General features: G+C 59.2%; 186 protein-coding genes, 1 tRNA gene and 13 pseudogenes. 113 read left to right on the top strand and 87 right to left on the bottom strand.

Features of this window, described 5'->3' with window-relative positions:
- A partial coding sequence (locus CAI21_RS10270; protein ID WP_147305088.1) for an AMP-binding protein occupies positions 1–570 on the bottom strand: 570 nt, incomplete at its 3' end.
- A gap of 498 nt (positions 571–1,068) precedes the next feature.
- Here CAI21_RS10270 and CAI21_RS10265 point away from each other — a divergent pair.
- The 6 genes and pseudogenes from CAI21_RS10265 to CAI21_RS10245 form a co-directional block, all read left to right on the top strand.
- Complete coding sequence (locus CAI21_RS10265; RefSeq protein WP_220347925.1) at positions 1,069–1,824, top strand: DUF2071 domain-containing protein; 756 nt, start codon at positions 1,069–1,071, stop codon at positions 1,822–1,824.
- A gap of 78 nt (positions 1,825–1,902) precedes the next feature.
- Positions 1,903–2,958 carry a PA0069 family radical SAM protein gene (locus tag CAI21_RS10260; RefSeq protein ID WP_116302196.1) on the top strand — a complete coding sequence of 352 codons (1,056 nt, stop codon included), beginning with the start codon at positions 1,903–1,905 and terminating at the stop codon, positions 2,956–2,958.
- 96 nt (positions 2,959–3,054) lie between these two features.
- The gene (locus tag CAI21_RS10255) at positions 3,055–3,531 is read left to right on the top strand and encodes a carboxymuconolactone decarboxylase family protein (RefSeq protein WP_116302195.1); all 477 of its coding nucleotides are present in this window, start codon (positions 3,055–3,057) and stop codon (positions 3,529–3,531) included.
- Positions 3,528–4,112, top strand: a complete 585-nt coding sequence (locus tag CAI21_RS23820) for a sigma-70 family RNA polymerase sigma factor (protein WP_220347922.1) — start codon at positions 3,528–3,530, stop codon at positions 4,110–4,112. Before CAI21_RS10255 ends, CAI21_RS23820 begins: the two co-directional genes overlap by 4 nt.
- A gap of 5 nt (positions 4,113–4,117) precedes the next feature.
- A complete protein-coding gene (locus CAI21_RS23815) occupies positions 4,118–4,441 on the top strand; it encodes a sigma-70 family RNA polymerase sigma factor family protein (RefSeq protein ID WP_220347920.1) in 324 nt (107 codons plus the stop codon).
- Positions 4,442–4,601: 160 nt separating this feature from the next.
- Positions 4,602–4,952: pseudogene (locus CAI21_RS10245) on the top strand (RidA family protein); the annotation flags it as partial.
- 134 nt (positions 4,953–5,086) lie between these two features.
- Here CAI21_RS10245 and CAI21_RS10240 read toward each other — a convergent pair.
- The 6 genes and pseudogenes from CAI21_RS10240 to CAI21_RS10220 all read right to left on the bottom strand — a co-directional run bounded on the left by CAI21_RS10240 (position 5,087) and on the right by CAI21_RS10220 (position 8,636).
- A complete protein-coding gene (locus tag CAI21_RS10240) occupies positions 5,087–5,569 on the bottom strand; it encodes a DUF456 family protein (protein WP_116302194.1) in 483 nt (160 codons plus the stop codon).
- Between the two features lie 110 nt (positions 5,570–5,679).
- Positions 5,680–5,928 carry a nickel-binding protein gene (locus CAI21_RS10235; protein WP_147305087.1) on the bottom strand — a complete coding sequence of 83 codons (249 nt, stop codon included), beginning with the start codon at positions 5,926–5,928 and terminating at the stop codon, positions 5,680–5,682.
- Between the two features lie 123 nt (positions 5,929–6,051).
- Complete coding sequence (locus CAI21_RS10230) at positions 6,052–6,621, bottom strand: ankyrin repeat domain-containing protein (protein WP_116302193.1); 570 nt, start codon at positions 6,619–6,621, stop codon at positions 6,052–6,054.
- Between the two features lie 52 nt (positions 6,622–6,673).
- Complete coding sequence (locus tag CAI21_RS25570; RefSeq protein ID WP_309544736.1) at positions 6,674–7,039, bottom strand: catalase-related domain-containing protein; 366 nt, start codon at positions 7,037–7,039, stop codon at positions 6,674–6,676.
- 12 nt (positions 7,040–7,051) lie between these two features.
- Positions 7,052–8,124, bottom strand: a pseudogene (gene katE1 / locus CAI21_RS10225) (catalase KatE1); the annotation flags it as partial.
- A gap of 233 nt (positions 8,125–8,357) precedes the next feature.
- Positions 8,358–8,636 carry a DUF6351 family protein gene (locus CAI21_RS10220; RefSeq protein ID WP_116302192.1) on the bottom strand — a complete coding sequence of 93 codons (279 nt, stop codon included), beginning with the start codon at positions 8,634–8,636 and terminating at the stop codon, positions 8,358–8,360.
- A 238-nt stretch (positions 8,637–8,874) separates the two neighbouring features.
- Here CAI21_RS10220 and CAI21_RS10215 point away from each other — a divergent pair, with 238 nt between their 5' ends.
- From CAI21_RS10215 to CAI21_RS10160, 13 genes are all read left to right on the top strand, one after another.
- The gene (locus CAI21_RS10215) at positions 8,875–9,291 is read left to right on the top strand and encodes an META domain-containing protein (RefSeq protein ID WP_116302191.1); all 417 of its coding nucleotides are present in this window, start codon (positions 8,875–8,877) and stop codon (positions 9,289–9,291) included.
- A gap of 279 nt (positions 9,292–9,570) precedes the next feature.
- Positions 9,571–10,662 carry a BMP family ABC transporter substrate-binding protein gene (locus CAI21_RS10210; RefSeq protein WP_116302190.1) on the top strand — a complete coding sequence of 364 codons (1,092 nt, stop codon included), beginning with the start codon at positions 9,571–9,573 and terminating at the stop codon, positions 10,660–10,662.
- Between the two features lie 76 nt (positions 10,663–10,738).
- Complete coding sequence (locus CAI21_RS10205; RefSeq protein WP_116302189.1) at positions 10,739–11,746, top strand: adenosine deaminase; 1,008 nt, start codon at positions 10,739–10,741, stop codon at positions 11,744–11,746.
- Positions 11,743–12,756, top strand: coding sequence for an aromatic ring-hydroxylating oxygenase subunit alpha (locus tag CAI21_RS10200; protein ID WP_116302188.1), 1,014 nt, complete (start codon positions 11,743–11,745; stop codon positions 12,754–12,756). The genes CAI21_RS10205 and CAI21_RS10200 overlap by 4 nt, the downstream gene beginning before the upstream one ends.
- A 344-nt stretch (positions 12,757–13,100) precedes the next feature.
- Positions 13,101–15,368, top strand: a complete 2,268-nt coding sequence (locus tag CAI21_RS10195; RefSeq protein ID WP_116302187.1) for a T6SS phospholipase effector Tle1-like catalytic domain-containing protein — start codon at positions 13,101–13,103, stop codon at positions 15,366–15,368.
- Entirely contained in the window at positions 15,271–15,813 is a 543-nt protein-coding gene (locus CAI21_RS23170; protein ID WP_181919367.1) for a DUF2931 family protein, read from the top strand. Before CAI21_RS10195 ends, CAI21_RS23170 begins: the two co-directional genes overlap by 98 nt.
- Positions 15,814–15,858: 45 nt before the next feature.
- Positions 15,859–15,987, top strand: coding sequence for a hypothetical protein (locus tag CAI21_RS24800; protein WP_258868931.1), 129 nt, complete (start codon positions 15,859–15,861; stop codon positions 15,985–15,987).
- The gene (locus tag CAI21_RS10185; RefSeq protein WP_116302185.1) at positions 15,984–16,526 is read left to right on the top strand and encodes a DUF2931 family protein; all 543 of its coding nucleotides are present in this window, start codon (positions 15,984–15,986) and stop codon (positions 16,524–16,526) included. The genes CAI21_RS24800 and CAI21_RS10185 overlap by 4 nt, the downstream gene beginning before the upstream one ends.
- A 163-nt stretch (positions 16,527–16,689) precedes the next feature.
- Positions 16,690–17,613, top strand: coding sequence for a HEPN domain-containing protein (locus CAI21_RS10180; protein ID WP_116302184.1), 924 nt, complete (start codon positions 16,690–16,692; stop codon positions 17,611–17,613).
- A gap of 34 nt (positions 17,614–17,647) precedes the next feature.
- Entirely contained in the window at positions 17,648–18,670 is a 1,023-nt protein-coding gene (locus tag CAI21_RS10175; protein ID WP_116302183.1) for an AAA family ATPase, read from the top strand.
- Positions 18,663–19,337 carry a nicotinamide riboside transporter PnuC gene (gene pnuC / locus CAI21_RS10170; RefSeq protein ID WP_116302182.1) on the top strand — a complete coding sequence of 225 codons (675 nt, stop codon included), beginning with the start codon at positions 18,663–18,665 and terminating at the stop codon, positions 19,335–19,337. Before CAI21_RS10175 ends, pnuC begins: the two co-directional genes overlap by 8 nt.
- A 365-nt stretch (positions 19,338–19,702) precedes the next feature.
- Positions 19,703–22,183: a PQQ-binding-like beta-propeller repeat protein gene (locus CAI21_RS10165; RefSeq protein WP_116302181.1), complete on the top strand. Its 2,481-nt coding sequence runs from the start codon at positions 19,703–19,705 to the stop codon at positions 22,181–22,183.
- Between the two features lie 102 nt (positions 22,184–22,285).
- The gene (locus CAI21_RS10160; RefSeq protein WP_116302180.1) at positions 22,286–23,668 is read left to right on the top strand and encodes a lysozyme inhibitor LprI family protein; all 1,383 of its coding nucleotides are present in this window, start codon (positions 22,286–22,288) and stop codon (positions 23,666–23,668) included.
- A gap of 93 nt (positions 23,669–23,761) precedes the next feature.
- On the opposite strand, the gene CAI21_RS10155 is transcribed toward CAI21_RS10160, so the two are convergent.
- From CAI21_RS10155 to CAI21_RS23165, 3 genes are all read right to left on the bottom strand, one after another.
- Positions 23,762–23,986, bottom strand: a complete 225-nt coding sequence (locus tag CAI21_RS10155) for a hypothetical protein (RefSeq protein WP_116302179.1) — start codon at positions 23,984–23,986, stop codon at positions 23,762–23,764.
- 88 nt (positions 23,987–24,074) lie between these two features.
- Positions 24,075–25,007: a PA2778 family cysteine peptidase gene (locus tag CAI21_RS10150; RefSeq protein ID WP_181919366.1), complete on the bottom strand. Its 933-nt coding sequence runs from the start codon at positions 25,005–25,007 to the stop codon at positions 24,075–24,077.
- Between the two features lie 2 nt (positions 25,008–25,009).
- Positions 25,010–25,363 (bottom strand): PA2779 family protein, encoded by a 354-nt coding sequence (locus tag CAI21_RS23165; protein WP_181919365.1) that lies wholly within the window; start codon positions 25,361–25,363, stop codon positions 25,010–25,012.
- 219 nt (positions 25,364–25,582) lie between these two features.
- Between CAI21_RS23165 and CAI21_RS10145 the strand changes: the two genes are divergently transcribed.
- Complete coding sequence (locus tag CAI21_RS10145) at positions 25,583–26,464, top strand: hypothetical protein (protein ID WP_116302177.1); 882 nt, start codon at positions 25,583–25,585, stop codon at positions 26,462–26,464.
- Positions 26,374–27,984, top strand: coding sequence for a methyl-accepting chemotaxis protein (locus CAI21_RS23160; RefSeq protein WP_116302176.1), 1,611 nt, complete (start codon positions 26,374–26,376; stop codon positions 27,982–27,984). Before CAI21_RS10145 ends, CAI21_RS23160 begins: the two co-directional genes overlap by 91 nt.
- Here CAI21_RS23160 and CAI21_RS10135 read toward each other — a convergent pair.
- The 11 genes and pseudogenes from CAI21_RS10135 to CAI21_RS10085 form a co-directional block, all read right to left on the bottom strand.
- Complete coding sequence (locus CAI21_RS10135) at positions 27,909–29,555, bottom strand: Na/Pi cotransporter family protein (protein WP_116302175.1); 1,647 nt, start codon at positions 29,553–29,555, stop codon at positions 27,909–27,911. The genes CAI21_RS23160 and CAI21_RS10135 overlap by 76 nt on opposite strands.
- A gap of 95 nt (positions 29,556–29,650) precedes the next feature.
- The gene (locus CAI21_RS10130) at positions 29,651–31,060 is read right to left on the bottom strand and encodes an MBL fold metallo-hydrolase RNA specificity domain-containing protein (protein WP_116302174.1); all 1,410 of its coding nucleotides are present in this window, start codon (positions 31,058–31,060) and stop codon (positions 29,651–29,653) included.
- 38 nt (positions 31,061–31,098) lie between these two features.
- Positions 31,099–33,483: pseudogene (locus tag CAI21_RS10125) on the bottom strand (phosphoketolase family protein).
- 222 nt (positions 33,484–33,705) lie between these two features.
- Positions 33,706–34,461 (bottom strand): SDR family oxidoreductase, encoded by a 756-nt coding sequence (locus tag CAI21_RS10120; protein WP_116302173.1) that lies wholly within the window; start codon positions 34,459–34,461, stop codon positions 33,706–33,708.
- Between the two features lie 219 nt (positions 34,462–34,680).
- Positions 34,681–36,318 carry a GMC oxidoreductase gene (locus CAI21_RS10115; RefSeq protein WP_116302172.1) on the bottom strand — a complete coding sequence of 546 codons (1,638 nt, stop codon included), beginning with the start codon at positions 36,316–36,318 and terminating at the stop codon, positions 34,681–34,683.
- A 57-nt stretch (positions 36,319–36,375) separates the two neighbouring features.
- Entirely contained in the window at positions 36,376–36,975 is a 600-nt protein-coding gene (locus CAI21_RS10110) for a gluconate 2-dehydrogenase subunit 3 family protein (protein WP_116302171.1), read from the bottom strand.
- Between the two features lie 53 nt (positions 36,976–37,028).
- Positions 37,029–37,289 carry an acyl carrier protein gene (locus tag CAI21_RS10105; protein ID WP_116302170.1) on the bottom strand — a complete coding sequence of 87 codons (261 nt, stop codon included), beginning with the start codon at positions 37,287–37,289 and terminating at the stop codon, positions 37,029–37,031.
- Between the two features lie 340 nt (positions 37,290–37,629).
- The gene (locus CAI21_RS10100) at positions 37,630–38,217 is read right to left on the bottom strand and encodes a Crp/Fnr family transcriptional regulator (protein WP_181919364.1); all 588 of its coding nucleotides are present in this window, start codon (positions 38,215–38,217) and stop codon (positions 37,630–37,632) included.
- Positions 38,218–38,292: 75 nt separating this feature from the next.
- The gene (locus CAI21_RS10095; RefSeq protein WP_181919363.1) at positions 38,293–38,715 is read right to left on the bottom strand and encodes a DUF2141 domain-containing protein; all 423 of its coding nucleotides are present in this window, start codon (positions 38,713–38,715) and stop codon (positions 38,293–38,295) included.
- Position 38,716: 1 nt separating this feature from the next.
- Positions 38,717–39,478: an SDR family NAD(P)-dependent oxidoreductase gene (locus tag CAI21_RS10090; RefSeq protein ID WP_116302167.1), complete on the bottom strand. Its 762-nt coding sequence runs from the start codon at positions 39,476–39,478 to the stop codon at positions 38,717–38,719.
- On the bottom strand, positions 39,475–40,140 hold the full coding sequence (locus tag CAI21_RS10085; RefSeq protein ID WP_181919362.1) for a TVP38/TMEM64 family protein: 666 nt from the start codon (positions 40,138–40,140) through the stop codon (positions 39,475–39,477). The genes CAI21_RS10090 and CAI21_RS10085 overlap by 4 nt, the downstream gene beginning before the upstream one ends.
- A gap of 220 nt (positions 40,141–40,360) precedes the next feature.
- Between CAI21_RS10085 and CAI21_RS10080 the strand changes: the two genes are divergently transcribed.
- The gene (locus tag CAI21_RS10080; protein WP_181919361.1) at positions 40,361–46,807 is read left to right on the top strand and encodes an EAL domain-containing protein; all 6,447 of its coding nucleotides are present in this window, start codon (positions 40,361–40,363) and stop codon (positions 46,805–46,807) included.
- Between the two features lie 24 nt (positions 46,808–46,831).
- On the opposite strand, the gene CAI21_RS10075 is transcribed toward CAI21_RS10080, so the two are convergent.
- Entirely contained in the window at positions 46,832–48,010 is a 1,179-nt protein-coding gene (locus CAI21_RS10075) for a serine hydrolase domain-containing protein (protein WP_116302164.1), read from the bottom strand.
- A 236-nt stretch (positions 48,011–48,246) separates the two neighbouring features.
- Between CAI21_RS10075 and CAI21_RS10070 the strand changes: the two genes are divergently transcribed.
- Complete coding sequence (locus CAI21_RS10070; protein ID WP_116302163.1) at positions 48,247–49,251, top strand: cytochrome-c peroxidase; 1,005 nt, start codon at positions 48,247–48,249, stop codon at positions 49,249–49,251.
- Positions 49,252–49,356: 105 nt separating this feature from the next.
- On the opposite strand, the gene CAI21_RS10065 is transcribed toward CAI21_RS10070, so the two are convergent.
- Together CAI21_RS10065 and CAI21_RS25945 are read right to left on the bottom strand one after the other, a co-directional pair.
- A complete protein-coding gene (locus CAI21_RS10065) occupies positions 49,357–50,274 on the bottom strand; it encodes an ATP-binding cassette domain-containing protein (RefSeq protein WP_404840869.1) in 918 nt (305 codons plus the stop codon).
- Positions 50,275–50,295: 21 nt separating this feature from the next.
- Positions 50,296–51,101, bottom strand: a pseudogene (locus tag CAI21_RS25945) (ABC transporter transmembrane domain-containing protein); the annotation flags it as partial.
- Between the two features lie 99 nt (positions 51,102–51,200).
- Here CAI21_RS25945 and CAI21_RS10060 point away from each other — a divergent pair.
- Both CAI21_RS10060 and CAI21_RS10055 read left to right on the top strand, forming a co-directional pair.
- Positions 51,201–51,689, top strand: coding sequence for a hypothetical protein (locus tag CAI21_RS10060; RefSeq protein WP_147305086.1), 489 nt, complete (start codon positions 51,201–51,203; stop codon positions 51,687–51,689).
- Between the two features lie 289 nt (positions 51,690–51,978).
- A complete protein-coding gene (locus CAI21_RS10055) occupies positions 51,979–52,521 on the top strand; it encodes a sulfite exporter TauE/SafE family protein (RefSeq protein ID WP_258868064.1) in 543 nt (180 codons plus the stop codon).
- Positions 52,522–52,601: 80 nt separating this feature from the next.
- Here CAI21_RS10055 and CAI21_RS10050 read toward each other — a convergent pair whose 3' ends face one another.
- Both CAI21_RS10050 and CAI21_RS10045 read right to left on the bottom strand, forming a co-directional pair.
- Positions 52,602–53,624: a patatin-like phospholipase family protein gene (locus CAI21_RS10050; protein ID WP_116302161.1), complete on the bottom strand. Its 1,023-nt coding sequence runs from the start codon at positions 53,622–53,624 to the stop codon at positions 52,602–52,604.
- 107 nt (positions 53,625–53,731) lie between these two features.
- A complete protein-coding gene (locus CAI21_RS10045; protein WP_116302160.1) occupies positions 53,732–54,310 on the bottom strand; it encodes a cysteine hydrolase family protein in 579 nt (192 codons plus the stop codon).
- Positions 54,311–54,419: 109 nt separating this feature from the next.
- Here CAI21_RS10045 and CAI21_RS10040 point away from each other — a divergent pair, with 109 nt between their 5' ends.
- The 7 genes and pseudogenes from CAI21_RS10040 (at position 54,420) to CAI21_RS10010 (ending at position 59,830) form a co-directional block, all read left to right on the top strand.
- Positions 54,420–54,926: a Na+/H+ antiporter subunit E gene (locus CAI21_RS10040; RefSeq protein ID WP_116302159.1), complete on the top strand. Its 507-nt coding sequence runs from the start codon at positions 54,420–54,422 to the stop codon at positions 54,924–54,926.
- A pseudogene (locus tag CAI21_RS10035) lies at positions 54,919–55,205 on the top strand (MrpF/PhaF family protein). The gene CAI21_RS10040 and the pseudogene CAI21_RS10035 overlap by 8 nt, the downstream one beginning before the upstream one ends.
- The gene (mnhG, locus tag CAI21_RS10030) at positions 55,192–55,503 is read left to right on the top strand and encodes a monovalent cation/H(+) antiporter subunit G (RefSeq protein WP_258868930.1); all 312 of its coding nucleotides are present in this window, start codon (positions 55,192–55,194) and stop codon (positions 55,501–55,503) included. The pseudogene CAI21_RS10035 and the gene mnhG overlap by 14 nt, the downstream one beginning before the upstream one ends.
- Positions 55,491–56,428 (top strand): annotated as a pseudogene (locus tag CAI21_RS10025) (hydrogenase subunit MbhD domain-containing protein). Before mnhG ends, CAI21_RS10025 begins: the two are co-directional and overlap by 13 nt.
- Positions 56,429–56,722: a cation:proton antiporter subunit C gene (locus CAI21_RS10020; RefSeq protein ID WP_116302158.1), complete on the top strand. Its 294-nt coding sequence runs from the start codon at positions 56,429–56,431 to the stop codon at positions 56,720–56,722.
- Positions 56,723–56,958: 236 nt separating this feature from the next.
- Positions 56,959–58,172: pseudogene (locus tag CAI21_RS25940) on the top strand (complex I subunit 5 family protein).
- Positions 58,169–59,830, top strand: coding sequence for a complex I subunit 5 family protein (locus tag CAI21_RS10010; RefSeq protein ID WP_116302157.1), 1,662 nt, complete (start codon positions 58,169–58,171; stop codon positions 59,828–59,830). The pseudogene CAI21_RS25940 and the gene CAI21_RS10010 overlap by 4 nt, the downstream one beginning before the upstream one ends.
- An 80-nt stretch (positions 59,831–59,910) precedes the next feature.
- Here the strand turns inward: CAI21_RS10010 and CAI21_RS10005 are convergent, their stop codons facing one another.
- The 3 genes from CAI21_RS10005 to CAI21_RS09995 are packed head-to-tail and all read right to left on the bottom strand — an operon-like array spanning position 59,911 to position 61,098.
- Positions 59,911–60,333, bottom strand: coding sequence for a YeeE/YedE family protein (locus CAI21_RS10005; protein WP_116302156.1), 423 nt, complete (start codon positions 60,331–60,333; stop codon positions 59,911–59,913).
- Between the two features lie 4 nt (positions 60,334–60,337).
- Positions 60,338–60,772, bottom strand: coding sequence for a YeeE/YedE family protein (locus CAI21_RS10000; protein WP_116302155.1), 435 nt, complete (start codon positions 60,770–60,772; stop codon positions 60,338–60,340).
- Positions 60,769–61,098: an ArsR/SmtB family transcription factor gene (locus tag CAI21_RS09995; protein ID WP_116302154.1), complete on the bottom strand. Its 330-nt coding sequence runs from the start codon at positions 61,096–61,098 to the stop codon at positions 60,769–60,771. Before CAI21_RS09995 ends, CAI21_RS10000 begins: the two co-directional genes overlap by 4 nt.
- Before the next feature lie 88 nt (positions 61,099–61,186).
- Here CAI21_RS09995 and CAI21_RS09990 point away from each other — a divergent pair, with 88 nt between their 5' ends.
- Positions 61,187–62,047 carry an MBL fold metallo-hydrolase gene (locus CAI21_RS09990; protein ID WP_116302153.1) on the top strand — a complete coding sequence of 287 codons (861 nt, stop codon included), beginning with the start codon at positions 61,187–61,189 and terminating at the stop codon, positions 62,045–62,047.
- Positions 62,048–62,200: 153 nt separating this feature from the next.
- Positions 62,201–63,208 (top strand): zinc-dependent alcohol dehydrogenase family protein, encoded by a 1,008-nt coding sequence (locus CAI21_RS09985; protein ID WP_116302152.1) that lies wholly within the window; start codon positions 62,201–62,203, stop codon positions 63,206–63,208.
- 38 nt (positions 63,209–63,246) lie between these two features.
- On the opposite strand, the gene CAI21_RS09980 is transcribed toward CAI21_RS09985, so the two are convergent.
- From CAI21_RS09980 to soxR, 3 genes are all read right to left on the bottom strand, one after another.
- Entirely contained in the window at positions 63,247–63,903 is a 657-nt protein-coding gene (locus CAI21_RS09980) for an SDR family oxidoreductase (RefSeq protein ID WP_116302151.1), read from the bottom strand.
- Between the two features lie 78 nt (positions 63,904–63,981).
- Entirely contained in the window at positions 63,982–66,042 is a 2,061-nt protein-coding gene (locus CAI21_RS09975; protein WP_116302150.1) for a BCCT family transporter, read from the bottom strand.
- Positions 66,043–66,278: 236 nt separating this feature from the next.
- The gene (soxR, locus tag CAI21_RS09970) at positions 66,279–66,740 is read right to left on the bottom strand and encodes a redox-sensitive transcriptional activator SoxR (RefSeq protein ID WP_116302149.1); all 462 of its coding nucleotides are present in this window, start codon (positions 66,738–66,740) and stop codon (positions 66,279–66,281) included.
- Between the two features lie 206 nt (positions 66,741–66,946).
- On the opposite strand from soxR, the gene CAI21_RS09965 reads away from it, so the two are divergent.
- From CAI21_RS09965 to CAI21_RS09955, 3 genes are all read left to right on the top strand, one after another.
- Entirely contained in the window at positions 66,947–67,291 is a 345-nt protein-coding gene (locus CAI21_RS09965) for a YciI family protein (RefSeq protein ID WP_116302148.1), read from the top strand.
- 12 nt (positions 67,292–67,303) lie between these two features.
- Positions 67,304–68,536, top strand: coding sequence for an RNA polymerase sigma factor (locus CAI21_RS09960; protein WP_116302147.1), 1,233 nt, complete (start codon positions 67,304–67,306; stop codon positions 68,534–68,536).
- A 171-nt stretch (positions 68,537–68,707) separates the two neighbouring features.
- Positions 68,708–69,115, top strand: coding sequence for a VOC family protein (locus tag CAI21_RS09955; RefSeq protein WP_116302146.1), 408 nt, complete (start codon positions 68,708–68,710; stop codon positions 69,113–69,115).
- Between the two features lie 28 nt (positions 69,116–69,143).
- Here CAI21_RS09955 and CAI21_RS09950 read toward each other — a convergent pair whose 3' ends face one another.
- The 3 genes from CAI21_RS09950 to CAI21_RS09940 all read right to left on the bottom strand — a co-directional run bounded on the left by CAI21_RS09950 (position 69,144) and on the right by CAI21_RS09940 (position 71,990).
- Positions 69,144–70,022 carry a patatin-like phospholipase family protein gene (locus CAI21_RS09950; protein ID WP_116302200.1) on the bottom strand — a complete coding sequence of 293 codons (879 nt, stop codon included), beginning with the start codon at positions 70,020–70,022 and terminating at the stop codon, positions 69,144–69,146.
- Positions 70,023–70,103: 81 nt separating this feature from the next.
- Complete coding sequence (gene alkB / locus CAI21_RS09945) at positions 70,104–70,742, bottom strand: DNA oxidative demethylase AlkB (RefSeq protein ID WP_116302145.1); 639 nt, start codon at positions 70,740–70,742, stop codon at positions 70,104–70,106.
- 39 nt (positions 70,743–70,781) lie between these two features.
- Complete coding sequence (locus CAI21_RS09940) at positions 70,782–71,990, bottom strand: alpha/beta hydrolase family protein (RefSeq protein ID WP_116302144.1); 1,209 nt, start codon at positions 71,988–71,990, stop codon at positions 70,782–70,784.
- Positions 71,991–72,855: 865 nt separating this feature from the next.
- Here CAI21_RS09940 and CAI21_RS09935 point away from each other — a divergent pair.
- The 5 genes from CAI21_RS09935 to CAI21_RS09915 all read left to right on the top strand — a co-directional run bounded on the left by CAI21_RS09935 (position 72,856) and on the right by CAI21_RS09915 (position 77,979).
- Positions 72,856–73,425: a hypothetical protein gene (locus CAI21_RS09935; RefSeq protein WP_116302143.1), complete on the top strand. Its 570-nt coding sequence runs from the start codon at positions 72,856–72,858 to the stop codon at positions 73,423–73,425.
- Positions 73,419–74,270, top strand: a complete 852-nt coding sequence (locus CAI21_RS09930; protein ID WP_116302142.1) for a hypothetical protein — start codon at positions 73,419–73,421, stop codon at positions 74,268–74,270. The genes CAI21_RS09935 and CAI21_RS09930 overlap by 7 nt, the downstream gene beginning before the upstream one ends.
- A gap of 135 nt (positions 74,271–74,405) precedes the next feature.
- Entirely contained in the window at positions 74,406–75,344 is a 939-nt protein-coding gene (locus CAI21_RS09925) for a 7TMR-DISM family protein (RefSeq protein ID WP_116302141.1), read from the top strand.
- Positions 75,345–75,484: 140 nt separating this feature from the next.
- The gene (locus CAI21_RS09920; protein WP_181919360.1) at positions 75,485–76,198 is read left to right on the top strand and encodes a GGDEF domain-containing protein; all 714 of its coding nucleotides are present in this window, start codon (positions 75,485–75,487) and stop codon (positions 76,196–76,198) included.
- Positions 76,195–77,979: a sensor domain-containing diguanylate cyclase gene (locus CAI21_RS09915; protein ID WP_116302139.1), complete on the top strand. Its 1,785-nt coding sequence runs from the start codon at positions 76,195–76,197 to the stop codon at positions 77,977–77,979. The genes CAI21_RS09920 and CAI21_RS09915 overlap by 4 nt, the downstream gene beginning before the upstream one ends.
- Positions 77,980–77,982: 3 nt before the next feature.
- Here CAI21_RS09915 and CAI21_RS09910 read toward each other — a convergent pair whose 3' ends face one another.
- Positions 77,983–78,852 (bottom strand): phospholipase A, encoded by an 870-nt coding sequence (locus tag CAI21_RS09910; protein WP_181919359.1) that lies wholly within the window; start codon positions 78,850–78,852, stop codon positions 77,983–77,985.
- A 367-nt stretch (positions 78,853–79,219) separates the two neighbouring features.
- Between CAI21_RS09910 and CAI21_RS09905 the strand changes: the two genes are divergently transcribed.
- The 4 genes from CAI21_RS09905 to CAI21_RS23810 all read left to right on the top strand — a co-directional run bounded on the left by CAI21_RS09905 (position 79,220) and on the right by CAI21_RS23810 (position 84,308).
- Complete coding sequence (locus CAI21_RS09905; RefSeq protein ID WP_147305085.1) at positions 79,220–80,695, top strand: PAS domain-containing protein; 1,476 nt, start codon at positions 79,220–79,222, stop codon at positions 80,693–80,695.
- On the top strand, positions 80,605–81,897 hold the full coding sequence (locus CAI21_RS09900) for a PAS domain-containing sensor histidine kinase (protein WP_116302136.1): 1,293 nt from the start codon (positions 80,605–80,607) through the stop codon (positions 81,895–81,897). Before CAI21_RS09905 ends, CAI21_RS09900 begins: the two co-directional genes overlap by 91 nt.
- Positions 81,898–82,122: 225 nt before the next feature.
- Positions 82,123–83,673: a TonB-dependent receptor domain-containing protein gene (locus CAI21_RS09895; RefSeq protein ID WP_220347911.1), complete on the top strand. Its 1,551-nt coding sequence runs from the start codon at positions 82,123–82,125 to the stop codon at positions 83,671–83,673.
- Complete coding sequence (locus tag CAI21_RS23810; protein WP_220347902.1) at positions 83,670–84,308, top strand: TonB-dependent receptor domain-containing protein; 639 nt, start codon at positions 83,670–83,672, stop codon at positions 84,306–84,308. The genes CAI21_RS09895 and CAI21_RS23810 overlap by 4 nt, the downstream gene beginning before the upstream one ends.
- A gap of 626 nt (positions 84,309–84,934) precedes the next feature.
- Here the strand turns inward: CAI21_RS23810 and CAI21_RS09890 are convergent.
- From CAI21_RS09890 to CAI21_RS09880, 3 genes are read right to left on the bottom strand one after another with little or no spacing between them, the layout of a single operon-like run.
- Positions 84,935–85,117 (bottom strand): hypothetical protein, encoded by a 183-nt coding sequence (locus CAI21_RS09890; RefSeq protein WP_116302135.1) that lies wholly within the window; start codon positions 85,115–85,117, stop codon positions 84,935–84,937.
- Entirely contained in the window at positions 85,114–86,622 is a 1,509-nt protein-coding gene (locus tag CAI21_RS09885; protein ID WP_116302134.1) for a hypothetical protein, read from the bottom strand. Before CAI21_RS09885 ends, CAI21_RS09890 begins: the two co-directional genes overlap by 4 nt.
- A gap of 17 nt (positions 86,623–86,639) precedes the next feature.
- Positions 86,640–87,314: a helicase HerA domain-containing protein gene (locus CAI21_RS09880; RefSeq protein ID WP_116302133.1), complete on the bottom strand. Its 675-nt coding sequence runs from the start codon at positions 87,312–87,314 to the stop codon at positions 86,640–86,642.
- A gap of 303 nt (positions 87,315–87,617) precedes the next feature.
- Here CAI21_RS09880 and CAI21_RS09875 point away from each other — a divergent pair.
- The 25 genes and pseudogenes from CAI21_RS09875 (at position 87,618) to CAI21_RS09760 (ending at position 112,868) form a co-directional block, all read left to right on the top strand.
- A tRNA-Met gene (locus CAI21_RS09875) sits at positions 87,618–87,694 on the top strand.
- 74 nt (positions 87,695–87,768) lie between these two features.
- A pseudogene (locus tag CAI21_RS25935) lies at positions 87,769–88,391 on the top strand (alpha/beta family hydrolase).
- A 160-nt stretch (positions 88,392–88,551) separates the two neighbouring features.
- Positions 88,552–88,908 carry a hypothetical protein gene (locus CAI21_RS09865; protein WP_116302132.1) on the top strand — a complete coding sequence of 119 codons (357 nt, stop codon included), beginning with the start codon at positions 88,552–88,554 and terminating at the stop codon, positions 88,906–88,908.
- A 158-nt stretch (positions 88,909–89,066) separates the two neighbouring features.
- Positions 89,067–89,795: a hypothetical protein gene (locus tag CAI21_RS09860; RefSeq protein ID WP_116302131.1), complete on the top strand. Its 729-nt coding sequence runs from the start codon at positions 89,067–89,069 to the stop codon at positions 89,793–89,795.
- A gap of 203 nt (positions 89,796–89,998) precedes the next feature.
- On the top strand, positions 89,999–90,829 hold the full coding sequence (locus CAI21_RS09855; RefSeq protein ID WP_116302130.1) for a bifunctional nuclease domain-containing protein: 831 nt from the start codon (positions 89,999–90,001) through the stop codon (positions 90,827–90,829).
- A 372-nt stretch (positions 90,830–91,201) separates the two neighbouring features.
- Positions 91,202–92,722, top strand: coding sequence for an undecaprenyl-phosphate glucose phosphotransferase (locus CAI21_RS09850; RefSeq protein WP_116302129.1), 1,521 nt, complete (start codon positions 91,202–91,204; stop codon positions 92,720–92,722).
- A gap of 539 nt (positions 92,723–93,261) precedes the next feature.
- Positions 93,262–93,720, top strand: coding sequence for a hypothetical protein (locus tag CAI21_RS09845; RefSeq protein ID WP_116302128.1), 459 nt, complete (start codon positions 93,262–93,264; stop codon positions 93,718–93,720).
- Positions 93,721–93,802: 82 nt separating this feature from the next.
- On the top strand, positions 93,803–94,384 hold the full coding sequence (locus CAI21_RS09840; protein WP_116302127.1) for a polysaccharide biosynthesis/export family protein: 582 nt from the start codon (positions 93,803–93,805) through the stop codon (positions 94,382–94,384).
- A gap of 232 nt (positions 94,385–94,616) precedes the next feature.
- Positions 94,617–95,363: a porin family protein gene (locus CAI21_RS09835; RefSeq protein ID WP_116302126.1), complete on the top strand. Its 747-nt coding sequence runs from the start codon at positions 94,617–94,619 to the stop codon at positions 95,361–95,363.
- A complete protein-coding gene (locus CAI21_RS09830) occupies positions 95,339–95,728 on the top strand; it encodes a hypothetical protein (RefSeq protein WP_116302125.1) in 390 nt (129 codons plus the stop codon). Before CAI21_RS09835 ends, CAI21_RS09830 begins: the two co-directional genes overlap by 25 nt.
- Positions 95,729–95,747: 19 nt before the next feature.
- Positions 95,748–97,313 (top strand): Wzz/FepE/Etk N-terminal domain-containing protein, encoded by a 1,566-nt coding sequence (locus tag CAI21_RS09825; RefSeq protein WP_116302124.1) that lies wholly within the window; start codon positions 95,748–95,750, stop codon positions 97,311–97,313.
- 8 nt (positions 97,314–97,321) lie between these two features.
- The gene (locus CAI21_RS09820) at positions 97,322–98,152 is read left to right on the top strand and encodes a CpsD/CapB family tyrosine-protein kinase (RefSeq protein ID WP_116302123.1); all 831 of its coding nucleotides are present in this window, start codon (positions 97,322–97,324) and stop codon (positions 98,150–98,152) included.
- A 193-nt stretch (positions 98,153–98,345) separates the two neighbouring features.
- Positions 98,346–99,349, top strand: a pseudogene (locus tag CAI21_RS09815) (oligosaccharide flippase family protein).
- The gene (locus CAI21_RS09810) at positions 99,277–99,792 is read left to right on the top strand and encodes a hypothetical protein (protein WP_147305083.1); all 516 of its coding nucleotides are present in this window, start codon (positions 99,277–99,279) and stop codon (positions 99,790–99,792) included. Before CAI21_RS09815 ends, CAI21_RS09810 begins: the two are co-directional and overlap by 73 nt.
- Positions 99,793–99,868: 76 nt before the next feature.
- A complete protein-coding gene (locus CAI21_RS09805) occupies positions 99,869–101,173 on the top strand; it encodes an O-antigen ligase family protein (RefSeq protein ID WP_116302120.1) in 1,305 nt (434 codons plus the stop codon).
- Positions 101,163–102,107 carry a glycosyltransferase family 2 protein gene (locus CAI21_RS09800; protein ID WP_116302119.1) on the top strand — a complete coding sequence of 315 codons (945 nt, stop codon included), beginning with the start codon at positions 101,163–101,165 and terminating at the stop codon, positions 102,105–102,107. The genes CAI21_RS09805 and CAI21_RS09800 overlap by 11 nt, the downstream gene beginning before the upstream one ends.
- Before the next feature lie 202 nt (positions 102,108–102,309).
- Positions 102,310–103,533, top strand: a complete 1,224-nt coding sequence (locus tag CAI21_RS09795) for a glycosyltransferase family 4 protein (protein WP_116302118.1) — start codon at positions 102,310–102,312, stop codon at positions 103,531–103,533.
- A 360-nt stretch (positions 103,534–103,893) separates the two neighbouring features.
- A complete protein-coding gene (locus tag CAI21_RS09790) occupies positions 103,894–105,882 on the top strand; it encodes a right-handed parallel beta-helix repeat-containing protein (RefSeq protein ID WP_147305082.1) in 1,989 nt (662 codons plus the stop codon).
- 31 nt (positions 105,883–105,913) lie between these two features.
- Entirely contained in the window at positions 105,914–106,750 is an 837-nt protein-coding gene (locus CAI21_RS09785; RefSeq protein WP_116302116.1) for a glycosyltransferase family 2 protein, read from the top strand.
- Positions 106,751–106,944: 194 nt separating this feature from the next.
- A complete protein-coding gene (locus tag CAI21_RS23805; protein ID WP_220347890.1) occupies positions 106,945–107,187 on the top strand; it encodes a hypothetical protein in 243 nt (80 codons plus the stop codon).
- Positions 107,174–107,347, top strand: a complete 174-nt coding sequence (locus CAI21_RS23800; RefSeq protein WP_220347888.1) for a glycosyltransferase family protein — start codon at positions 107,174–107,176, stop codon at positions 107,345–107,347. The genes CAI21_RS23805 and CAI21_RS23800 overlap by 14 nt, the downstream gene beginning before the upstream one ends.
- Positions 107,344–107,829: a glycosyltransferase gene (locus CAI21_RS09775; RefSeq protein ID WP_116302115.1), complete on the top strand. Its 486-nt coding sequence runs from the start codon at positions 107,344–107,346 to the stop codon at positions 107,827–107,829. Before CAI21_RS23800 ends, CAI21_RS09775 begins: the two co-directional genes overlap by 4 nt.
- A 9-nt stretch (positions 107,830–107,838) precedes the next feature.
- Positions 107,839–109,419 (top strand): VPLPA-CTERM-specific exosortase XrtD, encoded by a 1,581-nt coding sequence (xrtD, locus tag CAI21_RS09770; protein WP_116302114.1) that lies wholly within the window; start codon positions 107,839–107,841, stop codon positions 109,417–109,419.
- 210 nt (positions 109,420–109,629) lie between these two features.
- Positions 109,630–112,014, top strand: coding sequence for a tetratricopeptide repeat protein (locus tag CAI21_RS09765; RefSeq protein ID WP_181919356.1), 2,385 nt, complete (start codon positions 109,630–109,632; stop codon positions 112,012–112,014).
- Positions 112,015–112,043: 29 nt separating this feature from the next.
- Entirely contained in the window at positions 112,044–112,868 is an 825-nt protein-coding gene (locus tag CAI21_RS09760; RefSeq protein ID WP_116302112.1) for an ExeA family protein, read from the top strand.
- A 41-nt stretch (positions 112,869–112,909) separates the two neighbouring features.
- On the opposite strand, the gene epsA is transcribed toward CAI21_RS09760, so the two are convergent.
- Entirely contained in the window at positions 112,910–113,707 is a 798-nt protein-coding gene (gene epsA / locus CAI21_RS09755) for an XrtB/PEP-CTERM-associated transcriptional regulator EpsA (protein WP_116302111.1), read from the bottom strand.
- Between the two features lie 348 nt (positions 113,708–114,055).
- On the opposite strand from epsA, the gene rfbB reads away from it, so the two are divergent.
- The 6 genes and pseudogenes from rfbB to CAI21_RS09725 all read left to right on the top strand — a co-directional run bounded on the left by rfbB (position 114,056) and on the right by CAI21_RS09725 (position 119,125).
- Positions 114,056–115,126 carry a dTDP-glucose 4,6-dehydratase gene (gene rfbB, locus CAI21_RS09750; protein WP_116302110.1) on the top strand — a complete coding sequence of 357 codons (1,071 nt, stop codon included), beginning with the start codon at positions 114,056–114,058 and terminating at the stop codon, positions 115,124–115,126.
- 20 nt (positions 115,127–115,146) lie between these two features.
- Complete coding sequence (rfbA, locus tag CAI21_RS09745) at positions 115,147–116,028, top strand: glucose-1-phosphate thymidylyltransferase RfbA (RefSeq protein WP_116302109.1); 882 nt, start codon at positions 115,147–115,149, stop codon at positions 116,026–116,028.
- A 25-nt stretch (positions 116,029–116,053) separates the two neighbouring features.
- A pseudogene (gene rfbC, locus CAI21_RS09740) lies at positions 116,054–116,595 on the top strand (dTDP-4-dehydrorhamnose 3,5-epimerase).
- Positions 116,592–117,491, top strand: coding sequence for a dTDP-4-dehydrorhamnose reductase (gene rfbD, locus CAI21_RS09735; RefSeq protein ID WP_116302108.1), 900 nt, complete (start codon positions 116,592–116,594; stop codon positions 117,489–117,491). Before rfbC ends, rfbD begins: the two are co-directional and overlap by 4 nt.
- A 130-nt stretch (positions 117,492–117,621) precedes the next feature.
- On the top strand, positions 117,622–118,230 hold the full coding sequence (locus CAI21_RS09730; protein WP_181919355.1) for a VPLPA-CTERM sorting domain-containing protein: 609 nt from the start codon (positions 117,622–117,624) through the stop codon (positions 118,228–118,230).
- A 94-nt stretch (positions 118,231–118,324) separates the two neighbouring features.
- Positions 118,325–119,125, top strand: coding sequence for an ADP-ribosylglycohydrolase family protein (locus CAI21_RS09725; protein ID WP_116302106.1), 801 nt, complete (start codon positions 118,325–118,327; stop codon positions 119,123–119,125).
- Positions 119,126–119,219: 94 nt separating this feature from the next.
- Here CAI21_RS09725 and CAI21_RS09720 read toward each other — a convergent pair whose 3' ends face one another.
- The gene (locus CAI21_RS09720) at positions 119,220–119,447 is read right to left on the bottom strand and encodes a DUF378 domain-containing protein (protein WP_116302105.1); all 228 of its coding nucleotides are present in this window, start codon (positions 119,445–119,447) and stop codon (positions 119,220–119,222) included.
- Between the two features lie 363 nt (positions 119,448–119,810).
- Between CAI21_RS09720 and CAI21_RS09715 the strand changes: the two are divergent.
- Positions 119,811–122,229, top strand: a pseudogene (locus CAI21_RS09715) (DEAD/DEAH box helicase).
- A complete protein-coding gene (locus CAI21_RS09710; RefSeq protein WP_116302104.1) occupies positions 122,207–123,394 on the top strand; it encodes a ribonuclease H-like domain-containing protein in 1,188 nt (395 codons plus the stop codon). The pseudogene CAI21_RS09715 and the gene CAI21_RS09710 overlap by 23 nt, the downstream one beginning before the upstream one ends.
- A 264-nt stretch (positions 123,395–123,658) precedes the next feature.
- Here the strand turns inward: CAI21_RS09710 and CAI21_RS09705 are convergent, their stop codons facing one another.
- Complete coding sequence (locus tag CAI21_RS09705; protein ID WP_116302103.1) at positions 123,659–124,900, bottom strand: phosphotransferase; 1,242 nt, start codon at positions 124,898–124,900, stop codon at positions 123,659–123,661.
- A gap of 92 nt (positions 124,901–124,992) precedes the next feature.
- Positions 124,993–126,042 carry a glycosyltransferase family 2 protein gene (locus CAI21_RS09700; RefSeq protein ID WP_116302102.1) on the bottom strand — a complete coding sequence of 350 codons (1,050 nt, stop codon included), beginning with the start codon at positions 126,040–126,042 and terminating at the stop codon, positions 124,993–124,995.
- A gap of 923 nt (positions 126,043–126,965) precedes the next feature.
- On the opposite strand from CAI21_RS09700, the gene CAI21_RS09695 reads away from it, so the two are divergent.
- The gene (locus CAI21_RS09695) at positions 126,966–127,379 is read left to right on the top strand and encodes an HIT domain-containing protein (protein WP_116302101.1); all 414 of its coding nucleotides are present in this window, start codon (positions 126,966–126,968) and stop codon (positions 127,377–127,379) included.
- Positions 127,380–127,428: 49 nt separating this feature from the next.
- Here the strand turns inward: CAI21_RS09695 and CAI21_RS09690 are convergent, their stop codons facing one another.
- Positions 127,429–127,782, bottom strand: coding sequence for a hypothetical protein (locus tag CAI21_RS09690; protein ID WP_116302100.1), 354 nt, complete (start codon positions 127,780–127,782; stop codon positions 127,429–127,431).
- A gap of 100 nt (positions 127,783–127,882) precedes the next feature.
- Entirely contained in the window at positions 127,883–129,364 is a 1,482-nt protein-coding gene (locus CAI21_RS09685) for a protein adenylyltransferase SelO (RefSeq protein WP_116302099.1), read from the bottom strand.
- Between the two features lie 162 nt (positions 129,365–129,526).
- Between CAI21_RS09685 and CAI21_RS09680 the strand changes: the two genes are divergently transcribed.
- From CAI21_RS09680 to CAI21_RS09665, 3 genes are all read left to right on the top strand, one after another.
- Positions 129,527–130,588, top strand: a complete 1,062-nt coding sequence (locus tag CAI21_RS09680; RefSeq protein ID WP_116302098.1) for an AI-2E family transporter — start codon at positions 129,527–129,529, stop codon at positions 130,586–130,588.
- A gap of 125 nt (positions 130,589–130,713) precedes the next feature.
- A complete protein-coding gene (locus CAI21_RS09675; protein WP_116302097.1) occupies positions 130,714–132,072 on the top strand; it encodes a sensor histidine kinase in 1,359 nt (452 codons plus the stop codon).
- Between the two features lie 861 nt (positions 132,073–132,933).
- Positions 132,934–133,215 (top strand): FitA-like ribbon-helix-helix domain-containing protein, encoded by a 282-nt coding sequence (locus CAI21_RS09665; protein ID WP_220347885.1) that lies wholly within the window; start codon positions 132,934–132,936, stop codon positions 133,213–133,215.
- Positions 133,216–133,362: 147 nt separating this feature from the next.
- Here CAI21_RS09665 and CAI21_RS09660 read toward each other — a convergent pair whose 3' ends face one another.
- The 13 genes from CAI21_RS09660 to CAI21_RS09605 all read right to left on the bottom strand — a co-directional run bounded on the left by CAI21_RS09660 (position 133,363) and on the right by CAI21_RS09605 (position 147,470).
- Positions 133,363–134,433, bottom strand: a complete 1,071-nt coding sequence (locus tag CAI21_RS09660) for a TolB family protein (protein ID WP_116302096.1) — start codon at positions 134,431–134,433, stop codon at positions 133,363–133,365.
- 36 nt (positions 134,434–134,469) lie between these two features.
- Complete coding sequence (locus CAI21_RS09655) at positions 134,470–135,477, bottom strand: TolB family protein (RefSeq protein ID WP_116302095.1); 1,008 nt, start codon at positions 135,475–135,477, stop codon at positions 134,470–134,472.
- Between the two features lie 177 nt (positions 135,478–135,654).
- Positions 135,655–136,716, bottom strand: coding sequence for a hypothetical protein (locus CAI21_RS09650; protein ID WP_116302094.1), 1,062 nt, complete (start codon positions 136,714–136,716; stop codon positions 135,655–135,657).
- Entirely contained in the window at positions 136,713–138,866 is a 2,154-nt protein-coding gene (locus CAI21_RS09645; protein ID WP_147305080.1) for a hypothetical protein, read from the bottom strand. Before CAI21_RS09645 ends, CAI21_RS09650 begins: the two co-directional genes overlap by 4 nt.
- The gene (locus CAI21_RS09640; RefSeq protein WP_116302092.1) at positions 138,776–139,333 is read right to left on the bottom strand and encodes a DUF4150 domain-containing protein; all 558 of its coding nucleotides are present in this window, start codon (positions 139,331–139,333) and stop codon (positions 138,776–138,778) included. The genes CAI21_RS09645 and CAI21_RS09640 overlap by 91 nt, the downstream gene beginning before the upstream one ends.
- 17 nt (positions 139,334–139,350) lie before the next feature.
- Positions 139,351–140,553 carry a hypothetical protein gene (locus CAI21_RS09635; RefSeq protein ID WP_116302091.1) on the bottom strand — a complete coding sequence of 401 codons (1,203 nt, stop codon included), beginning with the start codon at positions 140,551–140,553 and terminating at the stop codon, positions 139,351–139,353.
- On the bottom strand, positions 140,550–141,596 hold the full coding sequence (locus CAI21_RS09630) for a DUF2169 family type VI secretion system accessory protein (protein ID WP_181919353.1): 1,047 nt from the start codon (positions 141,594–141,596) through the stop codon (positions 140,550–140,552). The genes CAI21_RS09635 and CAI21_RS09630 overlap by 4 nt, the downstream gene beginning before the upstream one ends.
- Positions 141,589–142,818, bottom strand: coding sequence for a hypothetical protein (locus CAI21_RS23150; RefSeq protein ID WP_181919352.1), 1,230 nt, complete (start codon positions 142,816–142,818; stop codon positions 141,589–141,591). Before CAI21_RS23150 ends, CAI21_RS09630 begins: the two co-directional genes overlap by 8 nt.
- A 13-nt stretch (positions 142,819–142,831) precedes the next feature.
- Positions 142,832–143,266 (bottom strand): hypothetical protein, encoded by a 435-nt coding sequence (locus tag CAI21_RS09625; protein ID WP_116302089.1) that lies wholly within the window; start codon positions 143,264–143,266, stop codon positions 142,832–142,834.
- A gap of 254 nt (positions 143,267–143,520) precedes the next feature.
- Positions 143,521–144,417 carry an SDR family NAD(P)-dependent oxidoreductase gene (locus CAI21_RS09620; protein ID WP_116302088.1) on the bottom strand — a complete coding sequence of 299 codons (897 nt, stop codon included), beginning with the start codon at positions 144,415–144,417 and terminating at the stop codon, positions 143,521–143,523.
- A 177-nt stretch (positions 144,418–144,594) separates the two neighbouring features.
- Positions 144,595–145,995: a glutamate decarboxylase gene (locus CAI21_RS09615; RefSeq protein WP_116302087.1), complete on the bottom strand. Its 1,401-nt coding sequence runs from the start codon at positions 145,993–145,995 to the stop codon at positions 144,595–144,597.
- A 152-nt stretch (positions 145,996–146,147) separates the two neighbouring features.
- On the bottom strand, positions 146,148–146,579 hold the full coding sequence (locus tag CAI21_RS09610) for a hypothetical protein (protein WP_147305079.1): 432 nt from the start codon (positions 146,577–146,579) through the stop codon (positions 146,148–146,150).
- A 138-nt stretch (positions 146,580–146,717) separates the two neighbouring features.
- Positions 146,718–147,470, bottom strand: a complete 753-nt coding sequence (locus CAI21_RS09605) for an NAD(P)H-dependent oxidoreductase (RefSeq protein ID WP_116302085.1) — start codon at positions 147,468–147,470, stop codon at positions 146,718–146,720.
- 89 nt (positions 147,471–147,559) lie between these two features.
- Here CAI21_RS09605 and CAI21_RS25930 point away from each other — a divergent pair, with 89 nt between their 5' ends.
- Positions 147,560–147,820 carry a helix-turn-helix domain-containing protein gene (locus tag CAI21_RS25930; protein WP_220347882.1) on the top strand — a complete coding sequence of 87 codons (261 nt, stop codon included), beginning with the start codon at positions 147,560–147,562 and terminating at the stop codon, positions 147,818–147,820.
- Positions 147,796–148,418: pseudogene (locus CAI21_RS25925) on the top strand (substrate-binding domain-containing protein). The gene CAI21_RS25930 and the pseudogene CAI21_RS25925 overlap by 25 nt, the downstream one beginning before the upstream one ends.
- Positions 148,419–148,501: 83 nt before the next feature.
- Here CAI21_RS25925 and CAI21_RS24785 read toward each other — a convergent pair.
- A complete protein-coding gene (locus tag CAI21_RS24785) occupies positions 148,502–148,741 on the bottom strand; it encodes a hypothetical protein (protein WP_258868928.1) in 240 nt (79 codons plus the stop codon).
- The gene (locus tag CAI21_RS09595) at positions 148,732–149,229 is read right to left on the bottom strand and encodes a glycosyltransferase family 2 protein (protein ID WP_258868927.1); all 498 of its coding nucleotides are present in this window, start codon (positions 149,227–149,229) and stop codon (positions 148,732–148,734) included. Before CAI21_RS09595 ends, CAI21_RS24785 begins: the two co-directional genes overlap by 10 nt.
- Positions 149,230–149,330: 101 nt before the next feature.
- On the opposite strand from CAI21_RS09595, the gene CAI21_RS09590 reads away from it, so the two are divergent.
- Together CAI21_RS09590 and CAI21_RS09585 are read left to right on the top strand one after the other, a co-directional pair.
- Positions 149,331–150,017: a response regulator transcription factor gene (locus CAI21_RS09590; protein ID WP_116302084.1), complete on the top strand. Its 687-nt coding sequence runs from the start codon at positions 149,331–149,333 to the stop codon at positions 150,015–150,017.
- Complete coding sequence (locus tag CAI21_RS09585; protein WP_181919351.1) at positions 150,001–151,263, top strand: sensor histidine kinase; 1,263 nt, start codon at positions 150,001–150,003, stop codon at positions 151,261–151,263. Before CAI21_RS09590 ends, CAI21_RS09585 begins: the two co-directional genes overlap by 17 nt.
- Positions 151,264–151,381: 118 nt before the next feature.
- Here CAI21_RS09585 and CAI21_RS09580 read toward each other — a convergent pair whose 3' ends face one another.
- From CAI21_RS09580 to CAI21_RS09575, 3 genes are all read right to left on the bottom strand, one after another.
- Positions 151,382–152,917 carry a TonB-dependent receptor gene (locus CAI21_RS09580; protein WP_220347878.1) on the bottom strand — a complete coding sequence of 512 codons (1,536 nt, stop codon included), beginning with the start codon at positions 152,915–152,917 and terminating at the stop codon, positions 151,382–151,384.
- Positions 152,896–153,531: a TonB-dependent receptor plug domain-containing protein gene (locus CAI21_RS23780; protein WP_220347867.1), complete on the bottom strand. Its 636-nt coding sequence runs from the start codon at positions 153,529–153,531 to the stop codon at positions 152,896–152,898. Before CAI21_RS23780 ends, CAI21_RS09580 begins: the two co-directional genes overlap by 22 nt.
- Before the next feature lie 261 nt (positions 153,532–153,792).
- Complete coding sequence (locus CAI21_RS09575; protein WP_116302082.1) at positions 153,793–154,155, bottom strand: DUF6746 family protein; 363 nt, start codon at positions 154,153–154,155, stop codon at positions 153,793–153,795.
- Positions 154,156–154,442: 287 nt separating this feature from the next.
- Between CAI21_RS09575 and CAI21_RS09570 the strand changes: the two genes are divergently transcribed.
- A complete protein-coding gene (locus tag CAI21_RS09570) occupies positions 154,443–156,785 on the top strand; it encodes a putative bifunctional diguanylate cyclase/phosphodiesterase (protein ID WP_116302081.1) in 2,343 nt (780 codons plus the stop codon).
- A gap of 718 nt (positions 156,786–157,503) precedes the next feature.
- Here the strand turns inward: CAI21_RS09570 and CAI21_RS09560 are convergent.
- A complete protein-coding gene (locus tag CAI21_RS09560; RefSeq protein WP_116302080.1) occupies positions 157,504–158,439 on the bottom strand; it encodes an alpha/beta hydrolase family protein in 936 nt (311 codons plus the stop codon).
- Positions 158,440–159,102: 663 nt separating this feature from the next.
- Between CAI21_RS09560 and upp the strand changes: the two genes are divergently transcribed.
- The 3 genes from upp (at position 159,103) to CAI21_RS09540 (ending at position 160,472) form a co-directional block, all read left to right on the top strand.
- Entirely contained in the window at positions 159,103–159,741 is a 639-nt protein-coding gene (gene upp / locus CAI21_RS09550; protein WP_116302078.1) for a uracil phosphoribosyltransferase, read from the top strand.
- Between the two features lie 168 nt (positions 159,742–159,909).
- Positions 159,910–160,137, top strand: a complete 228-nt coding sequence (locus CAI21_RS09545) for a hypothetical protein (protein ID WP_258868060.1) — start codon at positions 159,910–159,912, stop codon at positions 160,135–160,137.
- Positions 160,122–160,472 carry a type II toxin-antitoxin system RelE/ParE family toxin gene (locus CAI21_RS09540; protein WP_258868059.1) on the top strand — a complete coding sequence of 117 codons (351 nt, stop codon included), beginning with the start codon at positions 160,122–160,124 and terminating at the stop codon, positions 160,470–160,472. Before CAI21_RS09545 ends, CAI21_RS09540 begins: the two co-directional genes overlap by 16 nt.
- 16 nt (positions 160,473–160,488) lie before the next feature.
- On the opposite strand, the gene CAI21_RS09535 is transcribed toward CAI21_RS09540, so the two are convergent.
- From CAI21_RS09535 to CAI21_RS09525, 3 genes are all read right to left on the bottom strand, one after another.
- Positions 160,489–160,914 (bottom strand): N-acetyltransferase, encoded by a 426-nt coding sequence (locus tag CAI21_RS09535; protein WP_116302077.1) that lies wholly within the window; start codon positions 160,912–160,914, stop codon positions 160,489–160,491.
- Between the two features lie 93 nt (positions 160,915–161,007).
- Positions 161,008–161,871, bottom strand: a complete 864-nt coding sequence (locus tag CAI21_RS09530; RefSeq protein WP_116302076.1) for a helix-turn-helix domain-containing protein — start codon at positions 161,869–161,871, stop codon at positions 161,008–161,010.
- A gap of 26 nt (positions 161,872–161,897) precedes the next feature.
- Positions 161,898–164,063, bottom strand: coding sequence for a sensor domain-containing protein (locus CAI21_RS09525; RefSeq protein ID WP_116302075.1), 2,166 nt, complete (start codon positions 164,061–164,063; stop codon positions 161,898–161,900).
- 304 nt (positions 164,064–164,367) lie between these two features.
- Between CAI21_RS09525 and CAI21_RS09520 the strand changes: the two genes are divergently transcribed.
- Together CAI21_RS09520 and CAI21_RS09515 are read left to right on the top strand one after the other, a co-directional pair.
- Complete coding sequence (locus CAI21_RS09520) at positions 164,368–164,661, top strand: hypothetical protein (RefSeq protein WP_116302074.1); 294 nt, start codon at positions 164,368–164,370, stop codon at positions 164,659–164,661.
- Positions 164,662–164,671: 10 nt separating this feature from the next.
- A complete protein-coding gene (locus CAI21_RS09515; RefSeq protein WP_116302073.1) occupies positions 164,672–166,204 on the top strand; it encodes a hypothetical protein in 1,533 nt (510 codons plus the stop codon).
- Here the strand turns inward: CAI21_RS09515 and CAI21_RS09510 are convergent.
- On the bottom strand, positions 166,155–166,742 hold the full coding sequence (locus tag CAI21_RS09510; protein ID WP_116302072.1) for a hypothetical protein: 588 nt from the start codon (positions 166,740–166,742) through the stop codon (positions 166,155–166,157). The two genes, CAI21_RS09515 and CAI21_RS09510, sit on opposite strands and share 50 nt — an antisense overlap.
- 290 nt (positions 166,743–167,032) lie before the next feature.
- On the opposite strand from CAI21_RS09510, the gene CAI21_RS09505 reads away from it, so the two are divergent.
- The 3 genes from CAI21_RS09505 (at position 167,033) to CAI21_RS09495 (ending at position 170,567) form a co-directional block, all read left to right on the top strand.
- A complete protein-coding gene (locus CAI21_RS09505) occupies positions 167,033–167,689 on the top strand; it encodes a phosphatase PAP2 family protein (protein ID WP_116302071.1) in 657 nt (218 codons plus the stop codon).
- Positions 167,690–167,984: 295 nt separating this feature from the next.
- A complete protein-coding gene (locus tag CAI21_RS09500; protein ID WP_116302070.1) occupies positions 167,985–169,139 on the top strand; it encodes an acyl-CoA dehydrogenase family protein in 1,155 nt (384 codons plus the stop codon).
- A 12-nt stretch (positions 169,140–169,151) separates the two neighbouring features.
- On the top strand, positions 169,152–170,567 hold the full coding sequence (locus tag CAI21_RS09495) for a sensor domain-containing diguanylate cyclase (protein WP_116302069.1): 1,416 nt from the start codon (positions 169,152–169,154) through the stop codon (positions 170,565–170,567).
- Positions 170,568–170,631: 64 nt separating this feature from the next.
- On the opposite strand, the gene CAI21_RS09490 is transcribed toward CAI21_RS09495, so the two are convergent.
- Both CAI21_RS09490 and CAI21_RS09485 read right to left on the bottom strand, forming a co-directional pair.
- A complete protein-coding gene (locus CAI21_RS09490) occupies positions 170,632–171,630 on the bottom strand; it encodes a saccharopine dehydrogenase NADP-binding domain-containing protein (RefSeq protein WP_116302068.1) in 999 nt (332 codons plus the stop codon).
- 34 nt (positions 171,631–171,664) lie between these two features.
- Positions 171,665–172,678, bottom strand: coding sequence for a Rossmann-fold NAD(P)-binding domain-containing protein (locus CAI21_RS09485; protein WP_116302067.1), 1,014 nt, complete (start codon positions 172,676–172,678; stop codon positions 171,665–171,667).
- Between the two features lie 153 nt (positions 172,679–172,831).
- Between CAI21_RS09485 and CAI21_RS09480 the strand changes: the two genes are divergently transcribed.
- Entirely contained in the window at positions 172,832–173,401 is a 570-nt protein-coding gene (locus CAI21_RS09480) for a TetR/AcrR family transcriptional regulator (protein WP_220347855.1), read from the top strand.
- Positions 173,402–173,415: 14 nt separating this feature from the next.
- On the opposite strand, the gene CAI21_RS09475 is transcribed toward CAI21_RS09480, so the two are convergent.
- The 6 genes from CAI21_RS09475 to CAI21_RS23770 all read right to left on the bottom strand — a co-directional run bounded on the left by CAI21_RS09475 (position 173,416) and on the right by CAI21_RS23770 (position 178,767).
- Positions 173,416–174,333 (bottom strand): HEPN domain-containing protein, encoded by a 918-nt coding sequence (locus CAI21_RS09475; protein ID WP_181919350.1) that lies wholly within the window; start codon positions 174,331–174,333, stop codon positions 173,416–173,418.
- Between the two features lie 161 nt (positions 174,334–174,494).
- Positions 174,495–175,760, bottom strand: a complete 1,266-nt coding sequence (locus CAI21_RS09470) for an MFS transporter (protein WP_220347853.1) — start codon at positions 175,758–175,760, stop codon at positions 174,495–174,497.
- Positions 175,761–175,782: 22 nt separating this feature from the next.
- The gene (locus CAI21_RS09465) at positions 175,783–176,787 is read right to left on the bottom strand and encodes a class I SAM-dependent methyltransferase (RefSeq protein WP_220347851.1); all 1,005 of its coding nucleotides are present in this window, start codon (positions 176,785–176,787) and stop codon (positions 175,783–175,785) included.
- Positions 176,788–176,789: 2 nt separating this feature from the next.
- A complete protein-coding gene (locus CAI21_RS09460; RefSeq protein WP_220347849.1) occupies positions 176,790–178,220 on the bottom strand; it encodes a TonB-dependent receptor in 1,431 nt (476 codons plus the stop codon).
- 17 nt (positions 178,221–178,237) lie between these two features.
- Positions 178,238–178,621 carry a TonB-dependent receptor gene (locus CAI21_RS23775; protein WP_220347839.1) on the bottom strand — a complete coding sequence of 128 codons (384 nt, stop codon included), beginning with the start codon at positions 178,619–178,621 and terminating at the stop codon, positions 178,238–178,240.
- Positions 178,576–178,767 carry a hypothetical protein gene (locus CAI21_RS23770; protein WP_220347837.1) on the bottom strand — a complete coding sequence of 64 codons (192 nt, stop codon included), beginning with the start codon at positions 178,765–178,767 and terminating at the stop codon, positions 178,576–178,578. The genes CAI21_RS23775 and CAI21_RS23770 overlap by 46 nt, the downstream gene beginning before the upstream one ends.
- Positions 178,768–178,921: 154 nt before the next feature.
- Here CAI21_RS23770 and CAI21_RS09455 point away from each other — a divergent pair, with 154 nt between their 5' ends.
- A complete protein-coding gene (locus CAI21_RS09455) occupies positions 178,922–179,887 on the top strand; it encodes a helix-turn-helix transcriptional regulator (RefSeq protein WP_116302063.1) in 966 nt (321 codons plus the stop codon).
- A 169-nt stretch (positions 179,888–180,056) separates the two neighbouring features.
- Here CAI21_RS09455 and CAI21_RS23765 read toward each other — a convergent pair whose 3' ends face one another.
- The gene (locus CAI21_RS23765; RefSeq protein WP_220347835.1) at positions 180,057–181,229 is read right to left on the bottom strand and encodes a molybdopterin oxidoreductase family protein; all 1,173 of its coding nucleotides are present in this window, start codon (positions 181,227–181,229) and stop codon (positions 180,057–180,059) included.
- Positions 181,157–183,925, bottom strand: a complete 2,769-nt coding sequence (locus CAI21_RS23760) for a molybdopterin-dependent oxidoreductase (RefSeq protein ID WP_258868926.1) — start codon at positions 183,923–183,925, stop codon at positions 181,157–181,159. Before CAI21_RS23760 ends, CAI21_RS23765 begins: the two co-directional genes overlap by 73 nt.
- A 116-nt stretch (positions 183,926–184,041) precedes the next feature.
- On the opposite strand from CAI21_RS23760, the gene CAI21_RS26240 reads away from it, so the two are divergent.
- The 6 genes and pseudogenes from CAI21_RS26240 to CAI21_RS09425 all read left to right on the top strand — a co-directional run bounded on the left by CAI21_RS26240 (position 184,042) and on the right by CAI21_RS09425 (position 187,734).
- Complete coding sequence (locus tag CAI21_RS26240; RefSeq protein ID WP_116302062.1) at positions 184,042–185,085, top strand: AraC family transcriptional regulator; 1,044 nt, start codon at positions 184,042–184,044, stop codon at positions 185,083–185,085.
- Between the two features lie 331 nt (positions 185,086–185,416).
- A complete protein-coding gene (locus CAI21_RS09435; protein ID WP_220347831.1) occupies positions 185,417–185,758 on the top strand; it encodes a DUF3649 domain-containing protein in 342 nt (113 codons plus the stop codon).
- Positions 185,716–186,036, top strand: a pseudogene (locus CAI21_RS24780) (PepSY domain-containing protein); the annotation flags it as partial. The gene CAI21_RS09435 and the pseudogene CAI21_RS24780, both read left to right, overlap by 43 nt.
- A gap of 53 nt (positions 186,037–186,089) precedes the next feature.
- Positions 186,090–186,917, top strand: coding sequence for a PepSY-associated TM helix domain-containing protein (locus CAI21_RS23750; RefSeq protein ID WP_220347829.1), 828 nt, complete (start codon positions 186,090–186,092; stop codon positions 186,915–186,917).
- Positions 186,857–187,375, top strand: a complete 519-nt coding sequence (locus CAI21_RS23745) for a hypothetical protein (RefSeq protein WP_220347939.1) — start codon at positions 186,857–186,859, stop codon at positions 187,373–187,375. The genes CAI21_RS23750 and CAI21_RS23745 overlap by 61 nt, the downstream gene beginning before the upstream one ends.
- The gene (locus CAI21_RS09425) at positions 187,372–187,734 is read left to right on the top strand and encodes a DUF3325 domain-containing protein (protein ID WP_116302061.1); all 363 of its coding nucleotides are present in this window, start codon (positions 187,372–187,374) and stop codon (positions 187,732–187,734) included. The genes CAI21_RS23745 and CAI21_RS09425 overlap by 4 nt, the downstream gene beginning before the upstream one ends.
- Before the next feature lie 38 nt (positions 187,735–187,772).
- On the opposite strand, the gene CAI21_RS09420 is transcribed toward CAI21_RS09425, so the two are convergent.
- The 8 genes from CAI21_RS09420 to CAI21_RS09385 all read right to left on the bottom strand — a co-directional run bounded on the left by CAI21_RS09420 (position 187,773) and on the right by CAI21_RS09385 (position 195,741).
- Positions 187,773–188,303, bottom strand: a complete 531-nt coding sequence (locus CAI21_RS09420; RefSeq protein ID WP_116302060.1) for a hypothetical protein — start codon at positions 188,301–188,303, stop codon at positions 187,773–187,775.
- A gap of 82 nt (positions 188,304–188,385) precedes the next feature.
- Positions 188,386–188,874, bottom strand: coding sequence for a penicillin-insensitive murein endopeptidase (locus tag CAI21_RS09415; RefSeq protein WP_116302059.1), 489 nt, complete (start codon positions 188,872–188,874; stop codon positions 188,386–188,388).
- Between the two features lie 14 nt (positions 188,875–188,888).
- On the bottom strand, positions 188,889–189,092 hold the full coding sequence (locus CAI21_RS09410; protein WP_116302058.1) for a hypothetical protein: 204 nt from the start codon (positions 189,090–189,092) through the stop codon (positions 188,889–188,891).
- A 74-nt stretch (positions 189,093–189,166) separates the two neighbouring features.
- Positions 189,167–189,463: a hypothetical protein gene (locus CAI21_RS09405; protein WP_116302057.1), complete on the bottom strand. Its 297-nt coding sequence runs from the start codon at positions 189,461–189,463 to the stop codon at positions 189,167–189,169.
- A gap of 78 nt (positions 189,464–189,541) precedes the next feature.
- Positions 189,542–190,144 carry a DUF938 domain-containing protein gene (locus tag CAI21_RS09400; RefSeq protein WP_116302056.1) on the bottom strand — a complete coding sequence of 201 codons (603 nt, stop codon included), beginning with the start codon at positions 190,142–190,144 and terminating at the stop codon, positions 189,542–189,544.
- Between the two features lie 90 nt (positions 190,145–190,234).
- Entirely contained in the window at positions 190,235–192,535 is a 2,301-nt protein-coding gene (locus CAI21_RS09395; protein ID WP_116302055.1) for an NADP-dependent malic enzyme, read from the bottom strand.
- On the bottom strand, positions 192,532–194,697 hold the full coding sequence (locus CAI21_RS09390) for a TRAP transporter permease (RefSeq protein WP_116302054.1): 2,166 nt from the start codon (positions 194,695–194,697) through the stop codon (positions 192,532–192,534). The genes CAI21_RS09395 and CAI21_RS09390 overlap by 4 nt, the downstream gene beginning before the upstream one ends.
- A 63-nt stretch (positions 194,698–194,760) precedes the next feature.
- Entirely contained in the window at positions 194,761–195,741 is a 981-nt protein-coding gene (locus CAI21_RS09385; RefSeq protein ID WP_116302053.1) for a TAXI family TRAP transporter solute-binding subunit, read from the bottom strand.
- Positions 195,742–195,985: 244 nt separating this feature from the next.
- On the opposite strand from CAI21_RS09385, the gene CAI21_RS09380 reads away from it, so the two are divergent.
- The 9 genes from CAI21_RS09380 (at position 195,986) to CAI21_RS09340 (ending at position 206,173) form a co-directional block, all read left to right on the top strand.
- A complete protein-coding gene (locus tag CAI21_RS09380; protein ID WP_181919349.1) occupies positions 195,986–197,776 on the top strand; it encodes a sensor histidine kinase in 1,791 nt (596 codons plus the stop codon).
- Positions 197,773–199,158, top strand: coding sequence for a sigma-54-dependent transcriptional regulator (locus CAI21_RS09375; protein ID WP_116302051.1), 1,386 nt, complete (start codon positions 197,773–197,775; stop codon positions 199,156–199,158). The genes CAI21_RS09380 and CAI21_RS09375 overlap by 4 nt, the downstream gene beginning before the upstream one ends.
- 239 nt (positions 199,159–199,397) lie before the next feature.
- A complete protein-coding gene (locus tag CAI21_RS09370; protein ID WP_116302050.1) occupies positions 199,398–199,748 on the top strand; it encodes a LysR family transcriptional regulator in 351 nt (116 codons plus the stop codon).
- A 290-nt stretch (positions 199,749–200,038) separates the two neighbouring features.
- Entirely contained in the window at positions 200,039–201,061 is a 1,023-nt protein-coding gene (locus tag CAI21_RS09365) for a porin (protein ID WP_116302049.1), read from the top strand.
- A 175-nt stretch (positions 201,062–201,236) separates the two neighbouring features.
- Positions 201,237–203,333: a membrane-bound lytic murein transglycosylase MltF gene (gene mltF, locus CAI21_RS09360; RefSeq protein WP_116302048.1), complete on the top strand. Its 2,097-nt coding sequence runs from the start codon at positions 201,237–201,239 to the stop codon at positions 203,331–203,333.
- 143 nt (positions 203,334–203,476) lie between these two features.
- Positions 203,477–204,469, top strand: a complete 993-nt coding sequence (locus CAI21_RS09355) for a DUF72 domain-containing protein (protein ID WP_116302047.1) — start codon at positions 203,477–203,479, stop codon at positions 204,467–204,469.
- Between the two features lie 52 nt (positions 204,470–204,521).
- Positions 204,522–204,956: a GFA family protein gene (locus CAI21_RS25910; RefSeq protein ID WP_116302046.1), complete on the top strand. Its 435-nt coding sequence runs from the start codon at positions 204,522–204,524 to the stop codon at positions 204,954–204,956.
- Positions 204,957–205,115: 159 nt separating this feature from the next.
- Positions 205,116–205,514, top strand: coding sequence for a GFA family protein (locus CAI21_RS09345; RefSeq protein WP_116302197.1), 399 nt, complete (start codon positions 205,116–205,118; stop codon positions 205,512–205,514).
- A 32-nt stretch (positions 205,515–205,546) separates the two neighbouring features.
- A complete protein-coding gene (locus tag CAI21_RS09340; RefSeq protein WP_116302045.1) occupies positions 205,547–206,173 on the top strand; it encodes a LysE family translocator in 627 nt (208 codons plus the stop codon).
- Between the two features lie 205 nt (positions 206,174–206,378).
- Here the strand turns inward: CAI21_RS09340 and CAI21_RS09335 are convergent.
- The coding region (locus CAI21_RS09335; protein ID WP_147305077.1) for an energy transducer TonB at positions 206,379–206,794 on the bottom strand (416 nt) is incomplete at its 5' end.

The following is a 206,794-nucleotide window of genomic DNA, read 5'->3' as shown; positions in this document are numbered from 1 at the left end:
GCCGCCGCGTACGCTCTCGTCCGCCGTGATCAGGGTGCGGCATTCGGCGTCTTGGATGCGATCCTTCAGCGCTTCGGGCGAGAAACCGCCGAATACCACTGAATGAACGGCCCCGATGCGCGTGCAGGCGAGCATGGCGACGGCCGCTTCCGGAATCATCGGCATGTAGATACAGACGCGATCGCCTTTTTTCACGCCGCGTGCTTTCAGCGCATTGGCAAAGCGGCAAACCTGTTCGTGGAGTTCGACGTAGCTGATGTGAAGGTCTTGATCGGGTTCGTCGCCTTCCCAGATTAAAGCCGTTTGCTCGCCGCGCGATTCCAGGTGACGGTCCAGGCAGTTGTAGCTGACGTTAAGCTTGCCGCCTTCGAACCAGCGTACCTGACCTTTGGCAAGATCGTTGTTCTCGACCCGATCCCAACGCTTAAACCAGGTCAGAAACTTCTCGGCCTGTTCGGCCCAAAAGGCATCCGGCTCGTCCAGGGAGCGGCTATATAGCGTGTTGTATTCGGCTTCCGATAAAAGTCCGTTTTGCTGAGAAACCACGGGCTGCAATAAGGTCTCGGGCATGTGCATTCTCCTCCATTAGTCCGGTTTCTTGGCCGTTCGCCGGTAGCGTCAGTCAATCCCTGACGCAAACCGGGGGCTGAATTTTTTGCCGGTGGAGAAGCGAAAACCGTGCCAGCGTTTAGCGCGGAGTAACTGGCTGATATATAGAGCCTTCCCGAGGTCGTTAATGGTGGCGATTGTTACGTTAGGTAACGGTTTGGGTCGTTTGGTAACGCCATTACTCAGTTGAGCCTCCCGCTTGACCGGGCTGCGTGGGTTTCGCTATTGGCGCGACCCGCGCTACATTCCTGCTTCAGGAAACGCTGAATGCCCCTTGCCCCTCCGGTTGTGCGGAGGTCGGAGAAACATGCGGGCGCCGGTACCGTTGTATTTACGCCAAGAGGCAGTTAAACGTTTGACTACGAAAAGAAATTATCAACACCCTAGTAATAGGCGTGCTGCTTGGCTGGCGAACTGGATCGCCAATCATCGGGCTCTACGTAATGCGAGACGTTGGCTTTGCAGCGTTTACCGTTTCCGGTCTTGGAGAGCGATGTTCGGGACATCGTGTACCTGAACTGGGTCGTGCCGCTAGCGCGCGTAGCCGCTTGGGTGCCGCCGGGTGTCGAGCTTAACGCCCGGGACGGGGAGACGATCCTGACCGTACTCAGCTACCGGCACGGGCATTTCGGGCCGAGGTTGCTCGGCCCGTTGCGGCGTATGTTTCCCTCGCCGTTACAAAGCAATTGGCGTTTTTATGTCTCATCGCTCCATGGCCGTGCCGTCGAGCAGCCCACGGTCCTTTTTATCAAAAATTATTTCGATAACGGGCTGTACGCGGTGGGTACCCGAACGGGTAGCGATGCGTTGCCCTCGGATCTGGCCGGAGTCTTTCGGCATGGCCGTAGCGGGCACGAGGTTTCTACCCGGCTCCAGCGCGATACGGACCGCCTAGAGTTCGAGAGTGAGGTGGTTATTTCCTCGCAGGGGCGGTTGCCGACGGCGTTCGCTCGCTTCTTCTCTAGCTGGGAAGAGGCCGTGGCTATGCTTAGCCTGCAAGACTCTGCCGTTGTTCAAACGCCGGATTTAGGATGTTTGGCACAAGCCGACATAGCGCTGCCCATCGACCAAGAATCGGTAGCGCCGCTTGCGGCGACGCATTACCTTCCCGGGCCACTCCTGCAAGCGCTGGGCGCGAGCGGCGAGCCGTTCTGCTTTTTTGTGCCGCATGTTAACTTTCAAGTGCTTTCGGAGCGCCTGCTGCCTGCTCGGTAGCGCGGCCATGAGCCCATAGCGAAGCCTGGGCGGTGTTATGATTGAAAATGTCGGCCGATGTTTGCGGGAGGAGCCTGCATGACGAAGCCCATTAAAGGTCGCGGTGCAGTGAGCAATCGCGCTTCCCGCTTCGACGAGATCAAGCGCGAGCGCGTCGACGACGGCTGGTATCAGGAAGAAGAAGCGCCGCCTCGAACCGAGGTGATGCCCGATAGCAACCGTTCGATCATCACTTACAATGAATCGCCCGATATTCCCTTCGACCGCTCGATCAACCCTTACAAAGGCTGCGAACACGCTTGTGCGTATTGCTATGCCAGGCCCAGCCACGCCTACCTCGGGCTGTCGCCCGGCCTCGACTTCGAGACTAAGCTGTTTGCGAAGTTCAAGGCGGCCGAGTTACTGCGTCAGGAGCTGGCTAAGCCCCGTTATCGCCCGGCGCCGATTTCGCTTGGCGCGAACACGGATCCATACCAGCCGGTCGAGCGTAAGCTCCGCATTACCCGCGCCGTTCTGCAGGTGTTGCACGATACCCGGCATCCGGTTGCCGTCATCACCAAGTCCGCATTGATCGAGCGCGACATCGATCTGTTGGCCCCGATGGCAGAGCGCAATCTTGCCCAAGCGGCCGTATCCGTCACCACCCTCAGCGCGGATTTATCGCGTCGTCTGGAGCCACGGGCGACCGCGCCTCACCGCCGGCTGCGTGCCATCAAAACGCTCGCCGAAGCGGGTATTCCGGTAACCGTCATGTTCGCGCCTGTGATTCCTGCCTTGAATGACGCCGAGATGGAGGATGTGCTCGGTGCGGCCCGAGAGGCAGGCGCCCGCAGCGCCGCTTTCGTGCTGCTGCGATTGCCGCGCGAGGTCAACGAGATTTTCGAAGAGTGGTTGGCTGTCCATGAGCCGGGTAAGGCTCAGCACGTGATGAGCCTGGTGCAACAGATGCGGGAAGGGCGTCATAACCAGTCGGAATTCGGCGCGCGGATGACCGGCAAGGGCTTGTTCGCCCAACTCCTCCAAAAGCGCTTCCGCCTCGCCTGTAGCCGTTTGGGGCTTAACCGGACCCGAAGCGAACTCGATTGCTCGCAGTTCCGACCGCCGCCGGTCGGTGGCCAACTTTCCCTTTTTTAGGGAGACACCGATTTCTTCCTTGCGGTCGCGGATGTCACATTCCGGCGCTCTGCGTCGTCTTGTCTGTGAACAGTGTTTAATACGAGGAGTTTCACGATGAGTAACCGACTGGACGCTTTTGCCGCCGCCCCCGATACGATGAACGCCATGCTCGCGTTGGAGGATCATGTGCGCCGCTGCGGTTTGGAATACAGCTTGATCGAACTGGTGAAAACCCGCGCTTCGCAGATCAATGGCTGTGCCTATTGTCTCCATATGCACACGCGCGATGCGCGCAAGGCGGGAGAGACGGAGACGCGGCTCTACCTGTTGCCGGCGTGGCGGGAGTCTTCGCTGTACACGCCTCGGGAGCGCGCCGCGCTTGCTTGGACGGAGGCACTCACGCACGTTGCCCGGGCACATCCTACGGACGAGGATTATCACTGGGTGCGCGAGCATTTCTCCGAAGCGGAGTTGGTAAAACTGACGCTGTTGATCGGTGCGATCAACATTTGGAATCGCATCGCCATTGGTTTCGGAACCGCTCACCCGCACGACGATGCCGTACAAGCCCTTGAGACCGATCCGACATGAGCGAGCAGGACACCACGGCCGCTAGCGTTTTCGACCGGCATCGTCCGCGGTTGCTCGGCTTGGCTTACCGGATGCTGGGTTCCGTTGCGGAGTCGGAGGATGTGGTGCAGGACGCTTATTTACGTTGGCGTCGCGTTGCCCATAGCTCGGTTGAGGAGCCGGAAGCTTACTTATCGGCTGTTGTCACGCGGCTTAGCCTGGATCGCCTAAAGGAAGCCCGCCGTCGGCGAGAAACCTATGTGGGGCCGTGGTTGCCGGAGCCTGTGACCGACGACTCGTTTGCTACAGCTGCGGACGACGGGCAATTGGCGGAGGATGTTTCCATTGCGCTAATGCTCGCGCTTGAGCGCTTATCGCCATTGGAGCGGGCAAGCTTTCTGCTGCATGACGTGTTTGAGCTGAGTTTCGATGAGATTGCCACGGCGCTCAGACGTAGCTCCGCCGCTTGTCGCAAGCTCGCCAGCCGGGCGCGTTCGCAGATACAGGAGGCACGGCCGCGTTTCGCGGTAACGACGGACGAAAGCCGCGCGTTGGCGGAAGCGTTTTTCAGGCCTCCCGCAGCGGCGATGTTGCCGGCTTAACGCAATTGTTGGCCGAAGCGGCCACCTTACATACCGATGGCGGCGGTAAGCGCCTCGCGGCGCTTAGGCCTATTCTCGGTGCGGATAAAATCTCCCGCTTCTTCGCGGGCCTGGCCCGAAAGCCTGACGGCAGCCGGCCACTTTGGTCGAAGCCGATGTTGGTGAACGGGCTTCCCGGTTGGCTAACCGTAGAGCGCGACGGCCTATTGCAAACCACCGCGCTCGAACTCGCCGAGGGCCGAATCGTCGCCATTTATATTGTCCGCAATCCCGAAAAACTTAGGCATCTCTGGCCGCTCGTGCCCGAGCCAATGCGTAAAGCGATGTGAAGAGCCAGAGAATAACGCCGTGTTTACTTTAAGGAGACCCCAAGGAATCAACCAGTGTCTCCTTAAGAGGAATAATCGTAATGAATCAGACTCATCCAGCCCAAGATCGGGCGTTTAGCTTGACGAACCGGCCGGGTTATACGATCCGTCCGCTAACGGTTACTCCCATGTCGCTACCGTCGAACCGGGAGCCCAGCTTATTTTTATCGCGGGCCAGGGCGGGGAGAATGAGCAAGGCGAACTGTCGGCCGAGTTCCGGCACCAGGTTAGGCAGGCGTTTGCCAACCTACGGACGGCGGTAAATGCCGCCGGTGCGAGCCTGACGGATATTGCCAAGCTCACCGTGTTAGTCGTGGATCACACGCAAGAGCGCTTGCATGTCTTCGGTGCCGAGCTTGAAAACGCGTGGGGGCCGGGCGCGAAGCCCACTTGCACGTTAATTCCCGTGCCGCGCCTTGCGTTGGACGGCATGTTATTCGAGATCGAAGCCGTCGCCGTGCGGCGCGTGTAGTAGAACCGTTAACGTAAGTTGAAACGATAAGAAGAAAAGGGCGGCGCGAGTTAAACGGACCAACAGGCCAATATCTCGGCAGGCCCTTTGGCTGCCGCCTTTTTCCGCAGGCCGCTAAGCGCCGTCGCGGGGCCTTACAACAGGCGCACGGCCAAGAACACCAGCACCATAGTCAGCCCAAAGGCCACTTTCGCCGCGGTTCCCAGAACGAGCCCAATGGTCGCGCCCCAGCCGGCGCGGCCGGCAGCGGCAAGATCCCAGCGCGCGGAAAGCTCGCCGAGCACGGCGCCGACGAATGGGCCGAGTAGCAGCCCCGGTAAGCCGAAGAATAGTCCTACCAAAGCACCTAAGGCAGCCCCCCAGACGGAGCGCGGCGACGCGCCGTAGCGCTTGGCGCCGAAGGCACCGGCAACGAAGTCCGCCAACGACGCTAATGCCGCCAGTATGCCGAGGATGATCAAGGTCTTCATGCCGACGAAGGCAAAGCCTTCCGCCCAGGCGGCCATCCATAAGCCGGCAAACAATAGTAGAGGGCCGGGCAAGGCCGGCAAGATCAGCCCGGCGAGGCCGACGGCGATGAGCAGGATAGCGCCCAGCCAGATGAGTACGGTGGTCATGAGGCTGGACTATAGCGTATGGCAACCGCGACCGAAAGGCGGTGGTCTGCCGGATCGGTCAGCGGTTGCCAAGGTCGAGGGTATTGGGCTTGCCGTTACCCTCGCGGCGCTTAATCCGATTTCACCTCGTGGATTTCATCCGGCAGCATCCCGTGTGCTTCTTTGTGTACCGCCGCGGCCGCTTCCGCGTTGGGCGCTTCGGACAGGCAGAAAACGGTGCCGTCTTTTTCGCTGAACCAGTAGTGCATGTAGTTGACGCCGTACTTGTCCTGTACTTCAAGATCGCGTTTATGCGCTTGGGCCGCCGTTTCCGGATTTAAGCCTTCTATCTTGCGATGGACATCCATGTAGAGTGGCATGTCGTTGCCCCTTTCGTTCGCTGCTGATAACACTCGCCGCGGCGGTTCGCGTTTGTAACTTATCGCGGTAGACCCTACGTGGGCTCGGCGCGATAGGGTTGCAAGGAATGTCTCAGCATTTCCTTAATAATCTGCGCTCACGGTTTCGGTGGCGACGGCTTGCAAGAGACGGAGTAGTTCGGCGTGGCCTTGCTGAGCGGCGAGACTCATGGCCGTGCGGCCCTGGTAGTCGACCGCGCTGGGGTCGGCGCCGTGGTCGAGCAGCATGCGGGCGGCCTCTATACGGCCGAAGACGGCAGCGAACATCAGGCTGGTTTGGCCCTGGCGATTACGTTCGTTAACGTCAACGGCCGGATGCGTGAGAAGGGCCTCGAGCGCACGGTTATCGCCTTGAACGGCCGCTGCCATTAGAGCCGTCCCTGTCATTGGAGCGCTCGGCGTGGGGTCGGCGCCGGCGTCGAGTAGTGCAATCAGCGCGTCGGTAGAGCGGTAGTAAGCGGCCAGAATCAGGGCAGTATGGCCGCGGTTGTCGAAGGCGTCGATGTCGGCGCCGGCCGCCAGCGAGCGCTCGATGGCCGCACTGTCGTTGCTTCGTGCAGCCTGGTGTAAACCGGCAGTCGCAGCAGGGGCTACGAACAGCGTAACCATAGCGAGTAACAGGCTGAGCGGAAGTGGTCGGATGTTGCGAATCATGGCCTGGCCTCCGGGAGCGGCGGGCCCGTTGCCGGGCCGCAGTAGCGAGAGGTTAGTTGGAGAGTCGACCGGCTAAGGAGCGAACCGTACGCAGGTTGCCGTCGACGGCTTCGGTGATGCGACGGCCATACTCCTCGTCGGCTTTGTAGAAGAAACTCAGCATGGTGTGCTTGATGTCGTCGTCTTCTACTTGGCCGAGGTCGGCCGCTAAGTTGCGAATCAGATTGGCCCGTTCGCCTGCGTCCAGGCTGCGGTAGAAATCGCCGGCCTGGGCAAAGTTTTGCGTCCGTTCTATGCCCCGCTGTTGCGTCGTGCCGCTCAAGGCTAGCGGCGCTTGGCGGTGTTGCGCATCCTCGGCCAGATCGAGGCGGCGGCTCGGCTGGTAGTTCACATCGCCGGTTTGCTCAATCAGGCTCATGAAGCCGTCTTGGTTGTGGTTCCGAGCGGCGTTGAGCGGCCGGTTAACCGGCAATTCCTGATTGTTGGCGCCGAGACGGTGGAACTGCGTGTCCGCATAGGAGAACAAGCGCCCTTGCAGCAGACGGTCTTCCGACGGCTCGATGCCCGGTATCAGGCGCGACGGCGCAAAAGCAGACTGCTCGGTCACCTGGAAGAAGTTGTTGGGGACCGCGTTCAGCGTCATGGTGCCGAGTTTACGGAACGGTACGTCCGGCCAGACTTTGGTCGGGTCGAGCGGGTGGTAGTCGTAGTCCCCCAGCGTGTCCGGGCTCTTCACCTGGACGTAAAGATCCCAGCTTGGGAAGTCGCCTTCCTTGATGGCGCCGTAGAGATCGTTGGTCAGGTGGTTGAAATCCCGGCCCTGCACCTCGCGTACTTGGTCCATATCCAGATTTTCGACGCCCTGGTTGCTGCGCCACTGGAACTTCACGTAGTTAACGTCGCCTTCGGCGTTAACCATCTTGAAGGCGTGTACGCCATTGCCGTCCATCTTGCGGTAGCTGGCCGGGGTGCCGAGGTCGGAGTACACCTGGGTCAGCATGTGGGTGGACTCCGGCTGATGACTGAAGAAGTCAAAAAACGGTTGGGGTCCTGCACGTTGGTCACCGGCGATGGCTTCAGGGAGTGGACCATGTCCGGGAACTTGATCGCGTCGCGGATGAAGAAGATGGGCAGGTTGTTGCCGACCAAATCCCAGTTGCCTTCCTCGGTGTAGAACTTGATGGCGAAACCGCGCGGGTCGCGCAGCGTCTCCGGCGAGCCGGCCGGATGAATCACGGTGGAGAAACGCACCAGAATCGGCGTGGCCTTGCCTTCTTCGGCGAACGGCACCGCGCGGGTTAGATCGCTATGGTCGCCGGAGCTGACGAACTCGCCGAAGGCCGCGGTGCCGCGGGCGTGGACGACGCGCTCGGGAATACGCTCGCGGTCGAAGCGTTGCAGCTTTTCGATAAGGTGCGAGTCTTGTAACAGTACCGGGCCCTCCGGTCCGGCGGTGAGAGAGTTTTGGTTGTCGCCGACCGGTGCACCGCTATCGCGGGTCATGACGTTATCGCCTGCGACGGCGACCGATGCTGCGAAAAAAGCCCCCAAAGTGGTGGCGGCAAAAGCGCCGCGAAGAGGTTCTTTCATCGTTGTTTCTCCGTGATGTGGTTGCGGAGAACAACTTAATGGGCCGGTATGATAATGAGAAGTTGATTGTTCTGATAAAGTTGATAGGCAATATTTATTGAGCAGGGTAAGGAAGGTGACAGATAAACGGGCGAATAGCCTTCCCGCTACGGAGGCAGGCCCCGCAGCGGGAAGGCTATCTCCTGCGCTAACGCGCCGAGGGCGGCGCTCGCATTGTCGAGGACGATCTCGACTAAGGCATCGCCGCCGGAGATTAAGTCCGCGCGGTTGGATAAGGTTCTGATATCGACGACGACGGCCGTCGCGCCATTACCGGGGCTGCCGTTATTGTTATCGTCGCTGCTTCCGTCGCAACCGGCGATTAGCAAAGCCGCGCACAGGCAGGCGCCGAAGGGGAGTCTTGCCCTTCCGTTCTTATCGCTCATAACTCTCCTCCGATGAGAGATAGGCACGTCCTTGAATATCTTCGAAGAAATGCTGAAAGCCGCGGGTTGGTATCCAGAATCTTCTTCTTGCCCTATTCTACTCTAGCCGCCGGGTAAGAGAACGTTGCAGCGGCCATTCGTTACCACCGGTGCTTGCCGTTGCACACCGTCGAGCAAACCCTTATGGGCTTGATTGACGGCCGGCACAGTCCTGCTTGCAGATAAGGTGAAAAGCGCGATGAAACGACTTTTGGTACTTAGTATGGCAGCGGGCCTTGGTTTGCTTTCGGCCTGCGCAAGCGTTGGCGAGCAAGCAAGCGGGTTGCTCGATTTAGATGGGACGGCTTGGACGGTAAGCCGAATCGAACAGAAGGATTCGGCCACGGAGCGGGCCGCCACAATGATGTTCGAAGCGGATCGCCTCGGTGGCCATACCGGATGTAATCACTACACCGCGCCGGTAGAAATCGACGGTGCGAGCTTAGCCATCGGTATGGCGGCAGCTACTAAGATGGCCTGCTTAGGGCCAATAATGGAGCAAGAACAACAGTTCTTTCGTGCCTTGGAGGCGGTCGACAGCTATCGTGTAGAGGGTGGCGAGCTGCTGCTCGTCGACGCGGACGGCCAAGAGCGCTTGCGGCTAATTGAAAAATAGCGGAACTAGCGCGCTCTGACCCGTATTGGACCTTAAATCCGGCCTTCTGCACCAAAATGGAAACGCTTCGGTGCGCTTTGTGTGCGTGAAGTTGTATACAGAGCAGATTTTATTTTGTTTCTCATCCTCTGATTTAGTGTATTCATTTTTGGCAGTCTGGCAGCGTCTTAGCGTCCTTGTCGGCGCTTTGCGCTGCCATTTTAATAAGCTTTTCTTGTCGCTGGCATAGGCATTGCTAATAAGCCATTCGGACCGATCACAATCATTAGAGGTGCGAACATGTCCTATGGCAGCAGTCTGTTGAAGACGCTCGGCACCGCGCTGGCGCTCGGTGTGGGGTTGATGGGAGCCGGTCAGGCAGTGGCGGATGATCCGATCAAAGTCGGTTTTGTCTATGTCGGCCCGGTGGGGGATGCCGGCTGGAGCTATGCCCACGATCTGGGGCGCAAGGCCCTGGAAGAAGCATTGGGCGATCGGGTGGAAACCACCTATATCGAGAGCGTACAGGAAGGTGCCGATGCCGAGCGCGTCATTCGCCGCTTGGCTAGCAGCGGTCACAAAGTAATCTTCGCGACCTCCTTCGGCTACATGAACTCCGTGCAACGCGTGGCATCTAGCTTTCCCGATGTGTACTTCTCCCATGCGACCGGATACCGCACCGCGGAGAATGTCGGCGTCTACAACTCCCGCATGTATGAGGGCACCTATCTGCAAGGCGTGCTCGCCGGGCACATGACGGAGTCTAATCGCTTAGGCGTAGTCGCCTCTTACCCGATTCCCGAAGTGATTCGCAATATAAACGCCTTTGCGCTGGGTGCGCGTAGCGTTAATCCCGATGCTACGGTGCGTGTGATTTGGGTGAACACCTGGTACGACCCGGCTCGCGAGCGGCAGGCCGCCGAAGCGTTGATCGCGCAAGGCGTGGATGTGCTTGGCCAGAACACCGACTCCCCGGCCATCGTACAGGTAGCGCAGCAGCGCGGCTTGTACGCCTTCGGTTGGGATTCGGATATGTCCAAGTACGGCCCGGACTCGCAGTTGACCGCGACGATGTTGATGTGGGGCGGTTACTACATCGATACGGTTAAAGCCGCTTTGGACGGTACTTGGGAGACGCACAATATCGTGTGGGGGATGCAAGAAGGCATGGTCGAAATGGCGCCGTTGAACAGCGCCGTACCGGAAGCCGCAGCGGCGGACTTCCATGCCGCGCAAGCCGGCATCATGGACGGCAGCCTCAACCCCTTTGCCGGCCCGTTGCGCGACCAAAGCGGAACCGTTCGGGTTGCCGAGGGGGAAGACATGCCGGTCGACGATCTGATGACAATGGATTGGTATGTCGAAGGCGTTATGGGTTCTATCCCAAACTAAGTTTTTTGAACTACGTCGGCGGGTGTGTCCTCCCCGCCGATCGTTGCCTCGTTGTTAGAAAAGGAGGGCGACCCCAGTGGACGAGCAGTTTATCCGCCGTATTCCGAAAGCCGAGCTGCATCTGCATATCGAGGGCACGCTAGAGCCGGAGATGCTGATGGCTTTAGCGCGCAAGCACGGCGTGCCGCTGAAGTACGCCTCGGAAGATGCGTTGCGTCAGGCTTACCAATTTTCCCGGCTACAGGATTTTCTCGACATTTATTACGAAGGCGCCGGCGTGCTGCGCGACGAGGATGATTTCTATCGGCTAACTCGCGCTTATTTGCACCGCGCCCACGCCGACGGGGTGGTGCATGCGGAGATTTTCTTCGACCCGCAAACCCACACCGAACGCGGCATCGCCTTCGAAACGGTGCTGAACGGCATCGCTCGGGCTTTAGACGAGGCGGAGCGGGAGCTAGGCCTGAGCTCGCAACTAATACTGTGCTTTTTGCGCCACCTCAGCGCCGAGGCCGCCATGGCGACCTTAGAGCAGGCCTTGCCCTATCGGGATCGGATTTTCGCCGTCGGCTTGGACTCGTCCGAACAAGGTCACCCGCCTGCCAAGTTCTCGCAGGTATTCGCCCGTGCCCGCGAAGCAGGCTTCGTAGCGGTCGCGCACGCCGGCGAAGAGGGGCCGCCGGCCTACATTTACCAAGCGCTGGACGACCTTAAGGTTGCCCGCATCGATCACGGCGTGCGTTGCGAAGAAGACCCGGCACTGACTCGGCGGCTGGCGGCGGAAGGTATCCCGCTAACCATTTGCCCGTTATCGAACGTCAAGCTCGCCGTGTTCGACGACATGGTGCAGCACAACTTAAAGCGACTCATGGATCAAGGCTTAGTCGTCACGCTCAACTCGGACGACCCCGCCTACTTCGGCGGCTACATTGCCGACAATTACCTCGCCGCGCAGGCTGCGCTCGGCTTAACCGAGGCGGATATCCGCCAGTTAGCGCGTAACTCCATCACGGCATCTTTTATGCCGCAGGCTCGTAAAGAGCACTGGTTAGCGCAGATCGATGCAATGGGGGGCGCGGCATGACGGGCGAGAGAGCAGCGCTTGACCCGGTTCTCGCCAACGATTGGCATCCTGTCGCCGCGGCCAAGGCGTTACAGCCTGGCGCCATCGCGGCAGTTAAGCTACTGGGTCAAGAACTAGCCGTATGGCGCGATTCGATGGGTGCCGTGCACGCTTGGGAAGACCGCTGCCCGCATCGCGGAACGCGTTTTTCCATCGGCAGCGTCGAAGACGATCAACTGGTTTGCGCCTATCATGCGTGGCGTTTCGTCGCCGGCGGGCGTTGTATCCAGATTCCCGCGCAGCCGGATCGCACGCCGCCGAGCCGGGCTTGCGCGCGCGTGTTCCAAGTGCGGGAGGCGTACGGACTGATCTGGGTTTGCCTCGGGGTGCCGACGGGCGATGTGCCTCCCTTCCCCGAATATGACGACCCCAATCTGCGTACCGTGCTATGCGGCCCGTATACGGTGCGCACCAGTGCGCCGCGGGTGTTGGAGAATTACGTCGATCTCGCGCACTTCCCCTACGTACACCCGGCTATCCTGGGCGACGATGCTCATGCCGGGGTGGCCGACCATCGCGTTTCCGCATCGGATGACGGAGCAGGTGGCCGCGGCCTATTAGCCAGCGGCTGCAAGGTTTGGCAGCCGCAAACCAACAGCGTGGCCGAGCAGGGGAGCTTAGTGGAGTATGGTTTTCGTATTTTGCGGCCGTTAACGGCTATTTTGGTCAAAGAGCCGGAGGCGCAAGAGGGGTTTCGGGAAGCGATCAGCCTGCACGTACAGCCGGTCGAGGAAACCCTGAGCATCGCCTGGGTCATCATGGCGGTGACCAACTTCGAACAAAGCGACGAGCAACTGCGGGCGTTCGAAGAAACGATTTTCATGCAAGATGTCCCGATTCTTGAAAATCAGGTGCCGCCACGCCTACCGTTAAACCCCGCCGCCGAATTGCCCGTCGCCTGTGACCGGCTGTCGGTTGCGTACCGTCGCTATCTGAAAGACCTTGGTTTGGCGTACGGCGTGACGTATTAGGGGGGTTGGGTTAGGGGAGTTGTGATTTCTTTTGGTGGGTGGTGGTTAGTGGTTGTGCGCAGCGCACCACTCCCAACCCCAACCAAAACAACCACCCCGCCAAAGTGCGATCAGCACTTGTTTCCGATCGCTGTCCTACCCGGTAGCGTTTAAGTCCTTATCGCCGAGCGGCGCAATCGCCCACTGGATATGTTATGCCTCCATAAGGCGGTAAAACGGTGTGCCGGTGTCGGTAAGTTGGCGAAAACGTGAGTAAATATCACAAAAAATCGGATAAAAAACCTGGAAAAGGCGCCGATCTTCGCTAACAATAACCGGCATCCATAATCACAGGAATAACAACAATGGCCCATCCGGAGAGGGAACTTCGGCGACTGGATGCCGAGATCGCCGCCTTGGAGTCCGCGTTGGCGACGAGCGCCGACACGGACCCGCAGTACCCCACCCTTGAAGCCCGCCACCACGCACTGACCGCGCACCGCCGGCGATTACGACGACTCAACCCGCCCGCCGCCGAGCAGCGCATCGAGACCGTGCCCCGGGCGGTGCTGGCTCAACTCCCCGGCCACTGGAGCCAGTGGTATGTGCTCCGCCCCGACAGCGCCCGCTACCGCCACCGCGACCGCGATACCCGCTTTTTCATCCAACGCCACGGCCAATGGCAGGAAACCGACAGCGTCACCACCGGCCACCTGCCCGGCGAGCGGGCGTACGCGCTGCGCCGCTACCGCTCGGCGCGCGCGGCGCAGGCGGCGTCTGTAAGCTTAGCGGCCCTGCCCGAGGTGCGTCGGCCCGCACCGGCCGACGGACTGCGCTTCACCGAGACGGACGACAACGTCGTGACGATTCCCGTCGGTCGCGACACCGGCGAGGTGGCCAAGCACAGCCTCGATATCGAGCTCGTGCCGGGCGTGAACACCGACGAGCGCCGCCTGGTGCTCGACGGCCCCGGCGGTTATCACATCCAGCGTACCACCCGCGGCCCGGAGGAAGGCGCGCACGAGTCGGTACGCTTCGGCAAGCTCAAAGAGGGCGACGCCTACACGCTCACCGCCGTGCACCGGGCCGAGCGGCGCGCGGTGTTCGAGCACATCCCCTTCGCCATCCTGGCCGAGCCGGGCAAGCTGCACGAACACCTGGATACGCCGGACGACGACGCGCTGCTGCATATCCTCGACCACCAAAAGCGCGGCGACCGCCCGATCCTGCGCGCGAGCCTGGAGGCGCCGCAGTTCGGTTTGTTTGCCGACGGCACCGATAACAACCGTTCGCGGGATCGCGAACATGAGACGAAACGGCCAACCAATGTGGCGAAGCTGTATGAGCTTTACCCGGAAATAATCGGTGGGGCAGTCAGAAGACGCTATGTTGAGGGGGTGGGGACGCGTAACGGCGAAGAGCGGAACTTCTCCGATTTGCTGGATCTGGGAATCGCCCACCGCTTCGGGCGGCGTATTGCCGAAGCGATAGCGCAAATACAAACGTTCTTTCGACGTTTCCCGTCCGCCGCCTTCGGCTACCTGGACCTGTTCGGCTTCAGTCGAGGTGCGGCGCTGATCCGTGCGCTGGTCAATGCCATCCACCATATCAACGGCACCGACCCCGGCTACTGGGGCGGCCCAGTGGTCGTCATCCGCTTTGTCGGCCTGTTCGACACGGTCGGTTCCGTCGGACGGCCCGGCAATAACCGTAACGACAACCCGGTAGCCAATTTCGGCTTTCCCGGCCCGGTGATTCTGGATTTGCACCCGAAGGCGGCGCAGGCGGTTTATCACCTGACGGCGCGGGACGAGGTGCGGAAAAACTTTCCGCTGTCCTCGATCAAGCCCGCCGACGGCAGCTTGCCGGCGCACTTCGTGGAAGACGTGATGCCCGGCGTGCACTCCGACGTTGGCGGCGGTTACCGGAGCGGGCCGGATACCGTGTACTATCCGCCCAAGCAGTTCCTATGGCGGCGGCGCGCGGAGCTCGAGCAGGACATCGCGCTCGCGCGCGAGGCCTACCAAGCGCGCTACGGCGTGCCGCCGGGCGCCGAGATCGAGCCCGTCATCGGCACCGACAGGCCCCACCCCGGTGGGCTTACCGCCACCCGGGTCGGCTTCCAGGCGGTGCGTTTTGTGCGGGAGGATCTGGCCTACGTGGCGCTGGAACGTATGTACGCGGCGGCCGTCGCCAATGGGGTGCCGTTAAAACCGCTGGCAACGCTGGGCCAGAAGCGCTATGCCTATCAGATCACCGACGAGCTGCGGGCGCTCGTTGAGCACGCGGAGCGCGACGGCCCCGGCAGCGAGGCCTACGAGACGCTGTACCGCAAGTACATTCACCACTCGCACCAATACCACCGCCCGCCGTTCGAGCGGGGCAACCGCTGGCAAGACGAAGGAACCAAAGTGTTTAACAGCAACGCACCCCGCCCGAGGGCCGAGAGATTTACCCGAACGAAGCGGATCGCGGCCACGCGGCGGACGATTTCTGGTGGCGGCCGAGCGCCTACGTCGGCTGGAGGCGGGCACGATGAAAAAGAAACTCGGCCTCCTTATTGTGCTGTTGAGCCTGTTTTTGGTCGGCAGCTATGTGTATCAACAGCAAGCCGGTTATGCGGGTGGGTTTGAGGTGAGCATCTCCACCCCGCAGGGTAACGATATCCTGGTCGACCGCTTGGTTTTTGACGACAGTTGGTCGACGCTCGGCGGGCGCATTAATTGCTGCTGGGGCGGGATTGGCGGCACACGCGGTATTTCGGATCATCCGATTCCGCAGACGGTGTTTGTGCGCTGGCGGCAGATTGACGAGGAGATCGTCTACGAGGGCACCGTCGAACTGCCCGGCGACTTGGCGCAGCAAGTGCGCAAGCTTCCTGAAATTACCTGGATCTCCGATGGCCGGAAGGGGCGCAGCACCTATTTTGTCATCGGCATGGAGGCCGACGGCCGGATCACGGTGTGGCTGAGCAACGCGTTATCGGACGATAACGTCGAGGGCCGGGTGTTCAAGGTGGTGGCGACCGGTCAAGCCGTGGGTCGCCACGAGCCGACGCCGGAGGACTTGGTTCGTTAACGCAGCGCGCAGTGGGGCGACGGCTGGCAAGACGAAGGAACCAACGTGTTTAACAGCAACGCACCCCGGCCCGAGGGCCGAGAGATTTACCCGAACGAAGCGGATCGCGGCCACGCGGCGGACGACTTCTGGTGGCGGCCGAGCGCCTACGTCGGCTGGAGGCGGGCACGATGAAAAAGAAACTCGGCCTCCTTGTTGTGCTGCTGAGCCTGTTCCTGGTCGGCAGCTATGTGTATCAACAGCAGGCCGGTTATGCCGGTGCATTTCGCGTCAGCCTCTCGACGCCTCGGGGCAACGACATCCTCGTCGAAGAGGTGGTTTTTGACGATACCTGGCGGACGCTCGGTGCTCGGATCGACTGCTGCTGGGGCGGAATTGGTGGGGTGAGAGGCATCACCGATCATCCGATTCCGCAGACGGTGTTTGTGCGCTGGCGGCAGATTGACGAGGAGATCGTCTACGAGGGCACCGTCGAACTGCCCGGCGACTTGGCGCAGCAAGTGCGCAAGCTTCCGGAGTACACACGTGTATCGGACGGTCGGAAGGGTCGTGGCACCTACTTTGTCATCGGCATGGAAGCCGACGGCCAGATCACGGTGTGGTTGAGCAACGCGAGATCAGAGAATAATCGCCAAGGCCGCGTGTTCAAGGTGGTGGCGACCGGCCAAGCCAAAGGCCGCCACGAGCCGACGCCGGAGGACTTGGTTCGTTGACGCAGCGCGCAGTGGGACGACGGCTGGCAAGACGAAGGAACCAACGTGTTTAACAGCAACGCACCCCGGCGGTAGCGTCTTACCGGGGCTATCTATCTCCGCCGTCGCAGCTTTGCAAAGATAAAGAGGGCAGGAGTTCCTCCTGCCCGACAAATTTGCCAGAATGAGCGAATCCCTCGCACCCGAGCAGATAGAACGCATGGAAACGGACCTTTCGCATCTCCCCGAGCGCAAGCGGCAAGAGCTTGCGCAAATCGTCGATATTATCCGCGGCAGCGTCGAGGTGGAGATGATTATTCTCTACGGCAGCTATGCGCGGGGCGATTGGAAGGAGGAGAAGGACCTCGACCCCGAGCGGTGGTCGGGGCACCCGTCGGATTACGACATTCTTATCGTCGTGGCCGAGCAGGCGGTGGCGGAGGACGTGCTGCTCTGGGAGCGGGTGTCGGGCGCGCTGGACCGGGCACGCTTCTCGGCTAGCGTGCGGCCGATCAGTGCCGACGTTAACGAAGTCAACTCCGAGATCGCCGAAGGGCGCTACTTCTACCGCGATGTGCGGTCCGAAGGGCGGCTGTTGTACGACTCCGGGCGCTATCGGTTGGCCGAGCCGGAGGAGTTGGGGGCGAAGGAGCGCTTGAGTTTAGCCCGCGAGTACTTCGATAAGTGGTGCTTTCGTGCAAAGCAATTTTATTCTGTTTACGAGTTCCTTTGTCCGCAGGGCGATGTAAACGGAGCCGCTTTTAATCTAAACCAAGCCGCGGAATCTGCTTATAAAACGATTTTGCTGGTCCACACGCTGTATTGCCCGCACGAGCACTATCTCAAAATTCTCGCTTTTGAAGCCTCCGAGTTCGGGCCGGTATTTCGCGAGATATTCCCCCGCCAGCCGGAAGCGGCGGCGCAGCGCTTCAACTTGCTGGATGCCGCCTATATCGGCGCCCGCTACCATATTCGCTTCAAGGTGACGCAGGAGGATCTGGACTACCTGGCCCCGCGCGTGAAGCGCCTGTTGGAGGTTGCGGAGTCGATCTGCCGGGAAGAGTTAGCCCGGTTGGAGCGGGCTAGCCCCGGTCGGCCGGCAGAGTGAGGTTTTCCACAGCCAGGACTATTCGTTGCCTTTAATGAAAAGGGGGCTAACCTTAGGCAAATACGCGCCGTTTCACCGCGGGCATCAATTCGTCATCGACACGGCGCTGGCGGAAGTGGACGAACTCACGGTGATTATCTACGACTCTCCTGAGGCGACTTCCGTACCCTTGAGCGTACGTTCGGCCTGGATTCGCGAGTTGTACCCGACGGTGCGGGTGGTCGAAGCGTGGGATGGGCCGACGGAGGTTGGCTACACCTCAGCCCTGATGGAAGCCCACGAGCGCTATGTCATCGACACCTTGGGTATTCGCGATATCACTCATTTCTACTGTAGCGAACCGTACGGCGAGCACATGAGTAGGGCCTTGGGGGCTTTCGACCGGCGGGTGGACCCGGGGCGGCAGCGCTACCCCGTCTCTGGTAGTCAGGTTCGGTGCGATCCTTACGCCTGGCGGGATTATATTAACCCTCGGGTTTATCGCGACCTCGTCGCGAATATTGTTTTTCTTGGGGCGCCGAGCACCGGTAAAACGACGCTGGCATCCTATCTCGCACAGAGGCTGAACACGCAGTGGATGCCGGAGTACGGTCGCGAGTATTGGGAAGCGCATCAAATAAGTCGCAGGCTAGAGCCTTGGCAGTTGGTCGCCATCGCCGAAGGCCACCTATTGCGTGAAGAGGCGCGCTTGCGGGAAGCCAACCGTTACTTGTTTACCGATACCAACGCGCTGACCACCGAAACCTTTGCACGCTATTATCACGGCCATGTCGATCCGCGTTTAACGGCATTGGCGGATCGGGCCGCGATGCGTTATGACCTGGTATTCGTATGCGATACCGATATTCCCTATGAGGATTCCTGGGACAGATCGGGCGAGGTCCAGCGCCTATCGTTTCAACGACAAGTCATCGGCGACCTGAGGCGACGAAACATACCCTTCGTTTTATTGCAGGGAAGTATCGAGCAACGCGCCGAACGGGTGTTGAACCTGCTCGATGGCTTCGATAAGTACGCCAACCTGTTAGATAACCTAAAAGCGGCAGCCGATGAGTAGCGTGTTCAGCATTGAATCGGTCTTTTTTACCTTTTTCGGGTATTCGGTCAGTTACCTCGAATTTGTCGGCACGGTCTTATATTTGAGTTCCGTCGTTCTGATTGCCCGACGGCATTGGCTGACATGGCCGGTAGGGATCGTCAGCGTATTGCTATTCATGGCGCTGTTTTACCAGATACAGCTCTATTCCGCAGGCCTCGAACAGCTTTACTACTTGGCCGCTTGTCTATATGGGTGGTGGTTTTGGTCAAGGACGGCGGCAGGCGACGCTGAGCCGGCGCGTGTCGCTTGGGGCTCGGCTAGGGGCATGACGCGCTGGGTGCTTGTCACCTTGGCGGGATCGTTACTGCTAGGGTGGGGGATGAGCCACCTACACGTCTGGTTACCGGGGTTGTTTCCTCAGGCTGCCGATTTCCCCTACCTGGATGCGCTGACCACTGTAATGAGTTTCGTTGCCATGTGGTTGCTGGTCCGCAAACATATCGAGAGCTGGCTGTATTGGATTGTCGTCGACTTAATCGGAATCGGTTTATATCTGATAAAGGGCGTGGTTTTCCTTTCCCTGCTTTACGTCGTACTACTGTGCATCGCCCTTTGGGGGTTCTGGGGCTGGACGCGCTCGGCAAAAGCAGCGCCGGATGACGCCTTGGTCGCGGCGAATTTATGAGAAATCCCCGTGGGGCGGCTTCCAATCTATAAATTAACATTCAATTATTAAGTTGTTAATAATCTAGCTCTTATTTGACTTTCAAGTTTTTAACTCGCTAAAGTCCGCCTCCCATTTAAGAAATGGCTGAATATATCCTTGCCCAACGGGCAAAGGCTACTGCTCAGTGCTTCGTCAGCGTGAACGGCTGCGCGCTTTTGGGGGAGTAGGCGCAAGCGATTGTGCGCGAGAGATTTTTCCGGCGAACAGTAGCGTCAAAACGGTAGTGGGGCATGGACCGTCTTGAGTCGCTGAGTTACTTCGCTTTCCTCCTAGCATTCAGCGCGTTCGCGAACAACAAACATAAAGACAAGGGGACTGTCTGAATGATCCGTTTATCCCGCCTTATCGGATTATCGCTCGTAACGGGGTTGTTAGCCGCCTGTGACGGCGGAAGCAGCTCATCCTCCAGCGATCGGCCTGAGCTGGTGCTTGCTGCCGAATCCGCCGAGCATCAGGTTACGCTGAGTTGGAGCGGCTACGAGACGGCCGATATCTATTATTCCACCGACCCTGACTGCGACTGGGATAACTACACCCATTGTACCGGCAGCGGTTTGGTGATCGATGTGCCAAGCGGTTATCGCCTGGGTGTGGGCGATGAGAGCTTGACGTTGGATGCGGCGCACTACTTCGTCGTCGAGTCCAATGGCCGGCGCTCCAATGCCGTTGGCGCGCGCCCCTGGCAGGTCAGCCTGGATGGGCCCGTGACCGCCGTGGCGGTCGATGACGAGGTGGTTTACGTCGGTGGCGAGTTCGGGCGCTACGGCGCCTTGGTTGGTGGCGGCGCGCCGTTGGCCACCGATAACGGTAAGCCATTGGGCACGCTTCCCTTCGTGGAAGGGACGGTGTACGCCGTGGCGCCGGACGGCGATGGCGGTTGGTTCCTTGGTGGCGATTTTACCGCTGTGGGCGGGCTGTCGCGGGAGAACTTGGCCCACGTGTCCGCGGTCGGCGTCGTCAGTGATTGGAACCCCGGGACGAACGGTCGCGTGCGTACCTTGGCCGTGGCCGACGATGCGATTTACGCCGGTGGCAGTTTCAGCGTAGCTGGCAATTGTTTGGGGTCTGGCTGCCGATCGCACTTGGCGGCCTTCGATCGCGATGGCGACTTGCTGGACTGGAACCCAGGGACAGACGGCGCTGTTAACGCTCTGGTTATTCACGAAGGCGTAATTTATGCCGGCGGTAATTTCCGTCGGGCAGGCGGTTGTGAGGCCTGGGGTTGCCGTGATCGTTTAGCGGCGTTCACTCCCGAAGGGGAGTTAGCCCCATGGAACCCCGGCGCGAGCAGTCGGGTGAACGCTTTGACCATCGCCGACGGTGTGATCTATGCGGGCGGCATTTTTGCACAAGCGGGCGGCTGCGAAGGCGCTAGCTGTCGGCGCTATTTGGCCGCTTTTGATACGAAGGGCGAGTTATTGAGCTGGGCGCCGGAAGTGGACCGCGAGATTAACGCACTCGCCGTCGCAGACGGTATCGTCTACGCCGGTGGGCGATTTACCCGCGCTGAAGGTTGCCCCGAAGGAGGGGGGTGTCGCCAGCACTTGGCGGCTTTCGACCTGGAGGGGCACGTAACTCCCTGGAATCCGGGGGCTGATGGTGAAGTGCACAGCTTAGTGGCCCACGATGGCGTGATCTACGCGGGCGGAGAGTTTAGCCAGGCGGGTGGCTGTGAAGTTGAGGGCTGCCGAGGTGGCTTGGCGGCCTTTTATCCCGACGGCGAGTTGGCCGCCTGGAATCCGGGCCTCGATTACGAGGTATACGCACTTGCCGTGGCTGGCGATGCGCTTTACGTCGGCGGGGATTTGGAGTTCGTTGCTGGCGGGCGGCGTGAGCACCTGGCGGCGTTCAGCCGCGAAGGCGTGCTCACGGCATGGAATCCGGGCGCTAACGGCGTGGTTAACGCATTGGCTATCGGCAATGAGGCGATTTACGCCGGTGGCGGTTTCACCCAAGCGGGTGGTTGCGTGCAGCCTGATTGCAGACAGCACTTGGCGGCGTTCACTCCCGACGGGAGCCTCAACTACTGGAACCCTGGCGCGAACAACTTCGTTCATGACTTGATTGTTGTCGATAACATCATTTATGCGGGCGGCGCCTTTGATCGGGCTGGCAGCACAGATTACTGCCGGGAGAACGGATGTCGTGAGGGCTTGGCTGCGTTTGATTCGGCAGGGGCTTTGCAAACCTGGAATCCGGGTGTCGGCGGTGCCGTACACACGCTGGTCGCCCATGATGAGACGCTCTACGTGGGTGGTTCCTTTCAGACTGCCGGAGGTTGCGACCAACCCGGTTGCCGCCAGGGGCTGGCCGCCTTTGATCTCGGCGATGACGACTCGCTAAAGGGCTGGGCGCCGGTCGCCAATGACCTCGTTCGTGCTTTAACGGTGCAAGACGGCTATGTCTACGTCGGTGGCCGGTTCGATAAGGCGGGTGCTGGCATCGCCGATAAGGATCGTGATCAGTTAGCGGCCTTCGATCTCTACAGCGGGATAGAGCCGTGGAACCCCGGCGCTGGGGGCGGAACCGTTCATTCACTGGCTACAGCCGGCCTTTACATATTCGCTGGCGGCGAGTTCCCGGATACGAAGGAGTGTCGGAGCGACCTATGTCCAGGGTATCTGGCAGCCTTCAATGCCAATGGTCACCTAATGAACTGGGACGCCGAAGTCGATGGCCCGGTGCGGGTAATGGAAATCGTGGATGGCGTGATTTTCGCCGGCGGCGACTTTGAATCGGTGGGCGGATTGCCACGCCTCCATTTCAGCGCGATCGACGCCGGCACCGGCCAATTACTTTGGTAAGGGCCCGCCCCTAAGCGCTTGACCCAAAAGCGAGGCTGGTCTGCCCCAGTCTCGCTTTCATAACCCGGCCGCGCCTGTTCTTCGTTTCCAAGGTAAAGAACAATGGAAAACAAGTTCCTACGCTTTTGCCTTCTACTGATGAGCTTGGCCGTGGCGGGCCAAAGCGCGGCGTATTGGCGCACCTATGAGTCGCGCTTTGCGGTCGACGCCACCTATACCTCGTTGGCCTTCTTGCTGGATCGCCGTGACGTGAGTGAGCTGCTTGAGCATCACCTGGCGCATTACTACGACCCGGCCTGCCGAGACGATGAGCAATTCGTTAATGCCCTAGAGGTTAGCCTGCGATTGGCGCCTGCGGTGGGGTTGGGGGCGTACTCGGCCCGAGACGGCGCCACCCCCCGCGCGCTGTTCGCGCAGGATCGGGAAGAAACGGGGCGTTTGCAGGACGAGCCTTCTATCCGCCAGGGTTTGGTTACCCTTGCAGATGAGCTTCTGCTAAAGCATGCGCAGATAAAGCGGCATGCACCGAGTCACGGTTTCTTCGAGAACTTCTCCGGTGATGTTAACGCCCTCTACGAGGCCGGATTGCCGCAAAACCAGCATGCCTGCTTCAACGGCGACGGCCGCGGCATGAGTTTGGACGCCTGGCTCTATGCCTTTTGGCACCGGCGCTATCAGGAAGGCAGCGCCAGTCAGGTTGCCTCCTACCTGAGCCAGATCGACCACGACTTAAACCCGCACCGTGAAGACTACGCCGTCTACCAAAACGACGCGCCCGCCACTCAAGGGCCTTCCTACGACTGCGAGCTGCCGCAACTGACGGAGGTGGAAAGCCTGATTTGCGACAGCGAAGTGCTGGCTACCTACGATCAAATCCTCTCCACCCTGTATCAGCGCATCGTGGGGGAGGCATCGGCGCGGCCCCTGCTCGGGTTTTCCCGCGCCGAAGGCCTCCCCGCCGCGCAGGCGCGTTGGCTGCGAGCGCGCAACGGCTGCGATGACGCGGCCTGCCTAAAAGCCGCGTATCGGGCGCGGCTGGCTGAACTCGCATCGATTAGCGATGAACTCGCCTATTTGCGCTCGCCCGAGCGCATCGAAGCGCTGTTGCAAAAGATCGGCTTGGAGCACTTCGAGCAAGGCGACTACGACTGGTCCGACGCGGTGGTTCTTTACCAGAAAACACAGGAGCGGGTGGAGACGGCGAAAGGCGAGGGCGACGAGCGCCAAGTCGGGTTGTCGCGCCAGGTACGTTTCGCGGTTGAGGTGCTTGGCCAGGGCCTATGGCAGGCCGGACCGGCTCGCAGCGGCTACTGTGGCGCCTCGGTGGATGTTGTGATCGCCTATATCGTGCTGGATGAAGAAGACGACGTGGTGGATGCCCGTTACATCGCCGGCAACGATTGCTACTCGGACCCTGGTGGGGCGCCAGTCGTGCTGGAAAAGGGCGGCGCTCCATCGTGGTGGGGGTTGACGAGGGGGCGATAAGCGCCCGGCCTTTCGCGTCGAGCACGCCTACAGCGACCACGTCACGCGAGTGGAACGCTTGGGCGATATTACCGATCGCGGCTATCGCGCGAGTTACTGAGCCGCGCGCGCAGCGGCCGGACGCTGACGGTCGCGGAGGACGGCCTGCAACTGGACGCTTCGCATTTCTTCGTCGACCAGGCTCACGGTCTGCGCTCCAACCTGGCCGGTGGCCGATCGTGGCAGGCGCCGCTCGATGGGCCGGTGTATGCCACGGCGGTCGGCGAGAAGATGGTGTGCGTCGGCGGTATGTCTGCCCTGCTGGGTGAATAACCGCAATCGTTCCTCGTCCCCGTGGACCCCGCCACCGGCGGGCCTCGCTTTTTCATGCCCGGCGGTTGAGTTTTTCCTGGGTTTTCTGTTCCGCCTACTCCTCGGCCGCGTCTTGCAGGGCCTCCCAAGCGCTATGGTAATGCGTTTGCTCGGCGCTGCTGAGTTCGTAGGCGCGTTGGGCGTGGGGGCGGGCGTCTTCGTATAAGCCTTGGCGGATCAGGGCCCAGGCGAGGTTGTGGTGGGCGGCGGGGCTTTGCGGGTGATAGCGCAGGGCGGTTTGGTAGTGGGCGGCGGCTTGGGCGTAGCGGGCTTGTCGGTAGTGGATGTTACCAAGCCCGACCCAGGCGGGAAGGCTGTCGGGCCAGGTTTGTACGGCGACGGTGTAGGCTTGGGCCGCGGCCTCCAGTTGGCCGACCTGTTCCAGCCCGGCGGCGGCTTCCAGGTAGCGGGTTTGCTCGGCGTCGGCCGGGAGTCGGTCGGGGCGGTGGACGGTGAGCGCCCAGTAGTCGGCCTTTTGCCAGCTGCGCTCGAAGCGGCGGAAGGAGAGGGTTTCGCGCTCCGTGGTGCCGGAGCGGAGGATGACTTCTTGGCGCTCCAAGTCGTAGCCGATAACGACGGCATAGTGCCAGACCGGCCAGCGCTCTAGCGCCAGGTTTTGCAGGATCAACACCGGTTGGCCGGCGTCGAGTTGGCGCAGCAAGGCGGCGAACGAGGGCGGTTGCCGATAGGGCAGCAAGCCCTGGCGGCGGGTGGCCGCGATCAGCTCCGCTTGCAGGCTGCCCTGGCGGCCTTCCAGGTAAACGCGCGGGGCGAGCGTGTCCGGGTCGATGGCCTCGCCGGCCCACTCCATCACCGTAGCCAGCGCGGCCGGCCCGCAGTGGTAGGCTTCTTGCGGGTGAAAGACCACCTCGTTCAGCTCGACCCGGGCGTCGGCGGCCGGCGCTTCCAGCTCGGTGTACTGCAAGGGTGTGCTGGCGCAGCCGGCGAGCAGCAGCGCCAGCGCCAGGGCGGTGAGGCCGCGCGGCATGCTCAGCGCAAGACGAGCAACAGAATGATGATGACCAGCAGCACCGTGGTGACGCCGCCGGCCGGTAGCTCGTCGATGCGTTGGGCCAGTTCGATGGCCTCGGCGTCGGTTAGTGCCGCGACCCGTTCGGCGGCTTCTTCCGGGGAGACGCCGTAGCCGATCAGTTGCTCTTGCACGTCCTGGCGGTCGAGCATGGCTTGCAGCCGCGCGCGTTCGGCGCCGGCGCTTTGCTCGGCGAGTACCGTTTCCGTTCCCACAATGCCGGCGACCGCCGTTTGTGTAACCAAGCCGGCGAGCAAAAACAGCACGGTCAGGGGGTAGACGAGTAATCCAGCCCGGCGTTTCACGTTCCTCATGCATGACTCCTGTTGTCGTTCTTGCGGGTGGGCGGACGATAGGGGTGCGAGTAAAGCAGATCCGTCCGGATACCGGAGCATCTGCGTGCGCTTTTTCATCCTATCAATATAAGCCTACGTCAAATCCGATGCCAAAGGGCAGGTTTCGGGTGTCATGGAGCTGTCACTTCGTTTGCGTAAGGTCCGCGATCGGGAATGTCTATTAGAGTTTCATAACTAATGACGATAAAAACCAAGCTCATGCTCGGAGCAACCTTGCTGACGGCACTGGCGGTACTGCTGTCGGCAGGTACGACAGCTATTTTGGCCATACAGGGCGGCACCGAGATCCTGGAGCACCCGATCGAGCAGCGTTTTGCGGCGATAGCTAACGGCCGCGAGCAGCGCCTGGCCAGCGAGGTGCAAGCGGCGGAGGATTTGTTGGTTGCGTTGGCCGGTAGCCGGATGGTGGAGGAGGCCGTGTATGCGTTCGTCCGGCCGTACGCTTCCTATCGCTATGAAGTGCCTATCGTACCGACCGCAACCCTGCGCGAGGAGTTGGCTGCTTGGTATGTCAGCGCGTACGCGCCGGTGTTTAGGCGCCAAAGCGGAGGGTATGAGGCCCCGATTGAGCAATGGCTGGGGCAGATGTCTCATGAAGCGTTGTTATTGCAGCGCTACTACATGCAGGATAACCCGCACTCCGTCGAGCACTTAGCCGACCTCAGCAATCGCGCCGATGCGACTATCTACGGTCAGCAGCATCGACGTTATCACGCTAGCCTCCGCCGGATCGCCGAGCGCTTTGGCTTTAACGATCTCATGTTGATCGATGCCGAGAGCGGGGCGGTTATGTACTCGGTGACGAAAGGTCCGGTGTTCGCGACTTCGCTGTTCGAGGGGCCGTTTCGGAATACGGCCTTGGCGGAGTTGGTGGCAGGGTTGGCCGCCGACGCGGAGCTGGATGCGTTTCGTTTGTCTCGTTTTTCCAGCTATCCGGCGCGTTTTAATCAGGAAGTCGTTTTTTCGGCGTGCCGGTGGCGCACGCGGCGCATAGCCCGGAGCGGCCGCTTGGGTTTTTGGTTGCCGAGGTGCCGGCCGAGCGCTTTACCGCCATCATGACAGACAATCAGGATTGGTTGGGAGCAGGGCTGGGAGCGACGGGCGAGGCGTTTCTGGTTGCCGAGGATGGGCGGTTGATAACGGCGCTGCGGCCGAGTCTGACGGCACCGGAGGCTTTCGTTTCCGCTATCGAACAAAGCCCTGCGGTTTCCGTATTGCGCGCTCTGGACCCACAGCAGTCGATCAGCGGCCGGTTGCGCGTGTCGACAGCCGCGGTGGAAGCGGCGCTGGGCGGCGAGGCGGGTATGGGCGTCGTCGACGATTACCTGGGGCGGCCGATGTTAACGGCCTGGACGCCGCTGGAGCTGGGCCAGCATCGGTTTGCCTTGATTACCCAGCAAGCGCCGGAGGAAGTCTACGGGCCGCTACGCGAGTTGCGACGCGAGGTCATGCTCAGTGTGGCGGTGGCGGTCGCCTTGGTTAGCGCGCTGGCGCTGTTTGCGTCTCTGCGCTTGGCGAGCTTTATCGGCCGGCCGTTGCGGGAGTTGGCGCTGGCGATTCATACGGCGGCGAAAGCGCGCGATTTGCGGCATCGCTTCGGTAGCGGCAGGCGCGACGAGGTCGGCATGATCGGCTTGGCGCTGGATGAGCTGTTTCAGGTTTTGGAGGCGCTCATCGGCAGGATCGGCGGAATGGCCCACCGGGTGGCCGATAGTGCCGCTAACAATGCCGTTATCGGCGAGCAATGCCGTATGTCCGTCCACGAGCAGCGAAGCTCGTTGGGCGAGCTTGGGCAGACGACCGACGAGGTGGCCGAGGCGACGGGCCGCATCGCGCAGGATATGGCTGCGGCCGCTCGGGCGGGGAATTCGGCGGCGGCGCTTGCCGAAGGCGGGCGGCGGCAGGTCGGCGATGTGGCCCGTTTAATGGAGCAGTTGGCCGGTCAGATCTCGGCGTCGGGGCAGAGCGTTGCGGCGTTGCAGTCGGCGGTTGCGGATATCGACACGGTGTTAGCGACCATTCGCGGCGTGGCCGAGCAAACGAATTTGTTAGCGCTCAATGCCGCCATCGAGGCGGCGCGGGCGGGCGAGCAGGGGCGGGGGTTTGCCGTGGTTGCCGATGAGGTGCGCGCGCTTGCCGGAGGTACGGAGCGGGCGACGTGTAGCATCCAGACGATGGTGCAGCGCTTGCAAACGAGTATGCATGAGGTGGCCGGCGCCATTGCTAAGGAGCATGAGGGGGCGGACCGATGTGTGGCGCAGGCGGACGAGGCGGTTGCCGCGCTCGCGGCGATTGAGGATGCGGTAGCGACGATCCGCACGACGAGTACTCGGGTGGCCGAAGCGACGGAGTGTCAGCATAGCCAAACGGAAGCGATCCGAGCCCGCTTGAGCCAAGTGCTGACGGAGGCGGACCGCACCGACCAGGCCATGGCGCAGTTAGCGACGATTGCCGGCAACCAGCAGAGTATGGCGGCTGAGCTTGAGCGGGCGGCGCAGCAGTTTCAGGTAGGGGGCGCCGTTGCGGCGTCGGTTTCTTCGGCGCGCTCCCCTTCGATAAGGCCTACCATTTGCCGATAGCGGTGCGCGCCTTTTTCCATTTGCTCAAGGGCGCGGCGTAGGGCGCTGATTTCGTCGAGCAGGCTGACCATGCGGCGGATCCCGAGTTGGCCTTGGCTGCCTTCGCGCAGCAGTTGCTCCTTGAGCGTCTGGTAGCTCTCGTGCAGGCGTTGGAAACGGGCTGCACCGAGGTCGCTGTTGGTGCGCCAGACGGCGGCTTCGGGAATGGCGTCGATCAGCCGCTCGCGCCATTCTTGCGTTGCCTGTACGGCGGGTGTTTCGGCGCCCGGCGCGCGGCCGGCGCGCAGGCCGCGGCATTCTTCCGCGCAGCGGGTGATATCGGCTTGGTACTGGCCGACCCGAAGGGCGAGCGGTAGGGCGGTGTGGAGTTTGTCCGGAAGGCCTGTGTCGTGCAGGCGGTTGATGTAGGTGGCGATAGCGTCGAGGCGCTGGTTCAGCGCGCGGCGGGTGCTGTCGATGCTCGGGGCGTCCCAGCGCAGGGATTCTTCGAGCACGGATAAGGCGAGGTCGCCGGTGCGGGCAAGCTCCAGGCGCAGCGCCTCAAGCGCCAGTGTGGGCGTTTGCAGTACGTTGGCGTCGAGGTATTCGGTTTTGGCGAGGTCTTCTTCCCGCGCGCGGAAACGCTGCTCTAGCCAGCCGACGAGTTTGCCGGTCAGAGGCCAAACGACCGCAAGCCCGAGTAGTTTGGTCAGCGTGTGGAAGACCGCCAGCGTGGTGGCGATGCCGGCCGGCCCCGGCAGAATGCCGCCGAGTGCGGCGGCGAACCATAGCAGCAGGGGGAGTGTGAGCAGGGCAAGGGTGGCGGTGATGGCGTTGAACACGACATGCGCGGCAGCAACGCGGCGCGCGTTGGGCGTGGCGCCAATGGCGGCGAAAGCGGCGGTGGAGGTGGTGCCCAGGTTGGCGCCGATAACGACGGCCGCGGCTGCTTCCAGGCTAATGGCGCCGCCGGCGGCTGCGGTCAGGGTGACGGCCAGGGCGGCACTGGACGATTGCATGAGTACGGTGAGAATGACGCCCACCAGCGTCAGGACTAATACGCCGGCCACGCCGGGAAGCGCGTAGCTTGCCAGGTCGACGCCGGTGCCGAGGTCGAGGAAGGCGGTACGCAGGATGTCGATGCCGAGAAAAAACAGGCCGAAGCCGGCCAGCGCGTCGCCGAGCGGTGCCCGGCGGGTCGTGCCGCCGGTGAGGCGTAAGCCCACCCCGAAGGCGATGGCAGGTAGAGCCAGTGCCTGTAGGTTGACGTTGAAGCCGACGATGGCAACCAGCCAACTGGTCAGCGTGGTGCCGACGTTGGCGCCGTAGATGACGGTGATCGCTTGGCCGACGGAGAGTAGGCCGGCGTTGACGAAGCCGACGGTGGCAAAGGTGACGGCACTGGAGGATTGCACCAGCGAGGTGATGAGTATCCCCGAGCCCAGCCCGCGCCACGGGCTGCCCGTCCAGGTGGCGAGTATGTTGCGTAGCGCGTCGCCCGCGGAGACTTTAAGCCCGTCGCTCATCAAGCGCATACCGAGCAGGAAAAGCCCGATGCCGCCGGCAAAATGTAGGATGTCCGCGCCGCTCATGTTGGCGAGTTAACTCTTTGTCTGTTGCTCGTCCCCCGGCTGCCTGACCAGGAGCCGGGGGAGATGGGCTAAATCCGAAAATTGACGAGATGGGCTTATAACACGATGCGCTCGCCGTAGTCCGGTGTCGCGGCGTCGATACCCGCCTCGGCCAGGGCAATCTGCAAGGCTTCCCGCGCTTCCGGCTCGCCGTGTACCAGGTAGAACGTCGGCCGCCCGCGAAAGGCGCCGGCCCAGCTTAAGAGTTGCGCTTGCCCGGCGTGGGCGGAGAAGCCGCCGATGGTGTGGATTTTGGCTTTAACCGGCAGCTCTTCGCCAAGCACTTTGACGGATCGGGCACCGTCGACCAGTTGTCGGCCGAGCGTGCCGGCGGCCTGAAAGCCGACGATAACCACATGGGTGGCGGATTTGGCGAGGTTGTAGCGTAGGTGGTGCAGAATGCGCCCGCCGTTGCACATCCCGGAGCCGGCGATGATGATGGCGCCGCTGCGGATGCGATTGATCGCCATGGATTCTTCGACCGTGCGCGTTGCGCGCAGCCCAGGCAAATAGCGGCTGGGGTCGCCTTGGGCGAGCTTGTTGAGCGCGGTGATGTCTTCCTTGTTCAGCGAGCGGTGCTTGCGTACGTACAGTTCGGTGACGCGAATGGCCATCGGGCTGTCGAGGAAGATGAGTTGTTGCGGCAACCGGCCGGCGTGATAGAGCTGGCTGAGGTGGTAGAGCACCTCCTGGGTGCGGCCGACGGCGAAGGCGGGGATCAACACATTCCCGCCGGCGTCGTAAGCGTCTTGCAGTACTTGCGCGAATTCTTCTACCGTCTCGTCCATGGGGCGGTGATTGCGATTGCCGTAGGTGCTCTCCATCAAGACAGCGTCGGCGCCGGGGAGCTTTTCGGGGTCGTTCATCAGTGCCGAGTCGTCGTTACCCAAATCGCCGGAGAAGACCAGGTGGCGCCGTCGCCCGCCGCTGTTGACCACGATCTCGACGATTGCCGAGCCCAAGATGTGGCCGGCGTCGCGAAACACCAGCGTTGCCCCGCCGGGTAAGTCGACCGGCTCGCCGTACGGGTGCGGGCGGCACTGGGCGAGGGTGTGCTCGACATCTTCCGCCAGATAGGGCGGCTCTAGCAGAGGCTTGCCGGATTTGCCGCGCCATTTGTTCTTCCACTCGATGTCTTTGGCCATGACGAAGGCAGCGTCGGCGAGCATGATTTCGAGCAGATCGAGGGTGTCGCCGGCGCAGTGGATGGGGCCGCCAAAGCCATCGTGAACCAATTTGGGAAGAAGCCCGGCGTGGTCGAGATGACCGTGCGATATGACCACGGCGGAGATCTTCTCCGCCAGCGCGGTCAGCGATTCCGTATTGATGCGCTCGGCGTCGGGGCCGCCTTGACGAAGCCCGCACTCAAGTAATATGGCGTGCGCGCCCTGGTCGCTTTCGTATTCCAGCAAGTAGCGGGAGCCGGTGACTTCGCCGACGCCGCCGAGAAACTGCAAAGTAGCCATTCGGTAATTATGCCTTTTAGTTCGTGCGCCGGCCGGGCCTATTGGCCCGGCCAAGTCCAGTTTGCAACGTCCGGGCGGTCGACGCCGTGCGTGTGCGCGTAGTTGCGGCAAGCGATTTGCTCGTTGCGCAAGGCCTCTCTGACGCTGGCTCCGGCGACGCGTAGGTGCGGTATGCGGTCGATGGCGTCCATGGCCAGCGTGAAACGGTCGATCTCGTTTTCGATGGCTAGCTCCAACGGCGTGTTGATGTTGCCGCGCTCCTTATAACCGCGTACGTGGAGGTTGCTGTGGTTGGTGCGGCGGTAAGCCAGCCGGTGGATGAGCCAGGGATAGCCGTGGAAGTTGAACAGGATGGGGCGGTCCACGGTAAACAGGCTGTCGAACTCGCGGTCGGAGAGGCCGTGCGGGTGTTCGTGCGCCGATTGCAGGCGGAATAGGTCCACCACATTGATAAAGCGAATCTTCAGCGCCGGGAAGTGCTCGCGCAATAGGGCGGTGGCGGCAAGCGCTTCCTTGGTGGGGATGTCGCCGCAGCCGACCATCACGAGGTCCGGCTCCTGGCCTTGATCGTTACTGGCCCAGTCCCAGATGCCGAGCCCCTTGGTGCAGTGGGCGATGGCGGCATCCATGTCCAAATACTGTAGGTGGGCTTGCTTGTCGCAGACGATGACGTTGACGTCGTTACGGCTTTTCAGGCAATGGTTGGCCGTGGAGAGCAGCGTGTTGACGTCCGGCGGCAGATAAATGCGGGTGACCTCGGGGTTTTTGTTGACCACGACGTCGAGAAAGCCCGGGTCTTGATGGGTGAACCCGTTATGGTCTGGCGCCAGACCGTGGAGGTGATCAACAAGTTGATCGATGCGATGGGTGCTCGCCAGGGGATCTCTTCGCACATGGCCAACCACTTGGCGTGTTGGTTGTACATGGAGTCGATGACGTGCACGAACGCTTCGTAGGTGGCGAAAAAGCCGTGCCGACCGGTTAGCACATAGCCTTCGTACCAGCCTTCCAAGGTGTGCTCGGACAGCATTTCCATGACCCGCCCGTCGGGGGAGAGCTCGCCGCCGTCGGCATCCTCCGGCAAATAGTCGGCTAACCAGAGTTTTTTGCTGACTTCGTAGATGTTGTCCAGCTTGTTGGAGGTGTTTTCGTCCGGGCCGAAGACGCGGAAGTTGTTCATGTTGAGGCGCATGACATCGCGCAACATCGAGCCGAGCGGTTTGGTGTTGGGCGCGGTGTGGCGGCCGGGTTCTGCCACGTCGGCCGCATAGCGGCGAAAGTCCGGCAGGCGCAAGTCGCGGCGTAATAAACCGCCGTTGGCGTGGGGGCTGGTGCCCATGCGCAAAGCCCCTCGGGTTGAGTTCGCGCAATTCGGCAACGAGGCGGCCGTCGGTGTCGAACAGCTCCTCCGGCCGGTAGCTGCGCAGCCAGGCTTCGAGCTGCTGTAGGTGGCTCGGGTTCTCCCGTACCGTGCTCAGCGGGACTTGGTGCGCGCGCCAATAGCCTTCCACTTTGCGGCCGTCTACCTCCGCCGGCCCGGTCCAGCCCTTTGGCGTGCGTAACACAATCATGGGCCAATGGGCACGCCGCGCCGGGGCGTCGCCTTCCCGGGCATCGCGCTGTATGCGGCGGATCTCCGCCCAGCAGGCATCGAGCGTGGCAGCCATGGTCTGGTGCATGGTTTGCGGGTCGTCGCCTTCCACGAAGTGCGGGACCCAGCCGTAGCCGCGCAGTAGCGATTCCAGCTCTTCCCGCGGGATGCGGGCCAGTAGGGTCGGGTTATTAATCTTATAGCCGTTGAGGTGAAGCATCGGTAGCACGGCGCCGTCGCGTGCCGGGTTGAGGAACTTTGCCGAATGCCAGGCGGTTGCTAAGGGGCCGGTCTCCGCTTCGCCGTCGCCGATGGCGACGGCGACTAGCAAGTCCGGGTTGTCGAAGGCCGCGCCGAAGGCGTGCGAGAGCGAGTAGCCGAGTTCGCCGCCCTCGTGAATCGAGCCGGGAAGCTCCGGCGTGCAATGGCTGCCGATGCCGCCGGGGAAGGAGAATTGCTTGAACAGCCGCTGGAGGCCTTCCTCGTCTTGGCTGATATTGGGGTAGATTTCTGAGTACGTGCCTTCCAGATACACCGGCGCGATAACGCCGGGTGCACCATGGCCGGGGCCGGCGAGGAAGATCGCTTCTTGCCCGTGCTCGCGGATGAGGCGATTAAGATGCACATACATGAAGCTCAACCCAGGGCTTGCCCCCCAGTGGCCCAGCAGCCGTTGTTTGATGTGTTCCGGCGCGAGCGGTTGGCGCAGTAACGGGTTGTCTTGGAGATAAATCATGCCCGCCGCGAGGTAGTTGCAGGCACGCCAGTACGCATCGATGCGAGTAAGCATTGCGGGGGTAAGGGATCGGACGGTGTCGGCGCGGTCGGTCATGCTTACGAAATCTCTTGGTTTCATTAAGGAAATACTGAACGATTTCCTCGCGCCTTTGCGCGTTTTACGGCTTGCCGCAAGCTTTCGGTTCAGTGTTGGAAATCAGTATAACAACAAGTGGGAATTCTTTTGATTGCTGTTGCTGACGCGATCGACTTTGGCGCGATGGGGCAGGGGTGGGGGCGCAGGAGCGACGAAGGCGCCCCTGCGAGAGAAGGGGGGTTACCATTTACTGAGAATGCGCTCGGCGACATTGGGGGTTACGCGGTTAATCACACGTAATAGCTGTGCTTTGCCAATATAAGTTTCTTCCCGCTCATGCTCGATGGCGTTGACCACGGCATTGGCGACATGTTCGGGCGATATTTTGCCGGTGGTGCTGCCGCGTCCTTGTGCCATCCGGGTATCGACGAGGGGTGGAAGGGCCTCCAACAGGTGTACGTTCGGCGCCGCCTCTTTGAGCTGATAACGCAAGGACTTGCTAAACGAGTGCAAGGCGGCTTTCGTCGCGCAGTAGACAGGAGAGGATTTCTTCGGCGACAGGGCTAAGCCGGTCGTGATGTTAACGATCATCGCCAGGTCTTGCTTTCGTAAGGTGTTCAGTAGGCTTGCAGCCAGCAGGATCGGCGCGGCGACATTGACCTGCAATTCCTCTAGGACGAGCGGTTGCAGTTTGTCGTACGAGGCGGTCGTGAAGTCCATCGTAACCTGAATGCCGGCGTTGTTTATCAGGATGCTGAGATCCGGATGCATTCTTTCGACGTACTCGGCAACCTGTTGCGGCGTTGCCGGGTCGGTCAGCTCCATGGTCAACGTGTCGACCCGGTCGCCGTGTCGGTCCTTGAGTTGCTGGAGGACTGCCTCGTTGCGACCGCAGGCAACGATCGAGCAGCCGTTGGCCAGCAGCTTTTCCGTAATCGCATAGCCGATGCCTGAGGTCGCTCCGGTTACTAAGGCCTTACGCCTTTGCAGCTTCATGAGTTGGCTCCTTGTGTTTGTCACGAGTACGAATGAGGTCGGCGACCGCTGTACCTGAGCGTGCGACGGCACCGGTTGGGTCGAGGTGTGAGCGCGGGCAGCGGTTGCTTGGTTTAAGTAAGCCAGTCGATGCGATAGAGGGCGTTATGCGGCGGCCGCTGTCGGAGGGTTCGCCGCTGGGCAGGCGGTTAATCGTAACGGCGTCCGGCGGCGCGTGGGTCATAACCGAAATCGCCTTTTAACATGATCGGCCGTTCGTAGCGCTAAGGCATGTAAGGTCTGGGTCGGGTTGACGGAGCTGCCGGTGACGAACAAGGCGGCTCCGCCGATGTAGACATTGTCGAGTTCGTGGACTCTGCCGAAAGGGTCGGTAACGGAGGTGCGCGGCGAGCGGCCCATGCGCATGCTGCCGCCCGGGTGGGCCTCAAAGGGTTTTTCGGTCAGTTGAACGGTATGCGCGCCGGAGGCTTTTAGAATGAGATGGAGCGCGCGTTTAGCGGCGCCTAACACTTTGAGGTCGTTGGGGTGCCAATCGTAGTGAATTTTGGCTTTGGGAATGCCGTGTTCGTCCAACGCGTTCGGGTCGACGGTGACGCGATTATCCCGCACCGGCAGCCCGTCGCAGAAGGCGATGACAAACAAAGATTGATTATAGGTGCGCAGCGTGTTTTTCAGCTCGCTGCCGAAGAGGTGCGCGTAGGTGTCGACGGCTATGACGCCGGCACCGGCGCCGTTGATCGCTTCCAGCACAAAGCCGCTGTAGTAGCGCTGGCGCGGGCGTGGCGTACCGAAATCGAGCGTTACGATGTTGCCCATGTTGTAGCCGATGCTGCCGTTCATACACTCGTCGGTGACGCCGACGGCTACGGCGCCGGGGTGCGATAGCAGATGGCGGCCCATATTGTCGAAGCGGTTGCCAAGCCCGTTCGGGTGGCGCGGCGAGGCGGAGTTGAGGAAAAGCCGGGGAATTTCGAAGGGATTGTTACAAACAAACAATAACCGGCTTTTTACGCTATAGGTGTTGCCGTTGCGTAAATCGACGAAGCTGACGCCGGTAGCGACTCGGGGCTGGATACCTTGGTTAATGCGGAAGACCATAGCGTTGTCGATGATCGTCAGCCGTCCGGTTGCGAGGGCGTCTTTGATCAACGTGTGGTCGGCTTGATATTTGGCGTCGATGCGGCATCCGGAGCGGCAGAAGCCGCAGTGCAGGCAGGCTGTTCGGTTACCTGCCGTGCGGGAGGCTACCGCGACTGGCCCTGGAGCGCTTCGAATACGTAGCTTGTCCATGCCTGTTTTGAGCCGCTCGCTGGTACGGTAGTAGGCGAAGGGAGGGAATGGGCGTGGCGGTCGGTCCGGGCGCTCCCAGGGCATGACGGTTCCGGAGACGCCAAGATCTTGTTCGGCCTTGAAGTAGAACGGTTCCAGTTCGGCGAAATCAAGCGGCCAGTCTTCTACGCTCGAACCGGCAGGTTGGCCGTAGAGCGAGCGCATCCGGAAATCGTGTTCGAAGAAGGGTAGGCTTACCGATGTCCATGCCAAAGTGCCGCCGCCGACGCCTCGGCCGAGGTTGGGCGAGCCGGTTAAGGCGTTGCCGCTTATCTCGTATTGGCTGTTATCCCAAATATGTTCCCAGACACCGAGCTCGTTTTCGACGAATTCGTTTGCGTGATCCTGGTAATGCTTTCCGAACTCCAACATCAACACCTTGAGGCCCTTCGCCGTGAGCTCTCGGGCAAAGACAGCACCGGCCGCACCGGCGCCGACGATGACGGCGTCCCAGGTCTCGGGCAGGGTTTGGCCTAGGGTTTCGCCGCTGCTCAGGTTGGTATCGAAGCTATGTAGATGTTCGTTCATCGGTCCGTTCCTTATTGTTTTTGTTGCCGCGCGTCGATGTGGCGATCGGTGGCTATATCAAGCAATCCAATGCGTTGGGGTCGGGAAAACCGCCGTAATCGATGCTTGGGCCAGGCAGGCCGAGCGGTTCGTAGCCGGTTGGCGTGGCAAAAAATGCGAGACGCTTAGGCCGCGCACCGCCCCCCAGAAAGATTCCAGTGCGGGAGTGCTGGCGACGATTTGCAGAATCGTGTTGGCTTGCGCGGCTTCTAGCTCGACGAACGCTACCTCGAATTGCCTTTGTGCCATTTGGTCGAGTGCCGCCAGGCCTTGTTTGATGCCTGCGACGACTTCGGCGCCGCGCTCGCGCAAGTTCTCGACAACGTAGTCGACCGTTCCCGCTTCGCGTGCGCCGGGTGTGTCGTCGGAGGGTAGGATCGTTTCGATGAGGTGGGTCAGGATGGCGATTTCGGCGGCGTCAAAATCAACGGCCGGTTGCTGCCGGCTGCTGCTGCCGGAGGGATATAGGCGCGTAAACGGCGGCTTCGGTTGACCGCCTAACGAGGATGCCAACACCGGCGCCGAAGACGCGAGTATGGGGAGGGCGACAAGAGTGTGTAGGAGGCTCCGGCGGCGGAGCATCCAGACGGGCGAAGCGGGTGCTTGTTTTGTCGTCATGCGGGCTGTCCTTGTCGATGGATGAAGTAGCCTTGCCGAGGCCGGGCCGTCCCTTATGCCTGCATATCGGTCGGTTCGAGTTGAGGGTCGAGATTGGCTACGGCTTGTACGAGGTCGTGCACCGTTTCGATGTGGTAGATCTCGCCGACGGGAATGAGGATGTCGAATTTTTCTTCGAGCAGCATCATTAAGTCGAACATCTTCAACGAGTCGAAATGGAGATCTTCGGCCAGCCGTTTCTCCGGCGAGATCGTCAACGTTCGGCCCAAGACGTGGGAAATGAGTTCTTCGACCTGTCGGCTCAGCAAATCCATTTGTGAGGTCTCCGTCGTTTTCGCCCTGGCGAGCGCTTCTATGTTCATTGGAGGCGATTGCGTCTTTGTGTCCTTCCGGTATCTGTGTCAGCCGTTGTCGTTGACTATCGGGGTGAGGCGTTAATAGAGGTGGCTTATGAGTAACTTGCTATGCCAATAAGCGCATTTTTTCTCTTGCCACGCACTGCGTCAGTTTGTAACGCACTTTGTGGAGATTTCATTATACTGGGTTTATTTTGTCAGTGATTATTTAGAATTAACTGAATAATTAATTTTATTATATTGGCGAGTTATTTGTTAGTAATTTATTAATTGTATTTGATGGGGTGCGAGGAGGCTTTTACAGTGTTTGCGAACTGGCTGTGCGACTAATTCGTTTTTTTATCCGGCACAAGGCCACTGGAGTTATGCCGAGGTAAGAGGCGATGTGGTAGTCGGGTATTAGCTGGGCAATTCCACCATACTCATTGCAGAAGCAGCGATAGCGCTCTTCGGCGGAGTCCAGCAAAAACGATGCTTCGCGGCGCATCTTCTTAACGCTTAGAAGGTAGGCGAAGCGTCGGCCGATCCGACTCCAGCAGGGATAGGTGTCAAACAGTGCTTCGAGCGATGCCCATGGCAGGGTAAAAAGATGGCAGGGAGACAGGGTGTCGATATAGAGGCGGCTAGGTTGGTTGAGAATGAGTGCATCGAGAACGCCGCAGATATCGCCGGCAGTGACAAAGCTCTTGTTAAATTCGCGTCCGTCCTCGCGAACGTAATACATGCGTAAAATTCCGGAGGCGACGAAGGCAATGTCCCGCGCCGGTAAACCTTCCATTGCAAAGAATGTCCCTTTCTTGAGCCGCTTTTCTTGTAAGAAAGGCTCGAAGGCATTCCATGCTTCGTCCGTTATGGGGCCTATTTCCTGTAGGCCCAAACGTATCATTGTGAGGGCGTCCATGGCCGGTAGCATGACCTAGAGTTATGGCTTTATGCAAGAAAGTTTATGCGGAATATCAGGTCAAGGATATACGATATTAATGCGTAGCTGAGTCTCGGTCGTTAGCTCGAAGGCGGCGGCTTCAAAAGTCGGGGGGCCTAGCCGCGACGGGCGGGCTCCGTTGCTGAAGCCCAGGCCTTCTCGCGGAATAAGCCCGAGCCTTTTATCTAATTTGCCGTTACCGTTCTCATCGTGATGAACGCGGACGGCGTAACGCCCGCTGGGAAGGTCGGGAAAGCGAAAGCGGAGCCCCGCCTGGGCCGGTTTGCTTTGGGCCTGTACGGCTTTTTCGTACTGCGTTGGATAGCTGCCATCATGGGCCTCGGTAAACACCATGACGATGACGTCGCCTTCGTCGTTGCGCAGTCCCGTCACCTCTATCGTCAATGCGGCAGTGAGCTGCGAAAAGAGTAATAAGGCTAGTAGGAGTGTGACGCGGCCCATCTCAAGCCTCCTTACGCTGGGTGCGAACATTGGCGCTATCGGCTTTGTTTATGAGCCGGGTTAGGGTGTGCGGGATGAAGCGGTTGAGGAAAGGGATGAACTTTGTTTTGCCGACCCAGACGGTTTCGCGGCCGGAGGCGATGCCTGCCTGCGCCTGTTTTGCCGCTTCTATGGGGCTTAATTTGTCACGCCCTCGCTCCGCGGCTAGCGGGGTATCGACCAGCGGCATAACGATCTCAACGAAACGAACGCCGGGATGCTGGAACCTGATCGAGCGAGTATAGAGCGAAAGCCCGGCTTTGGTGCCGGCGTATAGGGGCGAACGCCCTTTTGGGATATAGGCAAGGGCGGAGGTGATGTTGGCGATAAATCCTCGTTGTTTCGCCAATAGCGACCCGAAAAGATGCCCTAAGTCGATGGGCGCGGTGAGATTGATGGCAATTTCCTGCTCGATATCGAGCGTATGCCCGGTGCCTGCCTCATAGGGGTAGCTCATCTGTATGCCGGCGTTATTGATCAAGCCCTGGAGTTGATCGGTGCTCTCTCTGACATGGTGTAGTAGGGCTCTACGTTCTTCCCGATCGGCAAGATCGCAGGGGATGCCGATGACACCGGAGAATTGCCGCTCAAGCGCCGTTAATGCGTCGATGGAACGGGCGCAGGTGATAACCCGCCAACCATCGGCGAGATAAAGCTCGACCAGCGCTCTCCCGATGCCGGAGGTGCCGCCGGTAATGAGGACCGTAGAGGACGATGTGCTCATGGCGTGTTCTCCTGCTGGGCGAAGGCCGCGCGCCGTTTGCCGGCGAAACGGCGGTAGATGAGGTAGGTAGCGCCTAATGTCGGCAGCCCGACGCCGACCGCTAGCGCCGGCCACGGCCGCTCCAGCGAGCTGATACTGCCGGCCCAGGCGGCGAGGAATGAGAACGGCACGTTGCCGATCGCAAAGTACAGGTAATAGCGCTTCGCCGACATGCGGCCGGTACCGGCAAGCGCCGATAGCACTTCCGGCAGTAGGGGGGATATCCGAGACAGCATGAGCGGTGCCGGCCCGACCGAGCCGACGGTTTCGATGACGCGAGCCCGATGCCGAGCGGGAACGAACCGCGTTTCGCCGAAGCAGCGAGCGCCCCAATAGCAAATCGATCCGGCCGTAAGCACGCCAAGAGAAGCGACTAAGCCACCCCAAAAAGGCCCAAGTAAATAACCGGCCAGTACAATGGTAGTGATGGTCGGGACCGCCAAAAGACTATCGACGGCAAGTACCAGGAAGATTGCCAGCCCTAACAGAACCGGGCTTTGCATGAGGGCATCGAGCGTTGCCCGGACGTGGTCGGGGCTGAGAAAGCCGATGGAAACGTTAATTGCGGCTAAGCCCGTGAATAGTAGGGCCAGCAGAAAGGCGAAGACGAGGGTGGTCTTCATGCAGAGTCTCCAAGACATTCTTGTGTTTATGCAAGATAGAGCCTGGGCTTAGGCGGCGCATTAAACAGGGTTAATGAAAATCGGCGGAGCTGAGGTGTGGCTGCGGCTATGTGGGGTGGCGACCTTTGCTGGCCGAGAGGCAAACCGCATGTTGGAATAATGCCTAACCGCCTTTGTCTTCTTCAGGTACGGGATGTTACCTACAGGGCCGAGAACACCGTTGACAGTCAGTCTTCGTCAGGCTGGCTACCGACTAGGCGAGCGTATCCATAGGAACCCCCGCCATACGCTGCATCGCGCTTATTCGGTTTGCGACCAACAAAAAAGCATTATTGTTAAAGCGAGCGTCGGGAATCCTGTTTCCGCCGACGTTGCCTTGGCGCTGCGCCATGAATTCGAGCTACTACAAGGAATTGAAGAGCCTCATCTAATACGTGCTATCGATCTACAGGAGTTTACGGGCGGCCTTGCCTTACTGCTGCAAGACGCCGGGCCGTACAATTTACAGCAGAAGCTCGACGATACGCCGTTGTCGTTGACAGCCTTTTTCTCCCTGGCACCTCAATTGGTGGCCTCAGTCGATGCGCTGTCCCGCCACCGTCTGATACACCGCGATCTTAACCCGGCCAATTTTGTGCTCGATGCCACGTCGCGCTACCTGACGTTGATCGATTTCGAAATGGGTACCGGCCTCGAAAGTCTGAGTGCCAGAAGCGAAGACTTGCTCGATACCGTCGGAACCTTGCCGTATATCTCCCCGGAGCAAACCGGCCGCACCGGTCATCGGGTGGATTATCGAACCGATTTGTATTCCTTAGGCGCAACCCTCTACCACATGCTTACCGGGAAACCGCCTTTCGGCGAGGAGCACAGCTTAGACTTAGTGTATTCCCACCTTGCGCAACGGCCGGTGCCGCCCCATGAGCTGAACGGCGAGGTGCCTGAGCTATTGTCGGCCTTGTGTTTGAAGTTGCTTGAGAAAGACCCCGAGGCAAGATATCAAACAACGCGCGTACTGCGGGAAGATCTCGCCGAAATCGCTGCCCAGTGGCGTGACAAGAGGGAGGTTGCGGTTTTTCCGTTGGGTCGTGGCGATGTCCGCGAGACGATCTATCTCTCGGACAAGCTCTATGGCCGGAAGGCGGAGCTGAATCAGCTCAAACGTGTTTTCGCGGAGGCCTGCTCCGGGTCCACGAAGCTCGTTTTGATAAAGGGGCCGGCAGGCATCGGTAAATCTTCCCTAGTCGAACATCTACAGCCGGAGGTGTTAACGCGGCACGGCTATTTTCTGTCGAGTAAATTCGATCCGTTGCAGCGGGCACAGCCATTTGCATGTTTGATAGAGGCACTGGACGGGCTTGGCCGCCAGCTGTTGATGATGCCTGAAGCTAACCTCGATCGGTGGCGCCGACAGCTCACGGCGGCGATAGGAGCTAACGGTCGCCTGTTGACCGAGCTGATCCCCTCCTTGGAAGCGATACTCGGCCACCAACCGCCGGTGCCGGCGTTACCTCCGGCTCAGGCGCGTAATCGTTTTACGGAGGTTTTGCTCGCTTTTGTCCAAGCCTGTGCCACCGCCGATCATCCGTTGCTTCTGTTTCTCGATGACCTGCAATGGGCCGATACGGAGTCCTTGCGGTTGCTCGAACGAATTTTACTTGAGTTAGACGTAGCCGCTTTATCGGTCGTTGCGGCCTATCGAGACAGTGACGCAGGTGCGACGGATGCGTTCGCGTCAGCGCTGAAGACCCTGGAGGAGGCAGACGTTGTCGATTGTCGCATCGAGCTTGCTCGGTTAACGAAAGCCGATGTTAGCGAACTGCTGCATGAGGCTTTGGGGCGTCCATTAAGTACGGTCCGTCACTTAGGCGAAATATTACGCTTCAAAAGCGGTGGTAACCCGCTGGTGTTGCGGCAACTGCTTCAAGAGCTAACGGAAAAAGGCGTTATTTGGTTTGATCGCAAGCAAAAGCGTTGGGAGTGGGAGCTTGCTACCGTTGCGGCGCAGTCGCTTACGCAGGCAGGGGCTGAGACCTTGTTACCGGCAATCCGCCGTTTGCCGCGGGAAACTCAGCGTTTGCTGTCGTTAGCAGCATGTATTGGCGATCGTGCCGAGTTGTCGTTAATTGCTGCGTGTGTCGGCCAGCCGGCGACGGAAACGGCAAGGCAATTATGGCCGGCTCTGCGGCTTGGCCTGTTGCGCCCGCTCGGACAAGCGTACCGGGTGTCGTTACACGGGAAGGCCGGAGAGCTTGGGGACGTGAGCGCGGCCTATCGGTTTGCCCACGATCGCATTCGCGAGGCTACTTACGAGCAGCTTCCCGTACGCGAAAGGCCGTTGATGCACCTGACGATTGGCCGCTTGTTATGGCAGCAGAACGATCAAGAAGCATTGTTTAAGGCCGCCGATCATCTTAATCAGGCGCGCGCGGCGATAGCCGGGTCGGAAGAACGCTTACGGCTAGCGGAGCTTAATTTACGGGTTGGTCGCGCAGCCAAGGCGGCCACCGCATATGAGCATGCTTCGGCTTATTTCGCTGCCGGCCTGCAATGTTTACCGGCCGGCGATCGGGCCTGGATCGAGTATCGCGATGTAATGTTCGCGCTGTCCCGGGAGTGCGCCGAATGTGCCAATTTAACCGGCGATCCCATGTTAGCAGAGCGTTTCTCGGTCACCGCTCTCGCGCATACCCAAGAGCGTACTCAGCGCACGGAACTGGGCAATGTCCGCATCGTCGCGGCTACCTTGGCGGGCGAATATTCGAAAGCGCTGGAACTTGGGGCCGAGCTTCTCCTGGCTTACGGTATACGGTTATCGCGCGATGCGATCCAACAGGCAACGCGGGCCCAAATCGAAAAAGTGACGCAACTGTTGGAAAACCGTACGTCGGAAACCGTGCTTTCGGCAGAAGCTGAGGCACCGCCCGAGATCCGCGAGGCCTCGGAGGTCTTAGCCAATCTGGGGGCGCCGGCATTTATTAGCGGCGGCGAATTGACGGGCATCATCTCCGGCAAGATCGTAGAGCTGACGCTGCGGTATGGCCACTCGCAGTATAGCGGCGAAGGCTTTGTAGGGTTTGCCACCATCTACGGTTCGATAACGGGCGATTATGCCGGTGCTTACGAGCAGGGAGAGCTAGGCATTAAATTAGCCCGCCGTTACGCGAGCCCGCCTCAGCTGTGTCGCGCACTTTGTATTTTCGGTAATCACGTTAATCACTGGCGTAAGCCACTGGCGACGAACATTCCATTGTTGCAGGAGGCTGTTCGGGTTGGCGTAGAAGCCGGCGAACTCCAATTTGCCGCCTACGCAAAGATGGGGCAATTGTTGGCGCGCGTCAGTATGGGAAGCTCGCTCAAGCGTTTGCGGCGGGATGCGGAAGAATGCCGACGCCTTGCCCGCAAGGCGGGAAATAAAGCCGTCTTGACCGTGCAAGAAGGGGTGCTTCGTCATGTGCAGGTTCTGCAAGGAGCGGCCGAGCTTGGGGCTGTGTCAGCCGAGCGGCAGGCCGGCAACGAGACCGACATAAGCGGCTCCTACACGATAGATGTGCTCGCTCTTCAGTGCGCAGTGATACTTGGCGATTACCCGTCTGCTCGCGCTGCCGCCATGGCCGCCACCGAACGGCTCTCGCATATTATCGGATTAATTCCGTTAGCGGATTTTCACTTTTACGCCGGATTAGCCATTACCGGCAGTTGCCGAAAGCGCAACCAAGCAGCGGCGAGGAGCGCGATAGAGAAGGTCGATACGCATCTACAGGCACTGGCCGATTATGCGCGTGGTTGCCCAGAGAACTTTTACCACCGGCGATTGCTACTTGAAGCCGAGCTTGCTCGGCTCAAGGGACAGGCCTGGCAAGCGGTGCGAGGCTATGTCAAAGCCGCCGAGCGCGCGCGCGCGCAGGAGAGCATCGCTGATTATGCGATCGCTAACGAATTTGCCGGTCAGTTTTTCTGCGAGCATGAACAGTGGCGCTACGCCTCTGTGCACCTGCAAGCGGCCTATGAGGGGTACCGCCAATGGGGTGCGACGGCGAAATCGCAGCAACTGGAAACCGTCTATTCTCAGCTGCTAGAGCCGCTAGCCGGAGATGCGGCCTCGACCACGAGAACCGGTATTACCATCAGTCGCGATGTCGATATCGCGGGTTTGCTTAAGGCCAGCCAAGCGCTCTCCGAGCAATTGGCCTTGCCCGATCTGTTGCAAACCTTATTGCAGATTATCTTCAAAATTGCCGGTGCAGAGCGGGCCTATTTGCTGCTCGAGCATGAGGATGGCTTGCGGTTGCGTGCGTATGGGCCAGGCAGAGAAGGCGAGGTTACCTTAACGGAAGAGCCTGTTCGTTTGCGCACCGATTTGCCGCAACGGGTGTTGGAATTTGTCCGTCGCAGCAATGAGGCCGTTGTGTTGACCGATGCCCGCCGCAGCGAACTGTTTGCCGACGATCCGGTAGTACGCGAGCGGCGTATACGCTCGGTACTCTGTGTGCCGGTAAGTCGGCAAGGTAAGCTTGTTGGCGTCCTTTATCTGGAAAACAACATAACCTCCTATGCGTTTACGCAAGCTCGCCTCGAGCCTATTAAACACCTCACCGCGCAGTTGGCTATTTCTTTAGAGAATAGCGCCTTGGTGGAGGCGTTAGAGCGCAACCAAGAGCTGTATTCTACACTGGCGAAAAACTTTCCCCACGGGGGCGTGTTCTTATTCGATCGCGATTGTCGGTTCATGCTGGCCGAAGGGCGTGCCTTAATTTATGCCGGTTTGGACAGCGGTGGTATGAAGGGCCGGCTGCCGGAAGAGCTGTTTGCACCGGATGTAAGCAAACGACTCACCGGTTTGTTTAAGGTTGCTTTGGAGGGAGAGGAAGCGAATAGCGAAATCGCTGTCGGAGAGCGAATCTATCAGATGCACGCATTACCTATTCGCGACGCCGAAGGGCAAGTCGCGTTAGGGATGGCTTTATCGCAGGATATTACCCAGCGTAAACAGGATGAAGAGCAGCTCCGCCTGGCGGCGAAAGTATTCGAGAGCAGCACCGAGGCGATCGCCATTACCGATGCCAAGAGGCGCACCGTATTAGTCAACAGGGCATTCCGCGAGCTTACCGGCTACACCCCGGACGAGGTAATCGGCCGCGATTCGGAGCTGCTCAAGCTGGAAGACGACAGTCTAAAGGACTGGCTGCGCAGTGAACGGCATCGGCAGGGCCTCTGGCAAGGAGAAGCCGTTGGGTGGCGTAAAAGCGGAGAGCGTTTTCCGATATGGCTTACGTTAAATGCCGTGCGCGATCGACATGAGCGATTAACGCATTACGTTGCGATTGCTTCCGACCTGTCGGAGCGCAAAGCGGCCGAGGAGCGCATCCGGTTTCTTGCCTATTACGATCCTTTGACTCGCTTGCCGAACCGCGCTCTGTTGCGGGAGCGTTTGCAGTTAGCGCTGGCGATGGCCGAGCGTAATCAGCAGCGGGTTGCCGTCTTGTTTTTGGATCTGGATCGTTTCAAATACGTTAACGATTCGCTTGGCCACGCGGCGGGAGATCGCCTGCTGCAGGCGGTGACTAAGCGCTTGCAGGGCCAAATTCGAAGCGAAGATACCATGTCGAGGCCTGGTGGCGACGAGTTCATTGTGGTTCTGCCCGAGATTCGCGAGCCCGCCGATGCCGTGCATGCTGCGGAAAAAATCCAACGGGCCTTTCGGCATCCTTTCTTGCTCGAAGGCCACGATATCCGTCTCTCGACCAGTATCGGCATTAGCTTATACCCCGAAGACGGAGATAATCCGGATGCTTTAATCAAGCACGCCGATGCCGCTATGTATCACGCCAAAAGGCGAGGGCGGAAGAGTCATCAGTTTTTTACTGAAGATCTGAATACCCAAGCGTACGAGCGATTGTTTATTGAAGGTGCGCTGCGGCACGCATTACAACGCGAGGAGCTGGCGCTTTACTATCAACCGCAAGTCGATGCTCTGACGGGTCGGATTGTGGGAGCGGAAGCCCTGATGCGATGGCATCATCCCGAGAGAGGGCTGATGCTGCCCGGTCGCTTTATCCCGCTAGCGGAAGAGACCGGCCAGATTGTCGAGCTTGGCGAGTGGGCGTTGCGAACGGCGTGTCGGCAAAACCGTGCCTGGCAGCAAGCCGGCCTCCCCCCTATTACCGTCGCCGTAAACTTAGCGGCCGAGCATTTCCGCAGGCCGGGATTCACTCAATCCGTTATCGGCATACTGCGGCAGTCGGAGCTCACCTCCCGATGGCTGGAGATCGAACTAACCGAGCGGACGGTCATGGAAGACGTCGAAGCGACGGCATCGACGCTACAAACCTTAAAAAAAGAAGGGCTGAGCTTCTCAATCGACGATTTCGGGACCGGTTATTCTTCGTTGGCTTATTTGAAGCGCTTTCCCATCGACAAGCTCAAAATCGACCAATCTTTCATTCGCGATATTGTCGACGACCCCGACGATGCGACCATTACGCGTAGCATTATCCGCCTTGGCCATAGCTTACGTTTGCAGGTAATCGCCGAGGGCGTTGAGAGTGCCGACCACGAGGCTTTTTGCAGGCGGAGCATTGCGACTCCATGCAAGGGTATTACTTCGCGCGCCCGCTACCGGCGCATGAGTTTGCGGATTTGCTTGCCCGTTCAGGCTGATCATTAGCAGGGTGCCGCAGAAGCGTTCTTTTTAGCACTCGGTTAGAGCCGTGGGACAGGAGAGCGTGGCGCCGATTTGGCGAAAACGCTCAACCGCTTCGAATTCATGCGCACGGAAATTGGGGTCCGCCGAGGTTTTGACGACTACCAGCTCGAAGTGGGGGTTGATGTATATGATCTGCCCCCATAGACCGAGCGCCGCGTAATCCTGATCGCCGTCGCGCGGTAACCACCATTTGTGCTGATAGCCCCAGTTGTTTCTAATGATCCCTCGTTGCAAGAATGGCTCTTCGGCTTCGGTTGAGCGAGCGATCCATTCTGGCGGGATAAGCTGCTCGTCGTCCCAAGCGCCTTGTTGCAGATAGAGCTGGCCGAACTTTGCCAGATCGCGCGGGCGAGCGCTCAAGCCCCAGAAGCCGACCGCGTTGCCGTAGACATCGGTAATCCACGTCGCGCCGGCGGCCATCCCCAAAGGGTTCCATAGCTTCTCGTAGAGATAGTCGGGCAGGGACGCACCGGTAGCCGCTTCGAGCACCATGGCGAGGGCCTGCGTATTGATGCTGGCATAGTCAAAGGAGGTGCCAGGCGGTTGCGCTGCCGGATAGGTTGCCGTTAGCCGTTCGATGCTTCGGAAGCGTGCATAGAGTTGGTAGTGAATGGCAATGCCGTCGCTTTCGGGGTCGGAGTAATCCTCGTCGAAGGCGATGCCGGATGTCATGCGGAGAAGATCGTTAAGGGTCACGTCGGCAAAGCCGGAATCCGCTAGATCCGGCCGATAAGCGACGACCGGATCGTCCACGCTACCTATAGCCCCTTCGGCAATCGCGATGCCGATAAGTGCCGACAACACCGCTTTAGCCGCCGAGAAGGACGTCGCCTGGCTGTCCACGCTGTAGCCTTGATAGTACGACTCGTGGACGAGTCGCCCTCCGTGTAGAACAATCAGGCTCGTTGTTTGACTGCGCGCAAGAAACTCCGGTAGCTCCTCGTCGAGCATGGCGGCGGAAAGCGACGGGCCTTCCGGCAGCGGTCGCGGTTGGGTCGAGGCCGGAATAGCCACGGTGGGAAAGATAGCGTCCATGTTGCGGAAATTTTCCGCGGCTCTATCGGGATCGAGCAGGCTGAGCTTTGGTTCGAAATAAAACAGCCAGACCGATAGGCCGAGCAATAGAACAAGCGCTACGGTGCCAAGTGCGATAGACCGTTTCATACCGTAATTCCTTGGCTCGTTACTTCCCCAAGCTAACAGATCTATGGCCGCCTACTGTGGCTGCCCAGGCTTTTCCCGCCGCTAATCGATCCCGGCTACAAATAGGGGTTTACACCAAGCCTCTGAGTGCGGATTTGATTTATGTCAAAATAACCCTTGCTGTATTGAGGGATATTGTCGTTAACGAGACCACGCTATACCGGCGGCGAACGGCACTAGTCGCCAAGGGGGATTGAATGAGAATCACGACAATATCCACGTTAGTACTGGCTGGGAGTGTGCTGTTTACGGGAGCGCTTGGTGCTAGTAGCGTTCGTAATGAGCCAATACAGCCTATCGAACCTGCCGAAGTGACCGATCCGGCCAAAGTCCAGTTAGGTAAGAAGCTGTTTTTCGAACCGCGCTTATCGCGTTCCGGGTTTATCTCATGCAACTCATGCCATAACTTAAGCCGGGGCGGGTCGGATAATCTTCGGACCTCGATTGGTCATAACTGGCAAGAAGGGCCTATTAACTCGCCCACCGTTCTTAATTCAAGCTTGAACTTAGCCCAATTCTGGGATGGCCGTGCCGAGACCTTACAGGAACAAGCCGGCGGCCCGATCGAAAACCCCATGGAAATGGCGTTCACCCACGAGTTGGCAGTAGAAGTCCTGGCGTCGATACCGGGTTATGTCGAGTTGTTCGTCGACGTCTACGGCACCGATCAGATCGACATCGACATGGTGACGGAGGCCATCGCGGCTTTCGAAGAAACCTTGGTGACCCCTAACTCTCGCTTCGACTACTGGTTGCGAGGGGATGACGATGTGCTGACGGCGGAAGAGCTGGCCGGCTACCAGCTCTTTAAGAGCAGCGGCTGCGTGGCCTGCCATAACGGCCCGAACGCCGGCGGAACTTCCTTCCAGCGAATGGGTGTGGTCGAGCCGTACCAAACCGATAATCCGGCTGAAGGGCGGGTTGCGGTTACCGGTAAGGACGCCGATCGTTTCAGCTTCAAGGTGCCTAGCCTACGCAACGTCGAGTTAACCTATCCCTACTTCCACGACGGGGCCGCCGATACGCTGGAAGAGGCCGTCGACATCATGGGCCGTTTGCAGCTCGGGCGGGTTTATACCGAGGAAGAAACGGCGCAAATCGTCGCTTTCCTAAAAACTCTGACTGGCGAGCAGCCGCGCATCCAACTGCCGATTCTGCCGCCTTCCGGGCCCACCACACCGCGGCCACAGCCGTTTGACTGAGAGCCGCACTTCACGGGCCGCCTAAGCGGCCCGTGAGTTCTTTTTAATGAGCCTTTTCGAAGCCGCTTCTCGCGTGTATATCAGGAAAATAAGCAGCATCGACCACTAGCCTGCATAGTTAAACTGTAACCGCGCCAGGTCCGCGTAAAGCCCCCCTTGCGCAACTAACTCCTCATGCTTGCCGATTGCTACGATGCGGCCAGCCTCAAGCATAACGATTCGGTCGGCCCGCAGTACGGTGGCTAAGCGATGGGCGATCACGACAGTGGTGCGGCCGGTCATGAGTCGTTCCAGGGCGTGTTGAATCAGCTGTTCGCTGTGCGAGTCGAGCGCGCTGGTCGCCTCGTCGAGAAGCAGCAGCGGAGCCTTGCTAAGGAGTGCGCGGGCGATGGCGATGCGCTGCTTCTGACCGCCGGAGAGCCGAACGCCGCGCTCGCCGAGATGGCTGTCGTAGCCGTCCGGTAAGTCGTTAATGAAATCATGGGCTTCGGCTGCTTGGGCGGCGGTTTCGACTTCTGCGTCGGTTGCCTCTAAGCGGCCATAGCGGATGTTCTCGCGTGCGCTGGCGCCGAAAATGATCGGCTCCTGCGGAACCAGCGCAATAAGCTCCCGTAATGCGTGTAGCGGCATATCGCGGAGGTCGACGCCGTCGACAGCGATGCTGCCGCGTTCCGGGTCGTAAAAGCGCAGCAAGAGTTGTAGGACGGTGCTCTTTCCTGCCCCGGAGGGGCCGACCAAAGCGATGGTTTCACCCGCGCGAATGTGCAAGGTGAAGTCCGCCAGTGCCGGAGGATAGGGGCGGGAAGGGTAGCTGAACTGTACGGCCTGAAAGTCGAGTTGCCCGTCGCCTTGGGGCAGCGTTTGCCCTTGTTGGCGGCGGAGATCGCTTTGGGTCGATAACAACTCGCCGAGCCGTTCGGCGGCGCCGGCAGCACGCTGTACGTCGCCCCATACCTCGCTGAGCGATCCGGCGGAGCCGGCGGCGATGACGGCATAAAGCACGAACTGACCCAGCTCTCCCATGCTCATGGTGCCGGCGATGACGGCCCGAGCGCCTAACCACAGCACGAGCGACACGGCGCCGAAAACCAACAGGATGATAACGGCGGTGAGTAGCGCGCGAGCACGGGTTCGTTGGACGGCTGCTTTTAAAGCGGCGAGTACGGCGCTGCGATAGCGCGCGCTTTCATAGCTTTCCCGGGCGTGCGCTTGTACGGTGCGAATGGCGTTGAGCGATTCTCCGGCAAGCGCATTGGTATCGGCGATACGATCCTGACTACGCCGCGACAAAGCCCGTACCCGACGGCCGAACACAATAATGGGCACGATCACCAGCGGGATTACCGCGCCGATGTAGGCGGCAAGCTGCGGACTGGTGACGACCAGTAACACAGCCGCCCCGAGCAGCATGAGCAGGCTGCGCAGTGCAACGGAAGCGCTGGAGGCCAGTACGGTTTGCACGAGTTCGCTATCGGTGGTCAGGCGCGACAGCAGCTCGCCGGTACGGGTGGTTTCGAAGAAACGACGTCGAGTTTGAGTAGGTGGCTGTATACGGCTTGCCGAATATCGGCGACGACCCGCTCCCCAAATAGGCTGACGCAGTAAAACCGCAACGCGGTGGCGAGTGCCAGCACCACGGCAATGCCGAACAAGCCGATAAAATAGCGGTCGATGTTGCCCGCGTGCGCGGCGGTTAAGCCCGAGTCAATCACTAGGCGAAAAGCCACCGGCAGTGCCAGCGTCGCCGCTGCAGCAGTCAATAGTGCGACAATGGCGAGCACGAGCAGTCCGCGGTGAGGCTGGATATAGCGTAATAGCGGTTGCAGGGCCTGTCGGGGTGGGGCTTGCATAGACGGATAACCCTATGGATAGTTCGGGCGGCGGTAACAGTAGCAGAAGTTGGCCTGCCCATACTATTGGGAGCAAGACGAGTTGCTGCGAGGGGGAGAATGATTGGGGGAAAAATGGAGCTCGTAATAGGCGTCGCCGAAGGTGTGAAAGTCCGGGAGGTAAGGGATGCCAACCATAGTGCGCTTCATAGTGGCGTGCCGCGCTATAAGAAAATCTGCGTTTTTTATATTACCGGGCGCTTAGTTACGATTGATGGGGATATGCCGATTATCATCAATGAAGGGGACCGTTTGGCGGTTGTTGGCGGCTACCAAAACGGGAGCTTCTTCGCCTACGGATATCGCAACCTTACGCTTGATGAGTGGGGGTATGGCCGGCATCTTCCTAACTTTTTATTTTTATTGGCGATTATTTTGGTTCTCGTAGGTGGGTTGGTGGCCTTTGGCTTTGCGTTCCCTTACTTGGGTGCCTTGCCCAAACTCATAGGGTTTGTATTGCTGCCTTTATCGGTATTGGTCGGCTATATTGGCTTCCGAGCAAGGAAAGTAGTCAGAATACTAGAAAAGATAGACCCACGCCTTAGTTAGGGAAATATTGAGTGCTTCCCTTGGCCGCTGTGGGTAGGTTAATGAATGCCCCTTAGTTAATTCTTTTGCGCCGGGCGAGTGCTTGTTTTGGTTAGGAGTGTTGTGCCATGGAGCTTTCTTTGCTTCAGTGGCTGTTAGCTGCATCTTTGGTGTTCGTCGGTGCCTTGGTGCAAAGCGCTGTCGGGTTCGGCTTGGCGATTGTGGCCGCGCCGCTGTTGTATCTGATCGACCCGCAGTTGGTGCCGGGGCCGGTATTGGCCTTGGCGGCCGTGCTATCCGTGTTGAATGTTTGGAAAACCGGGTCGGTTTGGCCTTGGGCGAGTTGGGCGTGGCGCTGCTGGGGCGTTTGCCGGGCATGGCCGTGGCGCTCTGGGTGGTGGCGCAAGCGCCGGGGAAGATTCTGCCGCTGCTCATCGGCGTGTCGGTTCTGCTGGCGATTGCGATTAGCCTGCTACCTATCCATATCACGCCTACCCGTAATCGCCTGCTGGCGGCGGGGGCCGTCTCCGGTTTTATGGGCACGAGCACATCCATTGGCGGCCCACCGATGGCCTTGATTTATCAGCATGCTACCGGCGAGCGAGTGCGAGCGAATCTGTCGGCCTATTTTCTCGTCAGCTGCATTCTCTCGCTCATCGGTTTGGCGGCTATCGGCCATTTCGGCCGGTCGGAGATGACCGCATCGCTCTGGCTGCTGGGGCCGGCGATCGCAGGTTTCGTTGCCGGTCGTTGGGCGATTCCCTTGCTCGGGCCGAATACGCTGCGGCCGATCCTGCTATTGCTGTGTACGGTGGCGGCGCTTGGTGTGCTGGGGGAAGCGCTGTTCGGCTAGTGGCCGCTCGCCTTCGCGCTTTGCCGGTTCGGAGCTGTGCTCCCACCAAGCCCGCTGAACCGACAAAGCGCGAAGGCGTACTAGTCGTGCACGTATACCGACTCGATGTCCAGGGTAGAGCGCTTGCCTAACGCGTCGTAGTTTTGCGTGAGCCAGTTATCGGCGGCGCGAAAGCCTACGTCGTGCAGGTGTTGCAGAAATGCCCATTCGGCATTGAGTTTGCTGGAAACGCTGAGCGGTTCGAGTTCCGCATCGGCGCTGATCCGGTGGATAAGCATGTCTTTGTAGCGTTTGCGATCTAAGTTCTCCTCTTGAATTAGCCGCTTCAGTAGTGCAAGGGTGCGCACTTCCTTGATCAGGCTGGCGTTGAACGAGATCTCATTGACACGGTTCTGGATTTCGTTGGCGCTACGAGGAATGTCGTGACGTTTGATAGGATTGATCTGGACGATAATGAGGTCTTGGGCATCGCATTCTTCCACCAGCGGAAACAGGGCCGGGTTCCCCATGTAGCCGCCGTCCCAATAGGCTTCGCCGTCGATTTCCACCGCTTTGAAGAGAAAAGGCAGGCAAGCCGAGGCCATGACTTTGTCCGCCGTCATCTCCTCGCGGCGAAAGATTTTTTGTTTGCCTGTTCGCACGTTGGTGGCTGCGACAAATAGCTTGATGCCTTGGCAGCGGCGGACGCAGTCGAAATCCACGTGCTCGATCAACAGGTCGCGCAGGGGGTTAAGGTTCAGTGGGTTCAGGTCGTAGGGAGAGATTACGCGGCTCATCAGGTCCATCAGGATATAGCCGGGCGAGTAATCCAGCGTCCAACGGCCCAGTAGGCGGTCTAGCGGCGTGCGTTGGATGGGGGACCACTGAGCCGCATCGCTCACCGCTTTCCAGAAGCGGCGCAGGCTGGCTTGGGCGCCTGGTTTGCCATCTCGTTGCAGACCGTCCGCCACAACTACCGCGTTCATCGCGCCGGCGCTGGTGCCGCAGATACCTTCGATGTGGATGGCATCGTCCTCTAACAGGCGGTCGATGACACCCCAGGTGTAGGCTCCGTGCGCGCCGCCCCCTTGCAAGGCCAGTTCTACCGTTTTTCGATTTGCCATCGGTGGAGCGCCCCTCTTGTTTTTGCCTATCTTCGCTGCAACAGGTTCAAAAGGATCTTCTCCACACGTAATGGCGTGGTTGACGACATGTTTAAATGCCTGGAGGCTTAAGGAAAGTCGACATCGCTTACCGGTGCCGTATCCGCTTTGAGCTGCCGGGCCATATATCGAATGGCCTGTTCGTGTATGGCCGGCGAGCTGGCGGCTGAGCCGTCACAGGGGATGTGTACTTTGTAGTCGCGGAGATAGGCGTCCATTGCGGTGAAGTGGACGCACATATCGGTGGTGAGCCCACCGATGACTAAGCGTCGTGTTTGCAGAAAACGCAGCAAGGTTTCCAGGGTCGTGCCAAAGAACCCGGAGTGCTTGGGCTTGAGGACAAAGTAATCCTCCGATTCCGGTTGCAGGCGCTGGGCAATGGGTTGGCCTCGTACGTCTCCGTTAACGTTTTGTTCGACGACAGCGCGGAAATCGGACCGCCATTGGCCGAAGTTATCGTTCAGGTAAATGATCGGTACCGCAGCCTCTCGGGCTTTGGCCTTTAACGCTGCCAACCGCTCCGCCATTGGTAAGGCGTGTTCGAGTATGGCTTTGCCGCCCTCGAACTCCAGGTCGTTGATGACATCGACCAGTAGTACCGCGTTGGCCGCAATGTCCGGAAAGCTCTGTTGGTCGTTTTTCGCCATAGAGGCTTTTTGGCGGCCATGGGGTAAGCATTCAACTGAGTGGGGTAAGTCGTGCCGCCTCCCGCTCATATGATAAAGATGTCGTAATAATGGTAACGGGGGGTGTGGCTTGCTACAGGACGACGGTAAGCGCTCGCGCTGGGCAGGGTTGCCTTGGCGTGTTGCAACTTATGCAACGATTTGGTGGATCATCGCCGAGGGCGATGCGCGCTCTTTCTGGTGGGGGGCGGTTGCGGTAGTTTTTGCGGAACGGGCTAATCCGTTTGTTGCGGGGCGGAGGCTTCGAATTAGCCTGTGGGGGTTGTTGCAGTTTCTGCCCGCGTTTTTGGGCTTGACGCTACGCGGTGCGGCGGAGGTCGCGTGGCGCGCTTTATCGCCGAGGCAGCCGCCGCCCATGACCTTGCTTTCTTACCCCTGGCGCTTGGCGCCGGGGCACGGCCGCGTTTTCTTCGCGAATCTCATTAACGTGATGCCCGGTACTCTGTGCGTGACGGATAGGAACTGTGGGTTAACCATACACATTCTGGGCGATACCGCGCGGGTGCTGGCCGGCTTGCGGCGGTTGGAGATTTTAGTTGGACGCTTGTTCGGGGAGGGGTTGAATCGGCATGGATGATTTCCTCCTGTATCTCGTGCCCGTTTTGCTACTGAATATTGTGGTGGGTATGGTGCGCGTATTACGCGGTCCGTCGGCGGCCGATCGTATGCTGGCCGCGGAGATGTTTTCCACCTCGGCAGTGGCTGTCTTGTTGTTACTGGCCATTGTGGGCGGTAACGATATTTTACTCGACGTTGCGTTGGTTTTGCCTTGTTATCGGCTTTGGCGGTGGTGACCTTTGTCCGCCGGGCTTGGTCGAGCACGGCGTCTTCGCAAACTCAAAATGAGAAAGAATGATGAGTATGGTGGCATGGATTGGCCTGGTGTTCGTCTTGTTCGGCATCGTTTTTTCTTGTTCGGCACGCTAGGCTTGTTGCGCTTTCCCGACGTATACAGTCGCCTGCATGCACTTTCCAAGAGCGACAGCGCCGGGCTTGGCCTGGTGTGCATAGGCTTGGGTTTGTACTCCGGCAGTTGGTTGACGACGCTTAAGCTCTTGTTGGTATGGGGTTTGATGCTACTGGCTTCGGCGATTGGGGCCGGTTTGATCGCACGCACTGCCCATCAGCGCGGAATGAGGCCATGGGGGCTGTGACGATCTGGCCGGCGGCCGTTTTCGATGGGCTGTTGGCGTTGGCTCTGTTATGGCTCGCCTGGCAGGCGACGCACGGCGCGGGGCTGTTCCGCTCGGTTGTTAGTTTCATTGTCTTCGGGTTGTTGATGGCGCTTGCTTGGGTGAGGCTGGAAGCGCCGGATATCGCTCTGGCGGAAGCCGCCATTGGTGCGGGTGTAACCGGCGCGTTGCTATTGTCCGCTTTGGGGCGGCTTGAGTATTCGGATGACCGCGGTGCGAGTGCGCCGCGCGAGTGGTGGCTGTGGGTACCTGCCGGCTTAGCCGTGTTGGGCTTGCTCGCGGTGGTGGCCTGGCAGTTGCCGACGCCGGGCTTGGGCGAGCATGTGGATTCGGCCTTGGCCAGGTCGGGGGTCGATAACCCGGTAACGGCAGTGTTGTTGAACTTCCGGGCCTTCGACACCTTGCTGGAGGTCGGCGTTTTATTGCTGGCTGCGATTGTGCTTTGGTCTTTCGGCGCAGTTGCACGGCCGCTAGTGCCCGCCGTGCCGTCGCCGGCTTTGCCGGCCTTGGGGCGCTTATTATTCCCGGTTTTTGTGTTGCTTAGCGTTTACCTATTGTGGCGGGGTAGCCACGCGCCCGGTGGCGCGTTTCAGGCCGGTGCCGTGCTTGGGGCGGGAGGCATTCTCATGCTGCTAAGCGGGCGCGCCCGTGGCTGTCCGGCTCGCTTCCTTGGCGTGGCGTTTTATCGCTGGGTTTGGCTTGTATGGTGGCCGTGGCGGCCGGGACGGCCTTTATGGGGCTCGGTTTCTTTACCTATCCTGTCGCTTGGGCAACCGAGACGATCTTGTTGCTTGAGTTGACCGCGGGGCTTTCCATCGCACTGCTGATTTTTGCCCTTTACCTAGGCGGGAGGCCACCAACGCAGTGGGAAGGCAGGGATGGTTAAATGATGTATATGGTGCTGGCTGGGGCCTTGTTTGGTATAGGGTTATCCGGTTTATTTTCGGCGCGGCACCCGTTGCGCAAGGTGTTGTCGCTGAATGTGCTAAGCGCTTCGGTCTTTTTGCTGCTAGTGGCCGTTGCGCGTCAGTCCGAGCCTCTCGATGCGGTGCCTCATGCCATTGTACTAACCGGTATTGTCGTTACCGTCAGTACGACGGCGGTCGCTCTCGCCTTGTTGGTGCGATTGCCGATCCGAGGGCGGCAGGACGCTGCGGGTCGGCCTAAGGAGCGGCCGTGACGCTCGGCGAGTGGGCCGCGGTTGCGTTGGTGGTCTTGCCGTTGTTGGCGGCAATCGGCGCGTTTGTCGTGCCGCGCGCGGCTCTTGCCCTTGCGCTGGTTGCCGTCGTCATCGTGTTGGCGGCGGCCGGCGTGTTGGTTTTCCAGGTGCTGAGCGTTGGCCCGTGGCGGCAGACGCTGGGCGGTTGGCCCGCGCCTTTAGGTATCGCATGGCACGCGGACGGGCTAAGCGGCGCTATGTTGCTGCTTACTGCGGGCGTGGCGACGTGTGCCGGTGCCTATCGAGCGGCGGAACCGGGGGCGGCGGGCAATATGCTCGTAGCCCAGCGCTTTTTCTGGCCCTTATGGCTATTCTTGGTTGCCGGCTTGAATGCGCTGTTTTTGTCGGCCGATCTGTTCAATATTTATGTGGCGCAGGAGTTGATGGGCTTATCGGCTGTGGCCTTGATTGCCTTAGCCGTCGGTACCCCGGCTTTGGCGGCGGCCTGGAGCTATCTGCTGGCGACTCTACTCGGCTCGTCCCTTTACTTGCTGGGCGTGAGTTTGCTCTACGGCCGCTACGGCGTGCTCGATATCGGGTTGCTGACGGACGTCTTCGAAGCCGATCTGGCCAGCGTATTGGCCGCCGTTGTGATGACGCTGGGTTTGTTGTTGAAAGCCGCTGTATTTCCGCTGCATTTCTGGTTGCCGGCGGCGCACGGAAAGGCGCCCACAGCGGTGAGCGCGGTGCTTTCGGCCGTGGTAGTGGCCGCTCCGTTTTACCTGGCGGTGCGATTATGGCTGGGGCCGTTCGCGGAGTTGTTGGGCCAGGGCGGTGCAACGCTACTGGGTCTTTTGGGGGTGGCTGCCATTCTATGGGGCGGTCTACAGGCGTTGCTGCAACGGCGACTGAAAATGCTGATCGCCTATTCGACCGTGTCCCAGTTCGGTTTTGGAATGTTAGTTTTTCCCTTGGCGGTGGACGCGGATAGCAGCCAATTGGCGTGGACCGGGGCGGTGCTGCTAGTGCTGGCCCATGGTTTGGCGAAGGCAGCGCTTTTTTGGCGGCGGGCGGCTTGCTGCTGAGTCAGGGTTTCGATCGTTTGGCGCGACTTGGCGGTGCGAGCCGAGAGACCGCGGTGTTATGGTTGGCAGTGTGCTTGGCGATGGCGAGTTTAGTGGGGTTGCCGCCGACCGGCGGTTTTGTCGGTAAATGGTGGTTGCTACAGGCAGCGCTGTCGGTAGACGCTTGGCTCTGGGCGTTAGCGATTGTGGCCGGTAGTTTTCTAACGATTATTTACTTGCTTCGGGTATTAGAGGTGGTCGCCCGCCCGGTGGCGCCTGTAGCCGGTGCAGGCGTCTCGGGGCTATTGTCGGGCAGCGCCTTGGCGTTAGCGTTGGCCGCTGTCGGCTTGGGTTTGTTGGCTTTGCTGTTGGAGCCGGGGCGGCTTCCCTTCGGGGAGTTTGGATGAGCGCATTCGTCTCGGCCGCCGGCGGCTTGCAGCTGGCATTGATTACACCCTGGGCGGTCTTGCTGTTGTTTACGCTACCGCGGCTGCGTACGCCAGCGGTTTACCTACTGCCTATTGCTCCTTTGCCGGCGTTGGTCTTGGCCTTCTGCGGGTCGGCGGAGGCTGTTGTGTGGCGGCCCGAATCCTTGCCCGGTATCGGTTTCGTACTGGATGCTACGGCAGGTGCTTTTCTGCTGCCGGCAGCTTTGATCTGGAGCTTAGCCGGCGCGTTCGTACTGGCCTGGTTCGGGCAGCGCCCTAACCCTGGTTTTGCCGCTTTGTGGTGTCTGAGCTTGGGCGGTAGTTTAGGTCTGGTTCTCGCCGATGGCGTGCTGGCGTTTTATGTGGCGCTGGGTGTGATGACCTTTGCTGCTTATGGCCTGATCGTGTACTCGCGCGATACGGCTGCGCGCCAGGCCGGTTATCGTTACTTCCTGATGATGAGTGTGGGGGAGTTGTGTCTGCTCACGGCCGTGGCTTTATTGGCCGCGCGGAGCGCGCCCGGCGAGTTCTTGGCGTTCGAGGCGGTGCTTGCGGGGGCGCCGACGGTGCCGCTCGTTTTGTTCGGCATCGGCTTCGGCCTCAAGCTCGGGGTGGTTGGTCTGCATAGCTGGTTGCCGCGCGCCCATTCGGTGGCGCCGGTTCCGGCTAGTGCGGTGCTCAGCGGGGTGATGATCAAGGCGGGTGCCCTGGGGTGGTGGCGCGTTGTGGAGCCGGGGCTGGGCAACATGCCGAGTTGGGGCATGACGCTAGTCGTTCTGGGCGTGATCGGCACCTTCTACGGTGCGCTCCGCGCTATGTTCAGCGCGCGGGCGAAGACAGTGCTGGCTTGGTCTAGCGTGAGCCAGATGGGGCTTATCGTCGTGGTGGCGGGCTTGGCGTTGAGCGAGCCTGCGGCGGTAGCTTCCGCCTGGACGGCGACGACGGTTTTCGTTCTGCACCATGGGCTGGTGAAGGCCGGCTTGTTTCTCGGGGTCGGGGTGTTTATGCGCACAGGCCAGCGAACTCTGGTGTGGGTGCTGTTGGCCTGTCTGGCGTTAGCCTTGGCGGGGGCGCCTTTCACCGGCGGTTTGCTAGCAAAGACGGCGCTGGGCTTGGCTGCCACGCCGACGGCCTATGCGGAATGGATGCCGGCCATGTTGTACCTAAGCAGCGTGGTAACGATGTTGGCTATGTTGCGTTTTCTTGCCGTGGTTCGACAGGAGCGGGCCGTTGGCACACAGTTCGGCGGTTGGTGGTTGTTGGGTACCTGGTGCGGTGCGGTCGTCTTGGCGTTAGCCTTACCTTGGCGGTGGTTTGCCGGCGAGCCGCTGGTCGCGGACAGTGTGGGGCTTTCTGCCGTGTGGGGAGCGAGTTGGCCGCTGTTGCTTGCGTTGCTGGTAGCTAGCGCATGGCGTTGGCTCCCCGTCACGGGCTTAGGAGGGTGGGGGCGGCCGCTGCCTTGCCTTGAGCAAGCCAGCGTGCAGCGCCTGTGGCAGGTTGGTGCTCTATGCTTGACGAGGCTGGAGCGAGGGCTGCACCGTTGGCCGATTATCGGCCATAGTCTGTTGGTGTTGGCCTTGGTTTTGTTATTTGTGCTGGGGCAAAGCGCCGTGGGCAGCAAGTGGCCGCCGTTTTGAGCGGAGCTTATCGCCCCGTGTGTGGGGCGATAAGCGCTAACGACTAACAAGCGGTCGCCATTGCTATGGGCGCATGCTTGCTAGGACTTGTTGCGTTCGAGGAGTTCGAATGCGGCCATGCCGCCGAGCATCGCGGTAACAAATACGATTGCTTTAGCCTCGCCGGCGCCGAGGGCGACCAGGGCGGGGCCTGGGCAGAACCCGACCAAGCCCCAGCCGACGCCAAAGCCAAGGCTGCCGATAATCAGGCGAGCGTCGAGATCACGCTTGGTAGGGATGCGCATCGGCTCGCCGAGCACGGTGCGCTCGCGGCCACCGGCGAAGCGAAAGGCAATCAGGCCGACGCCGATCGCGCCTGCCATCACCAGGGCCAAGGACGGATCCCAGGCGCCGAACAGGTCAAGAAAACCGAGTACTTTCTCCGGATTAGCCATGCCGGAGACCAACAGCCCGAACCCGAATAACAGGCCCACCAGAAAAGCCGAAGCGGTTGTTTTGTGCATGGGGTTAGGCTCCCAGGAGATGCCGTACGACGAATACCGTCAGAAAACCGGTGCCCATGAAGGCTAAGGTGGCTATTAATGAGCGCGGCGATAAGCGAGACAGCCCGCAAACGCCATGGCCGCTGGTACAGCCGCTGGCATAGCGGGTACTGATACCGACGATAAGCCCGGCGGCAACGATGAGCGGATAACCGGCTGCAACCTCGATCGTCGGTGTACCGGCGACGGCCAACCAGGCTAAGGGGGCTGCCAGTAGTCCAAGCAGAAAGGCGACGCGCCAGCCGATGTCGTTTCGGCTTGGTCGGAGCAGACCGCCGAGAATGCCGCTGATGCCGGCGATGCGGCCGTTCAGTAACACGAACAGGGCCGCCGAAAGACCGATGAGTACCCCACCGGCGAGCGCCGACCACGGCGTGAATGCCGCCCAATCGATGTTCATCGCGTATCTCCGTTTTGTTTACAAAAGAGGCCGTACAAGGTCTCCAGCACTTGCAGGGCGCGTGGGTCGCCGATGCGGTAGTAGATGTGTTTGCCCTCGCGTCGCGTCTCTACCAGACCTTCGCGCCGGAGCACGCCAAGTTGTTGCGACAGGCTGGGCTGGTGAATGCCCAATCGTTCTTCCAGCTCGCCGACGCACAGCTCGGCTTGCGAGAGCTGGCAGAGCAGGAGCATACGGTCTTCGTGCGCGAGTAGGCGGAGTAGTCCGGTCGCTTCGCCGGCCGCGGCCCGCATTGTCTCGATGTCTAAGCCGGTGGTATCTGGCATGGCAGTGCCCCATTAAAGTTGCTTGGAAAATATTATATAAAAATATATATTGTCTGCAAGTAAACTGTCTTGGCGGTGAGGTGAGATCATGCAGCCACAAGTAGAAGCATTCTTGGACCGGGACACGGAAACCTTTAGCTATGTGGTGTACGACGAGCCGGGCGGTTGTGCGGCGGTGGTCGATCCAGTATTGGATTTCGATAACAAATCCGGTCGAACGTCGACGAACGGAGCACAGCGTTTGGTGGATTTCGTACGGCAGCAGGCGTTGACGGTCGAGTGGATTCTGGAAACCCACGCGCACGCCGATCATCTGTCGGCCGCGCCGTTCATTCGCAGCGAGCTGGGTGGAAAAATTGCCATCGGCGAGCACATCACCCAGGTGCAGAGCATCTTCAAGCGGGTGTTCAATCTGGAGAAGCAGTTTTTGCCCAACGGTAGCGATTTCGACCATCTGTTACGGGAAGGCGAGCGTTTTCGGATCGGCAAACTGGAAGGCTATGCGTTGCATACGCCGGGACATACCCCGGCCGATATGGCCTACGTGATCGGCGATGCCGTGTTTGTTGGCGATACGCTGTTCATGCCCGACGTCGGCACCGCGCGCTGCGACTTCCCCGGCGGGGATGCGGCAACTTTGTTCCGCTCGACGCGACGTCTGTTAGCGCTCCCGGACGAGACGCGCATGTTCATGTGCCACGACTACCCAGGCGATCGCCGCGAGCATGCTTATGAGACGCGTGTCGGCGAGCAAAAGCGTCGCAATATCCACGTCAACGAAGCGGTCTCGGAGGCGGACTTCGTTAAGATGCGCACCGAACGCGATGCGACCTTGGCCATGCCGCGGCTTATCCTGCCTTCCATTCAAGTGAATATTCGGGCCGGCAAAATGCCGCCGGCGGAGGACAACGGTACCGTTTACCTGAAATTGCCGATCAATCAGCTCTAAGCGGTTGCACAGCACGGGCCGGAGGTCGTTATTCGGCATCCGGCCCGCGTCTTTTGTTCGATCCTGCTACCTTTGGGTTAGCCTGTGTTGGCCGTAGTAACGCCCAGGCGCCTTAAGTAAACGTACTCGTGTGCCTCACAAAAGGAGCAGGATATGAAAGGTGTCGTACTGCATTCCCCAGGCGGCCTGGATCGCTTGGAATTAGTCGATATGGCGGACCCTGGAGAGCCGGGGGTTGGGGAGATCCGCGTTCGAATTCATGCCAGTTCGCTCAATTTCCATGACTATGGTGTGGTGAGCGGCCGCATGCCGGCCCCTGACGGACGCATTCCGATGTCCGATGGCGCGGGTGTGGTCGAAGCCGTGGGCGAGGGTGTTACGGAGTTCTCAACGGGCGATTCGGTGGTTTCCTGCTTCTTTCCCGGCTGGCAGGACGGGGTGCCGCGAGTGGGCGATTTCTCCGGTGTGCCGGGCGATGGCATCGACGGTTATGCCCGCGAGGTGGTGGTGTGTCCGGCAACGTGGTTTACCAAAGCGCCCAAGGGCTATAGCCACGCCGAGGCGGCGACCTTGACGACGGCGGGCTTGACCGCTTGGCGTGCCCTGGCCGTCGACGGCCCGGTGCAGGCCGGCAATACCGTGCTGGTGCTGGGTACCGGCGGCGTGTCGATCTTTGCCCTGCAATTGGCCAAGCTCATGGGGGCCACGGTAATCGCTACGTCTTCCTCGGACGCCAAGTTGGAACGAGTTCGTGCCCTGGGTGCCGACTACACGATTAACTACCGCAAGGACGAAAATTGGGGTAAGAGCGTGCTGGAATGGACCGGCGGGCGCGGTGTGGACCACGTCGTCGAAGTCGGTGGTCCCGGCACTTTGGCGCAATCGATCAAAGCCACCCGCATTGGCGGCCATATCGCGCTGATCGGCGTGCTAACCGGGGTGGCCGGCGAGGTGCCGACGGCACTGATGATGCTCAAACAAATACGCCTACAAGGCGTGGTGGTCGGCAGCCGCCGCCAGCAGATGGATTTCATCCGCGCGATCGAGGTCAACGACCTACGGCCGGTGATCGACAGCCGCTTTGCTTTAGCCGAAATTGCCGCCGCGTTCCGCCACGAGGAGGCAGGCGCCCACTTCGGTAAGATTTGCCTGGAGTACTAGCAGCCTGCTGCTAGTGGCCGATTGGCCACTAGCACCTTCTATAGCGTTTGGACGGCAGTGGCAATGGGGGTATCGCCGTCGACGAACTCAATGGTTCTGCCGATGGTATTATCGGCCTGCAGAACGGCGGCGGCGACCTCCGCTACGTTGTCCCGCGAGGTGTCTGCCAAGCCGGGGCGGCTATTAGGCATGAGGGTAATCTTGCCGGAGCCTGCTGTGTCGGTGAGTTTGCCGGGGCCGAGGATGGTCCAGGCGAGCTTAGATGCACGCAGGTGTTGATCGGCGGCGGCCTTTGCCTCCGCATACGGAAAGAACGGATGATCGGGCGGAACCCCATGCTCGGGGCCGGCACCGAGATACGAGACCATGACGTAGCGATCGATACCGGCTTGTCGGGCGGCGTTCATCGAGCGAATCGCGGCATCGCGGTCTACTGCGTAGGTGCGTGGCGGATTGCCGCCGCCCGCGCCGGCGGACCAAACCACCGCATCGTGGCCGATGAGGTGGTTGATCAGGGTGTCGGTGTCGCTTGTTTCCAGGTCTGCCAGCAACGGCTTGGCGCCCGTGGCGGCTACCTCGTCGCGGTGATCCGGGTTACGGATCAAAGCACTAACTTCATGGCCAGCGCCAACTAGCCGCCTCGCTAGCCGCAATGCGATTTTGCCGTGTCCGCCGATGATAACAATACGTGCCATGGGTTGAACTCCGTCGCTTTCGGAAAACGTTGCTTTTCCTTTACCCCTGTGCAGGCTTTGTAAGGGTGCTTGCGGCCGCTACTCCTGCGGCTTTGGCTCCGAACTTTCGTTTTGCTGTAGCATGTCGTCGTGCTCCTCCATCTGCCAGGGCAGGTTGCCCGGAGAGATATGTAAGAAGTGTAGGTGCTTCTCGAACTGATCGAGGATGTCGCGAATCACTTCCTGTTCGTCGTAGCCGAAGATGTCGTAGGACTGCCCGCCACGGCGTAGGAAGACCTCGGCGCGGTAATAGTGCTCGTCGCCTTCGGTTTGTCGGTCCATTTCCGGATAGGCGAAGGCCGGCCGCGGATAGGACACGACTCGGATTTCGTATATGAAATCGAGCTCATCGGTCTTTATCACTTCCAGATACGCACGCGGCCCGTCTTCGTCGTAGTGCGCTTTCGCCGGCCACTCCTGGTCGGCTAGCGCTTGCTCGACGCGTTGCATGCTCCGTAGCACCGTGCCTTCGATAAAATCTTCCACCTCTTCCCGGGTGGGGTAGCGGATTAGCCCTGCCAGTCGTTTGCGCCAGAGACCGCTACCGCGATGGGCCGCATTCTCGACATGCGTCTGTAGGCTCGCCTCGCGGTGCCCCTCAATGATCAAGGCGCGCCACAGTCCGCCGCAGGCAATGACCATAATGATCGCGAACGGCAGCGCGCTGGCGATGGCCATGGCTTGCAGTGCCTCCAAGCCGTTCGCTACCAGCAGGGCGGAGGCGACTACGCCTAATAGCGAGGCCCAGAACACCCGTTGCCAGGCGGGCGTTTGATGGGAGCCGCCGGAGGCCAGCGAGTCGATCACCAAGGCGCCGGAGTCCGAAGAGGTGACGAAGAAGGTGATAATCAGCGCAATCGTCACCACCGAGGCGATCATCGCGAACGGCAACCGCTCGTAAAGCTGGAATAACGCGACGGCTTCGTTCTCTTGCACCGCACCGATCAGTGCGGTTTGCCCTTCGTTCATGATCAAGTGCAGGGCAGTGTCGCCGAAGATCGAGAACCACAAGAAGGTGAACATCGTCGGGACCAGCATAACCCCGAATACGAACTGCCGGATGGTGCGGCCGCGGCTGATTTTAGCGATGAACATGCCGACGAAGGGTGCCCAGGCAATCGTCCAGCCAAAGATGAACAAGGTCCAGTTCCCGATCCAGTCGGTGCGTTCGTAGGCCTGGAGGTTAAAGGTGCGAGAGACGATGTTGTTGAGATAATCGCCGGTGTTCTGCAAGAAGGTCTCAAGAATGAAAATCGACGGCCCGACGATGAAGACAAAGGTCATCAGCGAAGCGGCCAGAATCATGTTGAGCACGGACAGCCGCTTGATCCCTTTATCCAGGCCGGCTATCACCGAGATGATGGACAGGCCCGTAATGATAGCGATGGTTAAGATCTGTACCCGTATGTTTTCGTCCGGTATCGCAGGCATGAGGTAGTTAAGCCCGGCGTTAATCTGCGTAACCGAAAGCCCCAGCGTTGTGGCGATGCCGAATAAAGTGCCCAGGATGGCGAACACATCCACCGCGTGGCCGATAGGCCCGTAAATCCGGTCGCCGATCAGCGGGTACAGGGCGGAGCGAATCGACAACGGTAAGCCGTGGCGGAAAGAAAAATAGGCCAGCACTAAGCCGACCAGGCCGTAAATCGCCCAGATATGGAAGCCCCAGTGGAAGAAGGCGATTTGCATGGCCTGTTTCGCGGCATCGACGGTTTCCGCGCTGCCGATGGGCGGTTCGGCGTAGTGCAGCACCGGCTCGGCCGCACCGAAGAACAGCAGCGCGATGCCGTAGCCGGCGGAAAACAGCATGGCGAACCACGCCGGGAAGCTGTATTGCGGGTCCGCATGGTCGGGGCCGAGCTTGATGCTGCCCCATCTGGTGAAGGCGATGGCGACGATAAAGACTAAAAAGGCGGCCACCACCAGCATGTAAAACCAGCCGAAGTTGGCTGTAATTTCAGCGAGTGTCCGCGCGAAAATTTGACCGGCCAGGTCTGGGTTTCTGATTGTGCCGAGGACGAGCAGTAAAGCAACCAGAATAGTGGGTATAAATACCGGCGCAAGTAAGGTCGTTCTAACGACTTTATTTTCTGGGTTCATAGTTATCTTCCGAATGAGCCGCGTAGTGGTAGCCCGCAGGCAGAGTGCTGTTAGCCTTTTATGGCTTCGGCGAACGAGTTGCAGCTCGCTGGTGATCGCTAAGGCTTTTAGATAATGACCATACTGAGGCTTGTGCCCTTCTTGCAAATAAGCTGATGGTTAATTTTCTCTAAAAGCTTTGGCGAGTCGTGCGCCTGGCCTTGCCTCTCACGCCATCCGGAAGTACATGGGGATGTTTACGGCTCAAGTAAGCGTGCGCCGCAGCCCTCGTCCGCTAGGCAGTCTCCCGGGTTGCGGAGCGGGCAGCTCTCGATCGACAGGCAGCCGCAGCCGATGCATTCGCTGAGGTCGTCGCGCAACTGGGTGAGACAGAGGATGCGTTCTTCCAGTTCGGCTTGCCAGCGGGTCGACATTTCGCGCCAGTCGGTCGCGTTCGGGGTGCGTTGATCGGGCAAGGCGGCGAGCGCCTCGCGTATACTGCTTAAGGGCATGCCGGCCCGTTGGGCAATTTTGATGACGGCCACTCGCCGCAGGACGTCCCGGCCGTAGCGGCGATGATTGCTTTGGTTGCGCCAACTCCGTATTAGGCCTTTACTTTCGTAAAAGTGCAGTGTGGGGACGGATACCCCGGCGCGGGATGCAACCTCGCCTACCGTGAGTTCCTGCTGCCGTTTGTTTGCTTGTTTCTGTCGAACCATGGGTGCTCTCCAACGATGAAGGGCAAAAGCTTAATTCCTAAAGTTTACTTGAGGTCAATGGTCTTGCCTTTGCAAGTTGTCGATTGTGCTGCGTGAGAAACGACTAGGTGATGAATCTTTCCGGCCCGACCGCTGAAAGTCGGCGCACGAGCGCCGTATCGCTTCGCCGCTGGGCCTCGATGTTCCCCTCATAACTGGAGATCGCCATGAAGTATTTATGCCTCGTTTACGCGCAGGAAGATCAGCTGCACTCGCTGCCGGAGAGCCCGCAGGATGCGGAATGTATGGCCTATTCTCAACAATTGACGGAAAGCGGCCAGTTGTTCGCCGGGCAGGCTTTAGAGCCAGTTGCAACGGCTACCACGGTGCGGGTTAGAAACGGCGAGGTTGCGATTACCGACGGGCCCTTCGCCGAGACGAAAGAGCAGTTGGCCGGCTTTTACCTGATCGAAGCGAGGGATTTGAACGACGCGATTCGCGTAGCTAGCCAAATTCCCCCGGCGCGGGTCGGTAGTATCGAGGTGCGACCCGTGCGGGAGCTAAAACCTTAACGTGCGATGTCTATGCGTGAAACGGATATACAAGAGACGGTAACCGCGGTTTATCGGTCGGAGTCGCGCCGTATTCTGGCGACCTTGATCCGTTTATTGGGCGATTTCGATCGCGCCGAAGAGGCGATGCAGGATGCATTCGCGGCGGCTGTAACGCAGTGGCCGCGGGAGGGCGTGCCGGCTAACCCGCGGGCGTGGTTGGTCTCGGCCGGACGTTTCAAGGCCATCGATCGGTTACGTCGGCACACTCGTCAGGAGGCTTTGCTCAAGGAGTTGGCCGAGCGGCCGGGTGGCGAAGAAGAGGACGCGGTTGCCAGCGAGGCGGTCGAGGACGATCAGCTGCGCTTGATTTTTACCTGCTGTCACCCGGCATTGGCGGCGGATGCGCGAATAGCGTTGACCTTGCGCGAAGTTTGCGGATTAACGACGGAAGAGGTGGCACGGGCATTTATCGTCAAACCCACTACTATTGCCCAGCGCATTGTCCGTGCCAAACGCAAGATCCGCGACGCGCGGATTCCGTACGAGGTACCGGAACGCACGGATCTGCCCGGGCGCTTGGATGCGGTGCTGCGGGTGATTTACCTAGTGTTTAACGAAGGCTATTCGCCGTCCTCGGGCGATACGGTTACACGTAGCGATTTATCGGGGGAGGCGATTCGGCTATGTCGCCTGCTGCATGCTTTGTTGCCGGATCCGGAAGTCCTCGGTCTATTAGCTTTAATGCTATTGCAGGAGTCGCGTCGTGCGGCGCGTGCGACGGCTGAGGGCGATCTGATTCGGTTGGAGGAGCAAGACCGTAGCCTCTGGAATCGCGAGCAAATCGAGGAAGGCTCGGCTTTGGTCTTGCAAGCGTTACGCTCGCGCCGGTTCGGCCCCTATTGCATCCAGGCTGCGATCGCGGCAGTGCATGCCGGCGCACCGACGGCAAAGGCCACCGATTGGGACGAAATCGTAGGCCTCTACGACGTCTTGCTGCGCATGGAGGCTTCGCCGGTTGTGGCGCTGAATCGAGCGGTGGCTGTAGCCATGCGCGACGGGCCGGCAGCCGGCCTTACGGAGGTCGACACCTTATTAAATCGTGGCGATCTGAAGCATTACTACTTGGCGTATGCTGCGCGCGCGGATTTTTGTGCCCGCCTTGGGCAACGGGAAGAGGCGAGGGCCGGTTTCCGTAAGGCGTTGGCGTTGACCGAGCAGGGCCCGGAGCGGCGCTATCTGGAGCGCCGTCTGGCGGAGCTGTGACACGAACTGGCGCCTTGCCCTGACCGGCCTGCTGCATCGGCAAAGGCTATTTTTTCGCACTTACTGTCGATTCTCTCGGTTTGTCGACGACTATGGATAGCCGATGTCCGTTTTGTAACCCTGAGCGGTTCACGTTCGGCTATACCTATAAGCAACCGGAGGCGACATGCTATGAAACGTGCCATCTATATCAATCTTGCCGTGCGCGATCTCGCGCGCGCGATCGGTTTCTATCGGCAACTGGGCTTTGAGTTGAACGAGCGATTCTGCGACGAGACAGCCGCTTGCGTCGTGATCGAGGAAAATATCGTTCTCATGCTGCTGACCGACGCGAAGTTCCAAGGTTTCGCACCGAATAGCGTGTGCGATACGCGCCATAGCAACGAGGTTTTGCTGTGCTTAGGAGTAGACAGCCGCGAAGGCGTTGACGCCTTGGTCCGCAAGGCGGTTGCCGCCGGCGGCGGAACATTCGCCGAGCCGGTAGATCACGGATTTATGTATCAGCACAGCTTTCAGGACCCGGACGGCCATGTGTGGGAGCTGATTCACATGGCGGAAGAGACCGTACAGGGGCAATAGGCCTGTTTCGCCGTAGGCGCCTAGGGCGTCAGTGTGTCCCGTGCCAGAAGCGGCCTACTATCGGCGCTAAGCGCAGCCCCTGCTGAATGGCCGCTCGCGCGGTCGCGGGTTTGGCGTTAGGGTCTAGCATGTTAGGCCCGATAGCGCGCTGCGAACCCGCATCGGGTGCGATGACATGCGTTTGGCTACCCGTGGCTTGGAGTTCGGCGATTTCCTCTTTAAGTAAGCCGCAAACGGGGTCGGCTTCGTGACAACCCAGCGGACTGAGCACCAGCACTCTTTCGTAGCCCTGGGCGAAGTGCGCATTGCACACCGTATACACCCCGCCGTCGATGTATTTACGTTGGCCGATGGTCACCGCCGGCCAAGCGCCGGGGACTGCGCAGCTAGCGGCTACAGCATCCACCAGCGAGGCTTCCGAGTCGCGCCGAAAGCCGCGTACCTCGCCCGTTTCGGCTTCGACCGCGGTAATGAGTAAAGGGTGCAGGGGCCAATCGCGGCTGGGAAGTCGGCTGGCAATAATGGCCTTGCGCTCCGCTTCGGACGCGGTACGGCTACGCAAGGCGAAGCTGCCGATTTTACGCCGGGCGGCGTTACGGTCGCCGCTCATTCTTTCCAGTAAACGGCGACTGCTTTCCGCTGCTTTGGCCCCGTCGTAGGGAACAGCGCGCTCTTTGCTGTTGGCGGGCGGGAGAATTTGCCGTCTGACGAGTGTGTCTAACGTTAGCCCACAGGTTATCTGGGCGCCGACGCTAGAGCCGGCAGAGGTGCCTATGATGAGGTCGGCGTTTGCGAGACTCGTCCCGCCCCGCTGTAGGCCGAGTAATAGGCCAAGCTGCCAAGCAATACCGGTGACGCCTCCGCCCCCAAGCACGAGCGCACGTTTGTGGGCCTGCGTATCTGCCACGTTAATCACCCCGTTTTTGCGTTGTTCCGAGGCCTATTGTAGTCGAACAGGTGACGCCTGTGTCATGTGTCGCGGTGCGGCTTATAACGCCTTGCGCAAGGTGAGGTTGATTCGGCATTCGCCGGTGGCCGGGTGGTGGCCATTAGCTATTGGAGCCACGCCATGATAGGCCAGCCGCGAAGGGCCGCCCCAGACCGCAACGTCGCCATGCGCTAACCGATAACGTTGCGGCTTGTTGCTGCGCCGGTTGCCGCCGAATAAGAAAATGGCGGGGAGGCCGAGGGAAACGGATACAATGGGCGCATTGATGTCTCGCTCGTTACGGTCCTGATGCAGGGATAGCCGTGTGCCGGGTTGGTAACGGTTGATGAGGCAGGCGTCGGGAATAAAATCGGGGAAGCCGGCTGTGGCGGCCGCTTGCTTGGCTAGCTGCCGAAATACCTCAGGCATGCTCGGCCAAGGTTTTCCTGTGTCGGGATCGGTGCGCTGATATCGATAACCGTGAGCATCGCTGACCCAGCCCGCCGTGCCGCAGTTCGTCATCGCCGCTGACATGCGATGCCCACCCGGCGTTAGCATATGGCGAAACGGCGCTTGTACAGCGACTTGCCTTGCCGCATCCAGTAAGGTGTCGGCTATCTCGCTGACGAAGCCGTGTAAAAGCCATGCACCGGGCGCTATCCGCTCTTCTCGCGGTTGGCCGTCGAATAAATCGTCCATTGTCGTCGCCCGCTAGGCCGAAGAAGTTCGCCCATCATTTTACGCGACCCGCTCATTCTGCAAGGTCTCTTGCAACCAATCGTAGATACGTTGCTGTGCTAGTAGGGGCGCGCCGACCTGACAGTGGTCGCCGGCGCCTTCGTTGCGCGTAAACAACATGAAGGTTTTTGGGCACTGCAAAGCATCGTACAGGCGCTGCGCCTGGCCTGGGAAAGCATGTTCCTCTTCACCGTCGATCACCAGCATGGGGCAAGCGATCTGGCCCGCAACGTTCGACAATTCGTAGTCCATCGCTTTCAGCATCCAATCGGCTGGGGACTCTGCATGAAACGTAAACATGCCATTAGCGAGTCCCCACCGGGCGTCGGTGTCGTTGGCCATAATCACCTTCGCTTCGTCGTTGTAGCTTGCCTTATGCGCCTTGAGCCAGGCAACGAATTCTGCTCGGGGTATATCGGCGGGAAGTTTGCTTCCCATAAAGTCGAATACGCCGCCGTTAGCAATGCAGGCTGCAAGACGCGACTCGAAGGCCGCGGCGCGCGGCGCGAGATAGCCACCGAAACTAATGCCTTCTAGCGCAATGCGTTGAGGGTCGACCTCAGGTCTGGTTAAGGCGTAGTCCACCACAGCTTCGACCACGAATTCCCAATCGGGGCGGAAGGGAAGCCCTTGGAAGCGGATAACTTGACCTTGGCCTGGACCTTCGAAAGTAAGGCAATTCATTCCCCGCTTAGTGGCCGCGACGGCATGCCCATGTAGTTCTTCGATGGAGCCGTCGAATCCGGTCTGGAGTAATAGCGTGGCTTGCGGGTAGCCGTTTGCCTCGGCTTTATAGAACCAGCCGGGTAGAGTGGTTTCCAGATACGGAATACGGGCCGGTTCGGGCGGTTGCGGGAGGCGTTCGATCGCTTGTCGGAAGCACTCCATGTTAGCTGTGTAATACTCGCGAATGCGAGGGTCCGCGGGGTTTTCATGGAGGAAGAATTCGGCTGCCCGGTAATAGCTCGCCGCCCGCATGTAGGCTTCCCGAGCACTGACTGTGCGACCTGCCCGAGCGCACCGCTCGGCGCTGGCGTGAATGCGTTGCGCCGTTGCTAGCCAAGCGTTGGTCCAGCTTTCGAAGTTGCCTTCGTCGATTCGACGGGCGGTGGCTAAACACTCGCCGACGTCGGTTTGTCCCAGGGCGGCCGCCCCCAGAAGGCGTAAGGTTTGAAAGGAAAACTGCGTATCTTTGAAAACCACGTCCATGACGTTCACCGACCTTCCCTATTAGCAGGTTGCTGAAAAGTCCATTGATGGACTTTTCAGCTCGCAGCGCCCCGGTACAGGCCCAGGGCGCGCTAACAGGTCGCTGACAACGATTTTTCAGCGACCTGTTAGGGGATTGAGAAAGCCCCTGCCGGATTTTTTCTTTCTTACAGTTTGCCGCCTCATGGCAAATTACTGTGCTGCACTATCAGTTTTTGGTGACGAAGTAATGGCATGCCAAGTTTCGGGTGCAAGCGGCAGAATCTTAATACCTTGCGAAATGTATGTTTATTGCCTGGTATTTGTTTATTTCGTGGTTGTTTCGGCGACGTTACCGCGGGTGTTTTAAAAATTAGCGAAGCCTATACATCCACCGAAGGAGCATCATGTTCTTCTTCCTAAACGGCGTATTGGACGGCGCGGCTCTCCTTCCTAGGTACGTTCGGCCTGTGCGGGCGAAGGCGTTTTGTTCCTAAGCGGCTTTTTCTCGAAAGCTTTATCTGGCCCAAGGATGGAGGGGCAGAAGAATGACAATGCGAGGATTCGTATTGGCCGGGCTCTTGGCCATGGTATCTGTAGGAGGCGAAGTATCTGCGGAGGAGGTAGCGACCGGATGCGATTGTGGCTCTACCGATGCAGCCGCTCCCTGCACGGGAAACGCTCTGTACGTGCGAGTCGACGCCACACGGCGCGGCAGTCATAGCGATGCCGTTTTCGAGTGGGAGTTTAACGCCAACGGCGGACTCGCCTATTGCGGTCAGTTCGCTAACGGCGACTACTGGATTGCGCCCCGGCCGCCGGGGAAAGTGTCGAAATTACGGCTATACACGGTAATGGATCGATCAGCGCCGACGCGAATCCAGTCATGGAAAGCTTGGGTTTATTGGACGGTTCGAATAATTACGGGAATTATCGTGCCGATGAAAACATCGTGCCCGCTTTGCCCATGAGCTTTACGGGCATTACCTCGCTGGTTGCGGCCAAGCAGCGTAATGAGGCTCAGGATGGCAATTGCGGGGCGAATGCGATTCGAGGCGAGTGTGTCGATGCCTACAACGTGGTGACAGTCCTGAACGAAGTACCGCCTAATGCGGGCAGGGATATGATTCGGCCTAATATCAGCGGAAGCGATAAAAAGCTGATCCGTTTCTGCGATCTTGACCTATCCAGACTGCCGCAGAGCGACTTACTGCGGGGGACCGATGCAGACGGTTTGGAGAGAATCCGCCAACGATGGTCCCATAGTACCGAAGTATTCAGCATGCGGAACTATCCCGCCGGTTCTTTCTCCGAAGCCGGGCGAGCCTACCGGGCCCATATTCTGCATCACGACTACGGCTCTGGTATGGCCCAGGCCTTCAACAACGACCTCTTCGCGCTCCTTTCGTCGGATAACGGCATAGAGGAAAAAAAGCGGCCCTGGCTGCCATGGTGACGTATGGACTCGATATCTACCACGCGCGCTATAACCCGCCGGAAGGTTTGGTTCGGAGTTGGAGTTCTGGAGCCGGGCAGTGGAACGGTCAGTTTCTACCTCCCGTTTTTGCCGCTGCTTTGCTAAGAGATTCTTTTTACGCCAATAATCTACGTCAAGTTGCCGACAATGTGCATGCCGATGAAGTGTGGTTGCGCGGGCCGTCCGAGCTTCGACAAATCAACCCCGGACAACATGGCGTTCACCTATGGGGCGACGAGGCAAAGATTCCCGAGCAGAAAGAAAGCGACTACTGGGGGAACTTACTGCGTTCGCAGTGCTTCGATGGCGCCACCGGGGATTGTAACCCCGGGTTTGGGGCACGTACTCAGCGCGACCCCTACGGTTATATCGACGGTCCGGCAAATCGTCCCGGGGACGATTATGCGGGAATCACAGGCGGTGTGCAGCGAGCGCTGGTTGCGACCATGTTCTTGATGCCGGAAGTTTGTGGAATTATTAATCACCGGCCATTAGTAGAATACGTCGATAGACTGCACAACCACGGTATACATACGTCTCTAGACGCCTGCGCGGGGCCCGACCCGCGAGAGGATTTCGATACGTGTAACCCCTTCAGCTCTAGGGATACCCGATGCGAGTATTATCGGGTGACCTGGGGGCCGGACCCTGCCAATCCGGGCCAATGTATTCGCGGTGCCGGACGCTTTACTCAGTACGATCAAAGGCCGATACGATTGTTATATACGAGCCATCAGGTTGAGGCGAACTGGGAGCAGTTAAGAGGCACCGATGCATTTTGTCGCTTGCCTGACGGAAACGAGATGATACAAGCTGTATATTAGTATTTGTTAATTCATTGCTGCCGGCCCAAACGACTGGGCCGGCGGGTTGTTTGATGTAGTGCTCATGGAAGGTTCTGCTGGTTTTTGCTCTACCTTGGAGGGGGCTTGCAAGGTGGCCTATCGCGGACACTTTCCATGTTTAAGTATTGTTTGTTTATTCTCGCCGTCGTACTGAGTCTGCCGGCTTCGGCGACTGTTGTGTTGACCGGGGAAGGCTTCCAGAATCTCAATGGCCAGCTTAATTATCTTGAAGACCCAGACCGCCGCCGGACGCTGAGAGATGTCCGCCAAGACGCAGATTCTTGGCAAGCAGCGGAGCAGGTTTTTAATCAAGGTTTCAGCCGTTCGGCCTGGTGGCTACGGCTTCGTATCGTTAACCCCGCTACTCAACCTCAGAGTCGTCTACTCGAACTCGCCTACCCGCTGTTGGATTACGTCGATGTCTATGTATACGGCGAGGACAAGCTCATCGACTACTATCATATGGGGAGCGCTTTACCCTTCGCCGCCCGCCCTTATAACAGCCAAAATTATCTCGTGCCGCTTCGCTGGGAGGGGCAGGAGCAACTTGAAATTTACCTAAGAATCGACACCGTTGGCGCCGTGCGGGCGCCGCTTTTCTTATGGGATGCGCCAACGTATGCCCTGAGTAAGGGGGTTCGGGGTGCGGTTCACGGTGTTTTCCTTGGCGCTTTAGGCGTCTTTTCTCTCTACAATTTGTTGCTTTTCTTTGCCGTCAAAGGGCTGAGTTATCTGTATTACGTTTGTACTCAGCTTTGTTTATTGGCGCTGATTACCAGTTATACAGGATTTGGCTTTGCGGTTCTGTGGCCTGAAACGCCGGCTTTTAACGATTACGTAATTCCTTTAGCTATATTCGGAACGGTTGCTTTTGGAGGCTTGTTCACCAACCGGGTGTTGAGCTTAAGGTATGTTGCCAAGCGCGCATCGCAGGCGCTGTTGGTAATTGTAATGCTCGCGGTGGTATTGGCGGCATTTGCTCTTGTTCTGCCTTATAACCTAAGGCTCGGCGTCGGCCTTGTTTTTGCTATGGGGCCGTTCTCTTTTACCTAGGGCTTGGGATTTATTGTTGGGCTAAAGGCGGTTCCGCTGCGCGTGTTTATACGGCCGCACTACTGGTCGGATTTCTCGGTTTCGTGCCCGCTACTTTGTCCGCCATAGGCAGTATGTCGTTCAACTGGAGCATACTGATCGTGTCTTTAACCGGAGCGTTAGGGACCGCTTTATTGATGTCGTTCGCCATGATGGTTCGGATCAATGACGAGCGACGGTTGCGGCAGCAAGCACAGGAGCAAGCGTTAACAACCACGCGGCGAGCGAACGCACGGTTAGAGGCAACGATTCGCGAGCGGACGCGCGAACAAGAAGCGCTTACCGAGCGCTTGCGGGCATGGAGCTACACCGACTCCCTAACCGGGGTCAGCAACCGACGCCAACTCGAGTGGCGGTTGACGGAAATCTGGCAAACGCAGGCGCAAACCGGAGGCGGCGTTTCTGTTATGTTAATCGACCTCGATCATTTCAAAACGATTAACGATGACTATGGTCACGCCATCGGCGACGTGTGCCTCCGAGCGGCTGCCGAGCGCATCGCAGGTTGCATCAGGCATCAGCATGACGAAGTAGCGCGCTATGGCGGCGAGGAGTTTTGCGTTGTTTTGGTCGATGCCGAATGGCCATCGACGTTAGACGTTGCAGAGCGTATCCGGCACGAAGTTAGACGCAAACCTGTTGTCGTCGATCAGGTTGCGATCGAGCTTTCGGTCAGCATCGGCGTTGCGGCTGGTTCGCCGCAGCAAGACGCTTCCTACCAGGCGCTGCTGCATCGCGCCGATCAGGCTTTATATGCGGCAAAATCGGCGGGACGCAACCGCGTGCGGCCGATGGCGGAGGATGTCGTTCCGTGAAAAGGCTGACGACTCTCCTGCTGAGTATGCTGATATCAGCGTCAGCGCAGGCTGGCGTATTGTCGCTAGCGGAAGGAGACGATCGTTTGGCCTTAGACGAATACGTTTTCTACCTGGAAGATGTCGATGCGGACTTAACATTTACCGAGATCAGGTCCAGCACCGCCTGGCAAGCTAACGAAAGCACCTTTAATGCAGGGTATAGCGCGTCCGCTTGGTGGTTCAGGCTGGTGCTCGACAATGCCTCGGAGCGTTCGTTAGAGCGTTGGCTGGAGTTGAGCGCGCCATTATTAGACTCTGTTCATGTTTATGTTGTCGAAGCGGATAAGCTTGTTAGCCGTTATCGCTTCGGTGCATTGCAGCCTTTCGAGGAAAGGTTGCTCCCGCACGAGAACTTTATTGTCCCTCTACGCTGGGAGCCAGGCCAAAGGTTAGAAGTCTACCTGCGGGTTCAGGCGGCAAAATCCCTCGAAGCCCCTATGGCGCTTTATACGCCGAAGGCGTTTGCCGAATACGACTATCGCCGTAATGCAGCGAAAGGTTTGTTTCTTGGCGCCATGTTGCTGATCGGTTTGCAGAACCTGTTGCTGTTCGGCTCATTTCGGGATCGGGCTTATCTCTTCTACGTCGGTTTTGTCATTTCGATGGCGCTGTTCCTTACTACCCTGACAGGGTGGGGCTTTCGCTTCTTATGGCCTGCTGCGCCCGTGTGGAACGAGAAGGCGATACTGCTCGGCATTTGTCTTGTTAGCGGGTTTGGACTCGCGTTTATCCGCAACCTGTTCGGGCCCCACGTACAGTCTCTACTTTTAACGCGAATTTACCGATTAGCGTATGGCGTGACCGGGTTCGGCATGCTGGTGGCTGTCATCGCGCCGTATTCCCTCGGCCTGCCGTTTGCGCTGTTACCGGCTGTAATGGCCTCTGTCATTGGTATTACGGTTGGTATCTTGGCGTGGCGGCGAGGCGTCGCCATAGGGAAGTACTTTACCCTGTCGTGGGCTCCGGTTTTTCTCGGAGTGTTCATCGTGATTGGCCTGAAACTTGGGTGGTTACCGGCCAATGTCGTCACCAGGAACGCATTGTTCGCCGGGGTTGGCTTGGAAATGCTGCTGTTTTCTCTGGCCTTGGCTACGCGTATTAACGCTGAGCGCAGGGCCCGTTTATTGGCGCAGCGCCAAGTTCTGGAGACTGAACGTAAAGTAAAGGAAGAGCTGGAAGAGCGTGTTGCGCAACGCAGCCGAGAGCTTGATCAGCTCAATGAGCAGCTACGTATATTAAGTACTACCGATGAATTAACCGGCTTGGCAAACCGTCGTATTCTGGAGTCGAGGTTGGCGGAGCTATGGAGGGACAATAAACGGAAGGGACGCTATCTGGCGCTTATCTTCGCCGATATCGATTGGTTTAAAGCCGTCAACGATACGCATGGTCACGCGGTCGGCGATGCCGTGCTGCAAGGCGTTGCCGATCGTATCCGAGAAGTTGTGGAGGCCTTGGGTGGTCTGGCCGCCCGCTACGGGGGAGAAGAATTCTGCATTCTATTGCCCGGCTACGGCCTGGCGGTTGCGGCGGCCGCAGCTGAGCGCATACGGGTAAGCGTCGGCGAAGCCGTTTATCCTGCGCACGGGTTGAAGATTGGGGTAACGTTAAGCCTAGGCGTTGCTGCACGGGTACCCGATACCAGGGCGACCTATCTCTCTTTACTGCAACAAGCCGACCAGGCTTTGTATAGAGCGAAAGCGGCCGGCCGCGATCGCGTCTGCACGCCCGATGCCTAGCGCTTAACGCACGATGGCGAATCCAACGCGCGCCGTCAGCGGTGTTCGACGGTTGTAATCGAGTAGCGTTTCGCCGTAGCCTTCGAAGACTTGGAAATAAATATAGGCTCCTGTACGGCCGAAAATTCGAGGGCGAATGGGGATGGAGACATCCAGCTGGCCGGTGTGATTGCCGCCTATACCATAACGATAAGCGACTTGGGCAACCCAGCTATCGTCATTGCCGTAGCGGACGACGAAATCGCCGTAGCCTCGGTAACGGTCAACATCGCGATTGTGCGAGCCGGTGACCAGATAGGCATAAAACTTTGGCGCAAGAATCAGCTCTCGCTCGAAAACGTCGGTTGCGAAACCAGGCTGAATAAACAGGGTGTCGATGCTACGCGATGCCTCCTCGTCCTCGCCGTTGGATTCGTGTTCTAACCCGACACGGAGAATGTTGGCTTGGTTTTTGTCGGTGATTCGAGCCCGTTCCCAGAAGATGCTGGGTCGGTGAACGGTGTCGCGGAACGGGTAGGAGTCCTCGCTGAGATCCCATAGCGATTCTTGGGTATAGGCGAAGTGGACGTTCGTGAGCCAAGCAAAACCGTTTCCGTCGACCATTTCCGGATCGAACAGCCGATACTTGAAGCTTAGCTGTATACGCGCTGTTAGGTCGTCGCCGCTATGTCCGCCGACAAGGAAGTACATCGGCTCATGAACGGTTAGGGCCGGTTCTTCATTGTTAGCGAGTTGCTCCCGCACCGTAGGCGGGACGTCGCTGTTGTCGCGTGTCCGGTGCTCCGCGCTGCTAGCATGAGCCAGAGGCGTACAAATGAGTAGTAGGCCGCAGCATAGACCGAGCCGTGCAGGGCGAAGCATTAAGGCCGACATACTGACAGATGCCCTTCTCGTGAAGATTGCAGGCCTTAGCGCGCCGAGCATAGTGCAAATTTGGCTTGCTGCCCAACGCATTGGTCTGCGATAAGTGCGATAGTGTATCAGTAGTTGTGGGAGCGGTGGTGGCGGTGCGCCGTGACGGAGCGCTGCGCCCGGCAATCGAAATGTGATCGACCGCTTGTCCCATAATAAAGTTTTGGGGCAGGTTCGAATGTTTGTGGCTGCGAAATTAGTCCGTTCGCGCTAGCATAGAGCGTTACCGGACGCAACCGGTCGCCAGCTGCAACAGTGGTAGTGAGATCAAGTAAAGTAGACACGTGCGCGCCAGTGAAGGGTGTGCTCACGCAGTGCGAGGCAAGCTTTGAACGGATCGTTATCGAGCGGCTCTGCCGAGTCTGCTCCACATGCAGTGGAGGAGATGTTGGGGGTGCCCGGCTTAGAAGCCATGCTGGAGGCATTGCCGCATCCGGTCGCTCTTCTTAATGAAGCAGGCATATTATTACACGCAAATAAAGCCTTGTGGGAGTTGTTCGGTGAAGGCGCTGCCGCAATGGTGGGTGCCTCGCTCATCGAACTATCGCCGAACCCGCGGCACCGGGAGCAATTACGGCACGAACTTGCGGAAACTCAACCCTCGCCCGTGACCGCGCAATTTACCGTTGCCGACGGTCAGCAACGCTGGATAAGGTTCGATTGGTTTCGGCATCGCTGCGCAACGGGTATCGGTGCTTGTTTGGTCGATGTTACCGAGCAATGCGAACTACAGCGGGTAAAACAGCGCTATCGAGCCATCATCGATAATACGCCGGAGGCGGTCGCCCTCCTTGGGCGCGATCAGCGGTGGCTGGATCAGAATCGTGCTCAACTAGAATTGCTGAAGGCGACAGGCGTCGACGACGCCGATGAGTCGGGCCCCCAGCGCTTCTACCAAGCGATCGACGACGCCGACAAAGCCGGTGTTATTCGGGCTGTCAATAATGCGTATCATGGCCGTTCGTCGCGTATGCAATACGCCGTGCGCAGCGTCCGCGATGACGAGTCGCTAGTGCTTGATGTCATTATGGTGCCCGTCTTTATCGAAGGCGAGTTGGAAAGCGTCTTTTCTTTAAGCCGCAACATTACCCGCGAACACCGCTTGCAACGAGAATTGCGCGAGAGCGAGGAGCGTTTCCGTAGCTTATTCGAACACGCGCGCGATGCCGTCCTGCTATTTGACGAGGACCAGAAAATCGTCGCGGCGAACCCCGCAGCCGCCGAATTGTTCGCATGCTGTCCGGGCGAGCGCACCGTTGCCGAATTACTAGACCCGGGAGAGCAGGCCTTGCCGGGTTGGTGGCAAGAATTACAGCAGGAAGGCGTTTGCCGAGGCCAGTTATGGGCTTTGCAGCCGGATGGCGGTCGAACGCCGGTAGAGTTCAGTGCCGCCGCGTTTATCGGTTGGGAAGGTCGCTCTGCCTACAGTATTTCCCTTCGCGATATCAGCGAGCGTTTAGAGTCTGAGCGGCGCCTAAGGGAAAGCGAGCAATATTTCCGTACGCTGTTCGAGATGAATCCTTATGCCGTTGTGCTGACCGATCCCAAAGGTCTGATAGTGGCCACCAATCGTGCCCATGTACAACTCTCCGGTTATGAAACCGAAGAGCTCAAGGGGCGCTATTTGCCGGAGGTTACCAAGCCTTCCGACTGGAAGACGGCCGTTGACAAGCTCGCGGAGGCGGCAACGCGCGAAGCGGAGGTTCATCGGCTTTGGACACGAAAAAAGGCGGCGAGTGGTGCTGTGTCGATGCGGTGTCCGCACCGTTGGTCGTCGATGGTAATGGCGTTGGGGTGGTGGTGATCGTTAAAGACGTCACCGAGCAGGTGGCCGCCGAGCGACGGTTACAGGTGAGCGAAGAGCGCTACCGAAGCCTTGTTCAGAATAGTCTTGATGGGATTATTTTACATGTCGATACCGGCGATCTTGCGGATGCCGAAGTGCTGGCGGCGAATCCGGCGGCGTGCAAAATCCTCGGTTATACGGAAGAAGAGCTGATTCGAGGGGGAACGGCGCTCTTTTTCCGTCCCGACGACACAGACCGGCGATTTCACAAGGTGTTATCGGAGTTCCGCAGAACGGGGCTTTATCAGGGCGACCTGGTGTACTGGCGAAAGGACGGCGTGAAACTGCCGGTGGAAGTGGCAGCGAGTATTTTCAATGGCGCGGACGGCCGTCGCGTATGCAGTGTGAACTTCCGCGATATCACCGAACGTCAACGAGTGCAGCGCGAACTGCGGCAGTCGCGCGAGCAGATTAGGACTATGTGGAGCATGTTGCACTCGGTGCGCGAGGAGGAGCAGAAACACCTCGCCCGCGAGCTACATGACGAGCTGGGCCAACTGATTACCGCCATTAGGCTTGAAATCGGCATGTTGAAACGGTTGCCGACACCCCTGGATCAGCAGCAGGTACGCGATAAGCTGATGGATCTAGAGGTCATGGTGGATGCCACGCGCGATGCGAGCCGCCGCATTGCTGCCGGTTTGCGGCCGCGAGCGCTCGACGATATCGGCTTGGCCGGTGCTTGCGATTGGTTGATAAATGAGTTTGGCCGTACCAGCGGAGTTCCCCATTATCTGCATCTGAGCCATACCGAATTTCTACTGAGCAGCGAGGTAGCCACGGCCGCGTTTCGCGTTGTGCAGGAAGCGCTAACGAATGTCGCCCGGCATGCGAGAGCGACGCGGGTCGATGTGACATTAACGCTATACGAAGAGCGTTGTTTCCGCCTTCTGATCGAAGACAACGGCAGCGGCTTCGATCAAGAAGGGCTTGAACCGAAAGCGTCTTTTGGCTTGCGCGGTATGCGTGAGCGTATTCATATGCTGAACGGGCACCTGGAAGTGCAGAGCCGGCTGGGGCAGGGGACGCGGGTGACGGCGGAAATTCCTCTCGCCGGCGATGTTTTTCGTGACGAGGTGTCAACGAAGCGCCGCATTGTAAGTACACACGTTTTGCATTCTGCTCTTGCCTGGCGTCGGTGCCGGGCGAGCCCTGCCTGACCGTCATATCTTATTCGTCTTGCGCTCGACGCGAACGCAAACCCTGTCCACGTATTGTTGCTCCTTCTGCTGATGGCGCCGGCTTGCCTCGCTTGCGCCGTAGCTGCCCCGGTGTGAGCTATGTCCTCTTGCAAGAGGCAATGAGAATAATTACTATTTGCGAACAAGATGGAGATGCATTCGTAATAGCGATCACTTTTATTAGGCTGTTCGTAGGTAGCGACTTTGGGGGTACAACAATCCATGCAAGACGGCGGTAAACGTTCGGAAACCGGCACGAACAAGTATTCCTTTGTCCCGGTAAAAACGCTGCTCTTATTAGCCGCCGCGGGCGGCCCGGGGTTGGCCGTGGCGGAAAGCGGCAGCGAGGCGTATTTAAGCCCTCTCGTCGTTACTGCGGGCGGTTTCGAGCAGGTCATCGAGAATGCACCGGCAAGCATTACGGTGATTACTCGCGAGGAGTTGCAGGAGCGTCGAGTTGGCAGCGTGGCCGAAGCATTACAGGATGTGGAAGGCATCGACGTAGGCGCGCCGCTTGGGAAAACCGGGGGCATGGACATTCGCATGCGCGGCATGCCCAGCGACTACACGTTGATTCTGATCGACGGCCGACGCCAAAATAGCGCGGGCGACGTGACGCCGAACGGCTTCGGCGAAACGCAAACGAGTTTTATGCCGCCGGTGTCGGCCATCGAGCGCATTGAAGTCGTGCGCGGTCCGATGTCCACGCTTTATGGCTCCGATGCGATGGGCGGCGTTATTAACATTATCACGCGTAAAGTGAGTCCGGAATGGACGGGAACGCTCGATCTCGACAAGACCATTCAGCAGGACTCGCAGTTCGGCGATAGCTCCACCGCCTCGATTTACGCGACCGGGCCTTTGCTTGAAGACCGGCTCGGCCTGCAATTGCGCGGTCGCATGTTTAATCGCTCCGCCTCCCAAGTTACCTACCGGGAAGACGACGGTACAGAGGCTCAGCCTTCCATGGGACACAACCCCGTCTCGGCGCGCAATTACTCCTTGGGCGGGCGGCTGACGTTTGTGCCGAATCAGGCGAACGAGCTGTGGCTGGACGTCGAGCGCTCGCGCCAGAGCTACGACAATTCGGACGGTCAACTGGGGCGGTTAGGCAGCGGTGGCTATGCGACGAAGCAGCGCTTCAACCGAGACCAAATCGCCATCGGCCATACGGGGCGCTACCGGCTGGGCGAGCTGGAATCCAGCCTGATGCAAAACACCACCGAGACGATCGGGCGTACGATTCCGCCGGAAACGCCGGGAGCCGAAGACGGCGCACCGCGTATCTTGGAAACGGAGAATCTGGTATTCGACACCAAGCTGGTGGCGCCGGTCGGCGAGCGCCACATGTTCACTGTCGGCGGTCAATGGTGGCAAGCGGAGATGGAAGAGGGCGTTGCCGACGACCGTTTCGAGCAGACACAGTGGGCACTGTTTGCCGAAAACGAATGGTACTTGCTGAATAACCTTGCCTTAACGCTAGGAGCGCGGTACGACGAGCACGATGCGTTTGGTAGTCATCTAAGCCCCAGGGCGTATCTGGTTTGGAATACGACGGACACGCTAACGCTAAAAGGCGGTGTCTCGCAGGGATACAAAACGCCTAACCTAGAGCAGTTGCACGACGGTATCTACGGCTTTGGGGCGCAGGGCCACCTGCCGTTTCTGGGCAACCCGGATCTTAAGCCGGAAACCAGCACCAGCACGGAAATCGGCGCGCAGTACAACAACCGGCGCGGGTTCAGCGCGGCGTGACAGTATTCTACAACGAGTTTGAAGACAAAATCGCGTCGATGGATATCCCAAACTGCCGGGTCAACAACGTACCGGGCTGTGTCGATATCGGCGAGTGGCCGGTTATCAATGATCCAAGTCGAGAATATGACAGCTTCCCGTCCCGCACCAACGTCGATGAGGCCGTAACCCGTGGTGTCGAGGTCTCGACGCGGGTGCCGCTGGGAGAGGCCTGGGCGTTAACCGCCAATTACACCTACACCGATAGCGAGCAGAAAAGTGGCCCGAATGCCGGCGACCCGTTAACCGACACTCCCAAACACATGGTTAACGCGATGCTGCGCTGGCAGACCACTGAGCGTTTAAACACCTGGTTGCGTGGCGAGTACAGCAGCAAACGCCACCGTGCGACGGGGCCGGGCACGCCGCAGTCTGAGGTCGACGAATTGGGCGATTTCCGCGCCTATTCCTTGTTCCACCTTGGGGCCGGCTACCGGGTTGCGGAGAACGTCACGGTCAATGCTGCGGTGTACAACATGCTAAACAAAGACTTCGTCGATTACCGGAGTTATGAGGACGGCGCCAGGTACGGCAACGTGTATGCCAATAACTTGGAAGGGCGTCGTCTCTGGTTGTCTACCAGCGTGACCTTCTAAGCACATGCTAAGCAACGAGTGATCCCCTGGGGGGGGCCAGAAAGCGCGCCTGCCCAGGCATTGGGGCAGGCGTTTTTGCTTGTCGGTCTCGCTGAGGAGAGGTCCGCTGCTCGTTGTCGGCGGCAAGATTAAAGTATCGGGTATCGCTTCCGGTGTTTGCTTCGGGTGGGCGTAAGTCGCTTTACTTTGAAATATTTCCTGCCCCGCACTCGGCTAGGTGTGGAGTCGCCGGTGCCGAGCCTGCCCCCTGAGTATGCAGCGCCTCGCGTAGACACTTCCCACAGGCCCCTAAATTAGGACAGGAAATATTTCAAAGTAACCGGGCATCAGACAGAGCGTCCTGCTCCGTGGGTTGGGGCCTGATGCCCGGCCTGCGATACGTCCTGGTACCGCTTGCGAATCCTGGGGCTTCCTGCCCTATGCCTGCCCTGGCTGACGCGCCTCCCTTCCCGGTCCTTTCGGGTCGCCATCGCTCCGGAAGTAACGAGGAGAAGCTTAATGGAAGCAGGTAGATTCGTCTGTAAGAATATTCTGATATTTGATGTAGGTGATATCGCACAGGTGTCGGCAGCGGCTTACCGCTGCGGGGCCGGCTTAGTGTTGGCGTATGCCCGTAGGCGATCGATTCAAGCTTCTAACTCTAGCGCTTCATAGTGGTATTCGCAGAGCACCGTAAAGTCGCGACCCAGCTCCACCGTAAAGCCGGGTGCTCCGCAGCGCTGACAAACCGGCCGTAGTGAGGGCGGCCGTCGTTTGCGGGTTTTATCGAGAGAGGTTTTTTGGTTGCGGAGGTTCGTTTCATTGCTCACTGTTCACTCTTGAAGTCGTCGTCCCATAGGTTCTCCAAGTCGTTCACCAAGGGGTTTAGCCATTTCTCGGGCAGCGGGCTTTCTACGTCGATGCGGTCTTCGTTGTCCAATGGGGCAGGGTGTAGAGCGACCTCCAGCCAACCTCGGATAGCTGTTTGCAGCCAACATGCGGTATGCAGCCCGAAACCGGCGTCCAGTGTCGGTTCGTCCGGCGTTGCCCCATGCCGGCGTAGATGGAGGTGAGCGTGCGCTTGGCGACCGAAGGCATATAGCGTCCAGGGCGTATCGCCGATGGCGCAGTTTAGCGGCGGTTGTTTAGCGGGCGGAGTCTTGTCGTCCTCCATAAGCGTTGCGCAGAAGCTGTCGAGGGCATCGGCTAGCTGTTGCGCGGCCGTCAGCGGAAGCCGAATACGGTGTTGAATCGAGCCCAGATCCGGCGCCGCATCGCTGTGGAGGATCTCGATAAGCGTTTGGACCTCGTCATGGTGTGCTGTGGGAGCAACGACGAGGAGGTCGACGCGGTGGCCGCCGAAGCGATAATCGCAGCGCTGTCGTTCCTCGCCGTTATGTGAGCGTGCGATTTCCTGTGCCGCCGCCAAGTATTCGGCCGAATGGGTACAGTGACGGTGCGAAAACCACTCTCTGAGTTCGCCGCAAGCGCGCTCTACATCCTCCCGGTTCCAGGCTTTGCTGGGCCGGCCCGGCTTGTTGGCACCGCTGCCCACGTAGGGGTTGCGGACCTGGCGGTTGTCGTTGATTTGAAAGCGGTTGCTTGGCAGGCGTGAGAACGCTTCGTTCAGATGTCGCCCCATGTGCGGGTGGCCGCTTATATGGCCGGTTTTGATACGGGCAATTAAGGGCCCGTTATGGCGCTCTAAATGATGGCTAAAGATAATGCCGCGTCCCACCGCCCCGGCTGCCGCTAGGCTATCGAGCACATCGTCGCGAACGATTCCGCGGCTCCAGCCGGCCAGTTGATGATGGGTGTGCGGGTCGTGCGTGGGTAACGCGATCATGGTGCCGAAATTCTGTAATAAGGCATTAACGCTCGCAATGTCGCCGTCGGCGCGGTGGAGCAATGAGGCAACGCCTTGAGTGGCGACAATATTGATATGCCCATATTCTCGGGAAGATTCGAACCAAGCGGCATCGTCGAGAGAGCCGCTGCTAATGGCGTCGCCCTGCAGAGCGAGATGGCGTTGGAATTCGTCGGCGAGAAGAAAGGTGAAACGTTCGCTCCCGTACCCTTCGAGTCGAGCGTTGCTTCGCGAGATAACGGCTTGCATCATGCGCTGGCGTAAGAGCCGGGCGACGAGATGGCTGGTGTCCCCGAATAAGCGCATCGGCATATCGAGAACGACCACTTGGCATTCCTCGTAGAGGAGCTGTTCGAAGTCGCATTGAGCGTTAGGATCGCAGAGCTGGCGTCGAATCGCCGGATTGGCCGAGAATGGGCTAAGCGCGCTCACTAGCTGGTTGGTGTGCCATGCGTATTGGCGCTGCACGTCGGGGTGGTCGGGCGTTAATCGTGCCAGTTGCGAGGCGCCGGCGGCAAGGATGGAAATGCGTTTTGCCTGACTGCGTCGAGCCTAAGGGCAAAGGAGTGGGGTATTTTCTCTCGCGATGCCACCCAACGATCGAGTTCGCGACAGAAGCGGCTTGGTTGAAACAGCGCTTGGTAGATGAGGTCTAGTGTCGGTGCTTGTCGGTATCGGAGCCAGTGATATTCGAAAACCAGCGTTGCATCTTGGACGGCCATCGAACCCCAATAGGGGTCTTTTTCGTTTTTGGGGCGGAGCTGCTCGATTAAGGCTTGGAAAGCTGCGGCGGTCATGCCGGCGAGCAGATTGATGGGGCGCGATAGCCGCGACGCACCGACCAGCGTTACCCGTTTCGGATAGCGTTTTACAAGCGCGGCGTAGTCTTCCTTGCAGTCAAGCACGAGCCCGGAGCAGCCTTTTTCGATAAGCCGCTCCAGCGCGGGTTTCATGATGCCGGTGGATTTGCCCATGCCTGTGAGGCCGAAAACGATCACGTTGCGGCATGCATCTTCGAATGCTAGCTCAACCGTTTGCGTAAGTGCTCCCTCCAGCGGGCGAACGCCGGTCGCGGTTGGTGTTGCGCTTGCCCACAGACCCGCATGCGGTGCTTGTCCTTCGCCTTGAAACACTAACAAGGGCTGATTCGCCAGGCTCATTCGTCACCTTTTAGGGTGCCACGTAGGCGCGCCACCTTGATTGTTGGGGTTTCGGTAGCCGGGTGCTGGAAAGGAGGGAAAGAGGCCTAAAGATTCAGGTCTACCGATAGCGGTAGACCGTGCCTCCCCCCTAAAGCACGTTCTAGAAAACACCGATCAGCGTTTTCTTAAGTGTGGCATATTCTAGCGTGCGGAGGCGAAGCGCGATCTGTGCACAGTGTCCCGGTTTCGGCAATTGAGCAGAAATTTACGATTACCCTTTGCACTCTGCCTCCGGTACCTGTATATTGCGCACCTGTCAGTTGCGGGGTGGAGCAGTCTGGCAGCTCGTCGGGCTCATAACCCGAAGGTCGCAGGTTCAAATCCTGCCCCCGCTACCAGTTTAGAAAAAAGGCCGCGAAAGCGGCCTTTTTTCGTTCCTCGCCTTATTCTAAAAAAATAGTGAGAAGCAGGCATGGCGCAAACCCAATGGTTGGTCGACGGCCCTGCCGGGGCGTCGACAACAGTCGTGTTAGCCCATGGCGCCGGTGCGGCTATGGACAGCGAATTTATGAACGTAGTTGCGCAGGGGCTGGCCGGGAGCGGATTACGTGTTGTTCGTTTTGAGTTCCCCTATATGGTGAGGCGGCGTGAGGACGGTCGAAAACGACCGCCGGACCGTCAGCCGGTGTTGTTGGACTGTTGGCGCGCTGTCGTGCAGGAGTGGCGAGATAGTTCGAAGCTGATCATCGGCGGTAAGTCGATGGGGGGCGGATGGCGAGTTTAGTTGCCGACGAGTTGGGCGTTGCCGGTTTGCTGTGTCTCGGTTACCCGTTTCATCCGCCGGGAAAGCCCGATCGATTGCGTATCGAACATCTTCAATCGCTTGCTACTCCCGCCTTAATCCTGCAGGGCGAGCGCGACGCGTTCGGGCGTCGCGATGAAGTTCCGGCTTATCCTTTGTCGGAGCAGGTGCGTATTGCCTGGGTGCCCGATGGCGACCACTCGTTCAAACCCCGCAAATCGGCCGCTACCACCGAGCGAGATAACCTAGCCTTTGCCGTCGAGACAGCCGCTGCTTTCGTTGCGCAGCTGTGAGCTTATCTCGATTTCGTGACGGAAACCACGTAGCGGGGAGTTTGTTCCGCGTTTAAATGGTCTAACTTGTAAGTTAGTGGATCAGCAAACTGCTTTGTGATCTGCTAACGGTTCGTCTCACTGAGCGGCAATCGAGCGCGTATGCGTTCCAGGAGGGCGAATGGGTAACGTAGTACCATTTAGGCGGCGTACCAACTCCGCTACAAGCGAAGAGCCCGGTCATACCTTAGAGCTTCTGGTTGAAAATTGGGGGCAAGGAGACGCCGAGCTGGAAGAGGCCATTCGCCAGGATTGCGGGGAGCTGCTGGAACGGTTCAGCATCTTACCGTCCCTGTCTTTGGAGCTGCCGGTCGTTGAAAACCTAGATGATGACGATCAGGTAGAGTTGGCCGACGCTCTATGCGTACAGATCAATGAGTGGGCCCAGGAGTGGCACTCTAGGATGTTGTTGGAAATGCTGGGCACCGAGATCTTACGCTTGCGCGAGCTTTACGGTTACGAAACCTCACCGCAGTAGTGCCGACTGACTATCGATAATGGGGCGCCTCCTCGCGCCCCGTTTTCTTTATCTATTACGGGAGGGTCTTCCCTCCGCACCTTGTTTCATCTCCTTGTTTGTCCGTTCATCGCCCGCAGAAAAAGAGCTTGTAAGTTATAGATTGGCTGGAGCGTCCCATGAAAAGTCTGGCTGCTGGGATCGCCGCGGCGGGTATGGCTGTCTGGGTTTCCCATACCCTTCGAAACCGCGCCGCCGAGGCAATGGGTATCTACCATGGCGAAGACGCCGTTTCCGCTCGCATTACAGGGGCGGATCTTGTCCATCCGCCAGGATTGCCGGTGATCGGCAAGTGGATGCTGGATCCGGATTTGAGTCCCGCGCATTGGTTAGGAGAGCGTTATCGAGCCAAGCGGTTGCGTGAGCCTATCAATGTGTTGTTGCTGGACCGTGTCGCCGCTTCCGAACAACAGGCCAGGCAGCGCTTGTCGGCGGCCATGGCCGCGGCCGGTTACCCTAGTCGCGAGGGGCACTCCAGCGGCTACAGAGGGTACATAGGCACTAAAACCTACCCGCAGCTGCCGTCTAAGCGCGAGCATGCTTTCTCTAACGAGCCTTTTGAAGTGAATAACAATCACGGGCGGGTATTCGGGCCGCGAGCCGGTGCTCGTGGTTTTCTATTTATTGCCGCTTTTAGCCGAGAGCATGTCGATCCTTTACGGAAGATCAAGCACGGCTACGCATCGTTTAACCAAGCCCGGGATCATGTCGCCTCCAAACTCGACGAACAAGGCGCCTATAGGCTCCGAGGCTTCGTGCATCTTCGTAATTCAATCGTCAACGATACCGCCGTATGCACCGGCGATCACGATGGTATGGCGGCGTTGTTGATAGCCGAAGCGAGCTGAATCAGGCATAGTCGCTACAGAGCGTTGCTAAGCTGTTTTCGGTGTTGTCGCCTGGAGTTCGTGCGACGCCAATGCTTGCGCCTTTTCCGGCCGCAGCCGATACGCAGTATGTGGGGAGGTGACTTTTGAACCTAGTCAAATTGCAAATACCAAGACGTGATGGGGCGACGGTTGGCGAGTGCAGTAGGCGGTGGCAGAAGCGTTTGTTAGGTCTGGCCGTTGGGGTTCTCCTGGTGCTCGCCGAACTACCGGCAAATGCGCGGGAATTGGCCGCCGCCCCGGAGGATTTGATTCTGGTCGAGTTGGCGACGGTAGGTTTGGCAGGCGATCAAGGTCCTCCTCTGGTCCTGTTAAGAGAGCCCGACTCCGGCGACGTAGTGCCGATATTTATCGGCATGAATGAGGCGAGAGCTATTCTCATGGCGCTGCACGATGTGGCTGTGCCAAGGCCGATGACTCACGATTTGATAGGGAATGTGCTCGATGCTTTGGATGCTCGATTAGAACGGGTGATCGTCGACGACCTTGTCAACGGCACCTACCTCGGTGCGATAGAGCTACGGGTCGAAGGGCAGGAAAGCCCAAAGCTTGTGGATAGCCGACCGAGCGATGCCATGGCTTTGGCCGCTCGATTGGGCGCGAGTATTTATGTCTCCACGAAAGTTCTAAGGGCGGCACCAGAGCTCGATTTCCGGCCCTTCGACGGCGAGCAGGTAGTATCGGCCATTGGGCTGACGGTGGTTGATGCCACGACAGAGCTGCGGGAAGCGTTACAGCTGCCGGATGATCAAGGTGTTCTTGTTAGTCGCGCGACCGGCGCTGCGGCGGATGCGGGTATCAACCCCGGTAGCTTATTATTGCAGGTGAACGACAGTGTGCCGCAGTCTCCATTGGAATTCCTGCAAGCGGTTCGAGAAACGCCGGCGGGAGCAGAGGCTGAGATCCATTATTGGCAGGACGGTCGTCGTCACGAAGTAAGCTTGCCGACAGACGTGCCTACGGTGGAAGATTCTTCTGCCGGCCAGCGTATATAAGAAGGTGGTAAATGCCGTTTTGTCCCGTTGCGGGCATAGAAGAATGCGAGGGCGAGGCGCAGTGGGTAGCGCAAAGGCCCGGTTTTCGCTCTAAAAGTTTTGACTTTATTGCGCCGATTTTCGAATATGTGAATCCGTTCGCATTTTGTTTCCGATGCCGGGAGGGCAGGCGTTTCTTATCGCTCTGATATTGAAGCGCTAAGTTAAGGCGTTAGGAATGAGCCGACCGGTATCCTGAGCATGCTTCATACGACGACGTACCTCGACGCTAAATTGAGTATTCGGGAACTCTGAGTGTTTGCTTTTGGGGGCGGTAGCGGGTACCCGGCGAGTCTTCTTATAACAATTGAAAAGGATGGCACGTAAGCACTTATGGATGTGGGGGAGCAGCCAGTAGCGGAGCCGCAGCCGACAAAGCACGCGCCGGTTCCTACTAAGAAGGAGCGGCGGGGAACAGAGGTTGTAGGTAGCGTCTACCGCGTGCCGTGGGTGACGCGTCTGGGGCCGCGCTTGGGGGCGTTGGAACGATCCGCACCGCTTGTGACCCTGTTCAAGTCGATTATCGACCCGCTCGCGGTTGCGGCGACTTTGTTCGTCCTAGCCTATCTTTTCGAAGGGGAAGTCAGCGGTTTCGTCTTTTGCGTCGGCGTTTTGGCATTTTTGCTTGCCGGATACTTGCTGGATGGCGCATTGCTTTTTCTGCATCGTCGCCAGCTGTGGCGCGAGCTACTGCTGTTTGCCGTGGGGTGGGGCGCTCTGATCGCTGCCGTTGTCGGCATAGGTTGGGTGTCCGGTGTCGGCGACCTCATCGACCGTCGTTTATTTATTACCTGGGCGATTGTAACGCCGCCCGTATTACTCGCATTGCACGCGGCTGTTTCTTTGCTGGTGCAACGTTCGCCTTACGTCGAGCATCGGCCGCAGGCCGCCGTCATTGTCGGGGCGACGCAATCGGGGCGGGCCTTGGCTCGGGCGATGGCTACCGAGCCATTGTTGCGCCTTAATTTCGTCGGCTACTTCGACGACCGCGCGGCTTCGCGGACCGGCGTGGCGCCGGAGTCGGTTTTAGGGAAAATGAGCGAGCTTGCCGCATACGTCGAGAGCCACAACGTCCGGGCGATCTACATCACCCTCCCGATGACATCGCAGCCGCGTATTTTGGCGCTGCTCGACGCCTTGCGGGACACCACGGCGTCAGTTTACTTCGTGCCGGATATGTTCGTTTTCGATCTGATTCAGGCGCGTTTCGATCATGTGGGGGGTATCCCCGTCATGTCGGTTTGCGACTCTCCGTTTGCCGGTCTCAGCGGGCTTGTAAAGCGCGCCTCGGACGTTGTGCTTGCGCTGCTCATCCTGGCGTTGATATGGCCGGTGCTATTGGTAATCGGAGCTGCGGTTAAACTAACCTCCCCAGGCCCCATGATCTTCAGGCAGCGTCGCTATGGTTTAGACGGCCAGGACATCGTTGTCTACAAGTTCCGTAGCATGACGGTGATGGAAGACGGCGAAAACATTCGCCAAGCCGTGCGGAACGACCAGCGGTTAACGCCAATCGGCAGCTTCTTACGAAAAACGTCGTTGGACGAACTGCCTCAGTTTATCAACGTCTTGCAGGGCAGAATGAGTATCGTTGGGCCACGGCCGCATGCCACAGCGCATAACGAGCAGTACCGGAAATTAATTAAAGGCTATATGGTGCGCCATAAAGTTCGTCCGGGAATTACCGGCTGGGCGCAGGTAAACGGTTTTCGCGGCGAAACCGATACCTTGGAGAAAATGGAGCAGCGGATAGCCTACGACCTCGATTACTTGCGTAACTGGTCGCTATGGCTGGATATGCAGATTGTCTTTAAAACCGCTGTTGCCGTTTTGCGCGACCCTGCCGCTTATTAAATAAACCCTAAGCGAGTAACTTTCGCCTTCGACCGGGCGCGATAATCAAGAGTAAAGCGTCCTATTATTTTTGGTTAACTTTTTGATAAATATTGAATTCTTGTCGGTTAGTCTGATTGGGCCATTGCTGCATTGCGTCGTGACTACGATTATTGGCAGCGAAGGCTGTGGGATTCGGCGACGCTAAGTACAGTAATAGCCTGCTCGCGCCTTTTCTTGCTGCGATCATGACCCGCCTTGCTTTGTCTGCACGACGTCGGAAAGCTGCTCGGGCAGCGTATGGGCTAGTGCGTTCTTCGTCCTGAGGAGGGCAGCTTTTTTGCGGAGTGGGTCGTTGTGGCGAGATGTTCCTACGGATGGGCAACAGCCGGTTGGGGGTTGCTCGGGTTGGGTGTCTTTATCGAGGCGATGAGCGCTGCTGAATTCGATAGGGACGTGGACTTATAGCAGCAGTCGGGGGTTTTTATGAGTATAAAGAAGATTAAAGCTGTGCTTGCCGCGCTTGCGCTGGTTTTTCGCCCGCCGCATTCGCAACTACCGTGACGGATTTCGCTGGCAATATCGATTTGGGTATTGGAGGGGATTCCGTTAATTTCGCCGGTAAACTCAACGACGGAACTACCGATTATTGGTTGTTGAATGTAGCCGGTAGTCAGGGTACGGCGACCAATTACACCACTACTTACAACACGGCGGGCGCTGCGGTTGATCTATTTCATTGGGATAGCAGCACCAACGAGTTGGGTTCTTTGATTGCTTCCGGTGTGGAGACCGGAGCGGGTGGCGGCGGTGCCGTCGAGTTTACCTTGCAGGCGTTCTTGGCTGCGGGTAGCTACGTGCTTCGGATCACCGGCGACCAGGGAACTTCCTATGCCGGTACCGTGAGTGCGGTTCCGCTGCCGGGAGCTGCCATTCTGTTTGCTTCCGCTCTGTTCGGTGCCGGTGTGTTGGGGCGTCGTCGCCTGGCTAGCCAAAAGCTGAATGCGGTAGCTGCCTAACCTCACGGTAGGCATTACAAGTGGCTACGAAAGAGAAAGGGGGCTCAGCCCCCTTTCGGTCGTGCTGGGCTGGTGGAGTGACATGACACGACGACTAAAATCGAAACTCCTTCTATGCGCCGCTCTTGTGGCGCTTTTTGCGTTTTCGAAGGGGGGCGCTGCGGCGGCGGGTGTCGATAACGATGATTATCGGCTGCGCGAGGGAGACCTTCTCATGGTCACTGTTTGGCGGGAAGAGTCGTTGCAAAAGGAAGTGCGTGTCTTGCCTGACGGCTCGATTACCTACCCGCTGGTTGGCCGCCTAGATGTGGCGGGGTTGACGGTAGCGGAAGTTAAGGAGCGGGTGGGAGAACGTCTCGCGCGGTATATATCCGATCCGGAGGTAACCGTTCTCGTTACCGGGATCGAAGGTAATCAGGTGCATGTGCTCGGAAGGGTAAATAAGCCGGGGCCGATCGTCATGGCCGGCCCGACTACTGCCCTGCAGGCAATCAGTCTGGCCGGCGGTCTAGATCCCTTCGCTAGCGGTAACGCTATCCAGGTGTTGAGGCAAACGGCCGACGGCGATGAGTTGCTGCCTGTTCGTTATAACGATCTGATTCGAGGCAGAAGTTTGGATACCAACGTGCGCTTACAGCCGGGGGACACCTTGTTGGTTCCCTAGCTAGCGGCGTGCCGTCAAGGTGCACCAATGCCGCCGTGTCGCCATTGTATTGGGTCACCTGGCGGGAGAGGTAGTTGTTAGCGGCCGATCCGCTGATCGACTTAATACGTTTGCAGATCACCGCCGGGGGCCGATACTCGCTGTTTAGCAAGACAGGCGGCGTTTGGCCGGCAAGCTCGGGGGCGTTTCTGTGGGGGCGGCGCTGCCGACGATACGAGGAGCATTTGTCAGGGTGAAGGCTACCTGGAGGTTCATAGGTTTGCCGCTGATCGGGCTGATGCCGGCGATGAGTACAACTGCCGGTAGTTGGGATCAGGCGCTGACGTTGCCGATGACGGTGGAATACGATTCCAACCCCACGTTTGCTCCGAGAAATCCGGAAGGGGTCGCACGTTTGAGAGTGAGTCCGGTTTATGGGCTCTCCTGGCGCGACGGTCGGCACGACGTATTGGCTACGTTCGGGATGAGTCTCGAGCGTTCGACAGACTCGGATACCAGCGTTCCGCGCGACGACCCGCGCTTGGGGCTTAACTGGGTTCGGTCGACGCCGACGGGAGAATACGGGGTCGCCGCGCGATACGAGGAGCGCTCGACCCGGGCTGCGGAGATTGACGACGCCGCCTTTGTGGTTGCCGATGCCACCCAGGAAACGCGAGCGCTAAGCGGCCATTGGGACGAGGCGTTGAGTCCTCTGCTGCGGGTGCGGCTGACGGGGGATTACCGGCGTTCGCGGTATGACAACACCCAGTTGCAGGATTATGACGAATTCGGCGCCGCGGCTCACTTCACGCGGCTTTTTAGCGAGCGAACGCAGTTCTTCGCGCAGATGGGAGCCGTTCATTACGAGCCGCTGGCCGGTTGGCAAAGTACGAGCCAATACTATTCCGCTACGCTCGGGGCGGGGTGGCAAGCTTCTCCCCAGTTGACCTTACAGCTGAACAGCGGGGGGCGTACTTGGCTCGCGACGACGATCGTGTGATTTGGCAAGGGAATGCGGCTGCTTACTTCACGCTTTCTCCCCGCATAAACCTGGACGCCGATGCCGGGCGCAGCGTTAGCACGAGCGGCGCCGGCGGTTTTGTCGAGACAGACCGTGCGAAGGCCGGTGCTAGCTTCGATATCGACGAGCGAACGAGGGCGACGATGGATATCGGTTGGCGCGATACGCGAGGTGCAACGGAAGGGGTTGAGCGCACTTTCGGGGCGGGAGTCGGCAGGCAGCTAGCGCCTGAGTGGCGAACACAGCTGGCGTTTACGCATACGCAAAGGAAGCGCGGAGGAGAAAGCACGGCAAATGCCAATACCTTAGCGTTGACGTTGGTATACAGCAGCAGCAACTTTTAGGCCGTCGAAGTAACATCATATGGCTACTCAGTACACGTTTACCGTTCATGACTACATGATGATTCTGAAGCGGCGGTTTTGGGTCATGCTGGCCGTCGCTGTTGCGATCATGTCGGTGGCCGTTGCGGCCGCGGTGTTGGCGCCGCCTATTTACCGATCGACCGGTACGATCCTGGTCGAATCGCAGCAGATCCCTCCTGATCTTGTGCCGACGACGGTAACGACGTACGCGGACGAGCGCATCCAGTTAATTCAGCAACGGGTGATGACGCGAGATAATCTGTTGCGAATTGTCGACCAATACGGCCTATTTGAAGACGCCCGCCGGCCGATGACGACGTCTAACAAATTGCGCGAGATGCGCAGCCGAATTAGGGTCGAGCTAATCCGTGGCGATCACGGTAGCCGGCGCGGCACGTCGACATTGGCGTTCAATGTTTCCTTCGACGATCAATCGCCGCAGATAGCCTATCGGGTTGCGAATGATTTAGTAACGTTGTTTCTAAGCGAGAACGTTCGGGTCCGGACGGAGCGTGCTACGGATACGACGCGCTTCTTGGCTCGGGAAGCGGAAAAACTTCGGCTGGAACTGGAAGAATTAGAGAACCAGGTGGCTCTCTACAAGCAGCGGTACAGCAACGCGTTACCCGAGCATCTGGACCTGCGTATGACGATGCTGCAACGTACCGAAGCCGAGTTGCGAAGCGTTGAGCGAGAATACGGCAGCACGCAACAGGAGTTGCGCTTTCTCGATGTTGAGTTGTCGGCGGCGAGGGCGGGGCTTGTCTCCGCGGGAGCGGACGGAAGTATCGCGAACGATTTGCCGACGCTGCGTGCCGAGTACGAGCGTTTGATTTCCCGTTACACGGCGGATCATCCGGATGTACGGGCGGTGCGCAGTCGCATCCGGACGTTGGAGACCGATAACGGTGCCGGTGACGAGAGTTTGGCCGCCGTCTCCCCGGAGCGTTTACAGGTGGCGAAACTCGAAACGCGCATTGAAGCGGCCAATGCGCGGATAGCGTCGCTCGCCGACCAGCGAAAATCCCTGCAAAACCGGATGGAAGAGCTTGAGCGGCAAATTCTCGAAACGCCGCAAGTCGAGCGCGCTTTATTCTCTTTGATGCGCGACCATGAAAACGCGCGCAGGAAGTATGAAGAGGTGCGCGCGAAGCAAGTCGATGCACAGATGGCGGAAAGTTTAGAAGAGGATAGTAAGGCTGAGCGGTTCGCCATCCTCGAGCCGCCGATCTTGCCCGATAACCCGGTCAAGCCGGATCGAATGAAGATCCTTCTGCTCGGTTTTTTCCTGGCCGGCGGTGGTGCCGGCGGTGTCGTGTTTCTGCTGGAGCTGTTAAATCGGCGCATTCGCGGCGCCGCCGCACTTGGCCGATTAGCGAGGCAAGCGCCGTTGGTTGTCGTGCCTTATATCAAGACGTCGGCCGAGCTTGCGAGGCGACGCTGGCAGCTACGCATCGCGTTTGCCGGTGGCCTTATCGTTCTGATCGCCGTTCCGGCCTTGCTGCATATCTTGTATATGCCGTTGGATATGATATTCGTCCGCCTCATTGCTCGTTTCGGCTAGGAACAGTTATGGAACGCATCAAACAAGCATTAGAAAAGGCCAAAAGTCAGGCGGCCGGCTCGACGACAGGTTGGAGTGGCGTTTCCCCGGGCGCCTTTGTCGCTGCCGAGAGCAAAGCGTCGGCAGACACAGGCGACGTCTCCAGCTTGGCGTATTCGCACACCCGTGTCGTTACGCTAGACCCTACCCACTTGGAAAAGCACCGTGTGGTTGCGTTCAACAAAAACGATCCGAGCACGGTGGCCTTCGACCGCTTGCGAACGCAAGTGCTGCAAAAGATGGACGAAAAAGCTTGGCGTACGCTTGCGATCACCTCCCCCAACGAAGGGGCAGGGAAAACGGTCGTGGCGATCAATCTAGCCATCTCGATTGCGCGGCAAACGGGAAAAACGGCCATGTTGGTCGATTTCGACCTGCGGCGGCCGAAAATTGCTAAGTATCTGGGTTTCGACGCAGAACGCTCGTTGAACGAGGTTTTGGCGGGACAGGCGACTGTTGCCGACGCTTTGATTAATCCAGGAATTCCTCGCCTCGTCGTTCTTCCGACGATGCGGCCGGAGCAGCTTTCTGCCGAGCTGTTGTCTTCCCGTGTTGCAGAGAGCTTGATTCAGGAGCTGCGAAACCGCTACCCAGATCGTATTGTTATCTTCGATTTGCCGCCGTTGTTGAATACGGACGATGCGCTCGTCGCTCTCCCCCAGATCGACGCGGCTTTGCTGATTATCGGCAATGGCGAAGTGACGGAGGCCGAACTCAAGGATAGTTATCGGTGCTTTACCGCAGATCGTTTACTCGGGACGGTCCTTAATAAAGGCGAGGAATCCGCCAATTACTACTAACGCGATGGACTCGCGAGGATGCTTCATCGCCCGAGGCGAGGCATAAGGTTCCCATGCGTCGTTAAATGTCACTTTCTAGTGATAGTGATAGCAAGCGTCCAACATTCTTTGGGCTGTTTGATGCCGTACGGAGGCTTGGATTGCTAAGTCGTATCCGTTTATCCCCGTGCTCTCCAGAAGGACTTGGCCTTACATGGCAAAACTTACGGACATTTTAAAAGGCGGGCTCCTGGTTAGCGGAGCGAAGATCGGCGGCTCCCTGGCCTCGTTCGGGCGCAACATTATCGTCGCTCGCCTAGTGAGCGTGGAGGATTTCGGCGTTGCCGCCTTATTCGCTTTGACGATGTCCTTCATCGAGCTGGGGAGCAATTTTGCCGTAACCACTGTCATCGTGCAGGACCGAGAGGGGAACAAGCGGCGTATGCAGGCGACCGCGCATTCCTTCCAGTTCGTGCGGGGGCTGATCTGCGGGATAGCGCTATTCGTTGCCGCTCCCTATGTGGCCGCATTTTCGGGGTTCCGGAGGTGGCGTGGGCATTCCAGCTGTTGGCGTTGATTCCCATTATCGACGGCATGAAGCACATCGATTATGTGCGCTTCCATCGAAAGCTTAGCTTTTGGCGCTCGGTGGTTGTTCGCGAGCTACCGCAGCTGTTTACGTTGCTTGCCTGCATACCCTTGGGGATGTGGTTGGGCGATTATCGCGTCATGCTTTACGTTCTTATTCTGTATGGCCTCTCTTATACGGTTTTGTCGCACCTGGTGGCAAAAAGGCCGTATCAGATGGCCTGGGATAGCACGTTTATACGGAAGATATTCTCGTTTGGCGCCCCGCTGCTGCTAAACGGCTTTCTGCTGTTTTTTATTCTCCAGGGCGATAGAGCCATCGTCGGTTCCGTGCTTGGGCCGGAGGCGCTTGGCTTGTTCAGCGCCGCCTACATGCTGACGTTTACCTCGAGCGCCTTAGTTACCAACGTTATGCAAACGGTGCTGTTGCCGGTTCTCTCCAAGGCGAAAGGGAGTGTCGACGCCTTTTGGGTAAGGACGGTTTTTGTCATGCAGGCTGCATCGTTCGTAGGGCTTGGGTTCGCGATCTTCTTTATCGTCCTCGGCGGTGTTTTTTCGTGCTGGTTTTCGGGGAGCGTTATGCCGCCGCGGCGCCGTTGTTGGCCCTCCTCGGTTTTATGCATGGCCTAAAAATGCTCGGTTCGGGACCGGCTATTGCCTCCTTGGCATTGGGGAAAACCAGCTTCCCTCTGTACTCGAACATCGTGCGAGCGGTCTTTTTCCCGTTGGCAGTTTGGGTTGCCGTGACAACAGGCTCGCTAGAGTTGTTACTGCTTGTGGGGATCGCGGCAGAGCTAACGGCGCTGTTGGTTTTGCTCTACCTGGTATGTGCGAAATTGGGCAAAAGCCCGCGCCTTCTTGCCGGTTGGACATTGGTATTCGTGACCGCGACGGTGGGAATGCTGCTGGCCCGCGAATTGCCCGCTTTCTCGGGTATGCTCTCTCAGTTGTTGTTAGGCGGCTTCGTATTCGTCGGGGCGATGCTGGTTTTGGCCGGCTCCTACCGAGAGAGCCGTCAGTGGTTGGCCAAGATCGTTGCAGCCGGCAGTGCTACGAAAACCGTTAACACTTAATCGTAAAGGGGGCGGGAGCGCCGTGCCTACTCATCGCCACCACGCACGAGATAACACGTAAGAATCGCAAACAGACATGGCCGTTGTATTCGATACCCCGTCGACCGAAGCGCCTAGAAGCAAAGCGCTAGCCGCTTTGCGTTGGTGCCCGTTATGGGTGACGTTACTGCTGCTAACGCTCGCCTTGCCGACCGAGTTCTCGTTTACGATCGGCAGCTTTCGGCTAACGCCTTACCGGCTTGTCTTGATTCTCGCCTTTCTCCCCGGCTTGGCGCGGTTATTCTCCGGTGCAGTGGGCAGAGTGACTCTTATCGACTGCCTGCTGATACTGCATGTCGTATGGGGGGCGATTGCTTACACCTATGTGCACGGACTCGACAGGAGCGTTGAAGCGGCAGGTGTTCGAACGCTCGAAGTGCTGGGGGCCTATCTCATAGCACGCGCCTGGATCACGGACGAGCGCAGTTTCCGCGGGGCATGCGCGATGCTGTTTCTGATCCTGATTGTCATCGCGCCCTTAGTTTTGCTGGAGGCGGTGACGGGCGTGCACTTTATCAAGGATATCTCGGCGGCGCTGATGGGGACGCATTTCCACTCGGATATGAGTCCGCGCTTCGGCATTACCCGAGCTTATGGCCCGTTCGACCACCCCATTCTGCTGGGGGTGTTTAGTGCAAGCGTATTCGCCCTCGCTGCTATGCCGGCCCTGCCTGCTTTGGGGAGGCCGAGCTTCCCGAAGATGCCGCGGCGCGCTGTATTAGTCAGCAGTTTTTCGTCGGTTTCGACCGGAGCGATTGCCGCGCTGGTGGTGCAAATAGGGCTTATGGTGTGGGAGAAACTGACCCGAAATCACGCCGGGCGCTGGAAATTACTAACCTTCCTGGTCGTGGTGCTGTACATTTCGGTAGATGTGCTCTCGAACCGTTCCGCCTACCAAGTCTTTCTGCATTATCTGACGTTTAGCGCGCAAACGGCTTATATGAGAGTGCTAATTTTCGAATACGCTAGCGCGGAAATGCTGCGTAACCCGATTTTCGGAATCGGCTTTAACGATTGGACGCGGCCGGGCTGGATGCATGCGCCGAGCATCGATAATTTCTGGGTGGTTCAGGGGGTAAGAATCGGCCTGCCGGGTTTGCTGACCATTGCCATTCCGGTATTGCTGATGCCGGCCTTGGGCTGGAAGCGCTTGCCGCCGCGCTTGACCCGGCTGCGGATGGCTTGGACATTTTCCTTGGTTGGCATGATCGTGGCGGCTTGCACGGTCCATTTCTGGAATAATCTTTTCGTTTATTTTTTCTTTTTTCTCGGCGCAGGGGCATGGTTTCTTAATGTGACTCGCACCGAGCGGGCAAACAAGGAGGTCCGTGATGACGAGTAGACCCGACCTGTCTATCGTCGTGGTGTCCTATAACACGCAGGCGATGACAGACGACTGCCTGCGCTCGGTTTATGAGCAAGCGGGCGATTTGGCGCTACAAGTCATCGTTGTCGACAACGACTCTCGCGATGGCTCGGTGGAGATGATCAAAAGTCGTTATCCGCAAGTAGAGCTGATCGAAAACAACGATAACAAAGGGTTTGCCGCCGCCAATAACCAAGGCTTCGCCCTTTGTAAAGCGGATCAGGTTCTGCTGCTCAACTCCGACACCCTGGTGCTGGGGGATGTACTAAAAGAATCGGTGGCCTACCTCAACCAGCATGAAGATGTCGGCGCGATGGGGTGTCGCGTCTTAAATAGCGATCGTACCCTGCAACGAACCTGCTCCGGATACCCCACGTTGGGGCGTTTGCTGTCGATGACGCTGGGTTTGGATCGCCTGCCCGGTCGCCTAGCCGTCGATACTTATCAGCTACGATCCTGGGCTCGGGACTCGGAGCGCGAGGTGGATGTCATCAGCGGCTGCTATCTGTTGGTGCGGAAGTCGATTATTGATCAGGTCGGCGGCTTGGATGAGCAGTTCTTTTTCTTTGGCGAGGAAACGGACTGGTGCTTAAGGATGAGAAAGGCCGGGTGGCGGCTGATGTTCGCCCCGGTCGGGGAGATCGTTCATTACGGTGGGGGAAGCGTGAAAAAGCTCAACCACCGCCGCGACGTGATGCTGACCGAGGCTACGGTGCGCTTGCATAAGAAAAACGGCGGCCTACTAGCCGCTTGCGGGGCGTTCGCGATCTTGAGCCTGTTTAACGGCTCGCGCGCGTTGCTGTGGTGGTTGTTGTCGTGGAAAGGCGCCGGCGCTGCCGAGCGCGCTCAGCATTTCCGCCGCGTCGTGCTCGATATCGGTGCCACTTGGCCTAGGAGAAGCACCGAATAACGCCCTTGCCTATCCGGCGCTCCCTTCGCTGTATTGCCTGTCGCGGACGCCTAGGAGGCTTGCGCCTCGCAAAGGGGAAACGAAATCGACCACGGCACGGGCTGCATAACAGCAACGAAAACCCGTTAGGGATACTCACCACTGCACTCTTCACGGTCCGCTAGGGATAAGGGAACTGTTCAGTGCTTGCTAAGGGGACGTAATGCGGATTCTATTAATAACGTGGGCTTGCGATCTGGAAGATGTGAGCGAGCCTCTTATCTCGGCCCGTTGGGTGCAGGAGTTATCTCGGCGACACGAGGTGACCGTGTTCGCGGTCAGCCGGCCGGATCGATTCGGTTGCGTCGCCGAACAGTTTCCGCAGCTCGAGGTTATCGAGTGGCGCGATATCGGCGTTCCGGCTTCGTTGGAGCGGTTTCGCGCCATCGTCAAACCGGGCTACTTCCCGTATTACTTCAAGGCCCGACGGTTTTTGAAGCGTCTTCTGCGCGAGCGAGCGTTCGATGTGATCCATCATTTATCCCCCTTCGCCTGGCGTTATCCTTCCCCGGCCGCCGGCCTGGGCGTACCGTTGGTAAGGGGGCCTATCGGCGGTGGACTGAGTACGCCTGCCGGCCTGGAAGCGGCCGCGAAGGGCAAAGCGGCGCCTTTCATGGCTCTGCGCCGGACCGATGCGCTACGGCGCCGAATCGACCCTCTCCTGCGGGCATCGTATCGGCAGACAGATCACCTTTTGCTTGCCGCACCTTACGTGGGAAACGTCGTCGAGGGGTTGGAGGTTAAGGCGACAAGCGTTGACCTTGAGCTGGGGCTGACCGACGAGATGTTGGATCGTCCGCAGGCGACGTGTGCCGGTAAGCCCGACGGGAGTATCGACCTTCTATTCGTCGGGCGTGTGGTACGGACCAAAGGCGTGCAGTTCGCGATTCGAGCGGTGGCCGAATGCCGCAACCGCGATAAAGTGAGACTAACGGTTGTCGGCGCGGGCGACGACTTAGCAGCATGCCGGGAATTGGCTACCGAGTTGGCGCTGGATGATCGCGTTGCGTTCAAGGGCTGGTTACCGCATGCCGAAGTGGAAGGCTACTTCCTACGGGCGGATGCCTTCTTATTTCCAAGTTTTCGAGAGCCGACGGGTGGGGCGCTCTTTGAGGCGATGTTATACGGCTTGCCGCTGATTGCCTGCGATTACGGAGGGCCTGAGTATCTGGTTGACGAAAGCTGCGGTATTCGCGTCGCACCGTCTTCCGAGCAAAGCTATATCCAAGGCTTGGCGGATGCCATCGATCGCCTCGTCGAACAGCCCGAGCTGAGAGCGGCCATGGGGGCGGCGTCGCATCAGCGCGCACGCGAGCATTTTACCTGGCGTGCTAAGCACCAGCGCCTTGATTCGATATATTGCGAACTGGTTCGCCAATCCGCGTAGCGGTAATCAAAAGCTAGTATTAATATAATGACAAGAAAGAATATGTCATGGATATTGCTTTTCTTTCCTGGTTGAGATAAATCGGGCGATTATCTTTTGCCGCCAAAATATCTTTAAGGAGACACTGAATAACTCGCTTGCCCGTTTGACTATTCGCGAGTCGCAACAGGTAAGTGAATTATTCAGTGTCTCGTCAAGAAGCGGCTTCTAATGTTCTGCTAAGAAAATGGCCGTTGCCTAGCCCATATTCTCGTCGGCTTTCCTAATTGTCTGCTGGGGGCGGGCGGCGGATGGGATCTTGCTGGGAGTATAACCCCATGGGCGCTAACGAGCTGTTGCCAATCGAGAGGGAGAGTATCAGTGTCTAATCGGATGCGCCGATTGGTCGTGTTAATCGTTATAGCGATAGGGGGCATGCTGACCGCCTGCGATCTGTCGGACGATGCCGACGCTCCTTACACGCGCTGGCATCCGGAGGTGGAGGGGTTGACCCCGATCCCGGGGCATCAGCTTGAGTTTCCACCCGAACTGCCGGAATGGGTGGAGATCGCGGGAACCCGCTATTACGTGGACTATGACGGTGGCAGCGACGCTAACGACGGCACCTCGCCCGAGAGCGCGTGGAAGCATAGCCCGCGCGACCCGAACGCCACCGGCAAGCCCGCCGAGGTGCGCCTGAAGCCGGGTGACGGCGTAATTTTCAAAGGCGGAGTCGTCTACCGCGGCAGTATCGCTATCCGAGACTCAGGGACGGCTTCCGCACCTGTGGTATTCGACGGAACGGGGCGCGAGTTCGGCCAAGGTTCGGCGATTATCGACGGCAGCGAGTTCCTAACGGGTTGGCAATGTTCCGGCGAGATTTGCCACACCATCCTGCCTGATAAGCTCCCAGAGGAATGGCAGGGCGATGTCTTTGCGCTCAATCTCTATACCGAAAACCGGCGCATGACTCTGGCACAAGGCCCGGAGCCTGCGTCGGACTATTTTGTACCCTATCAACTTGAAGATTTGGTGGCTGTCGAAGGGCACCAATTCGATACTACTTGGGTTGAGGACTTCGACGTTCTGTCGGAAATCTTTGGCGAAGGCAATATAGGGCGTGCGCACGTTGTGATTTGGGCCAACGATAACCGCATCGTCTTGGCGCCGATCGAGAGTTATGATGCCCGTCGTGGGCGTATTGTCTTCGAGGACAACCGGGCTCGATACTTTCCTAACAATAGTCGTACCTATTACGCTATCGTCAATCACCAAAATGTCTTAAGCCAACCCGGCGAATTCGTTTACGACCCGGAGACCCGGGAAGTATGGGTTATTCCCTTCCCGAATACGGACGTCAACACCATTACCTACTCGCTGCGGCCGGTGGGCATCGACGTTCAAGCCGATCACGTCGTGGTACAAGGCTTTATCGCGCAAAAGTTCGTCGGGGCCAGGCATCAGTGGCATGACGGGGTGGGTATTCGAGTTTACGCTAACGGACCGTTAAAGGTAAGCGAGCGCCGCGGAGTGCTCGTTCAAGGTAACGAGGTTCGATTCAATAGCTCGCGAGAAAGCTATGGCGCCATCTATACCCGCGCTACTCGGGATCTGCGCATCTTGAATAACTATGTGCACCACAATTTTCCGAATCGCGGCATACAGGCGACGGAAGGTTTCGGTACGGAGATTAGCGGCAATCACGTGTCGGGAGGCGGGCATACCGGCATTACCTTTTTCCGCACCGAGAACAGTATCATCGCTTATAACACGGTTGACGCCGTTACCGCGGTGCATGCCAATGGCATTTCCAACTACTTGTCCAGCCACGGCAACCTGATTCTCGGGAATCGCGTTGAAAACGGCAATATTGCTCTGACGACTAAACACAGCCGAAACGTAACGATCGCGCATAATATCCTGACTACCCACGACGCGAACGAAGGCGTTAATTTCGCCGTTGCCGACTGGGGGGATAAGGACGAGGATGGGCGTTATCCCCGTAATCTTCGTTATTATAATAATATTATTCTAAACTACGGCGGCGGCCAGGGGCTTCGTGTCCACGACGATTCCATCCTTGGTTTGGAAGTGAAAAACAATATTCTCTCTTGCTTGTCAGCTTCCGGCGGTCGCTTCGCGTACAATAAATACATCAGTACGTGGTGTAATCAGCATGACCTCGATAAGGGTAGCGGCGAAGAGCGGGCTGAATTGAGGGATTTATTCAGGAACCCAGAGGCGGGCGACTACCGGCCGCGAGCTGCCGAGGTTCTGCGTCCGGCTGCGCAACTATTCGTTCCGTACCAATACGACATCGACGGCGAACGACTCGGCGAACCAACGATAGGCCCTTACACGGACCGTTAGCGAACGCTGTTTACAAGGAAGTCTAAAAACTGTGGCATCGATTATCATACCCGCCCATAACGAAGCTGCGGTGATCGAGCGTACGCTGCGAACCGTCGTTCCGATGCTCGCCGAGGAAGACGAGCTTATTCTCGTCGCTAACGGGTGTACGGACGACACGGCCGGTATCGCGCGTCGCTATGAGCCTCAGGTTCGCGTTATCGAAACGGATGTGGCCTCAAAGCCGCATGCACTCAACTTAGGGGATCAAGCGGCTCGGAGTTTTCCCCGTATTTATCTCGACGCCGATATCGAACTAAAGCCGGAAGCCTTGCCGCGTTTAAAGGCGGCCTTGCAGGCAGAGACGTATCTGGCGGCCGCCACCGACCCGGTGATGGACTTTAGTCGCGCGAGCTGGGCGGTAAGAGCCTATTATAGAATCTGGTTGGCGTTGCCCTATTGCCGCCAAGGCATGATTGGCGCCGGCGTTTACGGGCTATCGAAAGCCGGTCGCGCGCGCTTTTCCGAGTTTCCGAACCTTATTGCCGACGACGGTTACATTCGAGCGTTATTTGCCGAATCGGAAAGAGGCAAAGTCGAGGGTGCGTATTCCGTCGTGCGTGCGCCTGCCAGCCTACGTTGGCTCATGAAAATAAAAGTGCGCAGCCGGCTCGGGCAAAAGGAACTCGCGCTTAAATATCCGAATTTGCTAACTAATGAGCAAAAAGATTATGGTGGCGGCCTGCGGCAGCTGCTCGGCAAACCGTTACTGTGGCCTGCCGCCGTCGTTTATCTCTATGTAGCTGTCGGCTCTCGCTGGCGAGCGCAGAAGCAACTAAAGAAATTAGATGGCTATCAGTGGGACAGAGATTTATCCTCCAGGAACTAATGTCCCGTTTCACTCGTTCGCTATAAACAAGGCGCCATAGCAGCGCTATGGCGACGACGAGCAACGGCGAGTCAACGAGTTAGCCCAAGCCTTAATGCAACGAGCTAGTGAAACGGAACACTAGGCGATAAGGAGGGCGCCATGAAAGGCGCAAGAAAAAGGATTCTGCTGGTTGCCTCGCACGGGGGCATTGGGTGCAAATGCGGCGGCTGGCGGCCGCCTTCGCCGAGTTGGAGGTTCACTACGTCTGTACGTCCTCGGATGTTGCAGCAGAGGTTGCGCCTGCCCCGCTTTCGGTGGTGCCGGATGCCAACCTCAAGCAGAAGGCCGCATTAATTCCCCTTGCCATCAAGACGCTCTGGGTGGTGCTTCGCACGCGCCCACACTTTGTATTGTCTACCGGCGCGGCGCCGGTTTTTCGCCTTGCTATTCGGTAAGTTGCTGGGCGCAAAAACGATCTGGGTCGACAGCTTGGCCAACGCCGAACAGCTATCCGTCTCCGGCGCCAAGGTCCGACGGTTTGCCGATCTTTGGTTAACACAGTGGGAGCATCTGGCCGCGCCCGACGGCCCCCACTATCGCGGGGCTGTACTATGATCTTTGTAACGGTCGGCACCCAGCTTCCTTTCGAACGTTTAGTCCAAGCCGTCGACAACTGGGCTGCACGTCATCCGGGCGAGGATGTTTTTATCCAGCTTGGTCAAACTACCTACGCCCCGACCCATTGCCGGAGTGTTGCGTATACGCCGCAGGCTGAATGGGAGCGTTTGTTCCAACAGGCAGAGCGGGTCGTGTCGCATGCCGGTATGGGCACTATTTTAAAAAGCTTGGATTACGGGAAGCCGCTATTGATGATGCCGCGCTTGGCGGTTTATCGGGAGCATCGGAACGATCACCAAGTGGCGACGGCGAAACAGTTCGGGCACTTTGGCAATATCCGCGTCGTGAACGACGAGCAAGCCCTGGGCGAGGCCTTAGCGGAACCTCTGCACCGCTTTGCCGCGACGGATACCCCCGAGGGGAAAGCCTTCAGCACCTTGCTTAACGAGCTGAAGCAATTTGTACAAAATCATTCCTAAGGAAACGACATGGGGCGACTACAAGGATTTGTCGAAAGCTGGGGAGTGAGGCGTGTTGCCGGCGTCGCGATCTTAGCGGCCGCCATGCTGTGGCTGCTGTATTCCTCCGGACTTCTCGCGTTTTGGATGCAGAGCGAGGAGTACGGGCATGGGCCTTTAGTGCTTCTGGTCCTGGCCTATCTCATCTACTGCCGCCGCGACAATTTAACAACGGCTGGACCGCCGAGCGTTGCGCTGGTGGCGCTGGCAGCCATGCTTCCCCTGTTAGTATTAATGATCGGCGCCTTATCGGGGATTTCTCAGCTGGAGATGTACTCGGTTTGGCTATTCGGCGTGGTGCTAACCTTTGCCATCGGCGGTTTTCGTTTGCTTTGGCAATTGCTGATTCCCTTGCTGATCGCCTTTATGGTCATCCCGCTGCCCAATGGCATCGAAGTGGCCGTCACCTCCCAGTTACAGCTGATTTCGTCCGAACTCGGCGTTTGGTTTATTCGCTTATTCGGCGGTGTAGTGCACCTCCAGGGCAACTTGATCGACATGGGGCAAACCCAGCTGCTGGTTGCCGAGGCTTGCGCCGGTTTGCGGTACCTCTATCCGTTAATGAGCCTGGGCGCTATCGCCGGCTATCTGCTCGTTGCGCCGCTCTGGATAAGGTGGACGTTGTTTCTGGCATCGATACCGATCACTATCTTCATGAACAGTTTCCGCATCGGCGTGACAGGCCTGTTGGTCGAGTTCTGGGGGGCCGAGCCGAGCGAAGGTTTCTTGCATTTCTTCGAAGGGTGGGTCGTCTTTATCTTCGCCCTGTTGCTGCTACTGATGCTCGCTTGGTTGCTGGTCAAGTTACAGCCGGGCGCTAAGGGGTTGATCGAATCGCTGTCGTTCGAAGGTAGCGGGCGGCACGGCGTTGAGAAGCCTGCCGAAGCGCATCGCGGGCGAATCGCCGGCGCGCAGCAGCGGAGTTTCGTCGTTCTTGCCGCCATTATGGTGGTGGCCGCAGCGCTGTCGGCGATCCTCGCGGGCCGCAGCGAAATCGTGCCGGAACGCCAACCCCTATCGGAGTTTCCGCTTACCATCGGCGATTGGAGTTCGCGCGAGTATCGCTTGCCGCAGCTTATCGAGCAGGTCGCGGGGGCCAGCGAATACTTCTACGCCGACTTTTATTCGTCCGCTAAAGGCGACCTGAACCTCTACGTGTCGTATTACGAAACCCAGCGGCAAGGGCAGATTCCGCATTCGCCGCGCGTCTGTATACCTGGCGATGGTTGGCAGATCGTCAGCGTCGAGCCAGTCTCGATCGCGACGAATAACGGCATCCCGTTGCAAGCAAACCGCTTGGTGACGAGGAAGGGCAACCAAACCATGTTGGCCTATTACTGGCTGAAACAAGGCGAGCGGACCTACCGGCAAGAGCTTCTGGCACGCCTTGATTTAATTCGTTCCGCGGCATTTCATCGGCGTACCGACGGCGCGCTGATCCGCTTAGTCAGCGAGGTGCACCCGGACGAAGACATGGCCGAGGTGGATCGACGTTTACAAAGTTTTGCCGGTACCTTGGTCGACGTGTTGCCCATTTACGTGCCGGATTAAACCGGCCGGGCCGCAGGTATCGGCCGGCTACTCATAAGAACAGGAAACGTGAGTAGCCGGCGGCAAGCATACAGTTTCCGACAACTATAAACAGGGCGGCTCCCCAGTAGGCGGCATCCGGGGCCATTGCCGACCCTCAACGATTATCACGATCGCGAAGGCAAAAGAATCATGACAGTGAGCCAGAGACAACAAGGTCGTAAAGGTTTTATGCGTAGAGGCTGGGCCCTTTCGTTGATTGGCGCATCGGTACTGGCCGTCTACGGTTGCTCCTCGCCGGCGGATCAGGCCGTTCGTCATTACGAAAACGGTATGGCGCTGATGGCAGAGGGCGACCTCACACGCGCCCGGCTGGAGTTTCGCAACGCCTTACAGCTTGTCGACGAAAAGCCCGAGGCGGTATACGGCCTTGCTTTGATCGCCGAGCGTAACGGCGACTGGGAAGACATGTTTGGGTTGCTGAATCAAACCATTGAGCAAGACCCCACCCACTGGCGGGCGCACACCCGCCTGGGGCGTTTGTTGCTCGCTGCCGGACAGCTTGACCAAGCGCTGGCGATAAGCGACGCAGCGCTCGCCTTGCAGCCGGAAGAGCCGGATGTGCTCGCCCTGCGCGCGGCAGTCCTCTACAAGTTGGGGGACTACCCCGGCGCTGTGGCCCAGGCCGAGAAAGTCTTGGCAAAAGAATCGGATAATGTCGAGGCGCTGGTCGTGCTGGCGACCGAGCGTTTAGAGGCGGGCGAGCCCGAGCAGGCGATACGCTATCTGGATAGCGGCCTGAGCCGCGACGAAAGCAACGTCGCGCTGCATCTTTTCAAAATTCAGGCCTTAGAGCAGCTGGGGGACAGCGAAGGCGTCGAGCAGGTCTATCGGCGGTTAATTGCCTCACATCCGCAAACCCCGGCTTTTCGCCGTCAGCTCGCCCAGTTCTACATCGATCAGGGGCGGCACACCGCTGCCGAAGAAGAGCTACGGCAGATTGCCGCAGATAACCCGGCTAATCTCGATGCTCAGCTCGATGTAGTGCGCTTTGCCAACACGATGCAGGGCGCCGAGGCCGCGCTTGGCACACTGCGGGATCTTATCGCTGACTACCCCGATAATATCGATTTACAGTTTGCCCTGGCCGAGTTTCATCGCGCGCAAGGCAATGAAGCGGACGCTCGTCGCGTATACCGCGAGATTACCGACAACGCCGCCGACAATCGTTCGCGCTTGCGGGCGAAAGGCCAACTTGCCGAAGCGCTACTGGCGGATGGCGAACGCGCGCAAGCTGAGGCACTCGTTGCCGCGATGTTAAAGCTCGACGCCGGCGACGAAGACACGCTTTACCTCAATGCTCGGTTAGCGATCGAGGCCGGCCGCCTGGATGCGGCGATTGCCGATCTGCGCACGATTCTGCGGGATTCGCCCGATTCGCCGCGTGCGCTTATGCAGTTAGGTCGAGCGCACCATTTGGCAGGCTCTCCCGAGCTGGCAGACGGTCAGTACCAGCGCGCTTTCCGCGCCAGCGGCCAGGCGCCGACCTACGCTCGCGCCTATGCCGATTTTCTGCTTAGTCAGGGTCGCGTCGGGCGCGCCGAGCGCATTCTGCAGGATGCCTTGGCGACCTCGCCGAACGACTTGGCCACCTTAGAAATTTTGGCGCAAGCGCGGTTGCGGTTGGGTAACCTGGTCGGTGCGCAGGAGGCAGCCGATAGGATTCGCGAGCTCGATGCATCCGCCCCGATTCCCGATCGTATCGAAGGCGTTGTGCGAGCCCAGCAGCACGATTACGACTCGAGTATCGCCGCTTTCCGCCGAGCGGTGGATTCCACGCCGCACGACACTCAGCCCATGGTTGCTTTAGTGCGAACATACATTGCCGCCGACCGTACCGACGAAGCGATGAGTTTCCTCGACGCGGTGTTGGAGGCAAGCCCGGCTAATAGTGCTGCTCGCTTATTAAAAGGGCAGCTACACCAACTGCGGGACGAGCCGGATGAAGCCGCGGCCGCCTACCGAGCGGCGTTGGATTCGGACCCGGCCAATACCCAGGCGTATCGGAACTTGGCGGCCCTATATATGCGCCAAGACCGGCACGAGGAGGCCGAGACGTTAATTGTAAAGGGCTTAGAGCAGGCGCCGGACGACTTGAGCTTGCGGTTTACCCAGGCCGCCATTTACGAATTGACCGGGCGGCTTGATCCGGCCATCGCCGTTTATGAAGAATTGATCGACGTTCACCCGAACGCCGAGGTGGTCATCAACAACCTCGCCGCGTTATTAGCGGAGCACCGGGATGACGAGGCGAGCTACCGGCGCGCCTTCGACTTAGCGCAGCGCCTAAGCGGTAGCGCGGTGCCCCAGTTCAAGGACACACGCGGCTGGACTCACTACCGGATGGGCAACTACCGCGAAGCGGTGGAGCTCATTGCACGAGCGGTCGAGCTGATGCCCGAGAAGGCCGTGTTTCGCTATCACCTGGGGATGAGTTACCTTGCGTTAGAGGATAAAGAGGCGGCGCGGAGAGAGTTGCAAGCCGCGGTCGATCTCGCGGCAAGCTCGCCCTTTCGGCAGCTTGAAGATGCCCGCGAAGCCTTACAAGCCCTTTAAACGCGGAGAGGCAAGGATACGCAGCAGGTATGTACGAATCTTTCTATGGGCTGACCGAAAAACCGTTCTCGATCCAGCCCGATCCGGAGTTCCTTTTTTTCAGCCGCCGGCATAGCTTAGCGTGCGCGATGCTGGAGTACGGAATCCGGAATCGGTCTGGTTTTTCGGTCATTTCCGGCGAGATCGGTTGCGGTAAGACGACGTTAGTACGCCATCTTTTGACGCAACTCGGAGCCGATGTGCGCGTCGGGATGGTCTACAACACGCATCAGGATATTGCCGACCTCCTAGAGTGGATCATGCTCGCCTTCGAGCAGCCGTACGAAGGCTTATCGCAGGTAGCCATGTACGACAGGTTTCAGCGTTTTCTAATCGATGAGTATGCGGCAGGCCGGCGCGTGTTGCTGATTGTCGACGAGGCGCAGAATCTCAATGCCAGCGCGTTAGAGTCGCTGCGGATGCTGTCCAATATCAATGCGGATAAACACCAGCTGCTGCAAATTTTGCTAGTCGGCCAGCCGCAGCTTAATGACATGCTACAGCGGCCGGAGATGCGGCAATTCGCTCAGCGGGTGGCCGTGCAATTCTTTATCCCGCCGTTCGAACTGCCCGAGGTGGAGCGTTATATCCGCCATCGCTTGAAAGTGGCGGGGCGCTCTGCGCAACTGTTTACCCTCAAAGCGTGCGAGAAGATTGCCGAAGCGACCAACGGCATCCCACGAAGTATCAATATCTTGTGCGACACCGCGTTGGTGTATGGCTACTCGATGGAGGCCGAGTGGATTGACGATGAGCTTATCGACGAAGTTTTGCAGGATCGCGCGACCTACGGCGGCGCTTTAGCCGCGAGCTGAGCCGGTCGCGCTGACCAGCGCGATCGGCACGCGATAACTCCCTAGCCGCCCACGGGCTTGCGCATTTTCGCGAGCTGCGCCACCGCCTGGGCACGGTTACTGACATTGAGCTTGCGGAAAATCCGCTGTAAGTGGTTTTTAACCGTGAACCCGCTAATGTTCAGGATTAAGCCGATTTCGCTATTGGTTTTCCCGCTGCGCACCCATTCCATGATCTCGATTTCCCGCTCACTGAGCCCGAAATCTTCAACGCCTTCGTCTTGCCGGGCATGGGGCGCCGTACCCCGTTGACCGGGAAGGTGGGTGACCTGTCGTAACGCCGTATCGATGTGGGGTAACAGCAACTCTATGTATTGTGTCGACCGCGGCGTCTGCGCCGCCTTGCTGAACACGATATACATACAATCGTGCTGGCCGCGTTCGTCGTTGATGCCGTGGACAAGCGCCGAGCGCATGGTCAGAAAGGCTTGATTAATGGGGCATCCGGCGTGGCGGTCGTCTAACGAAAAGCCTTGCGGCGCGGCGATTGTCAGAGGAGCGAAATCGTTTCCGGCCCACTGCCGGAACAATCGTTGGACGAAAGGCGTAATATCTCGGTTAATTACCGGCTCCGAGCGTATGCCAGGCAGTGCGGAAATAACGTCGACATAAAGCAGACCCAGCTCGAAGTTGCCCCAAGTTGCCAACAGAATGTCGTGCGGTAGGAAATGCTGGATGTCGCTCTGCAACCACCGAAATAAATCAAAATGCCGCTTTACTCGTAGGGCGCCTTGAATTATTTCGAGAAAGCGCTCGCGTTCCTCGGCCGAATAGGGTGGGAATTTATTTGCGTGATCCATACGCGGAGTAGCACTAGCCTAAGCTGTTGGTAGTTTTCACTTATTTTACACGATTTATCGCTAAATTCCCGGCTAATGTCCAGAGTTCTCTCCATTTTGTCGCGATGCCTAGAGACTCTGCGGGCCAACGGTCTCGCTATCGTCTTGATTGCTCGTGTTTTATTAGTCCAAACGGGCTATTGTTGGGGCGTGGGGCGGCCGATAGCCTCCTTTCGAATTCGGTGCGGCCGCTTAACCGGGGAAGCGTCGTGCAACAGCCAGGCCTTCTTCTAGGCCGCTGAGAACATACAAGGATGCAGCCCCCCGAGCAACCTGCTGGCGCAGCATAATAATTAGACGAAGGATGCCATGATTCTCGTAACCGGCGGTGCTGGCTTTATCGGTAGTAATTTCGTTCTCGACTGGCTGCAAGGCTGCGACGAGCCCGTCGTTAATCTTGACCGCCTCACCTATGCCGGCAATCTAAGCAACTTGGCCGCGCTTCAGGGCGATAGCCGGCATCACTTCGTTCAGGGCGATATTTGCGATCAAGCATTAGTGGATCGACTGTTGGCTGAGTACCGGCCGCGAGCCATTGTGCATTTCGCGGCGGAAAGTCATGTGGACCGCTCTATCCACGGGCCGCGCGATTTTGTGCGGACCAACGTCGAGGGGACATTCAGCCTGCTCGAAGCGGCACGTGGCTACTGGGCGCGTTTATCGAATGAGGAACAGGCCGAGTTTCGTTTCCTGCATGTCTCCACGGACGAAGTCTACGGTTCGTTAGCGGCGGAGGATTCGCCTTTTACCGAACGTAACGCCTACGAGCCGAACAGCCCTTACTCGGCGAGCAAGGCAGCTTCCGATCATTTGGTGAGAGCTTGGCATCACACCTACGGCTTACCGGTATTAACCACCAACTGCTCGAACAACTACGGCCCTTACCAGTTTCCGGAAAAGCTGATCCCGCTGGTGATCGCCAACGCCTTAGCAGGGAAGGCGTTGCCTATCTACGGCGATGGGCAGAACGTTCGCGATTGGCTTTACGTCGGGGATCACTGTAGCGGCATACGCGAGGTGCTGGCGCGTGGCGTTGTCGGCGAGACATACAATATCGGTGGCTGGAACGAAAAAACGAATATCGAAATTGTCGAAACCATCTGCGATCTGCTCGACGATCTGGCCCCTGCTGCGGAAGGCTCCTACCGGCGTTTAATCGCCTTCGTGCCGGATCGCCCCGGGCATGACCGGCGCTACGCCATCGATGCCCGCAAAATTGCCGACGAACTAGGCTGGCGGCCGCAGGAAACCTTCGAATCCGGTATCCGTAAGACCATCGGATGGTATCTGGATAACCAGGCATGGGTCGAACACGTGCAGGACGGCTCGTATCGAGACTGGCTAGAGACGAACTATCGGCTGCGGCGTTCCGACCGCTAACCCCCGACACGGAGAGAGTCATGGCACGTAAGGGAATTATTCTCGCCGGCGGTTCCGGTACCCGCCTATATCCCATCACCCACGCGGTCTCGAAGCAGCTACTGCCGGTCTACGATAAGCCCATGATTTACTACCCGCTGAGTACGCTCATGCTGGCGGGTATTCGCGACATCCTGGTCATTTCCACGCCGGAGGATCTGCCGCGCTTTCAACAAATGCTGGGCGACGGCGGACGCTGGGGGATTCAGCTTGCCTATGCCGTGCAGAAAGCGCCGGAGGGGTTGGCGCAGGCGTTCTTAATCGGGGCGGATTTCATCGGCGACGATGCCTGCTGCCTGGTGTTGGGAGACAACATCTTCTACGGCCACGACTTGCAGGACGACCTGATGGCGGCGGGGCGGCAGGAGGTCGGGGCCACCGTCTTCGCCTACCCGGTAAACGACCCGGAGCGTTATGGCGTAGTTGAGTTTGACGGTAACCGGCGTGCCATTAGTATCGAAGAAAAGCCGCGGCAACCGAAGTCGCGCTATGCCGTCACGGGGTTGTACTTCTACGATAATCGCGTCATCGACATTGCCCGCGACATCAAGCCTTCCGCGCGCGGCGAATTGGAAATCACCGATGTTAACAACCGCTATTTATCCCTGGGCGAGCTCAATGTCGTCACCATGGGGCGGGGGCACGCCTGGCTGGATACCGGAACGCACGAGTCCCTGATCGAGGCCAGTCTATTCATTCAAACCATCGAAAAACGGCAAGGCCTGAAAATAGCCTGTCCGGAAGAGATCGCATGGCGTCGCGGCTGGATCGACGACGCCCAAGTCGAGGCTCTTGCCGAACCTTTGCAGAAAAACGGCTACGGCCGCTACTTGCTGCGTATGCTCGAAAGCAAAGTCTTTTAACCGAACGAATGTAGCCAGGCAGAAAATGCGAATCATCGATACCCGTATCCCCGACGTGAAACTCATCGAACCGCGCGTTTTCGGCGACGAGCGCGGTTTTTCCTGGAAAGCTATAATGCGCGCACCTTGGCGGCCGAAGGTCTACGGCCGTCATTCGTGCAGGACAATCACAGCCGGTCGCGGCGAGGGGTGTTGCGCGGGTTGCACTACCAGGTTAAACAACCGCAAGGCAAACTGGTGCGTGTCGTGGTTGGCGAGGTTCTCGATGTCGCGGTCGATTTGCGGCGCTCGTCTCCCACCTTCGGCCAGTGGGTATCGGCACGTTTATCCAGCAATAACTTCTGCCAATTATGGGTTCCCGAAGGGTTCGCGCACGGCTTTGTCGTGCTATCGGAATATGCCGAATTTCTTTACAAAACGACCGATTACTACGCGCCTGAGCATGAGCGTTCGATTCGCTGGGACGACCCGGATCTCGCGATCGACTGGGAAATAGACTTTACTCCCCAATTATCCGAAAAAGACGCTGCCGGGCAGCCGTTTCGCGAGGCAGAGGTGTTTGCATGAGCGTGCGCCCACGCATCCTGCTGACGGGCGGAAGCGGTCAGGTCGGTTGGGAGTTACGACGCAGCTTACTCGCGCTGGGAGAGGTTATTGAGCCGGATCGCGAGCGCTATGACCTGTGTCGGCCGGAGCGGTTGGCACGCCTTATTCGCGACCTAAAACCGCGTTGGGTGGTCAATCCGGCCGCTTATACGGCCGTCGATAAGGCAGAATCCGAGCCGGAGCGTTGCCAGCGGATAAATGCGATAGCGCCGGCCGTACTGGCGGAAGCTGCGCACGCGGTGGGGGCTGGGTTTATTCATTTCTCTACCGACTACGTTTTTGACGGCGCTAAACATAGCCCCTACACCGAAGACGACCCGACGGCACCGCTGAACTGGTATGGGACCACCAAGCTCGAAGGCGAGCAGGCCGTTGCCGATGTGTCTCGGGACGGTGCCTGGTTAGTGCTTCGAACCGGCTGGGTTTATGGCGGTCGCGGCCATAACTTCGTCCGCACCATGCAGCGGCTAATGAGCGAGAAAACACAGTTGACCGTGGTCGACGACCAAATAGGCGCTCCGACGTGGGCGCGCTCTATAGCCGACGTTGCCGCGCAAGTGCTTGCCTACTGCCAAAGCCCGAGCGCGATGGCCGAGTACGCCGGCGTCTACCATGTAAGCTGCGCCGGCGCGACGAGTTGGTATGGCTTTGCCAGCCGTATTCGCGATCGCCTGCTAGCGGCAGGCATGGAGGCGGTGGCGGAGTTGTCCCCGACCGATAGCGCGGGCTATCCCACGCCCGCCGCGAGGAGCCCCTATTCGGTCCTGGATAACAGTAAGTTAGCACGCCGCTTCGGTTTGGTGCTGCCGCCTTGGGAGGAGGCGTTTATGTTGGCCGCGCCTGAATTTGGCCTATAGAGGCGTTGCCAAAACAACGTCTTAGGATAAACGGGCTATAGTGATTGGGTACGAGGCCCCATTAATATGTACCTATATTCAACCCGCTCGCCGGCTTGGCGCGTTAACACGTAAAACGATAATGATAAGCATGAAAATACCCCGCTTTTTGCAAGTCGTAGCTTGCTGCCTCGGATTGAGTGCAGCGGGCCTTGGCCACGCCTCCGTTCTAACGTACCAATTCGGCGAAATACTATCGCCCGAGTCGGTTGATCCGGCAGTGGCTAACGTGTCTTTTGCCACGCTCACCGTCGATACCGAGACCTGGACGTTCCGCCTATCGGCAGACGATCTGTCCGGATTCGGTTCGGGCGCTTTCGTGGGGGCTTTAGCAATCGGGGGCGATTTCTCCCACGTCGACGTTGTGAATACAACGCCGGGCGGGGGGATCCAAAATGTTAGCTATCATCCCGGAGGCGGGCCGGGAGGGGTGTTCGATTTCCGTTTCGACTTGACGGGCCCCCGGCAGGATCGGCTCACCGACGGCGAATGGGTCGAGTGGACCGTGCAGGGGCTATACGGGCTCGATTATCTCGCCCTCCATGTGAGGGGAATCGACACCATCGCTTTCGGAGGCAGCAGCTCCGCATGGTACGGCGCACCGTCGCCGATCCCCCTGCCGGCGTCGGTGTGGCTGCTGGGCTCCGCTCTTGTTGGTTTTGCCGCAATGCGGCGGCGCCAGTTGGCAAAAGGGGTTTAAGAAAACGCCCGCAATAAGGTCCGAACCGTAGCGGCCGCCGCCGAGGCAAGGCGCGGCAGCTGGAAAGAGCCTTTCAAAACAAAAGGATTTGAGCATGTTGGGTGCCATTGTCGGGGATATTGTCGGGTCCGTCCCGCAGCCCGAGCCAGCGTTGCCCTCTAGCGGCCCGCTTTTCTCCGCAGCAAGCCAAGTGACGGGGCATACGATAGCCACCATCGCGGTTGCGGAAAGCTTGTTAAGCGGGCGGGATGGCGTCGACCTGCTACACGAGTATTACGCCCGCTACCCGGAGGTTGTTTATGAGCCGGCGTTCTCCGATTGGGCCAAGCAACGCCATCGTCTACCTTATCGGGGCGACGCCACCACGGCGGCGGCTCGGGTAAGCCCGGTGGCCTATGTTTATGAGCAGCTAAGGCCGGTCCTGACGGAAGCCGAACGCTGTGCGGTGTTGACGCACCGGCAGCCAAACGCGTGGAGGCTTGCTCAAGCCTTGGCCGGTTGCATCTACTTACTGCGCCGGGGCGCTCGTTGCGACGATGTCGTTAACCTTGCCCGCTTTGGTTTCGGCTGCGACCTAACCACCCCGATGGCAGAGCGCAGTGTCCACCTAGAGCTGCATGGCGGTAGAGTGGCGATAGCCCTTAGGGTGTTGCTGGACAGTAGCAATTTTATCGATGCGCTAGAAAAAGCCCGCGCCTATCGGGGTGCCGATAGTGCCTTGCTGAGCATGACCGGCGCCCTGGCGGAGGCGGCCTACGGCGTTCCGGCCGATATCGTCGCGGAGGTCGAGCAGCGGTTGCCGCCGTCGCTGGCCAAAGTTGTCCAAGCGTTCAGGCGCGTGTATGAAGGCGAGCAGCGGATAGACGCCATAAATGGCTACTCTATGGCGTGTTGAAGGTATTAGATTCGCGATGGTCGGCGCGAGCAGTGTCGCCGGAAAGCCCCAAGGCCGGTAAGCACCGTTGCCAGCCTTGGGGCAAAAAGCGATATTAGTGCGTGCGTATTCCCGCGTGGTGGCTGGCGGGGGGAGCGAGTCGCGGCGACACAACGGCCGCGTAGACGGCTGCAATGCCGACGACTATATAAACAAGGCGCGATAGCACGCTCATTTCGCCGAATATCGCTGCTACCAGATCGAAGTTAAATAGTCCGACGAGCCCCCAGTTGAGGCCGCCGACGATTAGTAGGATCAAAGCAACCCAGTTCGCTGTGGTCATAATAGACTCTCCGTGTCAGCTCGTGTACTTCCGGAACCGGAACTTCTGTACCTCACCACAGGCTTAAGTTTGTAATTAAGCTCCGATCCAGGGCCTAATTAGTCACGTTGACGCAAGCTTTCAACGTAGGTAAGAAGGGTCCGTTATCCCCATTTTCAGTACAGCGAGCTTACCAAGCCTATACCGGCGCGAGGGCTCGAAAACGACTGTCGGCACGCCCCCGCGGCCGAGATCGCAAGCCCGCCCAAGAGGGCGCGGCGTTCTGGACCGGCAAAACGAAAGCTGATCCGCCACTAGTGACCTAGCCCGTTTTCTCGTGGGCTACTCTGGCTTAACATCGGGGTGGATGAGTAGGAGAACGGAATGGCCTTATCCGACCCCCAGCAGAGCAGTCATACGCAAGCCGACGACCAGCCGGTGCGCCGGTTAGCGAGCCGGTTGTTACAAAATATGGCGGCCGGGTTACCGGCGAACTCGTTTTGCCGACCCGCCCGGCCGCTTACGCCCCGTTGCCGGAAGAGCTCGACCCTCGGCTGGTTGCCGCCTTGCAGAGCCGCGGGATTGAGCAGCTCTACGCCCATCAGCGGCAAGCCTGGGAGCATATCCGGAAGCGCGAGCATACCGTCGTAGTGACGCCGACGGCCTCGGGCAAAACGCTGTGCTATAACCTTCCGGTACTGCACGAGGCGCTCGCCGAAAAAGCCAAGGCCTTGTATTTGTTTCCTACCAAAGCGCTATCCCAGGACCAAGTGGCCGAGCTGATGGAGCTAAATCAAGCCGGCGAGCTTGGGATTCGCGCCTTTACCTTCGACGGCGACACGCCGGGGGATGCGCGCAAGGCCGTCCGCACGCGGGGCGATATCGTCGTGTCGAACCCCGACATGCTCCACCAGGGCGTGCTGCCGCATCACACCAAATGGGCGCAATTCTTCGAGAATCTTCGCTTTGTCGTGATCGACGAAATGCACACATACCGAGGCGTGTTCGGCTCGCACGTAGCCAACGTGATTCGCCGTTTGCGCCGTGTGTGTCGATTCTACGGCAGCGATCCGGTGTTTATCCTCAGCTCGGCTACCATTGCCAACCCCGCAGAGCTGGCCGAAGGCTTGGTCGGTAGCCCGGTCCGGGCCATTACCGAAAGCGGTGCGCCCAGCGGAGAGAAGCATCTGTTGCTCTGGAATCCGCCGGTGATTAACGCGGATCTTGGCATTCGCGCCTCGGCTCGTTCGCAGAGCACGCGAATCGCGCGCATGGCAGTGAAGAGCGGGCTTAAAACCATCGTTTTTGCCCAAAGCCGCCTCATGGTCGAGGTGCTCACAAAGTACCTGAAGGACGTTTTCGATAGCGACCCCCGAAAACCGCAGCGAGTCGCCGCGTATCGCGGCGGTTACTTGCCCACCGAGCGGCGGCGGACCGAAAAGGCCTTACGTTCGGGCGGGGTGGAATGCGTCATTTCCACCTCGGCGCTGGAGTTAGGCGTCGATATCGGCGGGCTGGACGTCTGCGTGCTGAATGGTTACCCCGGTACGATTGCCGCTACCTGGCAGCGCTTGGGGCGTGCGGGCCGCCGCAATCGGCCGGCGCTTGGCGTGCTGGTGGCATCGAGCCAGCCGCTCGACCAATACATTATTCGCAACCCCGAGTTCTTTCTAGGCGCCTCGCCGGAGCACGCGCGGATCGATCCCGATCAATTGCTGATCTTGCTCGACCATGTCCGCTGCGCAGCTTTTGAGCTGCGTTTCGGCGTGGCGACCGATTCGGCAAGGAGGACCTGGAGGAACTGCTCGCCTATCTGGAAGAGCAGGGCGTGTTGCATCGCGAGCACGATACCTGGCATTGGACCGAAGACAGCTATCCGGCGCAAAGCGTGAGTTTACGTTCGGTCGCCGAAGGTAACTTTGTCGTTATCGATACGACCGACGGCGCCAAGCGGATTATTGCCGAAGTGGACTACAGCAGCGCGGCGGAAACGCTGTACGAGGGAGCCATCTACATGGTGCAGGCGATGCCGTACCAAGTGGAGTCGTTGGATTGGACCGGCCGTAAAGCCTTCGTCACGCAAACCCGTGCCGACTACTACACCGACGCGATCGACTACTCGCGGCTGAAGATTCTCGATAATTTCGAGAGCGAGCGCGATACGCGTACCGAGACCTCGCGCGGCGAAGTGCATCTGGTTCGTCGTATTCCCGGTTATAAAAAGATTCGCTACTACACGCACGAGAACATTGGGTTTGGCAATATCAATTTGCCGGACCAGGAAATGCATACCACCGCCGTGTGGTGGCAGTTAGCGCCTTCGGTGCTGGACGAATGCTTCGATAATCGCCAGCAAGCGCTGGATGGTTTCTTAGGCGCAGCCTATGCTATGCATCATGTCGCCTCGCTTACCGTCATGGCCGAGCCGCACGATTTAGGTCGAGCCGTAGGCGATGGAGATGCGCGCTGGTTTGCCACAGTCGGCGCCAACGGGCGCGGACAACTGCGAACCTTGGATGGCGGCGAGCGCGATCCGGAAGCGGAAGGGCGCTTCCGGCCGGCGCTGTTTCTCTACGATAATTACCCCGGCGGCGTGGGTTTATCCGCCCCGCTGTACGACCGGCGCGCCCGTGTCGTCGCCGATGCCCGCAGCCTGATCCAGGCTTGCGATTGTAAGTATGGCTGCCCGGCCTGCGTCGGGCCGATTCTGGCGTCGGACGAACAACGCGGCTTCTCGCCGAAGCAGGCTGCACTGACCGTATTGGAGCAATTCAGCGCCCATGTCCCTGAAGAAGCGGCTTGATACCCTACGCCGCCAAGCCGGCGGTTCGCCCCCGAACGCCCCTTCGGAGCAGCCGGTTGGCGGAAATGTGCGGCAGCGGCTTGAACGGCTGGGGGGGCGGGCTGTCTGGACGTCTAAGCCGCGCGCCACGCGCGTTGAGTCGCCGGCGGCATTAGCCGAGCGGGTCGGCGGGCAGTTGGTGGGCGAGCACCTCATTCTGGTCGACCGCTGCTACAGCCTGGATACTTCGCACGGGCGTTGGCCTTTGACGGCGTGTCGCAGCGTCGAGGCGCCCTTTCCCTTGCCCGAACGGGCGCTATTCGTCGACACCGAAACCACCGGTCTGGCCGGGGGGACCGGGACGGTGGCCTTCATGGTCGGCATCGCCGAGCTGCTGCCCGAGGCGGTGCGGTTACGGCAATGGATGTTGACCGCTTTCGCCGGCGAGGCAAGCATGCTGGATGCCGTGGCCGATACCTTGGCGAAGGCAGAGGCGATTGTTAGTTACAACGGCAAATCCTTCGATATGCCCTTGTTGCGGGATCGGCGGCGTATGCAGCGCGAGTCGGACCTGCACGATCTGGCGCACCTGGACTTGCTGCACCCGGTGCGTCGCCTATTCGGCGCCCGTTGGCCCGACTGCCGGTTAAGTACTGTCGAGCGTGAGTTGTTGGGCGTTCAAAGAGAGGACGATTTGCCGGGTGCGGAAGCGCCTTGGGCGTGGAAGGACTATCTGGCCGGCCGGCCCCAGCATGCGCTGCCGCGCGTATTAAAGCATAACGAACTGGATATTCTGTCCCTAGTCGTTCTGCCGTCGGCTTTGTCGCGAGCCGTTGCCGACCCGCTTGCCTTGGGCGCAGATCCCGCCGCGGTGGCTAAGATATGGTCGCGAGAAGGGCAATCGGATAAGGCGTTGGCCACACTTCGTCGGTATCGGCAAGCGCTCGATCGTCGTGGTTTGTTGTTGTTGGCAAGTACGCTTAGATCCGTCGGCGATACCGAAGAGGCCGTCGACATTTGGAAGGAGCTAGCGTCTGCCGGCTGTCAAGAAGCGACCGAGCACCTGGCGAAGTATTACGAACACGTCGTTAAGGATTACGAACAAGCATTACATTACGCGCAACGACTTGCCGATAGCGCCGAAGCGCGGCACCGCCGCCAACGTTTGGAAAGGCGAATAGGCTAAGAGCGTAAGGGGAGAGGACAAAAGCAACCAGCGGGGCGTCCTGCCCCGCCGTGCGACTAAACTTGGGTGGCCTTTCTGGCACGTCGTGTGCCGGCCTAGGACGCTTCCTTTGGGATTCCTATCCCTAGTCCCGCCTTCCTTGGTGGCGCGCTTCCATTCCCGGTCCGTCGGGTCGCTGCCATCCGTTAAAAGCTGTGGACCAGAATAAATGAGGCTGCCCGGTTTGTCTGTAAGAAAATTCTGAAATTGGTGTAGGGCGGCGTCCTACGATAGCCCCGCTGCGGGTGTGAGCGGCTGGGGCTTTTGCGTCGGCGACTTATAAGCGCTTAGGTACGCTACACAAGCTGTCAGCTCCTTACTAAAGGTACTTAGCGCCGGGCCGGGAGAGAGAACGCCTTCGCCGATGGCCTCATTCACGAAGGTCGCCGTTTCTTCTAGAAGGAAAACGGCAAGCTGTTGACGGTGGGAGCCGTCAAAGTTCAGCTCTGCTCCGGTCCATTGAACAGCCTTCGTCAGCTCGGTGGGGTGGTTCAAGGCGTGCCTTAGACGGTCGGCCATACCCGGCGGATGCCAGGCACGTAGCACAAAGATTAACGCATCGTGGATCCGGCTTCTCTCCTGAGAGTATTCCCAATCGATTATCCACGTCGTCTCCTCAGTGCATAGGACGTTACTGGGATTAAAATCGCCGTGCGTTTGGCAAACCTCGATTTGCTGCAAGGGGCCCGCCGCCGCTAGGTGGCTTAGCCGCTGCGCGGCGGGTAGTACGCCCAGCTCGTCGAAATGGGGAATCTTCCCGCACCCGGCGCTAATGCTTATAAGCTGTTTGTCGCAATGTTCTCTCAGAGACCGCTCTTTGCGTGTCTGCGCATACAGCTTGGCGAGCGAAGAGCGAGCATCCTGCCAGCGGGCGTCGATCTCGTCGCTACCGCTAAGCCGCGCCAGGGGCAATCCGTGTAACATAGGCTCTTCGAACCAGCTGTTATCGGCGCCTTTGGCGTTGAGAGGCGGGATGGGTAGCCATGGAAACCGAGACCGGACATCGATCTCCGCCTCCAAAAAGTGCTTGGAACAGCCCTTTTTGCGGACGATATGGCACACTTCCCGTTGCCAATCCATGACCCTAATGCTGTGGTTGCCTGGGAGGTAGACCCAAGAATCCGCATTGGCGGGAGGCGGAGCTGTATACTGAAGGTAGCGCCGGGATAAAAACCACTCGAAAGGCGGCGAGAGCGCTGCCGTCACGTAAGCTTGGCGTGCAATCCGTTTGAGCGGCTGGCGGTCGACAGCGTACTCGCGCGCGAATCGTCTCAACACGGTTCCCGCCATACCCGACGGATAAATAAGATTCGTGTGAATATTCGCCCGCAGCGGCAGGCCCGCGTGGGCCGAAGCCGGTCGTTCGATACGGCCTTGCCAGCAAAACCGGCTAGCGAGATAGTCGCTGATAGTTTCCGAAAACGCGCACCAGAACTCTTCCCGTTGAAGAAGCGACGATAATTTCATGAGGTCTTTCCGAAGTATGTTTAGGTCCTGGCGGGATCTACGAATACAACGATTACTTGCTGCTAATTGTTGCGCCGATAGCTTTCTTGCGCCTAGGCGGCGACGGCTTTCTCACTGCTCCCGTTCCAAATTCGCTCGTACAATTCATCGAGGCCCCCTTCGTTCGCCGCTAGCAGCGCTGCCGTGAATTTAAGCGCCTCTCGGTAACCGCGGGCGCGATCTCTGCCGAAGGCGTCGGTGGCGGTCATGACATAGCGCGCCAGGGTGTAGCGGTGGTATTTGTATAGATCGCGCCGGGCCGCGGAGTCTGGGCCGGCATGCTTGGCGATGATGTAGGTGCGATTAAGCGCCGCCGCGAGCCCCATGTAGTAACCGCTGCCACGGGCGCCGGGAAAGCGGTGGTGGTAGATCTGCGCGTTACGAGCCCCGACTAAATGGTAATTCTGTAAAATGGAAAACGAAGCTTCCGTATCCTCGAATAACCCGTAATTGACGAAAGCTTCCGGGAATTGCGCTTTTTTAATGGCTTCGGTCCGATAGGTCATACGAAACCCGGTCATGGACTCCACCAGCACCGCATTTTGCGCCTCAAGCCAAGCCGGTGCTGCCCGGCGCCGCATCAGCTCCTGGCCCAGCGTCAGGAACGGATCCGGCGCCACCCAGGACTCCAAGGTGCGTTTAGCGCCGATAAGCTTCTTCTTAATCTTGTCGCTTGTGCTTAAGGCGTAACTTTCCTCCAGCTCTCCCGGCATGCTCACGGCTTCCGCTGCACACACGCCGCCCACAGTTTCCGCTTTATCGGCATGATAAGCGCGGAGGATATGTTCGCTGGCGTCCGGGTAGAACAGCGAGTCGTCATCGGGGAAAAACACGATGGCTTCCTGGACGTGTTTAAGGCCCACGTTACGCTGATAGGTGAGCCCGCGCTTGCTGCGGATGATTTCGGTTTGGCCGTTAAAGCCGATAACCGCTTGCCCCACCGTATCGCACACGGCTTGGTGGTCGTCGGACGAGTCGACGACGATCAGCCGCTGAGGCGGCTTCGTTTGGCTAACCAGTAACGGGAGCGACATCCGAAGCGCTTCGGGTCGATTGCAGGTTGCTACGACCGCATCGTAGTGAGGTAACGCGTGGCCACTCATGATTGCTGCCCCTGTGATTCTTGTCGATGGGTTGTGTCGGTCATGCAAACGCTCTTCGCGTTTCGTTAAGTGTGATTGCCGGTTGTGTCAGCGCTAAGTCCTCGCGCTTCCGAACAGGCGGGGGCAGCTGTTCATGGCGTTGGGTTTGCTTGCTGCGAGGCATGGCCTCGGCGGTAGGCGCAGGCCCTACAGTCGATGCGTGGTTGGGTAATGTAATAAGGCTAGGCGTGGGGGGTGGCCGACGGGCAGCGCAGGATTTTATCGACCTGGGCCGTCGCCGCGAAAAACCGGGCACGTCCTTGCTTTTTGGGTAGGTCATCGGTAATCCGTACGTCCTTGTACTTATAATGTTTATATCGGTGCGATAGGCGCACGGCGCCTACAGAAGGTCGCGCGCTACCGGCTTTCCCGCACCTATTGCGGCTCTAGTTCGCAGCAACGTAATCGGTTGGATTGCGCGGATGGCGGCCCGGCTCGCTCGACGCGATATAGCGCGTAAGCCCAGATTCACGCAAATGTAATAATCGGGATGCTAAACAGGAGATTTTTACGTGTCAACCAGAACGATCAACACCGAGCTATTCAGAGAGGTCTGAATTTCCGAGAGATTTCCGAGAAGAATAACGTGCGGGGCGTCCTGCCCCGCCGTCGAATCAAAAACTGGGTAGCCCGTTGGCACATCGTGTGCCGGCCTAGGACGCTTCCTTTGGGATTCCTCTCCCTAGTCCTACCTACCGTGGTGGCGCGCTTCCGTTCCCGGTCCGTCGGGTCGCTGCCTTCCGTTAAGGTCTGAGAGGCAGTTTAGATCGAGGCTTTCGATTTGTCTGTAAGAAAATTCTGATCTTTGATGTAGGCTGTACCCTACAGCGATCTGCCCCTAGGGTGCCGAGCATCATCGTTAACAAGCTGCTATGGAGTCGCTTATGCCGTTCGAAATTCATCCTAGGTTGCTCGCCGATAGTCGCTTTGTTTGCGACTTGCCGTTATCGCGGGTGGTGTTGTCGAACGATGCCCGTTATCCCTGGTGCATTCTGATACCTCGCATCCCAGCGTTACGCGAGTTATTCGAAGTGCCCGAGGCGGATCGCGTGCAGTTGTTCGCCGAAATCGACCAAGTCAGTAGAGCGTTACAAGACTTGTTCACGCCCGATAAACTTAATGTCGCGGCAATCGGTAACCTCGTCCCGCAGCTGCACGTGCACGTTATCGCCCGCTTCGCAACCGATGCTGCTTGGCCGCAACCGGTGTGGGGGCGAGGCCAGCCGGAGCCGTACACGCCTGATCGGGCCGAAGCCCGGATACAGGATTTGCGTGCCCATTTGGGCGAGGGCAGCTGAATCGTTCAGCGCCTCCTTATTCGCGAGCGGTTGCACAGGGTCGGTGCAATTACTCGATGATCTGCCCCCTATATATGCGTCGAGGTTTGCTTGCGGCCGTGTCCGTCGTAAGCGTCGGTCCGCTGGTATCTTGAGGCTTGGAGGGGGCGCTGGGCGATAAGGCCGCACCTCGATAGTAAGTGACGTTTTCCTGCTTGAGCGGTTCGGCCGTCGATTGCGCACTCGCCGTTTCCTTCTCCAGCTCCGCTGCCAGTCGCGCTAGTACGGCGGTGCGCGAACGGGGGACATAGGCAAAAAGCCGTTCGACCAAGTCGGGCGTTGCCAGAGGAATCTGCTCGCCGAACTCAGAGCGGATGTGGCGTCGCATCTTTTGTGCGATCTCGATGGCTTTGCGGGTATACATAGCGCCTCCCTGTCTGCTCTGATGAGACTTTAGCAAGATTAATGCCTGCGAATCGTTCGCAAACCGCAGCGGTGCGACCGCGACGACGTCGTTTAGGCGTTTAAGTCCCGCAGAAGGTACGGTAAACCTGCTCCTGAGGCGTGGCCGGTTGCGCGTAGCGCTCCCGCCCGGGCTGCTCGTCGAACGGCCGCGCCAGCACCTCGTTGAGTCTATGCAGCGGCAGGTAATCGTCTCGCTCGATAGCCGCCTCGATCATGTGCTCGACCAAATGGTTGCGGGGAATGTAGAACGGGTTGGTGCGGCGCATCCGGTCCGCCACCTCCGCCGCCGAAGCAGGTTCCTCGGTAAGCCGCTCGCGCCAACGCGGCAGCCATGCCTCGACCGCTTGCGCTTGCTCAAACAGTGCCAGTAGGGGCTCGTCGTGCGCCGGCGATTCGGCACAGTCGCACAGCCGTCGGAACGTGAGCGTGAAATCGGCGCGGCCGCTGTGCATAGCAGCGAGCAAAGCCTCGGCCAGCGCAAAATCCTCCTTATCGTCTCGACATAGCCCCAACTTTGCGCGCATGACCGCGAGCCACTCGGCCCGATAAAGAGCCGGAAAACGTTGAATCAGCTCGGTAGCCCGCTCGATGGCACGATGCTGATCGGAATCGATTAAAGGCAGCAAGGTTTCCGCGAAGCGAGCGATGTTCCATTGCCCGATAGCCGGTTGATTGCCATAGGCGTAGCGCCCGTTCTGATCGATAGAGCTGAACACCGTCCGCGGATCGTACTTCTCCATAAAGGCGCACGGGCCGTAATCGATCGTCTCGCCGGCCGTGGAGGTGTTGTCGGTATTCATAACCCCATGAATAAAGCCGACACCCATCCAGCGGGCGATGAGGCGAGCCTGTTGGAGCTGGACGTTTTCCACCAGCGCCAGATAGCGTTGGTCGTCGGCCAGCGAGGCGAGGCTGGGATAATGGCGCGCGATAACGTGGTCCGCGAGCCGCTTGAGTCCTTCAAGGTCGCCGCGGGCGGCAAAATACTCGAAGGTGCCGACGCGGATATGGCTTGCGGCTACGCGCGTCAGTATGCCCCCAGGCATGGGAATCTCGCGGTAGACGTGCTCTCCCGTGCTCACCGCCGCCAAGGCGCGCGTGGTAGGAATGCCCAGCGCGTGCATTGCCTCGCTAACTACATACTCTCGCAGTACCGGCCCCAACGGCGCTCGCCCGTCGCCGCCTCGCGAGAACGGGGTGCGGCCGGCGCCTTTGAGTTGAATATCGCGCAGGCACCCGTTCCTATCGAGGACTTCCCCGAGCAACACGGCGCGCCCGTCTCCTAATTGCGGAACGAAACCGCCGAACTGGTGGCCTGCGTAGGCTTGCGCCAGCGGTTCGGCGCCGGGCGGTATCAAGTTGCCGGCGAAGTACTCGGCCGCTTTGTCGTCGCCCGGATACGCGCTCAAGTCAAACCCGAGTTGTTCGGCCAGCCCGCGGTTGAACGCGATTAGGCGCGGGCGCTTAACCGGCGCCGGCTCGAAATGCTGATAGAAACGCTCCGGTAGGCGGCTGTATTGCAGGCTGAACTGAGGAAACATGCTGACTCCGGCAATCGGTAAGGCTCACTCTTGGGGGTATATTGGCGCAAACAATAGGGGTTCTGGCAAGGTTTTCCGACACCGCCCCGTGTTGTTCAGGCTTTGCTGGCGGTTGTTGTACCCCAACTAAACGTTGCAGGGGAACGCGGTCAGGAGGACTGAATGGTGGCGCCCGAGTCTCGCTCAGCCCTAACGGGCGACCGCTTCTACGCCCGTGCGTTCGGTGTGGGCCTGGTGCTCGTATTAGGGGTGCTGGTTTATCGAATCCTATCCCCGCTTTTCTCCGCCCTGGTCTGGTCCGCCTTGATCGCTCTGCTCGCTTATCCGCTGCATGTGCGGTTCACGGCTTTGCTGCGGGGGCGCGAGAATTTATCGGCGAGTTTACTAACGCTTGCCACCGTCGTCATCCTCCTCGGCCCGGTCGCCGCCTTAGGCGCTGCCTTTGTTGTGGAGTTGGCGGAAATCGCACCGGTTATCGAAGATTTCGCCCGCGAGCAGGCACCGGATATCGAGGGGGGAGTGCTGCAACCGGCGCTAGAACGTATCCAACAGCTGATAGGCGTTAGCCCTGCCGAGCTCCGCCAATGGGCCGGAGAAAGCGCGAAGGCAAGCTTGGAAGCCTTAGCCGGTTTAGGCGGCAAAATCTTCGTCGGTGCCTTCGGTACGGCGTTGGGTTTTACGGTCGCGATCTTTGCCTTGTTTTTCCTCCTACGCGACGGGCAGGCGATCCTTGATGCCGTTCAGGGCCTGATACCGCTACCGGATGCCTCCAAGACTCACCTTAATAAACACCTTCGCGATGCGGTCCATGCCTTGGTATTCGGTATCGGTTTAACGGCCGTGATTCAAGGGGTAATGCTTGGGGCCGCCTTCGCCGTGCTAGGGCTACCGGCACCGGTTGTCTTCGGTGCCGTAGGTATTTTGGTCGCCTTGCTGCCGGTGGTCGGCACCCCGTTGCTGTGGGGGCCGGCGGCAATCGTGCTTGCCGTGCAGGGGCGTTGGGGCAGTGCTATTGCTTTATTGGCTTGGGGAGTGCTTGTCAGCACGGTCGATAATTTCCTGCGGCCTTTTCTGGTCTCCGGCCGTGCGCCGATCGGAACCTTGACGGTATTCCTCGGCGTCATCGGTGGCGCCGCCGCCTTCGGAATGGTCGGCTTGCTGCTCGGCCCGTTGATTCTCGCGCTTTGCCTGGCGTTGATCCGTTTTGCGTTAGAGCATAAATGAGTTTTCTAAATACCTGATATGTTCTCACTTTTTATTATTTAGTTATTCGTTATATTTTTCTTGATTGTTTGATATTCCATACTGATTGTAGCAATATTGTCCTGTTGGACCTTGTATGTAATATCATGTACTCAATCATACCCGCCCTAGTTGCCGTCCTTTTTCTTGCCTATGGCATCTATGCCTTCTTAGCCAAAGGCGTAACGCGAGTAACTGTCTCGTTTTTCGCCATGTGCTTCGCCACCTTTCTTTGGCAGGGTACTTGGTCCTTCCTATTTCAGTTAGAAACAAGCGACTGGGCGATGATCGCCATAAAGGCCGGTTATTTTGTCATTCTCTTTCTTCCCACCACGCTGTATCACTTTCTTGTCGAAGTGAATAACCGCTATAGGGAGCGAGACTACGTCTTGATTTCCTATGGGGTCGCGACGTTTCTGGCAGGTTTGTTACTGGCGTCCGACCTTATTGTGGACGGCTACAGAGAATATTTTTGGGGCTACTATCCGAGCGCGGGCGTTCTCCATCCTTTGCACTTGGCTCAGACGTTTATCGTCGTCAGCAGAGGGCTTTACATTACCTATGTCGGAATGTACGAAGCGGTTTCGGTACAGCGTGCTCGGTTAAAGCTTTGTCTCATAGCCTTGTTGGTCTACTTTTTTGCTGCCGTGGACTACCTGGTTAACTATGGGCTAGAAATGTACCCGCCGGGTGCCGGTTTTCTTGCAATAAGCCTGGGCATCATATCCATAGCCATTACGCGACATGGCTTGCTGACGAGCCCCATGGCGCTTGCCGCGGCGATTGTGCATGAAATTCGTACTCCGCTTGCGAGCATAGGTTATCAAGGGATTACTCTTGAGCGCTGCTTACCGGTGCTGATTGAAGGGTACAAGAAAGCGATTGCGCATAACCTTCAAGTGCCCTGGTTACGAAGGCGTGAGATTGAAGCCTTGGAAAATATAGGAGGACGCATAGGCTACGGCGTCAGCCGTGTCAACGTCACGATTGATATGATTCTTTCAGCCGCTAGGGTTGATTCTATGGATAGGAAGGACTTTTCATTTTGTTCGGCTAGAGAGTGTGTGAGAGAGGCTTTTGACACATATCCCTTTGAGCCCAACGTAGAGAGTCGGGTAAGAATGGAAACCGATACGGACTTTGTTTTTCTCGGTGCAAAACCTTTGCTCGTCCACGTGCTGTTCAATCTTATGAAAAATGCTGTTCATGCAATCAAAGCTGCTGAAAAAGGTAATATAACAGTTTCCCTGATATGTCAGAGTGATGTAAATAAGCTGTTAGTAAGGGATGAAGGAGTGGGAATACCTAAAGCTTCGCTTCCGCACATTTTTGAACCTTACTACAGTACTAAGCAGGCGGGAGCTGGCGCAGGTATTGGTTTGGCATTTTGCTACCGGGTTATGGAGCTTTTTGGTGGCAGGATAATATGCGAATCAGTAGAGGGGGGTTTACTACATTTATCTTAGAGTTCCCTCCAGTTTCTACGGCTAGTGACTCACAAAATAAGCTTGCAAGCAAAGAGGGGCCAGGGCTGCCCTCAGTGTACTAAGTGCGCCTTGGCCCCTTTTGTTGCTTGTATTCCAGCTATAGATAGGCTCAGTGTGCTGAGACAAGTCTGTCGCCGGCCTTTATCGGTTTGGCTTCGAAATCTTTTATCTTACGAAGAACGGATTCCGGAAGCCGCTTGGGGCGCTTGTTATAGTCTGCAAAGACGAGTACCTGATGTCCTAACGAGACTAGCTCGTTTGAAACATAAAATTTGAACTGAAGGCTGAAGGAGCACTTCCTGATGTTGAAGCTATTTATTAGGCAATCAACCGACTGAAAAGGGAAGGTCTCTTTTACGTAATCCTGGGATGCGTGCTTAGTAAAAAAACACCTTTCGATTGAAGGATATCCTTCGATATGCACTCATAAAACCAGCGCTCTCGGCAAACTCCTTGCCACTCGAAGTATCTGGAGAAATATACGTTCGAGTAGAGATTGGAATCTTTCAGGTAGACGTCGATTGTGTGCTTGAATGTTTTCTTTTTCGGGCGAATTTGTCGGTGACGACATTGATGGCGTGTGCTTCCAAGTGGTTAGTTAGCATGGTTGCTCCTTTTTCTTGTCCTAGCCGCGAGCCTTTGAACTAGAGGGGCGCACTCTCTTATTTTGGACTGGAATAGAGATGATTTCCTGGATTGTCCGTTAGTTTTTGCTTAATAGCTGTGTCGCAGCCGAGTAGCAGTCCTGCTGTCCCTTACGCTTTAGTTGGGTGCGCTATCATTGATAGCAGTCATGGCGCGGCGGAGTCCGTGAGAGCGGGGCAAGACGTGGAGGCGAGTATGGCGAAGTTATTAGTACGCGGAGTGGACGCTAGGGTTGCCCAAGCGCTCAAGGAACGCGCCGCACGGAATCGCTGTAGCGTGGAGGCCGAGCACCGAGCGATTCTTGAGCAGGCGTTGTGTCAGACGCCTCGGAGAAGCCTCGCGGAGGTTCTGGCGGAAATGCCGGACGTTGGTCGCGATGCCGATTTGCGCGGGTCGACGACAACGAGGCGCCGGGCATTTTTGATGGACACTAACGTCGTCACAACTGGATTAGGGTGTCGATCCAAGAAAAGGTGAATGCTATCCCCCTCGTATGTCACCGCCGACCATGAGCCCGGCAACTGCGAGCAGCAAGCCGGCGACAGCCGTCCGGGTCTGGCGGTGACATGAGAAGGTATGCAGCACGGGAAGTCCCTTGTACTGGTGTTTTGAATCCTGTGGCCGCTAGTGCATTTCCTTCCGCCGTCCATGCACGCCGCCCGACAACCGGTCAGGCTCGGAGATTTGGAGCTCTTCACCCGTCACGTAGTTATATAAAAAGGCATCTAGCGTTCTAGCCAATAGGTTAGTTTTGGCTAAAGCGATCGTGTCGGGAATGTCAACCTCGTAGATACTGGGAATCCGCGTCCGGCCTTCATAGACAACTTCTTTCTCGTCTTCTGGGTATATCAGCGTTATGCCGTTTCGTCGGGGAAAGCCTTTATCTCTCCACAGCACCGCGATCTTGTTCCCTTCTTTAAGATAAATGGCTCTTGACAGCGTTCGGTTGTTATCGCCGACAAAAGAGCGAAAGACTTTCACTTCTTCCGTTGCCAAATCGATCTCGTGGATCTCGGTCTCGTCCGCCACATACAAGAGCCGATTTCCGCTCGGGTGCCAGTGTGGGTGGCGGCAGAGCGCTTCGGCGGGACAGGGGATCGGCGTTAGGTCCTGGCCATCCAGATCGCTGAGGTAGATCTTTGAGCGGTACTCGTTATCGGTCAGCACATAGAAGGCCAGTTGGCGGCCGTCGGGGGAAAACCTGGGAAAGAGCGCGGCTTGATAAGGCAGGTTATCCAGCTCCCGTACGGCGCCGGTCTCTAAGTCGAGAAACGCGATCGTATCGCGAGGGTTGGTCAGTAGATCTCGGGTGATATGGAACACGATAGCGTTAGAGGTCGGCGAGAAGTTGGGGCCGCTTACTTCGTAGCCGACGTGATAGCGCCGTTTTTCCCCGGTTGCGAGGTCGAGCGTCACGAACTCGAAGTCCTGCATACGCATATTGCTTTGCAGAAAAACAAGTTCGCCACTCAGCGGCGTCTCCCCGAGCGTAAGGGGGCTGCCTCCGGCCTCAGGTGCATGGCCGTTGCCAGCCGTGTCGGCACGTTCGCAGCCGACCATGAGCCCGGCTGCCGCGAGCAGCAAGCTCGCGACAATGGGCCGTGCTCGGCGGTGGCGTAAGAAGGAGTGCGGCACCGGAATTTCCTTGTCTTGGTACTTTGAGTGCAGTTGTTTGTTGTTCTGGGTGCTGGGCATATGCGGCGGGCAAGCCCTACATAGGGTAGGCTATATTTACGGCTTCCAGTTCACTCCCCCGGAAAACCAATCCGCCTCCGAGAGCTTAACCTCTTCCCCCGTTAAATAATTGTAGATAAAGATGTCGATTTCTTTCCGTAACAGGTTGGTTTTAACGAAGAATAGCGTATTAGGCAGCCCGGAACGATAGATGCTGGGAATGGAGCCTCGCCGCTCGTATAAGATTGTTTTCTCTCCGTCACGCGGGACAAGCGAAATGCCGGACCGGCGAGGGAACGACGTTCTATCCCATAACACGGCCATCGTCTCGCCGCCGTCGAGATAGATCGCTTGATGTATTTCATAGCCCTTGTCGTCCGCCACAGAATCAAGCACTTTGATCTCTTCTGTTGCCAGATCAATCTCGTGAACCTCGGTCTCGTCCGCCACGTACAAGAGCCGGTTTCCTTCGGGATGCCATTGGGGGTGGCGGCAGAGCGCTTCGGCGGGGCAGGGGATCGGCGTTAGGTTCTGGCCATCCAGATCACTAATGTAGATCTTCGAGCGGTACTCGTTATCGGTCAGCACATAGAAGGCGAGTTGGCGGCCATCGGGCGAGAACCGAGGAAACAGGGCAGCCCGATATGGCAGGTTGTCCAACTCCCGCACGGCGCCGGTTTCTAAATCGAGAAACGCGATCGTATCGCGAGGGTTGGTCAGTAGATCGCGTGTGATGTGGAATACAATAGAGTTGGACGTTGGTGAGAAGTTAGGGCCGCTCACTTCGTACGCTACGGGGATGCTTCGTTGGTGTCCGGTCGCGAGGTCGAGCGTCACGAACTCAAAGTTGCGTACGCGTTGATCACTCCGCCGGTAGACAATTTTGCCACTCAGCGGCGTCTCCCCCAGCATGAGGGTGCTGCCCGCAGGCTCAGGCACCTGACCGTTGCTAGCGTTGTCAGCCGTGTCGGCCCGTTCGCAGCCGCCCATGAGCCCGGCGATTACGAATAGCAAGCCGGCGACGATGGGCCATACCCTGCGGTGGCATAAGAGGGTGCGTAGCATTGGACGTTTCCTTGAATGGATACTCTAAATTCAATTGTTTCGTATTGTAACGAGCCGGTTCTAGCTGCTGTAGCCGAAGCCATGGGCCGCGAAAGGGTTAGCCTCTTTTCGACGCCCAGCACGCGCCCAACGATACTCGGTGAGATATCGCTGGCGGGCAGCGGCGCATAAAGGCCCTTACGCCAGCTCGATGCCATAGGAAGTCTTCCGCACGCCGTAGCTCAACTCGCCGGGTCGATGGGTAATCGGCGCGCTCACCGTGGCTTCCAACACATCGTAGCTCGGGATCACACCACGCCGATCGCCATACGGGTCGTAGACGATTTCGACCCGTGCCGAGCGGGCGCCGGCGGGAAGATGCATGGCATGGATAAACCAGCGCATGACGACGAGTCCGTTGTCGGCCTCCGCGATGCGGAGCCTCACCGGCTGGCCGCGGGGCACCTGGAACGTGGATTCGCTGCCGCTGCCGTTGCGGCTTATCAGCGGCAAGCCGTCGACTCCGTTGTCGTCGCTCCGGCCGCCGATAAACACGACTTCCTCCAGCTCCCGCCCGCCGAGTTCGGCGCCTGGCGGCGGGGCTTGAAAGGTCAGCCGCAAATAAACGCCGCCATGGCCTTCCGTCTGATTCGGCAGCGCCACTTCGATGCTCAGGCCCTCGCCCGGGCGGTCCAACTCATCGCTTAAATCCTCGGGCTTAATGTCGCCGTAATGCCGCGTCGACAGCGGGATCTCGGACGGGCCGAAGTCGTGGTTGCGCCGCCGGCGGAACTGCCGCCACAAGAGCTTGAGCTCGAAGCCGTACACGATCTCGAAAAACTCTTTGATCTCGGCCTGCGGGTCGTCTTTCCAGCTGCCGAAATACACCGTAGGCCGGCCCCGCTCGGCGAGCTTGTTGTCGGCAGCGTACGGTTGCTCCCCCCAATAACAATGCTGTAACCAGTGCTCGATGGGGGTGCGTAAGTTTCGGGCGATGTAGAAGCCTGCGCCAATCGCGACCAACGCCCCGACAATAACCAACATCCAGCCGACCGGGCTGACCAGTGCAACCGAGCCCGTCCGTAGCGCATGGGTCGCAACCATAAAGCCGCCGGCGCCGCCGATGATGCCGCCGATTCCTTGAGCGGCAAATCCGTCAGCAGCAGCTCGATTCCCACGAGTAAGTTGAGCGTTACGCCTCTTAATATCCGCCATCGCGCCAAACACATCCGCGAACCCGGCGACCACGATGCCGGTCATTTTTTGGCGGCGACCCCCGCGACCTCTTGGCCCATTCGCTTTGCGACGACGGCCTCGATAGCCTGCTTCGCGATCACCGTCTTGAGCACGGTTTCGGCAAAGGCGTAGAACTCGGCCTCGCTCCGAATCCCCTTGCTGAACACGTCTTGCCAGGCAAAGCCGAGGCTCGCGACCTGGATGCCCAGCATGACTTCGGGCGGAATACGGCCAAGGAAGCTCTGCGCGCGCTGGGAAACGGCGGCCACGCCGTTGAAATGTACCACGCGAACGCGAACCTCGGTGTCGGGGACGAATCGTGCGTTCGGGTTGATCGGAAATGCCGCCACCCCACGCCCGGTATACAGCGGCATCGGCCCTTGCGCGCGCTTCCAATCGGCATAACTGATTTCGGGGGCGCTAATACGCACCCCGTACATCTGCTCTAGGACCGGCTTGATCCTCTCCCAGTGTTCATTGGCTTCGGCCAAGGGCCGGGCCAACAAGCTTACGAGCGCTTCAAAGGCATCGTAACCTTTCTTGCCGATCTTCAGCGCCGAGGCGATCTCCTTCTTCACATCCTCTTGCGGGCGTAACGGCTCGGTTTGGTGCAGCGCCATCACCTCCTTGGGCCCAAGGCCTTCTTCGGCTTTTGCTTGCGCTTTGATCCGCTCGCGCATCTGGTCGTTGTCGATGACCCGTATCGCTTGATTCAGCAAGCTGCTCTCGTCGTTTAACGACGCGACGACAAAGGCCTTGCCGTCGTCGAGCTGGCTCAAGCCTTCGAGGATGTTCACGTAGGCAAGCGCGCCTAATTCGGCTCGCGGGCGCTTATTTTCAGCCGAAGCGGCCGCCACCATTTCGAAATCTTCGAAAACGGTCCGGAGGCTGCATGGCCGCGCCGCATCCGTTAGCAAGGCCAAGCGTTGGTCGGCCAATTCGAGCAAGCGCTGCTCTAAGGCCTGCTCCCGCTCGTTGTACTTGGCCAGCAGGGTTTTCATGGCCTCGACCCTGACATGCTTTTCCATCTCAGGGTCGGCTTTGATAACCTGCTCAACGTAACGGCCGATGATGACGCTGTGCATGCCGCCTTCTAAAACATCGTCATCCTCGGAGCTTTTGGTTGAGTGCTCAGCCGATTTACCTTCTGCGCTCTCCTCCTTCTCGCCACTTTGCCATTGCGCGAAGTCGGCAATTTCAACTAAGGCCAGCTCCGCCAACCGCCGGCCCTGCCCAATCGGATCGTGAAGCGCAACAATCGGTGAGTTACTGTCTCGAAAAAGACTGGGTAAATAGTAGAGGGAGCTTTTATCCTGCAAATCGGGGTAGCGCCTTTCGTTAAAGGCGCGAGACGCCTTTCCCGCCGGCATAAGGTAGGTATCGTGGAGGTCGCCTTTGCCGATATCCTCCAGCTTAATGGTTTGCAGACGCGCTTCCCGCAAATCCGCATCGACCGCAATTCCGTCAAACGCCTCGTTAAGCTCGGGAATACAACGGGGGTCGTTCGAGTGCATGCCGCCTAACCGACAGATGTACTCCCAACTCCACTGCACTTCGGAGTACGCCATCTTGATGGCGGGCGACCGGCCGTTAATGTTCTTGGGCAAGGTAAGCCCCCACCAAGGCAGGCCGTACCGATGGCTTCGTTCATCCTGACCTTGATCACGTAACAGGTCGACTTCTTGGAACGTCCCGTTGCCTACCGAGTGGCATTCACGCCAAAGATGGTCATCGATAAAGATGTATAGCCACCCCTTACGTATCCAGCGGGGCTTATCGTCGGCATCGAAAACCACCGGGAATACCCCTTGGATAGCGTCGACGTCGTCAAGCGCTTCTGTCTCGGCGACGGCCTCGGTCATCGTTAAAGGCACCCAATAACGATCCGCGTCTACCGGGTAGCCTCGCTCTGCCAGCGCATCCCGAAACGTTCTGGTTTCGCCGCCGGGACGAAGGGGCCGATCAAGATTTATATCGCTAAACGTGATTCCCAACCCGACCCGATAACACCCGGCCACCAAGCCTTTGCTACGTATTCGCTTGCCGACCACGCCATCATCGTCGACCAATGCTTTACCCCGGCTTAAGGGTAAGGCGTCAACCACAGCGCCGCTTTCTTTGGCCGCGATGACCTGGCTAATATCGTTAAACCCATCGAGCTTTGTATCCAGCACGATCCGATACTCGCCTTCGTCCGGCTCAAGATCCTGCGCGGCGCCGCGCGGGCGGCGGCCGGCGGTGTGCCGCCGGCTTGTTGGATGGGCACGGGTGGGGTGTTTTGGTTGTTGGAGACGGCCATATCGCCCATGCGGACGACGGGCAGGCCTTCGGCGAGTACGTTCGGCGAGCCGGAGAGGAGCTCCGCCGCCCCGCCTGTCGTGCCGGAGAGGATGCCGCCTTTGCGGCCGGCTTCGTCGCCGATGCTTTTGCCGAACACGGAGCCGACGGTGCAGACCGGGCAGCCGTTGATGGTGATACTGCGCGCCGTGCCGCTGGCGTCGGCCGAGACGGCGACGTTGTTGTACGGCACATCGTCCGTGCCTTTGCCGCTTGGCGTGCGGCAGACGTCGACGGTGTTGACCACCCCGCCCGAGCCGCTATGGACCCAGGTGCGACCATTAACCAGTACGTTGTTGCCCATGTTTTTGATCTTCCTTGTCAGGCACGGTGTCCGTTGTTGTTCGGGCGCAGGCAGATGACCCCGCGCATCGGTATGTCGTCGGCTTCGCAGATCAGGCTGGGGCCGGCGGCGCTAAAGCCGTAGCGGCTTAGTTGTGCGTGGTGCGCGTAGCGCGCATGCATGAGTGCCAGCTGTAGCGGTAAGGCGGCGGCGCCGGTGTCGCCGAAGGTGCCGGCGGGCCGTTGTAGCGGCGGCAGCCGCTCGGCCAGCCGTTGCCCATACTCCGGCGGCCACAGGCGGCGTTGCAGTTGCTGCCATTCGTAACGGTTGACCGGGTCGCCGAGGAGGTTGACGGAGACGGCCCAGACGTCGTTCGCGCTGATGCCCGCGGCCGTCAGCGCGTGTTCGGCAGCCCGCGGTAGCCCATGCATGGTTTTGCGGTCGCCTTGCCCGACTAACGGTTCCGGCTCGCGGCCGACGCCGGCGATGACGCTGAGGGGCGTGTCGGTGCCCTCGGGCACGGTGCGGGCGAGTGCGAGGCAGGCCGCCGCTTCGCCGGCGACGACGCCGTCGGGGTTTTCCGTGGTGGCGGCGCGCTCGGCGAAGATGAGATCGAGTACGGTGGGCTCGTCCAGCAAGGAGTCCGCGCCGCCGAACAGGACGGTATCCCAGTGCGCGTCGGGCCATTCGTCCAGCACGGTTTGGAGTTGCGCCGTCACCCCCTGGGTGTTGGGTTGCAAGCGTACCTCGGCGTTTCTTAGCGCGGGGTGGAGTTGTTTTAGCGTGCGCGTTAAATGAGGGGCATCGAGGTGGCGGCCGCGGTGCGTGTCGCGCGCCGGCACGGCGAAGTGGATGAGCACGTTGCCGGCGAGCGCCGCCGGCGGTAGCGTGGTCAACAGCGCGTTGAGGGCGCGGGCGGCTAAGGCCGTAATGCGCGCCTCGGGGCTGTCGCCGAGGCAGAAGGGGCGCGTTAGCGTTTCCAGTTGGGCGCCGGGGGTGCTGTAGTCTTCTTGTGGCTCGGTACCAAGCTGTTGCATGAGCTCTGCGAGGGACGGCTCGGCGGCCCCGGCACGGGCGGTAAGGGCTGGCGTGCCGGCTTCGGTGCGTGCCGCCGGGACGGTCAGCGTGGGCTCGGGCGCCGCGCCGTTGTAGTGGGTTTCCACTAACGCCAGCGCCGATTGCGGGGCGTCGCCCGCCAGCGTACAGAGGCCGGAGCCGAGGATGACGGGGTAGTCGCTCATGAGGCTTTTCTCTCCTCCTTGGCGGGCACCGCCGCGGGCGGTTCGCTGACGAAAACCCAGCCGACTTTCCGGCTGGTGGGCGACCAGGCGAACCCGCTCCGCCAGAGCAGGTGCAGCTGGTGCCGGTCGGTGTCGATCAGGAGGGTGTCGCAGACCGGTCGGACGCTCTCGGCCTGGTTGTCCAGCACGAACCGCACGCGCGGTACGATCGTGGGCAGGGTCAGTTCGACGGTGCGGGTGGTGGGGAAAAAGCCGCGCAGCCGCAGCGTTTCGCCGCCGATAAAGGGGGCGGGGAAGCGTTGATCGGGTGGCGCTGCGTTGTGTTGCAGGGCCGGCAGCGGGCCTTTGTAAGGCGGCAACCCGAGGGTTACCGCCTCGTTGTCGGCCGTGGGCGTGTGCATGCGCCGCGATGCCCAGCGCGGCGCCAGCGGGCCATAGCCGGCCGGCTCGGGTTGGTGGGAGCCGGAGGTGATGAATTTGGGCCCTTGCTCGATCTGCGGAAGCGGCTGGTCTTTTTGCACCCGCCCGTACTTGGCGTAGCCTCGGCCGGCGGGGTTGCGCTCGTCCACCGCGCCGCGTTTGGGATCTTTGCCGCCGAAGGCGTATTCGTAGCGTAGGGGCAACGGCTCCAGCGGTACGGCATCGCTGGGTAGCCACATGAGGAGCCGTCTTTCCCACTGACGGCGGCCGACGATCCGCAGCACTTTGCGCCACGGTGCGGCGTCCGCCCTTGCCAGGGCGAGTTCGGTTTCCATCGCGCGCACGCCGGGCCTAGGTGGGTGGGCTGTGCCGGTGAGTAGGATTTCGCCGCCTTCCTTGTAGGGAACGCTCTCATCCGCGGCGGCCAGGCTGCTGTCTTCCGGTTCGCCGTGGTAGGCATCGGCGGTTTGTATCTCGGCGCTTGGCGTGAGCGGCGTCAGTAGGCCGGCGTCGTCGAAGCTAAAGCCTGCCTTAATCACCAGCGTTTGCTGGAACTGCGCTTGCCGATCCCACCCGGAGTACAAACCGGCTTGCCAGGGGCTGTCGTTGACGAGCTCAAGCATGCTGCGCTTCCTTGCCGATGTCGGCGGCGGTTTCTTGCAGTCGGCGTCGACGGCGGGCGATCCATCCTTCGGGGTCGAGGCCAAGGGGCGTGGTGCGCTCGCGGGCCAGCAGAGCGAGGGCATCGTGGCCGGCACGTCCGGCGTAGGCGTTGGCGGTACGCTGGGCGCTGGCGGCGCTCAGCGGCTGGCCGGCGAGCAACCTGGCCGCGCCGGCGGCCTCGGGCCAGGTTTCGGCGACGACATCGGGGTCGGGTACTTCGCCGCTGTCCGCCGGCTGGGCGGCGGGGTCCGCGTCCACGACCGCTAGGCGCTGTTTGCGGGCGGGTGTCGCGCCGGTGATCCAGTGCCAGGCGGCCGCTGCCTGTTCGGTGCTCTCCGCTTTTGCCATGCCGGCGATCAAGTCGGCTTTGATGCTCGTATGGCCGTATAAGCCCATCAGATACATCGCGAACGGCGGATCGCCGGCTACGCATTGGCGTAGGATCTCGGCACTTTCCGGTGCGCCTTGAAGTGCCAATAACCGTAGCAGGGGCTTGCCGGCCTCCGGCCCTAGCGCCTCCACGGCGCGCGGCAAGCAGACATCGAGTTCCGGGTCGCCGCGCAGGAAACCGCCCCAACAGGCGGCCTCTAACACCGTTACCGGTAGCCGCTCGGCATGGGAGGCGTCCTGACGCAAGGGCAGATAATAGGCGCGAAAGGGTTCTACACCCGTCGCGGCGTTCTCGGCGGCATAATGCAACGCCGCCGCTTTGAGCGCTGCGTCCTCGTTCTGGCGTTCCGCGGCGTTGAGCAAGCCTTCGGCCAGCGGTGTTTGAGTCCGTTGCCACAGTCGTAACAGCGGAGCGCGTAACGCCGATTCCGTTTCGTACAGCGGCATGAAGATGTCGCCGGGATTCGCCGGCGGATACAGGGCATAAGCCTCGAATGCGGCCTCGGCCATGGCTCCGCCGGCGCGTAGCGGGTCCAACCAGGTCTCCGCCGACGCGGCGCTATCGCAGCGCAGGCTAACTAGCGCGGCCTTAAGAAATGCCTCGTGCGGTTTCTCCGGCTCCGGCCCCGTGTACCGTGTGGCTTCTACGAGTGCACCCAGGTGTAACTGTAAGCGCTGCTCTAGTCGGTCCAGCGCATCGGCATCGACCACGGCTTGGCTCAACCATAAGCCGCGCTGTCGGTAGGCGTCGGCGGCTGAGCGCAGGTGGCTTTTGAGAAGCAAACTCCGCATGGGCGCCTGCCCCTTAGTTCAGTGCGATGGTGCGACTGCCGAGGGCTAGCCGATTATCTCCCGTTACGCCAACGCTCTTACCGTCGATGGCGATGTGGCCGTCGGCGCTCAGCTCGACGGTGCTGTGGCCGGCTTGCAGCACTAGCTTTTTACCGGCCGTTAGGTGCAGGCGGCCGTCTTGGTAGCGGAAGGGGATGTCCTCGCCCGCCCGGCGCAGACGGCCGGTGACAATGGCGGCCTCGGCGGCGCGCGGGTCGGGGGCGAGGGTGACGATGTCGCCTTCGGCGAGGTAGTCGACGTGGCTTAAGTGGCCGGCTACCGGCAGGGTGAGGCCGTCGTGGCGGGCGACGGTGAGCGCTTCGCCGGCGCGGGCGCTGGCCACCGTGGCTAGTTCGCCGGTAGCGGTGGTGCGGGCGTGGGAGATCGGGGTGACGTTGTTATTGTTCATGGTCGCGGCTCCTTGCGACAGGGCATTGGTTGTTATGTCGTAGTGGGTCGGTAGGTGGCCGATGGGCTTCCTAAAGCGAACGGCCGCAGGGTGAAAATCGGCGTTCGCATAATAGGATAAGGGAATTTTCGCATGCGCTCCAGACGTGTAGAAAGGCGGGTGCAAAAGGTCCGCCAACGAGTGGCGGGTGACGCTAAGGGAGCGCCAGGCGGGGGGGGGCGGGTTGTTTGCTCGGCGAGCTTAGTCGCTCCTGGCTACTCGGCCAGGGTGCTGTCCTGTTCGATAGCTGTGCCGTTTGTGCTTGGTAGGGGGTAGTCGAAGCCGGTAAGGCGAACGCTTTCTTGCCATAGCCAGTCGGCTAGGGCGAGCCGTTTTTTGTTGAATCCGCGCAGCGGCTTGACGGCGCAGTCTTTAAAATATTCGCCGGAAATGGTTTGGCAGGCCGGCGATAAGGAAAGATAGACGCCGGTTTCCGCACCTTTGCTGGGGGCACGGGCGAAGTGTTTGCGGAACCAGGGGTAGATAAATGTCAGCGGTTTCGGGAATGCTTGCTTGAGCATAGGCGTGTCGACTATGCCGGGGTCGAAGCAGTTGACCGTCAGTGCGCTTTGCGCCGTGGCGGCGGCTAGCTGCTTGGTGAATAAGATGCTGTAGAGCTTGCTGTTGCAGTAGGCGCGTTCCGCGCTGTAGCCGTTTTTTAGTTCGATATCGTTCGTGTCGACGTTGGCATCGGCATGGCGGAACGAGGCGGTGTTGACGACCCTTCCTTGAGTGGCGTCGGTTAAACGGTCGAGCAGTTTGCCCGTCAATAAATAAGGGGCGAGGTGATTGACGGCCAGCGTGAGTTCGATCCCATCGGCCGAGGGCGTGAAGGCGTCTTCGCTCCACACGCCGGCATTGTTGATCAGTACATCGACGACTTCGGTTTGGCGCCTAATCTCGTCGGCGGCATTGGCGACCGATTGTAGCGAAGCCAGATCGCAAGGGATCACATGGAGCTCGTTGCGCAAGGCTTGTTTGGCGAGCATGCTGGCTAGCTTGACTTCGTTACGGGCGAGCACGAACAGCTTCGCCGGCCCGGCGGCATCCAGTTGATAAAGCCAGCTGCGCCCGAAGCCCGAGGTGACGCCCGTTATAACGATGGTCTTCATAAGTCGAATTCCTTCTCGTACTCGTAATGGTTAGGCGAGCGCTTGTTTCCTTGATCTTCTGCTTCTGCGCCGTATAGCGGCAGAACCCACCCGTTGGCGGGGCAGGTTCTAAGATAACATCGTTATGCGGCGGGCGTCCGCTTCTGGCTAAGCGGCGGGCACGGCATTCGGCGCCGGCTAGTGGGTAAAGCCGTAGCGCGTTACGGTGTGCTTCTGGTGGAAGACCAGGTGGGCATTGTTTAACGTCGTCAGGGCTTCTTGCAAGTCCTGGACGAAATTGTGGGCCATGCTCATGCCCAGGTCGCCTCTCACGACAATCCGGTGCACCACTTCTTGGTCGAGGTTTTTCGGCAGGGGGTAGGCCGGTACTTGCCAGCCTTTCATTAATAGCCGATCGGAGAGGTCGTACAGCGTCCATTCTCGCTTGGGAGCGTGCTTGAGCTGGTAGCAGACGATGGGGAGTGCGGAGCCGTCGGCGACGATATCGAAGTCGCCGGTCTGTCGTATTGCTTGGCTGAGATAGCGTGCCACGTCGCGGGTTCTTTGATGAATTGCCCGATACCCTTCAAAGCCGTAACGAACGAAATTGTAGTACTGCCCAATGATCTGCGATGCGCTATGCGAGAAGTTAATGGCCATCGTCGGTAGTTCGCCGCCAAGGTAGCTGACGTTAAAGATCAGCTCCTTTGGCAGGTATTGTTCGTCGCGCCAGAGTACCCAGCCTACGCCGGGATAGACCAGGCCGTATTTATGCCCCGAGGTATTAATCGATACTACGTTGTCGAGGCGGAAGTCCCATACCCGGTCCGGGTCGACAAACGGTGTAAACAGGCCGCCGGAAGCGGCGTCGACGTGGATGTAGACCTGGTGGTCGTTGCGTTTGTTGTAGGCCTCGACGAGCTTGTTCAAGCGTTGGATGTCGTCGTACATCCCGGTGTAGGTAATCCCCAGAATGCCGACGATACCTATGGTGTACTCGTCGACATAATCCATGACGGAGTCCAGATCCAGGCTCATGTGTTTGCTGCCGATGGGAACCTCGCGTAGCTCGATGTCCCAGTAGACGCAAAATTTCTCCCAGCACACTTGATAGCCGGAAGAGATCACTAGGTTGGGTTTGCGCTTCGTCAGGTCGAGGCCGGCCTTTTGGGCACGGTGGCGCCAGTGAAACTTCATCGCCATCCCGCCGAGCATGCAGGCCTCCGAGGAGCCGATGGTCGATGTGCCCATAAATTTCTCTTTGCCGCTTGCGTGCCATAAGTCGGCGATCATATTCACGCAGCGGTTTTCCAGTTCGGCGGTGCGCGGATATTCGGATTTGTCGATGGCGTTCTTATCCAGGGTGTCGGCCATTAGCTGGGCAGCTTCCGGCTCCATGTAGGTTTGGCAAAAGGTGGCGAGGTTTAGGCGCGATGTGCCTTCGTCCAACAGTTCGTCCTTGACCATTTGATAGGCGATTCGCGGCGCTACGGTGTGTTGGGCGAGGCGATACTTGGGGAGGTCTTGGTCTTCGTTTTGCGAGCCGAAAATCGGCTCTATGCACGCGGCTTTCTCCCTGTTTTTTCGTCCGTAAATCATGCTGAAACCCTCATTCCGTGACGGCTAACCGACGATGGCGACGACAAAATACGGGGGCGCTGGAGGCGGGATGCGTTCGGCGTTTTCTTACAATGGGGGCGGTAGATCGAGCCGGGAAGGCCGGCGTTTTACCGCCGGCCTTATTAACCGATTCAGGATAACGCAAACATACTGGCTATCAGTCCGCCGATGATGTTCGCAAACGTGAGCGCAAGCCCGACGTAGGCGCCTGTTCTTGCCGGTACTTCAAGTATCCAAATGGCCAATGGCCAGGCGAGCGCGAACAGGGCGATGTAGCCGGCGAACGGAAAGACGGAAGCGGCTATGCTGGCGACCAACAATATAGCGAGCAAGCCGGCGGCCGCGAAGCCGCGCGATGTATAGATAGCTCCGGAGGCGTTTAATACAAATAGCCCGGCAAAGATGGCTGCGACAACGGTGACGACAAAATTCGCCAACACGGGCATGGCGTCGCCGGGGTTTTCCTGCGCGATCAGGAAAATTCCAATGCCGATTGCATGGAGCAGAAAAAGCAGCCCGCCTACCGAGTAGACGATGTATCGTAGAACTGGATTCGAATACATGGAAGAGTTGCCTGTGCTTACTACCCATTTGGCCTCGGTGTGTGCTGAGGCGGCGCCGGCTAAGGATAGCATGGCCGACTTGTAAACGATGTCGGGCGCTTCCGCTATGGCGAAGCTGCGACGGCGAGCTTCCACAAGCTACGAGGGCCGCCACCGCATAGGGTTCGTTGCGCGAAGCACCCCGTCGTTGTCCCAGTCCTCCCAGCTGGTAAACGGAATTCCGGATTCCTGCGCGAGGCTTGGTATACGCCGGCTCCAAGCCTGCTTCATCGCCGCTAGATTCTCTCGGAACGCCGTTTCCTCCCGGTATTGGACGCCGCCGCTCTGAACTTCGTAGCTCACCTGAGGGGCTAGCACTTCGTAGCCGACGTAGTAGAGCGAGGAGTGAATCGGCCATAGCCACTCCACCATGTTCCCGGCGCGCCCAAACGGCATAAACGTGTGGGCAGGCGATCCGGCGGTGACGGAGCAGATGGCGCGTTTGCCTCGAAAGTGCCCTCGGTTGTAGCGTTTGCTACCGGAATAAAGGCCGCCGTAGACCAGGACGCGATCAAACCACCCCTTGAGTATCGCAGGTTGCGCGTGCCACCAGAGGGGAAACTGGAGGATGAGCAAATCCGCCCATTCGAGCCGGCCGATCTCCCGGGCTACATCCGGCGGCAGCCGCTTGCGTTCGTAGTGAGCGCGTTGCTCGGTCAGCGGCGAGAAGTAGTCGCTGTTTGCACGCTGTGGGTAGTGGCTTGCTCGCTCTACGGGGTCGAAACCTTCTGCGTACAGATCGTCCACTTCGACATCGTGCCCTGTGCCGCGTAGCGTTTCCACCGCTAGATCGGTAAGGCCGCCATTGAAGGATTGTCGCTCAGGGTGCGCCAGTACGATTAAGACATTCATTCTTCGGCTCCGTTAGTGCATCCTTGTGGAGATAACCTAGTCTGTTCTTGCGCGAACAGGTACTCCCAATTTCCGACTATTTAATTTGCATGAACGAACAATCCATTCGGTGGGACGACTTACAGCTTGTGCTGGCTATCGCGGAAACGGGCTCCTTATCCGGGGCCGGGCGCCGGTTAGGGATAAGCCATGCCACCGTGTTTCGCAGGCTTGCGCAGATGGAGGGCCGCTTACAGGTCCGTTTGTTCGAGCGTAGGCGAGTCGTTATCTGCAAACCGCCGCCGGCGAAGAGTTGGCCGCGGCGGCGGCTCAGATTAACCGTGATGTGCTGGGGCTTGAGCGTCGTATAGCCGGGCAGGATCTAAAGCTGAAGGGTGTTATTCGCGTGACGACGACGGATGCGCTGTTCGTCGGGCTGCTAGCACCGATACTGGCGGCGTTTCGCCAGCACAACCCGGCTATCGAGCTGGAGGTTTTGATCGGTAATCAGTTGTTTAGTCTCTCTAAGCGAGAGGCCGATATTGCTATTCGCCCTACCCGTCGGCCCCCGAAACGCTTATTGGTAAGCGTATAGGCACGATCGCGCAGGCGGTTTACGGCCAGAAGGCTCAGTGGGAGAACGTTTCCCGTCCGGTGCCGTTGGAGCAGCTTTCAAGGCAGGCTTGGGTTGGCCCCGATGTGCATATGGGCGATACCGCGCTGGAGGCCTGGATGGATACGCAGCGGCGTAACGAGCATTGCCTGTTTCGTGTGGATAGCACGCTTGGCATGCACAGCGTCGTCCGCCAGGGCGCGGGCATCGCGGTGTTGCCTTGTTACCTGGGAGATGCTGACGAGCAGCTTGTAAAGCTAACCGAGCCGGTGCCGGAGCTAAGCACGGAGCTATGGCTACTCGCTCACCAGGATCTAAGGCGGGTGGCGCGGGTACGGCGATTTTGGACGAGGTAGGCGCGGGTATTCGTCGGCGTCTTTAGGGCGTACGACGGTCCACACGCCCGCTACTTAGTCGCCGGGCCGCAAGCGAGATAGGTTCATCGGCTGCTGGGGAGTTCCTGGTGGCGGGGCGGCAGACGGCGACGCCGTAACAGCCACATGACGCCAAACAGATCGAATATGCCTGTCCAGAAGCGGTTGCGGACATCGTCTTTCGACTCGCCGAACACCCGCGGCCGGTGGGTGACGGGAAGCGACCAAACCGCGCGCCCTTCGCGCTTAATCAGCGCGGGTAAGAATCGGTGCATGCGGTCGAAGTAAGGTAGTGCTAAAAACACGTGTCGCTTGAAGAGTTTGATGCCGCAGTCGGCGTCGGGCGTGCCGTCCCGCAGCAATCGAGCGCGGACCTCGTTGGCAATGCGCGAGGAGAATAGCCGGGTCGTGGCGTCCTCTCGCTCGCGACGGTGGCCGATATAAAGCCCGGCGGGTTGGTGCGCCGTTTTGCCAGGCGCCAGAATTGCAGTAGGTCGGCCGGGTCGTTTTGGCCGTCGCCGTCTAGGCTGGCGACCCAGTCGGCTTGGGCTGCGCGAACGCCCGTTAACAAGGCCGCGCTTTGCCCTAAATTCTGTGGGTGACGGAGTACGCGCAGGCGGGGATACTGCGACGTGAGGCCGCTGAGGAGCTGAAAGGTATTGTCCGTACTGCCGTCATCGACGAAGATCACTTCGTAGTCAAGTTCGTCGGCAAGTACGCCGTCTAATTCCGACAGCAGCGGATCGATGTTTTCCGATTCGTTATAAACAGGTACGACGATGGACAGATCCATGATTATTCTCCAACCAACATGGCTGAAGATGGTAGGGGATGCGACGTGACATCAATGTCGTCAAGATGTGAACAAAACGTGAAATCGGTAGGGCGTCGCTGATGCAGGTTCTCATCGTCGAGGATAATCGCGATTTGGCGGCTAATATCGTCGATTATCTCGATGCGCGGGGGCATGTTGCGGATACCGCCGGCGACGGGGTTACGGGCCTGCACTTGGCCGTCACTCAGGATTTCGATGCCATTGTCCTCGATTTGGGCTTGCCGGGGCTGGATGGCAGCGAAGTCTGTCGGCGCCTACGAGATGCCGGGATTGCCACCCCGGTGATTATGCTGACCGCGCGCGGCGAGATTGAGGATCGTATCGGCGGGTTAGAGCTGGGAGCCGACGATTATCTCGTCAAGCCGGTTTCGTTGCGCGAGCTTGAGGCGCGCTTGCGTGCTCAAGTCCGGCGCGCTCAGGGCGGATTAGAGCAAACCCGGCTGCAAGTGGCCGATTTGATCTTGGACGAACGGACCCGCTCGGTGACCCGCGCAGGTCAACCCATTCAGCTCGCCCGCTTGGACTATCAGTTATTGCGCTTATTGCTGCGAGAATCGCCGGCCGTTGTCAGCCGTACCCGGCTCGAAACGGAAATCTGGGGCGATACGCCGCCCGAAACCGATAGCTTGCGCAGCCATATCCACAGGCTGCGCCGGGTGCTGGACCGGCCTTTCAAACAGCCTCTGTTACATACGGTCCATGGCGTGGGATACCGTTTGGCAGCACTTGATGAATTATCGGAATAGTTTACGCATACGCTTACTCGCCGCCTTTGCCTTGGTTGGGGCGTTGCTTGGGCCTGTCATTGGCTTTGCGCTACTGCTGTTGGTTTTCGAGGTCGAGGAACGCTCGGTAGCGCGGGACATTCAGACGGAGCTGGCGGCGGTGATCGCTCAGCCCGAGCAATTCGCGCTTCGCGAGTTGCCGGGAATGCCCGGTATTCAAGTGCGCGCGGACGTCCGACTGGACGGGGTGCCGGCGGAAGTTTTGCTATTGCCCGACGGCGTGCACGAATACGAAAACCTCCAAGGTAGTTGGTATGTTGCTCTAGGCACTACGCAAGACGGGCGCTTCGCTGTCATAGAGGACGTTTCTTGGTTAGATCGGCCGGAGCGGATGCTGCTCGTCATCCTGGTGGTGGCGACGCCGCTGGGCCTGTATCTGGCGCTTTGGTTGGGCTACTACTTGTCAAAACGCTTGTTGACCCCGTTGGTGACGCTGGCCGATCGGGTGGCGCGCGATAACGACGATCTTGGCGATAAGCCGCTGGCGATTAACCTCAAAGATGATGAAGTCGGCGCTTTGGCGCGCGCGCTTGACGGTTACCGCGAGCGAATGCAGCAAATGCTGACGCGGGAGCGGGAGTTCTCTGCCGATGTCAGTCATGAGCTTCGCAATCCGCTGGCCGTCATCCAGGGCGCGGTGGAGGTGATTCGCGACGATCCGGGGCTGTCGAGGCGTACCTTAAAGGCCGTCGAGCGTTTGGATAATGCCGGCGAGCGTATGCGCGATACGGTGAATACGCTATTACTGATGGTGCGGGAGCCTTCGCGCAAACTGGACGAAGCCGTCGATGTCGCCGATTGCGTCAGTACCCTTATCGAGCATAACCGACAGGTGTGGCCGGTGACGCCGGCCTGGGTCAGGGTCGCTAAGCCGACCGTACGGGCGCCCCGGGCCGCTGTCGAAATCATTGTTTCGAACCTCATACGTAATGCCGTTACGCACTCCGGCAGTAACGAGGTAAACGTAACGTTGGAGTCAAACCGGCTGATCGTCAGCGATAACGGTGTGGGTATCGCACCGGAGGAGTTGCCTCGCATTACGGAAAGAGGTCGGCGCGGGTGTGCGGCTAAGGTCGAAGGCTATGGGCTTGGGTTGGCGCTTGTACAAAGACTTTGCGAACGTTACGGCTGGCGCCTGGAGATCGAAACCTGCTCGGAAGGCACTCAGGTTTATTGGTGCTTCGCGGTGCCTGCGTGCGAGCAATAAGGTTTGCGTTGCCTCTCTCGTGCGGACAGAGCTGCGCCCCCCGGCTTGCCAAGCGCTTATGGCCGGCAAGGCCGGGGGAGCATTTTGAACTTACCGCCGCTGAATGCGTTTTGCCGGCTTAGAAGTCGAGCTGATAGCCGAGCGTCGCGCTGCGTCCACGCCCCTTGAAGTATTGGTCGTCGCCGTCGCGCGCGGTTTGCGAGTAGTAGGTGAAGTAGCGCTCGTCCAGCAGGTTCTCGATGCCTAAGCTCATCCGTCCCGTCGGCAAGCGATACGACAGCGAGGCGTCGACCAAGCTGTAGCCGTCGAAGCGTTGCAGATTCGCGTGGGTCTGATCGCTAAAGCGGCCGCTGAAGTAATGATTCGCCTGTACCCGCGTAGCAAGTCGTTCTCCCCAGTGAGCGTCCCAGCTCAGAGAAAGTCGCTCGGGGGCGATGTTCATGCCGGTGAGCTTGGTATCGGTGCGGCCGTCGCCGGTGGTATCGGATTTGCCTCGATTGCGTGCATAGGCTACTCCAAGGCGTTGGGCGTCGCTCAGTTGCAGTTGGCCGCTGAGCTCCACGCCTTGGATTTCGGTTTTTTCGCGGCTACCGACGAACACGCCGTTTTCTTGCGTGAGGCGTTCGCCAAGGTCGGAGTTGGACTCGTAGTAGCTGAGTTCGATACTCGCCAGGCGCCAGTTGATGCGGGTGCCGATTTCGATGTTGTCGGTGACAATGGGCGTCAGCTCCAGCAGGTCGTCGACATTTTGCCCAGGCTCGTCGATGCTGCGTAGCACGCGGCCCACGTCCGGCATCCCGAAACCTTCCGAGTAGTTGGCAAACAGTTGCGCCCACTGCGTGACCTGAAAGACAGCGCCGACGTTGAACAACGTTTCGTCAAAGCTGGGGGCTCCTCCGGCGACGGTGACTAAGTCTTCTCTGACGTTGCCGCGGTCGAGGGTTTGAAACGTGTCGACATTGAGCTGTGCGTATTCGTGGCGTACCCCGGCGTGAAGCGTAAGCGGGGGTAATAGGCGGAAATGGCCTTGCAGGAATGCCGCATAGTTGCGGAATTGGCTTTCCGGAACGTAGTCGCGGTTGGTTTGCACGAGTTTTTGCCGGGTTTCGTCTTGCAGCAGGTCAACGCCGGTCGCCAGCGATAGGCGACCGTTGAGCAAGTCGCTCCGTCGTAGCGTTAGCTTGGCGCCCAGTTTGTCCGATTCGTTGCGCGATTGATCGCGCCGCTGGTTGCCCTGGTCGTCTTCGAACGGAAAGTGCGGTGTGGTGCCGAATTGAGCGCGGAACCGTTGGTAATAGATTTGCGTCTCCAAGGCATTGCCGAACCAGTCGCTGTGGCTATAGGCAAGGTTGACGGTTGCCGCCCGATTATAGGGCGTTTGGCCTTCCGGCGTGCCGCGGCGAGCACTCGTCGGGGTGCCGGTGGAGCGGTCGCCGTCCACCGTAATGTAGTTGCCCTTGTTGTTCATTTCGAAGTGGTTAACGGACAACTCGATATTTTGGTCGTCGTCCAGCCAATACCCCAGTTTGCCGAACATGTCGTAGCTGATTGAATCCTGAATTTCCCCCTGGACCGTCTCCATCCCTATCCGTCGGCCGCCGCCGTCGAAGAAGGCGCCGTGCTCTTGGCGGCTTACGGCCCCGACATAGTCCAAGTTGCCTCGCTGACCGCTGGTTCGGTAGCCCACTTTGTGGCCAAGGCCTTCCGAGCCGAAGTCGTTACCGGCCGTGACGCTGGCTGAAACGTGCTGCCTCGATGCTCCTTCGTCGCGCGCCGAGTGACAAAGTTAATAATACCCCCGGTGGCGCCAAGCCCGTGTTCGGCACTGGCGCCGTGGATAACCTCGATGCGCTCGACCATGTCCAGGTCGATGGTGTAGCTGTCCCGCGAACTATCGCGCAGAGGCGTAGATTGCGGGACGCCATCGACAAGAAAGAGCGGTGAGCGGCCTCGGAAGGTTTCGCCGGAGTTTGTCATTTTCTGGCGGCTGGTGGAGTAGCCGGGAATTAGATTGCTGAGGATTTGGCCTCGGTCGCTGGTGATAGCTAGTTGTTGTTCGATCTGCTCGCGGCTGATTATCGTGACCTTCTGCGGCGTTTGGCCCTCGCTAACGCGGCTCCGGGTGGTAGAGACGACAAGGGGCGATAAAGACGCGGAATGGGCGCCGCTCTCTTCGGCAGCGGCGACGGAAAGCGCAGTGCCCGGAATGCCGCACGCTAGGACAACCGGTGTCAGCCAAGATCCCCGCGCTTTAGTGAATATTCCCATACGGTAACCTTTCTTCGTTATATCGATGTGCCCAAGGAAGCGGAGAGAAGCGGGTTCTTGACCGATGGATGCTCGGCGTTGCCCGTCAGTTCTGATGGGTGAAAATAATAATGATTAGCATTTGCTAGTGCAATTATCGCTTGAGCGGATAGATGTATGCGAATTGCTTGCGAAGCAGAAAGGGGAGTTATTAAGGCGGAGGTTTGCCACTGCGTTGGTCAAGCGGCCGCAAACAGTGGCAAACCAGGGGGCGGAAGTGCGTTAGGGGATGACTTTGCGCGCTTTTTCCAAATAGGCGGCACCGAATTGTTGGGCTGCTTCATACTGGGCGGTTTCCGATGCCACATGCAGTTCTTCTAGGGTGTCTGCCAGTGCGGTTAGGTCGGCGTTGATCTTCTCCAGCGCGTTTTCCAGCGTATACGTCAGCTCGTGAATCCGGTGCATGTCCTCAGCCGTCAGGGTGTCGTTTTCGAGTATGGCTGCTAACCGTACGTTGTACTCGGAGAAGTTGGCGACTGCCTGCTCTAAGGATTCGGCCGGAAGCCCCTGGAAATGATCCACTCGTTCTCCAGCGGTGGCGGTCGCCGTCATTAAGAGTGCGGTTGCTAATATAAAGCGCTTCATTGGTAACTCCTTGAAACCGTTTTTGTTGTTGGATTTCGACAGGCGACGTGCCTATCGAGCCGGGAAGGGTTTAAGACGTTTAAGTAATAATGATTCTTATTATCTCCTATTGGAGGCAAGAATCAAGATGTATGGCTGCGCTTGGATGGGGTACTTGCTATCTTCAGCGAATACCCCGAGAACCTTCGGAGCTGCTGGAATGCAGCGCAATGCCCTGTGCCCGGTAGGTGTTTTAAGTAAGCGCCTACGTTCTGTCTTAGCGGCACCGGCAAAAATACGAGGTGATTATGCGGGAGATAGCCAAGCGCTCCGCGGTCGCCGTTGCCCTGCCATTGGTCGGATGTTTGTTCTTAGCGCTAGTTCTAACGTTGCAGTGGGGGGAGAGCTTGCAGCGGGTGCAGCGGGTGGAACAATTAACCGAGCTTGCGATCGGCGTGAGTTCAATCATCAGCGCGCTGCAAGACGAGCGCGGCGCAACAGCGGTGGCTCTTAGCGGGGTGCCGGGGTTTGCCGAGCTGGTGCCGGAACGGCGGGAGGTGACCGACCGGCGGCTGGATGAAGCCGAGCGCCTGTTTGAGCGTTTTCGAACCGAATACGACAGCGGTGCGTTGCCGTTAGAGCTGAATATGGCGTTAGCGGCACTGGACGAGCTTTCCATGCTGCGAAGCAGGGCTGATCAAGGGGCGGCGCCTTCGGCGACCGTGGAGGCCTATACGCGGATCATAAAGCGCCTCTCGCAGGTGATAGACGCGGTTGCGTTGGATATCTCCGTGCCGGAGCTGGCAACGCAGGTCGTAAGCTTCCAGCGTTTGATGACGTTTATCGAGTATTCGGCGAGGGAGCGCAGTCTGGGGGCGGTATTACTTGGAACGCCCGGTGCTAACGAAGCCGATGCCCAAACACTGGCCAATAATCTAGCGTTACAGGAGGCACTCCTTGACCAGTTGCGGATGTCTCCGGTGGGCAGTGTAGACCGCCAACTGTACGAAATCGCGTCCGAAAATCCCTACGCCATCGAGTTGCAAGCTTTTCGGGAACGGTTGCTGGACCCGTTGCAGTTGACGATGCCGGATGAGCAAGCGGCGATGCAATGGTTTTTACTGTCCAGCCGTTACATTCTCGAGCTGGAGGCCATCCTTGGACGTGGGGCCGAGGAACTCGATGCGGCCGGCGTTAGGTTGGTCAATCTGGCGGTGGCTTATTATACCGGCCTTGGTACTGGCTTGCTTGCGCTGCTGGTGGCATTGGTCTGGGTTAGCGCGATACTCAGGCGGCGCCTTCTTTGGCAGATGGAGGCAGAGCAGCGCGATGCCGAGCATATCCGCTTCTTGGGTCGGCACGATCCGTTAACCGGCCTTCCCAATCGACACTATTTCGAAAATTTACTGGAAGAAGAGCAACGTGCCACACTCGATGCCGGTGAAATTATCGCCCTGCATGTGCTTGATATCGTCGACTTTAAGAAGGTAAACCGGGTATGGGGAATCGCGGCGGGTGACGCGGTGATCCGTGTCGTCGCAAAACGCCTTCGTGAAGTGTTGCCGCCTGACGGCTTGCTGGCTCGGCTCTATGGCGATCAGTTCGCGATCGTGCAGCCGGATGTTAGCGATAAGGCCGATGCCGAGGGTCTGGCGCGAAGGTTGATTGAGGCGTTCGCCGAGCCGGTAAGGGTAGAAGAGCGTGCGATTTCGCTACACATCCGCATCGGCATTACGTTGTATCCGCCGAATGCGACAACTTACGATGCGCTGATGCGCAATGCCGACCTTGCCCGGCAGCATGTGGTGGAGGGCGGCGGTTATACCTTCTACGTTTCCGAAATGTATCAGGGCTACCTGGCGTCGAAAGCGTTGATGCGAGATCTAAAGCAGGCGACGGAAGCCGGCGAATTCCAGCTTGTTTACCAGCCGAAGATCGATCTGGCGACACAGCGTTTAGCCGGCTTAGAAGCTTTGATACGCTGGCGCCATCCGGAAAAAGGCTTGATTGGACCGGCGGCGTTTATAGCGGAAGCGGAGCGCAGCGGTATGATCGTTCCCATCGGAGCGTGGGTTTTCGCGGAGGCCTGTCGTCAACTCAAGGCATGGAACAATGCCGGCCTGCGGATGCCGACGGTTGCCGTTAATCTTTCGCCGGTGCAGCTGAAACAAGCAGATCTGGTCGAGCAGTTTAGAGACACTCTCAAACGCTATGACATCAAGCCTGCGCAGCTTGAACTGGAAGTGACAGAGAGTACCTTTATCGACGATATCGGCGCCTCGTCGGTTACGCTGCAACAACTTCGGGATCTGGGGGTCTGTGTCGCTATCGATGATTTCGGAACGGGTTATTCCTCTTTAACGTATTTGCAGCGACTGCCTGTGGATCGCCTCAAGCTCGACAGAAGCTTCGTCACCGCATTGGAGGCCAGCGCACAAACCGAGCGCATCGTGGAAGCCATCATTACCCTGTCCCATGGGCTTGGGTTGCGGGTAATAGCGGAGGGTGTGGAAACCGAGCAACAGCTGACGATGCTGCGCGCTAAAGGGTGCGACGAGGTGCAGGGGTTCTGGTTTTCTAAACCGCTAATGGCGGATGAGCTGATCGCGTGGTTGAAAGCCAGGACGAGTACGGCTTCAGACTTAGGGTAGCCTGAAGCCGTACTCATCGTGTCAGCGATCCGCGAGCCGATTCCTAATCGTAAACCAATACACCCATAGCAGGACGATGACTTGAAGTGGGGCGCGGATGAAAAGGTACGTTGGCCCCCACGCGTGCCCCCCATCGGAACATGATGAATCGCCGCGTAAATGTTGGCGGGGAAGAACAAAATGAGCACGGCGGCTGCAACAAAGCCTGCCGCTCGCCGGTAACGAGGTATAAAGAAACCGACTGCGATCGTAAACTCCAATAGCCCTGTCAGATATACGAGTAGTACCCGTTCGGGCACCCAGGTGGGTAGCATGTGCGCCATGGCGTCCGTTTCAACAAAGTGCCCTATACCGAAGAAGATAAACAAAATGCCAAGCCCTAAGGCGGCAGCCCCCCGGAGGTCGAGATCGCGATGAGTAAGGCTTGATAAGGCGCGAGCAAATAGATAAGGCGCCGTCATTAGCACAAGTATGATGATGGGTGTGGTCACGCGCAGATTCTCCGTCCAATCGGCCAACAAGCTCTCGCTTTACCTGTTCTATTATGGGTGACGGCCCGCCCGTGTTGCTTTCGTTATGGGACGGAATGGCGGATGGGCGGCGCGAAACGCGGTTTAACGTAGACCGATGGCGGTGTAGCGGGCGCCGTATAGCGCGTTGGTTGCACAAAGCGCTGAAGCAAGCTCCGGAGGAGCTTGCTTCAGCGAGGGCGTAGCGTTTAGTACGGGCAGTTGCCGCGATAGTCGGAAATTTGCCGATCGGCAGTGTGGTCGACGTCGCACAGGAACGGTTTGTAGCGTTCGTCCTCGTCGAGATGCAGCTTCATCCAAGATATCCCGTAGCGGCTGAGTACATCGTTATGCCGATTGTCGCCATTGGCGCACCAATGAGTGCCATTGTTGATTTCGACGTAAGCCTTCGGAATCGAGTCCGGCAGGTTGTCGTAGAACGGCGAGGCATGCAGACCGACCGGCGCGACGGCATCTAGCTGACAGGCGAAGATCAGCGTCGGCGCTTGAGCGTCGCGCGCGTGCCTGCGAGTCGTGTCCCACGGTGCTAGCGGAATGGCTGCGCGGATGCGGCCTTCGGTGCCGACCCGAAGCGTACCACCGCCGCCCATGGACCAGCCGATTACGCCAAGACGATCCGGGTCGATCATGCCGTAGATGTCGCTACGCGACCTATCGTTTTGCTCAAGCAGATAATCCAGTGCGTTGTTGATCTGGCGTGCCCGGCTCGGCGGTTGATCAAAGCCCGTGCGGGTGTCGATGGTCAGGACAACGAAACCGTGCGAAGCCAGTTTCGGGCCCCACCATTCGATGGACCCTTCCGAGGATATATAGCCTGGAATGACAACGATCGCTGCCATGGTGCCTTCCGCGCTGGTCGGATAGTGAATCGTGCCGCCACCAAAGCCGCCAACTAAACTGGACACCCGGCTAGTGCTTACGCGATAAGGCCCGCGGTCCGCTTCCAGAAAATCCACCGACGGATCGGGGCCGCGGGCAAAGCCACAACCTTCAGAATTGTCGCATGCTGCGGCTAGGCCGCTATAGCCATCGTCGGGGTTCATGGCAAATGCGGCTGCCGAGATCAACAGCGAACCCGCCGCCAGCAGAGATAGCAATAGATTTCCTTTGTGTTGTTTTATCATTAGGTTTTCCTTATTTGTTTGTTGGTGTTGTGGGTAGATGGCGGTTCTAGGTTGGTGCAATAGGTTCGGTTTGTGTGATCGCCGATTGTTGCTCGTATTTTGCTAAACCTGCCGCCTGTCAAGAAGCATAGTCCAGAAAATATCGAGTGCCAACATTGGGTTGTGTGTTTGTATTTTTTGGAAAAAGCATTGTCTGTTTTCGGCGACAGGCCTATTTTTATGCGATTTTTATGGTGATTTGTTTGTTGCTTGGTTGTATTTTTTTTGGGCTTTGTTTGTTATGTAAATTTGTTTTTTTCTTGGCTTTTGTTTGTTTTTTTGGTTTTGTTGATTTTCATATGCCTTTGATGAGGTAGGGATTGTGTTTTTTGTAAGGGAGGATTTTTCTAGCTTTGTTTGGCTGGTTTCCTGTCTTGGCAGGCTTTTTCAACGGGAGGAGATGCGCGCTGTAGGCCATTATGGGCGAGCATGTACTTGAGAGTGTTTCGTTAGTATATAAGTTGCCTAATATGGCGCGTGTAACTGAGCATGTTTTTTATGTCGCTTGGTTGCAACACATTTCTGATGTATCTCTAGGGCCGCCCCGATGCCCCGAACTTGTTAAAGAAACGGGTTGTCGTACCATACTGGCCCTTCACCCATAAGCTGCCGGGATTCAGACTGATGCCCATCGAAGAAATACGCCATCCCTTGATTCGTCATAAGCTGGGGATCATGCGGAAAATCGATACCAGCACGAAGAGCTTTCGCGAGTTGGCGCAGGAGGTCGGCGCGTTGCTGACCTACGAAGCCACGAAAGACCTTCAACTTGAGCCGCATACCATCCAGGGGTGGGCCGGCCCGGTGGAGGTGGAGCGACTGGCGGGTAAGAAAATTACCGTCGTGCCGATTTTGCGCGCGGGTATAGGCATGTTGGATGGGGTGTTGAACCTCATTCCTGGGGCCAAAGTAAGTGCGGTCGGCGTTGTGCGTAACGAAGAGACGCTACAAGCGCATGCTTATTTAGAAAAGCTGGTGGGCGAGTTGGATCAGCGGTTAGCGTTGATCGTCGATCCGATGCTGGCTACCGGCGGCTCTATGATTGCGACGATCGACATGCTTAAGAAGGCCGGTTGTCGCGAGATCCGGGCTCTTGTATTAGTGGCCGCGCCCGAAGGTCTTCGTGCGGTCGAAGCCGAACACCCGGACGTTGTTATCTATGCGGCGGCGGTCGATCGGGGTTTGAACGAAAATGGCTATATCATGCCAGGCCTGGGAGATGCCGGCGATCGCATTTTCGGTACCAAACAAAAGGACGATTAAGGCCCCGCTATCTAACGGGCCGGCCGGCGGTCAGGGCAGCCGCCCGGCCCACTGGGCGAAGGTAAGATCGCGCCGGCATTGTAGCGCCTCTTCCATGAGTCGGCGGCCGATCCCTTGCCCTTGAGCGCGAGGCCGACGAAGACCATGAAGCCGAGGAGACTCCCTGATATGCTTACCCCAAAGCCTACCGAATACGAGGACGCGCGCATGCAAACCGCCAAGCAGGACGTCGAGCAGCTGCTGAAGAATCTGCCGGACGACAGCACCTACGAGGACATCCAGTACCACCTGTACGTGCTGGAGAAGATCAAGCGCGGCGAGGCCCGTGCCCGGACCGAAGGGACGTTGACCCAGGAGCAGGCTGAGGCGCGACTGTCGAAATGGCTTACCAAGTAGCTTGGTCGCCCGAAGCTGTTGAAGACGTCGAGGAAATCGCGGCCTACATCGAGAAAGACTCCCCGCAGTACGCCCAAGCCGTCGCGGATCGGATCGTGGCGTACTCCCGCCGCCTGAACCACTTGCCGCTGCGGGGGCGTGTCGTCCCCGAGCTGGACGACCCCAGCTACCGCGAAGGCTTTTATCTACAGCTACCGGATGATCTACCGCGTCGAGGACAGCGGAGTGCTGATCATCGCCGTGATCCACGGCAAGCGTCTGCTGACCTCCACCGCCGACCGTTTCGACGACGAGCTTTAGACCGCCTTCCCGCCCGGCCCGCTGGGCGAGGGTAAAACGAAGGCCGCTAGCTCATCCGCGCTGCGCCATGACCAGGGCGGCGTGGCCGGTGTGTTCGTCGATCTTTTCCGCCACTTGCTCAAAGCCGCAGCCTTGGTAGAACCTAATGCTCTTTCGGTTCTGTTTGTAGACGGTGAGGGTAAGATCGCGCCGGCGTTGTAGCGCCTCTTCCATGAGTCGGCGGCCGATCCCTTGCCCTTGATAAGCCGGAGCGACGAACAAGGCGGCAAGTGAATCTTCGCGTAGACAGAAGAAACCTCTGATCGTGTCGCGATCTGCATACACATACGTCTCCGCATTCGGAACGTAGATATTGCGCATGTCATCCGCTTGCGAGCGCCAGAAAGAAGGAGCGATGAAGTCGTGGGCTTCGATGGAGGCGGCGAGCCAGATGTCGATGATTTGCTCGATGTCGTCGGCTTGAAAGCTGCGGATCACGGTACGGTCCTCTTGCTCGTTGGTCGATTGATTCCGGCAAGAGCGTAAGGGGAGGTAAATGCTGTGTATTGAACAAATGCGTCAAGGCCCGACTTACTCGAAGTCGCCGTAGACGTCGATCAACACATTGCGCCGTTTCAGGTATTCGCCGGGTGTGCTGCCGATCCGTTGCTTAAGTTGTCGGATCAGGTGGGATTGATCGCTAAAGCCGAACGTTTGCGCTAAGGCGGACCAGTCTAAGGGTTGCCTGGCATGGCGATAGGCGTAGGCAAACAGGTTGTTGAATTTCAGCATCGCTCTGTACTCGCTAAGCGTTATGCCGGTGGTGCGGCTCATGGCGCGTTCCAAGGTGCGCTTGGAGCAGCCGAGCTGAGCGGCCAATTGTGCATGACTGTGGAGCGCTTCTTCCGCGTGGTCGTGGCCGTACCAAGCATCCAGGTAAGCCATTGCCCGCCGTGCGAGTAGGAAATACTCATCTTGCCGGGCGACCGCCATAGCGCGCGATAGCACGCTGTCTAAATGCTCAACGGCGGACTCGGGCTGAGCGCCGAGGTCGATTGAGGACGAGCCATCGACTAGGGCTAAGTCTGGGTAGTCGGTGACGTCTGCCGTTCCTATCGGATCTGCGGCGCCTCCGGATAAGCCTAACCAAGCGTAGAGCGTGCCGGCTTTGAACGCGATGCCGAGCCGTTGGAGGGGGTAGGTTTCCTCCAGGCGCAGCGTTTGCCGGTTGGCAAAAAGCAAGTGTGAGCCGTATCCCTCGAATACGTCTTGCCCTGCGACGTACCGAAACGGTTGCGTAGCCGGGGTAAGCACGTAATGCGAGAGCGGGGAAGGTGGGAGTAGGGGCGATACCCGCTGCGTGGCATCGGGTTCGCCGGCGGCTTCCAGATACCAGTAGCACTCGATGAAGCGTCTTAGCGCCGGCTTGTTAGGAACGCGTCGCCAGGTATTCATTCTTCCGGGTTTTACTCAAAGCGTCTTTAAAGCGCGAGCTGCGATATCGGTAACGGTTTGTGGATGCCATAGCCTTGCCCGAAGACCACTCCGATCTTTAGCAAATGCTGGCGGGTCGTGTCGCCCTCTACATACTCCGCAACGGTCTCGATACCCATGACTTTGGCGACATCGGCAATCGCCTCTACCATGGCAGCATCGACTTTGTCGGATACGATATGCTGAATAAAGGTGCCGTCGATTTTCAAGTAGTCGATGGGCAAATTGCGTAAGTAACCAAACGACGACATGCCGCTGCCGAAGTCGTCCAGTGCAAAGCGGTAGCCGTTGTCTTTGAACGTGCGCATTACTCGTGCGGTAGTCACGATATCGGTCACGGCAACCGTTTCCGTCACTTCGAAACAAACCTGTTGCGGATCGATGCCCGCCCGACGTGCTTCCGCGATGACGAATTCGGACAATCCCTCGTCATTGAGCGTAGCGCCCGAGAGGTTGATGGATAGCACGAGGTTGGTTTCGCTATGCCGGTTAGTTTCCGCAATAAACTCAAAGCCCTTGCGAATAACATAGCGGTCGATGCTTGGCATGAGCCCGTATCGTTCCGCCGCTGGGATAAAAGCCATCGGCGGCACCAGCTCGCCGCCGGCCGCGCGGAGGCGAACTAGCGTCTCATAACGCTCGCAGGTCTCCGGTGCGCCGCTCAAGGGCTCGATCTTTTGTGCGTGTAGCTCAAGCCGTTCGTCCTTGAGGGCTTCTCTGAGACGCCCGACCCAATCCATCTCGCGCCAGCGGGTAACCACTTCATCGTCTCCGAAACGATACAGTTGAACACGGTTGCGCCCTTTCTCTTTCGCTAAGAAACAGGCCGAATCGGCTGCGCTCATCGCTTCGCGCAGAGGCAAGCTGCTATCGGTCAAGGTGACCAAGCCAACGCTGACGCTACCTCCGAAAACACGCCCTTCCCAAACGAACTCAATCTCCTTGATGGCTTGTCGTAGTGTTTCCGCGGTCGCTAGCGCGTCGCGTTCCGAACGATTCCAGAGCAGGATGCCGAACTCGTCGCCGCCTAAACGCGCGATTAAATCCTGTGGTTGAAGGTGGCTGGGCAGCGTATCGGCGATCAGCTTCAGTAGTTGATCGCCGGCATAATGCCCGGAAGTGTCGTTCACTAGCTTGAACTGGTCCAAATCGAGGTAGAGCAACGCATGCGGTGTACCCTCGGCCGAGAGTTGCTCGATGGTCTCCCCCAATTTCCGCTCGAACTCGCGGCGATTGCAAAGCCCGGTCACCGAGTCGTGGGTTGCTTGATAGCGTAGCTCCTCCGCGAGTCGGTGCGTTTCCGTGACATCGTGACCTTGAATAAAAACGCCGGATACGCTGCCGTCGTTTTCGACAATCGACTGAAGAATAAAATCTACGTAACGGTGGCTGGGCGTACCGCCGACTTCCTTCTGCAATGTGACGGGTACGGCTTTGCCGACATAGCGGGTGCCGCTGTGATAGACCTCCCTCAGCAGCTCGACGAATCCTTGGTCGGCAATCTCAGGAATTGCATCGAGTAGCGGTTTGCCGATGATCTTACGGTGGCCAACAAGCTGATAATAGGCTTGATTCGCTAAGCTAAAACGAAAGTTTGGCCCATGTAGAATAGCAACGAAGCCAGGGGCTTGATCGACCAGCATCTGTAGTTGCCGTTCGCGGTCTGGCGAGCCTAAAGCCTTCTGCATATATTCCGCTTCCGCTCTCGCGAGAGGCTCGGCATCGGCTTTATCCACCTGGCGGCTTTCGGTATGAGATGTCTCGGTAATACTGGCCAAGATGAAGGCGATGTTGCCGTCGTCGTCGAAAATGGGCACGTGAGCAATGTCGTACGGGTGATAGAAGCCGGAGGTTGAGGTTTCGTCTTTCGGCTCGAAGCAGCAGTAGAGATTGCGCACGGTATCCGGTGTATGTTGCTCTAATACATGGTTAAGCGACGCGCGAACCGCTTCCCGTTCGTCCTGTCCTGCCAGCGGTAACAGTTCGCACAAATCCAGCGTCGTGCGAGCTTTCCTGTCGGGAATGGCTGTTAACTCAAGATAGGCGCGATTGACATCGACAACCACAAGATCCCGATTCAGCAAGATAGCGGAGCAAGGAGAGTGTTGGAAAACTTCTCTGTAGTAATCGCTATCGACCAACGACACGCTCATTATCCTTCGTACTTCATGAGCCCGCAGATGCTCGTCTGTCTCTACGCTATTCTACTTAGGACATGCGCCCGGCCGGTACGCTCGACAAGCAAAGTAGATCCCAGGGTAAAAAAACGTCGGCGCTTTTGTACACCGCAAGGCCTGCCTCTAAACGGATGCGCATCTCAGCCTATAGAGAAGAACCTGCGGGAACTCAGCCCCGCGTCGGCTATTCGGACAAGCCGTTAAATTTTCGACACCTCCAAAGCGGCTGCATATCGCTTAACGTCGTCTTCTCGTATCCGATAAACAAAAAGAGGCAGGCATGACTATGAAACAATCAGCCCAATGTGCGAGCAAGGCCATCCACTCCACGAGCGCCATCTACCACATTGCGAAAGCCACCGTGCGGCACGGCGAGCAAGCTGTGGTTAACGAAATGGCGGAGATGGAACAGGCGAAGACAAACGCAAGCTTTTGCGAAGCGGTAAAGATTGCCGCTACACGGTATGAGGCGATCATGTCGTTATCGGATAAGGGGGCGGAGTACAAGGCGATGAGCGAGCGGCTGGATCGCGGGGCCGAAGACTTTCAAGCCGAACAAGCCCTTTGGGCATAGAGAGCGGATCATGAAAGACGTACTTGAAGCGACATTTCGGGCCGAACTTGCCGACAAGCACGGCTCGAAGGTTGAGCTATACAGCCGAGAGGTGATACTTGGCGCACGCTATATGGGTTTTCGCAACTTAAGTGGGCGAGTGCTCGGTGCAGAAGAGCCGATGAGCCTTGGCGAGTACCTGGTGCATAATCTACTCGGCCCGGAAGAGCGCAAGTCCGTATTTACCTCTCCTTACGATCTTGGCAATCGAGCCGCGCTGGACTCCGACGCGGCTCGTCAACAGGCGCTTTCGCGCTACCTCGGCGGGTTGACGGCGAGCGTGGACAACGTGCCAAGACGGACGATAAGCAACGTCGAAGACGTGCTCAAAAAACTAAAGCACATCGTGCGCGATCTGACCGGCTATGACTACAAAGCCTATACCGAAGGCTGCATCGGCTGCGCCGATGCCCATGAGAGCGCTTCTTATGCCGTGAAAGCGCTCTGTACCTTATTCCGGTATCGGCTAGAGTGGCCGAAGGCGTTTAGTCAATTTAATCCGCCGTCGCCCAAAAAAGCGAATCTAGAGCTGCGGGACGCCCACCCCTTACGGTGGCACGACGATACGCCGGAGAAAGGCGTGTCTATCTACGCCGACCTTAAGTTGAGCCTCACGCATGGCATGGATGCGGAAGACGTAGAGACGTTGGTGCCGATCCTGAAGCGCATTGCGGGGCGGTACGCGGAAAGCTCTTTCGTAGTGCCCACGTTACTGGCACTGCGAGTGGATAACCCGCACCTGAAGGGGATGCTGCCCTCGCTAAAGGAGATTGAGCGGGCGTTACCTTTGGGTGAGCGGGTATTGCCGGAGCGCTTGGATAAAAGCCTGTATGTCGGCCTGGTGATGCGAGAGATCGAGCATCGAGTGGCGGGTAAACAGTACATCAACGAATTTCTCGCGGGCGATAAAGCGGCCGTTCCCCGTGTCGGCAATAGCGCCTACGAGGCTCTTAGTAACGTGCTGGTGGCGCAAGCCAAGGAGGACGAAGGCGGCTTCCGAGCAGCAATCCGCCGCCTCACCGGCCACGATTTCTCCGATGAGGAGTTTACCCGAGCAAGTGCGCTTAGCGAGTGCCTGCGCTGGTTTGTGAAAAGCCCCCTCGAGCACGATTTGCGCTACAACCGCCTGGAGTTGTTGGCGGCCTTGATCGCCTGCTTGGGCCGTGCTGCCGAGCGGATTACGATTAAGGCATACTGGTACCGGAAAGAAACGTCGTCGAATCGGCCTGTTTACTATTTGGAACGCGTACAAGGGTTTAAAGATCTGGCCGGAATTCCGGAGTTCTACCAGGAATACTGGTTCAGGCGCTACGCCCTGGTGCTTTCAAGGCTGGTTCTGAGCGAAGATCTCTGGCACGAAAACAACCAATTCGAGCAATTTGAATGCGCGCGTATTATACGGCTATTCCAGACGCATTCCTTTCGCGACGCCGCGGCACTCGTTAATGCTTACCTTAAGGCGTCTCGGTCGCCTCCTTCGGTAGGTGGGCCACCAGGAGCTTGAGATAGAACAAGGGTAAAAACCATTCTAATCCCACCGGCGCTTTCAGTACGTATAGCGCCATGAGCAGGCTGCCGGTATACATGATCAGCGCGACAGGCCGTTGCAGATACGCAGGCGTGCAGATAATCGCCGTCCCTGCGATCAGCAAATAAGCCGCGGCAGTGGTTAGCCATGCAACGTCCAGCCCCAGGAATAGCCACGACACCAGTGCAAGATGCACGACATGAAGGGCAATAAAGCCGGTATGCTGCAACGGGCCTTGGCTAGCGCGGTGGTACCAACGTTTGCCGGAGGAAGAGGCATTCGTGACGATGCCGCCAACGAGGTCGAAGGCGAGCAGAGCACAAACAAGGTATTGAAGGGTTGACCAGTGCGCCACCTCCGACAACGCTACGTAGAAGACCGCCGTAACGGCGGCCACAAGCGGTAACAGAAACTGAAGCGCTAGCTCGGCTTGTGTCGCTCCTGGGCCTGCAAGTCGATCTAGTACGCCGGCTAAGCCCTCGCGGGGGAGTGGAGCATTCTTTTCTGTTGTCATTGCAAAGCTCCTCATGGCGGGTGTGCTGCTTTCGTATGCGTCCCCACTTCGCTCGAGCCACATTGATGGGCGGCAACGGTTAACCGAGCATATCAGCATATCTAATGGACCACGGTATGGCACGCCTTCATGCTTAGATTTGCCGGCGGGCCGCGCTGTGGCAGGAATCCGAAGAAAGGCTCTGAGCCGGCAAAGCGAACGGCGCTTGGCCACTAGGAGGAAGTATTTCGAACAACGCTAAGACCGACACCCCATCGCAGCGTCCCAAAGAGAGGGCGCACCTGCTCCCAATGGTTTTCAGTTTGCTCGTCTTCGCAAGCGGCTGCTGGGCCTTTCTGGAGCTGGCCGACGAAGTCATGGAAGGCGAAACGCTGACCATGGACGAGCGAATTTTGTTGGCCATGCGGGATCCTGCCGACCCATACCAACCTGTTGGCCCGGTATGGTTAGCCGAGTTCGGGCGGGACGTGACGGCGCTAGGAGGCGTTGCCGTGCTGCTGATTATTGTAACGGCGGCGGCGGGGTATACGCTGCTTTCCCGTAAGTACCGAACGACGGTGTTTATGCTAGCCGCCGTTGGCGGAGGGCTTATTCTCAGCACTGTGCTGAAGATCGTCATCGATCGCCCGCGTCCGGATCTCATTTCCTACGAGGCAGCCGTGTATACCGCCAGCTTTCCGAGCGGACACTCGATGATGGCTGCGGTGACGTACCTAACGCTCGCCGTGCTGCTGGCAAGAATCCAGCCGCAGCGACGGCTTAAGATTTACTTGGTGGCCATAGCCATTGCCGTGACGATAGCGGTTGGCGTTAGCCGGGTTTATGTCGGCGTTCATTGGCCGACCGACGTATTGGCCGGGTGGGTCGCCGGGGCGGCCTGGGCCGGCCTATGCTGGTTCCTCGCGATCTGGCTGCAGCGGCTAGGCGTTGTCGAGCCCGAAGAGTAACTAAAGGCTATTTGACTCCGCTCCACGGGGGGATAAACGAGGCACGTCAATCGATTACTTGCTGCCTGGGACTCGAGTATGGGCAGCCTGTTCAAACCTCGTTCTTCCCGTACGGTTTTCTCATTCATGGCCGAGTTCGAATGCCCCTGTTTCCGTGTCGGCAGGTATCAGGGTGGAACTCACTGTGCTTTGGTCGGTCGAGAACCTATATAAGAGTAACGACTCTCAATAAATCGCTGTTGGGGCGTTTAGCGGGCGTTGCGTTCTCTTTTCGCGTTGTTTGGAGTGTCTCGAAATGGATCTTGAGCAGGTTCTGCAGCAAGCTTCCGTGCTCGCTCAGGATATGCTTGCCCCGCGCGCCGAAGCGGTGGACCGAGAGGCGCGCTGGCCGAAGGCGGAGGTCAGGCAACTGTTGGAGGCCGGGCTTGGCGGCTTGGTGTTACCTCGCGAATTCGGCGGGCTGGGCCAGGGGCTGCTCGGTCTAACGCGCGTATGCGAAACGCTCGGCGGCGCCTGTGCATCTACGTCAATGTGCGTTGGTATGCACATGGTGGGCTCTGCGGTCATCGCAGCCAGGCCCACGAGCGTACAGGCGGAACGCTATCTACGCCCGACCGCCGAAGGTAAGCACCTGACGACGCTGGCGTTGAGCGAGCGTGGCACCGGTGCGAACTTTTATATTCCTCAAACCACACTTGCACGTCGGAGCGACCACTACGAGGTCAATGGGCACAAGGCCTTCGTCACCAACGGCGGCGAGGCGGACTCCTATGTGGTGTCCGTTGTCTCGGTCGCGGGGGATGCCGCACCGGGCGAGTTTTCTTGCGTAGTCGTGCCGGCTAGGACTGAGGGAATGCGGTGGTCCGGTCCGTGGCAGGGGTTGGGTATGCGCGGTAACTCCTCCCGGTTGTTAGATCTGCACGGTGTTCGGATACCGCTGGAGAATCTGCTGGGTGGGGAAGGCGATGAGATCTGGTATGTCTTAGAGGTGGTGGCGCCGTACTTTCTTGCCGCCATGACGGGAACCTACCTCGGCATTGCCGCAAGAGCCGTTGCTATCGCGATCGACCATTTGCAGGGGCGCTATTATGGCCACACACGCCATTCGTTAGCGAAGCAGGACGTGCTCCAACACCGGCTCGGAGGGCTGTGGGCTAAGGTGGAACGAACCCGACAGCTTGCCTACCATGCCGCTGCCGCTGCCGACCAGGGAGATTCGACAGCACTGCCGGCAGTGCTGTCCGCTAAGGCCGAAGTTGCCGACTGCTGTGTGGATGTCGTTAACGATGTGATGACGCTGACCGGCGGCCAGAGTTATGGAGAGAACTCCGAACTAGGACGCCTGCTGCGCGATGCTCGGGCGGCCCACGTCATGGCTCCGACGACAGATATACTGCGCACCTGGACCGGTCGAATCCTGTTGGGTGAGCCTATGCTTGGCAACGAGTAGGGATCGACTCGAATGGCGACGTTAAGCCAGCTCCGCGAGCGGCTTCGATTTCTCGTGCTATATCAAGTCGGGGATGTCGAAAGCGAACAAACTAGGGCTGGGCTTGCTGCCGATGGACGCCTTAATCTCGAGTGGTTCGAAGAGCTGTCCGCGATGGTCGAGGCGTTGGCGGCGCTGGATGCAGCTTCCCTGCCGGTAGCTGTTCTCTGCCCCGGCGTAGCAGAGTCGGGGCGAGCGGTGTCGGAGCTGCTTCGATGCCGTTCCGACCTACAGGTTGTGGTGCTTACTACGGTGGACGATCCGCGTAGCCTGAGCGAGCTCTTTCGCCATCGTCCGGTGTCTGCTCGCCAGGTAGAGTTGCTGCCCGCGGTCGGGGAGGAACTCGTCGCCGGTATCTTGGCCGTCGGCGATGCCACCGTACAACGGGCTATGCACCGACAGGCGATCCGTCGCACCTCGGAGCGGTTGGCAGAGGTGCGGCCGCGGGTTCTCGATCTGACCGCTGGCTCCGTGCGGCATGCCATTATGGAATCTTTGCCCGCGGGGCTGATTGTGTTGAACGATACCGGCTACGTGGTAGAGATGAATGCCCTAGCGCGGGAGATGTTACAGGGGCCTGGTTGTGCGGGCGTCGGCTCCAAAAACGCGATAGAGCACGTGGATACGTTGCTCCCCAAATGGTCGGGCCAAACCGGTACGGCAACAGCCGAGGAAACGGTGAAGATATCGGCTGGCGAGCAAACCCGATACCTGCGGGTACGTAGCGCGTTACTCGGCGGCGATCGCGACAAACCGCTGGGCACCCTGATCACTTTGGAGGACGTAACGGAGCGAACACGTCTTGAGGCGGAAATAGCCGCGCGAACCCGCGAGCTGGAAGAGGCCAATGCTCGCCTTGAAGCACTCTCGCACACGGACCCGTTAACAGGGCTTTGGAACCGCCGCTATTTCGAACGCCGGAGTTGCCGTGAGCTTGAACGAGCGGAACGGAACAGCTCGACGCTGGGCTTGCTGATGCTCGATATCGATCGCTTCAAATCCATTAACGACAATTACGGACACGTGAGCGGCGACACCGTACTGAAAGCGCTGACAGCCCGCCTGGACGGCAAGCTCCGTTCCACAGACATGCTCGCGCGCGTCGGTGGCGAGGAGTTCGCGATCCTGCTGCCGGACTGCGATGAGAGCTATGCTCTGGAAGTGGCCGAGCGTCTGCGTGTAGCGATTGCCGATACCCCCATTGTTATAACCAAAGACTTGGTCCTGCCGGTCACGATTAGTATTGGTATCGCCGTGAGTCGCTTAGCGGGCAATCGCGCGGATTCCTGCGAAAAGCGTTTGAAGGCGCTGATGCAGTTAGCGGATCGGCGCCTCTATCAGGCAAAAGCCTCAGGCCGCAACCGCTCCGTTGCGGCGGAGCCATCGTGATGCGGCATCATGCCGTGACCACGCACAAACCCGCTGAACCGGCCAAGCGAAAGGCGATCGGCCACTAGAAGCGAACAAGCTTGGCTCCCAACTCCTGGATACGGCTCAAGGCGTCGCCTGGGTCGAGTAAGTTCTCCGGAAGATAAAGCCCGGGCGAGAGCGGCGTGCCGCCGGTCAGGCCTAGTAGGCGCTCGATGGCGAGTGCAAGTCCGCGCGCGCTCAGTCCCTGGTGTACGTCTTCGTCGCGTAGCGAATAACGAACATGCTCGATACGTCCATCGGCTTGTTCCCCGCTTAGCTCTAGTACGACCTCGTGAAAGCTTTCGCTGGCGTCGGCGTCGCGCACGGCGGCATCGAAGCGAACGGACTCGGCGCCGGTGGTCGCCGCGATACTGACCACATCGAGGAGCGGGTAGGCCTGTCCTTCGCGCTCCGCGCCGGTACTGTCGGTAAACAGTCTGTTAGCTTCCTCGGCGTCGGCCCAGATCCAGCGCCCATTCTTCCGCATCAGCGGGCGGGGAGCGGCATCCGCGACACGGTCGGTATCCGACTGCGTGGTGTCGCCTGCGATTTCCTCCGCACCGAAGATCGCGCCGATCGCTACGCTGCGAACGACGCGAAAATCGCGTGCAAACCGCAGTGCTGCCAAAGTCGCCACGCCGCCAAGATGGTGTCCGAGCAGCGCAATCGGTGCACGGGCCGGTTGCTGCGCGTAAAGCGCAATCTCCGGCGCAATTTCGAAGGCATAGTTGGAAAATGCGATATAGGGAATCTTGCGGGCTTGTGCAAAGCGCATCGTGTTAAGCCCAGAGTCCTTGAGCAGAACGACAACGGTGCTGAACTGTGCGTCGGCGGCTAGCCCCAGATCGGGGCGGGCAATGTCTACGGTGACCGCGTCGGCGTTGCCTACGTCGGCGGCCAGCGCGCTCGCCTTGATTGGATTACGCCCGGCAATCGTAAGCGGCAGGTTCGGGTGCAGTTGCCGCAAAAGGTGCGCGGCCCGACGGCCGACCGTGCCGTAACCGCCGATGAGGAGGACGGAGCTTGGCGTGTGATTAGTCATGATGAACTCCTGCTTTACACGGTTACTGGGCGGGCTATTGAGCCCGCCGTAGCACGGCGCCGGATTGTCGTAGTTTCTCGACCATGTAGTCCGGGCTTATCAAAACCTCCGGCAGGTAAAGCCCCGCCGGTACCGCAGACCCTCCGTTCAAGCCCAATAAACACTCGATGCCTACCGCCACGCCGACCGCCGTCATAGGGGCCTGGCCGGCGGGGTGTACGATCTCGTAACGCGCTTGTGCGTTGTCGCCCTCGCGTAGGCGGCCGCCGATCTCAATAACGATTTCCGTCGAGAATGGCTCGCCCCGGCGCCGGCTCGCCGTTTCCCCCAGGGCAAAGTCAAATCGCACCGACTGGGCTCCGGTCGCGTTGGCAAGGCTTAGCGGGTCCAAGTTCGCCAGCGCCTGGCCGTGTACTGCGGTTCCGTCAACGCTGCTGAAAACCCTCGTAGCCTCCTCGTCTCCTGCCCAGGTCCATTGGCCGCCCTTGAGAATCAAGGGGCGTGGTGCAGCTTGTGTTTGCCGGACGTAATCCGCGTGCGCGGAAGGGCCGCCGAGGTCTTGCTCGTCAAGCAGGGCAGCGACCGAAATGGTGTCGATATGCTCGAAATCGCGTGCGAAATAAAGCGTGCCCAACGTGGCTGTTCCGGCCAACCAGTTGCTCAACATCAGAATCGCCGAGTCCGTCGGGCGGTGGATGAAGTGCGATACCTCCGGGCCGATTTCGAAGGCGGCGGAGGAAATGCCGAGATAAGGAATGCGCTGCTGTTGGGCAAAGCGAAGCGAGTTTAAGCCGTCGTCCTTCAGGAACATGGCAACGGCACTGTAAGCCGCGTCTGCGGATTGGCCGAGATCCGCGCGATTAAGATCGACTACGGTTGCATCGGCATTACCCAGCTGTTCGGCGATAGCCTCGGCCTTCGCTAGAGTGCGGCCGCCGATGGTAATCGGCAGTTCCGGTTGAAGCCGCCGAAGTGCGGCGGCGGCCTGTGAGCCGACAATGCCGGAACCGCCAACGATTAGTACAGACGGCGAGGGGGTGGCGTACATGATGGGTATCCTCATTGGTTGAACGGATAGTCACCGCTAGCAAGTTACGCTTGGTAGGTTACTGTTGGTAGGTTATCCTGTCAAGCATGAATCGAACGCTCGCCACACCGGAGAGGAATGCAGGAGATAATGGCTAAGCCGCGCGGAAAGCGAATGAATAGAGGAGAGCGGCGTGCTCAACTGTTAGATGTTGCGCAGCTCATCATTCAAGAAGAGGGGACGGACGGGTTGACCTTGGGTTATCTCGCCGAGCGTGCCGGCGTCAGTAAGCCCATCGCTTACGACCATTTTGGCTCGCGCGCGGGATTGCTAATCGCCCTGTACAAGGCGTTCGACGATACGCAAGCGGCGGCCTTAGCCGACGCCCTTGAGCGTACGCAGCGGCAGTTGCCGGAGGTTGCCCGAGTCGTGGCGGATGCCTATATGCGTTGCTGCGCGAAGGCCGGCCCCGAATGGCATGCCGTATCTGCGGCACTGAAAGGCGAAGAGGAAACAGAGGCGTATTATCGGGACGTTATCGACGGCTACGTCGATTTCTACTGCAAGGCATTCGCCCCTTATAGCAAGCTTGAGAGGCAACAGTTACGGCTTCGCTGCGTGGGGATTATCGGGGCGGGTGAGGCGCTGTCCCAGGACATGCTTAGTGGGCGCGTCGACGAGGCCGCCGCGGCTGCTTGCCTTGCCAGCTTGATCGTGGCTTGGTTATCCGAGTGCGATGCCTGAAGAAAGGGCAGGCGTTAGGTGGCGCCTTGGCCGATGGCCTCGATCTCTAGCCGGCAAAGGGCGGCGGTGGTGTCGAGGAGGCGTTTGACCAGTGGTGCCAGGTAATCGATGTCACCGAGGTGGACGATGAAGTCGTCGCGGTAGCGGGCGCCGATGTAGGCCTGGTCGAGAAGTTCGAAGCGTTCGCGCTCGCGGCGGGTGCGGCGGGGGAAGATATCGTGGTAAACGGGGCCGAACAGTTCGGCACGCTCGCCCAGCCACTCCAGCAAATGCTCGTGCGGTACATAGCCGGTGAAAACCAGCAATATGCATTTGTAAGCCGATTCCGTTGCTTGGTTCAGATCGAAGGCGGCGAGTCGCAGCCGTTTCTTTTCGAAGTGCATTAAGTAAGTGTCGTAAAAGTCGCTTGCTTGCTCGAACCAGCGGTCGAAATCCCTTTGCGCAATGCGTTGCCGCTCTGTCGGCGTCAAATGGCGCGGCTCGGCCAGCTCAAAGCGCTTCGAGTTATACAAGAGCCGACCTTCGCGCTTGAGGTCGAGGAAGAAATACCGTGCCTCTTCCAGATTTTTGTTCACGTCGGCAATATCGTGCACGATAGGCTCGGCCCGGGCCGAGAGGCCGGGGAGTTTGCAAGCCTCGCGGAAGGCGTGGCGCAGGTTAGCGTCGGCGGCTTGCGCCGGGCTTTCGACCACGATCAAAAGGTCGTAGTCCGAGGCGTGGCCGGACCAACGCTTGGGTTTTAAGTCCTTTTCTTCTTTATAGGTGCCGCGCGCATAGGAACCGTAGAGGATAATCATTTCCACGTCGTCCACGTCCCGAATCGCCTCCACCAACAGCTCCAGCTCTTGCTGCTTTTCAACCGGCAGGTGAGTGAGGTCGGTACGGATACGAGTGTCCCCGTCGATTCGATGCATGATCGGCCCTATGGTCATGTTCGCGTTCAACATCCTTGTTATAAGAAAGCAAGCGCTTAATGATGCCATACTCGGCCGGTTAGCGATAATTCGCCAGCGGAGCAAGAGACCTGTTCGGTGTGTCGCTAAGCTCTTCTCCTAGCGACCGTCATGAGTTCTTCTCGGCCGGCGTAATATTGTCATACATATCCTCTGCCGCCGATAGCCGGCGACGGCGTGTCGGCGGAGTATGGAGGCAACATGCATCGCTCAATGGTCGATCGAGCTAATGTGGCTAAGACGAGCACCGCCAACATGGCGACGGCCAGGCAGGCGACCATGCCGGGAGCGCCGAGACGGTCGAGCAGCAAGCCCGCCGCCACCGGTACCGCCAGCCGACTGAGCGTGAATAGGCTGGACTGTAGGCCGTAGTCCATGGCCCGCTGCTGCGGCCGGGCGAAATACATTACCAGTGCGAACACCAGGGCGGACAGCATGCCCATCGCAATGGCTATCAACGCCGCTCCCATTGCCAGTGCCCCGGGGCCGGCACCGGTGTGCAATAGCAGGGCAAGAGTGGCAAGTGCCAGAACGGCGACAGCGCTGAACAGCGGCAGACTCCGCCGCACCCCCAGCACGCGATTTAAGCGGACGCTGACCAGGCCGGCAACGGCGCCCAGAATCCCGCCGCCCACTCCGACGATCCAAGCCACTTGGTCGGCGGGCATGCCTTGATCCAGCAACAGCGGCTTCAGATACAGCCAAGCGGCGCCGATGAACGGAAACAACGACACTAAGAGGCAGCTCCACAGACGCGCGGCGCGGTGGAAGAACCCTCGCCAGTCGATGGTCGCGACGGCGGTTGCCGAAGGTGTGGCCGGCGCGTCGGTTCGCCGCCGTTCTGCTAGCAGCAGCCCCGGCAAGCCCGCTCCGATCATGCCGGCCATGATCAAAAACGGCAGCGCCCACCCCCAGCGTTCCTGGGCAACGAGCAGTAGGCCGCCGCCTACTACGGCAGCCGCGAACAGAGCCGCGGACCGAACGCTGCCCGCCCGCAGCCGCTCGGGCTCTGGAAACAGCCTGATGGCCAGTGCATTCAACGGCACGTCCGCCCAGGCGGCTAGCACGCTGACGAGTAGGGCCAGCGCAAACAGCACGCCGGGACGCCCCAACGGCTGTACCCAGGCGATTAGCACCAGCAGCGCGATCAGCAGTAGGCACAGCCCGATGGCCCAGTTGTGGTAGCGCCCCGGGTTGTAGCGCTGTACCGGAATCGCCAGCGCGAACTTGAATACCGCAGGTAGCCCGGTGAGTTGGAGCAGGCCGATTTCGGTGCCGGACCAGCCATGCGCCCGCAGTACGAGGGGGAGGCCCAGCAACAGATAGATAACGGGAGTGGCCAGGGCTAGGTTCACCCAACCGAACAACAGATGCCTGCCCCACCATGCTCGGCGCTCCGCGCTCACGAGGGCGCCCTCCGGCCGATCGTCACCGCCACTGGCGCCAACGGTATGCTGACCGTGTCCAGGCGCTCGATGTCGATGAAGCCTGTGGCCTCCATGGCCTGGCATAAGTGGCCGGCCGGCAGCACCTGGTGCCCCGCAACAGCAACGGTAGATAATAAGACAGCACCCGCTGGGCGGCATCCGCGGTGGCGGGAATCTCTGCCTGAGCACAGACCAGTACGCCGCCGGGTTTCAGCGCGGCGCGAACGCACCGCAGTGTCTCGTGGATGTCGGGTACGAAGTGCAGCACCGAGGCGCACCAGATGAGGTCGAATCCTTCTCCGAGTGCATCGCTGGTAAGATCGCCGCCGCGTGCCTCCAGCTGCTCGGCCAGACCGGCGTCGGCAATGGCCTGGTGGGCAACGGCAGCGGTTTCCGGCAGCTCGAAAACGACGCCGCGCAGGCGAGGGTTCTCACGCGCAAGTGCGATAGCCACACCGCCGGGTCCGCCGCCTAGATCTAGCATCCGCTGCACGTGCGGGAACTCCGGCAGCCGGCTCAATATGCCGCGGGCAACGTCCATCGTTACCGCGCGTTGTTCCTGCGCGATATGCGTTCGCGCGGCCTCCGCCCAGTGGGGCCCGCTGCCGGATGCGGCGCCGCTGGCGGCATTGCCGTGCAGCAAGGTACCGATCGTCGCGCCGAACTGTCGCAGGGAGGTCAGCCTTGCTTGCCAGGCTGCGCCGCAAGCGGTGTCGTTATCCTCAGTGAAATAGCGCTGGGCGAGTTCGGTTGCACAGTAGCGCCATAGCGTGGCCCCGTCGCGACGGACCTGGCGGCGTTCCAGCAGGCCCATGCTCCATAGCAGCGCTAGCAGCGCGTCCAAGCGGGTCGCGTCCAGCTCCAGCGCTTTGGCCAGTTGCTCAGGCTCGACCGGTGCCGCTAGCCGTTGGAATAGCTGCAAGCGCAGGGCCGTGTCCAACGCGTCGGCGCGTAGCGATGCCAGTGGCAGGTCCCAGCAGGCCTGCAAGGGGTGTAGATTGGTCATGATCAAAACTCCATGCCGAGCCGCAGCCCCAGTTCGCGGGGCGGGCTGTAGACGCGGACGTTACCGTTCAGTAGGCCCACGGCGTCATACCGTGTGTCGGTCACGTTGTCCGCGTAAAGGGTGACGGTGAAATGGCGATGTCGGTAACCGCCGGCCAAATCCAGCAGCCCGAAACCGGGGCGGGAGTACTGATTGGCGGCATCCAGATAGATGCGGCTCATGCCGCTGAGATCCGCCTGCGCAAACCAGCCTGTGAGCGCCTCATAGCGAATCCCCATAAAACCGGCCAGGTCCGGCGCGAACGGGTTGCTGTTGCCTCGATAGTCCTCCGCCAGATCTTGAAAGGTCCGGAACCGTGTGCGGTTGAGGGCCAGTCCGCTGCGCAGCATCCAGGCATCGTTTAGAAAATAGGCCAACTCCAGCTCCAGACCGGCGGAGCGGGCCGATGCGGCATTAGTGATGTAGGCCGTGCCGGGTTGGACGATTTCCTGTACATGCATGTCCCGCACGTCCATCCAATACAGTGCCAGGTCGTAGCGTAGCCGCTCGTCCAGCCCCCAGCCTTTGGCGCCCAGTTCGTAGGACGCTACTTTCTCGGGTGCATAATCGGGATAGCCCGCCGCGCCCGCGTAAGCGTTGAAGCCGCCGGCGCGGAACCCCTCTGCATAGCGGGCGTACAGCCAGGACTCGGGCCGCCAGCGGTATTGGAGAGCAAGGCTCGGCGTGACCCGGTTCCAGCGCTCCTGCCGCCGTTCCGCACCCTCCGGTTCCAAAGCGACCGTGCTGCGCTCCGCCCGTAGGCCCGGCGTCAACAGCCAGCGTTCGCCCAACGGCTGAATCCACTGGCCGAACAGAGCCATCGTCTCGCCGTCCAGCTCCGATGCCATGCGCTGTTCTCCCATGGGGGAGCGCTGGCGGAATCGCAGGGTATGATCCTCCCGATCCGCATAGGCGCCCCATAGCCAGCGAGCAGTACCGATGTCGCCTTCCAGCCGGAGTTCCTGCGACAGGATGTCGAAGCGTTGATTCCGCTCCAGGCCGACGGCGCCGCCGCCGGTGAAGTCCAGATCTTGGGCGATGCGGTCGTCAAAGCGGTTATGCGCGGTGACGGAGCGCAGCCGTAGCGCGTCGCTAAATACGTGACTGGCGTTTAGGGACAGGCTGCTGCCACGGGAGTCGTTATGACTGTCGGTGCCGGATCGCACTCGGCGCCGACGCTGTTCCGCCGGCCCCCAGGGGGCGCCGCCGTCGCGGTACTGCGAGCGCGTGTAGCGTAGAACCGCATCGCTATGCTCCCCCGGCGTCCAATGCGCAGTGACACGGCCGTTCCAGCGTTCCCGGTCATCCGTTCGGCCGCCGTGTCCGATGTTACGGACAAAGCCTTGTTGCTTGCGCCACTCGCCCGCCACTCCCAGCGCCAGGCTGCCCGGCACTAGCGGCTGTGCGGCCTCTAGGCGTAGTTGGCGGCGGTCGCGGCTGCGCCGATGGTGTCCAGCCGAACCAGGGGCGTATCGCCCGGCAGTCGGGTATGCACCTGGAGTACCCCGGCTTGGGCGTTGCGACCGTATAGCGTGGACTGCGGCCCGCGCAGCAGCTCCACCCGCTCCACGCCCACCAGACTGTCGTCAAACCCCTGCGCTTGCAGCACCGGAACGCCGTCCACCAGCAGCAGGGTAGACGACGAGAAGGTCGTGGCGCTGGCTGTCAGCCCGCGCACCACCGGCGGGTTGGTGCCCGACTGGCCGAAGGGTTGGAACACCAGCCCCGGCGCTAGTCGTTGTAGATCGCTTAGGCTGTCGGCGCCGACCTCGCGTAAAGCGGTGCCGTCCAGCACAGTGAGCCGGCCGGGACTTCCTCCGATGCCTGCTCGATCTTGGTGGCCGTGACCGTCAACGGCGCTAGTTCCGACGCCGCTAGCGTCGCGGAAGACACACCGCCGGTCAGCATCAACCCCCACAGGCCGATTTGCCGCACCTTCATCGTTCCCCTCCATTCGTGCCCAATTGGGCATTGACCAAGACTCTTATGAAGAGGATTCTATGGGAAAACACGAATGCGTCTCATCTGCGTTTCATATGCCATCGGCAGCGATTCGTATGCAAACGGATGTAGACGGTTTCAGGGAGTAAAGGTCATGCCATGCGCACCGTTGCGAATTACCCCGGATGATGCTGTCGTTCAAACCGTCGCCAGCTCCCCGGCTGCGAGCCGGCGTGCGTTACCCGCTCAAGTCGGGCGTTGCCATACCGATCTGCTGACGCTCGACGACGGACTGGCACTAGCGTACACGGACTACCGGCCCGACGGCCGGCTGATCGAGGAAACCAGCAACCCGCACGATAGCCATACGCTGGTATTGACCTTCGGACTGTGGGGGCAGTCCCGCTACACCGGCGCGGACGGTCAGCAGGTGGATTTTCTTGCCGGCCACACCACCATTACCGCATTTCGGGAAAGCCGGGGCGAACGGCGCTACGAGGGCGGCAACCCGGTTCGCCAGTTGCGCCTACTGGTCAGCGAGCGGCGCTTACGCCACTACGCCGGCGCCGACGATGCGCACCGCCTGCTGGGGTCGGGGCCGGTAACGCGTTTGCACTTGGGGAAAACCTCCGGGATCAGCGCGGCGCACCTGCGTACGCTGACGACCGGGGTTCGGCTGGGTTGTCGGCCGCTGACCCTGAGCATCCATGCGCTGAGCATTTTGGCCGACCAGCTGGAGCATCTGCTGCCAAAGCCATGCGCTAGCGACACATTGAGCTTGGACGAAGTGGAGAAGCTGGAACGTGCGCGCGACCTCATGCGCGGCGCGCTCGACCAGCCGCTGACCATCGGCTATCTCAGCAGCCAGGTGGGTTTGAACGCCAGCAAGCTCAAACAAGGGTTCCGCACCCTGTTCAACACGACGCCGGGGCGTATGCTGCTGGCGCTGCGCATGGAGAAAGCCCACGCCTTGCTTGTCAGCGGCTGTCAGGTGGCGCAGACGGCTTATCGCGTGGGCTATACTCACCCCGGCAACTTCAGCGTCGCCTTCAGCCGCTATTTCGGTACATCGCCCAAAACCGTATCGCGGCGGCGAAGTAAAGGAACCACAGTGCAATAGCTCGGTTTCCGGTGACGGCACCGTCGCTTGTTGCCGAAGGGGCGTGCGACAGTGCCGATCTTACTCCGGTTAAACGGACATCCAGCCTCGCAGCCCTCGGGGGGCAGAATGCGAACGACAAACTCTCCGCCTTTGCTCGCTCAGGAAACGTTAATATCCCGAGGCATTGTCACTGGGCCGCTCGATCCGTATAGGCATGTGAATCGATATCTCGCGTCGATTCCTGGGTGCCGAATGCCGCCACCGTTACCGGGATGCCGTTGAGTACGGCGTTGCCGGACAGGGTGTCGACGACCTGATCGTCGGTAATATCGTTGACGTTGATGCCGGGGTTGCTTTGGGCGACGCGCAGACTCACTCCTTCCCGGTCATGTCCCCAGCCGTGTGGCAGGCAGACCACGCCAGGCATGATGTCCTCGGTGATCTGTACGTTGACCAATAGCTCGCCGGTGCGCGACATGATGCGTGCCGGTTTGTCGTTGGCTAGCCCCAGACGCTCGGCATCGGCCGGGTTGATCAGCAGCGCGCAGCGGTTCTCGCCTTTGACCAGGCGTTGACTGTTGTGCATCCAGGAGTTGTTGGTACGCAGGTCGCGCCGTCCGATCAGCATCATTTCGCCGCTTTCGGCGCTACGCAGATCGGCCAGGGCGCGGGTCAGGTCGGCGACCAGCTCCGGCGGCGTCAGGTGGATCAGACGGTCCGGAGTGAACAGGTAGCCCGGAAAGGACTCGCGCATCGGCCCGAGGTCCAGCCCGTGCGGGTAGCGTTTGAGTACCTCGATGCTCAGGGGCTCGTCGCGTTGGACCGGCTCGCCGCTATTGTATTCGCAGAAGCCCTCGCCATAAGGGCCGGTCTTTAGACCATGGTCGAGAATCTGCTCGGGCGTCGGCATTTGTCGTGCCGGGCCCGAACCTGGGTTCTTCAGCGCTTCGATGCGCTGCGCCAGCCCCTGCACAATATCCCAATCGCAGCGAGTGCCTGCCGGTGCCTCGAATACCGGATCGCTGTAGCGCGCCAGGTTACGTACCGCGAGCATGTTAAAGACCAGATCGTATTGCTCATGCTCCAGCGGCCCGGTAGGCGGCAGGATAATGTCGGCATGGCGCGAGGTCTCGTTCAGATAGAAATCGATCGACACCATGAACTCGAGTTGCGCCAACGCCTCGTCCAACTGTCGGCCATTCGGCGTCGACAAGACGGGGTTGCCCGCGACGCAGACAAAGCCACGCACCTGTCCCTCGCCCGGGGTGAGCATCTCTTCGGCCAGCGTCACGGCGGGGAAGTAACGGTCGAACTCGGGCAGGCCGCGTACGCGACTCTGGTAGGTATTAAAGCTGCCCATGCGCCGGCTCTGCGCCTTGTTGAACGCGGGGTGGTGAACATCATGCGCCGCCGGCGGTCGAGGTTGCCGGTGAGTATGTTCAGTACCTGCATCAGCCAGTGGTTCAGCGCCCCGTAGCTCTGCGTGGACACGCCCATGCGGCCGTAGCAGACGGCGCATTCGGCGGCGGCAAAGTCTTCGGCAATACGCTGGATATCGCTTACCGCGATTCCGCAGCGGGCGCTGATCTGCTCCAGCGACAGGCCTTCGAATAACGGCGCCAGTGCGTCCCAGTCATCGGCCAGTTCGCGCAGACGGCCGGGTTTGCTCAGGCCCTTGTCGAGTACGTGCCGGATCAGGCCGAGCAGGAAGAACGCATCAGTCCTCGGGCGGATGAACTGGTGCTCATCGACATAGCGCGCCGACTCGGTGCGGCGCGGGTCAACCAGCACGACCTTGCCGCCGCGCTCGCGGATGTTCTCCAGGCGTTTGAGGATGTCTCCCGCGGTCATCAGGCTGCCGTTGGAGGCGGCCGGGTTGGCGCCGAGCATTAGCATGTAGCGGGTGCGGTCGATGTCCGGAATAGTGAACAACTGGCTATGACCGAACATCAGATAGGACGTCAACTGATGCGGCATCTGGTCCAGCGAGGCGGCCGAGGAGACGTTGCGGGTTGCCAGCGCCTTGCGCAGCGAGCCGGAAGCCAGCATCAAGCCAAGGTTGTGCGAAGTGGGGTTGCCCCAGTATCCGGCGATGGCGTCGTTGCCATGTTGTTGCTGGATCGCCACCAGCTTGGCCGCCACCTTGTCCAACGCGCTGTCCCAGTCGATCGGCAGCCATTCGCCGTTGACCTTTTCCAGCGGTGTGCGCAGGCGGTCGGGGTCGTTGTGCAGGTCTTGCAGGGCATAGCCTTTGGGACAGATATGGCCCTGGCTGTGCGGGTCGTCCGGGTCGCCGCTGACCGACAGAATCTGCTCGCCCTGGGTTTCGATGATCACCCCGCACATAGCCTCGCACAGGGTGCAGGCGCGGAAATGAGTTTTCACCGGCAGCCTGGCCTGTTCGGCTTCGCGGGCCCGGCCATTGCGGATGACCGCCAGCATTTCTTCGATATGCACGATCTTGCGTCGCGTGCGGCCTTCGGCGCGGCCAAGGGCCTGCTCGTGCTGATCCAGCAGGCGCCAGTCGGCGAGGCTGACGGTGTCGACCCGACGCGCTGCAAGCAGTGTTTCGATCTCTGCTTCGGCCAGCGGAGGCAGGCTGCTGCCCAGGTCGTCGAGCAGACGTTGCACGCTTTCCGTGGCGCATTGGCGGTTACTGCCAATGACGCCGCTGGCGCCGCGCTTGATCCAACCGGCGACGTAATCGCGGCTGTCGCCGTTGTCGGCGATGCGGCCTTGCTCATGCTGCATGACGCCACGCCCGCTATCGAAGGGCAGTTCGTCGATGGCCGAGCCCTGATAGCCGATGGCATGCACGACTAGCGTGGCCGGAATATCGAGGGTCTGCTCGCCAGGGCGGGCAACCAGCTGGCCCTGGTCGTTGCGGATCAGTTCGGTGCGCTGGGCATGCACAGTGCTGACTTGGCCGTCGGCAGCGCTAAAGTGGGTTGGGCTGGTGTAGAACATGAAGCGAATGCGCTTGCCCGTGGCCTGGGGCCGGTTGGCGATTTCGTGCAGCAGGTTCAGGTTTTGCCGGGCCTCGGCATACTCGGGCTGTTGAAGCTGCCGCTCGGTGGCGGCGTCCAGTTCCAGATCCGCCGGGTCGACCAGCAGTTGCAGGCCGGGAACGGCCATTAACTGCTCCAGCTCCTTCGGTGTGAAGGCCGCCTGCGCCGGGCCCCGGCGAGCCAGCAGGCAGACCTCTTCGATGCCGCTGTCGGCCAGTGCCCGCAGGGCGGCATCGGCGATGTCGGTCTTGGCCAGTTGCGCGTGGGGTAATACCAGCAAGCGGGCAATGTCCAGGGCCACGTTGCCGATGCCGACGATCGCCGCCGTAGGGCCGGCTAGGGCAGGGGCGAGTGCGGCCTCATCCGGATGGCCGTTGTACCAGCCGACAAAATTCGACGAGCCAAAGATGTTTCCGCTCTCGGCGCCCGGCAGCGTCAGCGGGCGGCTTTTTGAGCCGCCGGTGGCGTAGATGACGCCGTGGTAGTGCTGACGCAGCTCGGCGCTGGTCAGATCGCGGCCGATCTCTACGTTGCCAAAGAAGCGAAATTGCGGCGACTCGGCGATGCGCTCGAAGCCCGCCGTCACCGATTTGATGCGCGGGTGATCCGGCGCTACGCCGTAGCGCACCAGGCCAAAGGGCGTCGGCAGCCGCTCGAACATGTCCACGCGGGCGGCAGGCATCTGCTTCATCAGCGCTTCGGCGGCGTAGAAGCCGCTCGGGCCCGAGCCGACAATGGCAAAGCGACCCGGCAGCCGCGCCAGCGGACTGGCAGCATGTTGGCCGGCTTTGATGCTTTCGCGGATCGGAGGGTGGGTCTTGGCGCCCTCAGCATTGCGGGCAATAAAGGCTTGCTGGTCTTGCGGTACCATGCTGCGCGGGAAGATGGCCCCTTCTGGGCAGGCCGAAATACAGGCGTTGCAGTCAATACAGACATCCGGATCGATGAACAGCATCTCCGGCGCTTCGCGGAATGCCTCGACCGGACAGACATCAACGCAGCTGGTGTGCTTGTTGCCAATACAGTTCTGGGTGACTACGTACGCCATGATCTACTCCGCGCAGGGACAGCAAAGCCTTGCATGGTAGGTCGTGCCTTATAGGCTCGTATTGACAGCAATCGATCGATTGACATTTTGTGCCAGTGTGCCGATAGTGCGGGGTCATGAGTAAAATCGATTACCTTGCTTCAGGTTTTATCGAACCTTTAAAGACCTACGTGCAGGAGCTTGATCTGCCGGCGGCTGAGCTGCTGGGCGAGATGCGCCAGGAGCTCGAATCGCCCAATGTGTCGGCGCAGCGGTTCTGCCAGTTGCTGGAGTCGGTGTGGCAACTGGACCCGGTCGATGCTTTGGGTGTTCGCCTGGGTTTGTCGGTCCAGCCCCGCCATTTTGGCGTGCTTGGTTACATGGTGTCTTCCTGTGGCACGCTGGGTCAGGCGCTAGCGCGCTACCATCGATACCACGCCTTGCTGCAGGGTGGACTAGTCTCACGTGCCTGGCTCAGGGATGGCGTGTTGTATATGCGCTGGACTCAGGCCGTGGCCAACACGCCGCTGGCCAGCGAGTTCAGCCTTGCGGGGTTTGTCAGCCTGTGTCAGACGCTGATAGGCAGGCCGGTCACGCCGCTGCGTGCGGGGTTGCCGTTTCCCAGGCCGCGCGACGGGAGCGTGTATCAGGTGTTGCTCGGTTGCCCGGTGGACTTCGACCGCAGTGCCATCGAACTGGCTATTCCGGCGCACCTGCTGGCGCTGTCGATTTCCAGCAAGGACCCGTACCTGCTGCGCCTGCTTGAGCAGCAGGCGCAGGCTCTGCTTGAGCAGGCGCCGCGACTCGAAGGCGGGCACATGGGGGCATTCTTCTCGCGGGTGCAGGAGCAGATCGTCGAATCGATGAAAAATGGCGACGTCAGTGCCGAATCTGTCGCTCAGGCGCTCGGCTGCCCCTGCGCACCTTCTACCGCCAACTGCGTACTGCGGGCTACAGCTATCGCGGCCTGCTCGCGCATACCCGTCACACCTTGGCCAGACAATACCTGGCTGATCCAGCCCTGGCGCAAACGGATGTGGCGCTGTTGCTCGGCTATTCCGAGCAAAGCTCGTTTATCCGGGCGTTTCGCAGCTGGACCGGCACGACCCCGGGGGCCTACCGTGCCGGCTTGGCGCGCAAAGGTAAGGATGCATCGGGTCGGGATCACGGGGAGTAGTTAACTCTCCGGCAGTTCACGGTTGACTCCAGAGCGCCCTAAATCGGGTTCGGCAAACTGCCTGTCACAGCACCGTTGTCTGTTGCCCCAGGGGCGTGCGTGAGCGCATTGACCTGATCATCTTTATAAAAGAAAATACGAACAATTATCGTTTTCGATAATAAGGCGGTTATTCTCCTGTTCCGGCTTCGCCCGAGGCGCCACGGATTTTCCGTATCCGCGTCGCTAGATGGTCGATACCGTTTCAGCGTCACCGCTTTTCATACAACGGGAAGAAAATTCGCAAGTTGGTGGGCCGAGTCTCGCTTCGGTGCCCGCAGTAGGGGAGGGTTTACGTGAAACAACCGCTGCAACAGCCATCGGGTGTCGGTGAGAGCGCTCGGTTGCTTGGTCGAGTCGGAGCAAGCCCGGCGTTAGGTATTGCCTCTCGGACGGTCGCGGCCATCGTCGGCGGTTATGCGCTGGCTAACCTGGGCGCTATTCTCCTCGCGGCCTTGCTACCGCTCGAGCGCGGCGAAGCCGTCACCGTTGCTCTGTTGGCGAGCTTCTCGATCTATACCGCCGTCGCCCTCTGGGTGTTCGCTACCCGCAGCGCTTGGCGCGCCTGGCTCGGCCTACTGGGCGCTTCGGCCGTATGCGGTCTGCTTGCTTGGTTGTTGATCGGGATGGCATCGTGAAAGAAGGGTTTCGTCAAGCCATGGCCTGGCTCCACACCTGGGCCGGGTTGATTCTTGGTTGGGTGCTGTTTTTCATGTTCGTCACCGGTACTGCGGGCTACTTCGATACCGAGATCGACCGCTGGATGCAGCCGGAACTCCCCCAGGCACAAGTTGGCTCGTCGGCTGTCGACACGGTTGCCGTCGGGCTCTCTCGGTTGGAAGAGGAAGCTCCGGGGGCAGGGCGCTGGTTAGTCGCGTTGCCTATCGACCGTAACCAACCCTATGCACGCATTTTCTGGCGGGGGCCAGCGTCGAGGACGGCGCGAGTGCCGTCAACGGCAATCAGGAAATGGACGCAGTCACCGGCGAGTCATTCGATGCCCGCGCCACCGGCGGCGGCCAGCAGCTTTACCGGATGCATTGGCGCTTGCACTATCTGCCGAGTACGGTGGCGGATTGGATTGTCGGCCTAGCGACGATGTTTATGCTGGTCGCCATCGTCACCGGCATCATTGTTCACAAAAAGATTTTTAAGGATTTCTTTACTTTTCGTCCCGGTAAGGGTCAGCGATCCTGGTTGGATGCGCATAATGTGCTGAGTGTGCTGGCCCTGCCTTTCCACCTGATGATTACCTACTCCGGCCTTATCTTCATGGCCTTCGTTTATATGCCTTTGGTTGTCTCGGCGCATTACGGCACCGGCCCGGAGGCGCGACAGGTGGCGTTCCAAGAGATATTCTCGACCCCGGCCGTCGTATCAAGCGGCGAATCGGCGCCGTTAACCTCCCTGGAGCCGATGATTCTAAAGGCCGAGGCGCGCTGGGGCGCCGGTGTACTCCGGCATGTAGATATACGTTACCCGGGCGATAGCAATGCCCGCGTCATCCTCCGGGCCAGTCACGCCCAAGGGCCGCTGCGCAGCGGCGAGGAGTTGATCTTCGACGGTGTGAGTGGGGAGTTGCTGGAAGTCGCGCCTGCTGTGGCGTCGATATCCAATGCGGTTTGGGCGGTGTTACTGGGCCTGCATGAGGGGCTGTTCGCCGGGCCGGTATTGCGTTGGCTTTACTTTCTCTCCGGTGTTTTGGGCACTGCGATGGTGGCCACGGGGTTAGTACTGTGGACGGTGAAGCGCGCCAGCAGGCGGAGCGCCGGGCTAACGGTAGCCATCGCGGGTTGATATTGGTGGAAAGGATCAACGTTGGCGTGGTGGCGGGGCTGTTTACGGCCATAGCGGCCTATTTCTGGGCCAACCGCCTACTTCCGCCGGATATGGTGCAACGGGAGGTGTGGGAAGTGCACGCCATGTTCATTACCTGGTTGGCGCTGCTCGTCCACGCCGCTCTACGCCCGCCAGCACAGGCTTGGCGCGAGCAGTTCGCGCTGGCGGCGGCGGCTTTTGCGCTGATTCCGGTGTTAAACCTGTTAACGACCGAGCGCCACCTTGGGCAAAGTCTGGCTGTTGGCGACTGGCCCCTGGCCGGTTTCGACCTCACGGCCTTGGCGCTGGGGCTGGTGTTCGCCGCGGTAAGCTATCGCCTAGCCAAACGTCAGCGCGCGGTTCAGCCACAGAAGCCAAAGCGTCGGCGAGACAAACAGCTCCGCATCGAAGCGGCCAATGCGGAATCCGCGTCATGATCGAGATAATTACCACCTTTACGGCGTTTGCCACCGCCATTGCCGGTATGATCGGGTTGTGTTTGGCCAAGGAGCGGCATTATCGGCTGGCCTTGCCTTTATCGAAGCTGGCCGAGCCACCACGCCGTCGGTTGTTTTGGGGCGGCTGGGTGTTGCTGCTGGTCTCCGTACTGCTGAGCATGTCGGCTTGGGGAGTCGGGACTGGGTTCTCGGGTTGGTTCGGTATATTAACCGTCGCTGCGTTGTTTCCTGTCGTTCTGTTGAGCTATGCCCCGCGCTGGTTGCCCGGTTTAGGCTGGGCTGCATTAATGTCGGCGGCAAGCGCTTGGCCGCTGATTTTTTGGGCGGGGCTCGCCTAGCCAGGAGGCTCGCCTACGTATCTAGAAGCGCCGAACTCTTAATTCGATGTGAGCAGCTTGAAGGTGTCGACAATAAGCTCGAACCCAGGCTTCACCTTGGCTAGGTCTTCTTCTGCGGCTTGGCTGACCAGAAAGGCGACGGTGTCGCCGCCTTCCGCTCGGTTATATTCCCGCACGTGGGGCACCTTCACGCCTAACAGCGACACATTAAAGCGCTCTCGTATACGGGTGTTCGCCTCCGGCGAGGACGAGAAAGTCGCTTTATCCATGGTGATTATGGAGGCCTCTTGCTGCACATGGCTTGCAAACCGTTCGGCAAACTCGTTTAGGCTAACGGCATCCGCTGCCGGGTAGATCAATGCTATGACGATAGCATCGCCGGGACTTTCTACGATGATCTGCCTAACACTGCCTTGCTGCGCATCTTCGGTAATTTTCCAATTGCCAGGATAGGAGAAGCTAACGCCATGCTTTTCGTATAGCTCTGGGGAAGCGACATCTGCGGCTTTCTCACATCCGGCTAGGCCCGCAATTACGATTAGTACAAGGAGTAGGTTGGCGGTTTTCATTCCAATAGCGCCCTAACATCATCGGGTGGCCGTTTGATGGTTATACAGTAGAAGGCTTTCGCTAACGTGCTGCAACGCTCGCTCATCGCTCTAGCCGAAAATCGACGTGGTAGTGATCGTCGTGCCGTACCCACGAAGGGTTAACGTTAAACCGAATCTTATCGCGCAGCTCAGCACCGGATTCGGTGTCGAAAAGGTGCTGTTGCAGGTCGGGCGCAAATACCACGAGTTCGATGCCCACGCCGTGCTCCCGGCCTGCCGCGATTAGCGCATGCAGATGTGCGGCGATGGCTTCAAAGTCAATCTGAAGCTCGCCGGAGCGGCCTTCGCGATCGAAGCTAATGGCGTAGCCCCACTTGTTGAAGGGGTGTGTCGGTAGCGGCACGCTGCGAGCGTCTTTTCTGACCGGCACCATAAAGTCCACCGATAAGCCGTTTTGATGCGTGCGGTGCGGGCGAAACCTACCGCCCCAGGGCCAGCCGGTTTCGCCGTATACGAACACCAGCTCCGGGTGCTCTTCCGCAAGTTGCCGGTACGCGCCGAGAACGGTGTCGCGTACCCGGTCATGCACGGCTGTTCTGCCAATCAGCGAACCCAGGCGAGAGTAGGTGCGAAGTTGGGGCCGGAGGAGGGCAGCCGCTTGCCGTTAACGAGGCGTCCGTTGTTGGTTGTACCGATGCTCTCGCTGGCGGCATTGGATTCGAACAGGATCAACAGGTCGTTGCCGGCGTGGACGCTGCCGAACAGCGTGAAAGCCATAACCAGAAGCACAAGTAGGGCCTTTCGCACATACGATCCTTTTTTCTTAACGGCGGTTGTGTCGGTCGTAGCGGCAACTATGGGACGGGCCGTCGCGTATCACGCTATCGGCCGGGAACGCCTAGCTGCTTTGCCACGAGTTTCTCAAGTTGCGGAAACAGTTGCTGGTAGAGCTTTCGTTTGTTTTCTTGCATTTGAGTTTTCGTATAGTTCCCTGGAGGGATCTCGCCTGCTACCTGGATACCTGTCGGGTGATGGTGCAGAAATAAGGTCGTCCCCGTGACGGTGTCGGCGCGCGAAGCTTTGGTTGCCTGCTTGCGTCGGCCGATAGTGATGCCGTTGGTTCCCCAGCTGACCTCGCTTGGGTCCAGAGCCCACGGTTTGTCTTTTCGCTTCGCCATCGTCTATCCCTTTCGAGATGCGGGAGCCCGAGCGGATAAGAGAACCACGAATCAGGCCGTTCGACAAGCCGTTAGCCTTTACTCTGGCGTGAGCTTACGAAATTGGAGCAGGCGATTGTTGGCCGGCATGGCGTGGTCGTGCTGAAGCATGAGTCCGTGGCGATTGGCTGTGGCGACGATCTGCTCGAAGTCTCGAATGCCGCTGGCCGGGTTGCGGCGGCGTAGCATGTGATCAAAGGTGCGATTGCTATCGCTGGTGTATTCGCCGTTGTAGTTGAAAGGGCCGTAGAGGGCAAACACGCCGCCTTTGGGTAAGTGGCGGCCTACCAACGCAAACATCTGCTCAACCAATGGCCAACCGACGATATGTGCGGTGTTGGCGGAGAACACCGCGTCGAAGTCGCCCGGCCAATTGTCTTCCCGTAAATCGACGATGATCGGCGGCAAAAGATTCTCAGCCGGATACGCGTGTTGCCAAGCTAGGATGGCGGAATGATGCTCCGCCAAGTCGCTGGTCTGCCAGACCAGGTGCCGCAACTCGGGTGCAAAGTACACCCCGTGTTGGCCTGTTCCGGAGCCAATCTCCAGCACTCTGGAGCAGTGAGCGAACGCGGATTTAAGAACCGCAAGAATGGGGGCTCTGTTGTTCTCGCATGCCTGAGAAAAGGGTAAGTTATTCATAATAAGTATATTTTACCTGAATGCTTACATGATGGCATGTCTATGCAGCGCTATACAGTAAACCTAAATAAAGCGCTGGCCCCGAAGGCCTCACCCCAAACCCAATCCCTCGCTCTCTACCCTATCTTGCTCTCCGGCCTGAGCCACAGCCAGCGCGCTCATGTTCACCAAACCGCGAACGGTGACCGACTGCGTGACGATATGGGCGGGCCTAGCGGCGCCGAGCAGTATCGGCCCTACCGATACTCCGCCCCCAAGGGATTTCAGCAGACTGTAGGCAATGTGAGCGGCATCGGGTCCAGGCATGATCAGTAAGTTAGCGCAACCGGCCAAGCGCGACTCGGGATAAACCGCATCTCGTAGCTCCCGCGACAGCGCAACGTCGGCATGCATCTCTCCGTCTACCTCCAGCTCCGGGTGCTCCGCATGCAGCCGCTTGACGGCCTCGCGCGTACGCACTGCGCTAGGCGTATCGCCGGTACCGAAGTTCGACCGGGATACCAGTGCAATTCGAGGCTTGACACCAAAGGCTTCGATCTGCCGTGCGGCTCTGACGGTCGTTTGCACCAGCGCGTCTACGTCCGGTTCTTGTTGCGAGTGGGAATCGGCTATGAAATAGGTGCCGCTGGGTAGAATCAATGCCGTCATCGTGGCGAGCCTGGATGTGCCGGGCTCGACGCCTATCAGGTCGCTCACGTAACGTAAGTGGTGCTGAAATTTCCCAACCGCCCCGCAAATCATGCTATCGGCCTCGTGCCGGCCTACCATCAGTGCAGCCACCGCAGTAGGCTGCGTACGAATGATCGCTCTGGCCTCTTCCGGGGAAACGCCCTGGCGCCCCAATAAACGGTGGCAGGCACGCCAGTACGTGCCGAAACGCGGGTCGTCGTCAAGGTTGACCAGCGTAACGTCCTGACCGGGTTTAAGTCTCAGCCCCTGCTCTTTCAAGCGTGCCTCGATGACCGCGCGCCGCCCCACCAGAATCGGGTAGGCCAAGCCTTCGTCTACGACTTGCTGCGCGGCCTGCAATACGCGGCGGTCCTCGCCTTCGGCATACACCAGCCGCTTAGGGTGTCTGGCCGCGCGCTCGAAGAGCGGTTTCATTAACAAACCGGACTTGTAGACGAATTGGCCCAGTTGCTGGCGATAGGCGGTAAAATCCGTAATGGGACGGCTGGCCACGCCGCTGTCCATGGCCGCCTTTGCGACTGCGGGTGCAATCCTCACCAGCAGGCGCGGGTCGAAGGGGCGCGGTATCAGGTAGTCAGGCCCGAAACGTTCCGGTTTTCCGCCATAAGCCTTGGTGACCAGGTCCGACGGCTCGGCCTTGGCAAGTTCGGCAATCGCTTGCACCGCAGCCAACTTCATCGCGTCGTTGATGGTGGAGGCCCCGGCATCCAGTGCGCCTCTGAAAATGTAGGGAAAGCACAAGACATTGTTGACCTGGTTCGGATAATCGGAACGGCCGGTGGCGATAATGGCATCGGGCCTTATCTCCCGAGCCTCTTCCGGTAGGATCTCCGGCACCGGGTTCGCCAATGCCAGGATCAGCGGCTGCGGCGCGAGCCGCTCCGCCATGGCTTTGGTGAGTACGCCCGGTGCGGATAGCCCCAGGAAGATGTCGGCGCCGTCCACTACATCCGCCAGCGTCCTTGCCGACGTTTCCTGCGCATACGCCGCTTTCCAGCGATCCATTCCCTTACTACGGCCGGCGTAAACGACGCCGTCGATATCGCAGACGGTGATATGCGTTCGGGGTAGCCCCAGCTTTACCAGTAGATCGAGGCAGGCCAGTGCCGCCGCGCCCGCTCCGCAGCAGACCAGTCGTACCTGCTCAATGGGTTTTCCCACGATGTGGAGACCGTTGAGTATGGCGGCACTAACGATGATGGCCGTGCCATGCTGGTCGTCATGGAAGACCGGAATGTTGACCCGCTCGCGGAGCTGCTGCTCGACGATAAAGCACTCTGGCGCCTTAATGTCTTCTAGGTTAATGCCTCCGAAACTGGGTTCCAGTCGGGCAATGGTTTTCACCAGTTCTTCCGGATCTTTCTCGTTAAGCTCCAGGTCGAAGGCGTCTATATTGGCGAATTTTTTGAACAGGACGGCCTTGCCTTCCATCACCGGTTTAGCGGCCAGCGGCCCAATGTCTCCGAAGCCGAGCACGGCAGTGCCGTTAGTGACCACGGCCACCAGATTTGCCCGTGCAGTCAGGGTGGAGACTTCCAGCGGATTCTCGGCGATAGCCCGGCAAGCGGCGCCGACACCGGGCGAGTACGCCAACGATAGATCCCGTTGATTCGCCAGCGGTGTGGTGGCGCTGATGGCCAATTTGCCTGGCCGCGGATGGCGATGGTAGCGCAGTGCCTGCTTACCGAAGTCCTTACTCATCGCGCTTCCCCTTTTACCTGATCGCCAACGATCGCCGACAGGACGAACCGACGCTGGTGAGCGAAAACGGCTGCTGCAAGCAACATTCCGACGGAGTCCGTTACCAACCCGCCGGCGATCATCAATACCGCGGCACTTAGTAGTAGGAATCGACTTGGTTGCGGCACTCGCCCGAAGAACCAACCCTGGATGGCTGCGGCGAGTAGATAAATGCCGATCGAGGCGGTGGCGGTCACGCGTGCTATTTGCAGCCAACTGCCGTCCATCAGCAGTGCCGGACTGTAGAAGAACATGAACGGGACAATGAATGCGGCTAAACCGAATTTGAAGGAGGTCATGGAGGTGCGCATGGGGTCGCTGCCGGCAATGGCCGCAGCCGCATAGGAGGCAAGCGCCACGGGCGGCGTGATGGCCGACACCACGGCGTAATAGAACACAAAGAAATGTGCCACCAGCGGCGGAATTCCCATTTGCTGTAGGCCTGGTGCCACCACGGAGGCTGCAACGGCATAGGCAGCGGTGGTAGGCATGCCCATTCCCAGCAGAATGCTGATGCACATGGCGAAGAACAGCGCCAGTAATTGGCTATTGTCGGCAATGGTCAGCAGCATGGCGGCAAAGCGGGCGCCGACGCCGGTCAGGCTGATTACGCCGACGATAATGCCCGCGCAGGCGCAGACCGCGACTAAGGGGATCGCCATTCGCGCGCCGAGCGCTAACGCGTTGAGCAGTTCGCGAACGCCCATCCGGTGGGGCGTAAACCAGGACACCACCGCCGCGCTGACCATCGCCATGGTGCCGGCACGTATTACCGAGTACCCCATGAACAGCGTGGCCACCAGCATGACAATAGGAATGAATAGGAAGATTTTGCGCAGCATTTCGCGCCGGTCGGGTAACTCTTCGGCCGACATTCCGCGCATGCCTTCCTTGCGGGCTTCGAGATCCACCATGAAATAGATGGACAGAAAATACAGCAGCCCCGGAATCAGAGCGGCAATAGCGATATCGGTATAAGGAATGCCGGTGATTTCCGCCATGATGAAGGCGCCAGCGCCCATGATCGGGGGGACGATCTGGCCGCCGGTGGAGGCCGATGCCTCGATGGAGGCGGCGCTGCGCGGGTTATATCCCACACGCTTCATCAGGGGAATTGTGAGGCTGCCGGTGGAAACCACGTTGCCGGCGGAAGTGCCGTTTATCATCCCCATCAGGCCGGACGCAAAGACCGCCACCTTGGCCGGGCCGCCGCGCCGGCGGCCGGCCAGCGAGAATGCAAAGTTAACGAAATAATCGCCCACCCGGGACGCTTGCAGGAACGCCGCGAAGGTGATGAAAAGAATGATATAGGTGGAGGAAACGGCGGTTGTGGGGCCGAGCACGCCGTTGTCGGTATAAATGTAAGTAAAGAACCGGCTCATGGAATAGCCGCGATGCTCCAGGATGCCCGGCAGGTACGGGCCGGTGAAAGCATAGGCGATGAATATCGCGGTGATGACCACCAACGCCATGCCCGCAACGCGTCGTGTAAGTTCCAAAATTAGCAGCGCGCCCACCGCTGCCATAATCAGTTCCGTTTGCCCGGCGAAGGAGGTGCCGGCGGCCATCCGCCAGCGGGGTAGTACGAAAATGAGATAGGCGGCGACAACAATGGCGCCTACCGCTAACACCAGATCGGCCCAGAACACGCTGCGGCTAGGACCGCGCCAGAACCAGCTGGCACCCAGCGCAATAAGAATGGCGATCAGCGCCGCCCAGCGCATGTGCTCGAACACCCAGTCCGGCGGTGCTCCCGCGGCGCCGGTCTCGCGCAGGTACCAGGCATAGGCGATACACCCCGCAGCATAACCGATGCTTGCCAGGGCCGGCACCATCGCGACCAGCTGCGAGCCCGTCCAGGCGGGGTGCTCGCGATCCCGATCTAGCTCGGCCGCTGCCGTCATGCAGTAGCCGATAACCAACCCGCCCGAAATATGCAGGATGCGGAACGTCCATGTTTCGATGGGGGCTATGTTGAGCGAGTACAGGTGCAGCCCGGTGTAGAGAACGCAGAAACCGAACAATAACCACCCGCGCCAACCGACCAGTTCTCGTTCATTACTTGCTAGCGGGATCGCATCGGGTGCGGGGGACCCATTTGCCCCTGAAGCGTGTGTACTCATCGCCTTCAACCTCGTATAAACAATAAGGCGCCGACGCCGCTACGGCGTCGACGCCTGCGAAGGTCATTGGGAATCGTTACCGAATGTGTAGCCGTTCTCCTCGAACCAGCGCTTAGCACCGGGGTGTAGCGGTAGGACGCCGCGATGGAGCGCATTCTCCGGGATGGTCTCCCGCGCTGCGCCGTGAATTTGTCGCATGCGCTCGTTGTTCTCCATCACGGTCTTGGTTATCCCATAGACCAGGGACTCGGGCATGTCCTTGTGTGTGATTGTAAAGTTCCACACACTAACGGCGGGCAAATCCCGATCGATGCTGCGATAGGTGCTGGCGGGGATTTCAAAGACGCTGAGCTCCGGAAAGTCCGGGAGTAGACGTTCGAGTTCCTCAGCGTTGTACGAGAAGATGTTGACGTTGGTTTGCGCTTCGAGCTGACTAAAGGCCGAGATCGGGTTGCCGGCGGCGAAGGCGAAGGCGTCGATCAATCCATCTTGTAGCTGTGCCGCCAGATCCGAAGCGCCGCCATTGCGGGTTCGCACGTTAAGGCCCAGCTTCTCGAAAAATTGCGGGTGATACATGTCCGCTGTGCCGCCGGCAGGCCCCACGCCGACCGTCTTGCCATCCAGGTCGGCGACGGATGTAATGCCGGAACTTTTCAGCGCGATGATTTGCAGGGTGGTCTGATACATGGGGAATACAGCGCGCAGGTCCGTATGCTCCAGACCCGGAGCCAGCGCGCTGCGGCCGTGCCATGCTTCGTAAACCGGCCCCATGGTGACCATCCCGAATTCGTGCTCGCCCATCTGGACCAGCGTGGCGTTCTGCACAGGGCCGCCGGTGACCTCGGCACCCGCATTGATATTCAGCGTCTCGCTGACCAAGTTGGCCCAGCCGGAGCCATAGATGTAGTAAGTGCCGCCCTGGCTGGCGGTGCCGACCGTCAAGCTTCGCGGCCAGTCGCTGCGATCTGCCGCCGCGTTACCGGCGCTCGCTGTCAGCACAACGGCGCAGGTGAGGCTAAGAGTATTTCGGATAAATGCGTTCATTGCTGCTTCTCCTCCCATCGGTTTTTCTTTTCGAGCCTGCGGGCAGGCGTGGCGAACACGCCCCTCGGCGCACTCGTCCGCAACCAGCTGTATCCCATGGGGAAGACGCTAAGATCCAATGAAAAGTCGTCATGGCCTGCTCTAAGCTGCTGAAATAAAATAAATTGTGTGGATAATCTCCGGGATGCCGGGTGCGTCGGGTGGTAGAATTGGAAATCAGCGTAAGGGGTATCGGAGAATCCAGGTGGAGCAGAGCGGCAAACGTGGCAGGCTGACGCGATTAGGCCGAACGCTGATGCGCCGTCGTCTGGTGTTTTCAGCGCTTTATTTGCTGCTGGCGGCGGCTGTTATTCTGCCCGCGCAAAGCCTGTTGCGAGACACCTTAATGTTCGAGCAACAGCAGCTTATCAATGAGCGGCTGGCGTTGTACGAACAGACGATCTATGGCGAATTGCAGCGCTATCGCACCATTCCCTATCTGGTTGCGCAATCGGGTCTGATTCACGATCTGCTGCGTTACCGTACGCCGGTGTTGCAGGCTAATCGCTACCTTGAGGAAGCCGTACGCCATTCCGAAGCGGACGTGATCTACATCATGGATGCCGACGGCCTGACACTGGCCTCCAGTAACTGGCGTGCCCCAGATAATTTTATTGGCGGCAACTTCAGCTTTCGTGCCTACTTCCGCGATGCCATGGCAGGCCGAGAAGGGGGGCAGTTCGCGGTTGGGACAACCAGCCGATCTCCCGGCTACTACATCTCCAGGCCTATCGAGCTTGGCGAGGAAGTGGCCGGGGTGGCGGTGGTCAAGATTAACCTGACCGGCATCGAACGTAGCTGGCAGGCCCACGACGAGCCGGTGCTGGTAGCGGATCAGGCCGGCTTGATTGTCATGGCAAGTCGAGATGCCTGGCGCTATCGGTGGTTGCCCGGCGCCGGTGGCGGCGTGGTGCCGCCGGCCTTGGAGATTCCGGGCGCTCATGTGGACGAGCCGCCGCAACTGTCGTTGGAGACAATCGAAACGGGGGACTACGAAATCGCCGTCATCGACGGCGAGCAGTTTCTCTCCGGTAGTAGTTGGATCGAGCCGCTGGGTTGGCAGTTGTTCTATTTGTCATCCTTGGCTCCGCTGAACCAGCGGCTCGACATTAGCTTGCTGATCATGATCGCCGCTGCCGTAACGGTGTATCTACTGATTGCACTATTACATGAGCGGCGGGAGAAACTTCGTTCCCGCCGCGAAGCGGCCGACGCTGCCGAGCTGCGCGCCATAAACGGCATGCTGCATACCGAAATCGAAGAACGACGGCGCGCGGAGCAAGAGCTGCGTGCCGCCGAGGCCGAGCTGGTGCAGGCGACAAAAATGGCGGCGCTCGGGCAGATTTCCGCGTCGGTGGCGCATGAGATCAATCAGCCCCTAGCGGCTATGCGGACTGAATTGGCGTCGGCGCGGCTATTGATTGCACGAGGTTCGCAAGAGGACGTTGCGGACGTGCTGCAACAAGTCGAAGGTCTGGTGCAGCGGATGACCGTCATGACGCGGGAGCTTAAGAACTTCGCCCGCAAGAGCGACGGACGGGCAGAACCCTTCGATCTCAATGACAGCATTAACAACGCGCTGTTGCTCCTTCGCGGCGAGCTGACCCGCGCCAGCATTCAGGTCTATAAGGCGTTGCCGAATGCTCCGGTGGAGGTGTTGGGCGAGCAGGTCCGGCTGGAACAGGTAACCGTCAATTTAGTGCGCAACGCCATCGACGCGATGAAGGCGACCCAGCGGCGCGAACTGCGTATTTGCGTTCGGGAAGAAAGTGCGTGCGCCATCCTCGCCGTGGAGGATTCCGGAAGCGGTATCGCCTGCGACCCTCGGCAACTGTTCGAGCCTTTTTTCACCACCAAGGATTCGGGGGCCGGGATGGGCCTGGGGTTGGCCATTGCCGAGCGTATCGTTACCGCGATGGGTGGCTCCATCGGTGCCGAGAATTTGCCCTCGGGCGGCGCCCGTTTCACCGTTACTATTCCCAGGAGAACCTCATGACCCCGGCCATTCAGGACGCCACCGGCGTCGAACTGCATCTGGTGGAAGACGACGAAGCTATGCGAAGCTCAGTCAGCCGCTGGCTGACGCTGGCCGGCTTTACCGTCCATACCCATGGCCGCGCCACGGCACTCCTGCCGTCGTTGGAATACGGTGCCCCGGCGGTGGTGATTTCCGACATCAGCATGCCGGGTATGTCAGGCTTAGAATTGCAACAAGCACTGCTGAAGAAGGATGCCGACCTGCCCGTTATCCTATTCACCGGCCACGGCGATATCGATATGGCGGTGCGGGCGATGCGTGCCGGCGCTTACGACTTCATCGAAAAGCCGTTCGATGCCGAGCGCCTGCTGGAAACGGTACGGCGTGCCTGCGAAAAACGCCGTTTAGTGCTGGAGAACCGGGCTCTGCAGATGCAGATGCAGGAGATAGGCGGGTTACATGCACGTCTGGTGGGCAGTAGCCCTGCCATTAGCCACTTGAAGCGGCAGGTGCTGGATGCCGCCTCGGTGGATGCCAATGTGCTGCTGGTCGGCGAAACGGGCACTGGTAAGGAAGTGATCGCCCGTTGCCTTCACGATCTCAGCCCGCGCAGTCAAGCTCCTTACGTTGCTCTTAATTGCGCTGCCATTCCGGCAACCTTGGCGGAAAGCGAGCTGTTCGGCCATGAGCCAGGGGCCTTTACCTCCGCTTCGCAGCGTCGCGTGGGCAGCCTGGAGCAGGCTACGGAGGGTACGCTCTTTCTGGACGAAGTGGTCAGCATGCCGATAGACGTGCAGGCCAAACTGCTGCGCGTGATCGAGCAGCGGGAATTCTGTCGGTTGGGTTCCAACCGAGTGCGGCAGGCGAATTTTCGCTTGGTAGCGGCCATGAACATCGAGCCGCGCGAGGCGATGGAACGTGGCCTGTTAAGGAACGATCTCTACTACCGCTTCAACATACTCGAATTTCGTATTCCGCCGCTGCGCGAGCGCAAGGAGGATATTCCCATTCTGTTCACCATGTTCGCCGAGCAGGCGGCCGAGAACTATCAGCGAGACATGGTGTATCCGGATGCCGGTACCGTGGCGGCCCTAATGGGTTACGACTGGCCCGGCAATGTGCGCGAACTCAAGAACGTAGCGACTCGGTTCATACTCTCTCCGCCGGCTCAGGGAGAGCCGTTTATACCGTTCAAGGCTGCCGCATCGGGTGTCGAACGGCCGGAAATCGGTTTGCAAGAGCAGGTGCGTGCCTTCGAGCGCAGCCTGATCGAAGATGCCTTGCGGCGGCATAACGGCAATATCCGAGCCGTTTTGGAAGATTTGCGGCTGCCTAGACGCACCCTGAACGAGAAAATGCAGCGGTACGGATTGATGCGGGAAGCAGCTATTCAGCCGTAGTGCAAGGCAGCGGTTATGCACCCCATGCCAATTCTTCATCGGCAAGAATCCGCCGACAGCGCAGCGTTATATCGGCGGATTCTTGCCGATCGCTTGTTGCGACCGTTCTTAATGCCCTTTTATAACAGTCGCTTATGTCATTTTCGGATGTGGCCCGGATACTGCTAAAGCGTCTCCCGAAGTGCGAATAACAGCGCTGAACACAGCAAGCGCCACAGTAAGGCGCGGGAGGAGACATCGTGAAAAGCCAGACGGTTACCAGCCATACCAATGCCCCTCTTGAGATGACCGGCGTGATCGATACGCAGAGCTGCCCGGTCCGTTATCCACCTATCCAGGCGCTGAAGGCGTTTGAGGCCGTTGCCAGGCTGAAGTCATTCACTGGAGCGGCAAGAGAACTCTATTTGACGCAATCCGCCGTCACGCACCAGATCCGGCGCTTCGAAGAGTATTTGGATGCCCAGTTGTTTCATCGTCAGCCCAACGGGGTGGAACTGACGGAGCTAGGCCGCGCGCTCTATCGCGACATTACGGTCGGACTGTTCATCATTGGCCGCTCGTTGAGCGAGGCTCGTCGTCAAGCGGCCTAATACGCGATCTCGCCTCAAAAGCGGCGGCAAAGGCCTATCCTGCGCTCCATTCAAATCGCGCCACGTGCGCTAAAAGGGGCGCGGATGCGCCTCGCATACAGGAAGCACGCCGGAATGCAAGGCTTGCGGTATGATATTTGTTAATGCGCAAGTTGTTGATTTCAAAGCAAATCAAAGCTCTCCTGAAAAGGGCGGGCGGATGTTCTTCCGGTTTGGTTCGAGCGGCCACCCCGGCGCATTGGCATCCCCCGCCACCTTGAAAGCCAATAACAAAATTAGGATGGGAGAGAATGAAAACTCAACAAAGAACATCGTTGCTGATCGCAACCGCGCTGTTTGCCTCGCTGTTTCCGCTGACGGGGCAGGCGGCTCAGATTCTCGGAGAGCGATTGGAAGTCTACGGCTTGCTGCGCCTCTCCCTGGATTATGCCGAGCCGGACGATGACGCCTCGGATAGCGAGTCCAGCTTATCCAGTAATGCCAGCCGCTTCGGTTTCCGTGGTGCCATTCCTATAGAAGGCAGTGCTCTCACCGGCCTTTGGCAGATCGAACGCCAGCTAGATATCTCAGGCGAGAGCGCGGATATCGGGCAACGCGAGACGTTTGTCGGTCTGCGTGGGAGCTTTGGCACCGTGCGCGCCGGTCTGCTGGATAATCCGTACCGCGTCGCCGGTATTCGGGGGACGCTATTTACCGGTACCGCCGCCGATCCACAGGCCATCATCGGTCGCTCCAGCGACAACGCTGCGCACCTTAACACGCGCGAATCCGGCTCCATCGGCTGGAATGCCGAATTCTTGGGCTCGCGCCTCGCCGCGCAACTCGGCGGCATCGGCGAGGAAGAGAGCGTTAGCGCTAGTATCGGGCGCGCCTTCGGTTGGGCGGATTTTACTGCCGCCTACCGTCGCGACGACAACGTCGACAACGCCTATCGGCTGACGGCGGTTTTCACGCCCGGAGCCGTCAGAGTCGGCCTGCTGTTCGAACATATGGATTCCGACTACGCCGGCTTCGATCGCCAAACGTACGGTGCCCATGCCCAGTACGCTTTCGGAAAGGCAACCTCGCTTGGCATCCAATGGCTACACGCTGCCGAAAGCGACGTTGGCGACGACAAGGCCGACCATATCGGACTGGTGCTTTCCCATCGCCTCGCCCCGCAGCTATCGGTTTACCTTGCCGGGGCGACGACGCTCAATGGCGAGAATGCCCACTATGCCGTTGGCGGCTTCGGTCACGGCAACCCAGTGGGGGGCGGCGTCGGCGACAACTCGCCGCGCATCCTATCGGCCGGAACCGTGTTTGCCTTCTAAACGCCGAACAGGCGTCTGCCAGCGTCCGCGTCGGAGCACTCCCGGCGCGGACGCTGATGATGGGCTCCCCCGCTGTCCTTCCCCAGGTGGAGTACCCGTATACCGAATAAATCGAATTTCGACATACAATACCGGCTGGCATGCTCCGTAAATTATTCTAAAAAAGGATGCTTATATGCGCCGTGCTTTGCCGCTACTGGCTTTAGTCTGGCTTTTGTTGTCTGCTTGCAGCCCTGACGCTTCGGACACGGACAGCAGCGCGCCCGAGCCCACCGACCCCTTAGCTCATCGTTATGTGGAAAAGGGCGATCTGCCCGCATTGAAAGAGCGCGGAGAGCTTCGCATTCTGGTGCACCGGGTAGCGGACGATTACTTGCCTCGCGCTGGCTATCCGCTGGATGTGGAGCGACAGATGGTGCGCCGGTTCGCTCGCGAGCAAGGGCTGGACCCGGTATTGATCCCCGTCTCCGACTTCGGCGACCTACTAACCGAATTGCTTGCCGGACATGGCGATTTAGTAGCCGCCAATCTCACCGTGACGCCAGTACGGGCCGAGCAGGTCGCCTTTACCCTGGGGGTGGATCAAACGCGGGAAGTCGTCGTCGCCCGTAGCGGCGAACCGTCGATAGCATCGGTGAACGGCCTATCCGGCCGCCGGATTGGCGTCAAACGCGGCACCAGCTTTTGGGAGTTCAAGGAAGCTTATCTCGGTGCGGTGGACGGTTTGGAAGTGGTGCCTCTGTCAGCTACGCTGACCAGCGACGAAATCCTAGACGGACTGCTTGCCGGCGACTACGACTTCGCCCTCCAGGATAGCAACGTCATGGAAGTCGTCAGCCATTATCGGGACGATGTGCAAGTCGTCTTGACGCTGGGAGAAGGACGCCCCTTAGCGTGGGCGGTGCGCCCGGATAACACGGAATTGCTGAACGCGCTCAACCGGTTTCTCACTCGCGAGCGTCTAATCCGCACCGATGTGCGCGCCCACACCGACGACTTGGCAGGAATCAAAGAGCGCAAGGTGCTGCGCGTCATTACCCGCAACAATGCCGCCACTTACTACCTCTACCGCGGAGAGCTGGTAGGGTTCGAATATGAGCTGGCCCGGCGCTTAGCAGAGCAACTGGGCGTACGCTTGCAAATGGTTGTGGCGGACGACCACGAATCCATGATCCCCATGCTGCTGGAAGGCGAAGGGGATTTGGTTGCCGCTTTTATGACCCGTACCGACGCGCGTGCCGAGCAGGTCGCCTTCTCGCGGCCGTATCATTACGCCACCGAGACGGTCGTCGGCCGAGCCGACGAGCCCGACATGGTAGATGTCGAAGCGCTTGCGGGCCGCACCCTGCATGTGCGTCGCACCAGCAGCTACTGGGATACGGCAAAGGCACTCCAAGAGCAAGGCATCGATCTCGCTCTGGAAGCGGTGCCCTCGGATATGGAAACCGAAGAGATTATGGCCCGGGTGGCAGAGGGTAGCTACGACCTCACCATTGCCGATAGCCACATTCTGCAATCGGAATTGACCTGGCGCGACGACCTGAAGGGGTTGCTGACCCTGGGAGAGCCGATCAGTCACGGCTGGGCCATGCGGCCGGATAACCCCGAGTTGCTGGCCGCGGTCAACGCGTTCTGGAATCGCGAATACCGTGGACTGCACTACAACATTCTTTACCGACGCTACTTTGAAGATCAGTCGCGCATCCAACAGCAGCGCGCCGGCAGAGTGGATTTGGCCGACGGTAGCCGCCTCTCGCCCTGGGACGATTTGGTCCGGGCCTACGCCGAGCGCTATGGCTTTGACTGGCGCCTGATTATGGCGCAGATGTATCAAGAGAGCCGTTTCGATCCGGATGCCGTATCCTGGGTCGGCGCTAGGGGGCTGATGCAGGTGATGCCGCGCACGGGGGCGGAGCTGGGGCTGCAACCGCTGGACGACCCGGAGGTGAGCATACACGCCGGTGTGAAGTATATGGATTGGCTGCGCTACCGGTTTCCGGAGCGGCTGCCGGTGGAAGAGCAAATGTGGTTCTCGCTGGCTGCCTACAACGCCGGCGTAGGCCATGTGCGCGATGCGCGTCGGCTAGCGGACCAAAAGGGTTGGGACCCAGACCAGTGGTTCGGCAATGTCGAAGAGGCCATGCTGTTGCTCGCCCGGCCCGAGTACTACCGGCAGGCGCGTTTTGGTTACGTGCGCGGTCAGGAGCCGGTTAACTACGTGCGCAATATCCGCGACCGCTACCGCGCCTACGCGCGCCTGACCGACGAGTAAGCGCTTTCCTATAACAAACCCGGCGGCCGGGCCGGCGGGGTGTACTTAATCACCTATAGCTGCCTGGTCATGCCGGCCCATTGACCGCTTCCTACGTTTTAATACACTGTCGTAGAACTCGTACCGTTAGCAGAAAACAGCCCATGCAACCCTCCTTATTCGCCGACCAGGACCATGCCAGCGGTTCCGCCGTACGCCCCATCCATTACCCTGCGGCTGTGCATGCGTTGGGCGAGAAATTACCCGCCATCCTGCGGCTTGGCACCTCGTCTTGGCATTATCCCGGCTGGGCCGGGCTGGTATGGGATAAGGTATATAGCGAGGCGCAGTTATCGCGCGACGGACTGCCAGCCTATGCCGAGCATCCGTTGTTCCGTACCGTCGGCGTGGACAGAGGGTTTTACCGGCCTCTCACACAAGATCAGTATGCTGCCTATGCCGCTCAGGTGCCGGTGGATTTTCGGTTCGTGGTCAAGGCGCCGGCGCTGATTACGGACGCGCTGGTGCGCGGGGCCGGTGGACAGGGCAGGAAGGTCAATCCTCACTTCCTCGATGCCGAGGCTGCCGTGCGCGACTTCGCCGCCCCGGCATTAGCCGGCCTAGGCGATACGTTAGGCGCGCTGGTGTTCCAGATAAGTCCTTTGCCCCGAGCTTGGCGGCAGCAAATGCCCCGGCTGATTGACCGGCTGCGCGACATGCTGCGTGCGTTGCCGGATTTGAAAGCGCAGGCACCGGATGCGGTGGTGGCCGTGGAAGTGCGAGACCCGGAATGGCTGACGCCGGAGTTTGTAACAGCGCTGAAGGATACCTCTGCCACCTACTGCTTGGGCCTGCATCCGAAGATGCCGCCGATCGCCGAGCAGCTGCCGATTCTGCGTGCCCTATGGCCGGGGCCGCTAGTATGTCGTTGGAATGTGAACCCGATCCATGGAGCCTATGGCTACGAAGCGGCGCGGGATAAGTATGCGCCGTATGATCGGTTGCAAGATGAAGATGTCGCGACACGGACAGCGCTAACGAAAGTTATTCAGGGGACGGTGGGCGCGGGGCAGTTGGCCTATGTGACCTTGAGCAACAAAGCGGAGGGGTGTGCGCCTCTATCAGTGGAGGCGCTGGCGCAAACCGTTGCCTGCTAGGTGCGTGTTACGCAAGGCTTAGCTGAGCCTTTAACGATCACAAGGAATATCGATGAAGGGCGATTGCCTCTGTGGAGAAGTGAGGTTTGAAGTCGATGGAGCGTTGCCAAACCTCTATCAGTGCCATTGCTCGCTTTGTCGCAAGGCGACAGGAGCGGCCGCCAACGCGGCGACTTTTGTGCATAAACAAAATTTTCGCTGGCTAGCCGGTCAGCACAAAATCGCGTCTTTTCAAAAGCCAAGCGGCTATCGGAGTGATTTCTGCTCGCTGTGCGGCAGCCCCGTTCCCAACCCGCTAAGTGGCACAGACTTGGTTTGGATTCCTGTGGGCTTGCTAAACGGGCCGTTGCAGGCAGAAATCAAAGCGCATCTCCATCTTTCTGCTTCCGCTTCGTGGGAACGGGATGCAGCGGATTGCTTACGGCTTGCCGCTGGGCCCGACAGTTTGGATTCGCTTCATCGGGTATTGCAGCAGACAAACCGCTGAGTGCGGCATTAACGTTCACCGCCCGTTGAGTCCGTCGGCGGATGGATATTCGTAAGCTCTCTCACTTCACAGACGGACTCAACGGGCTTGTGCGCGCACCCGGTTGCGCGGCGGGTAAAAGGATAAGCGTTGGGCCCGACGAGTATTTTCGAGGTTGGAATGAAAGGAAGTTGCCTTTGCGGCGCGGTGACATACGAAGTCGATCAGCTCGATATGCCGATAGGGCATTGCCATTGCAGGACGTGCCAAAAGGCACACGCCGCGGCGTTTGCGACTACGGCCGGCGTTTACCGGGAACACTTTCGGTGGACGGCTGGCGAGCAATACCTTAAGAACTTCGAGTCCTCGCCAGGCAAGCGGCGCTGGTTCTGCTCCCAGTGCGGCTCTCACCTAGTGGCGGAGCGGGACGGGCAGCGGCACGTCGTGCTACGGGTTCCGACGCTGGACGACGACCCCGGCGGACGTCCCGTACTTCATATTTGGACGTCGCACGATGTACCTTGGTTGGCCTATGCCGAGGAGCTGCCGGCGTATGAGGAATGGCCGCCGGGTCGGTAGCGCTCGGCATTAGTGCAGGAAGGAGGGGGAAAATGTTTCCCATAGAAGTCTGGATTGCTTACTCTGTGGCCTGTGCTCTTCTTGTGTTGTCGCCCGGTCCGGATAACCTTTTGGCCATCGGGCGGGGGCTTAGCCAAGGGCGGGTGGCTGCCTGCGTGTCGGGTATGTCGTCCGGCTCCGGCATCCTCTTCCACGTTGGCGCCGCCACTTTTGGTCTTACGGTACTCCTGCAAACCTCTGCGGTGGCATTCTGGGTCGTCAAGATCCTGGGCGCCACCTACCTGGTTTGGCTGGGTATCAAGGTATTGTGCTCGCGCCAACTCTTTAACCTGGAGCCGGCGGCAAAAGCTCCACTGCGCATGGTTGCCTCGACCGCGTTTCTTTCTGCGGCACTAAACCCAAAGCCTGGGCTGTTTGTGCTGGCGTTTATTCCGCAGTTCGTTAGTCCGGAGCGTGGTTCCGTCACCGTGCAGATGTTGGTCTATGGCGTTTGGTTTGCGTTGCTTACCGCTGTGGGGTTTGCCCTAATGGGTGTCTTCGCTTCAGGCCTAAGTAAATGGCTTCGCGAGCGTCCGCGTGTTGTGGCGGGCCTGAATATCGGAGCAGGCTTGACCTTTGTGGGCACGGGCCTTTCCATCGCCGCTCTTAAGCAGCGGTAGAAAGCTCATGGTTTTCGCCTGCCGTCGGTTGAGGGTAGGTGCTAGTACGCTTTTAGGCTTAAGTCGGCTCATTGGGTTTTGGCTGGAACGTGCTTATGGGGCTTCTGTCAGTCGCTATTACCGGTAGTGACGCGTAGCGTTCTGTTTCGCTCTCCTGGGCGGGGCCCTGCCTTCTAAACAAATCGCGCGGAGCGCAACTCTTACCTCAGCGCAGCTTGAAACTTACCGGAATCCGCATCAGCACGGGGACGGGCTTATCGTCCATACGACCGGGGCTGAAGCTGGAGGCGCGCATAGCCGCAATTGCGGCTTGATCGAACGCCTCGCCCGCCGACTCCGATACCGTAACCTGAACGACCTGCCCGCGATGGTCGATCAATACCTCCAGCCGTACGACGCCTTCTCTTCCCTGCTGACGCATGGCCGGAGGATAGGCCGGTGCCGCCCGATGAATGAAACGCGGCAGTTCCGAGAGCTGAAACAGAGGTACCGGTTCCGGTAGCTCGGTGTCGCCGATTGCCGAATCGTGGGGCTTAGGCTCGGGCTTAGGCTCGGGCTTAGGCTCGGGCTTAGGCTCGGGCTTAGGCTCGGGCTTAGGCTCGGGCTTAGGCTCGGGCTTAG

Source organism: Alkalilimnicola ehrlichii (genome assembly GCF_003399765.1).
Classification (GTDB): domain Bacteria; phylum Pseudomonadota; class Gammaproteobacteria; order Nitrococcales; family AK92; genus AK92.
The sequence above is the reverse complement of the archived record's forward strand: the minus strand, read 5'-3'. Positions and strand labels throughout refer to the sequence as shown.

Excerpts from the sequence above, each read along its gene's own strand:
- CAI21_RS09505 (WP_116302071.1), top strand. The coding sequence starts at position 167,033 with ATGGTTTTCAGTTTGCTCGTCTTCGCAAGCGGCTGCTGGGCCTTTCTG.
- CAI21_RS23780 (WP_220347867.1), bottom strand. The coding sequence starts at position 153,531 with ATGGGAATATTCACTAAAGCGCGGGGATCTTGGCTGACACCGGTTGTC.
- CAI21_RS10100 (WP_181919364.1), bottom strand. The coding sequence starts at position 38,217 with ATGATACGTTTGGGCCTACAGGAAATAGGCCCCATAACGGACGAAGCA.
- CAI21_RS09490 (WP_116302068.1), bottom strand. The coding sequence starts at position 171,630 with ATGACTAATCACACGCCAAGCTCCGTCCTCCTCATCGGCGGTTACGGC.
- CAI21_RS09775 (WP_116302115.1), top strand. The coding sequence starts at position 107,344 with ATGATCTTTGTAACGGTCGGCACCCAGCTTCCTTTCGAACGTTTAGTC.
- CAI21_RS09365 (WP_116302049.1), top strand. The coding sequence starts at position 200,039 with ATGAAAACTCAACAAAGAACATCGTTGCTGATCGCAACCGCGCTGTTT.
- CAI21_RS09825 (WP_116302124.1), top strand. The coding sequence starts at position 95,748 with ATGGCTACTCAGTACACGTTTACCGTTCATGACTACATGATGATTCTG.
- CAI21_RS09655 (WP_116302095.1), bottom strand. The coding sequence starts at position 135,477 with ATGCTACGCACCCTCTTATGCCACCGCAGGGTATGGCCCATCGTCGCC.
- xrtD (WP_116302114.1), top strand. The coding sequence starts at position 107,839 with ATGGGGCGACTACAAGGATTTGTCGAAAGCTGGGGAGTGAGGCGTGTT.
- rfbA (WP_116302109.1), top strand. The coding sequence starts at position 115,147 with ATGGCACGTAAGGGAATTATTCTCGCCGGCGGTTCCGGTACCCGCCTA.
- CAI21_RS09390 (WP_116302054.1), bottom strand. The coding sequence starts at position 194,697 with ATGAGTACACACGCTTCAGGGGCAAATGGGTCCCCCGCACCCGATGCG.
- CAI21_RS09665 (WP_220347885.1), top strand. The coding sequence starts at position 132,934 with ATGGCGAAGTTATTAGTACGCGGAGTGGACGCTAGGGTTGCCCAAGCG.
- CAI21_RS09515 (WP_116302073.1), top strand. The coding sequence starts at position 164,672 with ATGAAAGACGTACTTGAAGCGACATTTCGGGCCGAACTTGCCGACAAG.
- CAI21_RS10115 (WP_116302172.1), bottom strand. The coding sequence starts at position 36,318 with ATGAACGAACATCTACATAGCTTCGATACCAACCTGAGCAGCGGCGAA.
- CAI21_RS09400 (WP_116302056.1), bottom strand. The coding sequence starts at position 190,144 with ATGAATAACTTACCCTTTTCTCAGGCATGCGAGAACAACAGAGCCCCC.
- CAI21_RS09575 (WP_116302082.1), bottom strand. The coding sequence starts at position 154,155 with ATGAAGCGCTTTATATTAGCAACCGCACTCTTAATGACGGCGACCGCC.
- CAI21_RS09990 (WP_116302153.1), top strand. The coding sequence starts at position 61,187 with ATGCAGCCACAAGTAGAAGCATTCTTGGACCGGGACACGGAAACCTTT.
- rfbB (WP_116302110.1), top strand. The coding sequence starts at position 114,056 with ATGATTCTCGTAACCGGCGGTGCTGGCTTTATCGGTAGTAATTTCGTT.
- CAI21_RS09625 (WP_116302089.1), bottom strand. The coding sequence starts at position 143,266 with ATGAACAATAACAACGTCACCCCGATCTCCCACGCCCGCACCACCGCT.
- CAI21_RS09510 (WP_116302072.1), bottom strand. The coding sequence starts at position 166,742 with ATGACAACAGAAAAGAATGCTCCACTCCCCCGCGAGGGCTTAGCCGGC.
- CAI21_RS10110 (WP_116302171.1), bottom strand. The coding sequence starts at position 36,975 with ATGACGACAAAACAAGCACCCGCTTCGCCCGTCTGGATGCTCCGCCGC.
- CAI21_RS09520 (WP_116302074.1), top strand. The coding sequence starts at position 164,368 with ATGACTATGAAACAATCAGCCCAATGTGCGAGCAAGGCCATCCACTCC.
- CAI21_RS23770 (WP_220347837.1), bottom strand. The coding sequence starts at position 178,767 with ATGAAGGTGCGGCAAATCGGCCTGTGGGGGTTGATGCTGACCGGCGGT.
- CAI21_RS10065 (WP_404840869.1), bottom strand. The coding sequence starts at position 50,274 with ATGGGAGAGCTGGGTCAGTTCGTGCTTTATGCCGTCATCGCCGCCGGC.
- CAI21_RS10200 (WP_116302188.1), top strand. The coding sequence starts at position 11,743 with ATGACGGGCGAGAGAGCAGCGCTTGACCCGGTTCTCGCCAACGATTGG.
- CAI21_RS09420 (WP_116302060.1), bottom strand. The coding sequence starts at position 188,303 with ATGAAAACCGCCAACCTACTCCTTGTACTAATCGTAATTGCGGGCCTA.
- CAI21_RS10135 (WP_116302175.1), bottom strand. The coding sequence starts at position 29,555 with ATGAGCGGCGCGGACATCCTACATTTTGCCGGCGGCATCGGGCTTTTC.
- CAI21_RS10160 (WP_116302180.1), top strand. The coding sequence starts at position 22,286 with ATGGAAAACAAGTTCCTACGCTTTTGCCTTCTACTGATGAGCTTGGCC.
- CAI21_RS10195 (WP_116302187.1), top strand. The coding sequence starts at position 13,101 with ATGGCCCATCCGGAGAGGGAACTTCGGCGACTGGATGCCGAGATCGCC.
- CAI21_RS09910 (WP_181919359.1), bottom strand. The coding sequence starts at position 78,852 with ATGTCGGCCTTAATGCTTCGCCCTGCACGGCTCGGTCTATGCTGCGGC.
- CAI21_RS09345 (WP_116302197.1), top strand. The coding sequence starts at position 205,116 with ATGAAAGGAAGTTGCCTTTGCGGCGCGGTGACATACGAAGTCGATCAG.
- CAI21_RS09465 (WP_220347851.1), bottom strand. The coding sequence starts at position 176,787 with ATGACCAATCTACACCCCTTGCAGGCCTGCTGGGACCTGCCACTGGCA.
- CAI21_RS23165 (WP_181919365.1), bottom strand. The coding sequence starts at position 25,363 with ATGAGGAACGTGAAACGCCGGGCTGGATTACTCGTCTACCCCCTGACC.
- CAI21_RS23150 (WP_181919352.1), bottom strand. The coding sequence starts at position 142,818 with ATGCGGAGTTTGCTTCTCAAAAGCCACCTGCGCTCAGCCGCCGACGCC.
- CAI21_RS10090 (WP_116302167.1), bottom strand. The coding sequence starts at position 39,478 with ATGAGCACATCGTCCTCTACGGTCCTCATTACCGGCGGCACCTCCGGC.
- CAI21_RS09925 (WP_116302141.1), top strand. The coding sequence starts at position 74,406 with ATGTTTAAGTATTGTTTGTTTATTCTCGCCGTCGTACTGAGTCTGCCG.
- alkB (WP_116302145.1), bottom strand. The coding sequence starts at position 70,742 with ATGGACGATTTATTCGACGGCCAACCGCGAGAAGAGCGGATAGCGCCC.
- CAI21_RS09500 (WP_116302070.1), top strand. The coding sequence starts at position 167,985 with ATGGATCTTGAGCAGGTTCTGCAGCAAGCTTCCGTGCTCGCTCAGGAT.
- CAI21_RS10095 (WP_181919363.1), bottom strand. The coding sequence starts at position 38,715 with ATGGGCCGCGTCACACTCCTACTAGCCTTATTACTCTTTTCGCAGCTC.
- CAI21_RS10105 (WP_116302170.1), bottom strand. The coding sequence starts at position 37,289 with ATGGATTTGCTGAGCCGACAGGTCGAAGAACTCATTTCCCACGTCTTG.
- CAI21_RS10085 (WP_181919362.1), bottom strand. The coding sequence starts at position 40,140 with ATGAAGACCACCCTCGTCTTCGCCTTTCTGCTGGCCCTACTATTCACG.
- CAI21_RS09880 (WP_116302133.1), bottom strand. The coding sequence starts at position 87,314 with ATGAGCCTGGCGAATCAGCCCTTGTTAGTGTTTCAAGGCGAAGGACAA.
- CAI21_RS09615 (WP_116302087.1), bottom strand. The coding sequence starts at position 145,995 with ATGATTTACGGACGAAAAAACAGGGAGAAAGCCGCGTGCATAGAGCCG.
- CAI21_RS09475 (WP_181919350.1), bottom strand. The coding sequence starts at position 174,333 with ATGACCATAGGGCCGATCATGCATCGAATCGACGGGGACACTCGTATC.
- CAI21_RS10210 (WP_116302190.1), top strand. The coding sequence starts at position 9,571 with ATGTCCTATGGCAGCAGTCTGTTGAAGACGCTCGGCACCGCGCTGGCG.
- CAI21_RS09705 (WP_116302103.1), bottom strand. The coding sequence starts at position 124,900 with ATGAAATTATCGTCGCTTCTTCAACGGGAAGAGTTCTGGTGCGCGTTT.
- CAI21_RS09595 (WP_258868927.1), bottom strand. The coding sequence starts at position 149,229 with ATGGATCTGTCCATCGTCGTACCTGTTTATAACGAATCGGAAAACATC.
- pnuC (WP_116302182.1), top strand. The coding sequence starts at position 18,663 with ATGAGTAGCGTGTTCAGCATTGAATCGGTCTTTTTTACCTTTTTCGGG.
- CAI21_RS09590 (WP_116302084.1), top strand. The coding sequence starts at position 149,331 with ATGCAGGTTCTCATCGTCGAGGATAATCGCGATTTGGCGGCTAATATC.
- CAI21_RS10215 (WP_116302191.1), top strand. The coding sequence starts at position 8,875 with ATGAAACGACTTTTGGTACTTAGTATGGCAGCGGGCCTTGGTTTGCTT.
- CAI21_RS09690 (WP_116302100.1), bottom strand. The coding sequence starts at position 127,782 with ATGTATACCCGCAAAGCCATCGAGATCGCACAAAAGATGCGACGCCAC.
- CAI21_RS09725 (WP_116302106.1), top strand. The coding sequence starts at position 118,325 with ATGTTGGGTGCCATTGTCGGGGATATTGTCGGGTCCGTCCCGCAGCCC.
- CAI21_RS09635 (WP_116302091.1), bottom strand. The coding sequence starts at position 140,553 with ATGAGCGACTACCCCGTCATCCTCGGCTCCGGCCTCTGTACGCTGGCG.
- CAI21_RS10060 (WP_147305086.1), top strand. The coding sequence starts at position 51,201 with ATGATTGGGGGAAAAATGGAGCTCGTAATAGGCGTCGCCGAAGGTGTG.
- CAI21_RS09375 (WP_116302051.1), top strand. The coding sequence starts at position 197,773 with ATGACCCCGGCCATTCAGGACGCCACCGGCGTCGAACTGCATCTGGTG.
- rfbD (WP_116302108.1), top strand. The coding sequence starts at position 116,592 with ATGAGCGTGCGCCCACGCATCCTGCTGACGGGCGGAAGCGGTCAGGTC.
- CAI21_RS09965 (WP_116302148.1), top strand. The coding sequence starts at position 66,947 with ATGAAGTATTTATGCCTCGTTTACGCGCAGGAAGATCAGCTGCACTCG.
- CAI21_RS10175 (WP_116302183.1), top strand. The coding sequence starts at position 17,648 with ATGAAAAGGGGGCTAACCTTAGGCAAATACGCGCCGTTTCACCGCGGG.
- CAI21_RS09720 (WP_116302105.1), bottom strand. The coding sequence starts at position 119,447 with ATGACCACAGCGAACTGGGTTGCTTTGATCCTACTAATCGTCGGCGGC.
- CAI21_RS09650 (WP_116302094.1), bottom strand. The coding sequence starts at position 136,716 with ATGACCGGCATCGTGGTCGCCGGGTTCGCGGATGTGTTTGGCGCGATG.
- CAI21_RS09850 (WP_116302129.1), top strand. The coding sequence starts at position 91,202 with ATGGATGTGGGGGAGCAGCCAGTAGCGGAGCCGCAGCCGACAAAGCAC.
- CAI21_RS10150 (WP_181919366.1), bottom strand. The coding sequence starts at position 25,007 with ATGCCGCGCGGCCTCACCGCCCTGGCGCTGGCGCTGCTGCTCGCCGGC.
- CAI21_RS09820 (WP_116302123.1), top strand. The coding sequence starts at position 97,322 with ATGGAACGCATCAAACAAGCATTAGAAAAGGCCAAAAGTCAGGCGGCC.
- CAI21_RS09570 (WP_116302081.1), top strand. The coding sequence starts at position 154,443 with ATGCGGGAGATAGCCAAGCGCTCCGCGGTCGCCGTTGCCCTGCCATTG.
- CAI21_RS09620 (WP_116302088.1), bottom strand. The coding sequence starts at position 144,417 with ATGAAGACCATCGTTATAACGGGCGTCACCTCGGGCTTCGGGCGCAGC.
- CAI21_RS09840 (WP_116302127.1), top strand. The coding sequence starts at position 93,803 with ATGACACGACGACTAAAATCGAAACTCCTTCTATGCGCCGCTCTTGTG.
- CAI21_RS10045 (WP_116302160.1), bottom strand. The coding sequence starts at position 54,310 with ATGGCGAAAAACGACCAACAGAGCTTTCCGGACATTGCGGCCAACGCG.
- CAI21_RS09640 (WP_116302092.1), bottom strand. The coding sequence starts at position 139,333 with ATGGGCAACAACGTACTGGTTAATGGTCGCACCTGGGTCCATAGCGGC.
- CAI21_RS23765 (WP_220347835.1), bottom strand. The coding sequence starts at position 181,229 with ATGGGCAGCTTTAATACCTACCAGAGTCGCGTACGCGGCCTGCCCGAG.
- CAI21_RS25910 (WP_116302046.1), top strand. The coding sequence starts at position 204,522 with ATGAAGGGCGATTGCCTCTGTGGAGAAGTGAGGTTTGAAGTCGATGGA.
- CAI21_RS10165 (WP_116302181.1), top strand. The coding sequence starts at position 19,703 with ATGATCCGTTTATCCCGCCTTATCGGATTATCGCTCGTAACGGGGTTG.
- CAI21_RS10005 (WP_116302156.1), bottom strand. The coding sequence starts at position 60,333 with ATGCACAAAACAACCGCTTCGGCTTTTCTGGTGGGCCTGTTATTCGGG.
- CAI21_RS10010 (WP_116302157.1), top strand. The coding sequence starts at position 58,169 with ATGAGCGCATTCGTCTCGGCCGCCGGCGGCTTGCAGCTGGCATTGATT.
- CAI21_RS09865 (WP_116302132.1), top strand. The coding sequence starts at position 88,552 with ATGGGTAACGTAGTACCATTTAGGCGGCGTACCAACTCCGCTACAAGC.
- CAI21_RS10070 (WP_116302163.1), top strand. The coding sequence starts at position 48,247 with ATGAGAATCACGACAATATCCACGTTAGTACTGGCTGGGAGTGTGCTG.
- soxR (WP_116302149.1), bottom strand. The coding sequence starts at position 66,740 with ATGGTTCGACAGAAACAAGCAAACAAACGGCAGCAGGAACTCACGGTA.
- CAI21_RS09760 (WP_116302112.1), top strand. The coding sequence starts at position 112,044 with ATGTACGAATCTTTCTATGGGCTGACCGAAAAACCGTTCTCGATCCAG.
- CAI21_RS09685 (WP_116302099.1), bottom strand. The coding sequence starts at position 129,364 with ATGTTTCCTCAGTTCAGCCTGCAATACAGCCGCCTACCGGAGCGTTTC.
- CAI21_RS23170 (WP_181919367.1), top strand. The coding sequence starts at position 15,271 with ATGAAAAAGAAACTCGGCCTCCTTATTGTGCTGTTGAGCCTGTTTTTG.
- mnhG (WP_258868930.1), top strand. The coding sequence starts at position 55,192 with ATGAGAAAGAATGATGAGTATGGTGGCATGGATTGGCCTGGTGTTCGT.
- epsA (WP_116302111.1), bottom strand. The coding sequence starts at position 113,707 with ATGGATCACGCAAATAAATTCCCACCCTATTCGGCCGAGGAACGCGAG.
- CAI21_RS09985 (WP_116302152.1), top strand. The coding sequence starts at position 62,201 with ATGAAAGGTGTCGTACTGCATTCCCCAGGCGGCCTGGATCGCTTGGAA.
- CAI21_RS26240 (WP_116302062.1), top strand. The coding sequence starts at position 184,042 with ATGAGTAAAATCGATTACCTTGCTTCAGGTTTTATCGAACCTTTAAAG.
- CAI21_RS09605 (WP_116302085.1), bottom strand. The coding sequence starts at position 147,470 with ATGAATGTCTTAATCGTACTGGCGCACCCTGAGCGACAATCCTTCAAT.
- CAI21_RS09545 (WP_258868060.1), top strand. The coding sequence starts at position 159,910 with ATGCTTACCCCAAAGCCTACCGAATACGAGGACGCGCGCATGCAAACC.
- CAI21_RS25570 (WP_309544736.1), bottom strand. The coding sequence starts at position 7,039 with ATGAGCCTGATTGAGCAAACCGGCGATGTGAACTACCAGCCGAGCCGC.
- CAI21_RS09425 (WP_116302061.1), top strand. The coding sequence starts at position 187,372 with ATGATCGAGATAATTACCACCTTTACGGCGTTTGCCACCGCCATTGCC.
- CAI21_RS10255 (WP_116302195.1), top strand. The coding sequence starts at position 3,055 with ATGAGTAACCGACTGGACGCTTTTGCCGCCGCCCCCGATACGATGAAC.
- CAI21_RS09340 (WP_116302045.1), top strand. The coding sequence starts at position 205,547 with ATGTTTCCCATAGAAGTCTGGATTGCTTACTCTGTGGCCTGTGCTCTT.
- CAI21_RS09730 (WP_181919355.1), top strand. The coding sequence starts at position 117,622 with ATGAAAATACCCCGCTTTTTGCAAGTCGTAGCTTGCTGCCTCGGATTG.
- CAI21_RS10145 (WP_116302177.1), top strand. The coding sequence starts at position 25,583 with ATGACGATAAAAACCAAGCTCATGCTCGGAGCAACCTTGCTGACGGCA.
- CAI21_RS10230 (WP_116302193.1), bottom strand. The coding sequence starts at position 6,621 with ATGATTCGCAACATCCGACCACTTCCGCTCAGCCTGTTACTCGCTATG.
- CAI21_RS09560 (WP_116302080.1), bottom strand. The coding sequence starts at position 158,439 with ATGATAAAACAACACAAAGGAAATCTATTGCTATCTCTGCTGGCGGCG.
- CAI21_RS09680 (WP_116302098.1), top strand. The coding sequence starts at position 129,527 with ATGGTGGCGCCCGAGTCTCGCTCAGCCCTAACGGGCGACCGCTTCTAC.
- CAI21_RS09930 (WP_116302142.1), top strand. The coding sequence starts at position 73,419 with ATGGTGACGTATGGACTCGATATCTACCACGCGCGCTATAACCCGCCG.
- CAI21_RS23750 (WP_220347829.1), top strand. The coding sequence starts at position 186,090 with ATGGACGCAGTCACCGGCGAGTCATTCGATGCCCGCGCCACCGGCGGC.
- CAI21_RS10020 (WP_116302158.1), top strand. The coding sequence starts at position 56,429 with ATGATGTATATGGTGCTGGCTGGGGCCTTGTTTGGTATAGGGTTATCC.
- CAI21_RS10050 (WP_116302161.1), bottom strand. The coding sequence starts at position 53,624 with ATGGCAAATCGAAAAACGGTAGAACTGGCCTTGCAAGGGGGCGGCGCG.
- CAI21_RS09805 (WP_116302120.1), top strand. The coding sequence starts at position 99,869 with ATGGCCGTTGTATTCGATACCCCGTCGACCGAAGCGCCTAGAAGCAAA.
- CAI21_RS23820 (WP_220347922.1), top strand. The coding sequence starts at position 3,528 with ATGAGCGAGCAGGACACCACGGCCGCTAGCGTTTTCGACCGGCATCGT.
- CAI21_RS09395 (WP_116302055.1), bottom strand. The coding sequence starts at position 192,535 with ATGAGTAAGGACTTCGGTAAGCAGGCACTGCGCTACCATCGCCATCCG.
- CAI21_RS10185 (WP_116302185.1), top strand. The coding sequence starts at position 15,984 with ATGAAAAAGAAACTCGGCCTCCTTGTTGTGCTGCTGAGCCTGTTCCTG.
- CAI21_RS10180 (WP_116302184.1), top strand. The coding sequence starts at position 16,690 with ATGAGCGAATCCCTCGCACCCGAGCAGATAGAACGCATGGAAACGGAC.
- CAI21_RS09860 (WP_116302131.1), top strand. The coding sequence starts at position 89,067 with ATGAAAAGTCTGGCTGCTGGGATCGCCGCGGCGGGTATGGCTGTCTGG.
- CAI21_RS09980 (WP_116302151.1), bottom strand. The coding sequence starts at position 63,903 with ATGGCACGTATTGTTATCATCGGCGGACACGGCAAAATCGCATTGCGG.
- mltF (WP_116302048.1), top strand. The coding sequence starts at position 201,237 with ATGCGCCGTGCTTTGCCGCTACTGGCTTTAGTCTGGCTTTTGTTGTCT.
- CAI21_RS10075 (WP_116302164.1), bottom strand. The coding sequence starts at position 48,010 with ATGAAACGGTCTATCGCACTTGGCACCGTAGCGCTTGTTCTATTGCTC.
- CAI21_RS09940 (WP_116302144.1), bottom strand. The coding sequence starts at position 71,990 with ATGGACGTGGTTTTCAAAGATACGCAGTTTTCCTTTCAAACCTTACGC.
- CAI21_RS09955 (WP_116302146.1), top strand. The coding sequence starts at position 68,708 with ATGAAACGTGCCATCTATATCAATCTTGCCGTGCGCGATCTCGCGCGC.
- CAI21_RS09480 (WP_220347855.1), top strand. The coding sequence starts at position 172,832 with ATGAATAGAGGAGAGCGGCGTGCTCAACTGTTAGATGTTGCGCAGCTC.
- upp (WP_116302078.1), top strand. The coding sequence starts at position 159,103 with ATGCCCATCGAAGAAATACGCCATCCCTTGATTCGTCATAAGCTGGGG.
- CAI21_RS09485 (WP_116302067.1), bottom strand. The coding sequence starts at position 172,678 with ATGTACGCCACCCCCTCGCCGTCTGTACTAATCGTTGGCGGTTCCGGC.
- CAI21_RS09975 (WP_116302150.1), bottom strand. The coding sequence starts at position 66,042 with ATGAACCCAGAAAATAAAGTCGTTAGAACGACCTTACTTGCGCCGGTA.
- CAI21_RS10260 (WP_116302196.1), top strand. The coding sequence starts at position 1,903 with ATGACGAAGCCCATTAAAGGTCGCGGTGCAGTGAGCAATCGCGCTTCC.
- CAI21_RS10120 (WP_116302173.1), bottom strand. The coding sequence starts at position 34,461 with ATGAAGCTGCAAAGGCGTAAGGCCTTAGTAACCGGAGCGACCTCAGGC.
- CAI21_RS09525 (WP_116302075.1), bottom strand. The coding sequence starts at position 164,063 with ATGAGCGTGTCGTTGGTCGATAGCGATTACTACAGAGAAGTTTTCCAA.
- CAI21_RS10000 (WP_116302155.1), bottom strand. The coding sequence starts at position 60,772 with ATGAACATCGATTGGGCGGCATTCACGCCGTGGTCGGCGCTCGCCGGT.
- CAI21_RS09610 (WP_147305079.1), bottom strand. The coding sequence starts at position 146,579 with ATGTATTCGAATCCAGTTCTACGATACATCGTCTACTCGGTAGGCGGG.
- CAI21_RS09495 (WP_116302069.1), top strand. The coding sequence starts at position 169,152 with ATGGCGACGTTAAGCCAGCTCCGCGAGCGGCTTCGATTTCTCGTGCTA.
- CAI21_RS09960 (WP_116302147.1), top strand. The coding sequence starts at position 67,304 with ATGCGTGAAACGGATATACAAGAGACGGTAACCGCGGTTTATCGGTCG.
- CAI21_RS09695 (WP_116302101.1), top strand. The coding sequence starts at position 126,966 with ATGCCGTTCGAAATTCATCCTAGGTTGCTCGCCGATAGTCGCTTTGTT.
- CAI21_RS10240 (WP_116302194.1), bottom strand. The coding sequence starts at position 5,569 with ATGACCACCGTACTCATCTGGCTGGGCGCTATCCTGCTCATCGCCGTC.
- CAI21_RS09405 (WP_116302057.1), bottom strand. The coding sequence starts at position 189,463 with ATGGCGAAGCGAAAAGACAAACCGTGGGCTCTGGACCCAAGCGAGGTC.
- CAI21_RS09765 (WP_181919356.1), top strand. The coding sequence starts at position 109,630 with ATGCGTAGAGGCTGGGCCCTTTCGTTGATTGGCGCATCGGTACTGGCC.
- CAI21_RS09385 (WP_116302053.1), bottom strand. The coding sequence starts at position 195,741 with ATGAACGCATTTATCCGAAATACTCTTAGCCTCACCTGCGCCGTTGTG.
- CAI21_RS10220 (WP_116302192.1), bottom strand. The coding sequence starts at position 8,636 with ATGAGCGATAAGAACGGAAGGGCAAGACTCCCCTTCGGCGCCTGCCTG.
- CAI21_RS10235 (WP_147305087.1), bottom strand. The coding sequence starts at position 5,928 with ATGCCACTCTACATGGATGTCCATCGCAAGATAGAAGGCTTAAATCCG.
- CAI21_RS09660 (WP_116302096.1), bottom strand. The coding sequence starts at position 134,433 with ATGCCCAGCACCCAGAACAACAAACAACTGCACTCAAAGTACCAAGAC.
- CAI21_RS09710 (WP_116302104.1), top strand. The coding sequence starts at position 122,207 with ATGTCCCTGAAGAAGCGGCTTGATACCCTACGCCGCCAAGCCGGCGGT.
- CAI21_RS09700 (WP_116302102.1), bottom strand. The coding sequence starts at position 126,042 with ATGAGTGGCCACGCGTTACCTCACTACGATGCGGTCGTAGCAACCTGC.
- CAI21_RS09355 (WP_116302047.1), top strand. The coding sequence starts at position 203,477 with ATGCAACCCTCCTTATTCGCCGACCAGGACCATGCCAGCGGTTCCGCC.
- CAI21_RS09995 (WP_116302154.1), bottom strand. The coding sequence starts at position 61,098 with ATGCCAGATACCACCGGCTTAGACATCGAGACAATGCGGGCCGCGGCC.
- CAI21_RS09585 (WP_181919351.1), top strand. The coding sequence starts at position 150,001 with ATGAATTATCGGAATAGTTTACGCATACGCTTACTCGCCGCCTTTGCC.
- CAI21_RS09795 (WP_116302118.1), top strand. The coding sequence starts at position 102,310 with ATGCGGATTCTATTAATAACGTGGGCTTGCGATCTGGAAGATGTGAGC.
- CAI21_RS09540 (WP_258868059.1), top strand. The coding sequence starts at position 160,122 with ATGGCTTACCAAGTAGCTTGGTCGCCCGAAGCTGTTGAAGACGTCGAG.
- CAI21_RS10130 (WP_116302174.1), bottom strand. The coding sequence starts at position 31,060 with ATGGCTACTTTGCAGTTTCTCGGCGGCGTCGGCGAAGTCACCGGCTCC.
- CAI21_RS09800 (WP_116302119.1), top strand. The coding sequence starts at position 101,163 with ATGACGAGTAGACCCGACCTGTCTATCGTCGTGGTGTCCTATAACACG.
- CAI21_RS09935 (WP_116302143.1), top strand. The coding sequence starts at position 72,856 with ATGGAAAGCTTGGGTTTATTGGACGGTTCGAATAATTACGGGAATTAT.
- CAI21_RS09455 (WP_116302063.1), top strand. The coding sequence starts at position 178,922 with ATGCCATGCGCACCGTTGCGAATTACCCCGGATGATGCTGTCGTTCAA.
- CAI21_RS25930 (WP_220347882.1), top strand. The coding sequence starts at position 147,560 with ATGAACGAACAATCCATTCGGTGGGACGACTTACAGCTTGTGCTGGCT.
- CAI21_RS09630 (WP_181919353.1), bottom strand. The coding sequence starts at position 141,596 with ATGCTTGAGCTCGTCAACGACAGCCCCTGGCAAGCCGGTTTGTACTCC.
- CAI21_RS09530 (WP_116302076.1), bottom strand. The coding sequence starts at position 161,871 with ATGAATACCTGGCGACGCGTTCCTAACAAGCCGGCGCTAAGACGCTTC.
- CAI21_RS09675 (WP_116302097.1), top strand. The coding sequence starts at position 130,714 with ATGTACTCAATCATACCCGCCCTAGTTGCCGTCCTTTTTCTTGCCTAT.
- CAI21_RS23760 (WP_258868926.1), bottom strand. The coding sequence starts at position 183,925 with ATGGCGTACGTAGTCACCCAGAACTGTATTGGCAACAAGCACACCAGC.